This is a genomic window from Rhodococcus pseudokoreensis (genome assembly GCF_017068395.1).
Taxonomy (GTDB): domain Bacteria; phylum Actinomycetota; class Actinomycetes; order Mycobacteriales; family Mycobacteriaceae; genus Rhodococcus_F; species Rhodococcus_F pseudokoreensis.
The window spans coordinates 4,069,453-4,297,074 of sequence record NZ_CP070619.1 but is presented as its reverse complement, the minus strand read 5'-3'; the positions used below and the strand labels follow the sequence as shown (position 1 = coordinate 4,297,074).

The window sequence follows — 227,622 nt, the reverse complement described above, 5'->3', positions numbered from 1 at the left end:
CACACCGGTGTCGGGCAGGCGGAACTGCGCCTCCTGGCCGCGGCCGATGATGTTGTTGCCCTCGCGCAGCTGGAAGTGGCGTCCGCTGCCGTCCTCGAGCTGCAGAGTCGCCGTGAACGTGTGCCCGTCCGGTGCGTAGGCCTGCTGGCCGTAGCCGCCCTGGTCGTAGTCGGCGTAGCCCTGCTGGTCGTACTGCTGCTGGTCGTAGCCGCCCTGCTGGTAGCCGCCGCGGTCGTAACCCTGGTCGTAGCCCTGCGCCTGCTGGTAGCCGGCGTCGGCGTAGGAACCGTCCGGGTGGCGCGCGGGAGCCTGCTGGTCGTAGCCGCCCTGGTAGTCCTGCTGGTAGCCGCCCTGCTGGTAGTCGTAGCCGGCGTCCGCGGGCTGCTCGTAGCCGGGAGCCTGCGCGCCCTGGTCGTACGCCTGACCGTAGGCCTGATCCTGGGGGTACGCGCCGCGCTGGTCGTCGGGGTACTGCTGCTGGTCGTAGCCGCCCTGCTGGTAGCCGCCGCGGTCGTAACCGTTCTGGTAGCCCTGCGGGTACCGCTGGTCCTGACCTGCATGGGCATGACCGTTGCGCGCGTACTGCTGGTCGGGATTGCGGTTGCCCGCTGGTTCGCGGCTGGGGTCGTAGCCTGAGTTCTGCGTCATGGGGCCAGCTCCTGGATTCGACGTGACGGGTACAAACGGTGCCTGTGGTCGCGGTGCGGGACCGCGTGGCGGTTCGGGTCGCCCCGGCGTGGCCGCACCCTGGCGGCCTGCGTCCGGATCCACCGAACCCCGGGTGCGGAACTGCCCGGTGTGCAGTGAAGGCGACGGTTCGAACGCGACATGAATGGGACCATACGTCTGCCAGCCCTGGTCGCGAATGAAGTCTTCGAGGTGTCGGGCGAAGGCCTTGACCGTCAACTCGCGGTCGGCGGCAAGTTCTTCGTGGTCCGAGTTGTTGATGGCGATGACATAGCTGTTCGGCGCGAGCAGATGCCCACCGTCCAGTTGCTGGATCCGGTCGGAGGCCTCCTGCTGAAGCGCGGCCTCCACCTCCTGCGGCACCACGCCGCCGCCGAAGACCCGGGCGAACGCGTCGCCAACGGCTCCCTGGAGCTTCCGCTCGAAACGTTGAACTATCCCCATCGGAACCTCCTCACGGTGCCTGTCGGTCGGGCCTTCTGTCCTCGTGCGCGGTGGCTGTGACGAGACACGTCCGTGTCGCGCCGCTGCCGTACGCGTATCCCACGGTACTGTCATTGCCTCGAGCCAAGACACGGGTCCACGCCCTTGCATGATATCGGTCTTTGCCTGGACGGGTGTTTTTGTCGCCGTTTCGGGGCCTGACCTGTACGAATCGTGATTTTTGGCGACCTCGTGTTAATGTTTCCGGGTCGCTCGGGCGAGTGGCGGAATGGCAGACGCGCTGGCTTCAGGTGCCAGTGTCCTTCGGGACGTGGGGGTTCAAGTCCCCCTTCGCCCACCACAGGCGATTCTTCGGAATCGCGACAACGAGGCCACGAACTCTACGGAGTTCGTGGCCTCGTTTCGTCGGCGGTATCAGTGCCTACTGGGCGCGGATCGGATCGCAGCCGACGCTGACGTACGTGACGATCCCCTCCGGCAGTCCGCAGGTCATGTACGCACCCGTCGAGACGCCGACCTCTCACCACGTGCTTCTTCGGGTCTGGGTGGTGTCATCCCCACCCCAGGGTGCCTACCTCGGCAGCCCGCGCGGCCCGACGATGAAGTGGAAGCCTCGTCGCGAACCTCCGGCCCTTCCGGACCGGAACCCGTCCCCTCGGCGGTTCGTGACGAATGACTCGAGTGTGAACCTGCCGTCCGGCTTCTTCCGCTCGGTTACTGCGAACGTCGAGAGTGGGTTGTAGATGAGCATCAGCCAGGTCCGGGCCACCAGCTCGGCGAATGTCGGTGAGTACGTCGGTTCCGTCGCGACGATGGTGGACGCCCTGTCGGTCGACTGGTGGTTCACCCCGGCGTTCGACGTGGTCGTGACCCTTTCCAGCGAGATCCCCTATTACCGTGGCCGGAAGGCCGTCCTGGCCTGGAACCGCCACTTCGGGTGGTCGCTCGGAGTCCACGGACTCTCGCAGGGAAACGTTCTGGTGGTCGAGGCACTCGGGTTGGGACCGGCCCCGGATCCCGCACGGTGTTCGGATCGGGTCGCCGAGATGCTCACCGAACTCGCCGGCTGGGCCCCTCAGCGGGCGACCGGAAAGCCTGCCCCGCGAATCGTGCACGGCCCCGGCGCTCCTCGCGGGTGACCCAGTTCGCGAGAACCCGTGCGGCCCCGGCGTCGACCGGCTTGGATAGCGAATATGGACGGCAGGAGAGCCCCCGATCCGCTGCGCCTCGCGGCCGGCGCCGCCGCGACCGCAGCCGGTGCGTTGCAGCGCGTGATCGGATTCGGGATCGACACGGCGCGACGCCTGCCGGGAGTCGACCCGGTACTCGTCACCCTCGAGGAACGTGGCACCGAGACACTTCGCGGCGCCGACGAACTTGCGGATCGGGTGCTGCACGCGGTGCTGCGGAAGGTCGTGCAGGTCGCTCTTCAGGAGGTGGACCTCACCGCGATCGTGCGTGATCACGTCGACCTCGACGTCGTCGCCGAGGGCATCGACATCCAGCGGATCATCGACCGGGTGGACGTGGACGCGATCGCCGCCCGGGTCGACATTCCGCTGATCCTCGATCGCGTGGACATCGACGCCGTCGCCGCGCGGATCGACGTGGATGCGATCGTCGACCGCGTCGACGTGGATTCCGTCATCGGACGGGTCGACCTGGTGGTGCTCGCCGACACCGTGATCGAGGGCGTCGACCTCCCGCGCATCATCCGTGAATCGACCGACTCGATGTCGAACGAGGCGGTCCGCGGGGTGCGCACCCAGGGCATGCAGGCCGACGACGCCGTCGCCGGGTTCGTGGGCAAGTTGTTCGGGCGCGGGCACGAACCGGACGATGCATGAGCGCGCCCGCGCATCGTGCGGCCGGGATCGTCACCCGGGGTCTGGCCAGCAGCATCGATCTGGCGATCGTCATGGCCGTGATGGGCGGCATCTACGTGGGCGCACTGTTCGTGCGGCTGCTGTTCTCCCCGCAGGAGTTCACGTTTCCCGACGCCAGTGCGCTGCTCTCCGTCAGCATGTTCATCGGCGTGTCGGTGCTGTACCTGACGGCGTGCTGGGCCGTGAGCGGCCGCACCGTCGGCGCCGTGACCATGGGGCTGCGGGTGGTCAGCCGCAACGGTGAACTGATCGGCTGGCTCCGCGCCCTTCTCCGGGCGTTGCTGTGCGTGATGTTCGGGTTCGGGTTGCTGTGGGCGGCGGTCGACGGCAGGCGCCGGTCCCTGCAGGACATCCTGCTGCGCACCGCCGTCGTCTACGACTGGGAGCCCGATCTGCACGTCGGCGAGCCGAAAACCTGACCTCGCATCCCTGCAGAGTGTCGTAGTGGCTGCCTAGCATGGGGTCATGTACACGGAGCGGCGGTCGGTGTTCCCCGGCGCCGTCGTGTGGCAGAAGACCGCGGCCGGCGGTGAAGCCGCGATCCTGCCCGACGGCTGCATGGACCTCATCTGGATGAACGGCGACGTCGTCGTGGCCGGCCCCGATTCCCGCCCGTATCTCACTCGCAGCCGGGAGGGCGACCGCTACGTCGGATTGCGTTGTTCCCCGGGCACTCTGCCCGACCTCCTCGGAACCCCGGCCGAGGAGTTGATCAATCAGCGGGTGCCGCTCGCGGACGTGCTGAGCGACCGCGTCACCGCAGAATTCCTCGGCAGGATCGCCGACGCCGCCGACCCCGGCCGGGCGCTCGAGGAGTTCGCGCGGTCACGCAGGCTCCTCGGGCTGCCGCCGGACGGCAGAATCCCCGCGGTGGTGCGACTTCTGGAGCAGCAGGCGTCCGTCCGCGACGTCGCGGACGGGATCGGTGTCGGCGAGCGCCAACTGCACCGTTTGTGCCGACGGCAGTTCGGTTACGGGCCGAAGATGCTGGCCCGGATCCTGCGGTTGCAGTCGGCGGTCGGGCTGGCGGGGTCGGCCGTTCCCGCTGCGCAGGCAGCCGGCATGGCCGGGTTCGCCGACCAGGCCCACCTGATCCGGGAGGCCCAGGACTTGACGGGCCGCACCTTCGGTCAGCTGGTCACGGCGTGAGCGCGGCGAAGAGATCGACGGAGTTGCCGTCGGGGTCGTCGACGGTGGCGTAGCGCTGCCCCCACGGTGCGTCCCACGGCTTCTTCTTGCCGTTGTAGCCGTCGCCCGTGATCTCGTCGAAGAGGCTGTCGACGCCGGCAGCGGTCCCGCAGTCGAAGGCGAGCGCGATGCGATGCCCTCCGGCAGGTTCGGTCCAGTCGGGAGTGAACGAGCGGATGGTCTCGATCGTGTCCCACAGCAGGCGAACCCCACCTGGAAGTTCGAATTCGACGTGCGGCGCCTGATCGGCGTCGGCCGGAATGTCGAGTCCGAGCCGCCGGTAGAACGCGAGCGACGCGGGCAGGTCGCGGACGACCAGTTCGATGGCACTGAATGTTGCGGTCATGTCCAGAACGCTAACGATCTGGGACGGACCCGCATTGAAGGTTTCGGACATCTGGCGCCACGCGGGTCCGATTTCTTCAATCACCCGGGTCGTGCAGCGGCCATGCTGGGAGCCATGACCACCGAATCAACCCATGTCAGTGTGTTCATCGCCCGGACTGCCGCCGACGTGTACGCCTACGCGAGCGACCCCGCCAACCTCCCCGCCTGGGCTGCCGGCCTCAGCAGCACCATCACCCGCGACGGCGACCGCTGGCTCGCCGACTCCCCGATGGGCCAGGTCGCGGTGACCTTCGCACCCGCCAACGACTACGGCATCCTCGACCACGACGTCACCCTCCCCAGCGGCGACATCGTCTACAACCCCGTGCGCGTCATCCCCGACGGCGACCACAGCGAAGTCCTCTTCACCATCCGCCGACGCGACGGCGTGAGCGCCGAAGAATTCGCGCAGGACGCCGCAGCCGTCACCGCCGACCTCCAGAAGCTGAAGGGGTTGCTGGAGGCGTGAGGCGCGCGTTTTTTGCCGCCGTTTGTGCGTGCGCCGGGCACATCCGCGCACCGATTGGTCAGAAGCCCACGCAATTGCGTGCGCAGGTGGCAAATCCGTGCGCGGATGTCGTGCTGCGGTGTCCTCACCGAAGGAAGAGTGAGTCCCTGACGCTGATTGTGCTACCGATGTCGATGTGCAAGGTCCCGGCGATTCCGTGCGCCTCGAATTCAATTGCAACGACCAGCGAACCATCGGTTTCGGTGAATCGGAGTGTGGTTGCTCCTTCGCGAAAGACGTCGAGGACCAGCTGTGAGAGGACCGAAAGCCTCAGCCTGATGGAGCGGCCCAGCGGATCGACGGCCAGTTCGATATCTTCCCGACTCGCTGCCGCACGGAGGACGTAGCCGCCAGGCGCATCCGGCAATGGCTCGGACGTCAGCTGATGAAAATTTGTTAACTCATCCGACGTGGGTATTTCGAATTGGCTGTGCACGAAAGGTGATCTTGACACATCCGCACATCGAATAGTCATCCGCTCACGCAATTGCTGCTGCAAGTAGCCAATCAGTGCGCAGATGTGAGAATTGCACGCATCCGGGCCAGCGGCAGTTCGGTCGATTTTTCGGCATCGAGTTCGTCTTCAATAACGACTACTTTCTGATGTGTATCGATAAGGACATTGAACGCATTCAGTGTCACTGTGCGGGTGGAATTTAGTGGACTATCGTCGATAATTCCGAGGAGCAGATTGCGCGTCGCGCTGTCGCATTCGACCTTCAGGAATTCGTCGATGATCTCGTCGTTCATTTGTTATCCATTGAGTCCTTGGATTCCATCCTATTCGTAGTGAAGCGCCGCGGCGAGAATTGTGGCGATGAAGTTCCAGTTCTGATTTGTCGGCATGGGCAGACCCAAATTTCCGAAGTAGCCGTCCATATCCACAGTCCACGCCGCTGCTGCGAAGAGGTAGTCATGGGTCCTGAGATTCTCGAAGTTCTCCGGTTTATCCGCCACTTCCGCTGCGGTATTGCGAATGAACTCGATGAATTCCTCTCTAGTGTGGACCTCGCTGGGCATCAGGGCGACCATGTTTGTCTTCAACTCGGGATTCCCCGAAACCTTCCGGGCTTCAGTATGAGTAAGTCATCCCTCTTCCGGTCCCGACATTCGTCTGCAAATGCGACCGCAGACGCGGTGTCCGACAGAAACTGGTGGTAGCTCTCGACATCGATCTTGTAATGCTCTTCATAGTCCACCATGCCATTGCTCACGGGGAACGACAGGTAGTGCTGGCCGGAGTCTTCCTCGATTCCGATCGAATAACGGAATATCGTCGATACCAGTGTGTCGCTGAATTTCATCCCAGCAGGCCTTCGCTGTAGTATTCGACCTTCGCTTCATCGGCCAATTCATCGGCGATCATTTGCGCGAGATAGAGGCCCCGAGTATCCAATCTGTGGATGGTGGATCTCCATTCGTCGTCTGACCGTTCCGTCATGTCCAACGGAATAATCGGCTGGTAGGCGCAATTCCACTCAGCAATCACGCTCTGTAATTCCGCCGACAGATTCAGTTCTGAGGGGCTAATTGATCCACCTATTTGGTCGATCAACGATGGATTCATGTAGTCGGCTGACAGTCTGAGGTACCTCAACTAACAGCTCCTTGTTGTCGAATGTCCTCCCGGCCCGGAAGGGTACTGGACGTGCCGGGCTCAGACCCGTTCCGCACGACCTTCGGCGACGGCCGATGCGGCGGCGGCGAGGCGTTGGTACGCCGCCCGGGTTTCGGGTGCGAGCTTGGCGTGTTCGATGACGATTCCCATGCCGAGGTGTTCGTCGTAAGGGATGGTTTGGACGCCCCACACCTGTCCGCCCAGGTATTCGCGGAGGAGGTCGAGGTCCACCTGCCAGCCGGTGGCGTCCTGGTTCGAGACGGTGACGACGGTGCGGGCCAGTCCGGGTTCGCCGAGGGTGTCACCGATCGACTGCAGTGCGGAGCGGAGGCGGTTGAACGCGTCGGCGCGGCACGGGACGACGAGGACGATGGGGGTGGGTGTGGTCAGCAGCGGCGCGAGGTACGCGGCACGCAGCCGGTGGCCGAGGTCGTGGACGGCGCTGACCTGGCGGGCGCGCAGTGAGCTTGTGAGAGTGTGGAATTCACGGTCCGACGCGGTCTGGTTCCCGATGCGGTTCAGGATGCGGGTCCCGGCGCTGGTGCGGGAGCAATATCCGTCGAACACGTCGTCCGCGACGGGGCTTGCGACCGCGGACGCCACCAGCTGCTCGAGGCCGCTCACGGACAGCACGGCGTCGGCCCCGCGTTCGGCGACATCGCCGCCCGCGGGGGTCGCATCGACGGCGACGACGGCGCCGCCGCGTGCCGCCTCGGTGTTGGCGAGCCCCAGCGCCGTCGTGGTGGCACCTGCTCCTCCGCACGCCCCGAGAACCAGGGTCGACACCGGAAGTGCTTGCTGCAGTTGGTCGGTCACTTCGCGTCTCCAATGGATGTGATGTACGTGCGACCGTCGCGGTCCGCGGTGGTGACGACCTGCTCGTACCGTTTCGTCGACCCGTCCGGTCGCAGTTCCGACAGCGTCACCGCGTAGTGGCCGGGTTCGGTTTCGGTGATGGCGAGGCAGTGCTCGGTGCCTTCGGGCAGCAGCGAGTCGATGCCGCCCTGGATGGTCTCGGCGGACCCCAGGGGCGCGTCGGGGGCGACCACCTCGCGGGCCTTCGCGCCGCTTCGTTCGACGTAGTAGGCGTGGTCGAAGGCCAGGATCGCGGCGACGCCGTCGGTGGTCCCGCCGGGACCGTTGCCGACGACCGTCGCACCGTCGCGGGATGCGGCGCACCAACCTGCGGCGACCGGGTTTCCGCTCGCGTCACCGGAAGTCGAGGTGAACACGGCGACCACACCGACGACGACGGCGACCACCGCGGCGGCGGCTCCGGAGACCGCGAGTTTCCGCTTGCCGCGACCGTCCCGGACGGGCGGGGTGGGATCGGGTTCGTCGCCCGGCGTCAGCCATGTCGGTGCGGGGGGAGGGGGCAGCTGTTCGGGTTCGGGCTCCACGACGGGAACCGTCGGTGCCGCGGCCGACGGGAAGGGCGGGTACCAGTGTGAGAAGCGGTCGAGGGGTGCCCTGTTCGGCGGTTCTGTCACAGTTGAATCCTCCACACCTCATTCCCCCGCGCGGAGCCCACCCCTGACGGGCTCCGCGCGGGGGAATCGGATCACACGTGCAGCGTCGCCTGGCTGCGCACGTTCACGCCGCCGATGGTGGTGGTCGCCGGACCGCTGTCGGTCGACTGCAGCTGCGGGAGCTGCGGTGCGGGCAGGGACGCGATCGTCTGCACCAGCTGCCCGAACGCCGGGTACCGGACGGCGGCGTCCGCGATCGCGGCGGCGACGGGTGTGACGTCGACGGGTGCCGACCAGTTCGTCGGGTGCTCGGCGTTGGAGTCGGCCGAGAACGCGGAGACGGTGGCGGCGGTCGGCGAGGACGGGTCGACGGCGATGCCCGCGGTTCCGGTGGCGTCACCGACGCGCCAGCCGATGGTCCCGACGTACCCCTCGGGGTTGCCGTACTGGCGGCCGTTGACGGCCACCGGCACCGCACCGACCAGCGTGTCGGCGGCCGCATTCACCTCGACCACCGGCTTCGGCACGGGCAGGGCGGGGGCGACGGGTGCCTGGTGCGACTTCGGCATGTCGTCGGGGTCGATCCACACGGTCGCGGGCTGGGCGGCCTGCTCGGCGGGCACGGACTGCGCCGCGGGTGCCGGTTCCGCCGGAGCCTCGTCCTTCGCCAGATCGGGTGCGGCGGGTGCGGCCGTCTCGGCGCCCGGGACGGCCAGCGGCGCCTGCGGGGGAGCGGGTGTCGTCGTGGTCGGGGCCGCCGGGTCGGTGACACCCGGCTGGGACGTGCTCGGCGGCGTGGACGGGACCGTCACGCCGGGCTGCGACGTGGTGGGCGCCGCCGAGGGGTCGGTGACGCCCGGCTGCGACGTCGACGGCGGGGTGGTGGCCGGAGCGGCGTGTGCGGCCGCGGCCCCGAGCAGTGCGGCGGCGGACACCGAGATCGCGGCGGCCAGAGCGTGCATGCGGATTCTCAAGTCTTTGACTCCTGAAGTCGAACGGACATGGTTGATCGAACGGACTGGTGCTGACGAAGCAAACGCACGAGAGATGCAGATCAGAGGCACCGAAAGAGGGAAGCGAGCACAGCAGAATGCCTCCACCGACACGGTGGATGTGTTGTTTCCCCGATGAGATCCGTCCGTGCTGCCGGCGCACTGCCGCAGCCGTCGTTCATCGCCCCCATGACCGCCCCCGGTTCTTTCTCTTCCCCCTACCGCGGCAAAGTACCAGACGGGCAACCGTTCCCGCGCCCCCGGATTCCGGTCAGGCCAGGCCCGCGGCCAGCTTCACCGTCAGATCGCGCAGCGGGCGGAGACGGCCGGTCATCGCGACGGCGGACATGGCGCGCGATCCGCGCACCAGCCGCCGGGTGGCGGGCCGACGCGTGCGGTCGTAGCGGCGCAGCGCCGTCTGAATGTCGGTGTCGGCGGTCAGGAATCGGCCGAGTGTGACGGCGTCGACGAGGGCTTCGCACGCGCCGCGGCCGAGGTTCGGCGCCATCGCGTGGGCGGCGTCGCCGAGCAGCGCCGTGGTGCCCGACACGTACGACGCGAGGGCCGGTGACTCGTACAGGTCGTGGTGGAGCATCGCGTCGGGGGTGGCGGCCTCCAGGACGGCCCGGACGTCGGCGTGCCAGCCCCCGAACCGGGACCGGAGGAAGTCGAGGCCGCCGGGGTGCCCGGCGTCGGTGCGGATGCACGCGAACCAGTTGACGAGGTCGCCGTCGCGCGGGGTGATGCCGAAAAGTGCGTCTGCGTCCCAGGTTTCGCTGACGGTGTCGCGATGTCCGGGCACCCAGCCGCGCCAGGCGGTGGCTCCTACATACCGTGGCTCGAATTTGTCGCCGAACAGTTGCGTGCGGGTCGGGCTGCGCAGACCGTCCGCGCCGATCACGACGTCGCGGTCAGTCAGCGCGTCGAGGGCGGGAGCGGGGGTGCCGAACGAGATCATGCTGTCGGGCAGCGTCTCGGCGAGCGTCGCCAGCAGGGCGGGCCGCGACAGCAGGTAGGCGGTGCGGTCGCGGTTGTCGATGGTGCCGATCACGGATCCGTCGGGGCGCAGGAGCGAGCCGCGGTGCTGGGGTGACCCCAGGGTGCGGACCCGGTCGCCCGCGCCGATCGCGTCCAGCGCGTCGAGGGCCTGCGGCCACATGCCGAGCGCGGTGCCCGACGTGGGCAGGGCGTCGGCACGCTCGAAGACGTCGACGTGCCAGCCGGCGCGGTGCAGGTAGCGGGCGACGGCGAGTCCGCCGATGCCACCGCCGAGGACTGCTGCGGAGTGCGTCATGAATACCACGGTACTACGGGTGTAGTGAATTTACTACCGATGTAGTGTCGGTGTTATGGCAGACAAACGGGAGCAGGTGCTCGACGCCGCCATCGCGCTTCTCGGCACGAAGGGGGTCCGGGCCCTCACGCACCGCGGCGTCGACGAGCGGGCCGGAATGCCGCAAGGGTCCACGTCCAACTACTTCCGCAGCCGGGGCACGCTGCTCGAGGGGATCGTCACACGGCTCGTCGAACGTGACCGGGAGGACTGGGAGAAGTTCGCGCACCTCCGACCCGACAGCACGGACGCGCTGATCGCTGCGCTGGTCGCCTTTGTGAGATTTTCCACCGGTCCGGACCGGGTCCGCACGAGCGCGCGCTACTCGCTGTTCGTCGAGGCCTCCGTCACGCCGGGGCTCGACGCGAAGATCGGATCGGCCCGGCGCGCCCTCGTGGAATGGGGTGCGGACATGCTGGAACGTGTGGGTTCGAAGAATCCCGCCTCGGACGCCGTCGTGATCACCGACTACCTGGACGGTCTGATCCTTCATCAACTGACCGTCCCGGATCTCGATTTCGATCCGACTGCGGGAATTACAGCGGTCCTCCGCGCGCTCACTTAACATGTACTCAGTGCAGTCGGACGAGGTCCGCCCTCGACAATGCCCAGTTCAGAGGGTTAATAGGCCAACCTAAGTTGTGTTTCGTCAGGGGTTCTGAATTATCGTTTTCGTTACACGTTGGACCCACGAAAGTCCGACCCGACCGAAAAGCCACGTCGCCTGGTGCGAGGACCACACCCAGCGTGCTGCAAAAGGGCGATAGCCGATCGGTGGTGCCGAGCACGTCGTGACGGCACCTGCATTGCAAGTTGATGGCCATCAGCGCTGCTGGTCGTCGGTGCATCTTTTGGCATACGAAGGCTAGGTATGAAGCAACTTCCAGGCCCCCAGGGGCTGTATCACCCGTCGAACGAGCACGACTCCTGTGGTGTCGCGTTCGTCGTGGACATGAAGGGCCGCCGCAGCAGGGACATCGTCGAAAAGGCGATCACCGCGCTGGTGAACCTCGAGCACCGTGGTGCCGCGGGCTCCGAACCCAACACGGGTGACGGCGCCGGCATCCTCCTCCAGGTCCCGGACAAGTTCTTCCGCGCCGTGGTCGACTTTGCGCTGCCCGCGGAAGGCACGTATGCCACCGGCATCGCCTTCCTGCCGCAGAGCAAGGCCGACGCGCGGCGCGCCGCCGACGCCGTCGAGAAGATCGTCGAGAGCGAGGGCCTGAAGGTCCTCGGCTGGCGTGAGGTCGCGACCGACGACTCGTCGCTCGGCGCCCTGGCCCGCGACGCCATGCCGACGTTCCGGCAGATCTTCATCGGCAGCGAGAACGACGCCCTCACCGGACTCGACCTCGAGCGCCGCGCCTACGTCGTCCGCAAGCGCACCGAGCACGAACTGGGCAGCGAAGGCGCAGGCAAGGACGGTCCCGGTCGCGAGACCGTGTACTTCCCGAGCCTGTCGAGCCAGACGTTCGTCTACAAGGGCATGCTCACCACGCCGCAGCTGAAGGGTTTCTACCTGGACCTGCAGGACGAGCGCGTCGAGTCGGCCCTCGGCCTCGTGCACTCGCGCTTCTCCACCAACACGTTCCCGTCGTGGCCGCTGGCCCACCCGTTCCGGCGCGTGGCGCACAACGGTGAGATCAACACCGTCACCGGCAACGAGAACTGGATGCGTGCCCGTGAGGCGCTCATCGACAGTGACATCTTCGGCGGTCGCGAGCAGCTCGAGAAGATCTTCCCGGTCTGCACGAACGGCGCCAGCGACACCGCGCGCTTCGACGAGGTGCTGGAGATGCTGCACCTCGGTGGCCGCAGCCTGCCGCACGCCGTACTGATGATGATCCCGGAAGCCTGGGAACGCCACGAGAGCATGGACCCCGCACGCCGGGCGTTCTACCAGTACCACTCGTCGCTCATGGAGCCGTGGGACGGACCGGCGTCGGTGTGCTTCACCGACGGCACCGTCATCGGCGCCGTCCTGGACCGCAACGGCCTGCGCCCCTCCCGCCTCTGGGTGACCGACGACGGCCTCGTCGTCATGGCGTCCGAGGTCGGCGTCCTGCCGATCGACCCGGCCACCGTCGTGAAGAAGATCCGGCTGCAGCCCGGCCGCATGTTCCTCGTCGACACCGCCGAGGGTCGCATCATCAGCGACGACGAGATCAAGTCGGAACTGGCCGCCGAGCACCCCTACCAGGAGTGGCTCGACCAGGGACTGACCCACATGAACGACCTGCCGGACCGCCCGTACACCTACATGTCGCACGAGCGTGTGGTTCTGCGTCAGCAGATGTTCGGGTACACCAACGAAGAGGTCAACCTCCTCGTCAAGCCGATGGCGATCTCAGGTGCCGAGGCTCTCGGTTCCATGGGTACCGACACCCCGATCGCCGTGCTGTCGTCGCGGTCGCGGATGCTGTTCGACTACTTCTCGCAGCTGTTCGCGCAGGTCACGAACCCGCCGCTCGACGCGATCCGCGAGGAGGTCGTCACCAGTCTCGGCGGCACCATCGGCCCCGAGCACGACCTGCTGCACCCCACCGCGGAGTCCTGCCGGCAGATCTTCCTGCCGCAGCCGATCCTGCACAACGACGACCTGTCGAAGCTCATTCACGTCAACGACGACGGCGAATTCCCGAACTTCCGCAGCGTCATCGTCCGCGGTCTGTACCCGGTGGCCGAGGGCGGAGCGGGTCTGCGCAAGGCCCTCGACGACGTCCGCTACCAGGTGTCGGAGGCCATCGCCGGCGGTGCGCGCCTCGTCGTCCTGTCCGACCGTGAGTCGAACGAGACGTATGCGCCCATCCCGTCGCTGCTGCTGACGTCGGCCGTGCACCACCACCTGGTGCGCGAGAAGACGCGCACCAAGGTCGGTCTCATCGTCGAGGCCGGCGACGCCCGCGAGGTGCACCACATGGCGCTCCTCATCGGCTTCGGTGCGGCCGCGGTCAACCCGTACATGGCGTTCGAGACCGTCGACGAGGCGGTGCAGAACAACGAACTGCAGGGTGTCACGCTCGACAAGGCCATCCAGAACTACATCAAGGCCGCGGGCAAGGGTGTGCTCAAGGTGATGTCCAAGATGGGCATCTCCACCCTGGCGTCCTACACCGGCGCCCAGCTGTTCCAGGTCATCGGCCTGTCGCAGGACCTGGTCGACGAGTACTTCACCGGGCTCAACTCGAGCCTCGGCGGCATCGGCCTCGACCAGATCGCCGCCGACGTCGCGGTTCGCCACGCCAACGCGTACCTGGACCGTCCCGAGGAGCGCGCGCATCGCGAGCTCGAGGTGGGCGGCGAGTACCAGTGGCGTCGTGAGGGCGAGTACCACCTGTTCAACCCGGACACGGTGTTCAAGCTGCAGCACTCCACGCGCACCGGGCAGTACGAGGTGTTCAAGGAGTACACGAAGCTGGTCGACGACCAGTCCGAGCGCCTCGCAGCGTTGCGTGGCCTCTTCGAGTTCAAGAAGGGTGTGCGCGAGCCCGTCCCGCTGGACGAGGTCGAGCCCGCCACCGAGATCGTCAAGCGCTTCTCGACCGGTGCGATGAGCTACGGCTCCATCTCCGCCGAGGCGCACGAGACGCTCGCCATCGCCATGAACCGCCTCGGCGGCCGCTCCAACTCCGGTGAGGGCGGCGAGAACCCGGCCCGCTTCACGCCGGACGAGAACGGTGACTGGCGCCGGTCCGCGATCAAGCAGGTCGCGTCGGGGCGCTTCGGTGTCACGTCGCACTACCTGACCAACTGCACCGACATCCAGATCAAGATGGCGCAGGGAGCCAAGCCCGGTGAGGGCGGCCAGCTGCCGGCGCACAAGGTGTACCCGTGGGTGGCCGAGGTCCGGCACTCCACGCCCGGCGTCGGGCTGATCTCGCCGCCGCCGCACCACGACATCTACTCGATCGAGGATCTCGCGCAGCTGATCCACGACCTGAAGAACGCCAACCCGCAGGCCCGGATCCACGTGAAGCTGGTGTCCGAGGTCGGTGTCGGCACCGTCGCCGCGGGTGTGTCCAAGGCACACGCGGACGTCGTGCTGATCTCCGGTCACGACGGTGGCACCGGTGCCACCCCGCTGACGTCGATGAAGCACGCGGGCGCCCCGTGGGAGCTCGGCCTCGCCGAGACCCAGCAGACGCTGCTGCTCAACGGTCTGCGCGACCGCATCGTCGTGCAGGTCGACGGCCAGCTCAAGACGGGCCGCGACGTCATGGTCGCCGCGCTGCTCGGTGGCGAGGAGTTCGGTTTCGCGACCGCGCCGCTGGTGGTGTCGGGTTGCATCATGATGCGGGTCTGCCACCTCGACACCTGCCCCGTGGGTGTCGCGACGCAGAACCCGGTGCTGCGCAAGCGGTTCAACGGCAAGCCGGAGTTCGTGGAGAACTTCTTCCTCTTCATCGCCGAAGAGGTGCGCGAGCTTCTCGCGGAGCTCGGCTTCCGCACCCTCGACGAGGCCGTCGGCCAGGTCGACGCCCTCGACACCACGAAGGCGCTCGAGCACTGGAAGGGCAGCAAGGCCGGCAACCTCGACCTGTCGCCGATCCTGCACGAGACCGAGTCGGCGTTCATGGACCAGGACCTGTACTGCACGGGCACCCAGGACCACGGCCTCGACAAGGCGCTCGACCAGCAGCTGATCGTCCAGAGCCGCAACGCTCTCGACAAGGGCGAGAAGGTGTCGTTCGAGTCGCCGATCACCAACGTCAACCGGACGGTCGGCACCATGCTCGGCCACGAGGTGACGAAGGCGTACGGCGGCGACGGACTGCCGGACAACACGATCGACATCACGTTCACCGGTTCGGCCGGTAACAGCTTCGGTGCGTTCGTCCCCAAGGGCATGACCCTGCGCCTGCACGGCGATGCCAACGACTTCGTCGGCAAGGGCCTGTCCGGTGGACGCCTCGTGGTGCGCCCGCCGCTGGAGACCGCGCCCGGGTTCGTCGCCGAGGACAACATCATCGGCGGCAACGTGATCCTGTTCGGTGCCACGAGCGGTGAGGCTCTGCTCCGCGGTGTCGTGGGCGAGCGGTTCGCGGTCCGCAACTCCGGTGCCACCGCCGTCGTCGAAGGTGTCGGCGACCACGGTTGCGAGTACATGACCGGCGGAAAGGTCGTCATCCTCGGTGCGACGGGACGCAACTTCGGTGCCGGCATGTCCGGTGGCGTCGCGTACGTCTACAACCCGGACAAGGTGTTCGAGGACAACCTCAACACGGAACTGGTGGATCTCGAGGACCTGACGGGTGACGACTTCACCTGGCTCAAGTCCGCGATCGAGCGTCACCGCGACGAGACGGGCTCCGAGGTTGCCGCGCGCATCCTCTCCGACTGGTCGCAGCAGGTCAATCATTTCGCGAAGGTCATGCCCCGCGATTACAAGAAGGTGCTCTTGGCCATCGAGGCCGCGAAGAAGGATGGAAAGAACGTGGACGAGGCAGTGATGGAGGCAGCTCGTGGGTGATCCAAGCGGCTTCCTGAAGCACACGTCACGCGAACTTCCGGTTCGCAGGCCGGTGCCGTTGCGCCTGCTCGACTGGAACGAGGTCTACGAGGAATTCTCGTCGGACACCCTGAAGACTCAGGCCAGCCGGTGCATGGACTGCGGTATCCCGTTCTGCCACAACGGTTGTCCGCTGGGGAACCTGATTCCCGAGTGGAACGACCTGGTGTACAAGGACCGGTGGCACGACGGCATCGAGCGCCTGCACGCGACCAACAACTTCCCGGAGTTCACCGGGCGGCTGTGCCCCGCACCCTGTGAGGCGTCGTGCGTCCTGGGCATCAACCAGGACCCCGTCACCATCAAGCAGGTCGAGGTCGAGCTCATCGACCGCGCCTTCGACGAGGGCTGGGTCAAGCCGGTGCACCCGACGCGTTCGACGGGCAAGAAGGTCGCCGTCGTCGGTTCCGGACCCGCGGGTCTCGCTGCAGCGCAGCAGCTGACGCGCGCCGGGCACATGGTCACCGTGTTCGAGCGGGCCGACCGCATCGGCGGGCTCCTCCGGTACGGCATCCCCGAGTTCAAGATGGAGAAGCGGCACATCGACCGCCGTCTCGACCAGATGAACTCCGAGGGCACCGTCTTCAAGACGGGTGTCAACGTGGGTGTCGACATCACGGCGGACGCACTGCGCGAGCAGTTCGACGCCGTGGTCCTGGCCGGCGGTGCCACCGAGGCCCGCGACCTGCCGATCCCCGGCCGCGAGCTGGACGGCATCCACCAGGCGATGGAGTTCCTGCCGATCGCCAACCGCGTGCAGCTCGGCGATCTGGAGCAGCCGACCATCACCGCGGAGGGCAAGAAGGTCGTCATCATCGGTGGCGGCGACACCGGCGCGGACTGCCTGGGCACCTCGCACCGTCAGGGTGCCGAGAGCGTTTACCAGTTCGAGATCATGCCGAGACCGCCCGAGACCCGCGCCGAGCACACCCCATGGCCGACGTACCCGTTGATGTACCGCGTCGCGTCCGCTCACGAGGAAGGCGGCGAACGCCTCTTCTCCGTGAACACCGAACGGTTCGTCGGTGCCGACGGCAAGGTGACCGCGCTGAAGGCCCACGAGGTCGAGATGAAGTCGGGTCGCTTCGAGAAGGTCGAGGGCTCGGACTTCGAGCTCGAGGCCGACCTCGTCCTGCTGGCGATGGGCTTCACCGGACCCGAGAAGCCGGGCCTGCTCACCGATCTCGGCGTCGACCTCAACGAGCGCGGCAACGTCGCCCGCTCCGCGAAGTGGGCCACCAACGTCGACGGCGTCTTCGTGGCCGGCGACATGGGACGCGGACAGTCGCTGATCGTGTGGGCCATCGCCGAGGGTCGCTCCGCGGCCGCAGCGGTCGATGCGTACCTCGAGGGCAAGACGTCGCTGCCGTCTCCGATCGAGACCACCACCGCCCCGCAGCGGTAGCTGTAACCGCCAGTTCAATCCGCACCCCGGTAGGTTTTCCTACCGGGGTGTCGGTTTATCGTGCGGAGGTCACGTTCGGTCGGTAACGTTCATTTACCGATCGTGCATCTTTAGGTCACGTCGTCCTGGCAGCATCCCGTCTGCTGGACGGCGAAGGGGAGAACAGGTTGATGCCATGGCAATGAGACGGGTTATCGCATTCTTGACCGCAGTGGCCGCTGCCGCGGCCATCCCGGTGGCGTCGGGGGTGGTGGGTACGAGCGCAGTAGCGAATGCGGACCCCTGCCCGAGCCTGTACGTGGTCGCGATTCCGGGGACGTGGGAAACGTCCACCAAGGACAACGTCCGGCCCACGCCGGGTCTGCTGTCCGCGGTGACGAACGGTCTGCCGTCGTCGATCCGCACCGACTACGTCACGTACGCTGCAACGGCCTTCCCGTGGGAGTCCGAGGTGTACGGGCGCTCGAAGGCGCAGGCGGTCACCAACGCCAAGGGCATGCTGTCGTCGATGGCGCAGCAGTGCCCCGACACCAAGCTGTCGATCATCGGCTACAGCCAGGGCGCCGACGCCGCGGGTGATCTCGCCTCGGAGATCGGCACCGGCCTCGGTGTCGTCCCAGCCGACAAGATCGCGGCCGTCGGACTCGTCTCCGATCCGCGGCGGTCGCCGACCGACGCCCTCGTCGGCCCCGCCGTCGCAGGCAGCGGTGCCGGTGGTCCCCGCATCGGCGGCTTCGGCTGGGTCAGCCAGAACACGCGCACCTTCTGCGCGTACGGCGACCTGTACTGCTCCACGCCGAAGGAAGACTTCGTGACGCGGCTCGCCGGGTTCCTCGCGCAGACGTCGGATCCGACGCCGAACCTGTTCGGCCGCTACCAGCAGGAAGCGCTGGCGATCTGGAACGACATCCTCGCGGTCGGCGGTGTGCCCGCGCTGATGGCTCAGCTGGACGAGCAGCACAACGAGAAGCGGATCGACGAACTGGAGCAGTTCTACAAGTCGCAGGCCCACCAGGACTACACCAGCTACGCGGTCGACGGTTCGGGTACGCCGGCCACCACGTGGCTGAAGAACTGGTTGCGCGACATCGCGTGAGTTCCGCCGACGGCGGCAGGGGATGATGTCCATCGTGACCGACTCCCCTGCCGCCGTCGTCGGCTACGACGCCTTCGTGACCGTCCGGTGGTCCGACATGGACGCCTTTCAGCACATCAACCATGCACGGATGGTGACGTTGCTCGAAGAGGCCCGGATCGACTGGCTGCTCAGCGAGGGCAGCGAGAACTCGTCGCTCATCACGAGCGCGTTCATCGCCGACATCCACGTGCGGTACCGGGGACAGTTGCGGCATTCCGACAGCCCGCTCCGGGTCACGATGTGGATCGCGAAGCACCGGGCCGTCGACTTCACCATCGGCTACGAGGTCCGCGGCGCGCGTACCCCGATCACCGACCCGCCGGCCGTCACCGCGACCACGCAGATGGCCGTCGCGGATGTCGACGCCCAGCGGCTACGCCGCATCACCGCCACCGAGCGCGAGTACCTGGCCCGCTGGTCCCGTACGTGAGCGGCAAAGTGTGTTCCGGGACGCTTTCCCACTCACGTGCGGAGGTCGCCGGGGGCCGGTAGGGGAAGGTCCGGGTCGAGGACCACGCCGCGGCCGCGCATCGTGGTGTCGACCAGCGCCCACGCCCACGCGGCCAGTTGCTCGGTCAGCGCGCCGACGTCGGTGCCGCCCGGTCGTTCGATCCAGTCCAGCGCCACCGACTCGACCATCCCGATCAGTGCGTTGGCCAGAGGTGTCGCGGCGGCCGGAGTGCCGAGCGCATCCAGGTACGGGCGGAGCATGTCGGCGACGGCGGTGGTGATAGCCCGCCGCACCTCTTCGGCGGCGGGGGAGAACGACATCAGGTAGCGGTACAGGTTGGCGTGTTCGGTGACCCAGTCGAGGTGGGTGCGGGCGGCGCGGGTGAGGATCGCGCGCGGCGCGCCGTCGGTGGTGATCACGGGCGCGTATTCGAGGAGCATCATCGCGGCGACCCGCCGGGCGACGGCGTTCCGGAGGTCGGTGCTGTCCTCGAAGTGCCGGTAGATGCGGGTGCGCGCGACCTCGGCGTAGACGGCCATCGTCGCGACCGACACGTCGGGACCTTCTTCGGCGATGGCGACGAGTGCCCGTTCGACGAACTCCGAGCGCCGCTTCTCGCGTTGGCCGCGCCAACGGGCAGCGCGCCCGTCACCGGCGTCTTGCTGGGGGTTCGTCATCGAATCGAATCGTAGTCTTCCCTGCCGCGGTGTTTCCGTATAGCGTCACCAGTATGCGGTACATCGATGTACCACACACTCTGCAGCTCGGACGCCGACACGTTGGGAACACCGCCTTGTCCATTCAGCTCTGCCTGTCCGGCCCCCGCAGGCCCGGGCGTTCGATGATCGGGTTGCGCAGCACCACGGTGATCGTCGTCCCGCCGCCGATGGCGTTCGAGTACCTCGCCGACGCGGAGACCGTGCTCGGCCCGGTGACGCTGCCGTGCCGCGGCCGGATCACCGCGTCGGATCCGGGTCGCCGTCTCGTCGTCGAGGCCGATCACGGCGTGCACGGGTCGGTCTGGACCTTCGCCGCCCTCAACGCGGACGAAACGGAACTCACCGTCGACTTCCGCTACCACTCACCCGGCAGGCCGGCCGGACAACTGCTCGGCGGGGTCGCCGCACCGGTGGTGTGGCAGGCGCTGCGACGCGCGCAGGTCGCGTTGAAGGACCGGATCGAAACCCTCTACTACGAGCCCGCCGACCCGGCCGGACTCGACCGAAGGAGAGCATGACGTGGGATTCTCGGCATCGGGCAGGACGGTCCTGATCACCGGGGCGGCAATGGGAATGGGACGGCTTTTCGCCCGGCTCGCGGCCGCCGACCACGCCGCCGCGGTCGTGTTGTGGGACATCGACGCCGCCGCGCTCGAGCGCACCGCACAGGAATTGCGCGAATCCGGGTGCACCGTCCGCGCGCAGGTCGTCGACGTCGCCGACCTCGAATCCGTCCGCACGGCGGCCGCCGAGGTGCGGCGTGCGTTCGGCCGTCCCGACGTGCTCGTCAACAACGCCGGTGTGGTGCGCGGCAAGTACTTCTGGGATCACGACCACGAGTCCGACACGAAATTCGTGATGGACGTCAACACGCTCGCGCCGATGTACGTCGCCAACGAGTTCCTGCCCGCCATGATCGAGGACCCACTCCGGGAGTGCCGCATCGTGAACATCGCCTCGGCGGCTGGGACCGTGGCGACGCCGAGAATGGCCGTGTACGCGGCGTCGAAGTGGGCCGTCCTGGGGTGGAGTGATTCGCTGCGACTCGAACTGGTCCAGGCCGGCCACGGGCACGTCAAGGTCACCACGGTGTGCCCGAGCTACATCTCCACCGGCATGTTCGACGGCGTGAAGAACCCGCTGTTCGCCCCGATCCTCAGTCCGGAAGACGTCACCGCCCGGTCGTGGCGGGCGATGCAGCAGGGCAAACCGCTGCTGATGCTGCCGCGGTCGCTGTACCTGTCGAGGGTCGCGAAAGCCGTCCTGCCGGTGCGTGTCTGGGACCGTCTGGCCGACCGGCTCGGTGTCTACCGCAGCATGGACGCCTACACCGGCCGGGTGCAGGCGCCCACGGCCTGACCTCTCGGGTCAGCCGAGGTCGAGGCGGGCGCCGAGCCGCATGCTGCCCGGGGTGAGGCGGCTCATCGCGCGCCCGAACTTGGCTTCGGGCGTGACGGGTACGACGGCCTTGTTGGACTTGACGGCCTTCACGATCTGGGTCGCCACCCGGTCCGGGGTGAAACCGCGTTTGCGGTAGAGCTTGTCGGTCCGGTCCCGCATCTTCGCCTGCTCCTCGGGGGTGGCGCCGGCGAAGTCGGTGGCCTGGATGATGTTGGTGTGGACGAGTCCGGGGCAGATAGCGCTGACGCCGATGCCGTGATTCACCAATTCCGCTCGGAGACAGTCCGACAACATGAACACCGCGGCCTTGCTCGTCGCGTACGCGGTGAGTCGCTTCTGCGGCGTGAACGCCGCGGCGGACGACAGGTTCACGATGTGCCCGCCGGTGCCGCGTTCGATCATCTGCTCGGCGAACGCGCGGGAACCGTAGACGACTCCCCAGAAATTCACGTCCATCACCCGCTCGAAGTCCTTCTGCGGGGTCTGCGTGAACGTGCCCGAATATCCGATTCCGGCGTTGTTGATCACGACGTCGGGGGTTCCGTGCTCGGCCTGCACCTTGTCCGCGAAGCGCCGCACCTCGTCCTCCACCGCGACGTCCACCTGATAGGCGTGGGAGCCGCCACCGAAGATGGCGACGGCGCCGCCGCCCTTCATCTGGGCGGAGTTGATGAGATCGGAGGTCTGCTGCGCGGATTCGAGATCGCGATCGGCGACCACCACCACGGCACCCTCGGACGCGAACGCCAGCGCGGTCTCGCGCCCGATCCCGCTGCCGCCGCCGGTGACGACGACGAGAGTGCCGTCGAGATCCCGCAGCCGGTGATGCTTCCGTGCACCGCTGCGCCAGCCCCTGACTTCGCCGAGAAGACTCATGTGACCATCTTGTCCGAGTACGGTCGTTTGTGTGCTGATCTGGTACGTCAGCTATGGATCGAACATGGCTGCGACGCGTCTGACCTGCTACCTGAGTGGTGGTCGCCCGGCCGGGGGCAACCTCGTGCACGCGGGCGCCCGAGATGCGCGCGCTCCACGCGCGTCGATGCCGGTGGTGCTACCCGGCACGGTGTTCTTCGCGGGAGAGTCGCGGATCTGGGGCGGCGGCCGCGCGTTCTACGACCCCGACGCGCCCGGCACCGTCGCGGCCCGCGCATTTTTGGTGACGCGCGAACAGTTCGAGGACATTCACGCGCAGGAACCCGCGTGCTACGACCGCCTGGTCACACTCGGATCCCGCAACGGCGTCCCCATGTGCACGTTCACCACCCGGGCCCGCGGCGACGTCGTCGCCAGGAACGCGCCGGCGCCCGCCTATCTCGCGACCATTGCGGACGGCCTCCGCGAGGCGCACGGCTGGGACGAACCGAAGGTCGCCGATTATTTGACGCGACTTCGGGTTTCCTAGCCGACCCAACTGTGCTTACGTGAGACGGGCCACACGAGGTGGCGTTCACGAAAGGGAGTCGATGTCCGATCTGCATGTCGTAGCGACCATTCCTGCCAAGCCCGGCTCCGAGGACATTGTCGGTGGCGGACTGTCCGCGCTGGCCGCGGAGAGCCGCAAGGAAGAGGGCTGCATCTCGTACGAGGTCTTCGAATCAGCCGCGGTCGCGGGAACCTTCGTCACCGTGGAGGTGTGGACCGGCCAGGAGGCGCTCGACGCGCACATGCAGTCGCCGCACTTCCAGGCCGCGCTCGGGAAGTTCGGTGAGCACCTCGCCGGGGCACCGGGGATCCACCCGCTGAAGCCGGTTTCCTAGAGTCGTAGTTCGTGACCACACCACTCACCGTCATCGCCCCCGAAGGTCCGGCCCGCGGCGGCGTCGTCGTCATCCAGGAGGCGTTCGGCGTCACCGACCACATCGTCGACGTCTGCCGTCGTTTCGCCTCGGCCGGGTATCACGCCGTCGCCCCGCACCTGTTCCACCGGAACGGGGATCCGGTGCTGGCCTACGACGACATGAAGTCGGCGATGTCGCTGATCGGTGAGCTCACGGCGGAGCACATCGACGAGGACGTCGACGGGGCCGTTGCGGCTCTGTCGGCGGCCTCGATCGAACCCCGGAACACGGCGATCGTCGGATTCTGCATGGGCGGGACCGTCGCGTTCCACACGGCGACCCGCCTCGACCTGGGCGCGGCGGCGAGTTTCTACGGCGGCGGCATCGCGAAGGCGCGGTTCGGGTATCCGACGCAACTCGACGCCGCCGGCCGTCTCCGGACGCCGTGGCTGGGCCTGTTCGGTGACCGCGACACGGGGATCCCGGCCGAGGAGGTCGAGGAACTGCGCACCACGCTCGCACACGCTTCGGTGGACACCGAGATCGTCCGCTACCCCGAGGCCGAGCACGGCTTCCACTGCGACGACCGGCCCGCCGTGTACAACGAGGCGGCCGCCCGGGACGGATGGGCGCGAACGCTGCAGTGGTTCGGCACCCACGTCGACGGCACACGCGCCGCCGGAACCGACTGACGCGGCCGGATCCCCTCGGGTGTACGGAAACGCGGTATTCGTCCACGTGCCAGACAGGCCACGGCGTGTTGCGTTCGCCAAGTTTCTTGTGCCGCATTTCCGCAGGTTTCGACGTCGACGGCTCGCCGTTAATACGATGTGCGTCACAGGAGTACGTCGAAAACCCGTCTGACGTGGCGTCCGGTCTCCTTCATGCGCGAGACCCGTAATCGAACCGTTATAGTCGGCGGCATGACTTCAGTTCTCGGTGTATCCGTCGGCGCCAGCGCGGTGCGCTTCGCGTGCCACGACGCCGTGAGCCTCGAAACCCCGACCTTCCAATCACGGTCGGTGTCCGCAACACTCGAATTGCCGGCGGAACTGGCCGCCGAATCCATCGGGACGGTGCTCGCCGAACGGGACGAGACCGACGAGGTGGAGGCCATCGGCGTCGCGTACCAGGACGACGCGCAGGCCGGTGCCATGCAGGCCGCGATGGCGCGGCTGCAGATCGCCAACTTCCAACTGGTCCCCGAAGTCACCGCCGCGCTGCAGATGCTGGAGATGTCCGGGGAACTCGGCGACCACTCGACGCTCGTGTTCTACGACCTCGGCAGTTCGGGTCTCACGGTCACCGTCCTCGACCGCGACTCCGGCATGGTGCTGAGCCGTGCCCGCTCGGATCAGATCAGCGGCGACCTCGTCGACCGGCTGATCTGCGACAACCAACTCGAACTGAACCGCTTCGCGCACCCCGCCGACGCTGCGGCCGCCTTCGCGCTCGCCGCGCGGTGCCGCGACGCGAAAGAGCAGCTGTCCAGTAACGGAGCGGTGTGCATGCCGGGCGAGGGCGGTCTGCTGCTCCTGTCGCAGGACACCTTCGATTCGCTCATCGTGGGTCCCGTCGAGACGTCGGCGCGCCTCACCCGCGAGGTCATCCGCCGCTCGGGACGCGCCCCCGACGCCGCGGTGCTGATCGGCGGCGGCGCGCACATTCCCATGGTCGCGTCGGTGATCGAGTCCTGGCTCGACCTTCCCGTGATCGTCCCCGCGCAGCCCGAATTGGTGGCGGCGGAGGGTGCGGCCCTGCTGGCGCTACCGACATTCGACGAGTTCGTGGCACCCCTGCCCCAGCCGGAGCTCCAGCACGCACCGGGGCTGGAACCGGAACCTGAGCTGGCGCCCGAGACGCAGGCCTTGTGGCACTCGTCGGACTCGGACTCCTACTCGGACGAGGTGATCGCACCGGCCCGGAAGCGTCGGGGCCTCGTCCTCGCGGGCGGTGTCGTGGCCGTGGTCGCCGCGGTCGGTCTCGGACTCGGCTTCGGCACCGACCTTCTGCAGGGTTCGGAGGAGGAGGCGCAGCCGGCCGCCACGCAGGCGACGACGGAAGCGCCCGCCGCGCAAGAGGCAGCGCCGTCGCAGCCCACCACGACCGCGGAAGTGCCCCCGCCCGTGGAGGCGGCTCCGTCGGACGTCGACGAGCAGCCGGTGATCCCGCCGCAGACCGAGGTGCGCAGCACGTACCAGCCGCAGACACGGGCACAGAGTCCGACGCAGGTGCCGGTCGTCCCCGAAACGCAGAGCGTCGCGCCGACCGACACGTCGGTTCCGCCGACCACGCCGGAACCCGCTCCGCTGATCCCGGGTCTGCCGCAGTTCCAGATGCCGACGATTCCGCCGCCCGCACCACTTCCGATGCCGGAATTGCCGCGGATTCCCGGGCTCTGAGCCGATATAACGAAGGTCGGCGTCGCGAGGCCCCGACACGCTTGTCGTGACCAAACCGTTATAGTCTCCATATGGTTTCAGCTCTCGGTGTATCGGTCGGTGCCAGCGCGGTGCGCGTGGCGTACCCGGACGACGAGGGTGCCGTGTTCCGGTCATTTCCCGTGGATTCGGCCCATGCCCACCCGGAACAGCTGGTCGCGGACTCCATCGAAACGCTGATGGCCGAGTGCCCCGCAGCCGACGAGGTGCAGGCGATCGGTGTCGCGTATCGGGACCAGGCGCAGGCCGCTGCGGTGCAGGCCGCAATGGGCGACTGCCGGCTGGTCCCGGAGGTGACGGCGGTGCTCCGGCAGCTCGAGGCGTCGGGACAGCTCGGCGACCATTCGACGCTCGTGTTCTACGACCTGGGTAGTTCCGGCCTCACGATCACGGTCGTCGACCGGCTCACCGGGGAGGCGCTCGGGGCGGCACGGTCCGACGAGATCAGCGGCGACGGCATCGACCGCTTGATCCGCGACCACCAGCTCGAGCAGGAACGCATTGCCCGCCCGGTCGACGAGGCCGCGGAGTGGGCGCTCACCGAGCGCTGCCGGCGGGCCAAGGAGGAACTGTCCACCAACACCGCGGTGTGCGTGCCCGGCGACGGCGGTCTGCTGCTGCTCTCGCAGGACAATCTCGATTCGCTCATCGTCCGCCCGGTGGAGGCGTCGGCGCGCCTGGCGCGTGAGGTGATCGACTCGTCCGGGCGCCGACCGGACGCGGTGGTGCTGATCGGGGGCGGTGCGCACATCCCGCTGGTGGCGTCGCTGATGGAGTCGTGGCTCGCGCTTCCGGTGATCGTGCCCGCACAACCCGAACTGGTCGCGGCGGAGGGTGCCGCGGTGCTCGCGCAGGAACACTCGGGCCGGGCCGTGGCACCACCGGCCGCCGAGAAGTTCGCGAAGCCGGTGATCCGGGCCGGTGCGCTGGTCGGTGGTGCGCTGGCGGTCGTCGCGGTGATCGGTCTCGGTCTCGGCTTCGGCAACCAGGTGCGGGGCGCCGAGGGCGAGGCACGACCAGCCGCCACGCAGCCGAGCGCCGAGGAGGCGGCTCCGTCGCCGACGCCGTCACCGGTGGCGCCGCCGCCGGCCGCGGTGTCGATTCCGGAGCCGGCCCAGGAGGAGGCGAGCGTGCCGGATCCCGCGCCCGCACCGGCCCCCGCCCCGCAGCCCCTCATTCCCGGTCTACCGCAGATTCAGCTGCCGACCCTCCCGCCGCCCCCGCCGTTGCCTCCGCTGCCCCGGATTCCGGGCCTCTAGCGGTTCGGAGCGGGTTTTACCGGCGCAGCATGTCCCGGACGTGGCCGGTCTCGTTGACCGACGCCACCCGCCGCTCACCGCTGCGGGAGACGAGCACCCGCGTCACGGACACGTACTCGATCGGGAACACGAGGGGCCGGTCGAGGCCGAGAAGCTCCTGCAGGAACACGTTGATGACGCCGCCGTGGGCGAACACCGCGACGGTGTCCTCGTGGCCGGACTCGTCGACGATGCGGCCGAGGGAGTCGAACACCCTGGTGCGGAATGCGTCGGCGTCGACGGACTTCGGGAACTCGCCTGCCCGGATGCGGGCGTAGGCCTCCGGCGCCCGTGCCTCCGCCTCGTGGAACGGGATGTAGTGGTCGAGATCGTAGTCGTATTCCGCGAGACCGACGTATTCGGTGACGGGAAGGTTGAGCGCCTCGGCGACCGGCGCCGCGGTCTCGAGTGCGCGTCGTTGCGGGCTGCTCACGATCCGGGCGATGCGGTACGGGGCCAGCGCGGCGGGCAGCCGCTTGGCCTGGGCGTGACCTTCCTCGGTCAGTGCGGGGTCCGCGCGCACGCCGGACGTGGTGACGAGCTCGGGCAGCGCGTGGCGGATCAATAGCAGTTGCACGCACCTCAGCTTGCCAGCTGCCGCACCAGCGCCGCGATCTGGCCGGGCTGATCGATCATCGCGTGGTGGTGCGCGGGGCGCACGACGCGGAACCTGGCACCCAGGAAGTGTGCGAACTGCTTCTGCGTGCGGATCCACGCCGACCCCCAGGGCGTCGGGCGGCCGGTGTGGGCGGCGGCCACGACGATGGGCGCCGTGATCGTCGTGGTGTCGCGCAGCGCGGCCAGTTCCTGGGCCAGCGCCGGGTACGACGCGTTCTCGACGATCGACGATTCGAGGTAGGCGGGCTCGCGGTAGATCCGCTCGACCCACCGGCGGGTGTCCGGGGCGAGCCCGTCGGGCGGGGTCGAATGGTTCAGGATCCGGCGGACCGTGGGGCCGAGAAGTTTCTGCAGTCCGGCCGCGCTGGCCGCCCGGGCCACTCGCCGGCCCGCCGTGACGCGCCACCGGGTCGGGATCACGCGGTGCGGACGGGTGGTGACGGTGGCGTCCAGCAGAATCACGCCGCCGGTTCGCTCGGGGTACAGCCGCGCGAACGCTTCGACGTAGATGCCGCCGAGCGAGTGGCCCACGAGCACGGCCGGGGTGGTCACCCGTAGCGCGTCGAGGACGTCGGCGATTCGGTCGGCCTCGCCGCGAGCGGACGGTCGATCGCCGGACGGGGGACTGAGTCCGTACCCGGGACGATCGATCCGCACGACGAGGCAGGTCCCGGACAGCTGTTCCACCACGTCGTCCCAGTCGAACCAGTTCCCGCCGAGGCCGCCGTAGAGGACGACGGGTGGTCCGTCGCCGTCGACCACCACGTGCACACCGACGACCATTTCCCCAGGACGTTTCACGTGGAACCATCCTTTTCCGGGGTGACGTGAATCACGCTGAGTGCCACGAAGATCAGCCACCCGCAGAACGCGAGCAGTTGAACGCGCTGGCCGAGCCCGAGCCACGCGTCCTGTTCGCCGCGTAGTCCGGCGGCCGTCAGCGTCCACACCGTGCCCCCGATGAACACGATCGCCACGGCCACGCCGGTCACTTTCAGCCAGGCCGGCCAGCCGTACCGGAACGCGGCCAACAGGAACGCGAGGCTCGACACGACGGCGCCCGTCGACGCGGACGCGCTGGTCACGGCGTGCAAATCGTGGGTCAGGGGCAGGTGCCCGGCGGACTCACGCGCGGCGCACATGGCGTCGGTGGTGGCCGCACAACTCATCGGCAGGCGCGAATCGGCGATGGTCGCGACAGCGAACACGATCAGCCCGATCCACCCGACCGCCGTCACCCAGCCCTGCGAGTACCGCGACAGTCCGAGTACCCCGGCCACGGCGACGATGCATCCGGTCACCAGGTCGCTGGTGCGGAACACGAATCCGTACGGCTGGTCCGCGGCGGCGAGTTCGCTCGCGAACCCCCGCAGCGGGTCGATGCCGGTGTCGAGGACGAATTCGAGCAGCCACGACGCGTAGCCGACGGCGCCGAGGATCAGCAGAGCCGCGACGGCCACCCGGCCACGGGCGGTCATTGCCTCGGCTTGGCCAGGGGGAAGGCGAGGGTTTCGCGGATACTGCCGCCGGTGATGAGCATGACCACCCGGTCGACGCCCATGCCGAGCCCACCCGTCGGTGGCATGGCGTGCTCGAGGGCCTGCAGGAAATCCTCGTCGAGTTCCATCGCCTCCTCGTCGCCGCCTGCCGCGAGCATCGACTGCTCGGTGAGCCGGTTCCGCTGATCGACCGGGTCGGTGAGTTCGCTGTAGGCGGTGCCGAGTTCGACGCCCCACGCGACGAGGTCCCATTTGGCCGCGACCCCCGGAATAGTGGGGTGCGGACGCGTCAGCGGCGACATCGACGTGGGGAAGTTGGTGTAGAACGTGGGGAACTCGGTGTAGTCCTCCACCAGGTGCTCGTACATCTCCTGTGCCACGGCGCCCGCGTCCCACGCCGACTGGTACGGGATCTCGTGCTCGTCGCAGAGCCGTTGCAGTTCCGCGAGCGGCGTCTCGGGGGAGACGTCGACGCCGAGTTTCTCGGCGACCGCCTGGTGCATCGTCTTGACGGGCCATTCGCCGGAGATGTCGACCTCCACCAGCGTGCCGTCGGGGCCGGGCCGCATGATGATCTCGCGCCCGTACGCCGCGACCGCCGCGGTCTGGATGAGCTCCCGGCACAGGACCATCATCTTCTCGTAGTCGCTGTGCGCCTCGTACGCCTCGAGGATCGTGAATTCGGGGTTGTGCTTGAAATCGACGCCCTCGTTGCGGAAGACGCGGCCGATCTCGAACACCTTCTCCATGCCGGCGACGCACAGCCGCTTGAGATACAGCTCCGGCGCGATCCGCAGATACAGGTCCAGGTTGTACGCGTTGATATGGGTGAGGAACGGGGCCGCGTTCGCGCCGCCGTGCACCTGCTGCAGGATCGGGGTCTCCACCTCGAGGAAACCGCGTCCGCCGAGCGAATCTCGCAGCGACTTCACGACGGCGCTGCGGGCCTCGAGCAGGCGGCGGGCGTCGGAGTTGATGGCGAGGTCGACGTACCGCTGCCGCACCCGGGTCTCCGGGTCGGACAGGCCCTTCCACTTGTCGGGCAGGGGGTGCAGGCACTTGCCGGTCATGCGCCACTCGTTCGCGAGCAGCGACAGCGCACCGCGACGGCTGTATCCGATGACGCCGGCGACCTCGACGAGGTCACCGAGGTCGAATTCGGCGGCGAACGCCCGGATTCGGTCGGTACCCACCCGGGCCTCGTCGACGAGGATCTGGATGTCGCCGGACCAGTCCCGGACCACCGCGAACACCACGCCGCCGTAGTCGCGGATCCGGAGCAGGCGGCCGGCGATGCGGACCGTCGTTCCCTCCGGCGACTCCACGGCCTCGGTCACGGTGTGGGAGGGCGGATACGCGACCGGGTAGGGGTCGATGCCCTGTTCCGCGAGGCCGGCCAACTTGTCGAGCCGGACGCGAACCTGCTCGGGACGTTTCGGTCCGGTCGCCGCCGGTGCCAGGCCCTCGCCGGGTGCGCTGCCGTCGGAGTGCAGTCCCTCGGCGGCGACGAGCGCGGCGGGGACCGCGGCGTGGTGGCCGGTGTGCGCGATGGCGTCGTGGGTGCCGGAACGTCCGAACCGGGGCAGGGTCACGAATCCTTCCGCGACGGCCGACGCGAATCCGACGCGCAGCAGTTCCCGGTTGTCCTCGAAGCAGAGGAACCGCGGCACCCACTCCGGCTGGTACTTCACGTTGGACCGGTAGAGCGCCTCGAGCTGCCACCAGCGGGAGAAGAACACGAGGATCGAGCGCCAGATCCGCAGGATCGGTCCGGCCCCGATGCGGGAGCCCTCCTCGAAGACCGAACGGAACACCGCGAAGTTCAGCGACACCTTGGTGATGCCGAATTGGTCGGAGGTGGTGGCCAGTTCGGACACCATCAGCTCGACCACCCCGTTGGGGGAGGTCGGCCTGCGGCGCATCAGGTCGAGGGAGACGCCCGTGGGTCCCCACGGAACCAGCGACAGGATGCCGTCGATCTCGCCGTCCTCGGCGATGGCCTCCACCAGCAGGCAGTCGCCGTCGAGGCGGTCGCCGAGCCGGCCGAGAGCCATCGAGAAGCCGCGCTCGGTCTCGGTGTCCCGCCACGAGTCCGCGAGCCGGATGGCCTCGGCCATCTCTTCGGCGGGAACGTCGCGGTGCCTGCGGATCCGGACGGTGATGCCCTGGCGGCGGACGCGGGTGACGGCCTGGCGGACCTGCCGCATGTCGCGTCCGCTGAGGTTGAACTCGCGGGTGCGGAGGATCGCTTCGTCGCCGAGTTGGAGGACGGTGAGACCGGCCTTGTTGTAGGCGGTGGCCCCGGTTTCGCTGGCACCCATCACGGCGGTGGCCCAACCGTATTGGGACGCGAGCGCCTGCCACGCCTCGATCGCGTGCGGCCACGCCTCCGGGTCGCCGATCGGATCGCCGCTGGCCAGGCACACGCCCAGTTCGACGCGGTAGGTGATGGCCGCTTTCCCGCTGGGCGCGAACACGACGGCCTTGTCGCGGCGGGTGGCGAAGTAGCCGAGGGAGTCGTCGGCGCCGTACTGCAACAGCAGTCCGCGCAACGCCGATTCGTCGTTACCGGTGAGCGCGTTGTGGGAGCGCTGGGCGCGGAACAGCGTGATGACGGCGGCCAGCAGGGCGATCGCGCCGAACAGGCCGAGGAGGGTGTTGACGAATCCGTGTGGTCGACCGCTGAATTGTTCGTTGTCGGCGGCGGCGAGCGCGGTCACGCGGTTGAGCGCCCACAGGAAACGCTCGCCCTGCGGCAGGGTGCCGGGGAACAGTTCGACGAGCGCCCACCCGACGAGGGTGCCGATGGCGAGACCGACGATGAGCACGCCCAGCGCTTTCCAGCCGGCGCCGCGCCGGACCCGGGTGTAGAACTCGGGCCGGGCCGCGATCAGGATGCCGATCAGCACCACCTGGACCACGGCGGCGACCATGGCGTTCACGTTCCGGTCGGTGATGCTCACGATCACGTTGGTGATCAGGATGAGAGTCAGGTAGATCGTCAGCAGCCACCACGCGATGCGCTTGCGGCTCGCCAGCGCCGCCGCGAGCAGCGCGACCACCAACGCCCACGACAGGCTGGTGTCGGGCGCGTCGAAGTAGTAGGTGTCGATGTACTCCCGCGGCACGTGCACGTAGTAGCGCAGTACCGGCGAGATGCTCCACAGGAACACGAGCACCGAGAAGACGCCCAGGATCAGTCCCGCGATGTGGGGAACCTGGTGCAGGCGCCCGTTCTTCGAGCCGAGTGCGGGCCGGGGCCGTGGTGCGGTGAGGTCGGCCTCGGACGCGTGGTGGGTCTCGGTGCTAGCTGACATCGAGCGTTTCCTTCCCGGCAAGAGATACGTACCGATCACGGGAGACAGATGTTCCAGTGTTCAGTGTGAGCCGTCGGGCCGCGATTTGGGCGAAGAGGGAAGATAGAGGCATGTCCGACATTCACGACGCCGTGCCGATCCGCGACGAATCCATCCGTCTCGGCCAATTCCTGAAGCTCGCCAACCTCATCGAGTCGGGGGCCGAGGCGAAGGAAGTGATCGCCGACGGACTCGTGTCGGTGAACGGTGAGGTCGAGGTGCGGCGGGGCCGTCAGTTGCGGGACGGGGACGTCGTGGAGATCGGTGGGATGACGGCTCGGGTGAGTTCTCAGTCCTGACGGCCCGCGGTCGCGAACCGCTGCAGGAACAGTGCCTCGGCGACGGCGAGGTTCTCGATTTCGCTGGGATCCACACTCTCGTTGGGGGCGTGGATGAGGCAGCGCGGTTCCTCCACCCCGATCAGGGCGATCTCCGCCGCCGGGATCATGGCCGAGAAGACGTTGCACAGCGGGATGGAGCCGCCCTGCCCGGCGGTTCCGAGGTCTTTCCCGAACGCCTCCTCCATCGCTGCGCCGAGGGCGACGTACCCGGGACCGTCCGTGGTCGCGCGGAACGGGGAGCCCACCGCTTCGTGTTCCACCGTCACCCGCGCATTCCACGGTGCGGCGTTCTGGAGGTGCGCGGCGAGCGCGTCCTGCGCCCTCTGCGGGTCCATGCCGGGCGGTACCCGCAGGTTGAGGCGGGCCGAGGCGCGCGGCGCGATGGCGGCGGCGGAGCCGACCACGGGCGGGCAGTCGATGCCGAGGATCGTCAGGGCCGGCCGGGCCCACACGGCGTCGGCGACGGACCCGGAACCGGCGAGACCGACACCGTCGAGCACCCCGGCGTCCGTGCGGAACTGGGCCTCGGGGTAGTCGACGCCCGACCACGTCTGGTCCGATTCGAGGCCGTCGACGACGGTGTTGCCGTCCGTGTCACGCAGCGTGGCGAGCATCTGGACGAGCGCGGCGAGCGCGTCGGGGGCCGGACCGCCGTACATGCCCGAATGGACCTCCCCGGCCAAGGTCTCGACGTGCACGACCACGTTCGCGATGCCGCGCAGTGTGGTGGTGACGGTGGGTCTGCCGACGGCGGCGTTCCCGGTGTCGACGACGAGGATCATGGCGGCGTCGAACAGTTCGGGCCTGGCCTCGACGAGGTTCTCGAGCCCGCCGGTGCCCATTTCCTCGGACCCTTCGGCGACGATTCGGATGCCGACGGGGAACGGGGTGCCGAGTGCGCGCAGCGCCAGCAGGTGCATCACGATGTTGCCCTTGCAGTCGGCCGCGCCGCGCCCGTACCAGCGCCCGTCCCGCTCGGTGAGGGTGAACGGGTCGGTGTGCCAGAGTTTCTCGTCGCCGGGCGGTTGAACGTCGTAGTGGCAGTACAGCAGCACCGTCGGGGCGCCGTCCGGCGCGGGTTGATGTCCGACGACGGCGTGTGAACCGTCGGACGTCTCGATCAGTTCGACGTGTCCGATTCCGGCTCCGACGAACGCGTCCTTGACCCATTCGGCGGCGCGAACGCACTCCTCCGGTGGGAACTGCCGCGGATCGGCCACCGACCGCATGGCTACCAGTTCGGCGAGTTCGTCACGCGCCGTGGGCATCAGCGCGGCCACCTTGGAACGGATTTCGTCGGACATCAACGCCTCCTCGAAATTCAGACTCAGCGGACGACGACGCCGTCCTGATCGCTGTAGACGGTCTCGCCGGGGTTGAACGTCACGCCGCCGATCTCGATCGGGACGTTCTTCTCACCGGAGCCGGTCTGGGTGCTCTTGCGGGGGTTGGTGCCGAGTGCCTTGACGCCGATGTCCAGGGTCTTCAGGATCGCCGAGTCGCGGACCGCACCGTTGACGATCACGCCGGCCCAGCCGTTGTCGACGCCGCGACCGGCGATGATGTCGCCGACCAGTGCGGTGTGGATGCTGGCGTCGCCGTCGACCACGAGGACGCCGCCGTTGCCGGGCTCGCCGAGGGTCTGCTTGACCAGCAGGTTGTCCTGGAAGCACTTGATGGTGGTGATGGGGCCGGAGAACACTTCACGGCCGCCGAACTGGATGAACTGCGTGTCGCAGCTCCGGATGTCGGGTCCGATCTCGTCTGCCAGGTCAGCGGTTGCCACGGGTTCAGTCATACGCGCCAGGATAGAGGTCCGGCGCTGGGAGAATGCGAGCCATGACCATTGCAGTGACTGGAGCCACCGGGTCCGTCGGCGGCAAGGTGCTCGAGAGGCTCGGCGGCGGCGCGGGTGTGCGGCTGATCGGGCGGAACGCGCAGCGGCTCGAGCCGCTGGCCGAGCATTTCGACTCCGCGTTCGCCGTGGCCACGTACGCCGACGGTCCGGCGATGACGGCCGCGCTGGACGGCGTCCGGTTGCTGTTCCTCGTCTCGGGTCACGAGAGCGCGACCCGGCGCGAGGAGCACCGCACCGCTGTGGACGCGGCCCGTGCCGCCGGGGTGGAGCGGATCGTCTACCTGTCGTTTCTGGGTGCGGCGCCCGAGTGCACGTTCACGTTCGGCCGCGACCACTACTTCACGGAGCAGCACATCCGGGAGAGCGGCCTGAAGTTCACGTTCCTGCAGGACGGCTGGTATCAGTCGATGATTCCGCTGATGGCCGACGATCAGGGCGTCATCCGGGGACCCGCCGGGGACGGCCGGGTGAGCGCGGTGGCGCCCGACGACGTCGCGGATGCGGTGACGGCCGTGCTCACCACCGGTAACGGCGACCACGACAGCGTCACCTACCGGCTGACCGGACCCGACGCGTTCACCCTCACCGAGGCCGCGGAGACGATCACGAGGGTGACCGGACGTTCGGTGCGTTTCGAGAACGAGACCCTGGACGAGGCGTACGCGTCCCGGGCCCACTACGGGGCCCCGGACTTCGAGGTCGCAGGGTGGGTGACCTCGTACGCAGCGATCGCGGCCGGCGAGTTGGCGGTGGTGACGGGCGACGTCGAGGCGCTCACCGGGCGCCCGCCGCAGACCTTCGCCGACTACCTTTACAGCTACACTTGACCCGTCCTGGCATAGCGAGCGGTAGATAGGTCTTTGATGGTCAGCTCATCCAAGGGTGCGACGCCGCCCATCGAGGTCGGCAACGCGGCAGACTGGCGCCGCCTCGAACCCACGAAGTTGACGCCGATCCTCAGCGCCTCCCTCGACGCATTCTACGAACACGGCTTCCACGGCACGTCGGTGCGCGACATCGCCCGCCGAGTCGGTGTCACGGTACCTGCTCTGTACTACCACCACGAGAACAAGGAGGCCGTTCTCCTCGCGCTTCTCGAACTCTCCACCAGCGACGTCCTCGAGCGGGCCCACGCCGCGAGCGCCGACGGCGGCGACGATCCGGTGCAGCGGCTCGCCAACGTGATCGAGGCGATCGTGCTGCGGATGACCATGCGGTCCCGCCTGGCGGCGCTCGAGAGCGAGGTGCGTTACCTGAGCCCGGACAACCGGCAGCGGTACCGCACCGTCCGCAAGGGCGTGGAGGAACTGGTCCTCGAGATCGTCAAGGAAGGCAAGAAGCGGGAACTGTTCGACGTGGCGGACGCCGCGGAGACCACCCGGGCGCTTCTCGGCATGTGCCAGTCGATTCCGCGCTGGTACCACGCCGAAGGCAAGCTGACCCCGGACGCCGTGGCCCGCAAGTACGTCGAGATCGCCATGAAGACGGTCGGCTCCACCGAGCTTCCCGTCAAGCCGAAGAAGAGGCGCACCGCCGACGTCTGACCGGCGATGCGCCCCGGCAGGGTGCGGTTTTCAGCTCCCCAGACCCGATGACGCGACGACGTCGAACTGCGCTGTCGCCTCGGCGGGGGTGCCGTTCGGCGGGGCGAACGTGAACACGACGGAGTAGCGGCCGGCCTCGTGCGTCCGGATCGCGGCCGTCCCGGCACCGAGGGTGAGCGGGATGCTGCGGGTGTTCACGTCGCCGTCGGGTTCGGTGATCTCGAGTTCGACCGGGGTGGATCCGTCCGTGCCAGTTGGGGTGGGAGTGACCAGCGCGCCGAGCGTCACCAGATTGTTGGCGCGGACGGTGCCGATCGGCGGAATGACGGTGATCTGGTAGGTGGTGGCGGCGGTTGCCGTGGGCGCCAGAGCAAGTGTGGCCGCTCCGGCCAGTGCGGCAATGGTCAGGGTCCCTCGCGTGAAGTTCACACAATCCCTTCCTGTCGACGGTCGCTACGCGCAGCCACGTTACGGCAGAACGGGGAGTTGCCCACCCTCATTCGCCGTGTGTCCGAGAATAGTTCGAACACACGGCTTTACGTCGGTCAGGCGTCCAAAGCTGTTCGGGATGCGGTGTTTTCCGGCGCGACCGTACCGTTGGTGTGCTGCACGGGGCAGGTTCGGGGGAAGGTGCCCAGTTTCTCCACTTCGTACCCGGTCGGGTAGCTGCGAATGTTGGGGAGGTCGCGGGCGAACTTGGGCACGGTGCGCACGGGATAGAACCGGACGAGGCGGGCGCGGGCCTTCAACGCGCCCCGGGACAGTGTCCGCACGAGGCGGGACGGCCTGCAGTAGGCGAACGCGTCGAGAAGGGGATCGTCCATGAGCGCCCACGAGAACCGCTTGATCAGGGCGGCGGGAGCGAGATTGTTCGGTGGGAACGTGCAGAGGAGGTCGAGCGTGGAGTCGGCGACGGCGCGGCCGCCGAGGTCGAAGAGGAAGTGTTCCCGCTCGTAGTCGTCCAGGAACTTCTCGAACGCCTCGAAGGTCTCGGGAATCTCCTTGATGCCCATGTACTTGCCGAGCGCACGGTAGTAGTTGGTGGAACCGACGATCTCGTTGCGGGTGAGTTTCCGCCAGCCGAAGTCTTCGATCCAGCGCGCCGGGATCACCACGAACGTCGACAGCACGTACCGCATGTCGTCGTTGGAGATGTCGTAGGAGCCGTGCATCTGGTTCATCCGGCGGATGCCGGCGCGGCCGGGGTCGCTGGTGAGGCCGTGTTCGAGGACCGCGTCGAGGATCAGGCCGGTGTCGTCGTAGCGATTCTGGACGCGTTCGGTGAATTCGCCGGTCTCGAACAGCAGTCTGCCGATGGTGGGCACCGCGTACGTCCGGAACAGCGCGAAGCTGAGGGCCTGGTTGATGTCCCAGGGAAACTCCTGCGTTGCGAGAATCCGGGCGATCTCTTCGTACTGCGTCTCGGGGTCGAGGCGGTCGGTCCGGCGACGTAGGTCGAAGCGTTTCATGAGTTTCACTTCCTGCAGCGGCTGTGACAGATGGCCAGGCAATTTAGCGATCGTTCAGATGACTCGACTGTATCTCCCGTCACAGTGCGACGCCAGAGTGGCATTATGCAAACACATGGCACGAAATTCACCGCAGACCGACCGCATCGTGATGCTGACGGAACTCCTCGCCGACGAACCGGAGACGCCCCGGAGCCTCGCAGACATCGCCCGGCACCTCGGCGTCGCGAAGGCCACCTGCTATCCGATGGTCGTCGCACTGACCGAGGCCGGCTGGCTCATCCGGCACCCCACCCGCAAGACGTACCGTCTGGGTCCCGCACTGATCCCGGTCGGGCGGGCCGCGGAGACGGCCACGGACGTCGTGGACCTCGCGCGGTCGGTGATGCACGAACTGGCCGACGCGTCCGACATGGCGTCCATCGCGTTCGTGCAATCGGGAAGCGACGTGGTGGTCGCGGAGGTGGTGCAACCGGTCGGCGGGCGCCGGGGAACCCTCGGGTTGCGCCTCGGCGACAAGGTGCTGCTGGTGCCGCCGATCGGTTCGGGGATCGCGGCCTGGTATCCGCAGGAGCAGCGCGACGAGTGGTACGCCCTCGGCGGGCAGAGTCTGGGTGTCGACGTGGACGTGCTGCGCGCGACGTACGAGCCGGCCCTCGCGCTCGTCCGGGAGCGCGGATACGCGATGGAATGCATGCAGCAGCAACAGCATTCGCTGGCAGATGCAGTGTCGGAACTCCGTGGTCGCGGAGTGGGTGGGCACCGCTCGACCGTCGCGCTGCGAGAGGCGCGCAAACTGCTGTCGGCGGATGCGGTGGTCGGTGACATCGACCCGGAGGGCAGCTACCAGCCGCTGTCGATCAACGCGGCGGCGTTCGACCGCGACGGTGAACCGGCGGTCGTGCTGTGCGTCGCCGATGCGTCCCGGCCGATATCGGGGGTACGCACGGCGGAAATCGGTGAGTTGGTCCGCGACGCCGCGGCCCGGGTGACGGCCGCCATGCACGGCCGCCACCCGTGAGTACTTGTTAACCGCCCGCGGTTAACAAGTACTCACAGCTACTTGAGTTCTGCCAGGACGGTGCCCTGGGTGATGGCGGAGCCGGGTTCGACGGACAGGCCGGTGACGGTGCCGGCCTTGTGGGCGTTGACCGGGTTTTCCATCTTCATGGCCTCGAGGACGGCGATGAGGTCGCCCTCGGCGACTTCCTGGCCTTCTTCGACGGCGACCTTGACGACGGTGCCCTGCATGGGGGCGGTGACGGCGTCACCGGACGCAGCGCCGCCGGCGGCGCCGCCGCGGGTGCGGGCCTTGGGCTTCTTGCGGGCCGGGCCGGCGGGGGCGCCGCCGGTGCCGAGGGTGAACTGGCCGGGCAGCGACACCTCGACGCGGCGGCCGCCGACCTCGACGACGACGTTCTGCCGGGGCAGAGTGTCCTCGTCGTCGAGCGGGGCGCCACCGGTGAACGGTTCGACCTGGTTGTCCCATTCGGTTTCGATCCACTTGGTGTAGACGTCGAAGCCGGTGCCGTCGCCGATGAAGGCGGGGTCGGAGACGATGGCCCGGTGGAACGGGATGACGGTCGCCAACCCTTCGACCTGGAATTCGGCGAGGGCGCGGCGGGCCCGGGCGAGGGCCTCGTCGCGGGTGGCGCCGGTGACGATCAGCTTGGCGAGCATGGAGTCGAACTGGCCGCCGATCACCGACCCGGTTTCGACGCCGGAGTCCATCCGCACGCCGGGGCCGGTGGGGGGCACGAACTTGGTGACCGGTCCGGGGGCGGGCAGGAAGCCGCGGCCGGCGTCCTCCCCGTTGATGCGGAACTCGAAGGCGTGCCCGCGGGGGGTGGGGTCCTCGGTGAGGTCGAGGTGCTCGCCGTTGGCGATCTTGAACTGCTGCAGAACCAGGTCGATGCCGGCGGTTTCCTCGGTGACGGGGTGTTCGACCTGCAGGCGGGTGTTGACCTCGAGGAAGGACACGGTGTCGCCCTGGACGAGGTATTCGACGGTGCCGGCGCCGTAGTAGCCGGCCTCTTTGCAGATGGCCTTCGCGGAGGAGTGGATCCGGGCGCGCTGGTCGTCGGTGAGGAATGGGGCCGGGGCCTCCTCGACGAGTTTCTGGAAGCGGCGCTGCAGGGAGCAGTCGCGGGTGCCGGCGACGATGACGTTGCCGTGCTGGTCGGCGATGACCTGCGCTTCGACGTGCCGGGCCTTGTCCAGATACTGTTCGACGAAGCATTCGCCGCGGCCGAACGCGGCGACGGCCTCGCGGGTGGCGGAGTCGAACAGTTCGGGGATTTCCTCGATGGTGTGGGCGACCTTCATGCCGCGGCCACCGCCGCCGAAGGCGGCCTTGATGGCGACGGGGACGCCGTATTCCTTGGCGAAGGCGACGACCTCGTCGGCGTTGCGGACGGGGTCCTTGGTGCCGGCGGCCATCGGGGCCTTCGCCTTTTCGGCGATGTGGCGGGCGGTGACCTTGTCGCCGAGGTCGCGGATCGACTGCGGGGACGGGCCGATCCAGATCAGGCCGGCGTCGATCACGGCCTGCGCGAAGTCGGCGTTCTCGGAGAGGAAGCCGTAGCCGGGGTGGATGGCGTCGGCCCCGGACTTGGCGGCGGCGTCCAGGATTTTGTCGAACACCAGGTAGGACTCGGCGGAGGTCTGTCCGCCGAGGGCGAAGGCTTCGTCGGCCAGGCGCACGAACGGGGCGTCGGCGTCGGGTTCGGCGTAGACGGCGACGCTGGCCAGGCCGGCGTCGGCGGCGGCCCGGATCACCCGCACTGCGATCTCACCGCGGTTCGCGACGAGCACCTTGGAAATACGTGCACTACTCATCGAAATGTCTTCCCTTTTCTACAGTTTCAGTAGCCTGCGTTGACCAGGACGGCAGCGGCGGCTACTTGCCGACGCAGAATGAGGGCGGGGGTGCCCCACGAATCGTCATCGGCCGCGGGCGTTTCCGCCGCGGAACCGGACGAGGCGATCGCAGCGAACACTGCGAGCACCGCGGCGATGTCCGTGTCGCTCGGGTTACCCGAGAACGTCACGGCCGGCGCCGCCGGCGGGGCTTCGGCGATGCCGGAGCCCAGCGCGATCTCGTCGAGCACCTCGTCGACAACCAGCTCCGCGGTCACAGCGGAATGTTCCCGTGCTTCTTGGGCGGGAGGGTGACCATTTTGCGTTCGAGCAGGCGCAGGGCGGCCACGATCTGTCCGCGGGTGTGGGACGGGGGGATGACGGCGTCGACGTAGCCGCGTTCGGCGGCGACGTACGGGTTGACGAGGGTGTCCTCGTATTCCTGCTGCAGTTGCAGGCGCAGGGCGTCGACGTCGTCGCCGTTCTTGGCGGCCTCGAGCAGGCGTTTGCGGTAGACGAAGCCGACGGCGCCGGAGGCACCCATGACGGCGATCTGGGCGGTGGGCCAGGCCAGGTTGACGTCGGCGCCCATGTGCTTGGAGCCCATCACGTCGTAGGCGCCGCCGTAGGCCTTGCGGGTGATGACGGTGATCTTGCCGACGGTGGCCTCACCGTAGGCGTAGAGCAGTTTCGCGCCGCGGCGGATGATGCCGTTGTATTCCTGGTCGGTGCCGGGCAGGAAGCCGGGGACGTCGACGAGGGTGATGATCGGGACGTTGAACGCGTCGCAGGTGCGTACGAAGCGGGCGGCTTTTTCGGAGGCGTCGATGTCGAGGCAGCCGGCGAAGACGGTGGGCTGGTTCGCGACGATCCCCACGCTGCGGCCGTCGACGCGGCCGAAGCCGACGACGATGTTGCCGGCGCGTTCGGCCTGGACCTCGAGGAATTCGTCGTCGTCGAGGATGCGGCGGATGACCTCGTGCATGTCGTAGGGCTGGTTCGCCGAGTCCGGGATCAGGGTGTCGAGTTCGAGGTCCTCGGCGGTGAGGGAGTCCTCGAGTGCTCCGGTGATCGGGTCGGTGGGCAGCATCCGGGGGGCGGCGGCCTGATTGTTCGACGGCAGGTAGGAGAGCAGGTCCTTGACGTAGTCGAGGGCGTCCTGTTCGCCGGAGGCGACGTAGTGGGCGACGCCGGACTTGACCATGTGGGTGTGCGCGCCACCGAGGTCTTCCATGGTGACGTCTTCGCCGGTGACGGTCTTGATGACGTCGGGGCCGGTGACGAACATCTGGGAGGTCTGGTCGACCATGACGACGAAGTCGGTGAGGGCGGGGGAGTAGACGTGGCCGCCGGCGGCGGGGCCCATGATCAGCGAGATCTGGGGGATGACGCCGGAGGCCTGGACGTTGCGGTGGAAGATTTCGCCGTAGAGGCCGAGGGAGACGACGCCTTCCTGGATGCGGGCGCCGGCGCCTTCGTTGATGCCGATCAGGGGGCGCCCGGTTTTGAGGGCGAGGTCCATGACCTTGACGATTTTTTCGCCGTAGATTTCGCCGAGGGAGCCGCCGAAGACGGTGGCGTCCTGGGAGAAGACGCAGACGTCGCGGCCGTCGACGGTGCCGTAGCCGGTGACGACGCCATCGCCCACGGGGCGGTTGTCGGCGAGGCCGAAGTTCACGCTGCGGTGGCGGGCGAGGGCGTCGAGTTCGACGAACGACCCGTCGTCCAGCAGGGCGGTGATGCGTTCGCGGGCGGTGAGCTTGCCCTTGGCGTGGACCTTCTCGACCGCGGCTTCACCGCTCGGGTGCTGCGCCTCGGCCTGACGATTACGCAGGTCGGCGAGCTTTCCCGCCGTCGTGTGAATATCGGGCGTGACCGCCGAATCTGTGACTGTCATCTATGACTGCTCTTCCCGTCGAGGCTGTCGGAACCTGCGCTGCACCCTGTGGGGTACGCGGTTCGTGGGAGTACCCACTCGGACGTTCGCCACTTTAACGCATTACTTATCGATCGTTCACGTGCGCTGCATCACTCCCGGAGAGGCGGTGTGATGCGTCACCCTGCAGTTACCGGTCCTCGGTGCGGCCGTGGCGGCGTTCGTAGTCCTCGCGCGTGCGGTCCGCGCGGCGCTGCGCTTTCTCGCCGACGAGGTCCGGATCGAGGCCGTGGCTGAGCAGACGGTGGCGACGGTAGATGTTCATCAGAGCGACCGCAAAGTAGAGCAACGGGAGCAGCAGCAGGGCCATCATCGCCAGCGGAATCCAGATCGGACCGGGGATGAGGAGGAACAACGCCAGCACCGCGGCGACGGGAAGCATGAAACGGAGCACGTACCGCACCGAGGCGCCCGGCCCGACGAGGTCGTTGCGGACCCAGTCCTGCATCGAATCCGGCAGCGTCCGACCGAACAGATACCCGACGTACTGACTGGGACTGGGACGCTGCGAATCGGACATGCGTTTCAGGATAGTGCTATTGCTTCTCCGCATTCGCGACGATGACGTCCCGCACGTACTGCGCCAGGCCCGGAGCGACGTCGTCGTAGTGCCTGCGGAAGCGGTCGTCGGCGAGGTACATCTCGGCGAGGTTCACCTGCATCGCGTGATCGCAGTCGTAGAACCGTTCGATGCCGGCGCGGTGCTGCTCGGCGAGTGCGTTGGCCCGATCGGATCCGGGTTCGACGCCGTCGGTCATCGCCTGTGCGAGTGCGGCTTCGACCGCGTCGCCCTCGGCCTTGATGCGTTTCCAGTCGTCCTTGCTCATCTTCGCGGTGCGCTGCTGGGACTGCTTCCACGCGTCGGTGTCGCCCCACCGCTCCTCGGCCTCGGCCGCGTACTCCTCGCCGGGCCAGTTGTCGCCGAAGATTTCGTTCTGCTCTTCGGGGGTGAGTTGAATGCCCATGCTTTTCGCCTCCATCATCTTCTCCACGGCTGCAGCCATCTCGTGTAAGCGATCGATCCGTTCGCTCAGCAACGCGTGCTGTCGCCGAAGATGCGCGAGGGCATCGACGTCCGGGTCGTCGAGGAGGGCTGCGATCTCCTCGAGGGGGAATCCCAGTTCGCGGTAGGTCAGTACGCGGTGCAGACGTTCCACGTCGGCGTCCGAATAGCTGCGGTACCCACCGGGGGTGCGGTCGGACGGGGTCACCAGACCGATCTCGTCGTAGTGGTGCAGGGTGCGCACGCTCACTCCGACCAGTCTGGCGACCACGCCGACCGTGTGTTTCTCGCTCACGACTCCTACCGTGCAGCCTTACGTCGCGTGAGGGTCAACTCAGGTGTAGAGATTTTCCAGTTCGCCCGAGAAGTTGGTCATCACGACCTTGCGCTTGAGTTTCATGCTCGGGGTGATCTCGCCGTTCTCGACGGTGAGTTCCCGTTCGAGGATGCGGAACTTCTTGATCTGTTCCCACCGGTTCAGGCCGGCGTTGAGTTCCTCGACGTAACCTCCGATCAGGTTGCGGGTCTCCTGGGCGTTGGCGATCTCGGCGAGAGATTTGCCGCCCAGGTTGTTGTTCTTCGCCCATTCCTCGATCGATTCGGCGTCGAGGGAGATCAGGGCGACGCAGTACGACTTCCCTTCGCCGTCGACGATGAGTTCACCGACGTAGGGGCAGATGCCCTTGAACGTGGCCGCCAGCGCGGACGGTGCGACGTATTTGCCGTTGGACGTCTTGAACATGTCCTTCTTGCGATCGGTGATCCGCAGGTAGCCTTTGTCGTCGAGTTCGCCGATGTCGCCGGTGTGGAACCAGCCGTCGTCGGTCAGCGCTTCCGCTGTGGCTTCGGGGTTCTCGTGGTAGCCGCTCATGACGCCCGGACCCTTGATGAGGATTTCGCCGTCGTCGGCGATCCGGGTCTCGGTGCCCGGGATGGGCCAGCCGACGGTGCCGAACTGGTACGCCGACGGGCGGTTGACGAACGAGGCGGCACTGGTCTCGGACAGCCCGTACCCTTCGAGGACGACGATGCCGACGGCGTCGAACCATTGCGCGACATCACGATTGAGCGCCGCGGAACCGGAGATGAAGAACTTCAGGCGTCCGCCGAAGCGTTCGCGAATCGTGCTGTACACCAGCCGATCCGCGACGGCGTGCTGTAGCGAGTCGAGCAGCGACGGACCCTTGCCGGCCTGCTTGGCCTTCGACACCCGCAGCCCGACGCCGATGGCCCAGTCGAAGATCTTCTCCTTCGGCCCGCCCTCGTCGCGGACGGTGGAGACGATTCGCGCGTACGCCTTCTCGAAGATGCGGGGGGCGGCGCCCATGAACGTGGGCTGGACGACCGCGAGGTTCTCGACGATCTTGTCGACGCGACCGTCGACCGCCGTCGCGAAACCGATCTGCAGCGGCAGCGTGAGCAGGACCTTCCCGAACACGTGGGACAGCGGGAGCCAGAGGTATTGCAGGTCGTCGGCGTCGAGGATGCCGGTGGCGTCGATCGCGGCCGCCTCGTACGTCCACGCCGAGTGCGACAGTCGCACACCCTTCGGCTTGCCGGTGGTGCCGGACGTGTAGATCAGGGTGGCGAGGTCGTCGGGGTCGATGGCCTCGATCCGGTCGTGCACGGCGTCGGGTGTCTCGGCCAGCAGTTCTTCGCCGAGGTCGTGTAGCTGGTCGAACGTGATGACCCAATCGTCGTCGCCGGGGCTGCCGTCGATGAGGACGACCTTCTCGACGTCGCCGAGTTCGCTGCGGTTCTCGCGCAGCTTGGCGAGTTGTGCGTCGTCCTCGGCGAAGACGACGCGGCTGCCGGAGTTGGCGACGATGTAGGCGACGTCGGCGGCCGTGGTGGTGGGGTACACGGTGGTGGTGGCCGCGCCGGCGCACATCACGGCGAGGTCGGCGAGCACCCATTCGTAGCGGGTGGCGGACGCCAGCGCCACCCGTTGCTCGGCCTGCACGCCGAGCACGATGAGACCGGCCGCGAGGTTGCGCACCCGGTCGCCCGCCTCGGACCAGGTGACGCTGGCCCACATCGTCGGGTCGTCCGGGTCGACGTATCGGAACGCTTCGCGACCGGGCGAGTGCGCCACCCGGTCCACGAACAGTGCGGCTACCGACGGAGCCCGATTCTCGATCTTGGAGCGGTCAATGACTTCGTCCGATGCGCGCTGAGCTGCCATGTACCGATCTTAGGAACCGGCGGCGCTCCGGGGAGTGGTTTCGGCGCGGGTCACGCGACCCCGGATGCCACCGTGCGGGGTTTCGCGACGATGGCGAGAGACATCACGGCCGCGATCGCGCACAGCCCGCCCGCGACGTAGAACGCGGCGTCGTAGCCGCCGAACTGGTCGCGCACCAGTCCCGCGAGGAACGCCACGAGGCCGGCGCCGATCTGGTGGGACGCCAGCACCCAGCCGAACACGATGGGGGCGTCGCCGCCGAAGTGTTTGCGGCACAGCGCGACGGTCGGGGGGACGGTCGCCACCCAGTCGAGGCCGTAGAAGATGACGAACGCGATCATCGGGGGGTGCACGGTGTTCGCGAACAGGATCGGCAGCAGCATCAGCGAGATCCCGCGCAGCACGTAGTAGATGCCGAGGAGCTTGCGTGAGTCGAACCGGTCGGTGAACCAGCCCGACGCGATGGTGCCGATCACGTCGAAGATCCCGATCACCGCCAGCAGGGTCGCCGCTGCCGTCACCGGCATGCCGTGGTCGTGCGCGGCCGGGACGAAATGGGTGCCGACGAGTCCGTTGGTGCTCGCCCCGCAGATGGCGAACGTGCCGGCCAGCAACCAGAACACGCGGGTCCGAGCCGCCGACAGCAGTACCGTCACGGCCCGGCCCGCGGCGCCGCCGCGACCGGTCGGGGCGGGTGGTTCCGCGACGTAGTCGGGCCCGGCGCCGTACGGGACCGTCCCGACGTCCGACGGCCGGTTGCGCAGGAACACGAGCACCAGCGGGACGACGGCAAGGGCGGCGAACGACACCGTCAGCGCCACGGTCTGCCAGTTGTAGCGTTCGGCGACCATCGCGAGGATCGGCAGGAACACCAGTTGTCCGGCGGCGCTGCCCGCGGTGAGGATGCCGGTGACGAGGCCGCGGCGGGCGACGAACCAGCGGTCGACGACGGTGGCGACGAAGGCGAGCGCCATCGAACCGGTGCCGAGCCCGACGAGCACGCCCCACAGCAGTACGAGTTGCCAGGTGGCGGTCATGAAGACGGTCAGTCCGCTGCCTGCGGACACCAGGACCAGCGCGGCGGTGACGACCCGGCGCATGCCGAAGCGTTCCATGAGTGCCGCCGCGAACGGTGACGTCAGCCCGTAGAGCACCAGGTTGATCGACACGGCGGAGGAGATGCTCGCCCGCGACCAGCCGAAGTCCTGGTGCAGGGGGTCGATCAGGATCGAGGGCGCCGCCCGGAAGCTGGCGGCTCCCACGAGGGCGAGGAACGCGACGGCCGCGACGAGCCAGGCGTAGTGCAGGCGGGCTGGGGTCGTCTGGGCGGGAGGTGCCGGGGGCGCGATGTCGGACGTCACGACGGTAAGTCTGCGGGACGGCGCCGCGCCGGAACAGTTGCCGGAATGACAACATGTGAAAGAATCTGGCCATGGTTGTGCGTCATCGTGTGGTCGTGCTCGCCCTGAACGGTGTGATCCCGTTCGAACTCGGCATCCCGTCGCGGGTCTTCGGACGGGCGCACGACGCCGACGACAATCTGCTGTACGACGTGCAGACGTGCACGGCCGACGGACGGCCGGTGCGCTCGGACGCCGACTTCTCGGTGTCCGTGGACCACGGCCCGGAGTTGCTGGCCGAGGCCGACACGGTCGTGATTCCCGCGTCCCTAGAACTCGGCCCGGCGTACGACGAGGGCCGTCTGCCCGCCGACCTCGAGCGGGCGCTCGCGTTCGTCCGGCCCGGCACGCGGTACGTCTCGATCTGCACGGGTTCGTACGTCCTCGCCGCGGCGGGGTTGCTCGACGGCCTGCGCGCCACCACCCACTGGCGCAACACCGAGCACTTCCAGCGCACCTATCCGCAGGTCCGGGTCGACCCCGACGTGCTGTTCGTCGACGAGGGCCACATCCTCACCTCGGCGGGCGTCGCCGCCGGACTGGACCTCTGCCTGCACATCGTGCGCCGCGACCACGGGTCGGACGTCGCCAACCGGGTGGCGCGCCGATGCGTCGTCCCACCGTGGCGCGACGGCGGGCAGGCCCAGTACATCGAGCGGCCGATCCCGGAGACCACGTCGGAGTCGACGGCGGCGACCCGCGAGTGGGCGCTGCACCGCCTCGGCGAACCGCTGGCGCTGAACCGGTTGGCGGCGCACGCGAACATGAGCGTCCGCACGTTCACCCGGCGGTTCGGCGAGGAGGTCGGGACCACCCCGAACCGCTGGCTGACCACCCGCCGGGTCGACCGTGCGCGCCAACTCCTCGAGACCACCGACCTGTCCGTCGATGTCATCGCCCGGGAGGTCGGGTTCGGAACCGGTACGTCCCTGCGGCAGCACATGGGTGCGGTGCTGGGGGTGCCGCCGTCGGCGTATCGCAGAACGTTTCGGGGCCAGGCGGTCTGAGCGGGTCAGTCCTCGGCCGGATCCCCGGCGCTTCCGGCGCGGTCGCGGAACGCCTCCACCGCGGACTCGATGGTCGGGTAGAAGTGCGTGGCATCGAATCTGTCGCCCACCCCGAACAGGATGAGCCGATCCTTGATCGGGCCCTTCATCTCCGCGAACGCCAGGTGGATTCCCTTGCCCTCGAGGTAGGTGTCGAGGTCGACGAGTTCGTCGACGGCGGTGGTGTCGAGTCCGGTGATCGGCTCGGCGGCGACGACGACCCATTCGACCGGGGTCGGCGCCTCCGCCACCACCGAACGCACGTACTCGTCGAAGATCTCACCGTTCGCGAAGAACAGGGGGGCATCGAAGCGCACCAGCACCAGTCCGGGGATGCGGTCCCCGCCGGGGTGGCGTTCGACGTCGTGGAAGCCCGGCCGGTCCGCCGTCCGGACGAGTTCGGTGCGGTACGGCTGCCAGGCCTGCGCGACCACGGCGACGAACGACAGGCCGATCGCGACGAGGATGCCCTGCAGCACACCGACCAGGGCGACCCCGAGGAACGCGGCGACGGCGAGCCCGAATTCGACGCTGCTCATCCGCCACATGCGGACCATGCCGTCCACGTCGACCAGCGCCGTGGCCGCGACGATCACCACGGCGCCCAGTGTCGCGTCGGGGAGGTAGGCGGTGACACCGGGGGCGACGAGGACGAAGACCAGCACCGCGACGGCGCCGACGACGCACGCCAATTGGGTACGGGCGCCGCTCTGTTCGGCGACCGGGGTGCGGGACCCGCTGGCCGAGATCGGGAAGCCGCCGAACAGCCCGCCGGCGATGTTGGCGACGCCGACGGCCTTCATCTCGGTGCTGCCGTTCACGTCTTCGCCGCGCCGGGCGGCGAACGTGCGCGAGAGCACGCCCGTGTCGGCGAACGCGATCAGGGCGATTCCGGCGGCGGGACCGACGAGTTGTCCGACGTCGCCCCAGTCGACGCCGCCGAACGACGGCAGCGGCAGGCCCGAGGGGAGGGCGCCGACCATCCCGATGTCGTCGGTCAGCCCGAGCGCCGCCGACAGGATCATCGCCCCGACCACCGCCACCAGAACGCCGGGGATGCGGGGAATCCAGATGCGGAACGCCACGATGACGGCGAGGGAGCCGAGACCCACCGCGGCGGCGACGGGGTCGATGTCGCCCCCGAACACCGCCTTTCCGATTCCGCCGATCTCCCCGATGAGTCCGGACGCGTCGACGTCGAACCCGAGCAGTTTGGGTAGCTGGCCGACGACGACGATCAATGCGATCGCATTCAGGTACCCGAGCCGGATGGGCTTCGACAGCAATTCGGTCACGAAGCCGAGATGCAGGAACCCGCCGACCAGGAGGATGAGGCCCATGAGGACGCCCAGAATGCCTGCGAGGGCCAGGGCGCTCTCCGGATCGTCGGTGACCGCGAGGGGCAGGACGGCCGCGGCGATGAGCGGCGCGAGCGACGAATCCGGTCCGAGAACAAGGATTTTCGACGGCCCCACCACCGCGTACGCGAGGAGCGGGACGATCGTGGCGTACAGCCCGGCGTAGGCGGGCAACCCGGCGGCCTCCGCGTAACCCATCCCGGCGGGGATGAGCAGTGCGGTGAGGACGAGGCCGGCGGTGATGTCGGGTCGCAGCCACTCGCGGCGGTACGCCCGTGCCGTCACGATCCCGGGCAACTGCGCGAGACTTCCTGTCCAGGCCATGGTGCCGGCCTCAGCGCGCACGTTGCGGGTCGACCGCGACCGCCGCGGAGATCGGTGTGGTCGGCCGCGCGTGCCGCCTGCGGCGGAGAGCCTTCTCCGCTTCCACGACCACCGGGATGATCAGCGACCAGCCGAGGCAGGCGAGCCACTGCCCGCCGGTCAGCGACGTGGTCATGAGGAGGTCCTGGAGGAAGCCGATCTCGACCGCGAACACGGTGACGACGACCGGGATCGACAGGATCTTCAGTGCGCCGAGGATCGGTGGGGTGAGACCGGATTCCGGGTCGCGCCGCATGACGAGCCCGGCGAGGATCGATCCGAGCGACAGCACCACGAATGCCGTCGTCATCGGAACGCTCGCCTCGGTCGTGCTCATGTCACCCGGAGCGAGCAGCATCGCGGCGAGGGTGACGGCGAACTGCAGGACGCCGTACGCCAGCCACTGCACGAATGCCGTCCGGTTGGCGATCGGCGTGTGCGGGTCGCGGGGCGGCTTGTTCATCAGGTCCGGCGGCGCCGGGTCGAGCATGATGACCGCGACGGGGAACAGCGTGATGAAGAAGTGCTGGAACAGCACCATGAGCGGGGTGAGCGCGACCCCGTCGTTGATGTCGAAGATGCTCGCCACGAGGAACAGCAGCACCAGTGAGAACAGTTTCGACATCTGGTACCGGATGTACGACACGATCTTCTCGTAGATGTTGCGGCCCAGCCGGATCGCGGTGATCAGGGTTCCGAAGTTGTCGTCGGTGAGCACCATCTTGCCCGCCTGTTTCGTCACCTCGCTGCCCGAACCCATGGCGACGCCGATGTCGGCCTTCTTCAATGCGGCGGCGTCGTTGACGGCGTCGCCGGTCATCGCCACGACCGCGCCGCTCCGCTGCATGATGTCGGCGAGACGGAGCTTGTCCTGTGGTGTGACGCGGCCGAACACGTGCAGGCGCGGGAGGGCCGCAGTGAGGTCCTCGTCGGTCATGGCCTGCAGTTCGGGGCCGCCGATCGCGCCGGGGCCGAGGCCGAGTTCGGCGCCGATCGCGGACGCGGTGATCGCGTGGTCGCCGGTGATCATGCGGACCTCGATGCCTGCTGCGTGGGCGGTGCGCACGGCGTCGATCGCCTCCGGCCGCAGCGGGTCGATGATGCCGACCATCCCGACGAACGTGAGGTCTTCGACGAACGACATGGGGTCGGCCGCGGCGGAGTCCTCCTGCCCGTCGAGCCGACGGGCGGCGAACGCCAGCACGCGGAGACCCTTCTCGGACAACTCCCGGTTCGCCGCGGTCAGTTCCTCCCGGACGTCGTCGAGCGGCACCGCCCGCCTGCCCGGCAGGTATGCGGCGCTGCAGCGGGCGAGGACCACGTCGGGCCCACCCTTGACGAGTTCGACGAATTCGGTGCTGCCGTCGACCTGGAGGTGGTGGAACGTCGCCATGAACTTGTATGCGGAGTCGAACGGCACTTCCGCGACGCGGGGATACGTGCGCCGGGTGAGCGGAGCGTCGACGCCGATCTTGGCGGCGAGCACGACGAGCGCGGCCTCGGTCGGGTCGCCGACGATGTCGCCGGTGTCGGAGACGGTGGCGTCGCTGTCGAGGCACAGCCCGTAGGCGAGCAGGGTGAAGTCGGGGGTTTCCTCACCCGCGGTCTGGGTGATCCGGCCGGTCTTGTTGTATCCCTCGCCGTCGACGGTGTACCACCGGCCGTGGAAGTACAGCGACCGGACGGTCATCTGGTTCATCGTCAGCGTGCCGGTCTTGTCCGAGTTGATCGCGCTGGTGGCGCCGAGGGTCTCGACGTCGGTGAGGTTCTTCACGACGGCTTTGGCCTCGGCCAGCTGGCGGGCTCCGAAGGCCAGCATCGCCTGCACGAACGTGGGCAGGCCGGTCGGGATCGCGGAGACCCCCATGGAGATGCCCAGCAACAGCACCGTCGTCAGGCTCTGCCCGCGGATCACACCCAGGATCACGATGAGCGCGACTGCCGTCCACGCGATGATGCCGAGCACCTTGGTGAGCGAATTCAGTTCGCGCTGAAGCGGAGACTTGCTCGGAGCGACGGCCGACAGCATCGACGCGATCTGGCCCATCTGGGTGTGCATGCCGGTTTCGGTGACCACCATGGTGGCGGTGCCGCGGGTGACCGAGGTGTTCTGGAAGACCATGTTGCTGCGGTCGCCGAGCGGGACGTCGGCGGCGCCGAGAGTCCGGGTGTCCTTCGGGACGGGTGCGCTTTCACCCGTCAGCGCCGCCTCCTGGGTCTCGAGGGTCGCCGACGTGAGCAATCGGCCGTCGGCGGGGACGACGTCGCCGGCCTCGAGTTGCACGATGTCGCCCGGCACCAGGACGGTGGCGGCGAGTTGCAGGAGCGTCCCGTCCCGGGTCACCCGCACCTGCGGTGTCTGCATCTTCGCGAGAGCGTCGACGCTGGCGCGCGCCTTCAGTTCCTGCCGCGTGCCCAGCACGACGTTGAGCACGACGAGCGCCGCGACGATGATCGCGGTCGGGACCTCGTCGATGACGACGCTGACGATGGCCACCGCGACCAGCATCAGGTTCATCAGATCCTTCAGCTGCGCCAGCGCGATCGCCCACGCGGACGGGCCCGGCTCCGAGGCGATCTCGTTGGGACCGTGCCGTCGGCGCCGTTCGTCCGCCTCTCCGGCTGTCAGGCCCGACTGCCGATCGGATGCTGTCGCGGCGACGACGGCATCGGCGTCCTGGGCGTACCAGGCCGTGTGCGTCTGCGCGGATTCCGTTGAGACCATGACCGCTCGTCCTTTCGGCTCGGACCCTCAGTACGGGGTGGGAATCCAGTGCAGGGGTTGCCCCGGTTCCTGATAACCCTCCGCCTTCTGCCGCTTCGGCAGGGTGAAGTCGGGGCGGTCCAGCGGCTCGTACGGGACCTGGCTCAGCAAGTGGGTGATGACGTTGAGTCGTCCGCGCTTCTTGTCGTCGTTGTTCGCGACGTACCAGGGTGCCCAGCCTGTGTCGGTGAAGTGGAACATCTGGTCCCTCGCGCGGGAGTAGTCGTACCAGCGGCTGTACGACTTCAGGTCGAGGTCCGACAGCTTCCAGTACTTCCGGGGGTCGTCGATCCTGCTCTGCAGGCGCGAGGTCTGCTGTTCCTCGCTCACTTCCAGCCAGTACTTGAGCAGGATGACTCCCGAGTCGACGATCGCGCGTTCGACCGTCGGGATGAGTTCGAGAAAGTGCTGTGCCTCCTCCTCGGTGCAGAAGCCGAGCACCGGTTCGACTCCCGCGCGGTTGTACCAACTGCGGTCGAAGATGACGACTTCTCCGCCCGCGGGCAGGTGCGGCAGGTACCGCTGCACGTACATCTGCGACTTCTCGCGTTCAGTGGGGGCCGGCAGCGCGACCACCCGAAACACACGCGGGCTCACCCGTTCGGTGATCGCCTTGATGACACCTCCCTTGCCCGCGGTGTCACGGCCCTCGAACACGATGCACACCTTCGCGCCGGATGATTTCACCCACTCCTGCAGCGCGACGAGTTCGGCATGGAGGGGTTTCAGGAGGCGCCGGTACTCCTTGTTCTTCATCGGTGCGGTGGGCTCGGCGGCGTCGGGCCGGGACAGCTCCGACCCGGCCTTGTGCTTGCTCTTCTTTCCCACGGTTTCCCCCGCCCGCCGGGTAATCAGACCCGGTCCGGCTTCCAGGTCGACACGGCCCAGATGACGACGACGTCGAGGGCGATGATGAGCAGCGACCACCACGGGTAGTACGGCAGCCAGAGGAAGTTGGCGAGGATCGAGATCGCCGCAACCACGATCGCGGACACCCGCGCCCAGCCCGCTCCGGTGAACAGCGCGAGGCCGACTCCCAGGACCACGATGCCCAGCACGATGTGGATCCAGCCCCACGTGGTCAGGTCGAGCTTGTAGACGTATTCGATACCGACGACGAATACTTCGTTCTCGGCGACCGCGGCGACCCCCTGGAAGAACTGGATGATGCCGACGGTGACGAGGATGATGGCCGCCCCGATGGAGGTTCCTGCCGCGACGCCCTGCTTGACCGATGATGTCTCGGACATGACAGTCCCTTTCTCTACCGCGAGCCGGCGGCCCGGTACGCCCATTGTCCGCCGTTGCCCCCCCTGCGCAGTCGTGAAACAGCATTTTCGGACGCACTCGGATACTGGATTCACTCCAGATTCAGGAGGATTAACGGATATGGAACCGAGATTAACCGGCATGAAACCGAACCGTGTTGTTCGAGAATCCGTTTCGTGCCTTGACGGTGGCCCGCGGCCGGGATGACGATTGGTCGATGACCGGGGACGACGAACTGCTTCAAGTCGAAAAGGTCATCGCGCGCCTGATCACTCGGTACCCGTCGGTCTCGTCGGTCGACGTCGAACTCATCGTGCGCACTGTTCACAAGCGACTGGCGGAGAGCAGGGTTCGTGACTTCATTCCCCTCCTCGTCGAGAAGGCTGCCCGCCGCGATCTCGCGGCCCGCGAGACGGCCGAATCGGGTGACTTTGTTCTCTAGCGGTGCCGCACTCCCTCATGGATACTGAGCGGAAGCCCGTGTGGCTGCCGCTGCTGTCTTCAGAAAAGAGGTCCTGCGGTGAACGACAACGATCTCGACGTGCTCGGGCCCATCGACTATCTCGTCGTGGAGTTCCCTGCAGACCGGAAACCCGACGGATCGGCACTCCCACTTCTGATCGATCTCGTCGAACGGAACATCATCCGGGTACTCGACCTGATCTTCGCCCGCAAGGATGCCGACGGTGCGCTGTCCGGTATCGCCATCGAGGACCTCGGTTTCGAGGGCGGTGTGGACGTGACGCTCTTCGCCGAAGCGGCATCGGGGCTGATCGACCGCACAGACCTCGAGGAAGCCGCGGCCGTGCTCGAGCCCGGGTGTGCCGGGGCGGTTCTCGTGTACGAGAATTGTTGGGCCGCACCGTTCGCTTCCGCGCTGCGGCGCGAGGGGGCCCAGCTCGTGGCGTCCGGGCGCATCCCCGTCCAGGGCATTCTGGCGGCGCTCGACGCGCTCGACGCCTCCAGCTGAACAGGCCGCCGAATCGAGAGCTGAGGAGCACATCATGCCAGGACTTCTGCGCGGGATCGCCCGGACCGCCGTCGTGGCCGGCACCGCGACCGCCGTCTCCAACCGGGTCTCCCGGCGACAAGGTCAGCGGTGGTCGGCGAACCAGCCTGCCCCCCAACAGCAGCAGGCTCCGCCGCAGGCCCCGCCGCCGGCGCAGCCCGCACCACCGGCAGGCGGCATGGATCGTATTGCCGCCCTGAAACAACTCGGTGAACTCCGCGATCAGGGGGTTCTCACCGAGGAAGAGTTCAACACGGAGAAGGCCAAGATTCTGGCCTCCTGACCGCAACACCGAGTGGACGGAGCACTGAAAATGGAAGGCTTCTGGGAGTTTTTCTGGTTCATCTTCGTCTGTTTCGCCTTCGTGGCGTACCTGACGGTGCTGTTCTCGATCATCACCGATCTGTTCCGGGACCGCGACACTTCGGGGTGGGTGAAGGCGATCTGGATCTTCTTCCTGTTCTTCATTCCGTTCCTGTCGGCGCTGATCTACCTGATCGTCAACAGCGATGGCATGGCGAAGCGCTCCATGGCCGCCGCCCAGCAAGTGAAGCACGCACAGGACACCTACATTCGGGACGTTGCCGGGAAGTCTCCGGCTCAGGAGATCTCGGATGCCAAGGCGCTCCTCGATTCCGGGGCGATCACCGAGGCCGAGTTCCAGGCGATCAAGGCGAAGACACTGGTGTAGCGTGCGACGCCGCCGCGGCTGCCCAAGCCGCGGCGGCTGTGCTGCGCCTTTACCAGTTCCTGTTCGAAGCGAATGGAATCCCGCTGGTCGTGGACTGTCCGGGGCCAACACCGACGACAGCACCCCGTTACAACCAATGGTGGCCGCGATCCCGGCGGTGACGTCCCGGCGTGGTGTCGACAGAAACGATCTAAGGCGAAGACGTCGGCATAGCTTCCGTCGTCGTCGTCGTCGCGGCGGCGTTGCGGGCCGGGCGGACGAGCAACTCGATCGCCACGAGCGCCAGCAGTCCGATGAGAACGATCCACAGGACGACCAGCCCGGTGGGGTAGCGCCAGAACATCAGCAGCACCGCGGCGATACCGATCACCGCGCAGCGCAACGGAATGCGGAGCTGATAGGCCCACCGCTCCACTTCGTTCGGTGGCCGGCCGCTGCCGGACCGCCGGACGAAGTCGAGTGCCTGCCCGTAGCCGCGACGCACCGCGGTCGCCGAGGACGAGCCACCGATGAGATAGGCGCCGAGTGCGATCACCAGACCCAGCACTGCCACCGCGCGCAGACTCGTCCGCAGCGGAACCAGCACCGTGTCGATGACCGCCGTAGCCGCGTCGGGCGACAGGACGTCGGGTGGGACGCTGTCGAGGTAGATCGCCCGCCCGACGAGAATCCCGATGGCGAGAGCGAGCATTCCGAGGGCGATCGCGAGACCTGCGAGCGCGAGGGCGCGGAGCCTCCGGCCCGTGGGTGCGACGGCCACGGCGGCGGCGGCGCAGGCGATGCCCAGCCACGGCAGGATCGCCGAGGCCTTGTCGAGTGCGCGGACGGCGCGCTGCGCCTTCACGAGTTCGGGAGATTGGAAGAGCACGAATTGCTTGTCCACCGACGGGATCTTGTCGGCGAAGGCGAAACCGCGTCCGCTGAGTTCCGATTTCACCCGGTCGATGACGGTACCGAGGGAGATGCTGACGGTGCCGCTCTGGTCGACTTCCACCGAGCTGAGGCCGTAGTTTCCCGTCATCACCGCCACGAGTGCGTTGTGCGCCGCGCGGTTCGCCTGAATCCACAGGTCCTCGAACTGCTGGGATCGGACGAGCGAGCTGACCGTGTCATGGACGAAGTTCTTGGCCTGACTGGTGAGCACCGGTGCGAGGCCGATCACTGCCTGATCGAGGCGTGGTGCGTTCGCGGCGAGATTCGACACGTCGGTCAGCGCGGTCAGGGCTTCCTTGGTGAGACCCTCGACGTCGACTCGGGTGAAGATCTCGTCGGTGATCTGGTTCGTGATATCCGCCTGCAGTGCGGGATTCGAGCCCAGCGGCGCCACCGTGCTCACGTACCGATCGGTGTCGAGGATCTGGCTGCGGGTGAAGCGGGCGGTCACCGACGCGACCGCGAGGACGGCGACGAGCACGAGCAGAATCGTCACGGCCGTCCAGCGCAGCCCCTGCCGTGGTGGGCGGGAAACCGGCTCGGCGGGAACACCGGCAGCGGCACCCGCCGCCTGGCCTCGCAGGGTGGCGACTTCTTCGCGTAACCGGAGCAGTTCGGCGCGTTCATCCTTGCCGAGTGAGTCTGCGCCCGTGGCCTCGTCCATCGTCGATCAGACCGTTTCGGGATTCCAGGTGGCGACCGCCCAGATCACGACCGCGTTCAGCGCGATGATCGTGATCGCCCACAGGGGGTAATACGGCAGCCACAGGAAATTGACGAAGATCGAGACGGCGCAGAGGACCATGGCGCCGACCCGGGCCCAGGTGGCTCCGGTGAACAGCGCGATACCGACGCCGGCCACGATCACGCCGAGTACGAGATGGAACCATCCCCACGCGGTGACGTCGAATTTGTAGGTGTACTCGATCCCGACGACGATGACGTCGTCCTTGGCGATCGCGGAGATACCCTGGAAGAACTCGAGCAGGCCGACGGTGACGAGGAGTACCGCCCCACCCATCGAGGTTCCCTTTGCGACACCTTGTTTGACCAGCGATTCCTCGGACATGACCGTTCCTCTTTCGTCAACGTACGAAATGAACTGGCGAATGTAAGTATCCTCCGTCGGATTGCCTGCTGTCAGCGAGATTCCAGTACCGGGCACATGTTGACCTCGAGCGACTGGGCGGCGACAATGTCTCCATCCCACCGCATCTCCGGGAAGGGGATGGCCATGTCCGATCAATCGTTGGTCAAGCAGGGGGTTGCAGCGGCCACATCCATGGTGGCAGCGATAGTTCTGCTCACTATCGGAATACTGCACGTGCTCTCGGGTATCTCGGCGCTGATGAAGGACGACTTGGTCGTGGCGGGGCCGCAATACGTCTACGAATTCGACACGACGGCGTGGGGGTGGATCCACCTCGTGCTCGGCGTGATCGTCGCGATAGTCGGCGTCATGCTGTTCACCGGTGCGACGTGGGCCCGGGTCGGGGCGATGGTGATCTGCGCGTTGTCGATCCTTGCGAATTTCCTGTGGCTGCCCCACTACCCGTTGTGGTCGATCGTCATCATTCTGCTCGACGTGTTCGTGATCTGGGCCGTCGCGACGTGGCACCCGGGCTACGAGGAGAGCATCTAGGTCGTTGCTCGAACTGCGGCACGAGGAATCGTCGCGTCCGCCCCGTCCGGAGAGCATGAGATGACCGACAAACCCGAATCGACACGACCGCCCGAGCGGCACCGTCGCTGGCTCCCGCACCGCTATGCGTTCGGCGGCCTGGTCGTCGCAGTGCTGTTCGTGTGGCTTTCATTGACACCGACGCTGCTGCCGCGGGGCCCGTTCTTCCAGGGACTGGTGACCGGTGTCTCGGCGGCGGTCGGCTATGCTCTCGGCTTCCTGGGTTCCGCTCTGGTTCGCCATCTCGTGCGGCGGGAGCCCCCGGACCGTGTGAAGACCTGGGTTCGGTGGGGCGCGTTGGGGATCGGGCTCATCGGAACCGCGGTGATGCTGGTGTGGTTCGCGAATTGGCAGGACGAGCTCCGGGCACTCATGAGCGCCGCATCGTTCCCGTGGACGGGCTACCTCGTCACGGTGATCGTGGCGGTGCTGATCTTCGTCCTGTTGGTTGCGATCTCCCGGCTGCTGCTGCGGGCGGTGCGGTGGGTCGAACGCAAGATCAGCCGGGTCGTGCCGCGGCGGATCTCGGCGACCGTGATCGGCGTGCTGGCGGTAGCGCTGCTGTTCGCACTCCTCAACGGGGTGGCGGTGCGCGTGATCATGACCGGTCTGAACAATTCGTTCGCCGCGGTCAACCAGGAGACCAAGGCCGGTGACGAACCGCCGACGACGACGCTGCGTTCGGGCGGACCGGAATCGCTGGTCACGTGGGATTCGCTGGGGCGGCAGGGCCGGTCGTTCATCTCGCGTGGCCCGACCGTCGAGGAACTGTCCGCTTTCAACGGCGGACGGCCCGCGCTGGAACCGATCCGGGTCTACGCCGGGCTCGCGAGCGGTGGCGATTCGATCCGGGAAAGCGCCCAACTGGCAGCGGACGAACTCGAACGGGCCGGCGGGTTCGATCGCGCGGTGATCGGCGTGGCGACCACCACCGGCACCGGATGGATCAACGAAAGTCTCGCCTCCTCACTCGAGTACATGTACAACGGCGACACCGCGATCGTCGGGCTGCAGTACTCGTATCTCCCCAGCTGGCTGTCGTTCCTGGTGGACAAGGAGCGGGCCCGGCAGGCGGGGGAGGCACAATTCGACGCGGTGTACGACAAGTGGAAGAAATTGCCCCCGGAGACCCGTCCGAAACTGGTCGTGATGGGGGAGAGCCTGGGCTCCTTCGGCGGCGAGAGTGCGTTCGGCAGTGTCGACGACATCGAGGCGCGCACCGACGGCGTGCTGTTCACCGGGCCGCCGAATGCGAACAAGATCTGGACGGACGTCACGACCAACCGCGATCCCGGCTCACCCGAATGGCTTCCGATCTACGAGGACGGGGAGACCGTGCGATTCGGTGCGCGGGCGCCGGAGGATCTGCCGCGCCCCGAGACTCCCTGGGGGAAGCCACGGATGGTGTACCTGCAGCACGCGTCCGACCCGATCGTGTGGTGGGCACCGGAACTGCTCGTGAGCGAACCCGACTGGCTGAAGGAGGACCGCGGGTACGACGTCCTGGACAGCACGCAATGGTTCCCGTTCGTGACGTTCCTGCAGGTTGCGGCGGACATGGCGGTGTCGACGGGCGTCCCGGACGGGCACGGGCACTCCTACGTCGTCGACATCGCCGACGCATGGAGCGCGATCCTGCCCCCGGACGGCTGGACCCCGGCGGACAACGAGCGACTGCGGACCGTACTCGCCGAGATGGGAGCGGACGGCTGACTCTCTCCCCGTTCAGGTTCCGGAGTCGGCGAGGAACCCGGCGACCACCGGTGCGAGTCCGGATGCGTCGGTGACGATGTCGATGTGCCCGCCCGGGTGGATGTGCAACGTCGCGTGCGGCAGAAGTGCGTTCATGATGCGAGCGTTGAGGACGGGAATGATCGGGTCGTCGGTGCCCGCGACGACGAGTGTGGGCTGCCGGATGAGCGGCAGGACGGGAAGGCTCGTCCACAGGGCGCCCGCGAGGAGTTGGTGGAGATAGCCGACCCGGGACCCGGCCTGCCGCTGCTTCCCGAAGATCCGCGCCACGTCGCCCTCGCCGCCGGCGCGGCGGGCGGCGCCGCCGTACAGGTCGCCGGCGACGGCCGATGCGTATGCGGGGTCGGTGAACCGCTTCGGGGTCAGCATCTTCGAGAGCACGCGCGGATGACCCGGAATCATGAGGGCGCCGGTGCCGGTGGCGACGAGGACCAGACGCCGGCACCGCCGCGGGTGCTGCAGGGCGAACTGCTGGGCCAGCGCTCCGCCCCACGACAACCCGAGGACGTCGACGGTGCCGACCCCGATCTCGTCGAGCAACCGGCTCAGACCACAGGCGAGGGCCGGGAGTGCGTACGGAACCGGGGACGCGGGCGAACCTCCGGTGCCCGGGACGTCGAAACGGATGATCGTCGTGGCCGGATCCAGCGCGGCGACCAGCGGTTCGAGCACTTCCAGGCCGGCGCCGATGCCGTTGCACAGCACGAGGGGCACGCCGGTGCCGGTGCGGATCCGCACCCGGATCCGCAGCCCGCACACCGGAACGATCCTGTCCTCGAACCGGTCGCGGCTGCCGAACAGTTCGGTCACCGTCACGTGTAGAGCACCACGACGTCGGCGACGCACACCGGACGGGTTCCGCCGTCGATCTCGTAGGTCAGCCGGAAGACTGCTTCGACGCCGGCCGGTTTCTGTTCGGCTGCGGTGAGGTCCACGGTGGCGCGCAGAACGGAGCCGACGGGCAGCGGGGCCGGGAACCGGACCTTGTTCAGTCCGTAGTTGAGGGCGGCGTTCACGCCGTCGACGGTGAGTGCCTCCGCGAGGATGCTCGGCGCCAGCGACAGCGTCAGGTAGCCGTGTGCGACGGTGCCGCCGAAGGGCCCGGCGGCGGCGCGATCCGGATCGGTGTGGATCCACTGGAAGTCGCCGGTCGCCTCCGCGAACAGGTTCACCTGGTCTTGCAGGACCTTGTAGGGGCCGGTGGTTCCGATGGTCCGGCCGACCGACTCGATGAGTTCGGCGGGGTGGGTGAGATGCAGGGTCATGGTGTTCCTCTGTCGGTGACGAGCGGGTCAGGAGTGGTGGACGTAGGTGCCGGGGGCGGGGGCGAGCGGCGGGTACTGCCGGGCACCGAGACTGTGCGGTGCGTCGACGTCGGGTCCGCTGCGTTCGGCGAGCCAGTGCGCGTAATCGGTCCACCACGAGTCCGTCGCCGTCTCCGCGGTGGCCAGCCACGCGTCCGGGGTCTCGGAGACGGGTTCGCCGAACCGGTACGACGCCCTCGGGTTGCCCGGCGGGTTCACGAGTGAGGCGATGTGCCCGTTCGACGACAGCACGAACCGGGCGTCCTTGCTGCCGAGGAGGCGAGCACTGCGGTACGTGGACTGCCACGGGCAGAGGTGGTCGGCGGATCCGCCGACGACGTACGAATCCGCGGTCACCGTGCCGAGGTCGACGGGCGTGCCGAGCATGGTGGCGGCGCCCGGCGTCGTCAGCGCGTTCTGCAGTCCGAGGAGGACGAGGTCGCGGTGCAGTGCCGCGGCCATGCGGGTGGTGTCCGAGTTCCAGAACAGCACGTCGAACGCGGCGGGCGACCGGCCCTGCACGTAGTTGTTGACCCAGTACCGCCAGACCAGATCGGTGGGACGCAGCCACGCGAACATCTCCGCGAGCGTGCGGCCGTCGAGGTATCCCTTGGCGGCCGAGTCCCGGATCGCCGCGGCAGCGGCCCGCTCGCTCATCATCGCCGACGCCGTTCCGGCGCGGGTCTGATCGAGAACGGTCACGGCCAGTGTGAGGCCGGCGATGCGGTCGCCCTCGCCGATCTCGGTCAGGTGGGCGGCGACCATCGAGGCGAGGATGCCGCCCGAGCAGGTGCCGAGGACGTGGGCGCTCGTGGTTCCGGCGATGCACTGCACCGCGTCGAGAGCCTCCAGGATCGCGGCACCGTACGTGTCGGCACCCCAGTCCCGGTGCCGGGCGTGGGGGTTGCGCCAGGAGATCGCGAAGACCTGCTGCCCCTGCTGCACGAGGTGCTCGATCAGGCTGCGGCCCGGCGCGATGTCGAGGATGTAGTACTTGTTGATGACGGGCGGGACGATCAACAACGGCGTCGCGTGAACCGTCTCCGTCTGCGGCGCATAGTGGATCAGTTCGAACGTGCGGGTCTGGAACACCACGGCGCCCTTCGTCGCCGCCACGTGTTCCCCGACCTCGAACGCGTCGGGTTCGACCATGACAGGAACCCGTGGACTCGACTGCATGTCGCGGAGGAAGGCCCGGACACCGCGCGCAGCACTGAGTCCGCCGGTGTCCACCATCGCCTTCCAGCCGAGCGGGCTGAGGAGCGGATTGTTGGTCGGCGACAGACCTTCGACGAGGTTGTCGATCACGAACCGCATCCGTTCGTGATCGCGCCAGTCCAGGTCGGCGTCGTCGAGCAGGGCAGTGGCGGTGTGGGAGGTGGCGAGATACGCCTGCATGGCCCGCCGCAGGGCGGGATTCTGCTGCCACGCGGCGTCGCCGAAACGCTTGTCGGCCTTCGCGGGAGCCCGGTCGGACGTGCCGGCGACGATCGCACCGAGTTCACGGACGAGGGCGCCGCCGCGCAGCGCGACGGTGCGGGGCCTGCCGGCGAGGCTGATGCCGAACCGGCTCCACGAACTGTCGGGGAGCATGCGGGCAGCGACGCCGCGGGTTCCGCGGGTGAGGAGAAGGTCGAGGGGAGCGGTCAGCTCGTCGGGGGTCGTCTGGGTAACTGTCGTGTTCATGCGGCGGGGCTCCTGCCGAGTTCGCGTTTGAGGATCTTGCCGGTGGCGGTCATCGGCAGGGAGTCGACGAATTCGACGGTGCGCGGGTACTTGTAGCTCGCCATCTGCTGCTTGGACCACGCGATCAACTCGCCGGGGGTGATCTGTGCGCCCGGTTCGAGGATGATGTACGCCTTGACCTCCTCGCCGTGGCTGTCGTCGGGGACACCGACGACGGCGGCGAGGGAGACGGCGTCGTGTCCGATGAGGACGTCCTCGATCTCGCGGGGGTAGACGTTGAAACCGCCGCGCACGATGAGGTCCTTGGCGCGGTCGACGATGTAGTAGAAGCCGTCTTCGTCGACGCGTGCGAGGTCGCCGGTGCGGAACCAGCCGTCGCGCAGCACTTCCGCGGTGGCGTCGGGCCGGTTGTAATAGCCCTTCATGATGTTGTGACCGCGTAGCGCGATCTCGCCGATCTGATCGGTGCCGGTGACGGTGTTCCACTCCTTGTCGACGAGGCGCGCCTGGATGCCCCAGACGGGAACGCCGATCGATCCGGGCCGGGGTTCGAGAGCGGGATCGCTGAACGTCGCGAGCGGCGACGTCTCGGACAGCCCGTAGCCCTCGAGGATCTGCACGCCGAACCGGTCGGCGAACCGGGTGAGGATCTCCACCGGCAACGCGGCGCCGCCGGAGATGGCGCGGCGCATGTTCCGTGCGATGCGTTCGATGTCGACGGGATGTTCGTCGAGGGCACCGAGCAGACCCCAGTACATGGTGGGCACGCCGGCGAAGACGGTGATGTCCTCCCGCTCGATGAGGTCGAGTGCGGCGCGCGCCTCGAACCGGGGCAGCAGCACGAGGGTGGCTCCCACCGAGATGCCGGCGTTGAGGGTGACGGTCTGGCCGAAGGAGTGGAACAGCGGCAGCGTCACCAGATACCGGTCGTGGGTCGCCGGTGTGCTGTCGAACAGCCGGTTGGCGGTCAGCGCGTTCAGCGCCATGTTGGCGTGAGTGAGTTCGGCGCCCTTGGGTTTTCCGGTGGTGCCGCTCGTGTACAGGATGACGGCGGTGTCCCCGGGTTCGCGGACGACGGCGTCGAAGTGACTGTCGTGCCGCGCGACGGCGTCGGCGAGCGTCCCGACGCCGTCGATCATGGCGGGGGCGGCCGGGTCGGTGGTGATGCGGAACAGGGCGCGGCAGCGCGGACTCTGCGCGAAGCCGGACAGTCCGTACTCGCCCATCGGCAGTTCGGGGGTGCCCTCGTAGCAGAAGTAGGCCTTGGCATCGGAATCGTCGAGGTGATATGCGATCTCACGATCCTTGAGCAGAACGTTGAGCGGTACGACCACCGCTCCCGCCTTGAGGATGCCGTAGTAGACGACGGGGAACTGCGGAATGTTGGGGCACGACAGGGCGATCTTGTCGCCCGGTTCGATGCCCGCCGCTACGAGCAGGTTCGCGACCCGGTTCGACTGGGCGTCGAGGTCGGCGTAGGTCATCCGCTGGTCACCGAGCACCAGGGCGACACGGTCGGGGAATCGGCGGGCCGAGTCTTCGAGGAGTACGGAGAGGTTGAGCACGGTGAACTTTCTCGTCGTGAGGAACGGGGTTGTGGCGCTAGGCGAACGACGCGGCGGTGTCGTCTCGCTAGGCGAACGACGCGGCGGTGGCGGCAGTCGAGTTGATCAGTTCGCGGAGCAGCTCTTCGGCGTACGGCCAGTACCCGTAACCGGAGGCGGGGTTGAGGTGTCCGACGGCGCCGAGGTCGACGAGCTTGCTGCCCCACGATTCGGCCATCCCGGCGACCCGCCGGAACCGGGCCAGCGGGTCGTCGGTGCTCGCCGCCACGATGCTGGGGAATGGGAGCCGGCGCCGGGGGACGGGATTCCAGCCGTTCGCGTCGAGGTCCCCGCGTGTGGGGTAGCCCGCGGGCAGTGGCTCCTCGAAGTCCGGTGGGGTGGCCAGCAGGGCGCCCTGAACGGGTCGGGACGCTTGCTGGGCCCAGTGCACCGTGATCGCCACGCCCGCGCTGTGCGCGACGAGCACCACCGGACCGTCGATGTCGGTGAGGACGGTGTCGAGGGCGGCGATCCGCGCGGCGAGACTGAGCTTGTCCCGCTCGAGCGGCGGCACCGTCCGCACGTTGTCGAGTCGCTCGGCGAGCAGTGTCTGCCAGTGGTCGGCGACGTGATCGCGCAGTCCGGGCACGATCACCACGGTCGGTTCGGTGGGGGTGGTCACGGTCGGCTCCAATTTCCTATGAGTTTGCGGTGAGGGCGGCGAGCTTGCGGCGTCCGGCCGGGTAGGCGCGTTTGCCGAGAATCAGGGCGACGATCGCGACGACGTAGATCAGGGGCGCGATCTGCAGGGCGGTGACGAGGCCGAAGCGGTCGGCGAGCAGACCGACGACGAACGGGCCGAGCGCCAGTCCGAGAAGGTTGTTGGCGAGTGTGAGGGTGCCGAAGGCCGAGGCGCGCACCGAGGAGTGGGTGAGGTTCGCGACCATCGCGGCGATCGGACCGGACGAGCCGGCGGAGAAGAAGGCGCCGATGCCGATCAGGATCAGCTGGGCGGAACCGGACGGCAATTGGAAACCGGCGCCGAGGAAGACGAGCGAGAGCACGCCGTACACCACGGCCGTGGTCCACTTCTTGGTGGGATCGTCCCGGCTGACCCGGTCGGTGATGATGCCGCACACCACCATTCCGCTGCCGACGGCGAGGACGAAGATCGACGCCATCGCACCGGCCTTGTCGGGGGCGAGGTCGTACGACCGGTTGAAGAAGCTCGGCAGCCACGCCAGCAGGACACCCGCGGTGAACATCTGCAGGCCACCACCGACGTACGCGAACAGGACGGCGGGCGTGGTGAAGAGGCTCGAGAGCGGGGCCCGGAAACCGGTGGGGGTGTCGGCGGGGTCTTCGACGACGGCGGCGTCCGTCAGTTTCTTCTCGGATACCAGTGCGCGGAACAGGGCGACGAGGATGAGTCCGAAGACGGCCATCGCGGCGAACGACCAGCGCCAGCCGAGGTTGACGGCGATGACGCCGCCGAGGGCGACACCGATCACGGAACCGAACGATCCGCCGCCCATGAAGGCGCCACTGAGTGCGGAGTGCACCCGCGGGGCGAACACGCTGAGCACCACCGCGATGCCGACACTGCCGTAGGCGGCTTCGCCGACACCGACGAGGAATCGGGCGCCGAGCATCTGCTCGTAGTTGGTGGCGAGCGCACAGAGCAGGGTGGCTGCGCTCCACAGGACGGCCATGAGAAGCAGGCTCTTGACCCGGCCCCACCGGTCGGCCAGCAGCGACAGCGGGAGAGTCAGCAGGCCGACCATGAGCGCGACGACGCTGCTGAGCGACGCCAGCTGTGAATCGGACAGCGCCCATTCGCTTTTGAGGAGCGGGAAGACGGCGCTGAGGACCTGCCGGGACATGTAGTCCGAGAGCAGCAGTCCGAAGGTGAGCGCGAAGACGATCCAGGGATACATCCGGGATCGTCGGGCGGGCGCAGTGGTCTCGACGACCGCGTCCGCGGTGGTGGTGGGCAGTCCCATGAGGGCCTCCTATGGCCGACAGGAGTGATAAAAGGTGCGGGGAGGGAGCCGGGTGTGCTCACCTGGAGCATCCGGCTCCCTCCCCGGTCGTGACCGAAATCCCCCCGGGCGCGGGAATCAGGCGTGCTGGGTGAAGCCCACCTGGCCGGGACGGCGGTTCGGGGCGTACCCGAGCTTGGCGAGGGTCTCGTCGGCATCGGCGTAGGTCTGACCGATCCGGTAGATGTCGCGGGCCTCCTTACCGGTGGCCACCTCCCGGCCCAGTTCCCCGGCCACCCGGACCAGCTGCTCGACCTGCGCGACCGACGTCATCTTCTCGCCCTTGCGGCCCCAGATCGTGTCCTCGTTCCCGCAGCGCGGGTGCAGGCCCATCGCGATCGCCATCGCGTTGACCGGCAACACACTGCGCATGAGGGTCTCGAGGGTCAGGCACGCACCGTCCGGGACCCGCTGGATGAAGTTCATGATGTTGTACGGGTTCGGGCCGTCGAAGCCGCCGCCGATACCGACCCAGGTCAGGTTCAGCGGACCGGTGTAGATCCCACGGCGGATGAGCCGTTCGACGGTCTCGAGCTGCGGGATGCTCGACAGCTGGAAGTGCGGCTGGATCCCGGCCGCCTGCAGGCGGCGCAGGTGCTCCTCGACCCACGCCGGGCCGGCCGGGACCGTCATCTCCCGGTACGCCTCGGCCAGTTCGGGGCGCTGCATCGACGTGCCGGCGATGTCGTCGGCGGTCATCAGCTCCATGATGTTCATCTGCGAGGTGTTGATCGCGATCGTCACCTGATCCGGTGCCGGATCGAGGTCGGCGAGCATGTGCCGGGTGTCGTCGGAGAGCCACTTCGCGTCCGACCCCTCACCCTCGGGGGCGAAGGAGATGGAACCGCCGACCTGCAGGATCATGTCCGGCACCGCTTGGCGCAGTCCGGCGAGCAGTTCGTTGAACTTCGACAGCCGCTTGGAGCCCTTGCCGTCGAGTTCGCGGACGTGGATGTGCAGCACGGTGGCGCCGGCCTCGTAGCAGTCGACCGCCTTCTGGACGTGCTCGTCCATCGTCAGCGGCAGGTCCTCGCGGAAGTCGTCCGGCTCCCACTCCGGACCGTACGGGGCACACGTGATGACCAGCTTCTCCTGGGTTTCGGGGAAGAGGGCGTCGTCGTGGAAATGCATGGGTGTTCTCCGTTTCGAAATCGGAACTGATGACTAGGGAAGTGCGAAATTTCAGAAGGGCCGGTCGCCGACGATTCCGGCGCGTTCCATCTTGCGGACGGCGGGCCAGTAGTCCTGGACGGCGTAGTGCTGGGTGGACCGGTTGTCCCAGATCGCAACGCTGTTCGGGGTCCACCGCCACCGCACCTGGTATTCGGGGATCGACGCCTGGCTGATCAGGTAGTTGAGCAGGTTGCTGCTGCCGGGCGCGTAGTCGATGCCGTATCGGATGTTGTCCGGGGTGTGGTAATTGACGAAGTGGGTCGCGAAAGAATTGACGAACAGGATCTTTTCGCCGGTGTCCGGGTGCGTGCGCACCACGGGGTGCTCGGCGTCGGGGAAACGGTCGTGCAGGGCGTGCCGCTGCTCCAGCGTCTGGGCCGCGCCGAACGAGGCTTCGATGCTGTGCCGGGCGCGCAGTCCGTCGATCTGCTCCTTGACCCGGTCGGGGAGTTTCTCGTAGGCCAGGGCCATGTTCACCCAGATGGTGTCGCCACCGACCGGGGGCGTCTCGACGGCCCGGAGCACGCACCCCATGGGCGGGTTTTCACGCCAGGTCGCGTCGCAGTGGAAGGCGTTCTCGTAGTGCTCGGCCGGGCTGTCGAGGTCCTTGTAGATTCGCACCAGTCCGGGATTCTCGGGGTCGCTGCCGGCGACGGGATGATCCTCGAGCGGCCCGAAGCGCTCGGCGAGCGTCACGTGCTCGGCCCGGCTCATGTCCTGGTCGCGGAAGAACAGAACCTTGTACTCGAGCAGCAGTTCCCGGAGTTCGGCGAACAGGGCGTCGTCGCGAGAGACGTCACCGAGGTTCACGTCGAACAACTCGGCGCCGAGCGAGCAGGTCATCGGCGTCAGCCGGAACGAACCGGAGGGGGAGAGGATCGCGTCCCGCTCGGGCGAATAAGTCAGTTGTGCGGTGTCGTTCATGTTGGTGTCTCCGTCCTGGTGGGAGGTGGCGCGGCTCAGAGCCGGAACACCGAGGAGCCGATGCTGGTGCCGGATTCGAGGTCGCGGTGCGCCTGGACGGCGTCCTCGAGTCCGTAGCTCTGGTTGATCTCGATGCGGATCCGGCCCGCCTCGACGTGACCGAAGAGTTCGCCGGCGAGTTCGGCGCGTTCCGCCGGGTCGGCGATGTAGTCGGCGAGCGCGGGCCGGGTGACGAACAGCGAACCCTTGACGGCCAACTGCATCGCGTTGATCGGCGGAATCGGTCCCGACGCCGTGCCGAAGCACACGAGCAGTCCCCGACGGGAGAGGCAGTCGAGCGAAGTCTCGAAGGTGGACTGGCCGATGCTGTCGTAGACGACGGGAACGCCGGCGCCGCCGGTGATCTCGCGGACTCGTTCGGCGACGTTCTCGCGGGTGTAGACGATGACGTGCTCGCAGCCGTGGGCCCGGGCGATCGCGGCCTTCTCGTCGGTGGAGACGGTCCCGATCACGTTGACGCCCAGCAGCTTCGCCCACTGGGTGAAGATGAGTCCGACGCCACCGGCGGCGGCGTGGAGCAGCACGGCGTCGCCGGCCTTCAGCGGGGCGATGCGGCGCAGCAGGTAGGCCGATGTGAGTCCGCGCATCGTCATCGCGGCGGCCGTGTCGAAGCCGATCGCGGACGGCAGCGCAATGAGCGGTGCGGCGGGCATCACGCGTTCGGTGCTGTAGGCGCCGAGCGGGCTGCCCGTGTAGGTGACGCGGTCGCCGACCTGCACGTGGGTCACTCCGGTGCCGACGGCCTCGATCACACCGGCGCCCTCGACGCCCATGCCTGCGGGCAGTTCGGCCGGGTAGAGGCCGGTGCGGAAGTAGGTGTCGGCGAAGTTCAGGCCGACCGCCTCGTGGCGGATCCGGACTCCGTGCGGGCCGGGTTCTCCGACCTCGACCGACTCCCACTGCATGACCTCGGGTGCGCCGTGCTCGTAGAACCGAACAGCCTGTGCCACAGTAATTCTCCTCTTCGACGTGATGATCGGCGCGGTACCGCTGCAGAACTGCTCGCGGTCGGGCGTCCGGGGTGATCCGGTGCCGCGGCGTCGCCTCTTTGTGATGCACCTAACAGTAGGGCCGCATCCGGTCGTATGCTTATCCTGACGGGACAGGAGGCCTATCATTTCGGGACACGGCCAGGTGTCGGGACAGGGCAGGGACGCGACATGAAACCCCTCGCGCGGTACGCGTCGCTGAACGGGTACGTGGAACTGTGCCGGTCGCTCGGACTCGAGCCGGCGCCGCTGCTGCGCGCCGCAGGCCTCGACCCGTCCGGGCTCGGCCTGCAGGACCGCTGGATACCCGCCGCGGCGGTCGCGCGGCTGCTCGAGCAGTCGGCCGACGGATCCGGATACGCGGATTTCGGGGTTCGTCTCGCCGAACGCAGGCAGTTCTCCAACCTCGGACCGCTCAGCCTCGTCGTCCGCGAGGAACCTGACGTCCGCAGCGCCCTGCGCGTCCTCACCCGCTACGAGCACACCTACAACGAAGCGTTGCGGACCCGGATGTCGGAGCGCGGCGGGCTGGTGACTCTGCGGATCGAACTCGACGTCGGGGAGGCCACCGACGTCCGGCAGTCGGTGGAACTGGCGGTCGGGGTGCTGCACCGGCTGCTGCGCGGCTTCCTCGGCGGCGGTTGGAAACCGCTCGCCGTCTGCTTCCCGCACCCGGCTCCGGCCGACGCCGCGACGCACCGCCGGTTGTTCGGGCCTGCGATGAAGTTCGACCACGAGTTCGCGGGCATCGTGCTCGAGGCCGGCGACCTGAACGCGCCGAACAAGATGTCCGATCCGTTGCTCCGCCCCTACACCCAGCAACTGCTGGAGTCGTGGGAGCCGTCGGACGACGTGACGATCGTGAGCCGGGTCCGCGAGTTGATCGAACTTCTGCTTCCTACCGGTCGCTGCTCGGTCGAGCAGGTGGCCCGCAGCCTGGGGGTCGACCGCAGAACCGTGCACCGGCGTCTCGCCGAGAGCGGGGAGACGTTCTCCACCGTCCTCGACGGCACCCGCACCGAACTCGCCGAGCGGATGGTCGCGAACCCACGGCTGAACCTCACCGAGATCGCAGACATGCTGGCGTTCTCGGCGCCGAGCAACTTCTCACGGTGGTTCCGCGGCCGGTTCGGGGTCAGCCCGAGCAGGTGGCGGGCCGAGCGGGCGGAGCTCAGACCCTAGGTGTTATGCGTGCGCGCCGCCGTCGATGCGGATCTCGGTTCCGGTGACGAAGGCGCCGTCCTCGGATACGAGCATGGCGATGACGCCGGCGACCGCGGACGGATCACCCATCCCGGCCACGCCCGAGCCGGGGTCGGTGGGCAGCACGGGAGAGAGTTTGGCGAACAGCGTCCAATCGGCGTCCGATGGAACATACCCGGGTGTCGCATCGGTGATTCCGGACTTGATGCCGCCGGGGGCGACGCACACAGCGCGCAGGCCTTCGCGTCCGTATTCCAGTGCGAGGGAGTGGGTGAAGGACTGGATGCCACCCTTGCTGGCGGCGTAGGCCGCCACGTACGGAACCGCGAACGAGGCAGACGTCGAGCTGAAGTTCACGATCGTGCTGCGCGGGTTGTCCAGCAGTGCCGGGAGTGCCTCGCGAACCACCAGGAACGTTCCCGTGAGGTTGACCCCGATGATCTGGTTCCACAGGTCGACGCTGGTGTGGTGGGTGTGCGAGGCGCGGAGAATGCCGGCCGCGTTGACCAATGCATCCAATCCGCCAAGGGTGTCGACCGCGGATCGGACGCCGTCGACCACTGACGGCTCGTCGCCGATGTTCATTTCCAATGTGGTCAGCCGTTTGTCGAATCCCGACTCCTGCGCCAGCGCTCGGGTCTTCTCGAGCCCCTCGGGGCAGACATCGGCGGCGACTACCGAGGCGCCTTCGTCAAGCAGCCGCAAAGAGGTGGCCTGTCCGAGTCCCGATGCAGCGCCGGTCACCAGGATTCTGCTGTCTTCCAGTCGATTCATTTCGTTACTTCCTGTTGAAGTCACCGGATGGGTGGGGAGCCGTCGGCTCGGTGTGGGTCGAACCGAACCACAACCGAACCCGGGCAAGCTGGTCGGTTTCCCGCCCAGAGGGAGATGGCTGGGAGTCGGTGTCCGCGAACATCGGGTGTGCCGGTCAGCGGGAGGGGCGCTCATTCTGGTTCGTCCGTGCCCCTAGCGTCGCTGGTGAGGATTGATCTCCAGCGAAAGGCATGCACTGTGAACGCCGCGAAAACACCGACCGCAGCCAACCCGCCCACGACCGTAGATGTTGTCGTCGTGGGTGCAGGCTTCGCGGGATTGTATGCGTTGCACAAGCTTCGGGGCGAGGGCCTGACGGTGCGGGTGTTCGAGGCCGGTGACGGTGTGGGCGGGGTGTGGTACTGGAACCGCTATCCAGGTGCGCGCTGCGATGTCGAGAGCGTCGACTATTCCTATTCCTTCGACGAGGACCTGCAGCGCGAGTGGGACTGGAGCGAGAAGTACGCCACCCAGCCGGAGATCCTGCGGTACGTGAATCATGTCGCTGACCGGTTCGATTTGCGGCGCGACATCGAGTTCGGCACTCGGGTCACCGATGTCGTTCTCGACGAACCCGCGATGCGGTGGGAAATCCGCACCGAAGCAGGCGATGTACTGTCCGCACGGTTCTGTGTACTCGCGGTCGGACCGCTGTCGAATGCGAACGTCCCGGCGATCGAGGGCCTGGAAAGCTTTGAGGGCGGGCTCTACCACACCGCGCACTGGCCTCACGAGGGCATCGATTTCACCGGCATGCGCGTCGGCGTGATCGGGACGGGGTCCTCTGGAATTCAGACGATCCCCCGTATCGCCGAGCAGGCTGCGCAGCTGCACGTGTTCCAGCGCACCCCCAACTACAGCGTGCCGGCCGGTAACGTGCCACTCGGCGACGCCGATCGTGCCGAACAGAAGGCGAATTACACGGAGCGTCGACGACTGTCGATGGCCGGGGGCGGTGGCTCGCCTCACGAACCCCACCCGAAGTCGGCGCTCGAGGTGTCCGAGGAGGAACGTCGGGCCGCGTACGAGAAGCGATGGCAGCTCGGTGGCGTGCTGTTCAGCAAGACGTTCCCGGATCAGTTGCTCACAATCGAGGCCAACGACACAGCACGCTTGTTCTGGGAGGACAAGGTGCGGGTGGTGATCGACGATCCCGAAGTGGCGGACCTGCTGATTCCGAAGGATCATCCGATCGGAACAAAACGTATCTGCACCGACGACAAATACTTCCAAACCTTCAACCGCGAAAATGTGAAGTTGGTGGATCTCCGGGCGGCGCCGATCGAGCGGATCGACTCGGCGGGCGTGCACACCACGGACAAGCACTACGCGCTCGATGCGCTCGTGCTCGCCACCGGATTCGACGCGATGACCGGGTCCGTGGAGAAGATGAACATCGTCGGCCGCGGAGGCCGAACGTTGAACCAGGAGTGGGCCGAAGGTCCCAAGACCTACCTAGGCCTGGGCATCGCGGGCTTTCCGAACCTGTTCAACCTGACCGGACCTGGCAGCCCGTCGGTACTCGCGAACATGGTGCTGCACTCGGAGTTACACGTGAACTGGGTGGCCGGCGCCATCGGATACCTCGATGCACACGGCGCGGTGGCGCTCGAGGCCCGTCGAGATGCGGTCGCCGACTGGGTCGAGGAGTGCGCGGACCGGGCGGCGGCCACCCTGATGCTGCACGCGAATTCGTGGCACGTGGGCGCGAACATACCCGGAAAGCCGCGGGTCTTCATGCCCTTCGTCGGTGGCTTCGGCGTATACGGCGAGATCATCGCCGAGGTCGCGGCGGCGGGTTACAAGGGGTTCGACGTCATCGAAGGGTGAGTCGGAAGCAAGTCCCGCCTCGAGGCTCGACGGCGGTGGAGGTGATCCGTCAACCCAAGGCGAGAACATCCGATGGATCGCCTGACGGCGTGTCGATCGGATGTTCTCGCCGTTCCTCAGGCCGTGACTGGGGAGTGGGTGGGGAGAGCGCCAGGGTGGTACTTGCTGTACACCTCGAGCCAGCGCTCGATCATGGCACCCATGCGGACCGGGTTGTAGATGTCCTCCTCGAAGGACCATTGCCGGTTTCCGCCGTAGATCAGCCGCGAGTAGCACGGCTCCTCATGGATGGAACCGTCACCGGGATCGGTCATTCGGCAGCGCCATTCCAGCACGACCAGGGCGCGTTCCTCGTCGATCATGTACCACGGGCACGGGTAGTACTGCACCTGCCCGCCGGGGAATCCGTCACGAACCTTCTTGTAGTACTGGAAGATCGCCTCCCGGCCGCGGAGTTCCTCGTCTCCGTCGTAGCCGAACCCGAGATCGCGGAAGACGGCGTCGTCGGTGTACCAGTTGGCCCAGGCTTCGATATCGCCGGAAACCCATGTCGTCGTGGAATCCTCGACGAAATCGAGCACGGCCTGCTCGATTTCGTCCTTGCTCCACCTTGGCGTGTCGGTCTCTGATGGCGGCTGCGGTTGTGACTGCGCAGCGGCGGTCTCGACGGGGCGGGAAGTTGTCATTGTGCAAGCTCCGTTTCGCGGGTGCGGAGACGCGGCTGGGTATCATCGGCACCCAGCGCGTGTGGGAACCATTCAGTCCGATCAACTGAGTGGGAATACCGACACTAGGATTGGCGTCACACCAGGTCAACGGTACGTTCCCTGTCATTGGGAGGAAGCGGTCATCGCACCGAGCCGACTCCCGAACCGGCCACGAACAGCGATATCCTGAGGGCACATCATCGAGAGGTGTCCGGATGGTGGAGGAAGATCCGCTCGAGACGCAGCGTGGCGTGTCCCACACCGTCACGGCGGAGTTGGGTGCGGCCGGTTTCGAGGACGCCCACGAACTCGGACGGGGCGGGTTCGGCGTCGTCTATCGCTGTGCGCAGAGTGCACTGGATCGCACCGTCGCGGTCAAAGTCCTCACCGCGGACCTGGACGAGGAGAACCAGGCACGCTTCTTCCGCGAGCAGCGGGTGATGGGCCGTCTGACCGGGCACCCGAACATCGTGGGCGTCCTGCATGTCGGCACCACCGACAGCGGTCACCCCTACATCGTGATGCAGTACCACGCGCAGGATTCGTTGGACGCGCGAATCCGACGCATCGGACCGGTTGGTTTGGGCGAAGCCCTTCGACTCGGTGTCAAGATGGCCGGGACGCTGGAGACCGCGCACCGGCTCGGCATTCTCCATCGAGACGTGAAGCCGGCGAACATCCTGCTCACCGACTACGGCGAACCGGCGCTCGCCGACTTCGGCATCGCCCACGTCGCGGGGGGATTCAAGACGGCCACCGGCACTGTCACCGGGTCGCCGGCGTTCACCGCCCCCGAGGTACTGAGAGGCGAGCCTGCGAGCCCCGCCTCGGACGTCTACAGTCTCGCCGCGACGTTGTTCTGCGCCGTCACCGCTCACGTCGCGTTCGAACGCCACGGCGACGAGCAGGTGATGGCGCAATTCCTGCGGATCACCACCAGGCCGATCCCGGACCTCCGTGATTACGGCATCCCCGAGGACGTGTGCGCAGTGGTCGAACGGGCCATGTCCGTCGATCCGCACGAGCGCCCCGCCACCGCCGCGGAGTTCGGAAACGAACTGCGACAGGCTCAGCAGCGCAACGGATTCCCCGTCGACGAGATGACCCTGCACCCCGAAACGGGAGCCGCACGGCACAAAGAGGGTCCGGTGAGCGCGCCCTCGCCCATCTCCAGTCCGGCATCCGGCAGGCCGCTACCGAGGGCAGGCCACGGAGCGCCGGGCTCGAAGGGGACTCTGCCGTTGGAGTTGACCAGTTTCGTCGGTCGCCGCAGCGAACTGACCGCGACGAAGCGCCTGCTTACCGAGTCCCGTCTCGTGACGTTGACCGGGGTCGGGGGTGTCGGGAAGACCCGTCTGGGACTGCGGGTGGCCGCGGACGTGCGTCGCGGGTTCGCCGACGGCGTGTGGCTGGTCGAGTTGGGAAACCTGCGGGACGGCGCGTTGCTGGCGGATGTGGTGGCCGCGGTCTTGGGGGTACGGGATCAGTCGGCACGAACGGTGCAGGATCTACTGGTCGACTTCCTCGCCACCCGGCGGTTGCTGCTCGTCCTCGACAACTGCGAACAGGTGGTGGACGCGGCCGCCCTCCTCGCCGAGACGCTGCTACGTGCGTGCCCCGACCTGAGGCTCCTCGCCACGAGCCGCGAACCTCTCGGTATCGGCGGGGAAGCGGTGCTGAGGGTTACCCCACTGGCAGTGCCCGACCCGGACCGCCGGCCGTCACTCTCCGGGCTGCCCCGGTACGACGCGGTGACGTTGTTCGCGCAACGCGCCGCCGCCTCGGTGCCGGGATTCGAGCTGAGCGAGGGCAACCAGGCTGCGGTCACCGGGATCTGTCATCGGCTGGACGGTCTCCCACTGCCGATCGAGTTGGCGGCGGCACGGTTGCGCGCGATGTCCGTCGAGCAGATTCTGCAACGACTGACCGACCGGTACACATTGCTGACCCTCGGCAACCGTGCTGCGCCGACCCGGCAACAGACCCTGCGGTTGTGCGTCGACTGGAGCCACGATCTCTGTACACCCCTCGAACAGCAAGTGTGGGCAAGGTTGTCGGTGTTCGCGGGAAGTTTCGAACTGGATGCAGCAGAAGGCATCTGCAGCGAAGGTTTGGGTCCAGGCGAGCTGCTCGACGCGGTGGCCTCGCTGGTCGACAAGTCGATCCTGATCCGGGAGGAGCAGGGCACTGTGGTGCGGTTCCGGTTGCTCGAGACCCTGCGCGACTACGGTCGCGAGAGGAGCACACAGACCGGCGAGCACCACTCACTGCGGAGGTGGCACCGAGACTGGTATCAGCAACTGGTGTTGGATGCGGAGGCCGAGTGGATCAGTTCACGGCAATTGGAGTGGATCGCCCGCCTCGCGAGGGAGCAACCGAATCTGCGTGAGGCGATGGAGCACTGTCTGTCCGACTCGGACGATGCCGGGCAAGAGGCCGGTCTGCGCATCGCCGCAGCCTTGTTCCCGTTCTGGCTCTCCCGCGGCGTGCTCAGTGAAGGACGCCGCTGGCTCGACGGCCTTCTGGCCCGCCGGCCAGGGCAACCGACCGCGGTACGAGTCGAAGCGCTGTTCGCCGACAGCGTCCTCGCCGAGGTGCAAGGCGACCTCCCGGCCGGCACCGCCCTGGTCGAGCAGGCGCGCGCTCTGGCCGAGCAGATCGACGACCCGCTGACCGGCGCGCTGATCGCCCACGCAGCCGGTGCCCTGTCGGTCTTCAGCGGCGACCTAAGACATGCGTGCTCACATCTCGAGGGTGCCCTCGAGGAGTTCCGGATCCGTGGCGACCTCCTTCGGCAGGTCGGGGTCCTGGAAACGCTGGGGTTGGCTTACGGCTTGCATGAGGAAACGCCCCGCGCCATCGCTTGCTATGAAGAAGTGCTCGCGATAACGGAAGCCCACGGCGAGTCGGTGTACCAGTCGTACTCGCTGTGGTCCCTGGGAGTTGCAGTGTTTCGGCAGGGTGATCTCGGTCGGGCGACCGCGCTGCTCGAACAGAGTCTTCGGCTGACCCGAGTAGTGGACAACCCTGTCAATGCCGCCACATGCATCGAGGCGCTGGCGTGGATCGCTGGGAACGAGCACAACGCACACCGCGCCGCAGTCCTGATGGGATCTGCTGCCGACCTGGGGCGTGCAGTGGGCAGTGCCGCGGTCGGGTTCCCCAACCTGCTCGTCCACCACGAGAATTGCGAGAGGGTGGCACGCGGTGCACTCGGTGAGCGAGCATTCGAGGCCGCCTACATGAAGGGCACTGCCCTGGGGTTCGACAACGCGATTGCGTTTGCACTAGGAGAGCAACCCCCGAACGCGGCGGCGCCCGGTGCAGGTACCTCGACAATCCTGACCAAGCGCGAACGGCAGGTCTCGGACCTCGTCGCCGAGGGCCTGACCAACAGGGCTATCGCCGCCAAACTCTTGATCTCGCAGCGCACCGCTCAAGGTCACGTCGAGAATATTCTCACCAAACTCGGGTTCACGTCGCGGGCGCAGATCGCCGCCTGGGTCGTGGAGCAGACACACGGACGACACAGCTGACCGATTCACGAGCGCGACGGCCGTGCCGGGAGTCTCAGACGCGCTCTCGTTGGGGATGCCAGGCCGCCACCGCCCAGATCACGACCGCGTCGAGCGCGATGAGGGTGATCGCCCACATCGGGTAGTACGGCAGCCACAGGAAGTTGACGACGATCGACAGCCCGCAGATCACGAACGCGGCGCCCCGGGCCCACGTCACCCCGGCGAGCAGGGCGACACCCGCCGCGGCGACCAGCGCCCCGAGCACGATGTGGGTCCACCCCCACGAGGTGACGTCGAATTCGTACGTGTAGCCGGCCTCGACGACGAATACTTCGTCCTTGGACACGGCGGACAGGCCCTGCAGGATCTCGAGCACACCGACGGTGACGAGGAGAACCGCGGCGCCCAGTTGCGGTGAGGTGCGGGCGGGACCCGCTGCCGGCGGCGTCGGATCCGCGATCGATGTCATCTTGCCCTCCGGTGAACTGGGAGATATTCGATTGGCACTCGAATTTCGGGGCGACGGAACACCTCCCACTCGGTGCACGATGGCCCGCTACCTCGAATTGTGCGCCTGTCCGGACCGAAACCGCAGCAGTTTTCTGGTGAGGAACGATTTCCGATTCGGTAACGAGGGCGATATCGGCGCGGTTCTGTTGGAAAATGGACTGATAGGACCGATCTCGGCCCTTCTCAGATGTGGCGGTTGCACCATGAAAGACATGGACGACATGGCCAGTGAACCCGTCGACGGACGCGACGCCGGCGGGGGTGCCCCCGCGGGCGCCCAGGCCATGACGGTGCGCGGCGCCGCGTTTCTCGGCGTCGGCTCGATGGTCGGAGCCGGCATCTTCGCCCTCCTCGGGGAAGCCGGGGCGGTGGCCGGCTCCGCGGTGTGGCTCTCATTCCTGCTGGCCGGAGTGGTGGCCACCTTGCAGGGTTACGCCATCGCGAAGTTGGGGGCGCGCTACCCGTCCTCGGGCGGCATCGTGACATTCCTGCTGCAGGGGTACGGCCGCGGGCACATCACCGCGATCACCTCATGGCTGCTCTACTTCGCGGCGCTCATCGTCACCGCCATGGTCGCCGTCTCGTTCGGGAGTTACGGCGCCGCACTGTTCTTCGACGATTCCGGCGTGTGGAGCCGCATCCTCACGTCCGCCGTGGTCGTGCTCGTGGCGGCGATCAACATCGCAGGCACCAAGTTCATCGACCGCGTCCAGACCGCGATCGTGGTGATCCTCCTCGCGGTGTTCGCCGTCTTCGTCGTCGTCACTCTCGCTCAACTCGACCCGAGCCTGCTGGCACCGTCCACCTACCCGCCGACGGTGGATATCGTCGGCAGCGTGGCGCTGACCTTCTTCGCCTACCTGGGCTTCACCGTCATCAGTTTCACCGGCGGCGACCTTCCCGACCCGAGCCGCAACCTGCCTCGCGCGATGTATCTGGCCTTGGGTGTCACGATCCTCCTGTACGTGCTGATCTCCCTCGGAGTCTTCGGAACCCTGACCGTGCAGGAGGTCGTCGACAACGGCGATACGGCCCTCGCCGTGGCGGCCCAACCTGCTCTCGGTGACGCCGGTTTCGCGATCATGGCCCTCGCGGCGCTGCTGGCCACCTCCTCCTCGGTCAACGCCAACGTCTACGCAGCGGCCGGCTCCACCGCCAAACTCGCCGAATCCGGAACCTTTCCACCGGTGTTCGGTAGTCGAGCATGGGTCGGGGGGACTCGCGGGTTGACCATCTCGGTCGCGCTGATCCTGCTCCTGGCGAACCTGGTGGATCTCACCGCCATCGCCTCCCTCGGCAGCGCCGTGGCGCTCGCAATCTTTCTCGTGACGTCGATCGCGGCCTACCGGCTCCGTCACGAAACGGATTCCCGCGCAGGCATCCTCGTCGCCGGAATCGTGTTGACCGTCGTTGTTCTCGTCGTCTTCGCCGTGCAGACGCTGCTGACCGCCCCGGAGACGTTCGCGGCGATGATCGGGATCGTGGTGCTGGCGGTAGCGCTCGAGTTGTTCTGGAGCGCAGTGCGCGCTCGCCGGGCGTCCCGCACGCAGTGAGGAGTGTGGGACGCAGACTCAGCGGCCGGGTGGGACGGGCAGAAACGGCCGGATCTCGTCGTCGCCGGGGCGGATGACCGCGGCATGGGACTCGGGCACCTCCTGCCAGAGGCCCTCGAGGTCGCGCAGCGGTTCGGACGCCACGAACCGGGTTTCGTCGCCCAACCGGTGGAGCACCTCGACCTCCGGGTGCAGGGCGCGCACCTTGTCCATCGCGGTGGAGAAGAACAGCGACCGCGACTGCTGTTCGGTCGAGTACCGGAACACCCAGAGGGAGACGCCGTCGGTGGTGGCGATCGTCGCCTGCACCGGGTTCTCGATCCCGTGCCGGGCGCCGACGTCCTCCACGAACCCGACGGCGCGGGCGACGGCGCTGAACGGGTCGTCGGTGAGCCCGAACGTCAGTGCCAGGAAGAACAGCGTCTCGGAATCGGTCGATCCGTCGATCTGCGGGTAGAGGCTCGGGTCGACGGCCAGGGTCAGATCGCGCTTCATCTCGGCGAATCCGCGCAGTGCACCGTTGTGCATCCACAGCCAGTTGCCGTGCCGGAAGGGATGACAGTTGCTGCGCTGCACCGGGGTTCCCGTCGCGGCCCGCACATGCGCGAACAGCAGCGGCGTCCGGATCTGGCGGGAGATCTCCTGCAGGTTGCGTTCGTTCCACGCGGGTTCGACGCACTTGAACAGGGCCGGGGTGGGGCCGTCTCCGTACCAGCCGATGCCGAACCCGTCACCGTTCGTGGTGGTCGCACCCATGCGGGAGTGCAAGCTCTGGTCGATCAGGGAATGGACCGGCCTGAACAGGAGGTCCTCGACGAGGACCGGATCGCCGGAGTATGCCATCCACCTGCACATCTTCTCATTCAAGCAGGTCGAGTCGGCTGATGTAGTGGCTTCCGTCATCGATCGGATTGTCGGGTGGGAGGTAGCCCTCGGCGACGCATCGGAAGCCGGCATTCTCCAGCGCCCGCCACGACGCCCGGTTGGGGACGACGACGGGGACGACGATCGCGGTGGCGTCCGGTAGGTCGGCGCGGCACTTGTCGACGAACGCCCGGATCATCGCGGTTCCCAGACCCTGGCCGATCCGCCCGGGGTCGCCGACGAAGTAGTCGATGGAGATGCTGCCCGGTGGGATCTCGACGAGGGCGGTGAGGAGTGCGAGGTCCTCGGGATAGTCGGCGATCCGGTAGCGCTGGATGAAGCCGAACGGCACGCCGCCTCGCAGCACGAGGAAGTCCTCGCAGGGTTCGGTGCCGTCGATGCTGCCGCCGAAATCGCGCTCGATGTCCGCGTCCGCGGTGTCGTGGTTCCAGAACCGCGCGACGTGCGGTTCGCGGAGCCATCGTTGCAGTTGAGGGAAGGATTCGCGGCTAGTGTGGACGAACTCGAAGGAGACTGCGTCGGCGCTCACGGTAGGGAAATTAGCACCACCCGAGTCGATTCAACTTCGGTATCGAAAACGAGATTTTTTGACTTGGACATGTATCGACCGTCCCTCTAGCGTGATTCCTATGACTCAGGTCACGCTTCCGGATCGGGGCGTGATCGGAGTCCCCCAACTTCGTCACCCACCCGAATCCAGAGAGAGGAGTCACCGATGACCCTCCCCCTCGCCGTCTCGCCGGCAGTCGACAGCGCGGTCTCCAAGATCTTCCGCCGTGTCGTGCCGCTGTTCATCGTGATGTTGATCTGCAACCAGCTCAACCGCTCGAATATCGGCTACGCCCAGACCCACCTCGAAGCGGATGTGGGCATCGGCGCCGCGGCGTACGGATTCGGCGCGGGTGTCTTCTTCATCGCCTACGCGATTTTCGAACTGCCGTCGAACGTGCTCATGGAGAAGTTCGGCGCCAAGGTGTGGCTCACCCGCATCATGATCTCGTGGGGCCTGGTGTCCGCGGCCATGGCGTTCGTCAACGGCCCCGAGATGTTCTACGCCCTGCGATTCCTGCTCGGTGTCGCCGAGGCCGGCTTCTTCCCGGCCATCATCTTCTACTTCACCCGCTGGCTGCCGAACAACCACCGCAGCCGCGCCACCGCCCTGTTCATCGCCGGTTCCTCGATCGCGGCCGCCATCTCCGGCCCGATGTCCGGACCGCTGCTGTCCCTCGACGGACTCGGCGGGCACCACGGCTGGCAGTGGATGTTCGCCCTGGAGGGCCTGCTGTCCGTGGTCGTCGGGTGCGTCGCCTACCGCCTGCTCGATTCGAAGATCGACGACGCGAAGTGGCTCACCGCCCCGGAGAAGCACGACCTGCAGGCCGTCATCGCCGAGGAGGACGTGCTGCGCAGCGAGGCGTCCGCGAAGCGCGGCGAGTCGGGTTCGCGCTGGAAGCTGCTCCTGCAGCCGCGGATCCTGGTGTGCTGCGGCATCTTCTTCGCGATCACCATGGCGATCTACGCCAACACGTTCTGGCTGCCGTCGATCATCCGCCGCATCCCGGGCACCACCGACGTCACCGTCGGGCTGCTGTCCTCGCTCCCGTGGATCTGCGCGATCTTCGCGATGTACTTCTCCAACCGCTCCGCCGACCGCACCGGCCGGCACAAGCCGTACCTCGTGGCCGCTCTGCTCATCGGCGGTATCGGCACGATGGCCGCTGCGTTCGTCACGCCCTGGCTGGCCCTGCCGCTGCTGTGCGTCGCGACGATGGGGTTCAAGAGCGCGAGCCCGCTGTTCTGGTCCATTCCGCAGCGCACGCTGCACCCGATGGTGCTGGCACCGGCGATCGCGATCATCAACTCGCTCGGCAACCTGGGTGGCTTCGTGGCCCCGTTCGGCTTCGGTGTCATCAAGGAGCAGACCGGCACGGTGACGATGGGCCTGATCGTGCTGTCGCTCTTCGCCCTGGCCGCCGCCGCGGCGGTGACGTACTTCCGGCGCGACAAGGAAGACATCGACGAGGTCGCGAACGTCCCAGAGGCGGCGTCCGACGACACCCTGGCCACCAAATGACCCGTCACCGGACCATACGAAACGCAGACGAGAATTCGAGGATCGCATCATGACAGCAACGGTGAACCGGACCGACGTGACCGGACAGATGATCATCGCGGGCAACCCCGTGCAGGGTTCCGGCACGACCATCCACGGCATCGACCCCGCCACCGGCCACCAGCTCGAGCCCGGCTTCGCGCACGGTGACGACCGGGACGTCGACGCCGCCTGCGCCGCCGCCGCCGAGGCGTTCGCGCCGTACCGCGCCACGACGTCCGAGGAGCGCGCCCGGTTCCTCGAGACGATCGCCGACAACATCGAGGCGCTCGGCGAGACGCTGATCGCCCGGGTGTGCGCCGAATCCGGACTTCCCCAGGGCCGCGTCACCGGCGAGGTCGGACGCACCTCCGGACAGCTGCGGCTGTTCGCCGGCGTCCTGCGCGACGGCGGCTGGAACGGTGCCCGCATCGATCCCGCGCAGCCCGACCGCACCCCGCTGCCGCGTGCCGACATCCGGCAGCGGAAGGTCCCGCTCGGACCGGTCGCCGTGTTCGGTGCCAGCAACTTCCCCCTCGCGTTCTCCGTCGCCGGCGGCGACACCGCCTCCGCACTGGCGGCGGGCTGCCCCGTCGTCGTGAAGGCCCACGACGCGCACCCCGGCACGTCCGAACTCGTCGGCCGCGCCATCGCCGACGCCGTCGCGAGCACCGGCATGCCTGCGGGAACGTTCTCCCTGCTGTTCGGCTCGGGCCGCGGGCTCGGCACCGCGCTGGTCACGGATCCGCGCATCAAGGCCGTCGGCTTCACCGGATCCCGTTCCGGTGGAACCGCTCTGGTCGCAGCCGCCGCGGGACGCCCGGAACCGATCCCGGTGTACGCGGAGATGAGTTCGATCAACCCGGTGTTCCTCCTCGAGAACGCGCTCACCACCCGCGGCGCCGAACTCGGTCGCGCCTTCGTCGGGTCGCTGACCCTCGGTTCCGGACAGTTCTGCACCAACCCCGGTCTCGTCATCGCCGTCGACGGTCCCGGACTCACCTCGTTCGTCGAGTCCGCACGTGCCGCGGTCGCCGAGAGCACGCCCACCCCGATGCTCACCCCGAACATCGCCGGCTGCTACGCCGACGGCGTCACCGCGCTCAGCGGGGCCGCGACCGTGGAGGCTCGCGGCACCGAAACCGACGCACCCAACACCGGCCGGGCAGCGCTGTTCAGCGCCGACGCCGACACGTTCCTGGGCTCGGAGGTGTTGCAGCAGGAGGTGTTCGGCTCGTCCAGCCTGATCGTCCGCTGCCGCGACGCCGAGCAGGTGCGCGCCGTGGCGGCGAAGCTGGAAGGCCAGCTGACCGCGACCGTCCACGTCGACGACGCCGATCTCGACGAGGCGGGCCGCCTGCTGCCCGTCCTCGAGCTCAAGGCCGGGCGAATCCTGTTCAACGGCTGGCCCACCGGGGTCGAGGTCGGTCACGCGATGGTGCACGGTGGTCCGCACCCCGCGACGTCCGATTCGCGCACCACGTCCGTGGGTTCGCTGGCGATCGAACGCTTCCTGCGTCCCGTTGCCTACCAGGATGTTCCGAGCTCGCTGCTCCCCGCCGCCATCGCCGACGGCAACCCCGACCAGTTGTGGCGTCGCATCGACGGCCGACTCACCCAAGCCTGATTTTTCCCTCGTGAAGGAGTTTCCCATGCTCGACGGCGTCCTGTTCTTCCCCGTCACCCCGTTCACAGCATCCGGCGACGTCGACTACGACCGGCTCGCCGAGCACGTCGCCAAGGGCGTCGATGCCGGCCCCGGAGGCGTCTTCATCGCCTGCGGCACAGGCGAATTCCATGCCCTCGGGCTGGAGGAGTTCGGCAAGATCGTCGCCAAGGCCACCGAGGTCGTCGCCGGACGGGTCCCCGTCTTCGCCGGCGCAGGCGGTTCCGTGCAGCAGGCCAAGGAGTTCGCCGCCAGCGCGAAGGCCAACGGCGCCGACGGCATCCTGCTGCTCCCGCCGTACCTGGTGACAATGCCGCAGGCCGGGCTGGTGGAGTACACCCGCGCGGTCGCCGACACCACCGACCTGCCGCTCGTCGTGTACAACCGCGGCAACGCCCGCTTCGACGAGGCGGCCGCCGTGGAGGTCGCACAGTTCCCGACCGTCATCGGTTTCAAGGACGGCACCGGCGATCTCGACAAGGTGGGCCGCATCGTCCGTGCGGTGAAGGACGCGCTCGCCCCGTCCGGCAAGCAGTTCCTGTTCTTCAACGGCATGCCCACCGCCGAGGTCACGCAGCAGGCGTACCGCGCGATCGGTGTCACGCTGTACTCGTCCGCCACGTTCGCCTTCGCACCGGAACTCGCGCTCGGCTTCTACGACGCCCTCGAATCCGGCAACCAGGAACTCACCGACGCACTGCTCCGCGACTTCTTCCACCCCCTGGTGCGCCTGCGCGACCAGGTGCCCGGATACGCGGTGTCGCTGATCAAGTCGGGTGTCGCGATGGAGGGTATCGACGCCGGGCCCGTGCGGCCGCCGCTCGTCGCGACGAGCGAGGTGCACGTGCGTGAGCTCACTCGGATCACCGCAGCCGGCCGCGCCGTTCTCGCCGACGCTCTCGCGGTGCAGGCGGCGGTCTGATGACTGCCGCACCGATCCGGATCACCGGCGCGCGGATCACGCCCGTCGCGTTCGTCGATCCGCCGCTCCTCAACACCGTCGGCGTGCACCAGCCGTATGCGCTGCGCGCGATCATCCAACTCGACACGGACGGCGGCCTCGTCGGACTCGGTGAAACCTACGCCGACACGGCCCACCTGCTCCGGCTCGAGGCGGCCGCCGAGGCGATCGTCGGGCTGGACGTGTTCGCGCTCAACGCGATCCGCGCCGCGATCGACGAAAAGATCGCCACGCTGACCGTCACGGGTGGCGACGGCGTCGCGGGCATGATCACCACGGCCAGCACCACCGACCGCGTGTTCTCCCCGTTCGAGGTGGCGTGCCTCGACGTGCAGGGCAAGGCGCTCGGCAGGCCGGTGTCGGATCTTCTCGGCGGCAAGGTGCGCGACGCCGTCCCGTTCAGCGCCTACCTGTTCTACAAGTGGGCCGGGCACCCCGGCGCCGAGCACGACGAATGGGGCGAGGCCGTCGACCCGGACGGTCTGGTCCGCCAGGCGCAGAAGATGATCGGTGAGTACGGCTTCGAGGCCATCAAGGTCAAGGGCGGCGTGTTCTCCCCGGACGAGGAGATCGCCGGCATCAAGGCGCTCCGGGCCGCGTTCCCCGACCTGCCGCTGCGCCTCGACCCCAACGCCGCGTGGACCGTCGACACGTCGATCAGGGTGGCGTCGGAACTCGACGGCATCGTCGAATACCTCGAGGACCCCACACCCGGTCTCGACGGCATGGCCGAGGTCGCGCGTGAGGCGAAGATGCCGCTGGCCACGAACATGTGCGTCGTCGCGTTCGATCAGCTCAAGCCTGCGGTGCTGAAGGATTCGGTGCAGGTCGTGCTGTCGGATCACCACTACTGGGGTGGCCTGCAGCGGTCGCGGCTGCTCGCCGGGGTCTGCGACAACTTCGGCCTGGGCCTGTCGATGCACTCGAACTCGCATCTCGGGATCAGCCTGGCCGCGATGGTGCACCTCGCAGGCGCCACCCCGAACCTCACGTACGCGTGTGACACGCACTGGCCGTGGAAGACCGAGGACGTCGTCAAGCCCGGTGTGCTGAAGTTCGTCGACGGCGCGGTCGCGGTGCCGACGACGCCGGGCCTCGGTGTCGAGATCGACGAGGACGCCCTCGCCGCGCTGCACCAGCAGTACCTCGACTGCGGGGTGCGCGACCGCGACGACACGGGGTACATGAAGTCGGTGGATCCCACGTTCGAGAACACCTGCCCGCGCTGGTAGCCGGAGCACCGGAAGGCGCCGACCGCCCACGCGGTCGGCGCCTTCCGCGTGGGCTACATTGAGTTCCACCTCGAGGCAAAGGAGTGGATCGAATGTTCTCCCTCGCACGGCTGTCGTGTTTCATCGCCGTCGCGGAGGAACTGCATTTCGGTCGCGCCGCGGAGCGCCTGCACATGACGCAGCCGCCGCTGAGCCGTCAGATCCAGCAACTCGAAAGCGAACTCGGGGTGCAGTTGATCGACCGCACCAGCCGATCCGTCACGCTCACCGCCGCCGGGGCGGCGTTCCTGCCCGACGCCCGGCGCATTCTGAGTCTGTCGGAGAGTGCCGCCCTGACGGTGCGCCGGGTGCCTGCCGGTGATCTCGGCACCGTCGTCGTCGGATTCACCGGTGCGTCCGCGCACGCGGTGCTGCCGAGGTTGCTCGAGGCCGCACGCGACCGGCTGCCGGACGTGAAAATCGTTCTGCGGGAGATGGTCACGTCGGTGCAGATCGAATCGCTGATCAGCGGTGAACTGGACCTCGGGCTGATCCGCCCCATCCTCACCCGGCCCGGCATCGACACCCGCCCCATCCACCACGAACGCCTCGTCGCCGCGTTGCCCGCGGGGCACCCCCTCGCCGACGCCGACCAGTTGGCGGTGGAGGATTTCGACGACCAACCCGTCGTCATGTATTCGCCCGTCGATGCCCGGTATTTCCACGAACTGCTCATCAGCACGTTCACGATCGTCGGGGCCTCCCCGCGCTACGTCCAGTACGTCACGCAGGTGCACACCATGCTGGTGCTCGTCCGGTCCGGGCTCGGCATGGCCCTCGTCCCGGAGTCCGCGCAGACGATGCACCCGGAAGGGGTCGTGTTCCGGCCCGTCTCCGCGATCCGCGACCGGCCCGTCCAGATGAACGCCGCCTGGCGCTCGGACAGCCGGAACCCCGCGCTGCGCAGGCTCATGGAGGACGTCTTGCCGCAGCGGGAATGGGAATGAGGACGCGCGCTCAGAGCGTGAGCTTGCACGTCTGACCGATGTCGAGCACCCGCAGCACCCGGCCCGTTCCCAGCCACAACGCGCACGACAACGCCAGGTCGGTCAGGATCTCGTCGGTGAAGTGCTCGTGGCACCGCGCCCAGAAGTCCTCGTCCTCGCGCAGCGCCGTGTGATCGGTGGCGAACCGGTGCGCGAACTCCGCCGCCGTCCGCTCCTCCGCGCTGTACCCGGGCCACGACTCCCACTCGAGGACGTGATCGTAGAAGTGCTCGTCGATGCCCGCGTCGGCGCCACTGCGGTCGCGGGTGCCGAGGCATACCGCGCACTCGTTGGCCTCCGCGACCGCCATCCGCGCGATCTCCCGCACCCGTAACGGTAACCGGTTCCGGTTGTATACCGCGTCCGTGAAGGCGCCGAGCGCGCCACCCAGTTCGGGTGAGATCGACAGCCAACCTGCCACGTCATCGTCACTGTAGCTACCTACTCGACTCATCCCCGAATGCTACAGCGAGAGCCGTCGCGGGCGATAGATCTGACACGTGTTCTATGTGCTGGCAGGCGGTGCGGCGAGGTCGGCCAAGTGCTGCAGCGAGTTGGTGAGATGCTCGGGACCGAACGGCGGGAAATGGAGGTACTCCCGGATGCGCTGCGGCACCGGCGACCAGTCGTAGGTGAGCGTGATCGCGGTTTCGGACGGGCCGAGCGGCACGAGGTCGTAGCGCCAGCTCCAGCCGCCGAACTCGAGGTGGCCGTCGTCCTTCTCCTCTCCGGTGCGCCAGCCGATGGCGCGCGGTGGGTCGAGAACCTGGATTTGGTTGGCCACCCGGTAGCTCCCGTTCGGATGGTTGGGGTGGTACATGTCCATCCGGAAGATCTGCCCCACCTCGGTCAGCGGCGCCCGGTCGGCGGCTTCCTGCACCCAGCCGGTGCCGTCGATTGCCGAATGGGTTCTCGGGTCGGTCAGCACCGCGAACACCGTGGCGGCGGGCACGGCGACGGTCAGGGTGGCGCTCACATTCTCCTGGTCCACGATGGGCACGCTCCTCGACGCCTCGGGCCTCCCGCGGATACGGAAGGGCCGTTCACTCCATGTTGACTACCCGGCGGCGCGGAATTCATCGGTCCGTATCCATTTCGCAGTCAAAGTGCCTGTAGGCGTGAGTAACACCTGCATCCGAATTGCGCTGCTCGGGTCGCCCCGGCGGCCTTAGGTGCTTATGCTCCTGAGCAGGTTCGCCGAACGAAGAGGTGCACGATGGGCGACACAAGCGATGACAGGTCGGAGCCCGGTCCCGAGCTGACCGTCGGCACGCGGGTGCTGGTCCGCAGGAAGGCCGAGGCCGACGCGACCGGTGAGGTCGTCGAGGACTACGCGGCACTCACCGAGCCGGGTGGCGCCGGGCACGAGTGGGCGCCGGCGCATCGGTGGGCGATCGCACTCGACGACGGTCGCCTCGTCTTCGCCGACACGGACGAGGTGACCGTCGATCCCAGCCCTCGATCCGGTCGGCGCGGGACGCACCGTCGTGAGAGTTCCGACGAGTAGTCAGACCCAGGACACGGTGTCGGCCGGGTCGAGGCGGGGGAGCCGATCGAACCACGGGTTCTCGCCCGGGTGTCCGATGTTGACGACGAGAATGGAACGGAAGCGGCCGTCGGGGAAGAACTCGGCGTCGATTCCGGCGGCGTCGAAGCCGGCCATCGGGCCTGCGGCCAGGCCGAGGGATCGGACGGCGAGGATGAAGTAGCCGGCCTGCAGGGCGCCGTTGAAATCGCCCGTTCGCTCGCGCATCGTCGCGTCGCCTTCGAAGACGTCGCGCAACTCCGGCCGGAACGGCAGCAACGCCGGGATGTGGTCGTGGAACTGGGTGTCGACGGCCAGGATGGCGACCGCGGGCGCCGACTCGGTCTTCGCCTTGTTGCCCTCGCTCATGTGCGGCAGCAGTCGCGCGCGACCCTCGTCGGTCCGGGCGAACACGATCCGCAGGGGCTGGGTGTTCGCCGCGGTCGGAGCCCACTTCGCGAGGTCCCAGATCTGGGCGAGCTCCTCGTCGGTGACCGGGGTGGACGCGAAGCTGTTGGCCGTGCGTGCCTCGCTGAACAGCAGCGCGCGACCCGCTTCATCCAGCTCCGGTCGCGTCTGTACGTCTGAGCTCATGGTTTTCCCTCTCGGCGACTAGCAACAAAAGTGTTACTAGTAAAAAACTAGTTGACAGTGGGATGCTAGCACCTTGCTAAGGTCGAGGTATGAGCTCAGGCGTCGAACAGCACGATCCGCGCGCGTGCGACGGCGCGCTCGCGAAGGCGTTCACGTTCCTGGGCAAGCGCTGGAACGGCGTCATTCTGGCGACGCTGATGTCGGGCCCGGCGACATTCTCCGGGCTGCGACGAGCGGTCGGGAGCATCAGCGATTCGGTGCTCTCCGACCGTCTCGTCGAACTGGCCGGGGCCGGTCTGGTGACGCGGGAAGTCTGCGAGGGACCGCCCGTCTCGGTCACATATCAGCTGACCGAGGCCGGCCAGTCACTGATGCCGGTCCTCGACGAACTCGCGGACTGGGCGAGGACGCACCTCACGCTGCAGTGACCGGCAAGTCTCGTCAGGGTTCGCGCGTGGAGTCGCCGAGCGCGGGTCGGGTCCATGTCTGTTGCGAGCCGGTGTCTTTCGCCACGAGGCCGAGCTCGCGCAACTTGGCGATCGTCATCATGGTGTTGAACATGGGGTTCGGATTCGCACCCGCTACACCCAGCGCCTGGGATCGCGCGATGAATGCGTGAACGAACGCCGGTAGGTCGTCGATGCGATCGGCGAGCAGTGCCTGTGCAGCGCCGTCGAGCGCCGAAGCCTGATCGAGCAGCGTCGACAGGCGCTCGGCTGCGGCCGGGCGATCGAACACCTCGAACGCGTGGCCCTCGGTGACGACGTCGACAGCGCCGGTCTCGACCAGCGTCAGAGCCAGGGCGGCCGCGGCGAAGATATTCATCTGGTTGGCGTCGTGCATCGCGCCGCACGGTCCGTTCGGTTCGTCGGACAGGTGCAGCAACCGTGCCCCGGGGAGGTGGACGACGACCTGGCCGGCGCAGTGGCCGTGGGTGCGGATGACCTGAACGGCACCGTCGCCGAACGACCAGCCCGACACGTGTTGAGAGCCGATGACGAGGTGCTCGAGCGGGAGTTCCTCGTACGTCCGGGTGATATAGGTGACGGGAACGTAGGGCCGGTACATGGCGAGGAGCCGACGTGCTGCGTCAGCGGGATCCTCGAACCCCGGCACCAGGCCGGACACACGTTCGAGACTCGTGATCCAGTAGGGGAGCCCTCGATCGCGGTACTGGCTCGCGTCGTGCGCGCTGACGAAATGCTGCACGTTCGAGCGGTCGAGTCCGACGCCGAGGTCGTCGACGATGTCGTTGTTCCCGACATGGTCGGGGTGACCGTGGGTGGTGACCAGCAGGATCTTCGACCACGGAGCGAGGTCGTCGGCGGCGGATCGGATCGCGTCGCGGAAAGCGGTGGTCACCCCGGTGTCGACGAGCACCAGGAGATCGCCGGCTCGGTGAACGATCGCGTTGCCCACGTCCGGTTGGTGCGCGGCCATGTCGAGAGGCTGACCCACGATCATGCGCGTCCGAGCGTCGATCTCGATCTGTTCGCCGAGTGCCACTCGTTCGTTCTAGCACGCCACCCGCCGCGCTGTCTCCCTCCGAGAATCCGATCACTGACTAGCAACAAAAGTGGTACTAGTAAAAAACTAGTTGACAGTCGGATGCTAGCACCTTGCTGAGGTCGAGGTATGAGCTCAGGCGTCGAACAGCACGATCCGCGCGCGTGCGACGGCGCGCTCGCGAAGGCGTTCACGTTCCTGGGCAAGCGCTGGAACGGCGTCATTCTGGCGACGCTGATGTCGGGCCCGGCGACATTCTCCGGGCTGCGACGAGCGGTCGGGAGCATCAGCGATTCGGTGCTCTCCGACCGTCTCGTCGAACTGGCCGGGGCCGGTTTGGTGACGCGCGAAGTCTGCGAGGGACCGCCCGTCTCGGTCACGTATCAGCTGACCGAGGCAGACCAGTCCCTGATGCCGGTCCTCGACGAACTGGCGGACTGGGCGAGGACGCACCTCACGCTGCAGTGACGCGACCGCTCAGGCATGGTGGAGCGCGTGGGGCGTGATCCGCCGCAAGCGTGCCCGGGTGCCGGACGGCTGCTGTTGTTTCTCGTCCTCGTCTTTTCCGCTGTCCGGTTCGGCGTCGACGGTGGATTCCGCCGGGTGGTCGTGCCCGCGATGGCCGATTCTCTTCACCCCGGCGACCAGGTGCCCGCCGCCGGATACGACGTTCGCGCGGCGTGAGCGGAGGCGGTCGCGGAACGAAGCGATGTGCTCGCTGGTGGCCTCGGCTTCGGCCTTGGCCGCCGTGACGTCGAGCAGTTCGCCCCGAACCGAGTCGCCGAGTTCCGTGATGTCCGGAGACGAAGCGAGGAGTTCGGATCCCTGGGTGAGCAGCTCCTGTGGCCCACTGGGGGATCGCCCGCCCGCCCCGGCGAGTTTCACGGCCATCTTCAACTGGTGTGTGCGCCCGAGCAGGTATCCCGCGCCGACCGCGGCCCCCAACTCGACCTTGGTTTTAGTTTTCATGAATTTCATGATCGAACCTACTTGCTGTGTGTCGTCGCCACGCGCTGCGTCGACGGCAGCAATATGGCGCGTCGGTGCGCGCGAGGCGTATATACCGCGACTACCCCGGTTCCCCGGCACCCAACCGGAACGGGCCGCGGTTGCCCCTCAGATCTGCCGTAATCCGCCTCCCCGGCCGCCCATACTGGAAACAGCGTTCCGCGCAAGATTCGAGCAGGTCGAGGTTCGAGACAGCGATGGGAGAGCGGGGTGGCACGGACATTCTCGAGGCGGCGGCTGGTCGCCGTGCTGGCGGTCCTGACGACGGGACTGGTGGGATGCGGTGAATCGGACGACGCACCGGTTCTGCCCGATGCACAGCTCACCGACACGATTCCGACGGCGATGGAGCGCGCCGCGGTTCCCGGGGCGATCGTCGGTGTTTGGCAGGACGGCGCCGTACCCTACGTGCAGGCGTTCGGGGTACGCGACACCACCACCGGCGACCCCATGACGCCGGACCTGTTCATGCGCGTCGGCAGCCTCACCAAGACCTTCACCACCACTGCCGTGCTGCAGCTGGTCGACGAGGAAAAGGTCGGCCTCGACGATCCGATCGACAGGTATGTGCCCGACGTTCCCAACGGCGAGGCGATCACCCTCCGGCAGTTGGCGGCCATGCGCAGTGGGCTCTTCGACTACTCCGAGGTGGTGATTCCGGCGCTCCCGAGTGAGCCGGAGCGCCAATGGACACCCCAGGAACTGCTCGCGATCAGCTTCAGCCGTCCACCCCTCTTCGCGCCGGGAACCTCGTTCGACTACTCCAACACCAACACCCTCCTCCTTGGTCTCGTGGTCGAGAAGGCATCCGGCCTGCCGCTGAACTCTTACATCGCCGAGCGCATCACGGAACCCGAGAATCTCGACGACACCTCGGTCCCCACCACTGTGGCCATCCCGTCACCGCACGCCCAGGGCTACTCCAAAACCGCCGACGGCGCGACGGTGGACGCGACCGACTGGAACCCGTCGTGGGGATTCGGCGCGGGCAATATGATTTCCACGCTCGACGATCTGGGCGTGTGGGTGCGCGACTTGGCCGAAGGAACGTTGCTCTCACCGGCCACCCAGCACGAACGGGAGCAGTTCCAGCCGGCGCCGTCGGAAGGAACGGGTTCGCTGTACGGACTCGGGGTCGAATACCAGAACGGCTGGATCGGCCACAACGGGAACATCGCGGGCTACCAGACCTACGCCTATTACCTTCCCCCCGAGGCCAAGACCGTGGTGGTGCTGGTCAATTCGAACGCCGACCCGCTTGGCGTGTGGAACTTCTTCTCGGAGATCGTGAACATCGTCAGCCCCGACCACCCATGGCCGGCGCCGCCGTCGTAGGAGATCCGACGAGGCGGGGGACGGGTACCGCAGACACGGCTGCGCCGTCGGGCACCTCGACTGCCCGACGGCGCCGAACCCGGCCGCTAGGTGTTGTCCGCCGTCCGCGCGGTGTGATTGCGGGCTTCGACGGCCGCGACGGTCTTGTCGAACGCCTTGCCCAGGACGCGTGTGCCGAAGACTCCGAGCACGGCCCCCAGCGCTCGTCCTTTGAGATTCTTGCCGTCACGGACCACGACGGCGTCGATGTCGGTGGTCCCGTCGGGTCGCGGAGTGAAGGTGTAGACGTGGCCCGACGCGCCGCCCCACAGGTTGGAGTCGGTGGTTGTCATGACGACACGGTGGGGATCGGTCCAGTCGTACTGCAGGCGTTCCCAGGCTCCGCCCGAGCCTTCGGTGACGTCGGCATGATCGGTGCCGAGTTCGTGCACCTGAAGGTAGGCGTCGGCGCTGTTGCCGAAGAGCGCCTCGCGGCCGGGCCCGAAGTCGGTGAGTGCGTCGAGGAATTGTTCCGGGGTTGCGGTGGTGGTCTGGTGGAGATGGATCGTGGACATGACGTCCTCCTGGGTTGGGTGTGAGCGATGAGGGATTGACCGATGGACGGCGAAGCGGATGGCTAGACGGGCAGCTCCGTCCCGGCCTGCTCGGCGACCATGTAGGCGGCGTACCAAAGGGGCCAGTTCGGATCCTCTGCGCCGGTGCGCTTCTCGTGTTCGCCGTGAGCGATCGCTGCGCGAATCAGCGCATCGGTCAGGTCGGTGCTGCTGCTGAAAGTTGTTGCGGCGGAGTGGGTGATCTGGTGGAGCCGTGTGGTGCTCATGATATTTCCCGATCCGGAGTGCCGCGGACCCAGCGTCTGCGGCTGATCGAACGGTGTCCGAGAGGGTCGGGAACGTTACGCCAACCGGGCCCGGTGTGACGTGCATCACGTCGGAACGGATTCGGCGGAGTGGCGCGGCCGCACCCACCCTGGGTGGCGGGACGGTCACCCACGGGTGATTACGGCCAGCACTCGGGGTGCTTATCTCCCGAACCTGCGCGATGGACAGTAGAACCTGTCATTGCGAGGAGGAGGGAGGCGGCATGTCGATCGAGAGCAATGCCCAAGCCCTGGTCCAACGTAGAACCACAGTCTCGGCTGACGACGGTGTGTCGCTTGCGGTTCGCGAGTACGGCCCCACCGACGCCCCCGTGACGATCGTCCTTCTGCACGGTCATTGCCTGAGTTCCGAATCGTGGAGCTTGGTGCGGGAGGAGCTGACGCGACAGCACACCGACGCCAGGATCGTCAGCTACGACCACCGCGGCCACGGCGATTCCGACGTGGCGCCCGCTTCGACTTACACCGTCGAGCAGTTAAGCCGCGACCTCCACGCGGTGCTCGACGCCGTCGCCCCCACCGGTCCGGTCGTCCTGGTCGGACACTCCATGGGTGGGATGACTGCGCTGACCTACGCCCGCCAGCATCCGCACGAGATCGGCACCCGCATCGTCGGGATCGGCTTGATCGCAACCGCAGCGAGTGGTCTGGCCGACGCGGGATTCGGCCGACTGCTGCGCGCCCCGGTCCTGTCCTGGATCCAGCAGGCCGTACGCCTGGCACCGACATCCATGGAGCAGGTGAAGCGACTCGGGAGCAAGGTATTCGCACCGGTCATCCGCGGGGCCGAATTCGGCGACCGGAAGGTCAGCCCACGCGCCCTCGCGCTTGCCCTCGCGATGCACGACGAGACTCCGATCGTGACGATGACCAGCTTCCTGGACTCGTTCACGACCTACGACGAGTCCGGGATGTTGCCCGCTCTCTCGGCGATTCCCACGCTCGTGCTGTGCGGTTCCGCGGACCTGATGACGCCGCCCACCCATTCGGTGTCGATCGCCGCACAGGTCGAGGACGTCGATTTCGTCTGCGTCGACGGCGCCGGCCATTCGGTGATCCTCGAACAGCCGACCGCGGTTGCCGACGCGATCGCTCGCCTCGTGACCCGGATCGGCGGCTCCGAGACCGCAGAAGACGCGAACCTGGTACTTACCGCCTAGCCCTGCGTGAGCCGGGCTACCAGGTCGACGTAGCCCTGCTTGGCGTCGGCGCTACTCGTACCCGCCAGCTTGGCCCAGGCGTCGTACTTGGCGCGTTTGACCATGTCCAGCCGACCGGGCCGCTTGCCCTCGACGTCACCCTTCGACCCCTGCTTGAACAGCGCGTACAGCTGCAGCAGCTGATCGTTGTCCGGCCGCGAAGTGAGCTTGTTGACGTTCTCCTGTGCATCGGCAAACGCCTGATCTAACTCCGGCATGGCACCCCTGGCTCTCGGACGGACGATTCGACGCAATCGTAACCGCCGGAGCCGATGGCGGCTGGTTCACCGCGCATACCTTCCCAACGGTGCCTGCGGCCGGTCAGCAAAATGAGCTGCCGATTATTCGAATACCAGTAGCGGTTTGCCCCCATGCGCGGGAGCTTCGGCCAAATAGACGGCTTCGCCGAACTTTTCGACGGGAATCGTCTGACCCTCCGGCACGCGCAGCACGCCACTGTCGGCGAGCTGAAGTGTCCGGTCGATCGCTGCGGCCATCCGATCCTTCGGGGTCTCGGTCAACCAGCGGAACAGCCAGAACCCCCGAACGGTCTTGGTTTCATAGATCAGTGAGCGCGCGAAGAGCGGGATGGTGAGTTTGTCGGCATCGGTTTGGCGGTGCGTGGACAGCGCACCGTAGACGATCAGCTCACCGTGCGGTGCCAGCGCACGCGAGATGTCTGCGCCTAGCTGACCGCTGACGCAGTCGATCGCCTTGGACACGCCGTCGCGGCCCGCTATGTCGGCAATCCGTTCGCGTACGTCCTCGTCCTCCGTGCAGATCACGGCGGTGCCGCCCAACGCGAGGATGTCCTCGACTGCGGATCGACGGCGGACCACGTTGAGGGTCTTGAAGCCGACGTGCGCTCCGAGTTGGATGACCGACTGGCCCACGGTTGAACCGGCCGCCGTCTGCAGGAGCCATTCACCCGGTCGAACATCGAGTTCGTCACCGGTCAAGATCACGGCGGTGAGCGGGTTGGCGAGAAGCTGGGCGGCAGTGGAATTGCTCATGCCGGCGGGAACAGGCAAGACCCGCTCGGCTTCGGCAACGACATACTCCTGCCACGTGCCCGTGACTCCGATCGTGATGACGCGTTGCCCGACGGTCAGACCGTCTGCACCGCTACCGAGTTCGTCGATCACACCGACGGATTCGATTCCGGGCACGGTGGGGAACTCCGGGGTGAATCCGTATCGGCCGCGGATGGTGTGGAGATCGCTGGCATGGACAGGTACCGCTGCCACCCTGATCCGGACCTCTCCGGGACCCGGCTCCGGAATCGGGCGGGTCTGCAGGTGCAGAACCGCGGACGGTTCGCCCAGCATGTCGGCAACGACCGACCGCATGGTCCTCATCTCTCGGCGCTCCTTCGGTCGAATCCAGATCTCACCCGGCGCGCGTGTGCACGGCGGCGGCCGCGCCCTGTGACGGCCATGATTCGAATCGGCGCGGCCCAATCGGGCGCTACAAGCTCCAATGCTGCCACCGCGGCCGGACAAACGGTGCGAGGATCGGGCCCGGATTCGGTGGGGATCGTCAGTCGAGATGGCCGAGTTGCCCGACCATGTAGGTCACGGCGTTGTCGATCTTGCGGCGCCAGAGCCGCGTCACTTCTTCGGGATCCTGGGCCTCGAGAGCCCGCATTATCGCGGTGTCGTCGGCGACGATCTCGTCGACCGAGTACGCGTATTCGAGACCGAGAATCGAGACGAACATCCGCAACTGCAGCGACAGGCGGACGAACATCTTCTCGATCCTCGGCATGTCGGCCGCGGCGGCGAGGGCGTCCTGCCACCGTATGTCGGCGTCGCCGGTGCCGGCAACGTCGTGCATTTCCGCGTGCCGGACGAGGTCGTCGAGCGCGTCTTTCGCCGCGGTCAGACGGGATGATCCGTTCGTGGCGACGCGGCGGAGCAGCAGGGCTCCGAGGGGGCCTCGGGCGGTATAGGTGTCGTAGACGTCGCGCGGGGTGGGGAGTGGCACGTACGCCCCGCGGTGCGGCTCGAGTTCGATCAGTCCGTCCTCGGCGAGGATCTTCAGGGCGTCCCGGATCGGACCGCGGGAGACACCGAGCCGGGTGGCGAGAGGCTGTTCGGCGATGCGCTGCCCCGGCCGGAACGCGCCGGTGGCGAGCGACTCACGGAGCGCGTCGACCACTGCCGATGCCAATCTCGGTGAGGGGGAACGCGGCTGGTCGTCGTCGGTTGCGGATCGGCGAGAAGCGCGGGTGGGTGAGGCGCGGACCCAGAAGAATGGTGTGGTCGGTTGTTCCGCCCACCGCCGCACCTCGTGTGCGAGTTCGAGCAGTCCGGGCGTCTGCCGAGGGTCGAGGACAGCGGTGATCGAGTTCAGTTGCGCGAGCCACGAGTCGGGGCCGACTTCGTACACACCGAAGCGGGGATGCCGGTCGAGCCAACGGTGCACCCGGGGCGGTGACGGACGATCGGCGAGCACGGTGATCGGCCGATCCGGCGGCACCGCGGAATCGACCTCACCCAACGCGGTCAACAGCGTGGGGGAGATGTCGTTCCCGGAGGCCGGGGTGTCGCGAGGGAAGGCGAAACGAGCCGATAAGAGGACGCGGACGGATTCGGGGAGCGCACTCGACTGTCTGCTGCGCGGTCGTGCGGCGGGCGTCGCCGGCGGGTGGAAGACGAGAACCCGCACACGGGGATCGATGAGGACGGCCGCGAGCACCATCGAGTTCGACGAGTCCAGGACCGCACGTGAGACGAGGTCGGGCCGATCTGCGAACCACTGGTGCCGAACCCGGCTCACCGCCGCCTGATTGGTGCCGAGTGCGTCGGCGATCGTGCGTGTCGTCCACCCCCGGTCCGGTGGTCGCTGCAGCGGCATACGCAAAATCGCACGGTGCACGTCGTCCCCTGCGGCGATCGGACGACCCGGCCGCGGCAGGTCCGCGAGCCCCGGGAGGCCGTCCGTGTCGAATCGGGTCCGCCATTTCAGCGCCGTGTTGCGCGAGACCCCAAGGGAGCGAGCAACAGTGGAAATCGACTCCTCGGAACTCGCGAGAACGATGCGGGCGCGCAGGGCCAACGCCTGAGGCGTGGTCGGCGCCGACACCAGGCGCTCGAGGGCGCGTCGTTCCGCCTCGGACAGTGGCACGTGAGCACCCCCTTCCCCGCGATCGACTCACAAATAATAGAGCAGGTCTCGCCGCTGATGAGCTGGCATGTTGCACTGTCCGCCTGCTCAGGTATTTATGAATCACACACGAAGGAGGTGACCGTTTCGATCCGAGTCGAATGGCCAATAAACGGGCGGCGAATGCATACTCACCGCAATCAGCTCAGGAGAACCGATGGACCAGCCACCTCACGCCCGGACAGCGTCTTTCCTCGTCGACGACGCCCCGTTGCTGCCCTTCCACAAACGGCTCGCGCTCCACGCCGGCGGGGGACCCTTCCTCGACGGGTACGTGCTGAGCATCATCGGCATTGCCACGGTGCAGATCACGCCGCAGTGGGGTCTGAGTTCGGCGCAGCAGGGCCTCATTGCCGCCTCGGCGACGATCGGCATCTTCCTCGGATCGCTCCTCGGCGGTCGGCTCACCGACCGCTTCGGCCGCCGTCGTCTCTACGCGTTCGATCTGACCGCCGTCGCCGTCTTCTCGGTCGCGCAGTTCTGGGTCGAGGGCTTCTGGTGGTTGTTCCTGCTCCGGGTTCTGATCGGCGTGGCGATCGGGGCGGACTACCCCGTGGCCGCCTCACTACTGACCGAGTTCACCCCGAAAAAATATCGGGGCCCGTTCATCGGTTCCCTCACCGTGATGTGGTTCCTCGGTGCCGCGTCCGCGTATCTGGTCGGGGACCTCGTCAGCGGCCTCGGTGATCAGGGGTGGCGGTGGGTGCTGGCCAGCGCCGCGGTACCGGCAGCCCTGGCCGTGCTCGCCCGCGCCGGAACACCGGAGTCACCGCGCTGGCTCGCCGGCAAGGGACGCGTCGCCGAGGCCGAGGCGATCGTCACGAAAGTCTTCGGCCCCCACGCCGCACTCGAGATCGAGTCCGGGCGCTCCGCCGGGGCAATCGGCCCGCTCCGGAAGTCGGGCTACCTCGGACGGATCGCCTTCGTCACCACCTTCTGGACGGCGTCGGTGGTGCCGCTGTTCGCGGTGTACGCCTTCGGGCCGAGGATCCTCGCCGGTCTCGGCCTCGACGGGCGGGTCGCGAACATGGGGTCGGCTGCCATCACGATCCTGCTCCTGGTCAGCTGCGTCATCGCGCTCACCGCCATCAACAAGCTGGGTCGCCGCACCCTGCTGATCCACAGCTTCGCGTGGTCCGGCCTGACGCTGCTGCTGTTGGGATTGTTCCCGGGCAGTCCGGTACCCGTCATCCTGTGCCTGTTCGCGACGTACGCGATATTCACCGGAGGCGCCCAGGTTCTTCAGCTCGTGTACCCCAACGAACTCTTCCCCACCGAAATCAGGGGCAGTGCCGTGGGATTGGCCTCGTCACTGAGCCGGGTCGGTGGGGCGATCGGTACCTACATGGTCCCGATCGCCCTGGACCGCTGGGGCATCGGCCCGACCATGCTCGGCGCCGCCGCGATCGCCGTGATCGGCCTCGCGGTCAGTGCCGCCTGGGCGCCCGAGACCCGCGGTAAGTCCCTCGCCGACTCCACGCGACTCTGACGGCAGCGTCGGCCCGTTCACCAGGGGTGCCGGCGTTTCGGGGAGGTGATTTTCGAGAACTCTCGACTGTCCTCCCCGCTCGTGAAAGGTGCGCGGTCGCGACCGTGAATACCGACGTCGTCTACCTGTTCGCCGGTGTGGCGCTGCTGCTCGCGGCGACCGTTCCGCGCATCATGCGCAACCGTGCCGTGTCGGCACCACTAATGGTGCTCGCGGTCGGAGCCGTGGTCGGGGTGTTCCTCGGCAACGCCGATCTGGTGTCGCCGGTGGCGCATCCCGCGGTGGCCGAGCACGTGAGCGAGGCGTGTGTCATCGTCGCGCTGATGGGTGTCGGCCTGGCGATCGACCGGCCGCTCGGCGTGCGGACGTGGAATTCGACGTGGCGGCTGCTGGGCATCGCGATGCCGCTCGGAATCGCCGCGGTCGCCGTGCTCGGCTGGTGGGCGGCGGCGCTCACACCGGCGGCGGCGCTGCTGCTCGGTGCCGTGCTCGCCCCGACGGATCCGGTGCTGGCCTCCGACGTCCAGGTGGAGGGACCGTCGTCGGGGGAGGGTTCGGACCGTGAGGACGACGAGGTGCGGTTCGCCCTGACGTCGGAGGCGGGACTCAACGACGCTCTCGCGTTTCCGTTCGTCTATCTGGCATTGTTCCTGATCACGAAGGGTCCGGCCGGGGACTGGATCGCGCACTGGTTCCTGTGGGAGTTGGTCGGCAAGACCCTGCTGGGCGCGGCGATCGGCGCGGTCGCCGGGTACGTGCTCGGGCGGGCAGTGTTCCATTTCCCGATTCCGCATGCGCGGCTGGCCGAGAGTGGTGAACCGATCGTCGCGCTGGCCGCCACGTTCGCCGTGTACGGGCTCACCGAACTCGTCGGTGGGTACGGCTTTCTCGCCGTGTTCGCGTGTGCGGTCGCGCTCCGCCGGATCGAGCGGGCGCATTCGTATCACGCCGAGATGCATCGTGTGATGGAACAACTCGAGCACGTCCTGACCCTCGCGGTGCTGCTGTTGCTGGGCGTCGCCCTCACGTCGGGCCTGCTGGACGATCTGACCTGGGGTGGGGTCCTCGTCGCGGTGGCGCTCGTGGTCGTGATCCGTCCGGTCGTCGGGTGGCTGGCGTTGCTCGGTTGCCGAGAGATGACGGTCCAGGAACGGGGAGTGACCGCGTTCTTCGGTATCCGCGGCGTCGGCTCGGTCTTCTATCTCGCATTCGCCGCCGCGGTCGCGGGCATCGACCAGGAAAGCGTGTTGTGGTCGACCGCGGCATTCGCCGTGGTGCTGTCAGTGGTCGTCCACGGTGTCACCGCCACGACCGTCATGCGGGTGCTCGACCGCCGGCGGGGCGGCACCCGAAACGGTTGATGCCACACGGTCGACTTCATCGGCGAGGTTCGTGGATCCGGGGTGAGTCCCTGGTGAACAATCGCTGAATTCGCGGAGTTCGGCACGTGGGGGCGTTTCATCCGGCGGCAGGCCTGGGTAGTCGCGGGAGCGGCGCACCGTGCGCCGATTCGATGCCGTCACATGCCGAAGGGACGTAATACCGCATGAGCACATCTGACACGATGACCTTGCTGGCGCAGTTGCGTACAGTCCTCGACCTGACCCACACCGAGATCCAGCTCGCCGAAACCCGCACCGTCCAGGCCCGGACCGAGGCCGTGCGCCGGGAGCTGTCCGAGAACGCCGACAACGGCCGCGCCCGCGCCGAAGCCATCGAGGCCGCCATCCGCGAACTCGGCGGCGTTCCGGAACTGATCGGCCCATTTCTCGGGCGCGCCGGCGCTGCTGTGAAGGCGGTGGTCGAGCAGGCCCAACCGTTCGACGAGGCCCTGCTCGGCGATCTCGCGCTCGAGCACCAACTCCTCGACCGTGCCCGCTACATCAAGGCACTCGCTGTCGCGGCGCAGAAGAAGGACGTCGAGAACTTGGCGTTCCGGCTGATCGCCGCCCATTCGGCGACCGTGGATTGGCTGACCACCGTCCTCGCCGAGGAGGCCTTGGGCGGACCTGCGGCGCTCCGCCGCACCCCACTGCAGGCGGCCGCGGGAACGGCGGTGCGGCTGGTCAACGCACCGGTCGCCTGGTCGGCCCGCGGCTTGGACCGGGCCCTCGACACCGTCCGCGCAACCCCACCGGCGCTCAGCGAGTTACTGAGCAGGGGCGCGCACGCCGGCGACGTCGCTGTCACCACGCTGGCCGCATCCCGCGACGCCGCCCTCGAGACCGCGGAGCAGGTCACCCGCCGCGAGGGGGCCGACGGGGTCGCGGACGTTCTGCATTCTGCCCGCACCGCGGCGGGGGTCCTCGAACCCGGTGAACTGCCCGTCGACGGTTACGACACCCTGAACGTCTCGGAGACGGTCGCCGCGGTCAAGGAGCTGACCGAGCCGGCGGATGTGCGCGCCATCGTGGCGTACGAGGAAGCGCACAAGAACCGGCAGGGTGTCGTCTCGGCCGCACAGGCTCGCCTGGCCGCGATCGCTCAGGAAGTTGCCGGCCTCAGCTGACCGGGCCCGCCGGGTCCAGGATTCCGGCCGCCTGCCGACGGGTCAGGTGTGAGACTCGAGGGGTGACGAGCCGACCCGATCGTGGTCCGCGGCGCGCCGGGGATGCGGCGGGCGGCGACAGTGTGCGCACTGTGGTCATTGCGTTCGGCGCCAATTTCGGAGTGGCGATCGCGAAGTCGGTGGCGGCGATGGTGACCGGGTCCGCCTCGATGGTCGCTGAATCCGCCCACTCCTGGGCGGACACCGGTAATCAGGTGTTTCTCCTCATCGCCCATCGTCGGAGTACCCGGGCGGCCGACGCGGCCCGACCGCTCGGGTACGGGCGTGAGGCGTATGTGTGGTCACTGCTGGCCGCCGTGGGACTGTTCGTCGCGGGTGGCTCGGTATCGGTGTGGCACGGGGTGACCGAGCTGCTCGGCGCGTCGAGTGTCGGTGAGGACTATCTGGTCGCGTACGTCGTGCTGGCGATTGCCTTCGTTCTGGAGGGCGCGTCGCTGCTGCGGGCGATCAAACAGTTGCGTGCCGAAGCCGACAGCCACGATCGCGACCTGTTCGACTACGCCCTCGAGACGTCCGACCCGACGGTGCGTGCGGTCTTCGCCGAGGACAGCGCCGCGATCATCGGCATCGTCATCGCCGCCGCCGGTATCGGGCTCCACCAGCTCACCGGGGCCGCCGTCTGGGATGCGAGCGGGTCGGTCCTCGTCGGTGTGCTGCTCGGCGCGGTCGCGGTCGTCCTCATCGACCGCAACCGCCGATTCCTCACCGGTGAACCGGGTTCCGCGGAACTTCGGGAGGCGGCAATCGCTCGGATCGAAGCGCTCCCGGAGGTGGCGACGGTGCGGTTCGTACGCCTCGAATACCTCGGGCCGAGGCAGCTCTTTATCGTCGCGAGTGTCGATCTCGTCGGTGACAAGGCGGAATCGCACGTCGCACGGACCTTGCGGAAGCTCGAAGGTGAACTCGAACGCCACCCGCAGATCGTGGATGCGGTACTCACCGTTGCGGACCCGGACCCGTCGGACATCGATGGTGACTCCCGGACCGGTGAGGAGAGGTAGCGGGCCGGAGGACCGGGTCAGTCGTGACCGTTCTTGTTCCAGAACTGATGGGTGAGCCCGCTGGGGGAGGCGACGGTCTCGATGGTGAAGCGGTCTTCGATGCCGTCCAAGCCTTCCCAGAGGGATACGCCACGCCCGAGGGTGATGGGCACGATCACGAGGTGCATGAAGTCGATCAGGTCGGCTGCCAGAAACTGCCGCACGATCGAGGGGCCTCCGCCTATCCGGACGTCCTGACCGTCGGCAGCGTCCTGGGCCAGGCGCAGCACCTCGTGGGGTGACGCATCGACGAAGTGGAAGCTGGTTCCGTTCGGGAAGTCGATGCTGGGGTGCGGGTGGTGGCTCAGGACGAACACCGGTGTGCGAAATGGCGGTTCGTCGCCCCACCAGCCTCGCCACCCGTCGTCGGGCCATTCGCCGGTCTGGGGCCCGAACTTGCGACGGCCCATGATCTCCGCGCCGATGCCTTGACCCCACAGGCTGGTCACGGCGCGGTCCAGGGTGATCGGGTCGTCAACCCGGTCGACGCCGTGGATGACGCGTCCGTCGAACGAGCCGAACAGCCGTTCGGCACCGCCGATCGGAGCGTCGAACGTCACGTGCTCGCCTGCGGCGTAGCCGTCGAGAGAGATGTTCATGTTGTGGATCCGGGTGCGGGGCACGGGCGACTCCTTCGATGATCGGATGGACCGGGATACGAATGGACAGACCGGACGAGCCGGCCGAACTCATCGCGGAACGACGAAAATCGTGTTCCGTCGGCCGACGTGAGTACGTTCGATCCGTCAGCCAACGCGGACACCCTGGCTGGCGAGGAACTCGCGGGCACGACCCAGTTGGCGGTCGGTCGAGAAGGTGAACCACTGTTCGACGAGGCTCTCCTGGTGGACGATGTCGCGGAACCGGTGAAATGCGCCCTTGCCCTCGATCGCCCGCAACAGCCGATCCCGCAATGCCGCATCGTGATGCCGCTCGGCGAAGGCCGCCATGTCGCGCCAGCCGTCCCGGGAGCCGGTGTAGTCGAACCGGAGCCAACGGTCGGGCTCTTCCTCCACGTCGACGGCGGCGTCCTCCCCGACCATTGCCGGGTCGGTGAGGCAGTCGTCGTACACCTCCCCGGTGCGCAGGTCGACGTAGCCGCCGGTCGACATAGCCGGATCCCCCTCCAGTTCGGAACCGAGCATCTCGAGGTCGACCGGCACCACCCGCCCCGCGAGCGGCTCGCCGCGCAAACACGCGAGCAGGTCTTCGGCCAGCACCTCGTCACCGGCACCGGCGCGCCACGTCAGCCGGTTGACGACCGACAGCGCCACCGACTCGGCCTGCTCCCGTCGCTGTTCCAGTGCCATCGGTATGCCGGCCCCCACCTGTTGCAGCGCGTCGTCGACGTCGCGTCCCCGCACCGCGGCGAGGAAGCGGGCTGCATCTGCTGTCGCGATGGCTCCGCGCAACTCGGACAGGTCGAGCGGGGCGACCTGGTCGAGTCCGGGCCACGCGTGCAACATCATCGGATGCGGATGGGCGGGTCTGCTCGGCGCCCGGCTCTGCCCGTCGTCGTCGGCCCACCGGCGCCCGTACTGATCGGGGATGCTTCCCCAGCCCCAGTAAGGCAGGGGCTTTTTCGGCGCGATTCCCAGAACTTCGATGGGGTCGACCTTGTCGTCGCCGACCACACAACGGTGGGTCCAGTCATCGCCCAGGTCGAACGTGAACTGGAACTCCGCTCCGGGCACCAGGAGCCGAGCGACCTTGGCCGTCTCGATGTCCACCGGCTCCGTGATGGGCCCTCCGCGCGACCCGGCCATCTCGGCCCCCGTCTCCGCGTCGGTGACCACTCGTCCATCGGCGAGGGTGAACATCGACAGATGAGACCTGTCCCAGCGGGCGAAGGCGTCGTTGACGGCATTCGCGAGGTCCACGAAGGTGTGCGACGGCCCGACCGCGAAAACCCGGCCGGGCCACGGCCACAGTTCCTCGCCGCGCCCGCCGAGCAGTTCCACTGTCACCGACAACCACGTTCGTGCCATCTCCCGAGGATGGCACGCGAACCGCGGCGCGTCAGGTCATAGCCGCAGACGCGCCCGCTTCGATGGTGTCAGGCGCAGTCCCGGCAGATCAGCTCTGCACCCGGGGCGAGCCGGCTGCGGTGATGCACCAGGAAGCAACTGGTGCAGGTGAATTCGTCGGACTGCTTGGGGATGACGCGGACGGTGAATTCCTCGCCGGACAGGTCGGCGCCGGGCAGGTCGAAGGATTCGGCGGGGTCGGTGTCGTCGATGTCCACCGCGGGTGATTGGGAGTCTTTCCTGCTGGCGGTCAACTGTTCGAGCGACGTGTCCGTCGACTCGTCGGAATCGGTGACTCTGGGGGCGTCGTAATCGGTGGCCATAACTGTTCAACCTCGTGATCTGCGTGTTCTGACCGCGCCAGGGTAGAGCCCCGTGCGGCACGGGGTGCGCCCGGGGGGTGTGACGGCCCTCGCAAAGGGCCAGGTCAGGGTCGCCGGCCGCGAGGCGCCGGGATTGGATATTCCCGGTGGTGGGTCCTATTCCGTTGGGGGCGACGCGCGGTCGCAGGTTCGGTCACAATCACGGCCGGATCTGTCACGATTCTTTCGTAAATGATCTTGCTGTGATCGATGCCCGGTCGGATGGGACCGCATCGGAATCGTCTTTCGAGGGGGAAGGGTTCGTTATGCATCGCTATCGTCAGCTGTTCCTTGTTCTCGGGTTCGTGTTGTCGGTTCTGTTCGCCGAAGGGGCGGTCGCCGGTGCGGCGCCGGGGTCGTCGGCCGGTTCCAGTGATCTTCTCGGCGGGCAGGGCTGTTCGACGGAGTTGTTCGACGGTGACCGGAGGCTCGGGCCGCAGACGCTGTCGGATCTGTTCCCGGTTGCGGAGCAGCTGGCCGGATACCAGCGCACCGGCGAGCTCACGGCCGATCAGTTTCTGAGCAAGTACTGGGATCCGGCCGTGGTTCCGGCGGGTTCCTTCAAGTACCCGCCGAAGAGCGGTTACGTCCTCGACGGCAGTGGCAATCCTCAGCGGGTGCAGGGGCAGTTGGATGTCGGCACGCTGATCGACCGGTACGGCAGCGAAGGCGGCAACTTCCTGGCCCCGGCCGGCGCGAGTTACACCTCCCGCGCGCTTCCGCCGGTCAACCTGGTGTCCGATCCCGCGGACTTCTGCAACTACCACGTCTACGTCGTGACCAAGCCCCTTCCCCTGTACACCGGTCCTATCGCACCGTGGTTCGAGCAGCAGGGGTTGGGAACGCAGTTCGAGGTGGTGCCCGAGTTGCTGCCGCAGGTCGTCGAATGCGGGACGAAGGTCGATGTCAGCTGGTTGCGGTGCGCCGGGTATGTGCGCAGCGTGTACCCGCTGCAGTGATGTGCACGTGGTTGATCCGTTGAAAGACGATCTGCTCGATCACGATATGCGTCGGCGGATTCTGGAGGTGACGGAGCGGATGGGTGCGCGCCCGGAGGACCTGCCGGCGCTCGGGCAGGCGCACGAGGACGCCCGTCCGTTCTGCTGGACCGCTCCCGAGGGCGGGTGGCATCTGACCGTCCGGGAACGCGATCGGGTGCTGTCGGATCGGCACACCACCGACCCGGACGAGTTCGTGTCCTGGGTTGCGGAGTCGGTGTCCGAGCGCGTCGCCCTGCGTCTGCATCCACCGGAGCAGCCCGGTTTCCGGGCCGCGTCCTGGCGGGCGCAGTACCGGTTGCTGCGCGGCATCGAACCGGCGTGGGCCGATGCCTGGCTTGCCGCGACCCGGTCGGCGTTGACGGCCGCCGGCGTCGATCGGGCCGTCCTGGACATGTTGCCGACACCCCCGTAGGTCGTCAGTTACCGGCCGCCGCCGTGGTCACGCTCAGGTCGAGGGTCCAGTTCTGGCCGACGAGGTCGTGGCCGAAGCTGTGGTGTGGTTCCTGATCGGTGAGGACGAACCCGGCAGCCTCGTAGATTCTGCGGGCCGACGCCAGCACGTCGTTGGTCCACAGTGTCACCTGCCGGTAGCCGGCGTCGCGGGCGAAGGCGACGCATCGCTCGACCAACCGGGACCCGACGCCGAGACCGCGGGCGGTCGGGGCGACCAGCAGGATCCGTAGTTTGGCGACCGCGGGTTCGTCGCCGGCGACGCAGAGGACGCAACCCACGCGTTCGCCGTCGACCTCGGCGATCCAGGCGCTTTCCCGGGCCGGGTCGTGGCCGGTGGCGTAGTCGGCGACGATCTGCGCGACCAGTGCCTCGAAGTTTGCGTCCCATCCGAACTGCCGGTGGTAGATCTCGCCGTGGGCCATCACGGTCCAGCCCAGATCGCCGGGGCGGTCGGCCTGGCGCACCACGACTTCCGGTCGCTGGGGTGGTTGCGAAGTCATGGTTTCCTTCCCGGAGCGCGATAATCGGCGCTCACTGACACGACTGTTTCAGTGGAGGTAGGCTACCGCTGTGACCAGGGAAACGACAACCCCGTCCGCGCGGCAGACCGAGTTGCTCGACGCCGCCTACCGCTACGCACTCGAGCACGGGTTGGCCGATCTGTCGCTGCGTCCGCTGGCGTCGACGATCGGCTCGAGCCCACGGGTGCTGATGTTCTTGTTCGGCAACAAGGACGGCTTGGTGCGCGCACTGCTGGCGAAGGCCCGCAGCGACGAACTGGCGATGCTGGACCGACTCGGGCAGGCCGCGGGTGCTGAGCCGATCGGGCTGCCTGCGGCGGTCGAGCGGGTGTGGGAGTGGCTGGCCGCCGAGGAGCATCGACCGCTGCTGCGGTTGTGGACGGAGGCGTACGCCCGCTCCCTCGTCGAACCGGACGGTGCGTGGGCCGGGTTCGCCCGCTCGACGGTCGACGACTGGCTCGCCGTCCTCGCCGCATGCCAACCGCAGCTCGAAAAGGAAAGCGAGGCCGGTGCGGTCCGTCGCACCGCGGCGTTGGCTGTGCTGCGGGGCGCCCTGCTCGATCTCCTAGCCACCGACGACCGGCCGCGCGTCACCGCCGCGGTCCGGCACCAGCTCGCCTCGCTGTCCGCGGATGCGGAGCAGTGACACGCGACAGGCGCGGAACTCGTTGATCCGTCGAATAATTCAGGCGCAGTAGACGACTGGGACGTACAGCTAGTCGTCCTCTTGCAGCTCGACGAGGGCGAGCGCGGTGTCGACCGCGCTCGGGTTCTGAGCCAACGGACGCGGCAGCAGTTCGTCGACTCGTACGAGCCGTCGGTCGATGGTGTTCCGATGTGCAAACAGCTTCTCGGCCGCCCTGGAAATGCTGAACTGCTCCGCTATGAAGACCCGCACCGTGTGGCGCAGCATGCGGTCGGCGGTCGCCAGATCACCGAGAATGTCGGTGATGAACAGCTTTACTTCCGGGACGTCGGACGACAGCAGGGAGATCAGCTGGACGTCCTCGAATCGCACGGTTCGGCGGTGGGATCCGAGTCGTGACAGCAGATTTTGCGCTGCGGCTGCGTCGAGATGGCTGCGCCGAAAGCCGTTGACATCCGTGCCGCACCGGCCGAGGGCAATGCGAACTCCGGGGATGTCCGCGACGATTGCGGCGAGGTCGGCCTCGGACGGCACACCGGTCACCGGTAGCCACACCCACAGTGCAGTGAGGCTGGTAACCAGGGTCAACCGCCGCTCTGCACCGCACAGGCGCATGAGATGCTCGGCCGCCAGCTCGAGCCCGTCGACCTGATCCTCCGCGTCCACCCACACGATCGCGGCGAGGTGGTGTCCGGTCAGTGCGTAACCGAGCTGCGCTTCTGCCCGGCTTCGGGCGATCGGCGCCCCCTGGAGCAGCAGTTGCACCATCGCGAGACGCTGAATCAGCGGTCCGCGAGCGAGCTCGGACCGGACCTCGCTGACGTGAGCCGACACGGCGGCCCTCGAATCGTCGAAGTAGGCCATGAGTGAGCTCGCTGAGATCGCGACCAGCTCTCGCAGGTCCTCGAGATTGTCCGTGGTGTCGAAACACGCCCTCAGCCACCAGTTCCACGTGACGTTCTGCGATGCGCGCCAGGCGTCGACTTCATCGGTGTCGACGCCGCGCAGCACCAGATCACGCGAATACGTCAGCAGGTCCGGGATGAAAGTCGGCTCGACCGGATGCCCCGGGTGGTCGATGTTGGCCACGAGCCAGTGAGCCAAGGTCGAGTGGGTGAAGCGTCGATCCAGCTCGGCAAGCATTGGGTCTTCGGCGAACGTCGGTTCCTTCAGGTTGCGCTGCCCGGCCTCCCACGCTTCGGCGGCGACGTCGGCCACGGTCGCCTGCATCTGCATGGCCAGGTTCCGGAACAGCTCGCGGACCCTCGGCGAGGGCGTCGGTCCGGCCTGGTCTGAGTCGTTCACCCGTGCCTCCTCGTCGGCGGATCCGAGGGCGTCGGTGCGTAGCCGGATCCGGCAGCGCGTTCATCGTAGTCGCTCATCCGGAGGCCGGCTGCGCCCCTGGGTGCGGGAGACGATCGGGGCGGGTGCCGCTAGGAGATCCCCTCGAATTGCCTTTGGCGGCGCCGGCGGTGAAACCGATCGCGCTGCTCGTCGAGGAGTATCAGGCCGTGATGGTCACGCCGGCTGTTTGCGCGCGTAATCGCATCCCGCACAGCGGCCGTATGCCGGTGCAGTTCGGTCGCGCGCCTGTCCGCGTTCTGATCACCGAGCAGTTGGGCGGCGGCGCGATCCCATTCGATCAGTGCCTCTTCGTAGGCGAGCCGGATCGGCGCTTGTTCGTCGAATCGGGTCAGCACGGCTTCGATGAATCGCAACGGGATACGCGACAGCCGGTAGTTGATTCGCAGCAGGCTCATCGTCGTACCGCGCAGGGTGACCACGATCGGCTCTGCGGGGGCGGTTGGTGAATGCGTCGGAGCTCCATTCGTCAGAGGATTTCGGTCAACCGGCCCGAGTATGTACGCGGCGCGCTGTGAGGACGCTGAGAGGCGTTGTCCCTCCGGTGGTGCCGACTGACGCAGGTTGTGCTCTCAGCGCCTCCACAGCGGCCGGCGTCGATACTGCGAACGTGAAACAGGCACTACCAATTCTCTCGCTTCCGAAGGCATCGGCGTATGGACACCACGACAATCTGATCGGACGAGCCCACGACGCCGCCGCCGACGTGCACCAGAGCACCGGCGCCGCCCTTGCAGTCTCGCTGCTGGTGGCCGGCGCAGCTGTTTTCCTGGCCGCAACCACCTGGCGCGCCGTGGCGGGCACGAACCGGCGGTCGGCGACACCACCGCTGATCGGCCTGCAGATCCTCGGGCTGACCGTGGCGTTCATCGCGCTGGCCTACCAGGTGAGGGCCGGCGCCTGGGTCACCACCGCGGACCCCGTCGTGCTGGGCTGGTTCGCCGATCACCGGTCGGAGTGGGTGACCGGCCCGGCGATCGCGATCACCGACGCCGGTGGCCCCGTCGGGACCGTCCTCATCGCAGTGGTGCTGGGGGCGCTGTTGTCCCGGCGGGCACGATCACTCGTCCCGGGACTGATTCTCATCGGGACCGTCGGGGCTGCCGCGCTCGCGTCGACTGTCACGAAATCCATTGTCGGACGGTCGCGCCCGCCGATCGTGTCCCAGGTACTCCTCGAGACCGACCACTCGTTCCCGTCCGGGCACGCGACGGGAGCGATGGTGTTGTTCACCATGGTCGCGGTCATCCTCGGACACGGGTCGCCGGCCGCCCGGCGCGGGCTGCTCCTTACCGGGGCGTTCACGGTGACCGTGGTGGTCGCGGTCACCCGCCTCTACCTCGGCGAGCACTGGCTCACCGATGTGATCGGCGGAATTCTCCTCGGCGGCCTCGCAGCCCTGATCGGTTCCGCGCTCTACGGCATCTGGACGCGGCGAGCCTCTGATCGCGTGCACAGTGCCTCACTGGTTGATCCCCCACACGCGGTCGACCCCACCGGCGCGACGACGACGGGACGGGCAGCATGAGGTCCTGGCGCGCCGTTCCGGCTTCTCGCCCGCGGGTGGCCGGTGGCGGAGGATGGCCCCATGAACAACGCACCTGTGTGGCTCACCCCGTCGCGGTGGGGGCTCGCCCTGCGTTCGGCCCTGAGCGCCGGCGCGGTGGTTGCGGTCGCATTGGTGCTCGGCGCAGCAGCCCTGTTGTTCGTGCTGGACCGGACCCTGTTGTCGGCCCTCGACGACGCCGCGACCGGCCGCGCCGCCGACCTCACCGTCGGACTGCGCACCGATCCGCCGGCCGACCTGGACAGTGAACTCTTCGACACCGACCAACGCATCGCCCTGGTGCAGGTCGTCGACACCGTCGGCGCGGTGGTGCGGTCCTCACAGGATGATCTCGGGCTCCCGGTCACCGGGGTGCATCCACCGGTGGGCGGTGCACCTGTCCGCGGTCTGGTCTCGCACGAGACGGGCGGCGCAGATCTGCGGACCACCGTGCAAGGGGCGCACGGGGTCGGCGGCGATTACACCGTGATCGTGGCCGCGAGTGAGGAGTCGGTGGAAGCAACCCTGGCCACGGTCGGCGGGCTCGTCGCAGCCGGAGCACCGGTCATCGCCCTCGTCGCGGCGGGAGTGACCTACAAACTGGTGCGCCGATCGCTGGGGTCGGTCGAACGCATCCGCACCCAGGTCGCCGCGATCTCGACCACCGACCTCGGTGAACGGGTCCCGGTACCGCGGCCACGCGACGAGATCGCCGCGCTCGCCCGCACGATGAACGACATGCTCGGCCGCATCCAGGCCGGGCACGCCGCCCAGCGCCGGTTCATCGCCGACGCCTCCCACGAACTGCGCAGCCCGCTGGCCACGCTGACCACCGCCCTCGACGTGGCCGATGCGCGGCCCGAAGTCCTGAACCGCGACCTGGTCCGCGGAACCCTGCGTCCCGAGACCACCCGCATGCAGCTTCTCGTCGACGACCTGGTGCTGCTCGCACGGGCCGACGAACTCGGATTGCCGCTGCGGGTCGCCGACGTCGATCTCGACGACATCGTCGACACCGAAGTCCGCCGCTCCCGCGCCGACACCACCGTCACGGTGACCGCCGCGCTCACCCCGGTCCGCATCCGCGGTGACGCCGCTCAGCTGTCCCGCGCGGTGCGCAACCTCGTCGACAACGCCGTCCGATTCGCCGCCACCACCGTGTCCATCGAGGTGTCCCGATCCGGCCACCAGGCGCGCGTCACCGTCGACGACGACGGACCCGGCATTCCCGAGTCCGATCGGGCGCGGGTGTTCGAGCGGTTCGTGCGACTCGACAGCGCCCGCTCCCGCGCCCACGGGGGCTCCGGACTCGGACTGGCGATCGTCGCAGAAATCGTGTCGGCGCATCGGGGTTCGGTGCGGATCGACACGGCCGAGCATGGTGGGACGCGAGTGGTGGTCACGCTTCCGGTGGAGGAGGGCTGTCCGGAGAGCCGGTCGTGAGTCGGTACCCGACTCCGCGCACCGTGTCGATCGTGCGGGTACCGAACGGGGTGTCGATCTTGCGACGGAGATACCCCACATACACCTCGACGACGTTTTCGTCCCCCGTGTAATTCGCGTCCCACACGTTCTGCAGAATCTCGCTCTTGGTGAGCGCGGTGTCCGGGTTCCGCATCAGGTACTCGAGCAGTCCGAACTCGCGGCGGGTCAACTGCAACTCCTCGGTCCCGCGGGTGACCCGGCGGCGGCCGGGATCGAGGCTCAGGTCGCCGGCGGTGAGCACCACCGGCCGCGTGGGTGCGCCGCGCCGGACCAGCGCCCGCAGCCGCGCGACCAGCACGACATAGGAGAACGGCTTCGTGAGATAGTCGTCGGCGCCGAGATCGAATGCGTCGGCCTCGTCGTACTCGCCGTCCTTGGCGGTCAGTATCAGGATCGGCGTCCAATTCTGCCTGGCCCGGATCTCTCGGACGACCTGATACCCGCTGATCCCCGGCAGCATGATGTCGAGCACGATCACATCGAACGATTCCTCGGTGGCGTGCCAGAGCCCGTCGGGTCCGGTGGCGGCGGTGACGACCACGAATCCTTCCAGCTCGAGGCCGCGACGGACCATCTGCGCCAGCCGGGGTTCATCCTCGACGACCAGCACCCTCATTGCACAGACCTGTGATCGACCACGTGACCACCGTATCCTGACCAAGCCCCGAGGTGTCGGAGAGTCCTGACGTCCCGTGGGAAGGCAGCGCTGTCCCGCGAGCTGTGTTGCGCCGAAACTGTTCGGAGAGAGAGCATTAACTGCTCGCGGTGTGGTGGGACGGTTCCGATGTGCGTCTGTCGTACCCCCTTGGCCGGTTGGGTCCTTCTGTCAACTGGCGAGTATGCACCCGACATCCTGTGGGAACGCTGAGAGGCGCCGGGGCGCGGGCGTGTCTGTGACTCCGCTGAGAATCGGCGTCCGGAAGTTCGCGGACAGCCTTGCGGTGGAATAGCATTCGGTCACTGATGATGATCGATGCAACCGATACGTCAGTGCACCGGGCTCTCATTCCCAGGCGAGAGATGAGCTCCGGTTCGTCGGCTCCCGCCGGCCGCGACCCCAGAGGTCGGCGGGAGCCGTCGGCATGCGCGCAGGAAGAGTAATCGCGCTGGTGGGGAGGGAGTTTCGGTTTTCTCCGTATCCCGAGCAGCAGGCCGAACCGCCGGTTACCCTCAGCTCCTACGTATTTCGTAGAGAATTCCGAACGAATGGGGTCGGTATGACGAACATCAGCAAATCTCGCTCGAAGTACACCGGTCTTACCCGCGCCCTCGCAGTCGCAGGTGTTGCGGCGCTTGCGATGGTCCTGGGCAATGGGACCGCATCTGCGGGCGTGGATAATTCGAGCTCCGTCGTCGATGCGAGGGGCAATCGCATCGAGGTCCTACAGGGTGACACCCAGTTTCAGGTCGTTCCGCCGTTGGACGGTGTGCCCACGTCGGTCGAGTTCTTTCACAACGGTTACGCCGGGGTGAATATCACCGGCCCGAATGCCGCGGAGTTCACGGGCACCAAACTCACCATCGGTTACCAGATCGGCTATCCGATCACTCTGTCCGGCGCCACCGTGGTGCTCAACTCGCCGGGACTCGGATTTGTGATCGGCGCAAGTAACGGAATCGACCTCGGCCTCGTCCCGACACCCTCGCTGAGCCTGAACGCATCGAACCACGCCGACCTCGCAGGTGACATCATTCCGTCCCAGGAACTGGACATCGATCTGGCACCGGGCGGCATCACCACGGTTCCGCTCCTGGAGAACCAGTCGTTCGACGGTCCGGCGGCATCGGTGCGGTTGCAGGGCATACACGGTTCCATCTCGGGTGCGCTCGGGGCAGTCACCATCCGGCCGTACGCGACAGCTGTGACGGCCAAGGGCGATACCGTCACGACCTACGGTGTGCCGCAGAAGCTCAACTAGCTCACGCTTCGTTGCACACGTTTCGGCCAGCTGCCCGGCACCGATCGCGGATCGGTGTCGGGCAGCGGTGTCCGTGGTGACGCCGCCTACGGGTCGCCGTGAGCTCGGCGCAGTCGTCGGACCGTGTCGGCGGGCGACCAGGTGCCGGTGCGGGCACGCGTCAGCGGGTAGCAGCACAGGCCGATGAGGACGGCGGCGAAATGTCCGATCGCGGTGAAGGTCAGGTGCACGAACAGGGGTACCGCGAAGAAGGCGAGCACGCCGGCGAGATAGAGGTAGCGCCAGGGCGCCGCGATCCGGTAGGTGAGGATCGCGACCACCCCGGCCAGTCCGTAGCTGACGCCGATGTCGAGGGTGTCGACCGCCGAGGCGGGGGCGCGGCCGTGACGGATCGCCGCATACAGTGCACCTTCGCTGATGTAGGTGGCGCCGACGTGGGCGATCACGACCACGCACAACCACCGAAGCGTCCCCAGCCACCGCTCCGCCGGCACGTGGAAGATGTTGTAGACGATGAAATACGTGATCCACCCGCCGCCGGCGAGCCAGAAGGCGCTCGCGATCAGGACTCGAACGGGGTCCTCGGCGAGGTGGTGCAGGTTGGTCGAGCGGTTACCCAAGACCTCGTGGAGCACCTCCGGTGACAGGTGCCTCGCCACCACCGTTGTCACCAGCAGTATCGCCAGCCAGACGTAGGTGCCGGGTGCCCGCCGGATGTACGTCCAGGCTGCCCGCGGAAACGATCGAAGGTGCGACGAGATAGCGGCGTCCACCGGGGTAATTATGCGCCGGGAGGTGGTATCGGACCTCCCCTCACTTTCGTGTTCCACTTACCAGGTGTCAGCTGGACCCGAACAACCCGGCGAAGGGGTTGGTCGCGAGTAGCCCGGCGAAGGGGTTGGTGGTCGGGGCGGGGGTCTGATTGTCGGTCTGCGGCGGCCAGGGGTCGGTGTCCTGCCAGTTCTCGTGCTGGTTGTCATGGTGGTTCCCGTCGTGCCAGCCGCGGTCCACCTGAACTTGCGCTGATGTAGTAGTGGCGGCGAATGCCGGCGCGGTGACCGCGGCCAGGGGGATGGCCGCGAGTGCCGCTGTGACGGCGATTCTCGACAGGTATCGCCGTGTTCCCGTCGTCGTGGAGTGCGTGATCATCATCGATCCTTTCGCTGGCAAACCCACCGGAGCGGTGGGCTGGTGCAATCTCTGGTCGGGGAGTGCACAATCCCAGTTCAGGCCCGCATCCTGGCGGTCGGCTGGCACGAACCTGTGAATCTCCTGGCAGCAATTCAGCATGCCCGAAAAGTGCAGTGGTGCAGTTGATTTACGACGATGATGCGCGGACTGTTTCCCGGCCCTGAGACGCCTGCGCGTGGGTCAGTGATTCACTGCCATTTCTGAGTGTTCGCTGAGGATCTGAAATGAACGGTCTTGCGTCGGAGTATGTTCGATATGTGCCCCGCTTCGCCCAAGGCTGGGAGCACCCCTAGGCCACGCCTTGCGTGCATCCGTGGTGTGCGTTCTCGGCGCTCTCGTCACATCCGGTGCGGTAGGCGGAAGTCCCACGTGTGGATGGCGCGCCACGCCGAGGTGATGTGGGACAGCGGCAGCAACCTCGAGAGGTCGTCATGAACATCGTCAAGAATGTCATCGTGGTCGGATCCGTTGCGGCGGGCTTCGCCCTGGTCGGTCCGGGAATGTCGCTCGCGGCGGCGGCGATGCCCGCGCAGACGGTCGTCAATCAGCCGTCGGCGCCGTCCTCCACGCCGCCCAAGGAACCTACCTGTGGTCCGTTCCAGGACGCCCCGCACTGGGATTTCGACGCGCCGAGCAATCCCCTCGGGGACTGGTGCACGCAGTGGCAAGGGCAGCCGCGGGACACCACCAAGGATGGTGGCGGGGGCACCGTCTTCATGAAATGACCTTTCACCCGGCATGGGTGATGGCCGGGCGGGCGCCGCGGGGCACGGTGTTCGGATGGGTACTTCGTTCGACGATGTCGCCAGAGGGTTCACGCCCGCGCACGCCGGGCTGGCCCGGTCTGCGGGGGATCCTGCCGCACTGGCGGGCGAGGGCTATGTGAAGGCGCTCGCCCGCGTCGTCTATTACTGGGGTTACCCGGCGGTGGACACGTTCGGCCGCACGTCCATGTGGAACCTGATGGAGGGCAAGGCCGGCCTGCAGCTGGGCATCCTGCCGGGCGCCCCGAAGAATCGCACCGGAGCGCTGGCCGATTACATGAGTCCTGCGCAGCGGTGGGTGGTCTCACCGAACAACGACACGATCTACGGCGTCGGGTTCGCCGATCTGACGCGGGACGCCGTGGTCGTACAGACCCCCACCGACGTTCCCGCCGGCCACTACTGGACCGTCCAGATCGTCGACGTTCTCACCAACGTCGTGCACCAACTGGGCTCGGCCGCAGGCACACCCGGCGGCAAGTTCCTGCTCGTCGGACCCACCTGGGAGGGGAACGAGCCCGCCGGGTTCGTCGGCGTCCTGCGGATGCCGACCAATGTGGCCGGGGTGATTCCGCGCAGCTTCGCCGCGCATTCGGACGAATCCAAGCTGCAGGCCCGCGTCGTCCTCGACCAGATCGGGATGTACCCGCTCGGCGAGGACCGGCCCGGCCGGCGATCCTTCGGGTACGAGGCCGACGCCGCCACCGCCATCTTTCCGCCGGGCCTCACCGCGGAGATGCTCGCGACGAATCCGGACGCCAGCAGGCCGCAATGGGTCAAGCCGGAATCCTTCTGGACCGATCTCGGCGCGATGCTCGACTTCAACCCCCGGATGAGTGACTCCGACACCCCGATGGCCGATCAAGCCCGCACCCTCGTCGCGTTGCATCGATCCGACGAGTCCTACCGCGCGCTCCTCGACCGCGCCGCGCTCAGCGCCGACGTCGCCCTCCATGCATCGGCGACCTACGTCCAGGTCGGCACGGACGTCGGCAACGGGTGGCAGCGCCAACGCAACGGTGGTGTATGGGGTACCGACTGGTTCGGCCGGGCCCTCGCCTCGGTGATCTACATCTACGTCAACGACTTCCACGAGGCGGTCTACCTGATCCGGGGCACCGACAGCGCCGGTGTCCTCCTCCACGGCCGCGAGCAGTACACGATGACGTTCGCCGAGAACGCCCTGCCACCGGTCGATCGAAGCCGTGGCGGGTTCTGGTCGTTGACCATGTACGACAAGGACGCATTCATGCTCGCCGGCGCCCCCGGCGGTCGTGTCAACCTCGGTACGGTCAACCTCGACGCCGGTGACCTCGTGTTCCACGACGGGACACTCACCCTGCACCTGTCGCACGAGGAGTCCAGTGACCCGGCGGCACAGTCGAATTGGCTACCCGCGCCCGACGGCGAGTTCTGCCTGATCATCCGCGCGTACGTCCCCGACCGGACGATCCTCGACGACTCCTACCAATTCCCGGATGTCCTCCGCACACAGTAGGTGGGTTCGGGTTCACCCGTGTCGGGTGAGGTGTGCGGGCGCACGAGTGTCGAGGCTGGCACCAGGAGTGTAGGCGAGGAGAGGCGCATCATGGTCAAGCCATTTCACGGTGTGGTCAACGTCGATATTCGGGATTCGGTCCCGGATTGGACCCCGTTCGAGCCGCCTCGAGCCCCTGACGGAGCGCCGAATGTGCTCTACATTGTGCTCGACGACGTCGGATTCTCGGCCATGGGTTGTTACGGCGGGCCGATCGATACGCCGAACATCGATCGGATCGCCGCGAAGGGTGTTCGCTACACCCAGTGGCACACCACGGCGCTGTGCTCGCCCACGCGGTCCTGTTTGCTGACCGGGCGAAACCACACGCGCAACAGCATGGCCTGCATCACGGAGGCGTCGATCGGATTCCCCAATGCGAGTGGCACCATCCCGCCGGAGAACGGCATGCTTTCGGAGATCCTCGGTGAGCGGGGTTGGAACACGTACATGGTGGGCAAATGGCACCTGTGCCCGACGGACGAGATGAACCTGGCGGCGACCCGACGAAACTGGCCGACCGGGCGTGGTTTCGAGCGCTGGTACGGGTTCCTCGGTGCGGAGACCAACCAGTGGTATCCGGATCTGGTCTACGACAACCACCCCGTCGACCAGCCCAGTTCGCCGGAGGACGGTTACCACCTCACCGACGACATCACCGACAAGGCCCTCGAGTTCATCAAGGACGCCAAGGCGATCGCGCCGGAGAAGCCGTTCTTCCTCTACTACGCGCCCGGTGCGTGTCATGCTCCGCATCACGCCCCGGAGGAGTGGATCGCGAAATTCGAGGGCAAGTTCGACATGGGTTACGACGCGGTCCGTGAGCAGACCCTTGCCCGGCAGAAGGAGATGGGCATCGTCGCCGCGGACACCGAGCTCCCGCCGATCAATCCGATCGGCACCCCCGACACCCGGTCGGGCCCCGAGGGGCAGCCGTTCCCGGAACTCGACTACACCCGCCCATGGGACACGCTCAACGACGACGAGAAGCGGCTGTTTGCGCGGATGGCCGAGGTCTACGCGGGTTTCCTGGCCCACGCCGACCATCACATCGGTCGGGTGCTCGACTATCTCGAGCAGAACGACCAGTTGGAGAACACCGTGATCGTGGTCGTCTCCGACAACGGTGCGAGTGGTGAGGGCGGCCCGAACGGCTCGGTCAACGAGATGAAGTTCGCCAACGGCATCCCGGACGACCTCGCAGAGAACCTCTCGAAGCTCGACGACCTCGGCGGGCCCAAGACGTACAACCACTACCCGAACGGTTGGGCGATGGCGTTCAACACCCCGTTCAAGATGTGGAAGCGCTACGAGTTCAACGGCGGCACCGCGGACCCGTGCATCATCTCGTGGCCTGCCGGAACGAAGGCGCGTGACGAGATCCGTGAGCAGTACCATCACGCGATCGATATCGTGCCGACGCTCCTCGACCTGGTCGGGGTCGAACCACCCGAGACGATCAAGGGCCACACCCAGGCCCCGTTCGACGGCGTCAGCATGCGGGGCACGTTCGACGACAAGTCCGCGCCCTCGGCGCGCAGAACCCAGTTCTACTCGATGCTCGGCTCGCGATCGATCTGGCACGAAGGCTGGAAGGCTGTCACGACACATCCGACCATCGCCGGCTGGGGCCACTTCAACGAAGACGAATGGGAGCTCTACCACACCGACGTCGACCGCGCCGAGGTGCACAACCTGGCGTCGGAGCACCCGGACAAGTTGCGGGAATTGGTGAACATCTGGTTCGCCCAGGCCGGCGCGAACGGGGCGTTTCCACTCGACGACCGATCGGGCGTCGAAATCATGGGCACGCCACGCCCCCAATTGTCCGCGGCCCGTGACCGATACGTGTACTACCCGGACGTGGCCGCGGTGTCCGAATGGCAGGCGGTCAACACCCGCGGCCGATCGTTCGTGATCGGCGCACTCGTCGACATCCCCGAGCCGGGCGCTCAGGGCGTGCTCTTCGCGATCGGATCCCGCTTCGGAGGCCACGCACTGTACGTGAAGGACAACCGGCTGCACTACGTCAACAACTTCGTGGGCAGCGACGAACAGATGATCGTCGGCTCCGAGGACATCCCCACCGGCACCGACCTGATCCTGTCCGCGTCCTTCGACAAGGACGAGCAGGAACCCACCGCCACCCTGGGAATACTGTCGCTCTTCCATGGGGACCGGAAGGTCGGAGAGGGCCGGATCAGAACCCAGATGGGGGCGTTCGCGATCGCCGGTGCCGGACTGTACGTCGGTCGGCACCCGGGCGAACCGATCACCGAGGACTACCCCGGCGAATCACCCCATCGTTTCACCGGCGGCACGATCAACCGGGTCGCGATCGACGTCAGCGGCGAACCGTACCTCGACCTCGAGCGGGAAGCCGCCCTGATGCTCATGCGGGAGTAGGCCCGACGCGGTTCGAACAGTCGGTAACTCGAGGCCGGTGCATCATGCACCGGCCTCGAGTTGAATGCGGTGGACGTTGTTGTAGATCACGACGTCAAAGCAGCGCAGGGTAGAGCGAGCGACGGAGTCGTCAACTTCTCACGCCGGTGTTCGAACGTACTCGAGGAGAAACGCTGTGGGTTCATCTGCAACTGACCTGGCCACCATCGCTACCGTCGCCGGTTCCGTGTCACGACTCGTGTGAGTTCGAATTATTCTCTGGCGCCTGAGAACACAAGTCTCGGCCAACCCGCACGAGGGTGTCAACCGCGCCCAATCGCAGATCACTCACTCCAAGGGAGAACTGATGGTACAGCCACCGCGCGAGGTCGGCCGCGAGGATGTGCAGGCGGTTGTCGACGTAAAGGGCGACGATGCTGTCTTCCGGCCACGGTTGTCGTTGCCAAAACCATTCTGGCAGTTGGCACTCACTGAAATATGGGAGCGATTCAGCTTCTATGGGCTCCAGGGTGTTCTCGGGTTCTACCTTCTCTACTCGCTGGACCAAGGCGGACTCGACGTATCCCCTGCGATCGCGGTCAGCATCATCGGTGGATACAGCGGAATGATCTACCTCATGCAGGTGGTCGGCGGATGGATGGGTGACCGTGTCTTTCCGCCGAGAGCGATGGTGCTGTTCGGTGCCGTCGCTATCATGACTGGTCACGTGACCTTGTCACTGATTCCTGGAATTCACGGCCTCGTGGCAGGACTTGTCTTCATCGTGGCCGGCACTGGTGCGCTCAAGACGAATATCACCGCGATAATCGGTGCAACCCTCCCGGCAGACAGGTCGATGCGCGATGCCGGGTTCTCGTATTTTCTGATGGCCGTGAACACCGGCTGCGTCCTGGGGCCGATCATCACCGGATGGGTGCAAAGTATCTGGGGATTCCACCTCGCGTTTCTCATAGCCTCCATCGGAATGGCGGTGGGGCTCGTCCAATACGTTATCGGCTACAAGGACCTTCCGCCCGAGTCTCGAATCGTGAAGAATCGGATTCGGCCGGCGAATTTCGCAAAGTACGTTGCCGGTGGATTTTTCGCCGTCGCTCTTCTCGCGCTGCTGTGGTCGATCGGGACCGTCAACGCAGGAAATCTGACTCATGTTGTCGGAGTGTGCATTGCCCTCGCCGCCGGAGTGCTGTTCTCCGCAATTCTGCGTTCGCCCGCGGTGGCATCGGACGAGAAGCGGCGGGTCGCCGGGTATATACCGTTGTGGGTTGTCGGTGTTCTCTATTACGGAATCCTGTTACAGGTATTTACGACGGTGACGATCTTCGTCACCGAACGCGTAGATCTCGATCTGTTCGGTTGGCAACTGCCTGCCACATGGCTGATCGCCGTCACCCCATTGGTTGGTGTGATCTTCACGCCGTTCATTACCCGAATGTGGGCGCGGCAAGGTACGCGCGAGCCAAGTGTGACAAGTAAATTCGCCATCGGATTGGTTTTGGTGTCGGGCGCATACCTCCTACTGCTCTTCAGTGAGCTCACTCCGGGTAAAGACGTTTCCCCTGCACTGGTGTTGGTGTGCATGGCCCTGGCCGGTCCGTCCGAGGTGTTCGTCAATCCGGTGACACTGTCCCTCGTCACTCGAATTGCGCCGCAGAAGTTCGGTACTCAGATGACAGCGCTGGGTGTGCTCATCATCGGCGGGGGAGCGGCCATCTCGGGTGTGCTGGGAGTCCTCTATACCGTGATGCCGTTGGCTCCCTATCTGATCAGTGTCGGGGTGAGCGGGTTGGCTACGGCTGCGGCAATTCGATTGATGTCTCGCCGAATCGAATCGCTGATCGAATAAAAGTCGTCATGTCCCGTCGAAGGAGAAGCATTTGAGTCAGCGCGCCGCCGATCGTCCGTTCGTCCGCCACCTGTCGCCCGATCAGGTCGTCGGATACTGGTCCACCGACATCCATCCCTGGTCCTACGATTTCGACTATCTCGGTCACCTCACGGCGGCGATTTATCCGAAGGCGTTCGAGCAGGGCCGGATACGATATCTCGAGCAGCGGTGGGGAACTCGGCAACCGGCATACGTCGTGGCATCACACACGATGCAGTATGTGACGGAGATCCGCGAGGAAGTGGCTCCGCTTCGCGTGCTGATCCGGCCTACCGCACTCGGCAGGTCCAGCGTGCAGCTGGAAGAGCTGCTCGTAGACAGGAATTCCCGCGTGTGCAACTTCTCGAACGTCACGCTTGTCGCCTGGGACCCGCAAGCACGAGGTCCACGCGAGCTGTCTCCCGCCGAACGCGGGCCGCTCGAGCTGGACATGGAGATCCTGCACGGCCTGGACCTCCCGTCGGCGGGATCCCGCAAGCACCACACCGAGGCAGACCTCGAGGCTGTCATGAACACGCATGCTCGACCGAGGCAGGAACCGGAGTTGCCATGACGAACACCGACCAGCGGGCAGATGCATACGCCGACAGGATCAGGAGCGCGTGCGCGGCGGTGGTCGAGCACGACCTCGACCGTGCGCTGGCTCATTTCGACGACAACTGCGTCTTCGTGGACGGTACAACGGGAAGAGAAACCGGCAAGGATGGACTCCTCGCATTCCTGGACGAGATGTGGTCGATGTTCCCGGACTTCGCACCGCGGGTGGTCGCGGCGCACGTCGCTGAGAACACCATCGGGGTGCTGTTCGAGTCGACGGGAACTCTCGTCGGCACGGGCGATGCGTCGACGCCCGGCAAGCAGGTGCGCTGGATCGCGACCGGCTTCTCGACGTTCGACCCGGATTCGCTCAAAATCCTGCGGGACGTGTACTTCGTCGACACGGCCGCCTTGGAACAGAAGGTCGGCGAAGCCCAGGCCGGCTGAAGCACGGAGTCGACGCAGTACATTCATCGCCTCCGGTCATGCCATCGATGTGGCCTTGCCCGGTGGCGTTGATTCGATCGGGGCCGATGGGTTCCACCGTGGTGAATTGGATGTACGGGGGTGTGGGTAGCGCACCCCAGGCCTGCGCGATCCGCAGGGCCTGGTCGCTGGGACCGTCCAAGAATCGCGCGGTCCTCCTCGCGTATCGAGTAGTTGGTGGTGGCGTTGTACAGGGCGGTCAGTTGCTCGGCGGTGAATAAGAGATCGGCCGCGACACCGCAACCTGATCCACGACCTGCGCGAACGCGGCATCGGGTTCCGGAACCTCGCCGACCCGATCCGGTCGACTCCACCAATCCGGACGACCCGATGGGCCAACTGGCGGTGGTGCTGCTGGCGCTGTTCGGGCAGATGGAACGCACCTATGCGGTCGAGCGGGCCGCGCCCGCCCGCGTTCCGGCGGCGACATCACCCACCCCGCACCGTCGTCCTGCCCGACCTGCGGATATCAGCCCGCTTCGCGCCGGGACCTCGTTCCGCATCGCGCCGATCTCGCCATCATCTGGCTGCTGACTCGAAGACCACGGATGGGCCACAACTCCGACACTCGTCTGCGATGCTCACGATCGGTGACACGCAATCGCCACTCCGGGTCGCCGTCCTCCGACACCCTGGGTGATATCATTAGTGTGATATCGGAGGTGGTCACGGTGGAACAGATCCTGATCCGCAACCTTCCCGCGGGAACCAAAGCGGCCCTGCGGGCGCGCGCCGAGCAGCATCATCGGTCGGTCGAGGCCGAGGTACGCGAGATCCTCGGCGAGGCCCTCGAGCGGGAGCCGGTCACGCTCGTCGACTTGTTGAGCACCGATGAGGGTGCCGACATCGAGTTCGAGCCCGAGCGCCTCGGTTTGACCGCCCGAACTGCTGAGTTGTGAAGTACGTCCTGGACACCAACGTCGTGTCCGCGCTGCGGGTTCGGGGCCGTAACCGGTCGGTCGAGGTCTGGGCGGCGTCGGTGCTGGTGGCCGACCAGTTCGTGACGGCCATGACTATTGCCGAGATCGAGCGGGGCGTGGTCGCCAAGGAGCGATCCGACCCGGCGCAGGGAGGGGTCCTGCGCCGGTGGTTCGACGAGCGGCTCCTGCCGGCCTTCGCCGACCGTGTGTTGCCGTTCGATCTGCCGGCCGCACGGGTGCTGGCCACCTACCGGGTGCCCGAGCATGCGTCGTTCGATGACGCTCTCATCGCCGCCGTCGCCCAGGCCACCGAGATGACCGTGGCGACCCGCAACACCAAGCACTTCGAGCCGCTCGGTGTCCGATGTGTCAACCCGTGGGAACCGAATCCCTGAAAGTCCGACTTCGGTGTAAACGCTCGTCGACCGGGCGATAAGTCGACCGGGCGATAACTTGAGTGCGGTCCTTGAGGCTCGCTGAGCTGTCCGGTACGGCCGGCCTCGCTCGGTGTGCGAATCGGGATGCCGTAATCCTTCGCGATCCGGCTCATCCGCGGCACGCTGCGACCCGCCTCGTGCCCGAGTTCCCGCTGGGTGGCGTTCTGGTGGTGAAACCATGCCGGATCGATCGGCGGCCCTCCGGCGGTCGGCGTGATGCCGTGGTGTCGTGCCAGTCGCCCGGCCGTCTTCCTGCTGACTCCGATCATCGCGGCGATCTCGGCGAGAGTGCGGCGTTGTACGCAGTAGAGGTCGACGAACTGCGGCCGGCTCAATGCTTTTTCGGCTGCGGCTCGTGCCGCACGTCGTCCGAACCTCTTTGCAGCAGTGGGCGATGCGGGAACGGGGTGGTTTTCGAGGAGGTGGCGGATCACGTCAATGGTGGTACCCAATTGCCGCGCGATAGTCCAGGCGGCGGCGCCGGTCGTAATCGATCGGTGGCGACCGCCCCACCGGCCCCCGACAGCTCCGATCCGCGCAACGCTGGTGCTTGCGATGCGGGCGCCGACCGAATCCGAGCCAACGCGTCGGCGAGGTCGGCGGGAACCTGCTCGGCGATCTCCTCGACGCTGCCGTAGACGAGGACGCCGGGGTGGCCCTCAGTCTCTGGGCGAGGACTTGACCGCATTCATGCGAATTGCAGCACGATACGGCCGTCGACCGTGCCCTGGCAGCGTTGCACTTACTGTGTCGGTGGCGCCGGAAGTCGCGCGGAATGCACCGTTCAGGCGCCGGATCTCAGGACTTGGACGCCTCGTCGATCTCCTTACCGACCTGCTCTGTGTCCGCCTCGAGTTGCTTCTTTGTCACCTTGGATGCGCGTTCGAGCGCCTTCTCGACCCGCGCCTCGAGGTCTGTCGCCGCGACGACGATCAGTCCGCTGTCCCCGTCGTCGAGCAGCTCGCCCACCTCCTTGAGGTCGGAGCGGCTCATCCCGGCCGCGACGTGCCCGCCGAGTGCCCCGAGACCGGCGCCGCCTGCGCCGCCCAGCAACAACCCGGCGCCGAGCCCGACGGCCGGGAACAGGGCAACCAGCGCACCTCCGACCAGTCCGATGCCGAGCCCACCCCACGCACCCTGCCGGGTCGGCTGCTCGTGCTTCTTGACGATCTTGACCTTGCCGGCTTCAGTCCGGGTGATGACGGCCGCATCGTAGGTATCGATCAGGTGCGCCTCGACGTAGAGATCGTGTACGGCGTCGTAGTCGGCGATCGCGGCGTCTTGCGAGTCATAGACCGCCGCCAGCAGGGCGAATGTATCGAGGGCCATGATTTCCTCCAATGGGTTGGTTGACGGTGGTCCCGTGAACGCCAGTGGTGAGGGTTTGTCCGGTTCCAGCCTTCGGCACCTGCGGTCCCGATCGCATCGCCCAAAACGGGTGATCACCAGCGTGTGATCGCTTCACTTTCCCTACCGCTCCACACAGAATGGCTTCGATAGATGGCAGTAGCCGTATCCCGGAGCGGTAGATCCCCGAGGCAAGGAAGTGAACGATGAACACGTCTGATCCGTTCGAACCGAGGTGGCGATCGGTATTCGATTTTCGCTTCGGCGACTTCGACTATCTCGGACACATGACGGCGACTGCGTACATGATGTTCTTCGAGGAGGCCCGAGTCGCGTGGCTGTCCACAAGCCTCGGACAGCAGGAACCGGCGTACGTTGTCGCGCGACAAGAGATCGACTTCGAACGCGAACTTCTGCGGTCGGATGGTCCGATCACGATCGAGATCGCCGTGGCGTCGGCAGGGCACAGTCGCATCGATATTCACGAAAGGCTCACGTCTGCGCATGGACGCAGACACGCGAGTTCTGCTGCTTCGTTGGTGATGTGGGACCGAGCGCAACGACGGCCCCGCCCGTGCACCGAGGCCGAGAAGGCTCTGTTCGCCACTGACGCGTGAAGTACTGCGCACAGACGCGGACGTGTCGACCCCGATAGGCGTCAGCGCATTGTTCTCTGCGCGAGGTGTCGGCCACCTGCGGGTGATCGAAAGTGGCGCAGGACCAGGTGTTCGAGCGATTGGCGTTGTTCTGGGGAGAGTCCACGCGCAGCCAGGGTGCCGAGTATTTGCGTGAGCGTGGAGTAGAACCGATCGGGGCTCACCCCGAACGCGACCCATATCTCGCTACTGGGGACGCCACCGTAGGGTGCCCACCGGAGCGCGAGGTGCAGTATCGCGTTGTCGTCGGTGTGTGTTCGTTTCATAGTTCGGTCAGCTCGGTAGTGTTGGGGAGAACGGTTTCTGAAGGTGGGGGTAGATCGCAGACACTGCCAAGTCGCCGTCGCCGGAGGCCATCACCGGCTCGACCATGTCGCAGAACGCGGCGATGAGGTTGCCCGGTTGACCTATCTTTCGGACATCGTCGTGGATGATGTGCCCGGCCTCGTGGAAGACCCTGCTGGATGCTTGATCGGTGTCGTACGATCCCGCATCGATGTGCTGGGAGTACGCGGTGAATGCAGTCTCGTACAGACCGAATCCATGCTCCACGACGAGATCGCGCAATTGTGTCGCGCCGACTCCGTAGTGACCGGCATAAGCGGCGGCTTCCACGAAGCCGCCGACTGCCACTGCGTGAAAGAGCGCGCCGGCGCACGCAAGGATATTCGACAGCCCGGGGTCGGCGCCCTGATAGCGCGCACGGGCGAGGGCGGACAGTGCGTGCTCATGGCGACTGAAGGCAGTGCGATCACCGGAGTAAATCACCCTCCCTTGCCGGGTACCCATGGCGGACGGGTAGTCGAGAATCGCACCGTCCAGGTAGAACCCACCGCGTTCGGCGACCCACTTCTGCATCGATCGTGCTTCGTCGGCGGTGCCCCAGGTGAGATTCACGAGAGTCTTGCCGGCAATCGTGTCGGGTGGCACTTCATCGAGCAGTTCGGTCACTTGGCCGTAGTGCGCGATGCAGAACACCGAGAGGGCTGTGTCGCGCACAGCGGCGGTTACATCGGAGGCGGCGACGGCACCCCGCTCAATCAGCGGGGCGGCTTTTGCCGCCGTGCGATTCCACACCACGGTCTCGTATCCGGCTGTGAGGAACAACCGGGCGAGGGTGGTACCCATATTTCCCAGTCCGATTACCGAGATTGCAGTCGACAAGGACGATCAACTCCGCGATAGATAGTGAGAGGTAGGAAGATTCAACAGTCGACCGCGGGCTCCAGGCTTAGCGAATTCTGCGCCCCGAGCCCCCGGCGACGAACCGTCAGAGTTCGAGGTAGTCGGCCAGCTCGCCGGCGTCGACCATCCACAGGCCGGGTGAGCCCGTCGGATACTGCGAGCGGAAGCCGACCAGGCGCTGCACGCGCTCGGACAACGTGCGGACGAGTTCTCGGTCGACCAGGAACGGATAGGCTTCCTCGCCGACCAGATATCCGGGGTTCAACGCGAAGCTGACCGCCCGTCGATAGTCGCTGTCGGTCACGTTGGCGCCGCCGCCGTGCACGGTCTTTCCGCTGAAGAAGATGGCGTCTCCCCTGTTCATGACAGCGGGGACGGTGTCCTCGGGAGTTCCGCGGTTCTCGAAGTCCTCCCACAGGTTGCTCTTGGGGATCACCCGGGTCGCACCGTTCTCCTCGGTGAAATCCGTCAGGGCGATGAGGAAGTTGATCATGACCTCGGGACCGGCAGGCCCCATTCCGACGAAGGGGTTCCAGTTCTCCAGGTCGCGGTGCAGGGTTTGGGGCCGGTTTCCCGGTCCGATCTCGATCACCTGAGCGGTGGTCATCCAGTAGGACCCGGACTCTTCCAGGTACACCGCGTCGGCGAGAGCATGGACCAGTTCGTGGTCGATGATTTCCTCACGGAACGTCTTGCTTCGCTTGACCAGGTTGCCCATTCGCTTGGTGTTCCTGCCATAGAACTCGGCAATGAACTCGTTGTCACTCTTGCCGCCCGGCTCGATGGCCTCGAGGTCCGGCTCGATGTCGGCATTGAAGCGGTCGATCTGTTCGTCGGTGAGTAACCCGCCGATGATGACCCCGCCGTCTTCGTGGAAGACGGCGAGAATGTCCTCGATCGGAGCGGTGGCGGGAATCCGGCGCAGGGCGGTTCCGGAGACGGTGTCAGTCATTGGTGATCCTCTGCTGATAGAACTGGCTGCGAAGGGTGGGGCCGCGACCGGGGGCGTGCGACCGGGGTGGAAGCTCGCGGGTCGTCATCGTGTGGCCCTCGATGTGGCGCACGTCTCACCATCCTCCCTGTAGCCGCAGTGATCTACACCAAATCTCCACACGATCCGTGCATCGACGGTGCAATGTGCACCTCGGCTAGGCCTGCCGTGAAGAAGCGGGCCCAGATCGCGGATCGCTGTCGAACCAAAAGGGCGCGGGTGTGCAACATGCACCGCATGTCGCTGCATTGTGATGCATCACGGTGTGGTGTGGCGCACACCTGAACCTGCACGGTTGTCCGCAATCACTTTGTTCCATGGGAAGGCGGAACGACTATGAAAGTTTCCACTGCAACCGAGCACGCCCACATCGTCATCATTGGCGCCGGCATCTCGGGAGTCGGAGCGGCCTGCTACATCACGGAGGCATTCCCCGGGAAGAAGGTCATCATCCTGGAGGCTCGCGGGAGTGTCGGCGGAACCTGGGACCTGTTCAGGTATCCGGGTATTCGCTCCGACTCGGACTTGCATACGTTCGCGTACGAGTTCAAGCCCTGGCTCCACGAGACGGCGATCTCCGAGGGGCACATGATTCAGGACTACATGCGTGAGACTGTGGAGGAGCGCGGTATCGGAAGCCTCATCCGGTTCCGTCACGAGGCGACTTCTGCCGATTGGTCCAGCGCGGACGCGGAATGGACACTGAGCGTCCGAAAGACCCTCGAGGACGGCTCGACCGAAGACATCCGGATCAAGGCCGGCTGGGTGTTCAGCGCGACCGGATATTACCGTTACGATCAGGGTTACGCGCCCACGTTCGCCGGAAGCGACGATTTCGAGGGCGACATCATTCACCCGCAGCATTGGCCCGAGAACTACGACCATTCCGATAAGAAAGTGGTCGTAATCGGTAGCGGCGCTACGGCTATCACTCTGATTCCCGCCATGGCGACCGGGCCGCAGGCGGCGGCTCACGTGACGATGCTTCAGCGCACCCCGAGTTACATCCTGACACTTCCGCGCGTCGATACACTGAATTTGCGGCTCACCAGGATGTTCGGAGAGAAGCGTGGATATGCCCTGACGCGATTCAAGAACGTGTGGATCGACTGGGCGGTCGTGAATTTCCTGTCGCATTTCCCCAAGCAGGGACGCAAACTCGTCCGCTACCTCACCAGCAAAGAGCTCCCCGCCGGCTACGACGTGGACACACATTTCAATCCGCCGTACGAGCCCTGGGACCAGCGTCTGTGTCTGGCGCCCGACGGTGACTTTTTCAAAACCATCCGCGACGGCGACGCATCGGTCGTCACCGATCGGATCGAGCGTTTCACGAAGAACGGGATACTGCTCGAATCGGGGCGCGAACTCGACGCCGACGTCATCGTTACCGCCACGGGCCTCAACATGCGGTTCATCGGTGGCATCAAGCAAACCGTCGACGGGAAGCCCGTTGATCCATCGAAGACGGTCACCTACCGCAGCAGCCTGTTGTCCGGGGTTCCCAACTGGGCCTTCGCCATGGGTTACACCAAGTCGTCGTGGACGCTCAAGATCGGGCTGTTGATGAAGTACTACTGCTCGCTGCTGGAGTACATGGACGAGCGCGGATACGACTCGGTGGTACCCGTCGCCGATGGTTCGATGACCACCCAATCGATGTTCGACCTCTCGGCCGGCTACATGCAGCGCGGCGAAGATCAATTTCCCCGGCAGGGGACCGAGGCGCCGTGGCAGTTGAAGACCATCTACCGCAACGACCAGAAGCTCTACAAGGGACCCCTGATCGACGGCAACCTACGGTTCGGGACTTCCGGAGGGCATGAGGTCACTCCGCAGCCGGAACAATCCGCCGGACCTCGGCAGAACCCGGTGGAACTGTTGGCCGCGGTGACCGGAAAGGTGATCAGTAGATGACGACGTCGGCAATCGGTTCCGGCGCTCCGGTATCCGCGCCTGCGCTGTCGTTCGCCGAGCGCGTACAACGCCTGGTCTTCACGGCTCTCGGCCGGATGCCGGAAGGCATACTCGGCCGACTGGTGAAAGTGCCGGTCGACAACGAGGGCGACCGGATGGCTCCCGAGATCGCGGCTCTGATGCGAATCGCGGAGATGGCCGACGACTACAGCGACGGCACCGCGGCGAACGCGCGCATTCTCGAGGAAGCGCAAGCCCGCATCTTCGCCGAGGACTTCCCTCCGTTCGCGATTGCGGAGGAACTCAGTTTGCCGAGTGGACTCCGGGCAACCCGGTATCGCGCCCGTGCGACATCGCGGGGACTGCTCGTCTTCTTCCACGGCGGCGGATTTGTGCTCGGCAGCAGGGCCAGCTACGACTCGCCCGCGAGACTGCTCGCTTCGGGTGCCGACGTCGACGTGCTGTCGATCGAGTACCGGCGGGCGCCCGAGCATCCGTTCCCCGCTGCCACCGACGACGCGTTGACCGCCTGGAAGTTCGCGGTCGAGCACGCAGCGCAGTGGGGTCACAACCCGAGGGCGATCATCATTGCCGGTGACAGCGCGGGGGCGAATCTGACTGCGGTGCTCGCTCAGCAGATTCTGGGACAGGACATTCAGCCGCAGCTGCAGGTACTGATCTATCCGGTCACCGATCTGGTCGACGAACGCGCTTCGCGAACGGAATTCGCCACGAACCCCGCTCTGACGGCGAAGCAGATCGCGTGGTTCACCGATCAGTATCTGCCGGCCGGAGTGGACACGGCTGATCCACGGATCTCCCCGATCCGGGCCGAACATCTGTCCGGGCTGCCGCCCGCGGTGGTCTGCGTCGCAGGTTTCGACCCCCTGCGCGATGAAGGCATTGCGTATGCGGAACGACTGCGGGAGAACGGAGTTCCGACGCAGCTGTTGCGGGAAGGCGGACTGGTGCACGGGTTCATTTCATTGACCCGTATCAGTCCCGCGAGCCGCGCCGCAGTCGAGCGCATCACCGCTGCGATCTCGGAGTCCGTATCGCGTTAGCCGAATAGCGCGTCTGTTCGCGCTGCACCTCACCGTCACCAACAGAATTGTTCGAGGGAAACATGATCACTTCCGACGTATTGGCCGACGCACAACGCCGTCTCGCGGGTCTTCCCAGAGCCCACTTCGTCAACGGGGCCTTTGTCTCCTCCGAAAGCGCGGCCGAAATCACCGTTCTGAACCCTGCGACCGGGGCGTCGCTGGGCACCATTCCCAATGGAACGACAGCCGATGTCGACGCCGCGGTCAAGTCCGCCCGCGCCGCGTTCGGGGATTGGAGCCGGCGCACGCCCGGTGATCGCGCGGAGGTGTTGTTCGCACTCGCCGACGTGGTCGACGCGAACCGTGACCTACTCGCGGCGATGGAATCCATCAATGTCGGTAAGCCGATCGATGCCGCCGTCGAAGAGATCCCCGTCGTCTCCGATTGCTTGCGCTTCATGGCCGGAGCCGCGCGTACCGCCCAAACACCGGCCACTGCCCAGTACGCGCCCGGAACGATGTCGTATGTGCGCCGTGAGCCGGTGGGCGTGGTGGGCGCGATCGTTCCGTGGAACTTTCCACTGATGATGGCGGCCTGGAAGATCGCGCCCATTCTCGCCGCCGGAAACACACTCGTCCTGAAGCCGTCACAGTTGACACCGTTTTCCATTCTGGCACTCGTGGACTTGGCGTCGGAGATTCTTCCGCCGGGTGTGCTGAACGTCGTCCTGGGCCGAGGGAGCGACATCGGGGACGCCCTCAGTCGCCATCCGGACATCGACATGGTGGCACTCACCGGGAGCACGCGATCCGGTCAACTCGTCGCGCAGAGTGCGGCCGCCACCATCAAACGGGTGCACCTGGAACTGGGCGGCAAGGCACCGATCGTCGTCTTCCCCGATGCGGATCTCGACGCGGCCGCGGAGACCATCGTTGCCGCGGGCTACACGAACGCCGGCCAGGACTGCGGAGCGGCGACTCGCGTCATCTGTCACAGCAGTGTCAGCGACGCCCTGGCGCAGCGATTGGTGAGCGGCGCAGACGCATTGACGACGGGCGACCCGGCCGGCCCCGATGCCGTGCAACTCGGCCCGCTGATCAGCGCCTCCAGCCGTGACCGCGTTGCCTCAATGGTCGAACAGGCACGCCTGGACGGCGCCGTCGTCGCCACCGGCGGCGAGATTCCGGACGGGCCCGGATTCTTCTACCCCGCAACAGTCGTCACGAATGTCGCTTCGGGAACAGAGATGGCTCGTGAGGAGGTCTTCGGACCGGTCATCTCGGTGGAAACCTTCACCAGTGAGTCCGAGGCGATCAGCAAGGCCAACGACGTCGACTACGGTCTGGCCTCCTCGGTGTGGACCAAAGACCAGGGCCGTGCGCTGCGCGTCACCGAGGCACTCGACTTCGGCACCGTGTGGGTGAACGCGCACCTGGTCGGCGCAACCGAGATGCCCTGGGTGGGCTTCGGCAGGTCGGGCTACGGTCGCGACAACTCCATTTACGCGCTGGACGACTACTGCCGTACCAAACACGTCATGCATGCGATGGGGGAACCCGAAGGCGTTAACCAGTTTACGAGTGGCCCGACAAAGAAGGATTCCGATGACTGACGCCTCGACAACTCGGCGCGAAGCCGAGACGACAGATTCGTCGCCTCACCTCGAATCCGGACATCTGAGTCTGAAGGCCCTGGTTGCCCTGTCTCTCGCGTCGTTCTTCCCGGCTGTCGCGATCGCTCTGGCTCCCTATGTGACGTACAGTTCGGCGGGAATCACCGGTTGGCAATCGTCGCTCTTGGCGACGATTGCGGTCATCTTCATCGGCCGCGCAATCATCGTGTTCGCCCGCAGATACGTTGCCAAAGGACTGATCTACTCCTACGTCGGCGAGGTCTTCGGGACCTGGGCCAAATGGCTCGCCGGCGCAGCGATGCTGGCCGGATTCATCGTCGGTCTGGCCGCGTTCGCCTCGATCTGCGGCATCTTCATTGGGAGTTTTCTGAGCGCCCGAGGCATCTCCTGGGCATTGGATCTCGGTCCGCAGATCGTGGTGTTCGGCCTGGTCCTCAGCCTGGCCGGAGCTATCGCGTTCCGCGGTCTCGATACGTCGGTGACCATCGCGGTGGTACTGGCCGTTCTGGCGCTGCCGCTGGTCCTCGTGATCACCGCCGCCAGCGCCCGGCACACCGGCCTGCATTGGTCGGAGCAGTTCAGCTACTCCGGCTTCAGCTTCGGTCACACCCTGCAAGGTATCGCGGTGGGTGCGGCGTTCCTCATCGCCTTCGAGAGTTGCGCCGCGTTGGCGACGGAAACTCGCAATCCGCGCAAGAATATTCCCGTCGCCATCATGTCGGTTCCCGTGATTTTGGGCGGCATCCTTCCCATCGCGACGATCCTGCAGGCGCCGGGGTTGGCATCCGCCAGTGAGCAATTGGCTGCTGGAGTCTCTGCGCCTGCCGCGCTCGCCGCACAGGCCGGGCTCAGCCCGTGGATCGGTTCGGCCACGGATCTCGTTCTCGCGCTTGCATCGTTCGCTGCACTCATCGGGTTTGTCAACTACGGCTCCCGGTACCTCATGACGCTCGCGGAGGATGGGATCCTGCCTCCCCTGCTCACACGCATCCACTCGCGTCACCACACGCCGCACATCGCAATCGTCATAGTCGTCGGCATCAGCTTCCTCTGCGACGTCGGCCTGTCGTTCCTGGCGGGCAGTGTCAGCGCGGCTTACCTGCTCAATGCCAATCTCCTCGTGTTTCTGTGGGTCATTCCGTACGTGCTGATCTGCGTAGCGGCAATTGTCATCACGGTTCGGGAGAAAGAGATTCGCCCAGGTCTGTGGTTGACCACCATCCTCGGTGGCGCGGCCATGGTGTGGTCGTTTGTCAACGGAATCATCAACCCGCCGCCGGCGCCGGGTGATGTCGCCGTGTGGGTTGCGATCGCCGCCGTCGTCGTCATTGTCGGAATCTTCGCCATCTGCCGGGGCCGGCATCGGCAGATCCACTGAAATCTCGTTGAACCCCGTGGAAAACGAACTGTGGCCTGCGCCATCCGATCGGGTCCGCGAGCTGATCAGAAATATCGCCGAGAAGCTGTTGCCGCTGAGCGACGGCGTGCTGGACGAGCTCGCCGCCGCATCCTTGCAGGACCCGCAGTATCGGGAGTTCGCGGCGGACCCGGTTCTCGCAGAGACGGACCGCCGGCTCGTCGCTGCCAATCTCAAGCGGTGGCTACGGTCGAACATCCAGAGCCCGGGCCGGCGAGTCCCCAACAACGCAAGTCCCGAGACCTTGATCTACGCGCGGGACGTAGTATTGCGCGGCCTTGTTCTGGACGAGTTGCCGTCATGGCGGGCGACACAACGCACGACCTGGCGTTGGTGGTTGGACGCGTGCTTCTCTGAAACGTCGGATCTGAAGGAGTTGCGCGCATTGATCGAGGTCTCGGCCAATTCGTTGACGACGTTCGCGGACGACTGGATCGAGGCCGTCGCCGCGCACGTCGACGAAGTGCGTAACGAACTCGCCGGCGGTGCACATCTGCAGCGTTATGCAACCGTCGAGTTACTGCTGCAGGGATCTCGAATAGTGCGGCCACGCGCCGAAGCCCAACTCGGCTATGCGCTGACGGGTCGCCATGTGGCGGCGATCGTGTGGACCGATTCGGATGTGGCCGCGGACCTGGAGCAAGCCGCCGAGCAGACCATGCGAGCCTGCGGAGTGACGACCAGGCTGACCGTCGTCGCCAGTACCGCAGCGTTGTGGCTGTGGATGCCGACGCGAGAAGTTCCGGCGCCGTCGGTCGTGATGTGCGAGCTGAGTCGGCTCGCCGGCACGGTGCGCGTCGCATTCGGCCGACCAGGAGACGACGTCGCAGGGTTCCGTCGTAGTCATATGGAAGCTGCTGCAGCACAACGGCTATTGACTCGATTGCGGTCGAGGCTGTCCGTGGTCCGGTACGAGGATGTCCAACTCGTCGACCTGCTCACAGCAGATGTCGCTCAAGCAGACCAGTTCGTCAAGGACATATTGGGAGACCTCGTCGATACCGACCCTCTCTTGATGGACACGGTCTCGACCTACATTGGCGAGCGGTTCAACCGGTCGAGTACCGCCCAGAAGCTGTTTACCCACCGCAATACGATCGACCGGCGGCTCGCGCGGGTCGATGAACTGTTGCCGCAGCCGCTCAATCAGAACTCGGTGAGTGTGGCGGCGGCGTTGCAGTTGCTGAAATTGCGCGCGTCGACCTGATCGCTCAGGGCGACAAAATGATGCGGCCGGGTCGGGCGTGTGGGGCAGAGTGCACCAATCTTTATACGGATCGACATATTTGGATCCGGAGGTCTTGAAATCAAGGGCACTGCGGCGCTAGTTTCCTGAATATCGATTATTCAGGGACCAGAGGCATGAACTTGCGAGCTGGCTGTCCGCATGGCGATGGGTTGCGGCACACAGATTTCGACACCACCAACACACAGTCAAGGAGTGAGAATGAACGTTGTAGTCATCGGAGGCGCGGGCCGAGTGGGCGCCCGGGTCGTCAGCGAACTCGCCAAGGTGAGCGACGCGAATATCATCATCGCGGACCGGAACAAGCCTCGGGACAGCTCGTTCGAGTTCGTCGAACTGGACCTCGCCGACGGCGAATCCCTGCGCCGAGCAGTGCGTGGCGCACAGGTGGTAGTGAACACTTCCGGCCCGTTCGATCGCTGGGGAACCGTCGTGCTCGATGCCGCGATCGAGTGCGGCGTCGACTACATCGACGTCTGTGACGACCCGGCGCCGACGATCGAACTTCTGAAGCGGGACGAAGCAGCGCGCAACGCCGGTGTGCGGGCGGTGGTCGGGTTGGGTATCAGCCCCGGTATGAGCAATCTGCTCGCCGTCGTGGCGGCGCGCCATTTGGACTCGATCGACCTGCTCACCACCTTCTGGGGCCGTCCCGGCGACGGGAAGGACCTCGAGGAGGCCACTGAGTTCGCCAATTCCATGGCTTCTGCGTTCGAGGGGGGCCGCGCGGCTTTCACCCATTTGATCGCCCAGGCGGCGGCGGACATCCCGGTGTGGCGCAATGGGGCTGCCGCGTACGAACCGGCATGGCGGGCGGCATACCGAGTCACCACCTCGGACGGCGAAACCGGGCTGTACCGGGTCATCGGTCACCCCGAGCCGGTGACGCTCCCGCACACCGTCGCTTCGCGGGATTGCATCAACATCGGAACCATCGAAGAAGGTGCCGACCGCTTGTTGCTTCCGTACCTCGATCAGGTCGGTGCCGGTGAGCTGAGTGAGGCCGAGGCGCTCGGGGCGATCGCGGCAGATCTGCGCGCGCATCCGGAGAAGCTGGTGACCGAACGCGTCGGGAATCCGATCAAGGCCTTCGTCGGCGTCGCAGCGACCGGTGACAAGGGTGGCGCTCAGTCCGGCATCGTGGTTCTGCCCGGTGGCCCGGTCGACGGTTCGATGAGCCTGGAGACTGCACGTCCGGCCGTTGTGGGTGTGCTCGTGCTGTCCGATGTACCCGTTGGAGTCCATTCTCCGGAAACGGCTTTCGATCCGGACAAGTACCTGACCGCCTACTCCGATACGTACTGGGACGGCGCAGCACCCTACGTCGTCGACGTGGCCGGCCCGAAGGCGGTCGAACGAGCCGAGTAGCCCGTCGGCAGATCCGAAGCGAAGGACCCGGCACATCCACCCCCGATCCACCGTCTACCCCAATCCACCGTCTACACCGGAGAAGACATTGATATGAGTAACTCTGCCTCGGCTCGTCATCAGGCACCCGACGATCTGGACGCGCTGGTCATCGGTGCCGGTCCCTCGGGAGTAGTCGCCGCGCGCGTTATGGCAGAAAGTGGCTATCGCGTCCGAGTATTGGAACAGGGCGACTGGCCCAATGTGGCCGACTATCCCAGCACCAAGCTCGAGCGCGAGCTCATCCAGGCCGGCCCCTGGAACCCGAATCCGAACGTCCGGCGCGGGCCCAGCGACTATCCGGTCAACGACAGCGATTCCGACATTCATACCTTCATGTTCAACGGAGTCGGTGGTAGTACGGTCATGTTCGGTGCCGAATGGCCCCGAATGATCCCCTCGGACTTCCGCGTGAAATCCCTGGATGGTGTGGCCGGGGACTGGCCTCTCACCTACGAGGATTTGCAGCCGTACTACGAGATGATCGATGAGATGCTCGGCGTATCGGGTCTCGGGGGCAATACGGCGTATCCACCGGGCGCGGCGCCGCCACAACCCGCACTGCCGATCGGCCGAATCGGCCGGATCGCGGCCCGGGGCATGAACAAGCTCGGATATCAGTGGTGGCCCGGTACACATGCGATCTTGTCGCAGGCCGACGGTAGCCGACCTGCGTGTTCGCGGTGGGCGACGTGTGTGGCCGGGTGCCCCGAGGGCGCCAAGTCGTCGTTCGACGTCTCGATGTGGCCTGCCGCACTTGCGGCCGGGGTGCAATTGACCACCGGGGCGCGGGTCCGTGAGATCACGGTGTCACAGCAGGGCCTGGCCACGGGGGCGACGTGGATCGATCGAGACGGTGCAGAGCACCACACGTCGGCGCCACTGGTCGTCGTCTGCGCGAACGGTGTCGGGACACCCCGACTGCTGCAGCTCTCCACGTCGTCGCGCTTCCCCGATGGGCTGGCGAATTCGTCGGGCTACGTCGGGCACAACCTGATGATGCATCCGACCGCGACGGTGCTCGGCTGCTACGAGGACGACCTGCAGAGCTGGCTGGGGCCGATCGGCCAGCCGATCTGGTCGATGCAGTTCGCCGAGACCGACACCACCCGCGGGTTCCGGCGTGGCTCCAAGTGGACGATCGCGGGTATTCCTGGGCCGGCCGAGCTGATCCAGCGCATCTACAGCCTGCCGTTGTCGGAACGCAGCGGTATGACGGGTCAGGAGTTCGCCGAACGGTTCACCGGCCGGGCGTTCGAGTGGGTGGCACAGATCGAGGACCTTCCCGAATTCGACAACACCGTGACACTCGACCCGGACCTCGTCGACAGCGACGGCATACCTGCGCCGAAGCTTCGCTACAAGATGTCCGAGGAGAGCGCTCGTGCGCTGGATTGGCATATCGACCGGCTGACCGAGGTCCACCTCGAATCGGGTGCGGTCTTCACCCACCGCGTCGATTACATGCCGGAGGTGGGCTGGCATCTGCTCGGCACCGCGCGGTGCGGCGACGACCCGGCGACGTCAGTGGTGAACGGGTACGGACAGTCCCATGACGTTCCCAATCTGTACATCTTCGACGGCAGCGTGTTCGCGACGTCATCGGCCGTGAACCCGACTTCGACGATCGCCGCCTTCGCGCTGCGCGGAGCCGAGCATCTGGTCGAGAACGCAGCCGAGCAAAGGATTCCGCTATGACGACACCATTGACGACATCACCATTCACCGATCAGGAACGCTCAGGTGCCGACCGGCTCGCCGACTTGTGGTTTCCCGGCACGGCCCGATCGCCGCGGATGACCGAGCTCCCCGACTACGTTCCGCTGCTCGGTCGCGGTCTGGCCGCGAACGATGAACTGGCGTCGGCATTCCGAGAGATCGCAGTGCTGGCGTCTCAGGCGCCGGAGGTGACGGTCGAGACCGTGGCAACATGGCCGCAGGACGTCGTCGAGGGCGCATTCATGCTGCTCCTGTGTACGTACTACATGTCGAGAGACGTCAGAACCGCAATCGGATACCCGGGACAGGATCGAGTTCCGGTGGCGAATGCGGACCCGGATCAACTTGTCACCGACGAGTTGCTGGCCCCGGTCATCGCGCGCGGCGCAACGTACGTCCCGACTCCTGGAAGGGACCGTTGATGGGCACCGGTCATCACCCGGCTCATGCGGCCGGCCACCCGGGCCCGGCGGTCGACTACCTCCGTCGCAGCCCGGTCGAAGTACTCACGCGGTCCGAGACAGTCTCGCCATCCGCCGCACTGCTGATCACGGCGGACGGCACGGTCACCGTGGCGGAGTTCGCAGCGCGGGCTCGGCAGTGTGCATCGGACCTGCTCACCCGGTTCGGAGTGCGCGCAGGTGATCGAGTCGCGATTGTCGGCCGCAACTCTGTGCACCGCTTGACCTGGCAATACGGGTTGTACTGGATCGGGGCGGTCGAAGTATCGGTGAACTTCGAGCTGAAGGGCTCGATGCTCCACCACGTCCTGACCGACAGTGATCCGATGCTCATCCTCACCGACGAGGAGTTTCGGGACGAGGTCGCCGCGCACTCGACCGGTGTACCGATTCATGAAGCCACCGATCCGCTTACACCGGCTGACAGTGTCGATCGCGCGGAACTCGATCGTGTCGAGGCGAGTCTGCCCGGCGACCTGCTGGCCACCATTCTGTACACGTCGGGCACGACGGGTCCGTCGAAGGGAGTGATGCTGCCGCTGGGCTACTTCGCCAACCACGCGCAGAGCATCCGCCGGATGACCGGATTGAACGCCGGCGACATCGGGTACTTCGCGTTGCCCTTCTTCCACGTCGACGCGCATATCGTGTTCCCCGCCGTCGTGGAATCCGAAGCAGCGCTGTTCATCCCACCCAGGTTCAGCGTGCGTAAGTTCTGGCCCGACGTCCGGTCGTACGGGTGCAATTGGACGATCGCGGTCGGCGCGATGCTGGCCGCGGTGGCGACGGTCGAGCCCCCGCCGCTCGAGGAGATCCCGTTGACGCGGGTCTTCGGAGCGCCGATACCGCCGGAGGTCTACGAGTTCTACGAAGATCGCCTGGGGATTCCCGTGCTCAGCATGTACGGCCAGACCGAGGCCGACGGCGTCACGCACGAGACCCTCGACGTTCACCGGCGCGGCAGCGCGGGCGTCGCGTGCGATGCGTTCGAGGTGACGATTCTCGCACCGGACGGCCGTCGATTGCCTCCCGGTGAGACAGGGGAGATCTGCCATCGTCCGCTGTTTCCCAACATGACGTTGTCGGGCTATTGGCGACGGCCGGACGCGACGGTGAAGGCATGGCGAAACCTGTGGCACCACACCGGCGACCTGGGATTCCTCGACGAGGACGGCTACCTGTTCTTCAAGGGCAGGATGACCGACTCGCTCCGCCGACGCGGCGAGAACATCTCGGCCTACGAACTGGAAGCCGTCCTTCGGCAGGCACCCGGTGTTGCCGATGTCGCCGCGATCGGTGTCGTGGACCAGTTGGGTGGAGAAGACGAGATCAAGGCGCTCGTCGCATGTGAGGACGGCGCGGCATTCGACGTGTCGGGCTTCTTCGACCACTGCGAACAGCGGCTGCCGCGATACGCGGTACCGCGATTCGTCGAACAGGTCGACGCAACCGTGTTCGTGCGCAGCCCGGGGACCGGCGTGATCCAAAAGCATCGCCTCTCCACGGCTGTCAGCGGGGTCGGAATATTCGACAGGCTGGGCCAGAGTCCAGCCACAACAGGCGGGAAGTGACCGACATGAGCGGATTCAACTGGGAGGGAGCGCTGGCCGAGCTGAAGCGTCGCCGCGAATTGTCGCGCGAGCTGGGCGGCAAGCGTCGAATCGATCGGCAACACGAGCAGGGCCGCCTCACGATCCGGGAGCGGATCGAGCATGCTGCCACCGAGTTCTACGAAGTCGGCGAGTACACGGCATTCGAGGAGCACTCGGCGACCGGAGAAGTGGTGGGAAAGATCCCGTCCAGCTATGTCTGTGGGCTGGCGCAATTCGGCGGCCGTACGGTGTCGCTGGGTGGTGAGGACTTCACGGTTCGAGCCGGCGCTCCCCAGACGTACCTCGACCGCATGAAAGGCGGAATGGGCGGCTTCGTCGAGGACCTCGCACACGAACTCCGGATTCCGCTGGTGTTGTTCATGGAGGGCATCGGCGGTGACATCGCCGCGCAGGCCGACAAGGGGCACTCGTACCTGGTGTCCTCCCTGAGCTGGCGGAGATCCTTCGAACTGCTGGCCGAGGTGCCGGTGATGACCATGGTCAGCGGCACGTCGGCGGGAGGCACCGCAGGACGTACCGTGCTGAGTCACTTCAGCGTCATGACCCGCGACTCGGCGATGTTCGCAGGCGGTCCCCCGCTGGTGAAACGCGCACTCGGCAAGGACCTCAGCAAGTCCGAGCTGGGCGGGTCGGCCGTGCACACCGGCATCTCCGGTGGTATCGACAACCTCGCCGAGGACGAAGCCGACGCCATTGCGCAGATGCAGAAATTCCTGAGCTACATGCCGCAGAACGTCTGGGAACTGCCTCCCCGCGGAGACCGCTCCGATCCGGTCACCCGACGCGCCGACGAACTGCTGACGATCATCCCGGAGAACCGGCGGCGGCCGTACAAGGCGCAGAAAATGATCGAGGCCATCGTCGACCGGGAATCATTCTTCGAGGTCGGCGGAGGCTGGGGCAAGGGCATCGTCACCGGGTACGCGCGGATGGACGGTACCCCCGTCGGCATCATCTCGAGCAATCCGATGCACCTGGGCGGTGCCCTGGATGCTGCGGCAGCGGAGAAGCAGATCCGTTTCGTGGACATCTGCTCGACCTTCCACCTCCCCGTCATCTACTTCGTCGACGTGCCGGGGTTCATGGTCGGACCCGACGCTGAACGCGGCAGTGTGGTCCGCTGGGGCATGCGAGCGATCCAGTCGCTGGTCGAAGCCGAGGTCCCGGTCGTCACGATTCAGGTGCGCAAGGCGTACGGAATGGCGGTGTCGGCGACCGCGCAGACCGACGGGCTCTGTCTCCGATTGGCTTGGCCGAGCGCCGAGTGGGGTGACCTTCCGGTGGAAGGCGGTGTCGAAGCCGCGTACTCCCGTGAGATCGCCGCGGCGGAGAATCCCGAAGAGTACCGCAGGATCGTCGAAGACAAGATGTACGCACTGTCGGACCCGTGGGCCACAGTCGAAGCATTCGGCGTCGAGAACATGATCGATCCGCGGGAAACGCGCGAAATCGTGTGTGCGTTCGTCGAGGCGTCCCGCGGCCTCCTCGAATCCAAGCGCGGGCCGCAACGCCGCCAGTGGACGATTCGTCCGTAGACGTCAGAGAACAGGAAAATGCCGTGAACCAGATCAACGCCGAAATGTCCGCTTCCGTGTGGAAGATCGAGATGGCCGTGGGTGACAGCGTCGCCGCCGGCGATTGCATCATGATCCTCGAATCCATGAAGATGGAGATTCCGGTCGAGGCAGAGGGCCCCGGAATCATCGAAAGTCTCTCTGTCGCAGAGGGAGACGCGATCGAAGCGGGACAGCTTCTCGTCGAGATCGCCGAGAGTCAGGTGGGCTGATGTTCGACAAAGTGCTGGTCGCGAACCGCGGCGAGATTGCCGTGCGGGTCTTCCGCACACTTTCCCGCATGGGCATCAAGACCGTTGCCGTCTACTCCGACGCGGATGCCGGCGCCCTGCACGTGTCGGTGGCCGACGAGGCGGTCAACATCGGGCCCGCCCCCGCGAACCAGAGTTACCTGTGCGGAGATGTGATCATCGAAGCGGCGAAGGCTACCGGTGCCGGAGCGATTCACCCGGGATACGGGTTCCTCTCGGAATCAGCCGATTTCGCCCGGGCGGTGGAGAAGGCCGGTCTCGTTTTCATCGGCCCCTCCGCCGACGCCATCGACAAGATGGGATCGAAGATCGCCGCACGCCAGGTGATGTCGGACGCCGGTGTGCCGATCGTGCCGGGCACGACCGAGGAAGTCCGCACGCTCGAGCGCGCCCGGGAAGTGGCCGTCGAGATCGGCTATCCGGTTGCGGTCAAGGCCGCAGGCGGCGGTGGTGGAAAGGGCTTCCGAGTCGCACTCCGGCCCGAAGATCTGGCGCAGGCATTCGACGGGGCGAAAGGGGAAGGCGAACGGTTCTTCGGAAACGCGACCGTGTACCTCGAGCGGTACCTGGAGAATCCCCGTCACATCGAGATTCAGGTTCTGGCCGACCTTCACGGGAATGTCGTTCACCTTTTCGAACGTGACTGCTCGGTGCAACGTAGGCATCAGAAGCTCGTGGAGGAATCACCCGCGCCCGCAGTGAGTCCCGAGATGCGACAGCGGATCGGCGACATCGCGGTGCAAGCCGCGAAGGCGGTCGGCTACTCGTCCGCAGGAACCGTGGAAGGCCTGCTGGCAGGTGACGAGTACTTCTTCCTCGAGATGAATACCCGAATTCAGGTCGAGCACGGTGTCACCGAGATGGTCACGGGCACAGATCTGATCGAGGAACAGGTTCGCATCGCGGCAGGGGAGCCGTTGCGTCTCAGCCAGGACGGCGTGAGGCTGACCGGTCACGCCATCGAGTGCCGCATCAACGCCGAAGATGCCTCCCGGGGGTTCATTCCGAATCCGGGTTCGCTCACGACGTACCATGAGCCGGCCGGTCGGCACATCCGGGTCGACAGCGGTGTGACCGAGGGCAGTGCCGTTGAGCGGTACTACGATCCGATGATCGCGAAGGTGATCGTGTGGGGCGAAGATCGCGCCGAGGCGACCGAGCGAATGCTTGCCGCGCTGGACGACTTCGCCATCCAGGGCGTGAAGACGCTGATTCCATTCCATCGTGCCCTGCTCGAAACGGCGCAGTGGCGGGACGGCGAGACCTGCAGCGATCTCGTAGCCGACAGGGAATGGCTCAAAACCTTGCAATCGACGCAAAAGAGCGGAGACGCCCCACATGTTCAACACTCCATTCACTGAGACATTCGGCATCGAACATCCCATCGTCTGTGGCGGAATGACGGGCGTCGGTACGGCCGAACTCATCGCCGCCGTCGCCAACGCGGGTGCACTCGGGTTCCTCACCGCGCTCACCCAACCGTCACCGGACGCGCTCGCCGCCGAGATCGCACGCACACGTGAACTCACCGACAAACCGTTCGGCGTCAACCTGACCATCCTCCCGACGATCAACCCCGTTCCGTACGAGGACTACCGTCAGGCGATCATCGACGGGGGAGTGAAGATCGTCGAGACCGCCGGCAGCAACCCGGCACCGCACCTCCCGTCCTTCAAGGCCGCGGGCATCAAGGTCATCCACAAAGCGGTCGCGGTCCGGCATGCCGTGAAGGCGGAAAGCCTCGGCGTCGACGCGGTCAGCATCGACGGGTTCGAGTGCGCAGGTCATCCGGGTGAGGAAGACGTCCCCGGATTGGTGCTCATTCCCGCGGCCGCTCGTAGGCTGCGCATTCCGATCATCGCCTCGGGAGGCATCGCGACCGGTGCCGGACTCGTGGCCGCGCTGGCGCTGGGGGCCTCGGCTGTCAACATGGGGACACGTTTCATGGCGTCCTCCGAGGCGCCGATCCACGACAACATCAAACAACAGATCGTCGCCAACGACGAGCGTTCGACGCAGATCATCTTTCGTGAGTTCCGAAACTCGGCCAGGGTTGCCCGTAACGCGGTCTCCGAGGAAATCGTCGAGATCTCCCGCCGCCCCGATGCCACGTTCGCGGACATCGCACACCTGGCGTCGGGGCAGCGCGGTCGCACCGAGGCCCTGGCGAAGGGTGACGTCGACGGTGGGTTGTGGTGGGCGAGCCTCGCCCAGGGCCTGATCGACGACGTCGCAAGTTGCGAGGAGATCGTGGGCACCATCATCTCGGATGCGGAACGTCTGATCACCAAGCAATTGCCGGCGCACGTGACGTAGCGCTCCCGACCCGTACGAATTGAACCAACTGGTCTGGATTCTTACGCCTCGACGAACGCCCCCGCCGGTACCGCTCGTCGGCGATATCCTGAGGAGACGTTCTCGGGAGGTAAGTGGTGCTGAACCAGCGAAACGGCTCGGATGAATCGGCTTAGCCGTGGCCGATGACGATCCGTTCGAGACCCGACGCGATGTGAACCCGACGGCCACCGCGCAGTTGAGTGCGGACGGATTCGACGACGCCCAGGAGATCGGGCGCGGAGGGTTCGGTGTCGTCTACCGGTGCACGCAGGCGACGCTCGACCGGACCGTCGCCGTCAAGGTTCTGACCACGGATCTCGCGGAGGAGAACCGGGAACGGTTCTTCCGCGAACAGCGCGCGATGGGTCGTCTGACCGGCCATCCGAACATCGTGACTGTGCTCGAAGTCGGCGTCACCGGAAGCGGCGATCCGTTTCTCGTGATGCCGTACCACCCCCAAGGCTCCCTGGACACTCGTATCCGACGGCACGGCCCACTCTCGGTGGACGAGGTGCTGCACCTCGGGGTCAAACTCGCCGGTGCACTCGAGACCGCACACCGGCACGGCATCGTCCACCGTGACGTGAAACCCGCAAACGTCCTCCTCACCGAATACGGCGAGCCGGCACTCACGGACTTCGGGATCGCCCACATGTCCGGGGGCTTCGAAACCGCCACGGGCGTCGTCACGGGTTCGCCCGCGTTCACCGCGCCCGAGGTCCTCGGCGGCGCGTCCGCGAGCCCGGCCTCGGATATCTACGGGTTGGGTGCCACCCTGTTCTGTGCGGTCACCGGGCACGCAGCGTTCGAGCGGCGCAGCGGCGAACAGTTGGTGGCCCAGTTCGTCCGCATCACCACCGAACCGGCACCGGATCTTCGGGAGCAGGGAATCGCGGACGACATCACCACCGTGATCGAGCAGGCGATGGCCGGCCGACCGGAGGACCGTCCGTCCTCTGCCGCCGCATTCGGTGAGAGTCTGCGCGACGTCCAACTCCGCCGTGGCCTGCCCGCCGACGTGATGGCTCTGCACACGTCACCGGACACCCCCGCCCCGGACCCGCCGGACACTCGACGGCGAACATCCCTCGGTCCCTCCGCCCACCGGACGGGAAATCTGCCTCTCGAATTGACCAGCTTCGTGGGACGCAGGCACGAACTCACCGAGGCGAGAAGTCTACTGGCATCGTCGCGGCTGCTGACGTTGACCGGAATAGGCGGAGTCGGGAAGACCCGTCTGGCGATACGGGTCGCGACAGCAATGCAGCGCGAATTCGCCGACGGGGCTTGGCTTGTCGAACTCGGCGAGGTACGCGACCCGTCTCTGGTGATCGACGTCGTGGCCACCGCCCTCGGATTGCGGGACCAGACGGCTCGGTCTCTTCGTGAAGTCCTGCTGGACTTCCTCTCGTCGCGGGAACTTCTGCTGATACTGGACAATTGCGAACAAGTCGTCGATGCCGTGGCAGACCTCGCGACGACACTGTTGCAGCAGAGCCCGGGCCTGCGCGTCCTCGCGACCAGCCGGGAACCCTTGACAATCGGCGGGGAAGTGGCGTTGCGCGTTCCACCGCTGACGGTCCCCGACCCGGATCGCGAGCCGTCACTCCAGGGTCTTCCCCGCTACGACGCCGTGTCGCTGTTCACCGAACGCGCCACCGCCGCGGTCCCGGCCTTTGCCCTGACCGAGACCAACAAGACCGCGGTGACCCGAATCTGCCGCCGGCTGGACGGGTTGCCGCTACCGATCGAGCTGGCGGCGGCACGGTTACGGGCGATGTCACCCGAGCAGATTCTGCAACGCCTGAGCGACCGCTACGCGCTTCTGACGCGCGGAAGCCGCGGTGCACCCTCGCGCCAGCAGACGCTGAGGTTGTGTCTCGATTGGAGCTACGAACTCTGCACCACGCGGGAGCAGCGGGCATGGGAACAGCTGTCGGTATTCGCGGGTAGTTTCGAACTGGATGCGGCAGAACAGGTATGCGGAGAAGGCGCCGACGCACCGGACCTCCTGGACGCGGTGGCATCGCTCGTCGACAAGTCGATCCTGACCCGGGAGGACCAGGGCGTGACGGTGCGATACCGGCTGCTCGAGACTCTCCGCGACTACGGTCGCGAGAAGGCTCAGCAGACCGGCAACTATTCGGACCTGCGTAGGCGGCACCGGGATTGGTATCGCCAGTTGGCCCGCACCGCTGAAGCCGAGTTCATCGGCCCCCGACAAATCGAATGGCTCGCCCGCTTCAACCGCGAACAGTCGAACTTGCGGGATGCCATGGAGTTCTGCCTCGCCGAGGGCGACGTCGAGGAAGGCTTGCAGATCGCAACTGCGGCGTGCCTGCACTGGGGTACCCGCGGTCTGCTCAGCGAGACACGGCGATGGCTCGACCGATTCCTCTCGTCACCGAATTTGCCGCCGACGATCGTGACGGCCAAAGCGCTCTACGCTGACTGCCTGATCGCCGAACAGCAACGGGACCATCAGCAAGGCGCTGCCCTCGTCGAGCAGGCGCATGCCCTGGCCGACCACGTCCCCGATCCCGTCGCGCACGCCGTCGTCGACCACGCGGACGGCATCTTCGGACTTTTCAACGGTGATCTCGTGCGCGCGTGCTCCGGTTTCGAGCGTGCACTGACCGTGCTTCGAGAAGCGAGGCGCGAGCTCGTCATACACGTCGAGGCGCTCACGTTGCTCGGTCTGACCTACGAGCTACTCGACGACGATCCCCGCCGGGCGGTCGAATGCTACGAGGAAGCCCTCTCGATCACCGATCGTCAGGGCGAATCCGTGTATCGGGCCTACGTCCTGTGGGTCATGGCGGTTGCGCAGTGGCGGCAGGGCGAACGGCGTCGTGCAACCGAATTGCTCGAGGAGGGGCTGCGGCTCAGCCGCCTCGTCGACGATCCGGTCAATTGCGCGAACGGCCTCGAAGCTCTCGCGTGGATCGCCGGCGGCACCGATCCCAAGCGCGCCGCCATTTTGATGGGAGCCGCCGAAGCCATCGGTCACGCAGTGGGAAGCACTTCGGTCTTCGTCCCCGACCTGCTCGTACATCACGACGAGTGCGAACGGTCAGTCCGCCGAATGCTCACCGAAAAGGACTACCAGGACGCACAGCATCAAGGCCGGAAGATGGATCTCGACTCCGCCGTCTCGTACGCACTCGGTGAACGACCCCAGAAAGAGTCCACACCCTCTGGATCGGTGAAACTGACGAAACGTGAACGACAGGTCGCCGAGCTGATCGCCGAGGGGCTGACCAACAAGGCCATCGCCGCCCGGCTCGTGATCTCACAGCGCACCGCGCAGGGACATGTCGAACACATACTCACCAAACTCGGATTCAACTCGCGAGCCCAGGTCGCGGCCTGGGTCGTGGAGGAGCGGCAATCCACCTGACCTCTACCTTGTTGTGCGCGAGCTGATTCGAAGGTTTCAGTTGACGCTTCGGAAGTCGGGCTTCCGCTTGGCGACGAAGGCGTCGACGCCTTCCCTGCCCGTCCTGCTGTTCGCGGCGGCGGCGATCCCGTCGCGTTCGGCGTCGAGTTGCTCGTGCAGGGGCGCGTCGGGCGACTGGGCCAGTAGCCGTCTCATCGACGCGTAGGTGGCGCGGGGACCGTCGATGAAACTGCGGGCGACGCGTAAGGCCTCGCTGCGGATTTCGTCGTCGGGGACGGTGCGGCTGAGCAGCCCGAGGCGGACCGCCTCCTCGGCGCCGATCACGGTGTCGGTGAGCAGGATCTCCCGGGCGCGGCCGGCCCCGACGATGCGGGGCAGCAACCAGGTGATGCCGCCGTCGGGGCTGAGCCCGACGCGGGGATAGGCGGACCGCATGGTCGTCGACGGGCCGCCGATCGCGATGTCGGCCGAGCACACCAGGCTCATGCCTGCGCCGGCCGCCCAGCCCTGCACGGCCGCGACCACGGGGACGGGGCTCGCGGCGAGGGCGCGCACGAAATCGTGTAACCCGTCGGCCATCTCGTGGAGGTAGGCGCCGCGATCGTCGGACTCGGAGAAGTTCTGGAGGTTGCCACCCGCGCAGAAGTTGGGGCCCGACCCGGTCAGGAGAACGGCACCGACATCGGTGCCAAGCGCGCGCAGGGCCTCGGTGCAAGCGCTGACCAGAACTGCGTCCATCGCGGTGCCGGCGGCGGCGCTGGCGACGGTCAGTTGCAGGACCCCGTCGACGAGTTCGACGGCGTCGATCAATTCGAAACTACGCATGGACTGAATTCCTGTCGTTTCACGGATGCGGCGAGCGTCCCAATGCTGCGCCGTCTGCCCGGGAGCGATCTACGCAAACACTCACCACATCGGCCCGAAGGTCAGTGCACAGTGCACCATCGGGTGCTCCGCGAGCGGGGTGACTCAGGCGCCGGCGAGGACGGACACGACCGTCGCGACTGTCACCGTGTTGAAGACGAACGCGATCACTGCGTTCACCGCGACCGTCCGGCGCATGGCATCGGACGTCACGTCGACGTCGGTCGTCCCGAAGGTGGTCATCACCGAGACGGCGAAGTAGACGTAACTTGCCCACCTGGGCGACCCGCCGGGGAAACCCAGACCCTGGCCCTGCTCGACGACGTTGTCCGCGTAGAACGTGATCGCGAACGACACCAGCACACAGGTCCAGGACACGACGACCAGGACGACGGCGATGCCGATCCGGAGCGGGTCCGGCAGTGCGCCGCCGCCACGGCCCGGCAGCCACACCACCGCGACCGCGAGTGCGATCGCCGCCATGAAGAGGGACACCCCCGGGCCGGGAGCAGTGCCCAGGACATAGCGCTGCAGTATGGTCCCGCGGCTCTCCCGTTCCGCCCATTGCTGCACGATCGCGTCCGGTGCCAGGGAGAACGCCGCGACCGTGACCACGAGATATGTCACGAGATAGACCAGGGGCACGATCACGCTCGCATCGGCGAAACCGAGCGAAGACAGTCCCACTGGGCCGAGGAGTATCGCCGCAACGGCAGCCACGAGCACGCTGAAGCCGGAGCGGCGGCGCTCGGAGAGCCACCTCTCGACGGATGCGGGCAAGACGCGGGCCCTCCGTTCGTCATATCTGACGGTGAATCCCCAGTCTTGTGGATTGCCCGGTGGTTCACCAGCCGAATGGGTTCCGATCTGCGCCGGGCATCCAGGAATTACCCGGCTCGGACCAGCCACGCTTCTTGATCATCTTGCGGGCGGCGCGATGGTTGCGGCCGATCAAGCGATCGAGGTACAGATGCCCGGCCAGGTGATCCGTTTCGTGCTGCAGGCAGCGGGCGAGGTAGCCGAGGCCTTCGAACGAGACGGGCTCACCCGCGCTGTCGACGCCGGTCACCCGCGCCCACTCGGCCCGGCCGGTGGGATAGCGCTCGCCGGGAACCGATAGGCATCCCTCGAGGTCGTCGGGATCAGGCATCGTCTCCGGCAGTGGAGCTGTCTCGAGCGTCGGGTTGACGACATGACCGCGGTGCCGACGCCCGTCGTCGATCAGGTCGAACACGAAGATCGCTCTCGGATCGCCGACCTGGTTGGCTGCGAGACCTGCTCCGTGAGCTGCCGTGTTGGTCTCGTAGAGGTCGTCGACGAAGGCGCGGAGTTCGTCGTCGAACACGGTTACCGGGACTGCCGGCGTGGTGAGTCTGGAATCGCCGGCGATGAGGATCGGTCGAATGGCCACTCCAAGTAGAGTACTGGAGTCTCAGGCCGAGACGGGATCACCAGCTGCGTTCACCGCGGCGATCGGCGGTGTGCAGCGGTATCGCGCCGAAACGCTTCTGCGACTTCGCGCGCGGCTCGCTCGCCTGATTCGATGGCTCCCTCGATGTATCCGGCGTGCTCGCTCGCCGTCTCGGTTCCGGCCCAGTGAATGTTGTCGATCGGATCTGAAGGCAATGGGAAGATACCCTCCGTACTGCCTGCGGACGGGAGCGCCGAATATCCCCCGCAGGCGTGTTCGTCGAGGTGCCACGACTTTTCGTGCCAGCTCGCCGGCTGCAGGATCTCGGCTGATCCGACCGCAGCGGCGAGGGGGCCCAGGACGGCCTGCCTGCGGCCGGCTTCGTCGAGTCGATCGAGTTCGCGCGCATCTCGACCGCCCACCAGCACACACATGTGGCCCGGACCGCCGGGTGGGGAGGTATCGAAGACCGCGAAGCCGGGGCCATCGAGAAACATGAATTCGGCATCCGTGGTAGCGCGCCAGAACGGATGCGCGTAGACCGCGACCGCTTTGTACACCGATCCCATGTACATGTCCTGCTCGAGGCGGCGCCGACCGGCCGGAAGGGGAGGGTCGAAGACGATCTTGGCCGACACTGGTGGTGGCGCCGACACGATCGCCTTGGACGCTCGGATGAGAGTCGATGGGGTACGGAGGACGACGCCCTTGTCGTCGCGACTGATGGAGGTCACTCGACTGCTCGTGAGGACCCGCGGTCCGAGTTCGGCGGCAATTTTGTCGGTCAGGGTTCCTGCACCCTCGATGATCAGACTTTCCTGTGCGCCGCCGTTCGTCGACAACATCGTGGAGAGTCCGCCCTGGTAGTGAATCATTTTGGCCAGCGCATCCATCGAGAGGCGGTCGAGGTCTGCGGTCGTCGACACCTCGACGAGCACTTCGAGGAGGCGGCGGGCTTCGACCGTCGGGACCTTGCGAAGCCACTCCTGCACGGTCGTCGAGTTCCATCGCGTCGGCGCTCCCCGCTTCGCCCGGATTTCCCAGGCCAGCAGAATGGCAGCGGCCGTCAGCATCGACGGACTCACGGCCGAGATGGTGCGGGCGTCGCCGACGACGATCGGCCGCTTCGGTGTGCGCATGGGAAACACGGTGGCCCCGAGTTCGGCGGCCAGCGCCGAGAACCGGTGGTGTCCGTGGCCGACCCACTGCCCACCCAGATCGAGCCGCGAGCCCAACGCCGAGGTTTCAGCCATCATCCGGCCACCCGTTCTGTCCGCAGACTCGAGAACGAGCACATCGATCCCCTGTCGATGCAGCGCTCTGGCCGCAATCAGACCCGACATTCCGGCGCCGACCACGGCGACGCTGGTGTCGAGGGTGGTTGCCGGCTTGTCGTTCGGGCTGTGCACCATTGGTCTCACTCCGGGTTGTCGATGATCCAGTGTCGTGGCCGCGACCCGCTATTTTCTAAGTCGGACAGCCGTACGAATCAACATAGAGTGAGGTCCACCCGAACGCAATGGCGTCCCGGATCCGAACCTCAGGCGGTATCCGCCTTCAGCGGCTTCGTGCGCGCGACCGGCTGGGGGTCGGCGTAGAGAACGAGCATGTTCAGCGCGTGGTCGAGATCGCGCCGAGCGCGGTCGGGATCCGGCTTCGCGATGTATTGCAGGATCAGCCCGTCGACCTGGGCCAGCGCCATGCGGCCGAGGGTGTCGAAGCCGATGGCGCAGCGTTCTCCCGCTGCCTGCGCGGCCCGCTCGCAGAACTCGGTGACGAGCGAGCCGTAGCGCTCGTACTGCAGCTGGGCCAGCTCCCTGGCGGAATCGCTCCGAAGTGAGTACGTCATGAGTTCGTACTGCATTATCTGCAGCCCGACCCTGCTCGTGACCAGTTTGTTCCAGAAGTTGCCCACCCCGTGGCGCAGCGCGTGTTCCACGCCCTTGTCTGCCTCGAGTTCGGCGCGGAGCGTCTCGGAGATCTCGCCGATGACGGTCGTGATGACTGCACGAAGCAGCTGGTCCTTGCTGGCGAAGACGTAGTGCAGCGTGCCGAGGGGGATGCCGGCCCGCCCGGCGACGGCGCGAAGGGTTGTTCCGGGGACGCCCCTCTCGCTGAACTCCCTGATCGCCGCCGCGATGATCTGTGTCTCGCGCTCTGCCGCCTTGACGTAGGCCACCGCTTTCCTCCTCGATGTCGCCTCACCCGCCGATTCGACACCACTCTTGCACACCGAGATGCTGTGATCTAGATTACGGTCGGACAACCGACCGACTTTTGGAGGAATTGTGATGACGGATTGCGATGTTGTCGTAGTCGGCGCCGGGCTCGCCGGACTCACGGCGGCGAGGGCTGTGGCTGCCGCCGGACGCAGCGTGACGGTGCTGGAAGCACGCGATCGGGTGGCCGGGCGCAACCTCGGCGGACACCTGGCCAACGGCGTCCCGGTGGAGATGGGTGGTCAGTGGATCGGCCGGACCCAGACCGAGGTGTTGAAGTTGATCGGCGAACTCGGGCTCGACACTTTCCCGACCTACGACGACGGCGACGCGGTCACCCTCTACAAGGGGAAGGTCACCAGGTACGCCGACGAGACGTTCGGTCTTTCCGATGGCGCAGCGGTGGAGGTCGGCCGGCTCCAGCAGGAACTCGAGGCACTCGCCGACTCGGTGTCGCTGTCGTCACCGTGGGCATCGCCCGCCGCCGCCGATCTGGACCGCAAGACCCTGGACGAATGGCTGCGCGCCAACACGGACCACCCCGAGGCGCTGGCATTCTGGGAGGCGGTCGTGCCCGCCCTGTTCTCTGCTCAACCGGCCGAGATGTCCCTGCTTCACTTTCTCTTCTACATCAAGTCCGGCGGCATGATCGACAGTCTCGTCGGCACCACAGGTGGTGCCCAGGAGTTACGTGTTGTCGGTGGCACACATCAGATTTCGGAGCGGCTCGCCGCGGAGCTCGGAGATGAGGTGATCCGGCTGAACAGTCCGGTTCGCACGATCACCCACGACGACAGCGGCGTCGGCGTCGAGTTCGACGGCGGAACCGTCACCGCTGCACAGGCAATCGTGGCGATCCCCCCGACGTTGGCTGGTCGTCTCCGATACCGGCCCGCGCTCCCCGGTTCCCGCGACGGGCTGACCCAGCAGATCCCGATGGGTCGGTGATCAAGGTTCAGATTGCCTACCCGACGCCGTTCTGGCGGGAGGCGGGACTCAACGGGTTCGCCTTCAACTTGGACGACGAGCTGAGCATCACCCTGGACAACTCGCCCGCCGACGGCTCGTGCGGTGTCCTCGTCGGCTTCTTCGAAGGCGCCCACGCCCGCACCGCTGCGCTCCGGACCCCCGCCGAGCGCCGGGCCTCGGCCGTGGCGACGCTGACGAAGCTCTTCGGCCCTGCCGCCGGCGAACCCACGGACTACCTCGAACAGGACTGGATGGCCGAGGAATACACCCGCGGCTGCTACGGCGGACGACTCGGTGCCGGCGTGTGGACGCAGTACGGCGCCGCCCTCTCCGATCCCGTCGGGCGTCTGCACTGGGCGGGCGCGGAGACCTCCGACACCTGGAACGGCTACATGGACGGGGCAGTCCGGTCCGGCCACCGAGCCGCGGCAGAAGTGCTGGCACAACTAACTTCGTGAGACGAGTTCGGCTGCTGCTGTTCAGTTCTCAGCGCGTGAGGGTGTGAGACGGGGGTACGCCGTACTTGCGCCGGTACTCCGCCGCGAAGCGCCCCGGATGGGTGAATCCCCACCGAAGTATGACGTCGAGAACTGTTGTCGGCGGCCCGGATACGGCGAGGTCGGCGTGTGCTCGTTCGATTCGGACATCGTGCAGATACGCGAAGGGCGTCACGCCGACGTATTCCCGGAATGCCTGTTGGAGTCGCCTCACGCTGACCCCCGCAATGTCGGCCATGTCCCCGGGCGTCCATGCCCGCGCAGGATCGTCGTGGATGGCTGCGATCACCCGCTTCACGACGCGGGGCCGGTACGCGCTCCTGCCGGGGTCCTCGTCCGGCACGGCGGCCAGAACGAACCCGGTGGTGACGGCCGCGGACAGTTGGATGCGCATCAAGTCGTTGTGCAGCAGGCCGTCGTCGGACGCGACCAGATCGTAGGTAGACCGCAGGAACTTCAGCCAACTCTGGCCGGCGTCCCCGCGAAGGTCGAGTTGCAGGGGGAGGCTGCGCCCCGGTCGGTCGAGGATCCGGTCCATCTCGCGCTGCAGATAGTGTTCGTCGATCTTGAATCCGATCAATCGACACGACGGATTCCAGTGCGGGATGAGAGTGCGGACACCCGGGGGGCACGCGGTCGCCTGCCCGACTTCGGACGCCACCTCGGTGCGCTCGATCACCGACTCCAGTCGACCGCTGACCGGGATGTTGATGCCGTACGCACCCGGATGCTCCGACTTCAGGGCGACCTCCGCGCCGAGTGCCATGTGAGTGATGCGGCACGCGCCCAGGTCGATGCTGCCGATCGACGCCTCCGCGGCGGCTCCGGCCGTCAAGGGCTCGAGCGTGTGGGGGAAGTATGCGTCGGCCACCGCTTCGTGGAGGTGATGCCAATCCTCGAAGCGGGGGCTGCTGTCCGGGGTATCCACGAAAGTCGTCCCAACCTCTCCAGGCGTCCGACGGGGACGCCAAGATCTTGCGCTCTTGGTGATTTATATCACTGATCCGCCCGCGGCTCGATGCCCCGAAATTCACGTTGCGTCGTGTGGACAGCCCCTTCGCTGAGTGGATCGACGGCTTGTGACCGTGGTCATACCTTGGTTTCACAACCCCGACGTCAGGTCGACTCGGGAGGACGAGAAGCGAAGGGGCCACGCGATGGACGCTCGCAAGCTACGTGACATTTTCGGGCAGTTCGCCAGTGGAGTCACCGTCATTACATGCAGGAATGCGGACGGTGAACCCCACGGTGCGACGGTAACGGCTTTTACGTCGGTCTCGCTCGAACCGGCACTGTGCCAGGTGACGCTGACCCGCAAATCGAAGGCGTGCCAGTACCTCGGCGACGAACCCTTCGCCGTGAACATTCTCGGTGAAGCTCAAGTCGATACCGCGATGCATTTCGCCGGACGCCCGCAGGTGCCGGGCCCGGTGTGGGCCGACGGTCCGACCGCGCCGCTGCTCGGCGGATCGGCGGCCACGATTTCCTGCACCCCGTGGGCGCAGTACGACGGCGGTGATCACGTCATCTTCATCGGCGAGATCGTCGACATCACGACTACCGATCAACAGCCGTTGCTGTTTTATCGCAGCAAGTTTCACCGTCTCGGCATGCTCGATGCGGCAAGTGCGTGGGCGGGATGCCTGGACGATCCGCACAACGGATGGTTCGACGCGTCGACCTCCTTCACGCCTCTTCATCGCCTGCCCGGGCAATCCGCCCGAGCGACCGTCAGCCTCTGAAAATCCGCAGTACCGAAGGGAACACCATGACCACCACAGTCCCCACCGTCCCCACCGACCCCACGCAGGTCAACCCGGCGGCGAACGCCGCGGCCAACCAACCCCAGATCTACGCCACCAAGCCCATGACCGGCGACGAGTACATCGAGTCGATCAGCGACGACCGCGAGATCTGGTTGCACGGGAAACGGGTGAAGGACCATACGAATCACCCGGCGTTCCGCAACTCGGTGCGCATGATCGCCCGACTTTACGACGGGATGCATACGGGTGAGCACGTGGACGCCCTGACGACACCCACCGACACCGGCAGCGGTGGCGTGACGATGCCCTTCTTCCGCACCGCCAAGTCCACCGAGGACGTGCTCGCCGATCGAGATGCGATCGCGACGTGGGCGCGGATGACGTACGGCTGGATGGGCCGCAGCCCCGACTACAAGGCGTCCTTCCTCGGCACGCTGAACGCGAACAAGGAGCTGTATTCACCGTTCCAGGACAACGCGGAGCGCTGGTACAAGGAATCGCAGGAGAAGGTCCTGTACTGGAACCACGCGATCATCAACCCGCCCGTCGACCGCCAGCTGCCGCCGGACGAGGTCGGCGACGTGTTCATGAAGGTGGAGAAGGAAACCGACGCAGGCCTCGTCGTCTCCGGCGCCAAGGTCGTCGCGACCGGATCGGCGATCACCAACTACAACTTCATCGCCCACTACGGGCTGCCGATCAAGAAGAAGGAATTCGCCCTGATCTGCACCGTGCCGATGGGCGCGCCCGGCGTGAAGCTGATCTCGCGAACGTCCTACGCGCAGAACGCTGCGATCGTCGGCAGCCCGTTCGACTACCCGCTCTCGTCCCGGATGGACGAGAACGACGCCATCCTCGTCTTCGACAAGGTCCTGGTGCCGTGGGAGAACGTCTTCATGTACGGCGCCGTCGACAAGATCAACACCTTCTTCCCGCAGTCCGGGTTCCTGCCCCGCGCCATGCTGCAGGGCTGCACCCGCCTCGCCGTGAAGCTCGACTTCATCGCCGGTTTGCTGCTCAAGGCCCTCGACTGCACCGGCGCCGGCGGTTTCCGCGGTGTGCAGACCCGCGTCGGTGAGGTCATCGGATGGCGCAACCTGTTCTGGTCGCTCACCGAATCCATGGCACGTGACCCCGAACAGTGGATCGGCGACACCGTCATCCCCAAGCTCGAATACGGCCTGACGTTCCGGATGTTCATGATCCAGGGTTACCCGCGGATCAAGGAGATCATCGAGCAGGACGTCGCATCCGGCCTGATCTACCTGCCCTCGTCCGCCGAGGACTTCAAGTCCCCCGAAGTGCGCCCGTTCCTCGACAAGTACGTGCGCGGATCCGACGGGATCACCGCGGTCGAGCGCGTGAAGGTGATGAAGGCCCTGTGGGATTCGATCGGCTCCGAGTTCGGTGGCCGCCACGAACTGTACGAGCGCAACTACTCCGGAAACCACGAGAATGTCAAGGCCGAACTGCTTTTCGGCGCGCAGGCGACCGGTGTGGTGTCGGGGATGAAGGGCCTGGCCGAGCAGTTCATGAGTGAGTACGACCTCGACGGTTGGACCGTTCCCGACCTGATCGGCAACGACGACGTGTCCGTCTTCGGCCGCAAGTAGCCGTCGGACGGGGGCCGACTAGCTTCTTGGACCGGCGGCAGCTCAGGAGGACCAATGGGTGACACCCCCGATGCCCGCGCCATCGAGGCGCCGCGGCCGAACGGCGAGTTTCAGGTCACCGTGTTTCCGGACCGGATACGCATCGGCGTGCGGGCCGACGAAACGATCGTCGATGCGTTGCGCCGTCAGGGCTACCGGTCCCGGTACAAGTGCCGGCGCGGCGGCTGCGGAGCCTGCAGAGCCGTGCTCGTCGACGGGACCGTCGCCTACCGCACACCGGTGAGCGAGACCGTCGTCGACGGACCCGATCGCGAACCGGGGCAGCAGAAGTGCCTTCCCTGCAGGGCATTTCCGCAATCGGACGTGATCATCGAACTCGGCGAACGGGACCGCCTCGTCGACGTCCTGGCGGGGCTCGGGCGGTCCCGGGAGCGCACCACCTGATCGGTGGCCGCGAACCAATTCAACCCACATCGAAGGAAGGTACAGCCATGTCCGTGTTGCGACTGGGCTATGTCCACATCAACGTCACCGACCTCGCCGAGGCCAAGAACCACTACATCAACACCCTCGGAATGGACGCCGTCCACGAAGAGGACGGCACCGTCTACCTCAAGTCCTGGGACGAGGCCGACCATCACTCGGTCGTCCTCAGCGAAGGCGGCGTCGGGCTGACCAAACTCGGCTACAAGGTCTCCGACGCAGACTCGCTTGCCGAGATCGAGACCCGGGTACGCGCGTTCGGCGCGACGTGCGAGCGGATGAGTAAGGGCGACAACCAGTCCGTCGGCGACGGCCTGCGGGTGACCCTGCCGTCCGAGCACACCCTCGAGCTCTACAGCGACATCGAGTACGTGGGCACCGCAACAGGATTGTGGAACCCGGACCCGTGGCCTCGCGGCGGGACCCGCGGCATCGGCGTCCCGCGCCTCGACCACACCCTCATCACCACCGAAGACCCCGCACTGCTGGAACGGTTCCTCTCCGAAGCCCTCGACTTCCAGGCCGCCGAACGCCTCGTCGGAGGCGAAGACAACACCGAACTCGTCGGATCCTGGATGTTCTGCGGCGAACAACCCCACGACATCGCCTTCGTCCAAGGCGAAAACGGCAAACTGCACCACTTCGCGTACCACATCGCCGACTGGTCGGCCCTGCTGCACGCCGGCGACGTCTTCTCCATGGACGACGTGCCCATCGACTTCGGACCTGCCCGTCACGGAATCACCCGCGGCGAGACGATCTACTTCTTCGATCCCTCCGGCAACCGCAACGAAGTGTTCTCCGGCGGATACCGCACCGGCAAGGACTTCCGGACCATCACCTGGACCATGGATCAGGCCGCCCGGGGCATCAACTTCACCCACCGGGAACTGGACCAGAACTTCCTCACCGTCGTCACGTAGACCGCGGGCCGGTTGCCGCCGGCGCACGTCCTCACCACCAGAACATCACCATCTTTGGAGCAGAACCGATGACCACCACAACCGAGCAGACACCCGAGATCGCGAAGACTATCGACGTCAACGGGATCGCCACCAACTACCACGACGTCGGCGAGGGCGCCCCGGTCGTCCTGATCCACGGCTCCGGCCCCGGCGTCACCGCCTGGGCCAACTGGCGAACGACCATCCCGGCCCTCTCGAGCCAATACCGGGTCATCGCACCGGACATCCTCGGATTCGGATACACCGAGCGCCCCGACGGTGTCGAGTACAACTCGGCCACCTGGACCGACCACCTCGTAGGCCTGCTCGATGCCCTCGGACTCGACAAGGTCTCCATCGTGGGCAACAGCTTCGGTGGATCACTCGCCCTGAACATCGCGACCAAGTACCCCGAGCGAGTGGACCGCCTCGTCCTGATGGGCAGCGTCGGAGTCCCATTCGACATCACTCCGGGGCTCGACGCGGTCTGGGGTTTCGAGCCGTCCCTCCCGGCCATGCGCAAACTCCTGGATGTGTTCGCCTACGACCGCACGCTCGTGAACGACGAACTCGCCGAACTGCGACTCGCGGCCGCCACCCGGCCCGGCGTGCAAGAAGCGTTCAGCGCCATGTTCCCGGCACCCCGGCAGCGAGGTGTCGACGAGATGGCCGTCGACGAGAGCCTGATCTCGTCGCTGACGCACGAGACGCTCATCGTCCACGGGCGCGACGACCAGGTCATTCCGCTGTCCAACTCGCTTCGACTGCTCGAACTGATCGACCGCTCGCAGCTGCACGTGTTCGGCCGCTGCGGTCACTGGGTCCAGATCGAGCACTCGACCCGCTTCAACAGTCTGATCGCCGACTTCCTGTCCGAGTAGCGAGTGAGGACACGTTCATGTGTATTTCCTGCTGTACCGAATCGGCCGACGGCCGCGGGCCGGCATCCGCGATCAGCCGTAGATCGATACTTGCCGGAATCGGCGCACTAGCGGCCGCCGCCGGAGTGACCGCGTGCGCATCTCCATCGTCGACCCGACCGGTCGAATCGGCCGCAGCCGCACCGGCGGCGGTACCGAATCCGGACGCCCACTTCGAGATCGTGTTGCTGGGCACCCAGGCCGGTCCGCCGATCGCGGCCGACCGCACCGGAATCTCGACAGCACTCGTAGTCGACGGCACCACCTATGTCGTCGACTGCGGTCGTGCATCCGCAACCCAATATCGTCGGGCGGGACTCCAATTCGCCGCCTTGAGAAACATCTTCATCACCCACCTGCACGCCGATCACATCGCCGACTACTACAACTTCTTCATGCTGGGCGGCGGGACCATCCCCCAGATCGGCGACGGTGTGTCCGGACCTGTGGACGTGTACGGCCCCGGACCCGCAGGCGGACTGCCCCAGGCATTCGGCGGGCGCACCGTTCCGGTGACGCACCCGGCCGACCCCACGCCGGGACTTGCCGAGCTCACTCGCAAATGCACGGAGGCCTACGCGTACAGCAACAACGTTCTGATGCGTGACACCGGACTGCCGGACACCAGCACGATGCCGGTCGTGCACGAGATCGCCCTGCCCGAGTTGGGGGCCGACTTCACCAACACCTGCCCACCGTGCGCGCCGTTCACGGTGATGAGCGATGACCGAGTCCGCGTGACGGCGACACTGGTGCCGCACGGCCCCGCATTTCCCTCCTTCGCGTACCGCTTCGACACGGAGTACGGCTCGGTGACGTTCTCGGGAGACACCACCGTCTCCGACAACCTCGTCGAACTGGCGCGTGGCTCCGAAGTGCTGATCCACGAGGCCGTGAACCTCGAAGGCAGCGCCCTGACACCGGCGGCACGCGACCACATGCTGCAATCGCACGTCGAAGTGCAGCAGGTGGGGGCGATCGCCGAGCGCGCCGGAGTGCCGAAGCTCGTGCTGTCCCACATCATCGACTTCGCACACGGGGTCGTCGACCCGCACCAGTGGACCGAGTGGGCCGGTCGCGGCTATGCCGGAGAGGTCGTCATCGGCAACGACCTCCAGAGAATCACCGTCCGCTGAGCCGGGCAGCAGCGGAGCCTCACCCTGGATCGAGTGACGCAGATCGAAGCGATCCTGGCGGCGGCCGAACGTGAGACCCTCGAATCAGGTCGGTGAAGAAGAGCGCGAAGAAGGAGTCGACGCGATGACGAAGTACCTGATCTCGTTCCCGAGTGGCGCCATGGTCGTTCCCGACGGGGATCTGCAGGCGGTGTCCGATGCGTCGCACGCGGTGGTCCAGGAGGCGAAGGACGCCGGCGTATGGGTGTTCGGCGGCGGCATCGACGGAAGCGTTCCGCCCGTCATGGTCGATGGGGACGGGACCGTGACCGAGGGCACCTACCCGGAGACGACGCAGCTCGAAGGCGGCTACGCGGTACTGGAACTGCCGTCCCGTGAGGCGGCACTGGGATGGGCCGCGAAACTCGCGGTTGCCTGCCGGTGCGCGCAGGAGGTGCGCGAGTTCGGGTACGACCCCGCCAGCTGACGGACCTCGACCTAGAATTCGATCTTCAGCGTGGGACTGGTCGGCTTCGCCTGGCAGCCGAGGATGTAGCCGTCGGCGACGTCGTCGGGATCGAGGGCGTCGGTGACCCCGGGATCGACGGTCCCCTCCAGGAGCGTGCAGGCGCAGGATCCGCATTCGCCTTCGCGGCAGGAGTAGGGGGCGTCGATCCCGGCGCCCACCATGACGTCGATCAGGGTGGCGTCGGCCGGCCACGACAGCGTGTGGGTGTCGCCGTCCAGGGTGACGTCCACGGTCGACGTTTCGGCGTCGTCGTCGGCGGTGACCTGCCTGATCGGCGCGAAGGGGTCGCCGTCGAGGGAGCGGAATTCCTCGACGTGAATCCGGTGCCGGTCGTATCCGATGCCGGTCAGCGTCTCCTTGACCATGGCCATGAAGGGCGCGGGTCCGCAGACGAAGACGGTGCCGGCCTGGCCGCCGTCGGCGAATTGGGTGAGATTGTCCGGGGTCGGTAACCCGGCCTCGCTCTCGAGTCGGTGCTCGACGGTGAGCCGGTCCGCGTGTTTCTTGGCGAGGTCGGCGAGTTCGGCGTCGAAGATGATCGATTCGCGATCCCGGTTGGCGTAGTACATGGACACGGTTCCGGTCGCGGACGCCAGCACGGTCTTGAGGATCGACATCACCGGGGTGACGCCGCTGCCGGCGGCGAAGAGCTGGAAGTCGCCGTCGAGACTGTGCGGGGTGAACGTGCCCGACGGCGGCAGCACATGCACGGCGTCGCCTGCTGTGATGTTGTCGCACAGCCAGTTCGAGCCGTACCCGTCGGCGGTGCGCTTGACCGTCACCTTGATGCGGTCGTCCGTGCTGGGGGAGCTGGCGATGGAGTAGCAGCGCGCCACCGAACCGGTGCGTTCGCTGGGGATCCGGACGGTGAGGAATTGCCCGGGCCGATACGCGAATTGGTGGGCGATCTCCTGCGGGACGTCGATGACGAGGGAGGAGGCGTCGGGTGTCTCGGCGATGACATCGGCGACACGGACGGTGTAGCCGAGAGAATCGGGTGCGACGGAGGTCATGGGTGCATCTTTCGTTGCAGCTCAAAGGGAAGGCGACACGGATCGGCCAGCCGCGGCCGAAGGAAACCGAATGCGGTCAGTGCTGGGAGGGCGACGCGGCCGGGGGCAGTGCCCGGAACCAGACCTCACCGAGGGCGCGGCCGAGTTCGTCGATGCGTTCGCGTTTGGGCGTCGAGGCGGGGAGACCGACGTGCACGTAGGCCATCTGCTCGGTCATGCAACCGAGCGACTCGGCAAGCAGGTCGAGGTTGGTGTCCCCGATCTCCCCGCGGTCGTGCAGCTTCTCCAGCCAGCGGCGGGTGCGTGCGATGAAGTCGTCACGCAGTTGCAGCCACAACTGCTGAAAACCCTCGTTGGCGCTGGCGGCAGCGGCTTCACGCAGCAGTCGCAGGATGTGCCGGTGCCGGGAGTAGGCGTGCAGGTAGGTGATGTTGACCTCGATCAGCGCTTCGAGTTCGCCGCTGGTCGTGGTCTTGCGGCTGGTGGCCTCGGACAACTCCTGGAGCCCGGTGTGCATGGCGGCGAGGAACACGTCGTCCAGGTCGGTGAAGTGCCGGTAGAAGTTGCCCTGCGCGGTCTTCGCGCGGTGGGTGATGTCCGAGACCCGGGTGCGGGTGTACCCGTATTCGCTGAAGCATTCGATCGCGGCCTGCACGATGCGTTCCCGGGTGAGCTCCCCACGGCGGTTGGGCCGTTTGGGGGTGGCCGCACCGGGTTCGACGAGGCCGACATGGGTGTAGACGTCGTCGAGCGTGCGCGGTGGGACCTGGCGCTGTGTGGTCATCTCCGCCCCCTCTCCGTCGCCCGAGTTTGCGAACAAGATATCACTGATAGCAGGTGTCGCATCGTTCTGACCTTGCGTTATGCCCGTTCCAGGTGCGCAGAGCGCAACTGGGCGAGCGGATGATCCACCGGGACGGTGTCGGGCAGGTAGCCGAGGAGTTCGGTGAGGTACTCGTCGACGTCGCCCTCGTCCGGGGTGTGCAGGGCGTCGCCCTCGTAGACCGTGCCGGTGGCGCCGTCGACGGTCACCGTCAGCCCGGTCAGTTTCGCGACGGTGCCGACTCCGGCGCCGACGACGCACGGCAGCCCGATCTCCCGGCACACCAGCGCCGCGTGGGAGGTGCTGCCGCCGAGTTCGGTGACGACGGCGACCGATTCGAACATCGCGGGCACGTCGTCCGGGGCGGTGGAGGGACGTACCAGGACGACCGGTGTGCCGGCCGCGGCGAGGTCGAGGGCCTGGTCGAGGTCGCTGACGGCCTGCCCGACGGCGACACCGGGGCCGGCGCCGAGGCCACCGGCCAGGACCGTCCGGTCGGCGTGCACCGCGTGCGTTTTCGCCAGGCTCGCGGCCTGCTCGGCGGAGACGCGGGAGACCGCGTCGTCGGCCGTGATGAGACCTTCGCGGACGAGATCGACGGCGATCCGGACCGCGGCGCGCGGCGCACGCTTCCCGGCCCGGCATTGCAGGACGTACAGCCGGCCGCTTTCGACGGTGAACTCGATGTCGACCAGATCGCGGTGCTCACGTTCGAGGACCTCGGCGATGCGCTCGAGTTCCGGGTACACGTCGGGCAGGATGTCGCCGACGGTGGCGAGGGGATTCGGGGTCTTCTCCCCGGACACGACGTCCTCACCCTGCGCCTTCGCCAGCCATTCGCCGTAGAGGGTGTTCTCGCCGGTCGCGGGATCCCGGCTGAACATCACCCCGGTCCCGGACCGCTCGTCGCGGTTGCCGAACACCATGGCCTGCACGGTGACTGCGGTTCCGGCGCCGGCGCCGAGGTTGTGCCGGGCTCGGTACGCCTTGACACGCTCGTTGGTCCAGGAGTCGAAGACGGCGCCGATCGCCGATCGCAACTGCGCGAACGGATCGCTCGGCGGCGCGGCATTCGGGTCCCCGGCGACGATGTCGGCGTAACTGTGACAGAACCGCTCCCAGGTGTCGGTCGCCCACCGCTGATCACCGGTCTCGGCGGCCAGCGCCTCACACAGTTCGGGGGTCAGGCCGAGGTTGAGGACGGTGTCCATCATGCCCGGCATGGACTGCGCGGCGCCGGACCGAACGGAGACCAGCAGCGGGGACGGACCGGCGCCGAACCGGCGGCCGGTCTCCGCCTCGAGCCGTCGCAGGTGTTCGAGGACCTGCTGCCAGATCTCGTCCGGCAGCGATCGGCCGTTGTCGTGGTAGACCGCGCAGACACCGGTGGGCAGCGCGAACGCCGGGGGGACCGGCAGTCCCATCGCCCGCATCTTGTTGACGCTGTACGCCTTGCCGCCGAGTACCTCGCGGGTGCTGGGATGGGTGCCGTCGAGCGTGATGACGTGCTCGGCCGGGCTACTGGAGGAGGTCATAGCGAGAGTCCTTCGAAAACAGGGGATTTGGCGGCCGCACGGGTGGCGAACAGGCCACCTTCGACCGGGATGTCGATGCCGTTGAGCCAGGACGCGGCGGGAGAGAGGGCGAACGCGACGACCGCGCCGATCTCGTGAGGGTAGCCGTGCCTGCCGACCGCGTCGTGGGATCGTGCCATCGCGTCGGCGCCCATGCTGGCTTCGAAGTCGGCGAGGATCGGTGTCTCGACCGGTCCGGGACTGACCGACAGCGCCCGGATGCCGCGTGCCGTCAGCTTCGCCGACAGCAGTTGCGTCCAGTCGACGAGGGCGCGTTTGGAGGTGTCGTAGGCGGCGGGCCCCTTCACAGGGTGGTCACGCAGCCAGGCCTGCAGGTCCGCGCGGTTGCGGACCCGCAGCAGTGCGTCGATCGACTCCGGGGATTCGGTGTTGCGGTACGCGGCGACGGAGGCGACGTTGACGATCGCCGCTCCCTCGGTCATGCGGGGGAGCACGAGTTCGGTGAGCAGGCGCGGCCCGAGGAGGTTGACCGCCAGCACCGTCTGCGCGGCAGCGGTGCCCGGAACACCGGCGACATTGGCCAGCCCGGTGACCTCGCCGGGGAGGGCCGCGACGGCGTCGCTGATCGATCCGGGATCGGAGAAGTCGCACAGCAGGGTCCGCACCGACCCGATCGGGCAGTCGCGCCGGTCGAGGGCGTAGACCGTGGCGCCGGCCGCACTCAACTGGTCGGCGAGCGCGAGACCGATCCCCGAGGCCGCCCCGGTGACGACGATGTTTCCACTGAAAGTGTTGCCGGTCATGACATTACCGCCGTCACGTCGGTGAACTCCTCGATGCCGAGGTGACCGAGTTCGCGGCCGTAGCCGGAATTCTTGACGCCACCGAAGGGAACTGTGGGCCGATTGCGAGTGCGGACGCCGTTGATCTTGACCTGACCGACGTCGAGCCGTCCGGCCACGGCGCGGGCGCGTTCGACGTCGCCGGACCACACCTCCGCCGACAACCCGTACGCGCAGTCGTTGGCGATCCGGACCGCGTCGTCGACGTCGGTGTAGGTCTGCACCGCGACGACGGGGCCGAAGATTTCCTCGCGGATCGCCCGGGCGTCCTCGGGCAGTCCGGTGACGATGGTGGGGTCGACGAAGAATCCGGTCGGGGACACCTCGGACGGTTTGCCGGTGCCGGTGAGCAGATGCCCGCCCGCGGCGACGGCGTCGGCGATGTAGTCGAGGACCCGGTCACGTTGGCGGGCCGAGACGAGCGGGCCCTGCCGGGTCTGCGGGTCGGCGGGGTCACCGAGGGTGTGCCGGGCGACCGCCGCGGTGAGCACGTCGGCGGCATCGGCGGCGAGCGCCTCGGGGAGCAGCAGCCGGGTGGTGGCGTTGCACGCCTGACCGGAGTTGACCAGACCGGAGGCGACGACCCCGGTGAGTGCGGTCTCGAGGTCCGCGTCCGGCAGCACCACGGCAGGTGACTTGCCGCCGAGTTCGAGGGTGCAGCGGGTCAACGTCTGCGCCGCCAGGGAGGCAACCGCGCGGCCGGCCACGACGCTGCCGGTGAACGAGACGTGCGCGAGGCCCGGGTGCGCGGCCAGCGCCGCCCCGGTGACCGCACCGGTCCCGGTCACGACGTTGAACACCCCGGCCGGAAGTCCCGCCTCGAGGAACAGCGCGGCGAGCGCGTTCGCGTCGTACGGGGTCATCTCCGACGCCTTCAGCACCACGGTCGAACCGGCCGCCAGTGCGGCCGAGACCTTGGCGACGATCTGGTGGACCGGCATGTTCCACGGCGTGATCGCGCCGACGACCCCGCTGCCGCGCCGGACCAGCGTGGCCCCGTCGATGTCCTGCGACCACGGGAAGTCGCGGGCGGTGCGGGCGGTGGCCCGCAAGACGTCGGCAGGGAGCTGGGCCTGGGTGACCTCGGCGAGCGAGATCGGCATTCCCATTTCGCGGCTGACCAGTGCCGCGATCGCCGCGCCGTCACGGGTGAGCAGATCCGCGGTCCGATCGAGCAGTGCGGCGCGCTCGGAGACGTCGGTGTCCCGCCACGCCGCATGAGCGGCCGCCGCCGAGCGGACGGCGTCGTCGACGATCCGTTCCCCGGCATCGACGACTTCGCCGATCACGGTCTCGGTGTAGGGGTCGATCACGTCGATCGCCGGCCCGTCCGGGAGGAACCATGCGCCGTCGATCAGGCAGCCGGCCCGGTCGAAGGTGTCAGCCATTGCGCGGCTCCAATCGCACGGGGAGGGTCTTGATGCCGCGGAAGAAGTTGCTCTGCAAACGCTTCGGGGAATCGACCACGTCGATGCCGATGCCGCGTTCGACGAGCTTGGTGAAGAACAGTTTCGCCTCGAGGCGGGCGAGGTTGGCGCCGAGGCAGGCGTGATCGCCCCACCCGAAACCCAGGTGTTCGTTCGGGAATCGGTCGGCCCGGAACGTGTTCGGGTCCTCGAACACCCGCTCGTCCCGGTTCGCCGAGCAGAACCACATGACGACCTTGTCGCCGGCCTTCACGGTCTTGCCGTGCATCTCGACGTCCCGGGTGGCGGTGCGCCGCATCGACAGCACCGGCGACACCCAGCGCACCATCTCCTCGACCGCGGAGCGGATCTTGCCCGGATTCTCGCGCAGAAGGTCCCACCATTGCGGGTTCTCGTGCAGGGCGAGCACACCGCCGGACAGCAGGTTCCGGGTGGTTTCGTTCCCGGCGACCATCAGGATCAGGTAGTAGGCGTCGAGGTAGCCGCGGCTGAGCGGGACGCCGTCGAGTTCGGCGGCGGTCAGCACGCTGACCAGGTCGTCGGCCGGGCAGGCGCGACGCTCGGTCTCGAGGGCCCGGAAGTAGGCGAACACCTCGTCGCGGGCATGCACGGCGGTCTCGGGGCCCGCGGAGTAGTCGGGGTCCTCCGACGCCATCTGGTTCGTCCACCGCAGCAGGTTCGGGCAGTCCTCGAGCGGGGCGCCGAGCAGTCGGCCGATCATCACCAGGGGCAGTTGGGCGGAGATGTTCGCGACCAGGTCGATCGGCCCCGCGCCGACGGCCTTGTCCAGCAGGTCGTCGATCACCGCCTCGATGTCCGGGACGAGGGCCTTCACCTTGGCCGGGCGCACGTGCGGGGTGACGATCTTGCGTAGCGGACCGTGCTCCGGTGGGTCGACGTGATGAATGCTGCGGGCGCCTTCGCCTTCGGCGCGCCTGCTCGCGATCTGCGTCCCCTCGGTGACGGTGAACGTGTCGTGGTCCGCGGCAACGGCTTTGACGTCGGCGTATCGAGTCACCGACCAGAATCCCGGGCCGTTCGGTTCGTCGTTCCAGTGCAGAGGGTCCTCGTTGCGCAGTTGCGCGAAGATCTCGTCCGCGTATCCGGAGGCGAATGCCCGCAGGTCCATCAGGTCGATACCACTGCTGGTGGTCATTTGGATGTCTCCCGTCACGGTCACGTTCGTTTGTGACTTTGGTGTCACTAAATCACAAATCGCCCGATTTGCAAATACCCCTTGTATGAAGACTCGAGTCGCTTGTAGCCTGACCTAGATAGTGACGAACAATTCACAAAAAGAGGTCTCGTGTACCCACCCTCAATCGCCGCCGAGCATCCCGATTCTCTCGCGTTCGTGATGGCCGCCTCCGGTACTTCGCTCACCTACCGGCAGCTGGACGAGCAGTCCAACCAGCTCGCCCATCTCCTGCGCAGCAGGGCCGTGGCAGCAGGCGATTCCATCGTCCTGGTGATGGAGAACCGGATCGAATGGCCGGTGGTGGTCGCGGCCGGAATGCGTGCGGGCCTGTATGTCACACCAGTGAACTGGCACCTCGGCGCCGACGAACTCGCCGCGCTCCTCGCCGAAGCGGCGCCGGCCGCGGTGGTCACCAGCGGCTCGCTCGCCGGAGCGGTCGCTGCCGCCCTTCCGGGCAGGCACACCGCGCTGACCCTGTGCACCGATCCAGCTCCCGAATTCGAGCACCTCGCCACGGCGATCGCGGACCACCCGAGGACGCCCATCGCGGACGAACGCTTCGGCGCCCGCGTCCTCTACAGCGGCGGCACCACCGGCCGCCCGAAGGCGTTCCGGCAGAAATTGCTGGACATCCATCCCGCGGACGCCCCGACGCGCCACGCGGGTCTCGCCGAGAAACTCGGCATCGACTCGGACACGGTGTTGCTCTCGCCCGCGCCGAACTACCACGCGGCGCCGTTCACCTTCCAGCTGATGACGATGGCCGCCGGCGGCACGGTCGTATGTATGGAACGCTTCGACGCGTCCGCGGCCATGACGGCGATCGCCACGCACGGGGTCACTCACTCGCAGTGGGTGCCGACGATGCTGCTGCGCATCCTCGCCCTGCCCGACAGGGACACCATCGCGCTGTCGCCGACGCACACTACCGCCGTCACGTCCGGCGCGCCCTGCCCGGTGGAGGTCAAGGAGCAGATCAACGCGTGGTGGGGGCCGGTCCTGCACGAGTACTACGGCGCCTCCGAGGGCTACGGGCACACCTACATCTCCGCCGTCGAATCCGCCGACCACCCCGGGTCGGTCGGCCGACCTCTCGGCGGCACCCGCGTGCACGTCACCGACGATGCGGGGACCCCGGTGCCGCCGGGGGAGATCGGCAAGGTCTGGTTTCAACCGCCGGCCGCCACCGCCTACGTCAATGCCGGGGACACCGCCGCGACTGCCGGCTGGAAGAGCATGGGCGACCGCGGCTACCTCGACGAGGACGGATTTCTCTACCTCGCCGGGCGGGAAAGCTTCATGATCATCTCCGGCGGGGTCAACATCTACCCCGAGGAGATCGAGGCCGCCCTGGTGCGTCATCCCGATGTCGTCGACGCCGCGGTCTTCGGCATCCCCGACCCCGAATTCGGGGAACAGGTCAAGGCGATGGTGGAATTGCGCGAGGGTGTATCGGGTGACGCCACCACCGCCGCCGGCCTCATCGACTACTGCCGCGGCTGCCTGGCGACCTTCAAAGCGCCCCGCTCGATCGACTTCGTCGACCGCCTGCCGCGGCTGCCCACCGGGAAACTCAACAAGAAGGCCCTGCGCTCGCACTATTTCGCGACTTCCTGACCATGACACACCCCGACCGCGACACACCTTGACCACCGAACATCCGAACAGGAGCCAGACATGGTTCACGCCCAGCAAGATCAACACACCTTCGACGTCCTGCATTCGCTCCGCGTGAAGGGACTGGCCAACGACAACGTGCTCAGCGCGCTGTCGGGCGTGCCGGTCGAGGACCTGCCGGCAGCCCTGGATCCGCTCGTCGAGCAGGGCCTGGTGGTGCGCCGGGAGGGCCGGATGCCGGGAGCGATGCTGACCCCTGCGGGCAAGGCCGAGCATCTGCGGCTACTCGCACAGGATCCGGCCACCACCGGCGCGGCCACCGCGCTGACAGCGTTCTACGACCGTTTCCTGCCGATCAATTCCGACTTCAAGATGGTGTGTCAGCGCTGGCAGATGCGCAGCGACGACACCCCCAACGATCACGGCGACCCGACCTACGACGGCGAGGTCGTCGGCGCGCTGGCGCAGACCGATGAGCGACTGCGGGCGTCGCTCCCGGAACTGGTCGATGCGTTGCCGCGGTTCGGTCGCTATCTGCCGCGCCTCTCCGCGGCGCTGGGTCGCATCCGTGGCGGTGACAACGCCTCGTTCGCGCGGCCGATGTACGACAGCTACCACGACATCTGGATGGAACTGCACGAAGACCTCATCCTCAGCGCCGGGCGGACCCGGGGCGCCGCCGACGAAGGCTGAACGAGCACATAACACGGAACGGGCGGGCCGGTCGACGACCGGCCCGCCCCTTCCCGTGCCCGACCCACGTTGCAGCGCAGGAGAATCCCGCGCCTAGGACTCGGAGGCCACCGGGAACGGCAGGCACGCCTCGACGTGCGCCGCGACGCCCGAGCCCTCGGAGTTGGCCGCCACGGCCGAGATGGCGCTGATCGACACATAGCCGTCACGCACGAGAGCGGAGTCGGTTCCGGTGCCGAGACGTTCGGTATTGGCGAATCGCAACAGCCGCACCGTGTCCGGGGTCTTGTCGAAGGTCAAGCCGAGCAGTCCGCGCGGTGCCAGCGGTGCCATCCGCACACCCTTGACCTCACTGATGTCGAGATCGGGCACATTGACGTTCAGCACGGCACGGTGGGCGCTGTGGGCGAGCATCCACTGTGCCGCCGACACTGCGATCCGGCCGGCGGTATCGAAACGGTGCTCCGGCGGAAACCCGCAGCTGACGGCGAGACCGCGGACGCCGAGGGTCGACGCGGTCAGTGCGGCCGCCACCGTGCTCGAATTCAGAATCATCCGGCCGGTGTTCGGGCCCGGATTGATGCCGCTGACGACCAGGTCCGGTGGAGCACCGAACACCCCCGCACACGCCGCGAACACCGCAAATGCAGGCGGGGCGTCGAAGCTGAGCGCCTGCACTCCAGGCAGATGCTCGAAGCGGCGCTCCGTGTACGCGATCTCCGCTCCGTGCTCGAGGGTGCCCAGTGACGAGCCGCTGCCGCTGCACTCGCCGCGCGGCGCGGCGATGGTGATCTCGTACCCCTCGGTTGCCAGAGCTGTCGCCACCGCATGCAGTCCGGGTGCGTCGATGCCGTCGTCGTTGGTGACCAAAATGCGCATGTGAGCGCTCTCCTTCTCCGCCGACCTCCACAAACCAGACGCCAGCTCAGACCTCGTATCCAAGGATTGTGACGCAGTATTCACACTTTTGTCTACCGGTGAGCGCGGAAAGTTGTGACATGCGTGGTCGGTCAAGGCCCGGGAGCCTTGACAGAGTGACGGCACTCACATAAGAATGTGAATTCACAGTCGCTAACACGACAGGCGACGTGCATCGTTCCGGAATGAAACCGGCACTCCAAAACATTTGTCTGAAAGAAGGCATCGCATGGCTGAGTGGCCCATCAACGACACTGTGTCGAAGGTGTTTCCCCTGTACTCCCGCGCGAACGTCGGGGAGATCTTTCCCGACCCGATCAGTCCGTTGAACGCCTCCGCCGGCTTCCAGCACAATCTCGAACCGGGCTGGCGGGACGCCTTCGTCGCATGCAAGGTCTGGGATCACGACCTCTACGACGCCACGGTCGACTACAACATCCTCCCGGCCTTCGGCAGCTACCTGTACATCAACATGTCGCTGATGCGGCTGTTCGGCGTCCGCGTGCCGGGGATGTCGCCGGAAGCCGTCGACCTGCAGTACTTCGGCGACATGCCCGGCATTCCCAGCTACGAGAGCGAGAAGCGGGACTTCGACGAGAACCCGGAGTTCGCGGAGCGCGCCGGCGGCTGGCTGGTCGAGGAGGTCATCGGTGCCACCGGACTGCCCGAGTACGACGCCGACCGTCAGGACGTGGTGCGCATCCGCGCCGACCGGCCCGACATGACCGCGTTGACCGATCAGCAGTTGCGCGAGCGCATCACCTCCTTCGACTACATCCTGCGGCCGCTGTTCAAGCACCACATCGAGGCCAGCCTCAAATCGGGCGTGGGGCTGGGGGCCGTCGCGCAGATCGCCGCCGCGGTCGGCAGGCCCGAGCTTGCCCTCACCCTGGTCGGCGGCATCGGCGACGTCGACTCCACCGGACCCTCCAAGCGGATGTGGACCCTCAGCCGCGCCGCCCAGGATCCGGCTGTGGCCGCCGTGTTCGACGAGGGCGTCCCCGGCCTCTACGACCGGCTGGCGGCGAGCACCGACCCGGCGGTCACCGCGTTCCGCGCCGATCTCGACGCCTTCCTGTCGGACTGGGACTTCCGCGGCCCGGCGGAATGGGAGATCCGCGCCCAGACGTGGGGTGTCAAACCGGAACTGGCGCTGGCCACCGTCGACCGCATGCGGCAGGTCGGCGACGACGAGGCACCGGAAGGCAAGGGCGCCATCCGAAGTGAGGAACGCGAGGCCGCCGCTTCCATGGTCCGCCAGCTTCTCGCGGAAGATCCCGAGACCTCCGCCCAGTTCGAGGCCACCCTCGCCGCCGCCGCTCTCTGGCTCCGCGGCCGCGAACGCGCCCGTACCACGGCAGCCATGGTGATTCACGAAATCCGGCTTCCGGCACGCGAGCTCGGCCGCCGCGGCGTCGAGGCAGGAGCGCTGGACAGCGTCGAGCAGATCTTCATGCTCTTCGCCGACGAACTCGACGCCTACCTGGCCGATCCCTCGGCGTTCACCGACATCGTGCGCGAGCGGGAAAAGAGCTACCGCGCACTCTTCGACGTCAAACCGCCGTTCGTCGTCTCCGGCGAAGTGCCGCCGCTCGAGGACTGGCCGCTGCGCGCGGGCGCCGCCGGCGCTGCGCTGGCCGCGGGCGAGACTCTGGTCGGCGTGTCCGGCTGCACCGGCACCGCCCGGGGCATCGCCCGGGTCCTGACCACCCCCGACGACCCCTCCGCCCTCGAGCCCGGGGAGATCCTCATCGCCCCGATCACCGACCCGTCCTGGACGCCGCTGTTCGTCGCCGCCTCCGCGGTGGTCGTCGACGTCGGAGCCCCGTTCTCACACGCCGCGATCGTCAGCCGGGAAATCGGTATCCCGTGCATCGTCTCGGCCACCGACGCGACCAAGCGCATCCCGAACGGCGCACTCGTCGAGGTCGACGGCACGACCGGCGCCGTGACGGTGCTCGAGATCTGAGCCGGCCCCCGACAAGGAGAAGACATTGCACGCAGCTGATATTTGCGCGGGCTGGCTGGATCGACTGTTGCACGACAGGGGGATACTCGCCCCCGGCAACCGGGTGACCGGCACCGCAATCGAACCGATCGGCACCGGCCTGGTCGCCGACAGTTATCAGATCACGATCTCGTACTCCGACGGTGGCGGCGGCCCCGAGTCGCTCGTCGCGAAACTGACTTCCGACAGCGAGCAGAGTCGCGCGGCCGGACGCAGCGAGCTCAACTACGCCCGTGAGGTCGGCTTCTACACCGAGATCGCGCCGCACCTCCAGGTCCGCGTCCCGGCCTGCTTCCACGCCGAAATTGATACGAACAATACCGAATTCGTCCTCCTCCTGGAGGATCTCACTCCCGCACGTCCCGGAAACCAGCTGACCGGCTGCACGGTGGCCGAAACGCGACTCGCCGTCGAGCAGGCAGCACGGATCCACGCACCCTACTGGGGTTCGGAAGAACTCAGAGGCAACCCGTGGATGGACATCTCGTCGAGCTACTGGCAGCGATTCGCCGAGATGATGCCCGAATGGTACGACGGATTTCGTCAGCGCTACGCCGGCCGGCTCAGCGAGGCCGACACTGCACTGGGGCAGGAATTCGTCGACAACATCGCCGGCTACTACCAGGCACTGGAGGGGATGCCCTACACCGTCCAGCACGGCGACTACCGGCCCGACAACGTGCTGTTCGACGCGCGCGGCGGGGAAGTGCCGCTCGTCGTATTGGACTGGCAGACAGTGGTGTACGCACCGGGCGTGGTCGATGTCGCCTACTTCATCGGTGGTGCACTGGACGCCACGACGCGTCGAGCGAACGAGGACGAACTACTCCGCCACTACCACTCGGAACTCGTCGACCTCGGGGTCGACGGCTATCCGTTCGAACGTCTCGTCCAGGACTATGCGTGCGCGACCTTCCACAACTTCATCATCGGGGTTGCGGCTGCGATGCTGGTGGAACGGACCGAGCGTGGTGACGAGCTGTTTCTGTCCATGGTCACCAACTCCCTGACACATGCACGGGACCGTGACGGCGCCCGCCACATCGGGATCCACCCACTCGCAGCGGTGAACCGTGGGTAGGTCCGCGCCCGGCTGCAATTCTGACGAAAGGCGCATTCGGTGAACGATTCGATGCCTGAACTGGGCTTCTACGCACTCGGCGGACACGTCGAGTCGCCCCGAGAGATGTACGGCGAACTGGCACTGGCCGAGCGACTCGGCCTGGGCACCGCGTTCTTCTCCGAACGATTCAACGTCAAGGAACTCGGGTCGCTGACGGGCGCGGCCGGCGCGGTGACCGAACGCCTGAACATCGCCACTGCTGCGACCAACCACAACACCCGCCACCCGATGGTGACAGCAGCGTGGGCGACGACGATGCACCGGCTGACGAACGGCCGCTTCGTCCTCGGGCTCGGTCGTGGTCTGGCACCGCAACTGAAGGCGTTCGGCCTCCCGCCCGTCACCACCGCGCAACTGGAGGATTTCATCGGTCTGATGCGCCGATTGTGGAAGGGCGAGACCGTCGAGGGTCACAGCGGCCCGGCCGGAAACTATCCGACACTGCGCCTCGACTCGACATTCGACGAGAACATTCCGATCGGGCTGACCGCGTTCGGGCCCGCGACCCTAGCCCTGGCGGGTCGAGCCGCGGACGTTGTCGTTCTGCACACGTACTTCTCGGACGACACCGTCGTGCGGTGTGTGAACGCGGTCCGCAGCGCCGCGGAGAAGGCCGGCCGTGACCCCGCCGCGGTCAAGGTGTGGTCTTGCTACGCAACGGTTCCCGATCACCTTCCCATCGAACTGCAGCTGAAGAAGACCGTGGCCAGACTCGCCACCTACCTGCAGGTGTACGGGGATCTGATGGTGAAGACGAACAACTGGGACCCCGACGCGCTCCAGCGGTTTCGAGAAGATCCGGTGGTCGCCGGATTGAACGGCTGGTGCGACGCGGTGGCAACCCCGTCCGAGATCGAACACATCGGCACAGTGCTGCCCGCCGAGTGGCTCGAAGCAGCCGCCACAGGATCAGCCGAGGCCTGCGCGAAAAAGGTCTCTGCCCAACTCGATCTGGGAGTCGACGGCGTGATCATGCACTGCTCGACGCCGGCGGAACTCGAACCGGTCGTCGAGGCGTACAGGAGTCTGCGATGAGAACCCCCGTCGAACTCGTCGAACAATATGTGTTCGAGATCTACAACAAGCAACGAGTCGAACTCGTCCACGAAATATGCGGCGACCCGGTCATTCGACACGAAGCGGGTAACACCGTCGCGCTCAGCCGAAATCAGCAAGTCGAGCGCATTCGCGCCGACCTGGCGTCGAATCAACCGACCTTCGAGGTGGCCAACCTCTCCGGCAACGAGGAGTTCGCGACGCTGACGTGGAACGCGATCCGCCTGTCCACCGGAGAGCGGCTCTGCGGAATCGAGGTCTTCAAGGCGACCGCGGGACTCATCACGGATGTGTGGAACTCCAACTACTTCGAAGGGTCCTGGTCATGAATCACCCGACTCCCAGAGTGCTCGACGTCGCCACCGAGATCGACACCGCATGGGTGCAGTCCGTGCTGCGGCACGCAGGCCACACCGGGGTGGAGGTCGCATCGATTTCGGCGCAGCCCATCGGCGCCGGCAACGTGAGCGACACGGTACGAATCGGCATCGAGTATGCCCGCGCCGAATCCGATTCCCCGGCCGCGGTCGTGGTGAAATTCCGCCCGAGCGCGCCGGGTGCGCACGAGCACGGACTGCGGAGCGGCGCATACCACCGCGAGATCGGTGCCTACCGGGAAGTCGGCGGCCGACAGGCTTGCCGAATTCCGCAGTGCTACTGGGTGGCCGGCGACGAGACGAACATCAACCTCGTCCTGGAAGACTTGACGGCAACGACGACGCCCGGCAATCAGGCCGCCGGTTGTGGCGTGGCCGAGGCGGAATCCCTTGTCGCGGAACTCGCTCGCCTGCACTCCAGCTTCTTTCCGCTGACCGATGAGGCAGCGCCCGCGTGGTTGGTGCGCATGTCCGAGGTCTCCGACTACTGGTGCGATGCGGCGGAGCGCGGGGCCGCGGCCGCGCTCACGCGGTTCACCGACGACCTTCCGCCGGACTTCCTGGCCGCGATTCGCGATGCCGTCGCCCTGGTTCGCACCTGGTATGGCCTGCCGCAGCAGCATCTGACACTCACCCACGGCGACCCCCGCGTCGACAATGTTCTCTTCGAGAAGTCGGGCGCGGGAGTGTCGGCCGTGCTCCTGGATTGGCAGTTCACCGGCTTGCGCAATCCGATGTACGACTTCGCGTACTTCATGTCGGGCAGTGTCGACATCGCCGAACGCCGACTACACGAAACGCGATTGCTGAAGACGTACATCGACGTGTTCGCGGAGAAATCCTCCGGGTACGACGAGGATCAGGCGACGGCCGACTACCGGATCCAGCTGCTCAGCGGTCTCTACGTCACCCTCGCCGCGGTCGCGGTTCTCCCCGACAACGATGTGGTGAACCAGCTGATTCTTGCGCTGCTGCGGCGCAACTGCGCCGCCGCTGTCGATTGGAAATCCGTCGAAGCGCTCGGCGATCTGGCCTGATGGCGCAGATGACGAACAGGTCCGGAACCCACAGCTTGCGCCGTAGGTTCCGGACCTGGATGACGTGCAGATCTACTCGAGTCCGTCAGAGGACGTAGAGCATCTCCTGGTACGTGGGCAGCGGCCAGAGGTCGTCGGCCACGATGTCCTCGAGGCTGTCTGCTGCTGAGCGAACGGCAGCCATCGCGGGCAGGAGGGCGTCCTTCGCGTGCGTGGCCTCCGCCAATGCCTCCGATTCACCCTGAGCGGCGAGGGCGGACTTCAAGTCGGCGAGCGCAATCCTGAGGTTCGTCAGGGGTGCGGACACGGCCTCGAGTGCGGACAGGTCCGCGTCCACGCCGGCCGCCTTCAGTGCCGCGACGTTCTGCGCCAACTCGGTCTGGTAGCGAATCGCGGCGGGGAGGATCGACGTCTGTCCCAATTCCAGGGTCAGCCGTGCTTCCACACCGATCGTCAGCGCGTACTGTTCGAGGCCGATCTCGTAGCGGGAGTGCATCTCCCGGTCGTTGAACACCCGGTACTTGCCGAACAGCTCGACCGCCGATTCGGTGATCAGTTCGGGCAGCGCGTCGAGGGTGGTGCGCAGGTTCGGCAGTCCGCGCGCGGCCGCCTCGTTCTGCCAGTTCTCCGAGTACCCGTCGCCGTTGAACACGACGTCACCGTGGTTGGTGATGATCTCGGTGAGCAGGTTCTGCACTGCCGTGTCGAAGTCGGTGCCGTTCGCGACCGCGGTCTCGAGTTCGGTGGCGATGTAGTCGAGCGACTCGGCCATGATCGTGTTGATCGTGACGATGGGTCCGCTGACGGTCTGCATCGAACCCGGCGCCCGGAACTCGAACCGGTTGCCGGTGAAGGCGAACGGGCTCGTGCGGTTGCGGTCGCCCGGATCGGTCGGGAGCACGGGCAGGGTGTCGACACCGATCTTCATGGTGCCCTTCCCCTTCGACGAGGTGGCCGCACCCTTCGCGATCTGCTCGAACACACCGGCGAGCTGATCTCCGAGGAAGACGGAGATGATGGCCGGGGGAGCCTCGTTCGCGCCGAGTCGGTGATCGTTGGTCGCCGACGCGACGGAGGCGCGGAGCAGGCCGCCGTACTTGTGCACCCCGCGGATGACGGCCGCACAGAACACGAGGAACTGGGCGTTGTCGTGCGGGTTGTCGCCGGGCACGAGGAGGCTGCCGAGTTCGGAATTGCCGAGCGAGAAGTTGACGTGCTTGCCGGACCCGTTGACACCGTCGAACGGCTTCTCGTGGAACAGGCACGCCATGCCGTGCTTCTTGGCGATCGTCTTGAGCGTCGTCATCAGCAGTTGCTGATGGTCGGCGGCGATGTTGCCGCGTTCGAACATCGGTGCGATCTCGAACTGCCCGGGGGCGACCTCGTTGTGCCGGGTCTTCGCCGGAATGCCGAGCTTGAACAGCTCACGTTCGGTGTCCATCATGAAGCCGAGAACGCGCTCCGGGATGGCACCGAAGTAGTGGTCGTCGAACTCCTGGCCCTTGGGCGGCTTGGCGCCAAACAGGGTGCGGCCGGAGTTGAGCAGGTCGGGCCGGGCGAGGAAGAAGTGCCGGTCGACGAGGAAGTATTCCTGTTCCGGTCCGCAGAACGAGACGATGTTCTCGACGTCGTCGTGGCCGAAGAGCGTCAGGATGCGTTCCGCGTGGACACCCATCGCCTGCTGCGACCGCAGCAGCGGTGTCTTGTGGTCGAGCGCGTCCCCGGTCATCGACACGAACACCGTCGGGATGCACAGGGTGTTGCCGTTCGGGTTCTCCAGCACATAGGCCGGGCTGGTGACGTCCCACCCGGTGTACCCGCGTGCCTCGAACGTGTTGCGGAGGCCGCCGTTGGGGAAGCTCGACGCGTCGGGCTCGCCCTGGACGAGCGTCTTACCTGCGAATTCGGCGAGCGCCGAGCCGTCGCCGACCGGGTCGAAGAAGCTGTCGTGCTTCTCCGCGGTCAGGCCGGTCAGGGGGTAGAAGACGTGCGCGTAGTGCGTGGCGCCCTTCTCCAGTGCCCAGTCCTTCATCGCGGACGCGACCGCGTCGGCGACCATCGGGTCGAGCGGCTTGCCCTTCTCGATCGTGGCGATGACGGACTTGTAGACCGACTTCGGCAGACGCTTCTGCATCACGGCCTTGCTGAACACGTTCTGACCGAAGATCTCGCCCGGCTTCTCGTCGTCCACGAAACTGACGGCCGGGGGCACGTAGGCCTCGACGTCCTTGATCGCCTGCAGACGGACGGCATTCCCACTCATGTGTTTCTCCTCGCGTGTACCCCGCGGATGAGGTGGGGGTGCGTCGGGGCAACACTGTACGAACGGAACGTAACGTGAATGTTTCGTGCAGATTTCTCGGCCGTGTCAGACCGCCGTGACGGTCCTCACGCAGAGTCCCCTGAGGATAAGGCCTCCGGCAAAACTACACCGTTCGCATTCGGTACGTCAGTTGAGGCTGCCGGCGCGTGCCGGCGACTGGGTGTGATCGACCGGGCTGCGTGACGGTGCCCGGGTCAGGGCACTCTCGAAGTATGGGATCGAACGCGGACAGCCCCACCAGTTCGTCGGCCGCGGCCGTCGGCGGCCGGCTGATGCAACTGGTCGGTGACCGTGACGCCGCGCGGTTCTCGGGCGAGATATCCCGGGTGTGCGCCGAACCGCATGCGGTCGGAGAGCGGCCGGAATACCGTGCCGTGCTCGCCTGGGTCGTCGATGCCATCGTCGGGGTGGTCACCGCACGTCTGGGCGCCGCGGGACCGGGGGAGAGGTTCATCCTCGACCTGCGCTTCACCGACGGCGGGCCCGTCGACGTCGACGCCCTGTCGGCGTCGGAGCGCTGGGTACTGCGGACCGTGTCGGCGTTCCTCGCCGAGGACCGCGAAGAGGCCCGGCAGTCGCTGGCCGCTGCCGAACAATTCGACGTCACCATGCGCGCGGCGACCCTCGCCGACGCCCTCATCTGGCTCGACTTCGTCCTCGACGTCGACCTTCCCGATCCACCCGACGTGACCACCGCATAGCGAGGAAGATCAGTTCCTTGTTCCCGGCCCACGGTCGGGATGCTCGTGCGCGGTCAGGAGCAGGTGGTCGAACCGGGCGCGGAACGAGACGGGGAGGGTCGCCTCCGCGGCGAGGGCGTCGACGAAGCGTTCGGCGAGGGTGCGGAGTTTGGTGTTGGTCTCCTGTGAGCGCCAGGTGAGGATGCCGAAGGCCCGTTCGGAGGAGATGCCGTAGACGAGCATCAGCGCACCCTTGGCTTGCTCGATCACTGCCCGCGATGTGGCGAGTTCGGCGACGGCCTCGGTGAGCGCCTGGTTGTATTCGCGTGGGTCGGTCTCCAACGTCTCGGTGACGTCGATGTAGTACCCGGACGTACCGATGACCTTGTCGTTCTCGTCCAGCATGCGGTCGCCGACCACGATGACGTGATGGATGCGACCGTCGGTGTCGATGATGCGGTGCTTGCTGCTGAACGGCTCACCGGCGTGGATCATCTTGTCGAACAGTGCCGCGACCTGCGGTTGATCGTCCGGATGCTTGTGGGACAGAAGAAGTTCGGTGGTAGGGATGACCTCACCCGGCTGGTAGCCGTGCATCCGGGCGACGGGGTCGGACCACTGCCAGCGTTCGCCGTCGAGGTAGAACCGGAAACTTCCGCCCTGTGGGGGTGCAGTCGAGCCGAGGAGCTCACCACCGTCCACAGCTTCACCCGCTGCTCTCTGTGCTCGACCGGTCTCGCTTTCTTGTCGTTCCAGTATGCCGAGCACGCAGATCGAAGTATGCACGAATCGGTCACACCGACGTCGCCATACTCCACCGCACGACGTATCAGGATGTCAGTTTCCGCTGCCGATTCGCGGCGCGGCGGATCTGCAGAATCCTGATACTGCCGACGAGTGCCATGATCACCGCGCCGTCGAGGTTCTGGAGAATGAAGATCAACAGTAGGACGAGGACAAGAGTTCCGATCACCAGACCGGTCCAGGTCGCCCCGGTACGGGTGTGCCGTATCCCTTTGCCTCTCGCCACCTCGGGCGGTACCCCGGGACGTGCATCGTGCGCGCCGGGGCTGGACGGCGGGTCGTCGCTACCCACCGGGTCTCCCACCGGGACCTGCGGTCCGGTGCCCACGGGTTCTTCGAAGGGGCGTGCCATGAGACTCGAGTACCCCGGCCAACATTCACCCAATCCCGCTCGCTCGCCGACCGGAACGGCCCTGCCGGCTGGACGCACCCATGTAGATCACGGCCGCTTTCCCTGCGCCTTCGAGCCAGGGCCGGGAAAACGCAACGTAGTCATCGGTTGAACTCTTCCTCGATTCCGATTCACGTCTGCCCCGGTTCGCGGCGACCGTTCCCGGTCGGGACGCCGCGCTCGATCCACTGAGCCATCACGCTGCGGGCGAGTTCGTGCAGTTTGGTGTTGGTGCGCTGGGAGACGTCGGTGAGGCGGGCGAAAGCCTCGTCGGCGGTGATGCGGTGCACGGCCATCAGCACTCCCTTGGCCTGGTCGATCTCGGCCCGCGTGGTGAGCGCCTCGGTGAGCTGCTCGACCTGGGTGCGCGCACGGTGCCAGCGGCGGGCGTTGCTGATCGCGGCCGAAGCGGCGGTGCTGAACAGTTCCATGAGTGTCTCGTCGAACGGGTCGAACGCGGCCGCGCTCCGGGCGTAGATGTTGAACGAGCCTGCCAACTCACCGGGACCTTCCCCCGGGGTGGCGACCAGCAGCGGGACCGAGAGATACGCCCGGACTCCCGCCTCCTCCGCAGCGGCGGTGAATTCCGGCCACAGCTCGGCATACTCGCCGACCACCGCGCGGACCGGTTGCCCGGAGGTGGCGGCCTGCAGACACGGGCCGCGGCCTGCCTCGTACTGGTGGTCGTCGATGGCGGCGACGGACTCGTCGGTCAGCGCGACCGTGCGCGGGCCGGACACTTCGAGATGGGTGACGGTGACGGCGTCGGCCTCGGGCACCGCGGCCACCACCGTGTGGGCGAGCCGGTCGAGCACACCGGTGAGTGGTTCATGGGCGGCGGCCTCGTCGCGCAGCGTGGCCAGCGCCGTGGTGACGGTTTCGAGCGCTCGTGTGGCCTCGGATAGGGCCAGGTGGACTGTGGTGTTCTCGCTCATGACACACACCCCTTCCCGGTGAATGGACTTACTGCTCGAATCGGTCGGCTTCGGGAACTACGTCGGCGACGTCCGTCGCTTCCTCTCGGCCACGCAGACGGGCGTTGGCAGCTTCGAGGCGCCGGTTGTGGCGTTCGAGTTCGCCGGTGCGGTGCTCGAGGTCGAGCACCCGGCCGATCCCGACGAGGTTGACCCCGGCGTCAATGAGTTCCGCGATGCGTTTGAGGCGGCCCAGGTCGTAGTCGCTGTAGCGGCGGGTGCCACCGCTGGTTCGCGTCGGGGTCACCAAGCCGTACTCCTCGTACAGGCGCAGCGCCGCGATGCCGAAACCGGACAGCTCGGAGGCCACCGAGATGCCGTAGACCCCGCGCCGGGATCTCGACTGGAACTTCTCGGACATCTTGCCTCCGATCGGGATTTTCTCCGGTTTCCTCTTGCCATCGCTTGTGGCCAATGCTATACCGAATCTACAGCATCTGCTGCAGTTTACCTAGCGAAATGAGAGGGTTTCTGGAGGTGGACACGATGTTGATGCGTACGGATCCGTTCCGCGATCTCGACCGTCTGACACAGCAGATCCTCGGCACCGCAGCCCGTCCGGCGGTGATGCCGATGGACGCCTGGCGTGAAGACAACCGTTTCGTGGTCGAATTCGACCTCCCCGGAGTCGACGCCGACTCGCTGGACCTGGACGTCGAACGCGACACGGTGACGGTCCGCGCCGAACGACCGGCACTCGACGAGACACAGGAGATGGTGGCGGCAGAGCGGCCACGCGGCCTGTTCAGTCGGCAGCTATTCCTGGGCGAGAACCTCGACGCGGACAAGATCGAGGCGCACTACGACGCCGGTGTACTGCGGTTGACGATCCCGTTCGCGGAGAAGGCCAAGCCACGCAAGATCGAGATCAGCAGTGGACATTCCGAAAGAAAGGCCGTCAGCGCCTGACCGAGAGCTGTGCGACGAAACGGCTGTGGCACGAGCTCGAATACACTCTGCGCGCGACCGATTCGGGCGGCATCCTCGCCGACGTGCGCCCGTAGGAGGCCCGTGCCACACAGCGCTCTCCACCGTGACCGCAGGCCCCGGCGCCTACGGTCACGGTGACGAGACGGAGACAAGACCGCCCGCAGGGGACGGTGCCACTCGCGGAAGGTTTCGGTGATGACCACCGAGAGGAACCCGTACCGAGTCCTGGGACTTACGGTTGATGCGTCCCAGACGCAGATTGTTCGCGCCTACCGGCGCTTGTTGCACGCGCACCATCCGGACACCCGCACGCCCTCGCCGACCACCGATCCCGTGGCGGACGAAGAACTTCAACGCATTCTCGCCGCCTACGCGCTGCTCCGTGACCCGGCACGCCGTGCCGCCTACGACCGTGCCGCCGCGGAAGACCCCGGCCCGGCTCCGAATCGGTCGCCTGCGCAGGCACCTCGTCACCCCGCGTCAGGCACACGCCGAGTCCGGGTCGTCGTCCGGCGTGGCACACCCCGGCGGGCGATCACGTTCTCGCTCCGGATCGGGCCGCTTCGCCGGCACAGGTGATCGAGAGACGGTGTTAGCCACCGCCGCGAGTGGGTAATGCGTAGTGACGACATCGCACTCGCCCCGCTCTCCCCGACCACCACTGTGAGGTATCAATGTCGACCGACGCGATCGTGCTCCTGAAAAGCGACCACAAAGAAATTCGAAAGCTGTTCCGGGACTTCCGCGGCGCCGGGCCGGACGCCCGCGTCGAAAAGGGCCGCATCGTCGACAAGATCATCGAGGCACTGACGGTGCACACGTACATCGAAAACGAGGTCATGTACCCGGACGTACGTGAACTCGCCCCAGACCTCGAGGACGACATCCTCGAATCCTACGAGGAACACCACGTTGCCGACGTGCTGGTGACGGAGCTTGCGGGGATGAAACCGGACGACGAAAGGTTCGACGCGAAGGCCACCGTGCTGATCGAAACCGTCGAGCACCACATCGAAGAAGAAGAACAAGAGTGGTTCCCCAAAGTGCGGGAGGAGCTGGGGCGCAAACGACTCCAGGAAATGGGTGTTCGGTTGCTCGAGCTGAAGGAGAAGGCCCCCAGGTCTCCTGCGCAACCATCGGCTCTGAAGAAGACGGTCGACGCCGTACTCGATTAGCTGTCGGATGCGGACGCCCTGCCACTGACCGGTTTGTTTTTGCTCGAGCTCGGTGCCGCCACCATCTGACTGACGGGTCGATACGACCCGCATCGGCGGCACCCACCCTGGGTGGGGGTGATCTGACATTCGATCACCCTCACCCGACCCCTTTCACCTACGTTCGATGACCTGCTGCGCGACGGCGTTGAGTCGTATGTTCGTTTCCTGAGACAGCTTGGTGAGAAGTTCGAAAGCTTCGATTGCGTTGATGCCGAACCGTTCCATCAACATCCCCTTGGCCTGCCCGATGATGTCTCGGGAGGAGATCGCGGATCGGAGCTGCTCTTCCGTCCGCGCCGCTGTCAACGCCAGCGCGGCATGAGCTGCCAGCACCTCGGCCGTGGCTTCTTCCTCGGGGCCGAATGCGTTCGGCTCGAACGCGAAAAGGTTCAGCGCTCCCATCTTTTCCCGGGCCGTGTACAGCTGGAACGATATGGAACTGAGGATTCCTGCGTCGACAGCGGCGGCGGCAAACTGTGGCCACCGCGTCTCGGCACGAAGATCGTCGCTGCGGACGACGAGATTCTTGATCGCAGCTGCCACGCAGGGACCCTGCCCGAGCTCTTCCTGCACCGAGTCGAGTTTTCGGAGCAGCGGTGACGTCGGTGCCACCGTCTGGAACGAGGATCCTTTGGATATGAGGAGGATGCCGGCGCACGTCTTGGAAGGCATCAAGTCGACCACGGATGCGGTGATGGCACGAAGCCGCTCGTCGACCGTCCGAGGCGCGGACAGGGTGCGTGCGAGCGCGGCCATCCTCCGACTCGGATCCGCGGTGTCCGATGTGTTCATGCCAACCCCTTCGCCGGGCGTGGTCAACTCGTCTGCCCACGACGTGAGTACCCCGAAGGTCTCCCCACATCACCGGCATGACGAAATTCAAGCCGCTCGGTCAGGGGTGCGCTGGGGTCCGCGTGACGGTCAGCGCACCCCAGCGCATCCCGGCGCTGTCATGTGAGCCGTTCCCACACCCGGTGGGACTTCATCAGCGCAGTGATGCCGACGAACAGGGCAGACGCGTCGTCGGCGATCACGATGCCGGGGGCGTCGGCCGGAATTCCGGCCTCATCGAGGGCGTCGCGACCCACGGCCCATCCCCCGATCGCCTTGCAGTGCCGGAACGCTTCGGTCAGCAGCACCTGGACTCGTGGGTCCGACGTCGAAGCCGCGACGACGACGGCGTCGAACTCCACCGACCGCATCGTGAGAAACGTTCGGGACACCGGCACGGCGGCTTTGCCCGAGCCCAGTTCACCTCCGTGGGGGCCGATGACGAGCGGAACCATGCTGTTCTTGCCGATCTTCTCGACGAGGTCGCCCACCTCGGACAGATTGGACGTCTCGTCGGCGACGATGCCGATGATCCTGCCGTCCAGGGGCCACTCGGCGCCGACCTGCGACAGCGCCGGGCTGGGCGTCGGCGCGAAGTCGTACGCGACGGTCGGCTCCGGTGCCGGTAGGCCGAGTCCCTCGGCGACCGTCGCGCACAGGCCGGGGTCGATATTTGCGATGACCCCAAGGGCGCGCTCCTTGATCGCTTGCTCGTAGCACTTGCCCAGCTCGAACGTGTAGGCCTGGGCAACGTGGGCCTGTTCAACGGCGCTGAGACTGGCGTAGAACAGTCGGGCCTGCGAGAAGTGATCGTCGTAACTGGCGGGCGCGCCCCGCAGCTTCGTCGATTCCGGCATCGGCACCGGCACCTCGACGAACGCCGTGTCGGCCCCGGCCAGGAACGGGCAACCGGCGTCGAGGGAGTTCGGCCGGTACGGCGCCACCCCGGGATGGACCCCGTTCTGGTGCATGCCGTCGCGCAGCATGTCGTTGACCTCCGCGTGTGGCCGGTTGATGGGGATCTGTCCGAAGTTGGGCCCGCCGAGCCGGCTGATCTGGGTGTCGAGGTAGGAGAACAGCCGCGCCTGCAGCAGTGGGTCGTCGGTGACATCGATCCCCGGGACGAGGTGCCCGGGGTGGAACGCCACCTGCTCCGTCTCGGCGAAGAAGTTCGTCGGATTCGCGTCCAGCGTCATCAGCCCGATCGGCTGCACCGGCGCCAGTTCTTCGGGCACGATCTTCGTCGGATCGAGCAGGTCGATGCCCTCGAACATCTGCTCCGGGGTGTCGGGGAACGCCTGGATACCCAACTCCCACTGAGGGTAGGCACCGGACTCGATCGCGTCGGCGAGATCGCGGCGGTGGTAGTCGGGGTCCATGCCGTTGACGATCTGCGCTTCCTCCCACACCAGGGAGTGCACACCCAGTTTCGGCTTCCAGTGGAACTTCACGAGCGAACTGTCGCCCGCCGCATTCACCATCCGGAAGGTGTTGACGCCGAAGCCTTCCATCATCCGATACGAGCGCGGGATGCCTCGATCGGACATGTTCCACAACGTGTGCGCCGTGGCCTCGGTGTGCAGGGACACGAAGTCCCAGAACGTGTCGTGCGCACTCTGTGCCTGCGGGATCTCGCGGTCCGGGTGCGGTTTGCCGGCATGAATGATGTCGGGGAACTTGATGCCGTCCTGGATGAAGAACACCGGAATGTTGTTTCCCACCAAGTCGAAGGTGCCTTCGCCGGTGTAGAACTTGGTCGCGAACCCGCGGGTGTCGCGGACGGCGTCGGCCGACCCCCGGGAGCCGAGCACGGTGGAGAACCGGACGAAGACCGGCGTCTCGACGTCCTTTCCGAGGAACGCTGCCTTGCTGATCGGTTCGGCGGAACCATATGCACGAAAGACACCGTGAGCGGCCGCGCCCCGTGCGTGCACCACCCGCTCCGGAATACGCTCGTGATCGAAGTGCGTGATTTTTTCGCGTAGGTGGTGGTCCTGGAGCAGGGTCGGTCCCCGCTCACCGGCCTTGAGCGAGTGGTCGGTGTCGTAGAGTCGTACACCCTGCGCCGTGGTGAGGCGCTCACCCTTCTGACCGCGTGCCGTGTCCGGCCCCTCGATGGGTTGCCCAGTCGCGGTGTGCAGTTCGGGCGCCCGCTGATCGGACTTCGGCGGCAACGGCTCGGTGGGCTCCGTGGGCTCGGCGAGCGTCGGAGTGCCGGACCCGGGAGTTCCGGGGATGGGCGGGTTCTTCTTGGACACGGCGTAGCTCCTCGCTGGAAAATCTGTGGGATCGGCGCCGCAACGTTGCTGTACGGTCTGTACTTCACGGAGTGCCCAGATGTTCGCAAACCGAATCACGCTCCACGAGGAGCGCGACAGCCGAACTGTCCCGGCCGCGAGACGCTGTTTCGCATTCGCGTCCCTGGGCCTAGCTAATGCAAAGATCACGGCTCGTTGTCTCCCGGCGACGCGAGGCCGCCAATCCCGCCGTCTGAAGGCCGGACGACGAGCACCCAGGAGGGCGCCCGGAGCGCAACGAGCATGTCGACACCGGCGGAACGCAGTCACCGAAACCCGAGGAGACCCCACTTGGCGCGGTCGCGTCACCGGCGGAGGAGAAGCCTGCCGCTCAAGGTGGCGAGACCGAGGGCAGCGATTCCGGGGTGGGGCCCGCACATCAGGGAGGCGTCGGCAGGGCCGAAGGCAAGAAGTAGTAAGATTTCGAATAGCCGTGCAGTGCAAACTGGTTCGGTGGTCTCGCTTGAGGAATCCTACTACCGGGTATTCGCTTCCCGTGGAGATCATTGGAATCCTGATTCTGGTCGGCGTTATCGCGTACATCTCGCTGAAGAGGCGGGTCGGGAGGAAGTCGTCGGGTAACGGCTGAACCGCCCCTCGCCTCTGCTGGCGCCGATGCTGCCAACCCATGCGCGGCTTCGAAATACTCTCAGTAATAGTAAGTCCCGTTGCCGGTAGTGTCCGGCCGCGCGGCTCCGTGCAAATCTCCGGATAGAAGAACGGCTCTGGTCGATGCTCAGTGCCCGAAAGAATGCGCGCGTGATCCGGGTCGCCTCGGTGCCGAGGTCGCGTGTATATGGATATCAGCGCTGAGCTCGCTGACGACCGGACCGTCGGGGACACGCAGCAGTCGGTGTTTCACGGAACTGACATAGGCCACGATGCTGCCTCGATACCACTCGGATGCGGACGGCGGCACCGAGAACGGGGGAAATCTCCTGCCAGTCAGAGATTCGATGGTGAGGTGACGATCACGGGCCGCCACAGCGATCCGTTCAGCACGCTCGTCGAACACGGGACTGTTACCGACTCATCCGGACTGTCAGCACTTTCGGTCGGCCCCGCCGGCTCCGGTCTGAACCGGAGGGCCTGGTCGTCGTCGCGTCCGGACACGACGACGGCGTACGTGTCGAAGTACCCCGCGGGGAGAAGGTGCAATCCCGGGCCCGCAATCCTCGGGTGACCGAAGCGTTCTCTTTACACCGTCAAGGTGGTGCGGGAGAAGATAATCAGCCTTCGCGCGGTGTCGGATGTTTCGCGAGGGTGGTCCGGCCGAGCAGGTCGTGCGCTGTGCCGGTGCGGAAGGTGCGCCGCTGCCGGATGACGCTGTTGCCGCAGGCGAGTACCGCTTGTAATGCCTGCTGCGTCTGTTGATAGTGCCCGGTGCGTTTCAGGGCGGGGCGGACGTGGTCGCCGAGGCGCTCGATCGGATCGGTCGCGGGGACCGGGTCGCCGGAGATCGGGTCGATGCCGTTTCCGCCGATTCCGTCGCCGGACGAGCTGCAGCTCGAATCGGTCATGTCTCCGGGTGGGGCGTTCTTCGGATCGGCCGAGATGGTCGACGCCGACAAGGCGGCCGGGCGCATCGCCGCCGAACAACTCACCCCCTTCCCTCCGGGGATTCCGGCAGTCGTGCCGGGCGAACGCCTCGACGCGGTCGTCGTCGAATATGAACGCAGCTCCCGTCACGCTGGAATGGCGATACCGGAGCTACCGATGCAAGTCTGAACAAATTCCGGTCGTCGCAATACCCGGACAAACCGACCTCTTTCGCCGACTTCTCCAACTCGTCGACAGTCCAGTCCTGGTACGACGACGACTTGCGGCCATTGCGGCCGATGCCGGACCGACCACGATTTGCGGCCGAGTTCGCAATTCGTGCGGCCTTCTCCTTCGACGCGCCATCCTTGCGAACTTCCTTGTGCACCGGCTCTCGGCTGAACCGGCGCGGCCTCGGCGCCGCTGGTGCTCCGGAACGCCACGGCACCTATCCCTCCGATTACCCTCACTATTTCCGGCGTAACCCGATCAAAGGATCGCCTGAGGGCCGCGTAGTGGAGCCCGGTCTACCCCGCCGGGTGAGCGGCGACGCCAGGCAGGGCCAAGGCCTGCGAGCTGTCCCCTACGTAGACGACGTACGGGCGGGTGCGGGTGCGGTCCAGGAAGTTCTTCTCGTCGGCTTCGATAGCCCAGGCCTGGAAGATGGTGCTGGCCAGGGTCTCGAGGCTCCTGCCCTACCGGTCGGTTATGCGAGTCGCGGTGACGGCAACTCCACCTACCGCAGGGGACCGTCAGATGGTGTCGAACTCGAGCAGGTGTTCGATGCCGCGAAGATCGTCCGCGTTGCGGGTGAGGAGTCGGGCGTTGTTCGCGTGCGCGGTGGCGGCGATCATCAGATCAAGGGCTCGGGGCTGAAGTTTGCGGCCATATGCTCGCACGGCGGCGGCAAGCTGCCCGTAACTTCGAGCGACACCTGCGTCGACGGGGAGGGGTTCGAACTTGCGTTCCACGGCAATCAGCCGCTGCAACCGCTGAGCTCGCTGGTCCGCCGTGGTGGCGGCCAGGAGCCCGAAGTGCAGTTCCGCCAGGCTCACGGCACTGATCGCGACCTCCCCGTCAATGGGCGGGACATCGCTCGTGATCAGAATGCTCGTATCGAGCACTGTCCTCACCGCGAAGCCCAGGGGTCTGCGATCGGGTCGTCGATCAGGCCGCGGTCGGCCTCCCACGTCGGGTCGGTATCCGTCCGAAAGATATCGGCGACCTCATCGAAGGCACACCACGTCTTCCGCCCGGCTGGGCCGAGGATCGTGCTCGGCCGGCCGGCGACCGTGATCAGCATCGTCTCCCCGGCTTCGGCACGTTTGACGTAGTCGGCGGCATGCCGGCGCAGGTCTTTCAGCCCTAACCTCTCCATGCCTAATGGTGCCACTAGTGCCACTTTGCGCGCCTGGCGACCGCCTGCGTCTCAGCTGTCCCGAACGTCGACGACGTACATGCGGGTGCGGGTGCGGTCCAGGAAGTTTTCCTCGTCGGCTTCGATCGCCGCACGGACGTCGGGCCGGGAATGGGTGGCGAGCATGGCGTCGTACGCGGCGCGGTCGTCGAACACGAACTCGCTGATCACGTCGAAGTCGGGGTCGGCGACACCGTCGGCACCGATGCCGGAATCGAGATCGAGGTAGTTGCGCCGATACTCGATGATCTGCGGCAACAGGCTACGGATCAACTTCGAGTGATTGTTCTCGTAGTACTCGACGAACTCGGCACGGGTGAGGTCCGTCCTGCGGGCGAGGAGTGCGATGGCTTTGATCATGCGCCGACGGTAAAGGGCATGGCAACGCCGTGAATCCGCGATCTCGCTCAGCGGAACCGGATCTCACGGTCGGTGTCGCGGCCCCAAGTAAAGGTCGTGGTCGCACTTCATCAGATAAGTTCGGTTACCGACGACAAAAGCTTGTCGATGTCCGATGAGTGGTGGGCGAAAGACGTCACGAATCGTACGACTCCCGGTCCCCATCGGTCGTCGTAGAAGGCGTACCCCTGAGCTTTGAGATCGACCGAAAGGTGCTCGGGAAAATGGCAGAACAGAATGTTGGCGCCGCTCTTGCTCAGGATCTCCACTCCGGGGAGCCCTGCGAGGCCGTCGCGCAGTCGTGACGCCATGTCGTTCGCGTGACGCGCATTGTTCAGCCAGAGGCCGTCGTCGAGGTAGGCGCCGAGCTGCGCTGTCTGGAAGCGCATTTTGGAAGTGAGCTGACCTGCACGCTTGTGGCGGTATTGCAGTTCGGTAGCGAGCCGACTGTCGAACGAGATTACGGCGTCCGCGGTCATCGCACCGTTCTTCGTGGCACCGAACGACAGAATGTCCACTCCTGCCTTCCAGCTCATTTCGGCCGGGGAAGCTCCGATCGCGATCAGGGCGTTGGCGAAACGGGCACCGTCCATATGGACACGAAGACCCGCCTCGTGCGCGATCGACGACAGTTCCGCGAGTTCGCCCAGACTGTAGACGCTACCGGCCTCGGTTGCCTGTGTGAGGCTGACTACGGACGGCTGCACGCTATGGACATCTCCTCTCCTCCGGCCTACTGCTGCGCGGAACAAGTCCGTGTCGATCTTGGAATCCGGGCCGTCCACGAGGATTGATCTCGCACCATTCGTGAAGAACTCCGGTGCGCCTGCCTCGTCGTTGTTGATGTGAGCATCCGGGTGCGACAGGACTGCGCCCCACGGAGGCGTCAGAGCGGCCAACGCGAGTCCGTTCGCCGCCGAACCGGTGCCGACCGGGAAAACGTCGACGTGATGGTCGAAGACGTCGGCGAACTTCGTCCGCACCGACTGTGAAAGCTCGTCATTGCCGTACGGCGCGGCCAGGCCCTCGGCTGCTGCCGTCATCGCGGCGAGGATCTGGGGGGACGCGCCTGCAGCGTTGTCGCTGAGGTATCCCTGCAGCGGGGTGGCAGTCGTGGTCATGGATGACCTTTCAATTTGATACTGGGACAATGAATGTCACGGTCAAGTCGACTGGCTCGTTCGACGTGATGTAAACGTGCGGCGCGTCGCCGGCAAAGGCGAGCAAGTCGCCCGGTCCCAGCGCGGTGGGGTTGTCCACGGGTCCTGCACGAAGGTGCCCAGACGAGACATAGAGCTGCTCGACTGTGCCGTCTGCGTGAGGAAGGCCTGTGCTGGAGTGGTTCGCGGGTAGTCGCATCCGCCATATTTCGACCGAATGCCCGCCGCTGATCCTGCGGAGAAGTTCACGCTTCACCTCGCCGGGCTCGACGCCGGTTCCTCGCAGATGGAGCGGTCCGGCATCTCGATCGCCGGTAATGAGGTCGGTGAGCGGAATTCTGAGTGCCACCGCAAGCGAATCAAGGGTCGTGATCGTCGGGTTCCCGGTACCTGATTCGAGTCCTGACAAGGTCGCTTTGCTGATACCTGCGCGGCGTGCGAGCTCAGCTGCGGTCATTCCCCGTTGGGTTCGGCGCATCACGATCTGTTCACCGATAGCGGCGCACCTGTCGTTCGCCGATTGCCCCTCGGAATTGGGCATACACACACCTCGATCTGGAAACGGTCACTTGAACTCAGTCAGCCAGTTCGTTCAGTAAAATGAACTATTCGTTCAGTGTAATGACCATTATGCTGGTCGGCAACCCGTCGCTGAGCTGACACCGAGGGAGTGGCACGGCGTGACTCCTGTGCAGGCGTCGGAATACCACCGGGCAGTCCGCTGTTGAAGAGGCTGACGGTGGCGCTCATACCCCGGGTACCACACCAGAACAGTCGCTACGAGCGACCACTTGCCGAGAGGCGATATGGCGTCACTGTCATCCCTGCCCGGGCAAGACCTGCATTGCGCAGCGTTCCCGGAGGGGAAGAAGAGCCGCCGACACCGGGGAAGGTGCCGGCGGCCCTCCTCTGTTTGCCCCCCTGCTCTGTTTGCCCCAGTGGATGGTTGCGCTATTGCTCGCCGCCGTCGTCCACTCGAGGACGGACGTCGCCCGGCTTCTCCCCGGACGCTTCGATGTGAAGGGTCTCCGGCCGAGGATGCCCCCGGAACCAAGCCGCGTAACGATCGGCGAGCGGCGCGGCGGTGAGTCCATGGGCGAGGACCGAGGCGCCGATGGTGACCAGCGTGGTCGTCAGCAGCAGGTTTTCGTGCGGGAGTTCGCCTGACTCCTCGACGATCAGGACCACGAAGACGATGGTGGCGAGCCCGCGCGGGCCGAACCAGCCGAGAAAGGCGATGGTCGGCCCCCGTGCGTGCAGGCCGACGAGGGAGAGCGCCACCGGCACCATCCGCACGACGGTCAGGCTGAGCGCTGCGTAGACGAGCACCTGCCACGACAGGTGACCGAGCGCGGGACCGAGCAGCACCGCACCGAAGACGATGAAGGTCACCGCGTTGAAGAGATCCCCGGACTCCTCGATCATGTGCGAGAGTTCACCTCCCACCCGCCGTCGGATGGCACCGAAGGCGAGACCACCGACGAACGCCGCGATGAAACCGGACCCGCCGAGCGGAACGGCGATCGTGTAGGAGAGCACGGCGGCGGCGACCGGGACGATTTGGATCCACAGCGGGTCGATCGCACCGCGCCGGCCGGCGACGACCACGATGGCTGCCGCGACCGCCCCGGCGCCCAGTCCGGCGAGGATGCCGTAGCCGATCTGCTCGGCGACCAGGAGCGCGGCGGAGCCACCACCGATCGCCCCCGATTCGGCGCGGGCGACCGCGAGGACGATCAGGAACAGTGGCACACAGATGCCGTCGTTGAGTCCGCTCTCGACGTTGAGGCCTTGCCGCACCCGCGTCGGTAGAGCGGGCAGCGTCACGACCGCTTGTCCGAGCGCCGCGTCGGTCGGCGCCAGGATCACCGCCAGCAGCAACGCCTCCGGCCAGCCGAAGTCGTCGAACACGAGCACCGCGGCGCCGAAGCCCGCGGCGATGGTCAGCGGCAGGCCGAATCCGAGAAGTCGTGCCGGGACTGCGATCTCGGGACGCAGCGCGGTCAGATCGACGTTCGACGCGTCGGTGAAGAGTACGAGTGCGAGCGTTACCTCGGCGAGCAGTTTGATGGTCTCGTCCGTGACGTCCACCTCGATCAGGCCCAGCCCTTCCGCTCCCAGCGCGAGCCCACCCGCCGTGAAGGCGATCGACGCCGTGAGCGGGGTACCCGCAACTTTCCGGGAGATCGCGGCGAAGGCGAGCAGCATCGCGGCGATCGCCGGTATCGCCCAGGTCATCGCGTGAACGGCTCGGTCATGACCATGACTCCTCATCCGGTCTCGTGCATCCAGCCAAGCACGACGAACCCCGCGGTCACCATGGTTTGACCGGATCGCTGCACTGGTCCGGCCGTGTCGGCCGATCTCCTACCGGGCCGGGGCGGCGGAGCGTCCGATCGCCTGTAATTCACCGTGGTCGACGACCTTGACCCTCGGACATCCGGAGCGGCGCCCCGCGCGAGCGGTCGGGTCTGGTACTTGATGGATATCGAGCACCGCACGCTGTGGCTGAAGTACGCTGGCGTAGGCCATCCTAAGCCCACCGAATGATCGTGCCCTGATTCGCACCGAACACCGCGTCCGGCACGGGATTCGCGTAGTCGACTACTCGGTTCAACCGGCGCAGGTCGCCGTACGGTCGGTTCTGTATCGCATTCGCGAATCGACGGAAGGACACCGAAATGGCTTGGTCGACAACGCCGCAGGGGCTTTTTCTCGCCGCTGGTCAGGCGAATCAATTCACTTTCTCGTTCGGGGACATCTGGAAGGGGCCGCAGCTGGCGACGCCGAAACTCGATGCCAGTCAGGGTGGTGGCGGCCCAAAGGTCCTGGTGACGCAGTGGCAGGGCACGGCCAATGAACCGGTGTTCGGCGGTCCCAGCAGGCAGTGGTACGCGCTCGGCATTCACAACAGCTCGAATTCGGGCATCTGGTTCCATCTCGAAGGAGGCGTACTCGCATGACCACGCAGGAATCACCGAAGATTTCCCACGTGCAGGTCCTGACGGACGAAACCGGCAGCATTCTCGCCGCCGTCCTGCGGACCGCGGACGCGGACTCGATCCCGCACTCGGGTGCGGACGTTGCTCCGCAGGTGTCGCTTCTGGCATCGGGAGGGCAAGTGTTGCACGACGTCTCCGTTCCCGGATCGTCAGGGGACGAGATGTTCGAGTCGCTCGATCAGTGTGTGGTTCGGGTCGACGCCGGCGTACCGACGTTGGTGCGACGCGCGGACGCATAGCCGTCGAGGAAGGCAAGGGGAACGCTGGCCCGGGGCCGGCGGTCCCCTGCCTGCGCCCGGCGGAAACCCATCAAATTCCCCTCGAGAGCCACTTTGTCCGCACAAACGATTGACTTCGCTCCCGGCGCACAGCAGTGTCGTAGAGACACCCGCCGCACCGAGTAGTTCCGGAGTCGACCTTGACCAACGTCCACCCCACCGAGATCGCAGTAGCAGTGGCCGGATTCGGCTGGATGGGCCGAGTGCACACCAACGCGTATCTGCGGCAGCGCCACCACTTCCCGGAAGCGCCGACGCTCCGGCTGGCCGCCGTCGCCGACGAGGTACCCGGTCGCGCCGAGGAAGCCGCCGCCCAGTTCGGGTTCGGCGCAGCGCTGACGGACTGGCGCGACATCGCCGCCGACGAGAACATCGACGCGGTCAGCATCACCGCACCGAATTTTCTGCACCGCGAGATCGGCGTCGCGATGGCCGAGGCGGGCAAACACATCTGGATCGAGAAGCCGGTCGGGCTGTCGTCCGAGGACGCGAAGGCTGTTGCTGCCGCCGTCGAGAAGGCCGGCGTCCAGTCGACCGTCGGGTTCAACTACCGGCACGCACCTGCCGTCGCGATGGCACACGACCTCATCGCCTCGGGCGAACTGGGCACCATCACCCATGCACGGTTCCGCTTCCTCAGCGACTACGCGGCACATCCGGACGGCGCGCTGAGCTGGCGTTACGAGAACGCGCGCGGTGGGTCGGGCGTGCTGGGCGATCTCGCCTCGCACGGCGTCGACCTGGTCCGGTACCTGCTCGGGGACATCGACGCCGTCGTGGCCGACACCGCCGTCTTCATCCCGCAGCGCGCCGTCCCGACGGGGGCCACCAGCGGGCATGCGCGCGCCACCGGCGGCAAGTTGGGGCCGGTGGAGAACGACGACTTCGTCAGCGCGCTGCTCCGCCTCGCATCGGGCGGGCGGGTGACGCTGGACGCCAGCCGCGTCGCCGTCGGCGAACAGAACAACTACGGGTTCGAGATCCACGGCACGAAAGGTGCGGTGTACTGGGACTTCCGCCGGATGAACGAACTCGGCACGAGCCTCGGCAGCAGGTATCAGGACCAGCCGGTCACGACGGTCTGGGTGGGGCCCGACGCCGGAGCCTACGCGCGCTTCCAGCCGGGGTCCGCGTCCTCGATGAGCTACGACGACCTCAAGGTCATCGAGGGAAACAACTTCATCACCTCGATCGTCGACGGAAAGCCCCAGGGCGCAACGATCGCCGACGCCGTCGCCGCGGCCGAAACCCTCGACGCCATCACCGCATCGGTCGCTTCGGGTGCGTGGGTCGGGGTGCGCTGATCCGATCCGCGCCGCCCGGTCGCGGGGTTACGCTTGATCGGTTGGCGGGTCGATCCCGTACGCGCCTTTCTCCGCGGAGGTTGGTATGAACACCAAACCGTTCGGCACCGGCATAGCGGTTCTCGCGTTGGCAATTTCGGTGGTCTCGTGTTCTTCGGACAGTACGTCCGCAAGCGAGGACAGTTGCGTCCGCGCGAGTGACAGTGAGTTGGATGCGCTTTTCACGAGTTGGAACGATGCACTGGTCTCCGGCGACGCGAGCAGGGTGGCCGCGCTGTACCGGCCGGACGCGATACTGCTGCCGACTCTTTCGGTACCCATCGCCGACACTCCGGAGGAGATAACCGAGTATTTCGTCAACCTGATCAAGGCCGACCCCACGGCCCGGATGGAAGAAAGCTACAAGTATTCGGACTGCAACCTCGCCTACAACGTGGGCCGCTGGGTCATCAACGCCAACGGCCAGGACGTGGCGGCGCGGGTCACGTGGGTGTACCGGTACGAAGACGGAAAGTGGTTGATCGCCAACCATCATTCGTCGGTGAACCCCAGCTGAGCACCGCGGTGGTGGCCGGCCCGCGAGGTCGGCCACCACCGTCGGTCTAGGACGACTTGGCGCGTTTGCCCGCGACGTACACCTCGGTGATGGACGTCTCGCGGATCCCCATCAGCAGCGCGAACAGGGTCTGATCGCGGGCGAGCTCGGGATCGGACGACCGGAAGCCGTTGCGCAGTAACCCGTCGAGCGTCGGTGTGCCCGACGGGTCGACGACGACGAAGTCGGCTTCCTTCCCGGCGTCGAAGTTGCCGAACCGGTTCTCCATGTCCAGGGCCCGGGCGCCGCCGAGGGTGCCGACGAACAGCATCTCGGCGGGGTGCATCGACACCCCGTCGTCACCGGCCTCGGTGATGTGCACCTTGAACGCGTCGCCGAGCACCCGCGGAATCAGCCATTCGTCGCCGCCGCCGAAATCGCTTCCCACGGAGATGGTGACACCCGACGCGACCGTGCGCTTCCACGGCATCGTTCCGGATCCGAGGAACAGTTGTGAGATCGGACAGTGCGAGACCGACGTACCGGTCTCGGCCATCCGCTCCAGTTCGACGTCCTGGCAGTGCACGCAGTGCGCGAGGATCGTGCGTCGGCCCAGCAGGCTCTTTCCGCCGACCGCCGAGCCGGGCAGGAACTTCCCGTCGTAGGTGTCCAGGTACGAGTTCACCTGGTACGTCTCCTTGGTCGAGTCGACCTCGCCGGTGCCGGGACGGTTGTTCTCGTTGAGATGCGAGTGCACATACACTCCGCGGTCGCGTACCTCGTCGTAGAGTTCCCCGAGATTCTTCAAGGTTTCCGGCGTCACCGACAGCGAGAACCGCGGGATGATCGCCACGTGCAGCAGTGCGGTGTCGACGTCGCCGGTGTCGGCGCCGTGCCACTTGTCGATCTCCTCGCGGGTGAGCCGGATGGCGTCCTCTTCGGACGTCATCAGCGGCTGAGCGGTTTCGTCACCGACGGTTTGAATTCCGCGGCCACTGACGATGCGCAGGCCGGCCTTCTGCGTCTCGGTGAACAACGCGTCCTGTGCATGCGGAAACGCCGAACCGAACACCATGGCGGCGGTGGTGCCCGCCGAGATGCGCCGGTTGGTGAACTCGACGGCCGCCTGCTGCGCGAACTCCGGGTCGGCGAACTTCGCCTCCGACGGGAACATGCACAGGGTCAGCCACTCCAGAAGTTGCCCGCCGCCGTAGGAGTCGCCGGCGTACGTCTGGGGGAAATGGACGTGGGTGTCGACGAACCCGGGTAGCAGAAACCCGGGCCGGTGATCGTGCACGGTGCCGGACTCGTACTCGGACGGGATCTCCGCGCGGTCGCCGCAGAACGCGATTCGCCCACCGTCGTCCAGCACCAGGGCGCCGTCGGGTATCGAAACGAGAGCGGCCGCGGCTTCGGTCACTTTCGGTGCGCCTGCGATGTGGAAGATGTGTCCGAGGTGGATGTGCGTGGCCATGCGTGAACTCCCGTCGAGTGGTAACGGATCATGCGATGAGATAACAGCCCACACTTACAATGCCACTGATCAGACCCGGGTCGCGGCCGAACAGACCAAGCCGTCTGCGTTGGATTCCGCGCGTCCGGCGGTCGGCGCAACGATCAGCGAGCCTCGACGAATCGGCGGATGACCTTGTCCCATCCCAGCGACTCGAGGAGTTCCGCGGCGGCCGCCCGCGAGGTGAGTGGCCGAAGAGCGTCGATGTCGAGGTCGCCGCTGGTGCCCAGGACGTCGTCGAGGCGCAGGCAGTCGACGTATCCGTAGTCGGACCAGGGTTCCACGCGCCCGTCCCAGTCCGCGACGTCGGCATACGGACCGCCGAGTCGCAGCTTCCCGCTGCGGTGGATCATCACGTACCGGGGCACCACCTGCATCGTCTCCTCGGCGGTGGCCAGGGTCGCCTCGGGGTCGGCAGCGGGATCCGCGCCCGCGAGCCGACGGTCGTAGGAGGCGGTCTTGACCGTTGCGACCTCGACCAGCGCCCGCACGTAGATCCACCGTGCCCGTTCGATCGAGCCCGCCCACGCCGATTCTTCGTCGGCGCAGGAGAACACGTTCTCGGCGGGGGTCCTGATCAGTAGCCGCGTCCCCACCCGCTCGTGGTCGACGACCAGGTCGCCGTCGACGAGGAACTCGCCGTCGTACTCGCGCACACCGGTGATCGTCGCGACCGCCAGCACCTCGTCGTCGGGAGCGGTGACGAACAGTTCCCGTTCGGAGAAGACAGTCTCGGCATCACCGGGAAAGGGGCCGCGACCTCGGGTGAAGGCCTCCTGCTGCGTCAAATCGGCCCGGAATCCCGCTTCGATCGTCCCCAACGGATGATCGCGCAACTCTCGCAGGTCGCCGAGTCGAACCCTCAACGTCACAGGTCGTCCTCCCCGTTCATCTCCGGCGCACCGCAGGCCGACTCTATGATCATAGCCGTTGACCTGCGGTGATGCCTCACCTGCGCAACCGCTGCGCGCCCAGTAGGGTCGCAGTGTCTGTTCGACCGACCGAGGGGGACCGGTGACGGGTTCTGCGTCCGAAACAATCATCTCGCCTGCCGCACGCGTGTTCTGGGACCGCAGCTTCGCGGATCGTCGCGCGCTGTTCGCGGGGCTTCGTCAGCGTTCGCCGATCGAGTTCCACACCGAAACAGACGGTCCGGGCTTCTGGTCGGTCGTCGGATACGACGACGTGGTGGCGGTGAGCCGGAACCCGGAGGTCTTCTCCTCGGCCAAGGGCTTCACCATCGACGACGTCCCCGTCGAGATCCTCGAATTCGCCATGTCGATGATCGCGATGGACAACCCCCGGCACCAGCATCTGCGGGGCATCGTGCAATCGGCGTTCACCGCGGCGTCGGTGCGGGGCATCGGCGAGCGGGTCCGCGGTTACGCCCGGCAGATCGCCGCCGACCTGCCCCGGGACACGGTGTTCGACTTCGTCCCCGAGGCCGCGACCCGGTTGCCGGTGCAGGTGATCTGCGAGTTGCTCGGGATCCCGGAGAGCGACCGGCCGATGATCCTGGCGGCGGCAGCCGACGTCGTCTCCGGAGGTGGGGATCAGGAATTCGTCACCGCCCCCGGTGGCGCGGCCGGTCTCGGCCAGATCTACGGGTACGCCCTCGAACTCGGCGAGAAACGCAAGGCCGACCCCGGCGACGATCTGACGTCCCGCCTGGTGTCGACGATGGTCGACGGGGAGACCCTGACGCCGACGGAATTCGGGTCGTTCGTCATCCTGCTGATCACGGCGGGTTTCGAGACCACCCGGCAGGCGCTGGCCTGGGCGCTGCACCTGCTCAGTGAACATCCCAGCCAGAAGGAATTGCTGCTCGCCGATTTCCCCGCCCACATCGACAACACGATCGACGAGGTGATCCGCTTCGCGTCCCCGGTGCCCTACATGCGCCGCACCGCAACCGTCGACACCGAGATCGGCGGCGCCCACATCGCGGCCGGGGACAAGGTCGTCATGTGGTACCTGTCCGCCAACCACGACGAGCGCGTCTTCGACGATCCGGATCGGTTCGACATCACTCGCCCGAACGCGGGCAAGCAACTCGGCTTCGGCGCGAAGGACATCCACCACTGCCTGGGCGTGAACCTCGCGAAGCTCGAGCTGCGGGTCATGCTCGAGGAACTGTTCACCGCCCACCCCGGACTCCACGCGGTGGGCGAGCCGGAGTTGCTGCTCTCCGCATTCGTCAGCGGCATCGCGTCACTGCCGGCCCGTGCAGGCGACCGACCGTGACGTTCAGGCAGGCCGGCGACCGGAAATCATGACGAGCGGCATGTCGGTGATGCGGGCTACGGTCGCGTCGTCGAGCTCGATCCGGCCCGCGAGGTCACGCGCCTCGTCGAGACTGATCGAGCGCCCGGCGATCCACGTGTGGAAGATCGCGAGGTTGACGGCACCGAGGATGCGCGGCGCCTTGTAGTCCTCGACGAACTTCTCGGCGTCCTCGAAACTCGTGCTGCGGTCTGCATCCGTGATCAGCAACGGTCCGCCCGGCTTCAGGACACGCACGCACTCGGCGAGTCCGGCCTCGCGCGACGACCAGTGCTTGATGGAGCCGTAGCTGATCACGCCGTCGAAGCTCTGATCGGCGAAGTCCAGCTTCGTGGCGTCGCCCACGTCGAACCGCACCCGGTCGCCGTAGCTGCGCATGCGTTTGGTGGCGCGCTTGATCTGCGCCTGAGACAGATCGAGACCCAGAATGTGCACGTCGGGGCGCTGGTCGGCGAGGTACTTGGTGAACAGCGCCCCACCCGAACCGACGTCCAGGATGCGGGCGTTCGGGGGGAGATGCGGCAGGAAGTACTCGTCGATGACGCGGCGTGAGCGGAAGACGGCCGGTGCCACGATGGTCTCGTACATCCAGGCGTGAGCCGGTGTGTAGATCGCGGTGATGGGGTCGAACGGTGTCAGCGGCATGGTCGCGCTCCTAGGTATCCCGGGTTCCCACGGCGCCCGAACCTGTGCGGGTTCACTTTCCGCGCCGTTGTCGCTCATAGATTAAGGGTTACCTGGCGTACACGCTGGTCCATCTATACGGTTGTCCACTTACACGCGGGCCGGTGTCCAGTCGGGGGTTTCGGTGAGCACCACCTGGTTCAGCAGTGCGGCCGCCCGGCCGACGCCCTCGATCGAACTGACGAGCGCGTCCTCGTGCTCGATGTTGAGCGCGCCGTCGTAGCCGACGGACCGGAGGTTGTAGACGAAGTCGGCCCAGAACTGCTGCCCGTCCGGATGTCCCAGGCCGAGGGTGACGTAGTTCCATGCGCGGTCGTGCGGGGTGGTGATCGGAACGGTGTCGATCAGACCGTCGTTCTCGGCGTTCCACCGGTTGATCCGGATGTCCTTGGCGTGGACGTGGAAGATGGACTCGCCGAGGGACCGGATGACGGCGGGGATGTCCGCGCCCATCCACATGAGGTGCGAGGGGTCGAGATTGGCGCCGACGACGTCCGCCCCGGCGCTGTCGATCAGCCGGTGCAGAGTCGACACGTTGTGGACGAGTTGGGCGCCACAGGCTTCGACGGCAAGACGCACGTTGGCGTCGCGCGCGAAGGCGGCGAGTTCCTTCCAATAGGGAATCGCCACCTCCTGCCATTGGTAGGCGAGGATGTCCAGGTTCTCCGGCGGCCAGGACGTGGTGATCCAATTGGGCGACGAGTCACCCTCGGCGCCCGGTAATCCCGACATGAGGACGACTGTCGGGACTCCGAGTGCGCTGGCCGCCGTGATGGTGTCGCGGACGACCGTTGCCTGCCGGTCCCCGGTGACCGGGTGGAGTTGGTTGCCGTTGGCGGTGAGAGCGCTGAGGGTCAGCCCGCGGGACGTGATCTTGCCGAGGAACTCCTCCCGCGCCCCGTCGGACGACACGAGGGCGGGCAGATCCGCATGCGGACTCTCCGACCAGTTTCCCGTGGCGACCTCGACGGACGACAGTCCGTGGGTGCGCGCGAGGTCCAGTGCAGCTTCGAAGGGCAGATGGCTGACCGAGTCGGTGAGTAGTCCGATTTTCATCGCTGTGCACTTCCTGTCGGGAGACGTCGTAACACAACTAGTACGTTCTAGTACCGCTATTTGTCAAGACATATGCCCGGCGGCGACGGCGAGCCGGGCACGCTCGCCGACGCGTCCGCCGCTGCCGTTCACGCCGCTCAGGACGAGAAGCTGACGCCCCGGGTCAGGGTGCCGATCTCCTTCAGCACGCGCTCGCCCTCGCTGCGTTCGCGCTGCCAGATGTTGCGGCCGACGATGATGCCGCGGGCGCCGGCGCGCAGGGTCTGCCCGATCGCGTCGACGGTCTCGGTGACGTCGCCGGCCAGCGGTCCGCCGGCGATGACGAGGGGGACGCCCAGTTCTTCGACGAGGCGGGCGGTGCGCTCCTCGCCGGGGAAGGCGATCTTGATGATGTGGGCGCCGAGGTCGTAGGCGATGCGGGCGACCTTCTCCTCTTCGACGGCGACCTCGTCGGTGCGGGGTGCGCCCATGATGACCGGTTCGAGGACGAGGGGGATGTCCCAGGCGTCGCAGGCGGTGACGACCTTGCCGACGCGGGCGCACATGGCGGCGCGTTCGCTGCGGGAGATGTTCCACGGGAACAGCATCTTCACGGCGTCGACGCCCATCCGCACGGCTTCGTCGACGGTGGTGATCAGCTCGTGGGAGCCGCCGCCGTCGAGGTTGGTGACGTCGTAGTAGGTGTCGATGGTGAGCACGCGGCTCAGGTGCGGGTGCTCGGCGAAGAATTTTTCGGTCTGCTTGACCTGCCCCGGGGTCATCATGAAGCCGGTGACGTCGGACTCGGCCCAATCGGCGAACGGTGCCGAGGGGGTCTCGAGGCCCTTGATGCGATTGAAGATCAGTCCGTGGTCGACGGGCATGATGATCGCCGCCCGGTCGTTCGGCAGTGTGCGGCGCATCCGGTATTCCATGCTCATCTTCGGACTCACTTTCGGTTGATCCTGTCGAATGATTATTGTACGTATCGTACGTACAATCCGTACTATATTGGGTGGGTCACAAATGGGCAAGGGGACAGGCCGTAGACATCCCGTGGCCGCTCAACACCTACGATCGAGACATCAGAGAGCCGAAAGGAGCCGCTCCGTGACTACGAGTACCGAGGGTTCGATCGATCGGCAGTCGGTTGTGCCGTACTACCAGCAGCTGGCGTCCGTGCTGGAGGGTCGGATCTCGTCGGGGGCCATCGCCCGCGGAGCCAAGCTCCCCAGCGAGAACGAGCTTTCCGTCCAGTTCGAACTGTCGCGGGCGACCGTCCGTCAGGCCCTGCAGTTCCTGGAATCTCGCGGAGTTGCTCAGCGAATCCCGAACCGCGGAGTGTTCGCCAGCGCCCCCAAGGACGGCACCGGTTGGGTCATCCAGGGCAAGGAGGGCTTCCTCGAGAATGCGATGGGCCACCAGAACCGGTCGGTGAGCACCCGGGTGCTGCGCTCGGGGACTGCCACGTTTCCCGACCACGTCTGCCAGGCGCTGAATCTGCCCAGCGAGACAGTGGGTTTCGAGCTGGTGCGGGTTCGCTCCCTCGACGGCACGCCCGCGCTGTTCAGCACCAACTACAGCCCCCCGATCCTGACTCCGGTCCTGGCGTCCGCGAGCGACGTACTCGCCGGCGAGGCGTCGCTGACAACGCTGCTGACGAACGCGGGATTCAGCCTGGGCGGCGCCAACCGCATCATCCGCGCCGCCAGGCCGACTCCGGAGATCGCCGAGGCGCTGGCGATCGACGAGAGCGAACCCATGTTGTGCATCCGCTCGACGTCCTGGACGCCCGAAGGTCTCCGGTACGACGTCTACGAAACGTGGGTGCGCAGCGACATCATCCCGCTAGAGGTCGACGTGAGCACGGTCGACCTCGGCAACGTGGTCCGCTGATCCGGGATCGCTGGGTGTTCTCAGCACGTAGGTGACGGCGGCCGCGGCGACGTACAGGCCGGCGAACGTCCAGATGAGGACGGGCATGTGCGCCGCGCCGCCGAGAAGCCCGGCCAGGGCGGGGCCCACGAACGCCGACAGTCCGGCGGCGAGCGTGTACACGGCGAGGGCGCTGCCCCGGTCCTCGGGAGACACCATCGACGGCACCAGCGCGGTGAGCGGGACGAACCCGGCCAGGCCGATACCGAACACCGCCCAGCAGGCCACCACCACAATCACATTGGGGCCGACCCACAGCGGCACGTAGTAGAGCAGCAGGACTCCGGCCGCGCACGTCGCGCAGCCGAACCACGTGACGGTGCGCCGCCAGCCGAAGCGGTCACCCACGATGCCGAACATCAGATTGGCGAAGATGTTCGCGGTGTACACCACGGTGACGATCGCGAGATAGGTGCTCTGCGAGAACCCGATCTGGTCGATGAAGAACAACGGGGCGACGACGAACAACGCAAAGTTGGGGGCGGTGTTGACCAACCGCAAGAATGCACCTGCGGCGACCCTGCGGTCCCGCCACATGATCCGTGAGTCTTTCGGCGCAAACCCGGTCCTTCAGGGCCGGGATAGCCGATCTGGTTTTGTCGGACCGTGGGGCTAGTGTCTGGGTCATGGCGGGGAGGGTGGTGAAGCGGGCGTTCAAGTACCGTTTCTATCCGACTGTGGTGCAGGCGGATCAGCTTGCTCGAACGTTCGGGTGCACCCGGTATGTCTACAACCGGGCGTTGGCCGAGCGGACGCGGGCCTGGTCGCAGGAGCAGCGAAGGGTGACCTACAGCGACACCTCGACGATGCTCACCGGATGGAAACGCGATGCCGAGACCGCGTGGTTGGCGGAGCCGTCGAAGGGGCCGTTGCAGGAATCGCTGCGGCAGTTGCAGGGTGCGTTCGAGAAGTTCTGGCGCAAACAGACCCGCTACCCGCAATTCAAGAGGAAGGGCCGGTCGAAGGATTCGGCGACCTACTATTCGAACTGCTTCACCTACCGGAGCGGGCAGCTCCGGTTGGCCAAGCAGTCCGAACCCCTGGATATTCGGTGGTCGAGGCCGCTTCCGGAGGGGGCTGTGCCGTCGCAGGTGACGGTCTCGCGCAATGCTCGCGGTCAGTACCACATTTCGATCCTCGTCGAGGACACGATTCCCGAACTCGAGCCGGTCGATCGGGTGGTCGGGCTCGACGCCGGGATCACCAGCCTCTACACGCTCTCGACGGGGGAGAAGATCACCAACCCGCGCCACGAGCGCACGGACCGTGAGCGGCTGGCGAAGGCGCAGCGGGCGCTGGCCAAGAAGCAGAAAGGATCCCGGAACCGGGCCAAGGCCCGACTGAAGGTCGCGAAGATGCATGGCCGGATCGCCGATCGGCGCCGCGATTATCTGCACAAAGTCTCCACTCGGCTGGTGCGCGAAAACCAAGTGATCGCCATCGAGGATCTGAGTGTGCGGAACATGGTCAAGAATCGGTCGTTGTCGCGGGCGATCTCCGATGCGGGTTGGTCCGAGTTCCGGTCGATGCTCGAGTACAAGGCCGTCTGGTACGGGCGGCGGGTGGTGGCGATCGATCGGTTTCATCCGTCGTCGAAGACCTGCTCGGTGTGCGGGGAGGTCGCGTCGGCGATGCCGCTGAACGTGCGGGAGTGGACGTGCCGATGCGGCGTCGTCCACGACCGGGATGTGAACGCGGCAAGAAACATTTTGGCCGTCGGACTGACGGTGGCAGCCTGCGGAGACGGTGTGAGACCACCTCGCACCTAAGGTGCGGGGAGGCGACTGTCGGTGAAACAGGAACCGCGGGACGTGAGTCCCGCGGGGAATCTCGGTCGTTCACGGCCGAGAGGACGTCAACCACACCAGGAACGCGTAGGCGAAGAACGGGTAGCCGATGCCGCGCAATGCGTACGCGGAGATGGCGATCCAGCCGTTGCCCATCGTGACGCCGGGGATCAGGAAGACGACCTCGAGACCGACCCACACCGCGGCGCCGATCCACATCACCCGGCGCGGGCCGATGACCGAGGACAGCGTCCCGGCGAGCCAGGAACCGACGGCGACGAAGATTCCGTACATGCTGATCGTGAAGGCGGTCGTCGACTCGGTATATCCCTCGGTGTGGATCAGGAACGAGGAGAGATAGTTCGATTCGACGCCGTCGCCGATCATGAACAGCAACAGCCCGACGAATCCCAGCGCCAGGGACGGCGGCATGCCGAGTCGGTCGGCCGAGCGAGCGGCCGAGTTGACCCGCCCGGTGGTTGCCGCCGTCATAGTCCTCGCCCGTCGAATACGACCACCCGCATGCCTCTACCTCGTCTTCCGCGCCCTGCGTACCTTTGCCCGACGGTCGGACGTGTAGCGCTGTGACGGACATTACAACAAGATAGACCGCATCGTCTAGATCATCCGTACTGTCTAGACAATTTGGTTAGCGTGCGGTGAGCCGGATGACCGGGTACACCCGATCGGATTTGCTCTGATACTTCGCGATGCGGGGCTGTGCGGCGGCGATGCGCTGCCAGGCCCGCTCACGGTCGGCGCCCTCGAGCTGCTGCGGGACCACGGGTGCGGCGTCGCTGCCGGGCAGTTCGATCGACACCTTGCATGGGTGGGCCATCAGGTTGGCGTGCCAGTCGGGATTCTGGCTTCCCCCGCCCGACGCGACGACCAGCCGGGCGTCGTCACCGTCGGGGAACCACGCGAGGGGTGACTGCCGCGGCTGACCGCTGCGGCGGCCCACCGTGTTGAGGATCAGCATGTCCATGCCCATGAACTGGCCGTGACCGCGTCGGATCTTGCGGTTCGTGCGGGCGTTCATCGTCCGCTGCATCCACCGCGAAAACGCACCCGGCGTACCCGGCTTGCGCTTGCCTGCTTGATTGTTCGTCGTCATGAGCTCTCTCCCATCGGTTCAGCGTCGTGTTCTGGCAATGACGCTACGGGCGGTCCGGTGAGCGGCGCTTCTCGATTCCTGACCGATCCGAGGCGGGCACTCGGACGAGTGCCCGCCTCGCCATCTACCGCAGCGGCGGTGCGATCACGCCGTCGGCGAGCGGCGAATCGTAGGGGTGTTTCGTGGTCCGTTCGAGGAACTCCTCCTTCGCGAGCTTCAGCAGGGACGCGTCGGTGAGGAGGTTCATCGCCGATCCGGCCATGACCTTGGCGGCGTGGACCATGCCCTTGTGCGCGGCGGGGAGCTTCCCCTGCGCGACCAGTTGCCACGAGTGCGCGGGCGTGCCGCGGCTGACGCAGGCGGTGGTGCACTGCACGGTGGGCGTGACCCAGCTGACGTCGCCGACGTCGGTCGACCCCGTGAGCACTCGCCGGGGCGCGCCGGCGTCGAACGTGATCACACCGTCGTGAAGAGGGCTGTCACCCTCCTCGATTCGGGTGCCGAACATGTCGAGCGGCTTGTCGGTCAGAAACTGTCGCGCCGTGGCGAGATCCTGATCGTCGAACGGCACCGGCCCGAGTTCGAGGAGCGTGTCCTGCATCGACGTTTCCAGTACTACGTTGCCGAGGAGGTTCGAGGAGCCGCCGTCGACCTCGATTTCCACCGTGGTTTCGGTCATCAGGGCGGCGCCCTCGGCGATCTTGCGAACCCGCTCGAACAACGCGCGCATCTCCCGGACATTCGGTGCCCGGACGACGTAGTACGCCTCGGCGTACGGTTGGACGACATTCGCCGAGCGGCCGCCGCCGTCGAGAATCGCGTAGTGGATGCGGCAGTCGGAGAGCATGTGCTCGCGCAGGAAGTTGACGCCCACGCTCATCAGTTCGAGTGCGTCCAACGCGCTGCGGCCGAGTTCCGGTGACGCCCCGGCATGCGAGGCGAGGCCCGTGAAACGCACGTACGACTGCATGTACGCGAGAGTGTGGTCCCGCTGTACGAGGGTGCTGTCGCCCGGGTGCCAGCAGATCGACGCGTCGACGTCGTCGAAGGCGCCTGCCGCGACCATGAAGGTCTTTCCGGCTGCGGCTTCCTCGGCCGGGCATCCGTAGTAGCGGACGGTTCCGGGCAGCCCGTTCTCCTCCAGGTAGCGCTTGACGGCGGTGGCGGCGAGGAGAGACCCGGCGCCGAGGAGGTGGTGACCGCAGCCCTGGCCGTTGCCCGAGGTGTTGGCCGGGTCCGGGGTGCGTTCCGGGTTGCCGGACTCCTGGCTGAGGCCGGCGAGCGCGTCGTATTCGCCGAGGACGGCGATGACGGGCTCACCGGAACCGGCTTCCGCGCTGAACGCTGTCGGCACACCGCCGATCGCCGGGGTGATGCGAAATCCTTCCGCGCGTGCCAGCTCGATGTGCCTCTCTGCTGATGCTGTTTCTTCCCAACGCAATTCGGGATCATCCCAGATGGCATCGCTGAGTGCGGTGTATCGGGGTGCGAGCTCGTCGATCAGTCGGGCGAGGTCGTGGGTGGTGCTCATGTCCGTCCTATCGGTCGAAGGAGAGGTCGATGGGTGATCAGTCGAGGGAATTCCACTGCGGTGTCGCCTCGGGACCGCGGTGTGCCTCGTACCACGCGGCGACCCGGAGAACGGTCAGGTCCTGTCGTCGATCGGCGGCGATCTGCAGGCCGATCGGCCTTCCGTTCTCCGAGAAGCCGCAGTTGACCGACGCGGCGGGGGTGCCCGCGGCGTTGAACGCGGATGTGAAGTTCGCCGGGCCTGCGAACTCGGTCATCATCCGGCTCTCCGCGGGTCCGGCGAGGATGCCTGCGGTGGGGGACAGGATGGCGTCGTACCGTCCGAGCATGTTTACGGTCTCCTGTACGAACGGCCCGATCGAGTCGTACGCCTGGATGAGCTCGAGGGAGGACAACGAGTCGATGCGCGAGACCGCGGCGACCATCTCCTGATCGGCCCGGCCGAGATCGTCGACGATGTTCTTGTCGTTCATCTGGGCCCATAGATGCGCGGTGAAGAACGGGATGAATCCGGTGCTCAGGTAGTCCCTGGACAGATACGGCTCGACGGTCTCCACCCGTGCGCCCGCGGCCTCGAACACGGCGACGGCCCGGCGGATCGCGGCGACGATCTCGGGGTCGGCGGTCTTGCCCTCCACCGGGCCGAAGTTGACGCCGAGGCGGAGCCCGCGGATGTCGACGTCGAGGTCGGTCCAGTCGATCGATTCGTCGGGGAGCGAGGTGTGGTCGCGGGAATCGGGGCGGGCGATGAGGGCCATCGTGTGGGCGGCGTCGCGAACGGTGCGGGTGATCGGGCCCGCGCAGCGGCCGAGGTAGGTGTCGTTGATCGGGACGCGCCCGTAGGACGGTTTGAAACCGAACGCGGCGTTCATCGCCGCGGGGATGCGGATCGACCCGCCGATGTCGGTTCCGATGTTGACCGGCGCGTAGCCGAGTGCGGCGGCGACGGCCGCACCGGAGGACGAACCGCCCGTGTTCCAGACAGGATCCCAGGCGTTCCGGGCGATGCCGTGCCGGGACGACACCCCGGAGCCGAGCCCACTGAAGTCGGGCATGCTGGTGCTGGCGACGACCACCGCACCCGCCTCCTGCAGGCGGTCGACGACGGGCGAGTTCTCCGTCGCGATCACCGGTTCTCGCGCGGCGGTTCCGTACGACTGCGGCAGACCGACTTTCGCGGTGTTCTCCTTGATGGTCACCGGGATTCCGTCCAGCGGGCCCAGCGCTGTGCCGTTGCGCCACCGCTCACCGCTGCGCCGGGCGGACTCACGGGCCTCGTCGGCGTCGATCACATAGACGGCGCGGTGCGTGTCGTCCTTGGCGGCGATCCGCGCGATCGTCGACTCCACTGCGTCGAGCGGTGTCAGCGATCCACCGGCGAATGCGTCGTTCAGTTCGGCGACGCTGCGTCCGGCGATTGTCTGGTCGGGCATGGGTAATTCCTCTCGGTCGTGTGACATGACGTGATCAGGCGGGTGCCGGCGCGTTCTCGCCGGCAGGCGGTGCGGGGGTCTCGGACGCGGTCCGCGCGCGGCGCGAATCGAGGAACGGGGACAGGACGGCGATGACGATGCAGAGGGCGGCGCAGATTGCCCACACGGTGGCGTACGAGGTGAACGACGAGATCGAACTCGTCTTCTCACCGACGGTTATCGACGTGACCAGCGACGACATCAGCAGGGCGAACATCGCGCCTGCGATCGATCCGGCACCTGTCCGGGAGCTGTTGTAGATGCCGGAGGCGATTCCGACCGAGTCCTCGGGAGCGCGGCCGACGATGATCGCAGGTACGACGCCGGCGAGCGTTCCGACGCCGAAGCCCAACAGGAACAACCAGATCGAGAAGGCGAGCACACCGTCGTGGGAGACGATCATCGCTGTATACGCGGCGGCGCTGACGAGGGCGCCGAACGCGACCGCGAAGCGGGGTGTCAGTGCGCGGGCGATCCGGTCGCTGATCGTCGAGGCGATGAAGGCGCCGGTGGCGGTGATCGACAGGAGGAGGCCCGCGATCGTGGCCGACACGCCCAGGCCGTATCCGTACGCATTCGGGTCGGCCCTCGAGAACAGCGAGATGGGCGCCTGGGAACCGAAAGACTGGGCTCCGAGCAGTGCGGCGATGAGTATCGGGAGAACCAGGCGACCCTGTGTCAGCACGCGAAAATCGATGAGGGGATTGACCGTTCGATTCTCGACGACCACGAACGCGGCCAGGGTGGCCGCACCGCCCGCGACAAGGACGACGATCAGAGGGCTCCCCCACCCGATGGCGTTGCCGTTGGACACCCCGCCCAAAACCATGAGCAGACCGGCGGACAGCAGTGCCGCCCCGGTCCAGTCGATGCGCCCCGCACTACGAACGGTCGTCTCCCGCACCAGGAAATGGGCGACGGGAACGCAGAGCGCCAGCATGATTCCGGGAACCAGCAGCACCACTGTCAGGTTGTCGATTCGGGTCATGAACCAGCCGGCGACGAAACCGCCGACGATCACGCCGCCGGTGAGTGCCCCGATCAGGTGGCCGATGTTGCGCCCCGCCCGATCGGGAGCACGGTGCCGGACGATGGCGAATTCCAAGGGCAGGAAAGCGATCAGCGGGGCCTGCAGGGCGCGACCCACGAGAAGCACGGCGAACGACGGAGCGAACGCGACGACGAAGGATCCCACGGCCACCGCCGCCGCGGACGCCACGAGCATCCTGCGGTGGCCGTACATGTCACCGAGTTTGGCGATGATCGGGACGCAGGCCACCGATGCGAGTAGGAAGATCGCATTCACCCAGTTCAGCGCTGCCGCCGAGGTCCCGTGTTCCTGTCCGATGCTCGTGAGGAGTGGGGGATACCACCCCTGCAACAGCCCGCTGCCGAACTCCATGACGATCAGAAATCCGACGGCCGCGGACGTTCCGGTGGTTCGCGTCGTGCCGGTGTGTGGCGCAGTGCTCATATGTTCCTCCAGCAGAAACCGTGTGGTGGCCGTATCCTCAGCTGGATTGAAATCCGATAGGTAAAATGTCAGGAATTGATGCAGAATGACTTCACCGAATCAGGATTCTCTGCGCAGAGACGCCGATCTACGGCTGATTCACGCACTGCAACTCGAGCCGCGGGCGTCGTGGACCGAGCTGGGTAGGGTTCTGTCGACCGATCCGGTGGCGCTCGCGCGGCGCTGGGCCAGGATCACCGAAGAGGGGCTCGCGTGGATCAGCGGGCAGCGTCGTCACTTTCCCGCCGTGGCCGTCGTCGAGATCGAATGCACACAGGGAAAGGCCGCCGAGACCGCATTTCTGCTCGCCGACGAAGAAATCGTGCGCACCATCGATCACACGTCCGGTGGCCGTGATCTCGTTGCGGTGATCGCGGCACCGGACCTGGAGTCTTTGTCGGCATTCGTCATCGACCGGCTGGGGGATCAGAGGCTGATCGTCCGAGCCCGGATGCACCTGGTCACCGAGATTCTCGTGGAGGGCAGTGTCTGGAGGTTGAACGCACTCTCCGACGAGGAGGCGCGGCGGGTCCCCGCGGCCAAAGCGCCGCGGCCCCGTGCGGCCCGGCAGGTTCCTTCTGATCTTCAGGACGTCATCGTCCGCGCGTTGTACCGCGACGGCCGGACCCCCGCCGGCGACATCGCCGCGAAGGCGGGCGTCAGCACCCAGCGAGTTGCCGACGCGATCGCCACAATGCGTCACTCGGGCGACCTCGTGATCCGCGCAGATGTCGCGCGCAGTTACACCGGGTGGCCGATCAACGCCTGGTACTTCGTGCAGGTGCCGGCGTCGTCCATCGACCGGCTCCGGTCGACGCTGTCCCGGCTCGCGGAAGTCCGGCTCGCGGTGACCACCGCGAGCCGGTACAACCTCCTCATGACCCTGTGGGTGCGAGACCTGGCCGACGTCAACCGTTTCGAAGCCCTACTCGAGAAGGTCCTCGCCGGCGCCCGCATCGCCGACCGCGCCGTCGTCATACGGCCGGCAGTGCACTCGGGGCGCCTGTTGGATGCCCGGGGCTTCGTCACGGGGCTGTCGAAACTGCACGACGACCCGGTCTAGCAATTCACCCGACTGCCGCGAAAGCGGTTGTGCGGCAATGGTTGAGCAGTGTCAGGTGAGCGGGATGGTCCAGATGATCGCGGGCATGTCCTCGGCCCTGCGCTCCTGCCGCTGGTCGCGCTGACGGTCGTGGGTGCGGTCGTCGTTGCTCCCGGGGATGTCGCGGCCGGTGTCGGGGGCGGCCACTGCGACCACCGAGTGGTCGGCGACCGGGGTAACCGCACCCGCGGCGCCGAGGGGAAGGACGCCGAGCGCAGCCGCGGCCACCACCACGGTGACGATCCGCTTCCGCAGCGAGCTGCGGTGGGTGCGTCGTGCGTCCTGGTGCGAATGTGTGGCGTTCATGGCTTGAATTCCTGTCCGAGTGCCGCGAACCCAGCGTTCACGGCTACTCGAACGGTGTCCGCGAGAGCTCGAAACGTTACGCCCCGCCGGACATTATTTTTGCCGGAACTCCGCCGCTGCTAGCGCCACTCCCGGAACGCGTCGAGCAGGCGGTCGCGCAGCGCCGGATCGAGCTCCTCCGGGGGCAGCGTGCCGAGCGTGTGCACCGTCTGCTCGATCTGCTCCAGATAGGTGGCGCAACCCGGACAATCGCCGAGATGCGTCTCGAATCGGGCCCGGGCGTCGGGATCCATGTCGTCCTCGAGGTACGCCGTGACCAGTTCGACGAGGTCCTGGCAGTCCATGTCTCACGCTCCCGTTCCGAGATAGTCCTCGAGGGCTTGGCGCACGTGTGCGCGACCCCGATGCAGCAGCACCCGCTGATTCGCTGCGGTGATCGACAGCATCGCGGACACTTCCGCGGCGTCGTAGCCGAGGACGTCCCGCAGGACGACCACGATCCGCTGACGGTCGGGGAGGTGCTCGAGTTCGCGGCTCGCGACGTCGAGGACCTCGGCACCGAGGACCGAACCCTCCGGAGACTCCGGCCAGCTGGTCGGGGGAGTCGCCCAGTGGTGTGGCGCGTCCGGGGCCGTCCTCGGCAGGAACCGGTCCGGGTCCACGGTGGGGCTGCCCGTGAAGGCGGCCAGTTCGGCGTCGGAATCGTGCCGGTCCCGCACACCCCGCTTCTTGGCGATGTTGACGAGGATCCGGAACAGCCAGGTCCGGAGCGTCGAGCGGCCCTCGAATCGGTCGATGCCCTGCAGCACGGCGATCCAGGTCTCCTGGACGACGTCCTCCGCGACCTCCGCGCTGGCCACATAACCCCGCGCCACCCGCAGCATCATCGGCGTGTGCCGGTCGACCAGTTCGGCGAAAGCCGACTCGTCGCGCGCCCGCAACGAGAGTCGACGAGGCGCTGCTCGTACGAGGTGTCGATCTCGGTCATCCGCTCCTCCTCGGTGATCGAGGTGCTCCGGAAGCGTGGCCGCGTGAGACGGCCGGATGACATACAACCTTACTGACCTCGGCCGCAGCCGTCGATCGGTCCGCGTCCGATCGTGTGGTGGGTAGGGCCGAACGGCCCTGTCTTGACCGCACGGTGCGGGGAAGACTCGATTCGGAGGGGTGGTGGCGGTCCGCGGCGATCGGCAACGGTCGCTGCGGCCCGGGTCCCCACGGACCACCCGACCCGGCAATCCCGAAAGGGCGGCGCATGAACGTTCGGCGAACTCCGCAGGCGCGCTCGGAAAGCTATTGGGAGGAACTCGGTTCAACGGAAGCTCGGCACGTCGGCGGCGCCGAACGCGACCGGCTCCCGGCGGCGCACGAACACGTCTCGCTCGTCGACCATTGCCGAGCCGACCCGCGAGGGTAGGCAACTGTCGCTCGGCGTGGCACGATTTCGTACGTGTCCAGCAGCCCTGCCCCGGCGCACTACCTGCGCGACCTCGCCCGACTGCGCCGCGTCCGCGACCGGATCGACCGGGAATACGCACAGCCGCTGGACGTGGACGCGCTCGCTCGCGGCGTGAACATGTCGTCCGGGCACCTCAGCCGCCAGTTCCGGCTCGCGTACGGGGAGTCGCCGTATTCGTACCTGATGACGCGGCGCATCGAGCGTGCGATGGCGCTGCTGCGTCGCGGCGACCTCAGCGTCACCGAGGTCTGTTTCGAGGTCGGCTGCGCGTCGCTGGGCACGTTCAGCACGCGGTTCACCGAGTTGGTCGGCGTCCCGCCCAGCACCTACAAGCGCGACGCGGAGCAGGCGACGGCGGGCATCCCGTCGTGCGTCGCGAAACAAGTCACCAGACCGATCAGGAATAGAGAAGCGCCGGTCGCCGAGCCGCACTTATCGTGATGGTCATGGACATCACCATTCACCAGACCTACCTCCCGCAGGACGATCCGGACGCCGCACTGGGCTTCTATCGCGACATCCTCGGCTTCGAGGTGCGCAACGACGTCGGATACAACGGGCTGCGGTGGATCACCGTCGGTCCCGTCGGCCAGCCCGGTACGTCCATCGTCCTGCACCCGCCCGCCGCCGACCCCGGGGTCACCGACGAGGAGCGCCGGACCATCGTCGAGATGATGGCGAAGGGCACCTACGCCGCCATCAACCTGGCGACCAAAGACCTCGACAGCACCTTCGAGAAACTGCAGGCCGGCGACGTCGAAGTGGTGCAGGAGCCGACCGATCAGCCGTACGGGGTCCGCGACTGCGCATTCCGCGACCCCGCGGGCAACATGGTTCGCATCCAAGAGTTGCGCTGAGTTCGAGCAACGCCGAGTTCGAGCAAGTCGACCGATGGAGACCGTGAACGCGGCTCCGCCCGAACAGATGGAGACACGATGAGCATGGCCACGAAGTCGGAGTCGGGGCGAGCGAAGGGACGGGAAGCTGCGGAGGGGCGAGCGAAGCGAGGGGAAATGTCGCAGTCGCCTGAACTGCATCTTGCCGACAGTCACGACCTGATCCGCGTGACTGGCGCGCGCGAGAACAACCTCAAGGACATCAGCGTCGAACTCCCGAAGCGGCGGCTCACGGTGTTCACCGGTGTGTCCGGCTCGGGCAAGAGTTCGCTGGTGTTCGCCACGATCGCCGCGGAGTCGCAGCGGATGATCAACGAGACGTACAGCGCGTTCGTGCAGGGGTTCATGCCGACGTTGGCCCGGCCCGACGTCGACGTGCTCGACGGGCTGACCACGGCGATCATCGTCGACCAGGAGCGGATGGGCTCGAACCCCCGCTCGACCGTCGGCACCGCCACCGACGCCAACGCGATGCTGCGGATCCTGTTCAGCCGCCTCGGGAAGCCACACATCGGTTCGCCTCAGGCGTTCTCGTTCAACGTCGCATCGATCTCCGGCGCGGGCGCGGTCACCATCGAGCGCGGTGGCCAGCAGACGAAGGAGCGGCGGAGTTTCAGCATCACCGGCGGCATGTGTCCGCGGTGCGAGGGCCGGGGATCGGTCACCGATTTCGACCTGACCGCGCTGTACGACGACAGCAAGTCGCTGAACGAGGGTGCGCTGACGATTCCCGGCTACAGCATGGAGGGCTGGTACGGCCGCATCTACCGCGGCTGCGGCTTCTTCGACCCGGACAAGCCGATCGCGAAGTTCACGAAGAAGCAGTTGCAGGACCTGTTGTACAAGGAGCCGACCAAGATCAAGGTCGAGGGCGTCAACATCACGTTCGAGGGTCTGATCCCGAAGATCCAGAAGTCGTTCCTGGCCAAGGACGTCGACGCGATGCAGCCGCACATCCGCGCGTTCGTGGAGCGGGCGATCACGTTCGCCACCTGCCCCGACTGCGACGGCACCCGGCTCAGCGAGGGTGCGCGATCGTCGAAGATCAAGGGGAAGAACATCGCCGACGTCTGCTCGATGCAGATCAGCGACCTCGCCGACTGGGTGCGGGGCCTGAAGGAACCGTCGGTGGCGCCGCTGCTCACCGGGCTCCAGCATCTCCTCGACTCGTTCACGGAGATCGGCCTGGGCTACCTGTCGCTCGACCGGCCGTCCGGCACCCTGTCCGGCGGAGAGGCGCAGCGCACGAAGATGATCCGTCATCTCGGCTCTTCGCTCACCGACGTCACGTACGTCTTCGACGAGCCGACCATCGGACTGCACCCACACGACATCCAGCGGATGAACGGCCTGCTGTTGCAGTTGCGCGACAAGGGCAACACGGTGCTGGTCGTCGAGCACAAGCCGGAGGCGATCGTGATCGCCGACCACGTTGTCGATCTCGGGCCGCGCGCAGGCACCGAGGGTGGCGAGGTGGTGTTCGAGGGCACCGTCGAGGGTCTGCGGGCCAGCGACACGATCACCGGGCGGCACCTGGACGACCGCGCCACGCTGAAGTCGACCGTCCGCGAATCGTCGGGGGCGCTGGAGGTGCGCGGCGCAGACACCCACAACCTGTGCGGCGTCGACGTCGACATCCCGCTCGGCATGCTGGTGGTCGTGACCGGGGTCGCGGGCTCGGGCAAGAGTTCGCTGATCCACGGTTCCGTGTCGGACCGGGACGGCGTGGTCGCGATCGACCAGGGCGCCATCAAGGGGTCCCGGCGCAGCAACCCGGCCACCTACACCGGACTGCTCGAACCGATCCGCAAGGCGTTCGCTAAAGCCAACGGTGTGAAGCCGGCGCTCTTCAGCTCCAACTCCGAGGGCGCCTGCCCCACCTGTAACGGCGCCGGCGTCATCTACACCGACCTCGGCGTGATGGCCACCGTCGAATCCCCCTGCGAGGAGTGCGAAGGGAAGCGGTTCCAGGCCGAGGTGCTGGAGTACAAACTCGGCGGCCGGAACATCGCCGAGGTGCTCGCGATGCCGGTGGCCGAGGCCGAGGAATTCTTCGGCGCCGGCGAGGCACGGATCCCGGCGGCGCACAAAATCCTGCATCGGCTCGCCGACGTCGGACTCGGCTACCTCAGCCTCGGGCAGCCGCTCACCACGCTGTCCGGCGGCGAACGGCAGCGGCTCAAGCTGGCCACCGCCATGGCCGACAAGGGCGAGATCTACGTCCTCGACGAGCCGACCACCGGCCTCCACCTCGCCGACGTCGAACAGTTGCTCGGGCTGCTCGACCGGCTCGTCGACTCCGGCAAGTCGGTCATCGTCATCGAGCATCACCAGGCCGTCATGGCGCACGCCGACTGGATCATCGACCTCGGCCCCGGCGCAGGCCACGACGGCGGCCGGATCGTCTTCGAGGGCAGGCCGGAAGATCTGGTGGCCGCCGGTTCCACCCTCACCGGCGAGCACCTCGCGGCGTACGTCGGCTCCTGACCACGGCGTCGGCCCCCGGTTGCCCACGGCGGCCGGGGGCCTTTCCGTGTGTCGCTCGCCGCGACGGTGACGCCGGCCACCGGATTGTGCCGAACCGAGACGTGCCCTGCCGCACTGGGACGCCCCCACCCTCCCGCCGCTCCTAGCGTCACTTTCCGCCAGTGACCACAGACACGACAGGAGAGTGGAATGTCCGATCTCGATGCCGCGCTCGGCAAGGTTCTCGACGACGTCACTACCCGGATGCTGTTGCTGCACACCGCCGGGTTCGGATACGACTTCTTCGACGAGACCTACAACCGGCTGAGGGTCGAACACGACCAGCCCAGCGTGATCACGGCTAGCAGGGCGTCGCTGAAGACGCCGTTGCTGTTCGATCCGGGCACGAAGTGGCAGTACGGGACGAACATCGACTGGGCCGGTCAGGTGGTCGAGGCGATCCGCGGCAAGCGACTCGGCGAGGTGATGGCCGAGCGGGTGTTCGCGCCGCTCGGCATGCGCGACACGTCGTTCACCCTGACCGGGTCGATGGCGGCCCGGCGCGCGACGATCCACCAACGCGAGGAGGACGGCCGGCTGACCCCACTGGATCTGGTGCTCCCGCAGGACCCGGAAATCCACATGGGCGGGCACGGCCTGTACTCGACGGCCGGCGACTACCTGAACTTCGAGACGACGGCCTACCGTCGCGCCCCGCTCGCGTCACCCGTCCAGGTCGGATAACTTCCGCTCGAGCACGGTCCGCTCGCGCTCGTTGCCGCACAGTGTCACAGCGAGCTCGAGTTCGGTCCGCGCCTCGTCGGTGCGCCCCAGGCGGGTGAGCAGTTCGCCGCGAACGCCGGGCAGCAGGTGCGAGTTCGACAGCGCCTGCGCGGCCACCAGTTCGTCCACGATCGGCAGCGCCGCGGCGGGTCCCCGGGCCATGGACACCGCCACCGCCCGGTTGAGGTCGACCACCGGCGACGGCGCGAGTCGGCCGAGCGCCTCGTAGACGAGGACGATCCGCTCCCAGTTCGTCGCGTCGACCGACGGCGCGACGGCGTGGCATTCGGCGATCACCGCCTGCAGGCCGTAGGCGCCCAGGCCCCGGCCGACCTGTTCGGCGCGGGCGAGGGCGGCGCGTCCGCGCCGGATCGCGGAACGGTCCCAGCGGCGGCGGTCCTGCTGCTCGAGCAGCACCGGCTCACCGTCCGGCCCCGTGCGGGCCGGGAACCGCGCCGCGGTCAGCTCGAGCAGCGCGAGCAGGCCGTGTACCTCGGGTTCGTTGGGGACGAGCCGGGTCAGCACCCGGGCGAGGCGCTGCGCCTCGCCCGCCAGGTCGAGGCGGATCAGGTCGCCGCCGGAGCTGGCCGACGACCCCTCTGTGAAGATCAGGTAGATGACGCTGAGTACCGAGCCGAGTCGCTCGGTCCGCTCCCCGGCGGGCGGCACCTCGAACGGCACCCGGGCCGCGCCGAGCGTCTTCTTCGCCCGGGTGATCCGGGCCTGCACGGTCGCGGTCGGGACGAGGAACACCTTCGCGATCTCGTCGCTCGTCAGACCGCCGACCACCCGCAGCGTGAGCGCCACCCTCGCCTCCCGCGACAACACCGGGTGGCAGGAGATGAACATCAACGCGAGGATGTCGTCGTCGATCTGGTCCGGATCCCACAGTACGTCGCCGGTCCCGGTGGCCGGATCGGCGGGCGCGGGACCCGAGACGGCGCCGCCCTCGCCCAGTTCGTGGGCGAGGACGGCGTACCGCTCGTCGAGTGCGGCGCGCCGGCGGAACGCGTCGATCGCGCGGCGGCGGCCGACGGTGAGCAACCATCCCGCGGGGTTGTTGGGGATGCCGTCGCGCGGCCAGCTCACGAGTGCCTCCGCCAGCGCCTCTTGGCCGAGGTCCTCGGCCAGCGCGAAATCGCCGGTGTACCGGGCGAGCGCACCGACGATCCGCGCCGACTCGATCCGCCAGACGGCGGCGACGGCCTCACGCCCGGTGTGGCCGCCGCCCGCCGACCCGTTCAGAGCTGGCCGGTCTCTTCGCGCCACGCCCGCTCCTTCTGGATCCATTCGTTGTCCTGCGGGAACTCGTCGATGGTGGTGACCCGGCGGATTTCCGCCTTCGAACCGGGACCGGCCATCGGGGCACGCTTCGCCCACTCGACGGCTTCCTCCTTCGACGCCACGTTGAGCATCCAGAAGCCGCCGAACAACTCCTTCGTCTCACCGTAGGGGCCGTCGGTCACCACCGGCGTCTCGGAGGAGTAGTCGACCACGACACCCGATTCGGGGTCGGGGTCCAGGCCCTCGGCGGCAAGCAGCACGCCCGCCCGGATCATCTCGTCGTTGAACTTGCCCATCGCGTCCATGATCTCGCCGAAGTCGGCGTCCTGGAATGCGGCAAAGGTCTCGTCCGTGGCGCGCATGATCAGCATGTACTTCATGGTTCGTCTCCTTGGATGTCGGGGCCCTCTTGGACCTTCTCATCCTCAGGTCGAACGGGGAGTGGCATGGATCGACACACCTGGAAAAAAATCTTCACGTGAGTGGCAAAGAGTGTTCCGGCACGCTTTGCCACTCACGTGCCCGGGTCACGTGAAGGGCGTAGCGGCGGCGTCGAGGGTGGTCCACGACCGCCGGCGGGCGTCGATCGGCGTCCCGCCGAGGATGCGTGCACGCCGGTGCTCGGGTTCGAGCAGCACCGTCGAGAGGGTGGCCCAGCGCTGACCGAAGGGCGCGTCCGGGGCGGGGACGCAGCACAGCTGGGGTTGCCCGGGGTCGGAGTACAGGTACTCGACGAGATGATCGGCGACCGCAGGTGCCGGGTACCGCTCCTGTCGGGAGGTGATCAGCCCGTAGCGGTCCTGGGAGTCGGGCTCGTACAGGCCGGCTTTCTCGCGGGCGGCGTTGACCGGGTCGAGAAAGTGGTTGGTGTGCGTCAGGTACCCGTCGGTCGGGTGCAGGGTGGCAACGCCGACGGGGCTGACCTCGGCGCACGCGACGGTGTCGGGGTCGATCAGCGTCAGCGCGCCCGAGGTCGCGATCGGTGCCGAGTGCAGCAGGTCGAGGGCCTCGCCGACGGTTCCGGCTTCGCTGAGGACCGCCGCCGACAGGATGTGCATGGGCACCCCTGCCGGTGCGTCGTCGCGGTGGCCGAGAATGTTGAAGAACACGCCGAGGCCGGCGCTGTTCATCCCGATCTTGCCGAGGATGCCGTGTTCGGTCAGCCCGACGTAGGCGTGGCGGGTTCCGTGCACCTGATGGGTGTGCCAGTACGGGTCGAGTTCCTGATGCCAGTCCCAGGTTTGGATCCCGAACGGCGCCGACGCGCGATCCGCGGGTGCGTAGGCGATGGTGGAACACTCGCCGGGGCGGGTTGCGGTCGCCTGGGACAGGATCTCCGTGCGGCCGTTCAGCGCCATCACGTGCCAGGGTTCGAGCCCGGCGCCGGCAGCGATGCCCTCGATCTCCTCGAGGTACCGGGGACCCCACGCCCCCAGGACATCCGCGAGACGGTGCGCGCTGTCGCGGGTCCGGTTCTCACTCACGCCGACCGCATCGAACAGGCGCAGATACAGTTCCACGGATGCGGGGAGGTCGGTGCGCAGCTGGGTGCCGCGGGCGAAACCGCGTTCGCGCGACCGGGTGTCGTCGACGCAGACGTGAGGGCGGGCAGCGGTGAATTCGGTCATGGTCGTCCTAGTTATCCAGATGGTGTGAATAAAGCTGTGGAGCAATTGATCACGGGCGGGTTCGGTACGTGCGCATCAGCACGACGTACAGCGCCGCGGAGACGAGCAACCCGACCGGCAGTGAGAGGTCCATGCCGCCGAGCACGTTCGCGACGGGTCCGGTGTAGACCGGGGCGGCGACGCAGAGCGCGGCCGTGGCGATGCCGGTGAAGACGGCGACCGTTCCTGCCCAATTGATCCCGCCGCTGTACCAGTAGGGGCTGCTGCTGGTTTCGTCGCCGAGTCCGAGGCCGTCGTAGCGGTTGCGGCGCCACAGGACGTCGGCGGCGTAGACGGCCATCACGGGACCCATCACGGTCACGACGAGCTGCATCATGTTGCTGACGGTGTCGAGGAAGTTGGAGACGAGCAGGGCGTACAGCGTCATGGCGACGCCCATCGAGCCGTCGAGGAGAACGCTGCGCGAGCGGCGCAGGCGCAGGCCGACCGACTGCAGCGCGAGCCCGGAACTGTAGGCGGTCATCGCGTTGTTGGCGATGGTGCCGACGATGACGGCGAGTAGGAAGATCGGCGTGAACCAGGACGGGAGGACGGCCTCGAGCGCGCTCTGCGGGTCGGCCATGTCGAGCCCGGTGCCGGCGAGTGCGCCGAGCGCGGTGAACAACACGCTGGGGACGAACGCGCCGAGCGCCGTCCACATGGCGACGGACACCGGCGACGTGGTCGCAGGCAGGTACCGGGCGAAGTCCGCGCTGTTGGTGTACGACAGCGGAGCCGACGCCACGATGGACACACCCGCGGCCACCGTCGCCCACAGTCCGATCCCGTGGAGCGCTTCCGCCGGCTGGTAACCCCAGTCGGCATTTCCGACGACATAGCCGGCCATCACCACGAAGATCAGGATCAGCACGACCGCCAGCGGCTGATAGAGCCGCACGATCGTCGCGTGCCCGTACACACCGATGGCCAGCGTGGCGGCGGCGATCGCCAGGATGACGACGACCTTCACGGGGGTGGTCGCTTGGATGCCGAACCGTTCGAGGAGCCGGAACGCCGTGTACGACGCGGCCGCCCAGTTCAGCGCCAGGTAGCAAACGCTGATGAACCAGCTGGTCACGAGGATGTTCACCCGGTTGCCGCGGATGCCGAAGATCGCCCGGGTGATCACCTCGCTGGGTGTGCCCGACGCCGGTCCGCTGGCGGCGACGATCCCGGTGAGGATCGAGAACAGGTTGCCGACGATGATCACCGCGAGCGCCTGCCAGAACGAGAGTCCCATCAGGATCAGGGCGCCGCCGACGACCAGGGCCAGGTAGCTCACGTTGGGCGCCGCCCACACCGCGAACAGGTCCCGGGCGCGGCCGTGTCGCTCGCTGTCCGGGATGAAGTCGATGCCGTGCGTCTCCACCTGCCCGGCACGGTCGGCCGGCGGCGTCGTGCCGGGTTTCAAGACGCGGGAGTCTGCTCGAGTCGATGCCATGGGGTCCTCCGGGTAGACGAGCACGGATGTGCGGCTGGTGGCGCAATCGCCGATCTGGCGTGACCCGGGTCACCGTACGGAACCAAATCGATTTGGACAAGAGCGTGAGAAGGCGATTTGCAAATCGATTTGGTGCAGGTCGGACTGTTGGTAGCCTGATCCGGTGACGGAGAAGCGATCGCGACCCACCATCGCCGACGTGGCACGGCATGCGGGGGTGTCGACCACCACGGTGTCGCACACGTTCAGCGGCAAAGGGGTCGTCGCCGCCGCGACGCGGGAGCGGGTCCGCGCGACCGCGAAGTCCCTGGGCTACCGACCCGACGTCGTGGCGAGGGGCCTGCGCAGCAACCGCCTCGGCATCCTCGCCCTCGTGCTCCGGCCCCTCGAGACGCTGGATTCGTCGCTCCCCGAGGGCGTCGACTACTTCCTGCGGTTCGCGGGTTCGGCGGCGCTGGCCGCGATGGACTTCGGATACGGGCTCATGCTGGTGTCGGACCCGACGCGCGAAGAGTCACCGGCCGCCGCCCTCGCCTGCGACGGGTTCCTGATCACGGAACCCGTCACCGACGATCCCCTCATCGAGATGCTCCTCGGCGAAGGCGTGCCGTTCCTGTCCGTCGGCAAGGATCCGGCGCGGGCCGCGTACGACAACTGGATCGACACCGACACCGAACTCATGACCGACCTGGTGCTGAAGCACCTCGACGACGCGGGGGCGACGCGAGTGGCCCTCGTCGCCGGAACCGACCCTAACTCGTGGAACCTCGGCGCCGAGACCGCCTACCGCGCCTGGGCGGCGGCGCGCGGCCAAGACCCGCTGGTCGCCCATCGGCCCGAGACCACCGGGGAGTCCGGCGGCCGCGACGCCGCCGACGAACTGTTCGACCGCAGCGACCCGCCCGACGCGGTGTACTGCCTCACCGGCAGGCACGCGTCCGGCATGCTCACGCGAGTCCGGGAACGCGGATTCGACGTTCCCGGCGACGTCCAGATCGTCGGCGGCTCCGACTCGGAGCACACCCGATCCGCGACGCCCCCGATCACCTCGGTCGACCTGCAGCCCGAACTCCTTGCCCGCGTTGCCGTCACACAACTCGTCAACCGCCTCGACGACCTCGACCGGCCCGTGCCGCCGGGGAAACTCCACGGACGCCTCATCGTGCGGAACTCCACCCGGACGCCCTGATTCGACGGATGGCAGCGATATCCTTGTGGGCACGCCATCGAGAGGCGAGTCCACGGTTGTATCTGCGCTCTGGTCGTGCCGTCGGAACCAGCGCGCGGCAGCACGAGCCGACGGGGTGAGTGGTCCGTCCGATGGGTGAAGGTGATCCGCTCGACACGCAGCGGTACGTCGTCCCCGTCGTGGCGTCGGAGCTGGGTGCGGCTGGTTTCGACGACGCCGAGGAGATCGGGCGCGGCGGCTTCGGAGTGGTGTACCGCTGCACTCAGGCGGACCTGGATCGCACGGTGGCGGTGAAGGTGCTCACTGTCGATCTCGACGAGGAGAACAAGTCCCGGTTCTTCCGGGAGCAGCGGGCGATGGGCCGGTTGACCGGTCATCCGAACATCGTCGGCGTCCTGCAGGTCGGGGCCACCGACAGCGGCGTTCCGTACATCGCGATGCCGTATCACCCGCACGGGTCGCTGGAAGCCCGGGTCCGCAAGGACGGTCCCCTCGAACTGGACGAGGTGCTGCGGCTGGGGGTGAAGATCGCCGGCGCGGTGGAGACGGCGCACCGGCTCGGCATTCTGCACCGTGACGTCAAACCCGCGAACATCCTGCTCACCGACTACGGCGAACCGGAGTTGACGGACTTCGGCATCGCCCACATCAGCGGCGGTTTCGAGACCGCCACCGGCACGGTCACCGGGTCGCCGGCCTACACCGCACCGGAGGTCCTCCAGGGTGACCCGCCGAGCCCGGCCGCGGACGTCTACGGTCTCGGGGCCACGCTGTTCAGTGCCCTCACCGGCCACGCTGCGTTCGAACGCCGCAGCGGCGAGCAGGTGGTCGCGCAGTTCCTGCGGATCACCACCCAACCCGTGCCCGACCTGCGGGAGCACGGGATCCCCGACGACGTGTCCGACGTGATCGCTTGGGCGATGTCCCGTACTCCCGGCGAACGTCCGGCGACGGCCGCCGACTTCGGGGAGGAACTGCGGCGGATCCAGCTCGATCACGGTCTTTCTGTCGACGACATGGCCCTCCGCACGGAACCCGACGCGCAGGTCCACGACCGAGGGCACGGACCGCGCGGCACCACACCAGCGAGTGGCGTGACGGGAAACCTCCTCCTGGAACTGACGAGCTTCGTCGGCCGCCGGCACGAACTCACCGAGGCGAAGAACCTACTCGCCGGGTCGCGGTTGGTCACGCTGACCGGAATCGGCGGTGTCGGCAAGACGCGGCTGGCGATGCGGGTCGCCGCGGCCGTGCAACGCGAGTACGACGACGGCGCGCGGCTGGTCGAGCTGGGCGAACTACGCGACGGGTCGTCGCTGGTCGACGCGGTGGCCGCGGCCGTGGGTGTCCGGGACCACTCGGCGCGGCCGCTGCGCGAGGTGCTGATCGAGTTCCTCGCCTCCAGAGAACTGCTGCTGGTCCTCGACAACTGCGAGCACCTGGTGGACGCCGCGGCCGAGCTGGCCGAGACACTGTTGCAGGTGTGCCCGGCGCTGCGGATTCTGGCGACCAGCCGCGAATCCCTCGGCATCGGCGGGGAGGCGGTGCTGCAAGTGCCGCCGCTGGCCGTGCCGGATCCCGACCGGAAGCCGTCGTTGCGAGGATTGCCCAAATATGACGCCGTGACCCTGTTCGCCGACCGCGCCGCCGCCGCGGTTCCCGGGTTCGCGCTGACGGAGGACAACGCGGCGGCGGTGGCGGGGATCTGTCACCGCCTCGACGGGTTGCCGCTGCCGATCGAACTGGCCGCTGCGCGGTTGCGGGCAATGTCGCCCGAGCA

223 protein-coding genes, 1 tRNA gene and 4 pseudogenes (2 of these 228 cut by a window edge) are annotated in these 227,622 nt (G+C 66.8%); 112 read left to right on the top strand and 116 right to left on the bottom strand.

The genetic code is table 11. The annotated features are described in order from the left end of the window. Window positions 1–1,131, bottom strand: the 5' portion of a protein-coding gene (locus JWS13_RS24910) for a DUF3662 and FHA domain-containing protein (RefSeq protein WP_206008061.1). The gene continues 168 nt to the left of window position 1, outside the view; only the first 1,131 of its 1,299 coding nucleotides appear in the window; it begins with the start codon at window positions 1,129–1,131; its stop codon lies off the left edge, out of view. A 254-nt stretch (window positions 1,132–1,385) separates the two neighbouring features. Between JWS13_RS24910 and JWS13_RS24905 the strand changes: the two genes are divergently transcribed. From JWS13_RS24905 to JWS13_RS24885, 5 genes are all read left to right on the top strand, one after another. Next, window positions 1,386–1,471: transfer RNA gene (locus tag JWS13_RS24905), tRNA-Leu, on the top strand. Between the two features lie 403 nt (window positions 1,472–1,874). Further along, on the top strand, window positions 1,875–2,270 hold the full coding sequence (locus JWS13_RS24900; RefSeq protein ID WP_124392331.1) for a DUF6292 family protein: 396 nt from the start codon (window positions 1,875–1,877) through the stop codon (window positions 2,268–2,270). Window positions 2,271–2,324: 54 nt separating this feature from the next. Further along, on the top strand, window positions 2,325–2,978 hold the full coding sequence (locus tag JWS13_RS24895; protein WP_206008060.1) for a hypothetical protein: 654 nt from the start codon (window positions 2,325–2,327) through the stop codon (window positions 2,976–2,978). Further along, complete coding sequence (locus JWS13_RS24890; RefSeq protein WP_206008059.1) at window positions 2,975–3,436, top strand: RDD family protein; 462 nt, start codon at window positions 2,975–2,977, stop codon at window positions 3,434–3,436. Before JWS13_RS24895 ends, JWS13_RS24890 begins: the two co-directional genes overlap by 4 nt. A 46-nt stretch (window positions 3,437–3,482) precedes the next feature. After that, a complete protein-coding gene (locus JWS13_RS24885; RefSeq protein WP_206008058.1) occupies window positions 3,483–4,166 on the top strand; it encodes a helix-turn-helix domain-containing protein in 684 nt (227 codons plus the stop codon). Here the strand turns inward: JWS13_RS24885 and JWS13_RS24880 are convergent. Next, on the bottom strand, window positions 4,156–4,551 hold the full coding sequence (locus JWS13_RS24880; protein WP_206008057.1) for a VOC family protein: 396 nt from the start codon (window positions 4,549–4,551) through the stop codon (window positions 4,156–4,158). The two genes, JWS13_RS24885 and JWS13_RS24880, sit on opposite strands and share 11 nt — an antisense overlap. 114 nt (window positions 4,552–4,665) lie before the next feature. Here JWS13_RS24880 and JWS13_RS24875 point away from each other — a divergent pair, with 114 nt between their 5' ends. Beyond that, on the top strand, window positions 4,666–5,061 hold the full coding sequence (locus JWS13_RS24875; protein ID WP_206008056.1) for an SRPBCC family protein: 396 nt from the start codon (window positions 4,666–4,668) through the stop codon (window positions 5,059–5,061). A 124-nt stretch (window positions 5,062–5,185) separates the two neighbouring features. Here the strand turns inward: JWS13_RS24875 and JWS13_RS24870 are convergent, their stop codons facing one another. The 9 genes from JWS13_RS24870 to JWS13_RS24830 all read right to left on the bottom strand — a co-directional run bounded on the left by JWS13_RS24870 (window position 5,186) and on the right by JWS13_RS24830 (window position 10,473). Continuing rightward, complete coding sequence (locus JWS13_RS24870; protein WP_206008055.1) at window positions 5,186–5,536, bottom strand: hypothetical protein; 351 nt, start codon at window positions 5,534–5,536, stop codon at window positions 5,186–5,188. A gap of 71 nt (window positions 5,537–5,607) precedes the next feature. Further along, a complete protein-coding gene (locus JWS13_RS24865; RefSeq protein WP_206008054.1) occupies window positions 5,608–5,850 on the bottom strand; it encodes a hypothetical protein in 243 nt (80 codons plus the stop codon). Between the two features lie 30 nt (window positions 5,851–5,880). After that, a complete protein-coding gene (locus JWS13_RS24860; RefSeq protein WP_206008053.1) occupies window positions 5,881–6,120 on the bottom strand; it encodes a DUF7660 family protein in 240 nt (79 codons plus the stop codon). A gap of 20 nt (window positions 6,121–6,140) precedes the next feature. Next, on the bottom strand, window positions 6,141–6,404 hold the full coding sequence (locus tag JWS13_RS24855) for a hypothetical protein (protein WP_206008052.1): 264 nt from the start codon (window positions 6,402–6,404) through the stop codon (window positions 6,141–6,143). Continuing rightward, a complete protein-coding gene (locus JWS13_RS24850; protein WP_206008051.1) occupies window positions 6,401–6,697 on the bottom strand; it encodes a hypothetical protein in 297 nt (98 codons plus the stop codon). The genes JWS13_RS24855 and JWS13_RS24850 overlap by 4 nt, the downstream gene beginning before the upstream one ends. Before the next feature lie 60 nt (window positions 6,698–6,757). Then, complete coding sequence (locus JWS13_RS24845) at window positions 6,758–7,534, bottom strand: hypothetical protein (RefSeq protein WP_206008050.1); 777 nt, start codon at window positions 7,532–7,534, stop codon at window positions 6,758–6,760. After that, window positions 7,531–8,208 (bottom strand): DUF8176 domain-containing protein, encoded by a 678-nt coding sequence (locus tag JWS13_RS24840; protein WP_241032290.1) that lies wholly within the window; start codon window positions 8,206–8,208, stop codon window positions 7,531–7,533. The genes JWS13_RS24845 and JWS13_RS24840 overlap by 4 nt, the downstream gene beginning before the upstream one ends. A gap of 71 nt (window positions 8,209–8,279) precedes the next feature. After that, window positions 8,280–9,161: a glycoprotein gene (locus JWS13_RS24835; protein ID WP_241032289.1), complete on the bottom strand. Its 882-nt coding sequence runs from the start codon at window positions 9,159–9,161 to the stop codon at window positions 8,280–8,282. 289 nt (window positions 9,162–9,450) lie between these two features. Beyond that, entirely contained in the window at window positions 9,451–10,473 is a 1,023-nt protein-coding gene (locus tag JWS13_RS24830; protein ID WP_206008048.1) for an FAD-dependent oxidoreductase, read from the bottom strand. 55 nt (window positions 10,474–10,528) lie between these two features. On the opposite strand from JWS13_RS24830, the gene JWS13_RS24825 reads away from it, so the two are divergent. The 5 genes from JWS13_RS24825 to JWS13_RS24805 all read left to right on the top strand — a co-directional run bounded on the left by JWS13_RS24825 (window position 10,529) and on the right by JWS13_RS24805 (window position 18,994). Continuing rightward, window positions 10,529–11,077 (top strand): TetR/AcrR family transcriptional regulator, encoded by a 549-nt coding sequence (locus JWS13_RS24825; protein WP_206008047.1) that lies wholly within the window; start codon window positions 10,529–10,531, stop codon window positions 11,075–11,077. Between the two features lie 306 nt (window positions 11,078–11,383). Continuing rightward, window positions 11,384–15,982, top strand: a complete 4,599-nt coding sequence (gltB, locus tag JWS13_RS24820; RefSeq protein WP_206008046.1) for a glutamate synthase large subunit — start codon at window positions 11,384–11,386, stop codon at window positions 15,980–15,982. Next, window positions 15,975–17,426: a glutamate synthase subunit beta gene (locus tag JWS13_RS24815; RefSeq protein ID WP_124392316.1), complete on the top strand. Its 1,452-nt coding sequence runs from the start codon at window positions 15,975–15,977 to the stop codon at window positions 17,424–17,426. The genes gltB and JWS13_RS24815 overlap by 8 nt, the downstream gene beginning before the upstream one ends. Before the next feature lie 181 nt (window positions 17,427–17,607). Next, window positions 17,608–18,522, top strand: coding sequence for a cutinase family protein (locus JWS13_RS24810; protein ID WP_087554980.1), 915 nt, complete (start codon window positions 17,608–17,610; stop codon window positions 18,520–18,522). 22 nt (window positions 18,523–18,544) lie between these two features. Next, window positions 18,545–18,994 (top strand): acyl-CoA thioesterase, encoded by a 450-nt coding sequence (locus JWS13_RS24805; RefSeq protein WP_206008045.1) that lies wholly within the window; start codon window positions 18,545–18,547, stop codon window positions 18,992–18,994. A gap of 32 nt (window positions 18,995–19,026) precedes the next feature. Here JWS13_RS24805 and JWS13_RS24800 read toward each other — a convergent pair whose 3' ends face one another. Then, window positions 19,027–19,692, bottom strand: a complete 666-nt coding sequence (locus JWS13_RS24800) for a TetR/AcrR family transcriptional regulator (protein WP_206008044.1) — start codon at window positions 19,690–19,692, stop codon at window positions 19,027–19,029. Window positions 19,693–19,808: 116 nt separating this feature from the next. On the opposite strand from JWS13_RS24800, the gene JWS13_RS24795 reads away from it, so the two are divergent. Both JWS13_RS24795 and JWS13_RS24790 read left to right on the top strand, forming a co-directional pair. Then, window positions 19,809–20,252, top strand: coding sequence for an SRPBCC family protein (locus JWS13_RS24795; RefSeq protein ID WP_206008043.1), 444 nt, complete (start codon window positions 19,809–19,811; stop codon window positions 20,250–20,252). A gap of 1 nt (window position 20,253) precedes the next feature. Then, window positions 20,254–21,093 carry an SDR family oxidoreductase gene (locus tag JWS13_RS24790; RefSeq protein WP_206008042.1) on the top strand — a complete coding sequence of 280 codons (840 nt, stop codon included), beginning with the start codon at window positions 20,254–20,256 and terminating at the stop codon, window positions 21,091–21,093. 9 nt (window positions 21,094–21,102) lie between these two features. Here the strand turns inward: JWS13_RS24790 and JWS13_RS24785 are convergent, their stop codons facing one another. Further along, a complete protein-coding gene (locus JWS13_RS24785; RefSeq protein ID WP_206008041.1) occupies window positions 21,103–22,011 on the bottom strand; it encodes an SDR family NAD(P)-dependent oxidoreductase in 909 nt (302 codons plus the stop codon). 31 nt (window positions 22,012–22,042) lie between these two features. Between JWS13_RS24785 and JWS13_RS24780 the strand changes: the two genes are divergently transcribed. From JWS13_RS24780 to JWS13_RS24760, 5 genes are all read left to right on the top strand, one after another. After that, window positions 22,043–22,540, top strand: coding sequence for a hypothetical protein (locus tag JWS13_RS24780; protein WP_206008040.1), 498 nt, complete (start codon window positions 22,043–22,045; stop codon window positions 22,538–22,540). A 61-nt stretch (window positions 22,541–22,601) separates the two neighbouring features. Then, window positions 22,602–22,895, top strand: a complete 294-nt coding sequence (locus JWS13_RS24775) for a putative quinol monooxygenase (RefSeq protein ID WP_072942817.1) — start codon at window positions 22,602–22,604, stop codon at window positions 22,893–22,895. Between the two features lie 11 nt (window positions 22,896–22,906). After that, a complete protein-coding gene (locus JWS13_RS24770) occupies window positions 22,907–23,608 on the top strand; it encodes a dienelactone hydrolase family protein (RefSeq protein ID WP_206008039.1) in 702 nt (233 codons plus the stop codon). 231 nt (window positions 23,609–23,839) lie between these two features. Next, window positions 23,840–25,318 (top strand): DUF7159 family protein, encoded by a 1,479-nt coding sequence (locus JWS13_RS24765; protein ID WP_206008038.1) that lies wholly within the window; start codon window positions 23,840–23,842, stop codon window positions 25,316–25,318. 71 nt (window positions 25,319–25,389) lie between these two features. Next, a complete protein-coding gene (locus JWS13_RS24760; protein WP_206008037.1) occupies window positions 25,390–26,616 on the top strand; it encodes a DUF7159 family protein in 1,227 nt (408 codons plus the stop codon). Window positions 26,617–26,632: 16 nt separating this feature from the next. Here the strand turns inward: JWS13_RS24760 and JWS13_RS24755 are convergent, their stop codons facing one another. From JWS13_RS24755 to lysX, 4 genes are read right to left on the bottom strand one after another with little or no spacing between them, the layout of a single operon-like run. Beyond that, window positions 26,633–27,232 carry a histidine phosphatase family protein gene (locus JWS13_RS24755; protein ID WP_124392310.1) on the bottom strand — a complete coding sequence of 200 codons (600 nt, stop codon included), beginning with the start codon at window positions 27,230–27,232 and terminating at the stop codon, window positions 26,633–26,635. 5 nt (window positions 27,233–27,237) lie between these two features. Further along, on the bottom strand, window positions 27,238–28,056 hold the full coding sequence (locus JWS13_RS24750; protein WP_206011714.1) for an alpha/beta fold hydrolase: 819 nt from the start codon (window positions 28,054–28,056) through the stop codon (window positions 27,238–27,240). Between the two features lie 14 nt (window positions 28,057–28,070). After that, complete coding sequence (locus JWS13_RS24745; protein ID WP_206008036.1) at window positions 28,071–28,751, bottom strand: DUF998 domain-containing protein; 681 nt, start codon at window positions 28,749–28,751, stop codon at window positions 28,071–28,073. Beyond that, window positions 28,748–32,089, bottom strand: a complete 3,342-nt coding sequence (lysX, locus tag JWS13_RS24740) for a bifunctional lysylphosphatidylglycerol synthetase/lysine--tRNA ligase LysX (RefSeq protein WP_206008035.1) — start codon at window positions 32,087–32,089, stop codon at window positions 28,748–28,750. The genes JWS13_RS24745 and lysX overlap by 4 nt, the downstream gene beginning before the upstream one ends. A 110-nt stretch (window positions 32,090–32,199) precedes the next feature. Between lysX and JWS13_RS24735 the strand changes: the two genes are divergently transcribed. Then, entirely contained in the window at window positions 32,200–32,427 is a 228-nt protein-coding gene (locus JWS13_RS24735; RefSeq protein ID WP_005263380.1) for an RNA-binding S4 domain-containing protein, read from the top strand. Here the strand turns inward: JWS13_RS24735 and JWS13_RS24730 are convergent. Further along, window positions 32,418–33,773: a dipeptidase gene (locus JWS13_RS24730; protein WP_206008034.1), complete on the bottom strand. Its 1,356-nt coding sequence runs from the start codon at window positions 33,771–33,773 to the stop codon at window positions 32,418–32,420. The genes JWS13_RS24735 and JWS13_RS24730 overlap by 10 nt on opposite strands. A gap of 23 nt (window positions 33,774–33,796) precedes the next feature. Next, the gene (gene rraA, locus JWS13_RS24725; protein WP_005563989.1) at window positions 33,797–34,267 is read right to left on the bottom strand and encodes a ribonuclease E activity regulator RraA; all 471 of its coding nucleotides are present in this window, start codon (window positions 34,265–34,267) and stop codon (window positions 33,797–33,799) included. 41 nt (window positions 34,268–34,308) lie between these two features. Here rraA and JWS13_RS24720 point away from each other — a divergent pair, with 41 nt between their 5' ends. Together JWS13_RS24720 and JWS13_RS24715 are read left to right on the top strand one after the other, a co-directional pair. Then, complete coding sequence (locus tag JWS13_RS24720; protein ID WP_206008033.1) at window positions 34,309–35,154, top strand: SDR family oxidoreductase; 846 nt, start codon at window positions 34,309–34,311, stop codon at window positions 35,152–35,154. Window positions 35,155–35,190: 36 nt separating this feature from the next. Further along, window positions 35,191–35,871, top strand: a complete 681-nt coding sequence (locus JWS13_RS24715) for a TetR/AcrR family transcriptional regulator (RefSeq protein ID WP_087554993.1) — start codon at window positions 35,191–35,193, stop codon at window positions 35,869–35,871. A gap of 30 nt (window positions 35,872–35,901) precedes the next feature. Here the strand turns inward: JWS13_RS24715 and JWS13_RS24710 are convergent, their stop codons facing one another. Continuing rightward, window positions 35,902–36,300, bottom strand: a complete 399-nt coding sequence (locus JWS13_RS24710) for a hypothetical protein (RefSeq protein WP_206008032.1) — start codon at window positions 36,298–36,300, stop codon at window positions 35,902–35,904. Window positions 36,301–36,416: 116 nt separating this feature from the next. Then, a complete protein-coding gene (locus tag JWS13_RS24705; RefSeq protein ID WP_206008031.1) occupies window positions 36,417–37,340 on the bottom strand; it encodes an oxygenase MpaB family protein in 924 nt (307 codons plus the stop codon). A gap of 115 nt (window positions 37,341–37,455) precedes the next feature. Here JWS13_RS24705 and JWS13_RS24700 point away from each other — a divergent pair, with 115 nt between their 5' ends. Then, window positions 37,456–38,361, top strand: a complete 906-nt coding sequence (locus JWS13_RS24700) for an IclR family transcriptional regulator (protein WP_206008030.1) — start codon at window positions 37,456–37,458, stop codon at window positions 38,359–38,361. Window positions 38,362–38,399: 38 nt separating this feature from the next. Here JWS13_RS24700 and JWS13_RS24695 read toward each other — a convergent pair whose 3' ends face one another. The 7 genes from JWS13_RS24695 to JWS13_RS24665 all read right to left on the bottom strand — a co-directional run bounded on the left by JWS13_RS24695 (window position 38,400) and on the right by JWS13_RS24665 (window position 46,684). Then, a complete protein-coding gene (locus JWS13_RS24695) occupies window positions 38,400–40,178 on the bottom strand; it encodes an acetyl/propionyl/methylcrotonyl-CoA carboxylase subunit alpha (protein WP_206008029.1) in 1,779 nt (592 codons plus the stop codon). A gap of 26 nt (window positions 40,179–40,204) precedes the next feature. Continuing rightward, the gene (locus JWS13_RS24690; RefSeq protein WP_206008028.1) at window positions 40,205–40,477 is read right to left on the bottom strand and encodes an acyl-CoA carboxylase subunit epsilon; all 273 of its coding nucleotides are present in this window, start codon (window positions 40,475–40,477) and stop codon (window positions 40,205–40,207) included. Next, window positions 40,474–42,096, bottom strand: coding sequence for an acyl-CoA carboxylase subunit beta (locus tag JWS13_RS24685; protein WP_206008027.1), 1,623 nt, complete (start codon window positions 42,094–42,096; stop codon window positions 40,474–40,476). Before JWS13_RS24685 ends, JWS13_RS24690 begins: the two co-directional genes overlap by 4 nt. 169 nt (window positions 42,097–42,265) lie before the next feature. After that, window positions 42,266–42,655, bottom strand: coding sequence for a DUF5313 family protein (locus JWS13_RS24680; RefSeq protein ID WP_072943834.1), 390 nt, complete (start codon window positions 42,653–42,655; stop codon window positions 42,266–42,268). 16 nt (window positions 42,656–42,671) lie between these two features. Further along, window positions 42,672–43,433 carry a MerR family transcriptional regulator gene (locus tag JWS13_RS24675; RefSeq protein WP_206008026.1) on the bottom strand — a complete coding sequence of 254 codons (762 nt, stop codon included), beginning with the start codon at window positions 43,431–43,433 and terminating at the stop codon, window positions 42,672–42,674. Window positions 43,434–43,472: 39 nt separating this feature from the next. Further along, window positions 43,473–45,323 carry an AMP-dependent synthetase/ligase gene (locus JWS13_RS24670; protein WP_206008025.1) on the bottom strand — a complete coding sequence of 617 codons (1,851 nt, stop codon included), beginning with the start codon at window positions 45,321–45,323 and terminating at the stop codon, window positions 43,473–43,475. 50 nt (window positions 45,324–45,373) lie between these two features. After that, complete coding sequence (locus JWS13_RS24665; protein WP_206008024.1) at window positions 45,374–46,684, bottom strand: MFS transporter; 1,311 nt, start codon at window positions 46,682–46,684, stop codon at window positions 45,374–45,376. A 71-nt stretch (window positions 46,685–46,755) separates the two neighbouring features. On the opposite strand from JWS13_RS24665, the gene JWS13_RS24660 reads away from it, so the two are divergent. Beyond that, window positions 46,756–47,730 (top strand): GlxA family transcriptional regulator, encoded by a 975-nt coding sequence (locus tag JWS13_RS24660; RefSeq protein ID WP_206008023.1) that lies wholly within the window; start codon window positions 46,756–46,758, stop codon window positions 47,728–47,730. 5 nt (window positions 47,731–47,735) lie between these two features. Here JWS13_RS24660 and JWS13_RS24655 read toward each other — a convergent pair whose 3' ends face one another. The 4 genes from JWS13_RS24655 to JWS13_RS24640 are packed head-to-tail and all read right to left on the bottom strand — an operon-like array spanning window position 47,736 to window position 53,504. Next, window positions 47,736–49,451: a SulP family inorganic anion transporter gene (locus tag JWS13_RS24655; protein WP_206008022.1), complete on the bottom strand. Its 1,716-nt coding sequence runs from the start codon at window positions 49,449–49,451 to the stop codon at window positions 47,736–47,738. Between the two features lie 10 nt (window positions 49,452–49,461). Then, window positions 49,462–52,215, bottom strand: a complete 2,754-nt coding sequence (locus tag JWS13_RS24650) for a cation-translocating P-type ATPase (protein WP_206008021.1) — start codon at window positions 52,213–52,215, stop codon at window positions 49,462–49,464. 27 nt (window positions 52,216–52,242) lie between these two features. Further along, window positions 52,243–53,082, bottom strand: coding sequence for a polyphosphate kinase 2 (gene ppk2, locus JWS13_RS24645; protein WP_206008020.1), 840 nt, complete (start codon window positions 53,080–53,082; stop codon window positions 52,243–52,245). A gap of 23 nt (window positions 53,083–53,105) precedes the next feature. Beyond that, the gene (locus JWS13_RS24640) at window positions 53,106–53,504 is read right to left on the bottom strand and encodes a DUF7144 family membrane protein (RefSeq protein ID WP_206008019.1); all 399 of its coding nucleotides are present in this window, start codon (window positions 53,502–53,504) and stop codon (window positions 53,106–53,108) included. A 236-nt stretch (window positions 53,505–53,740) separates the two neighbouring features. Here JWS13_RS24640 and JWS13_RS24635 point away from each other — a divergent pair, with 236 nt between their 5' ends. The 4 genes from JWS13_RS24635 to JWS13_RS24620 all read left to right on the top strand — a co-directional run bounded on the left by JWS13_RS24635 (window position 53,741) and on the right by JWS13_RS24620 (window position 55,223). After that, complete coding sequence (locus tag JWS13_RS24635) at window positions 53,741–53,965, top strand: three-helix bundle dimerization domain-containing protein (RefSeq protein WP_206008018.1); 225 nt, start codon at window positions 53,741–53,743, stop codon at window positions 53,963–53,965. Between the two features lie 78 nt (window positions 53,966–54,043). After that, window positions 54,044–54,493 carry a DUF6325 family protein gene (locus JWS13_RS24630; RefSeq protein WP_206008017.1) on the top strand — a complete coding sequence of 150 codons (450 nt, stop codon included), beginning with the start codon at window positions 54,044–54,046 and terminating at the stop codon, window positions 54,491–54,493. 34 nt (window positions 54,494–54,527) lie between these two features. Beyond that, window positions 54,528–54,815 carry an SHOCT domain-containing protein gene (locus JWS13_RS24625; RefSeq protein WP_206008016.1) on the top strand — a complete coding sequence of 96 codons (288 nt, stop codon included), beginning with the start codon at window positions 54,528–54,530 and terminating at the stop codon, window positions 54,813–54,815. Between the two features lie 30 nt (window positions 54,816–54,845). Beyond that, a complete protein-coding gene (locus JWS13_RS24620) occupies window positions 54,846–55,223 on the top strand; it encodes an SHOCT domain-containing protein (protein ID WP_206008015.1) in 378 nt (125 codons plus the stop codon). Window positions 55,224–55,413: 190 nt separating this feature from the next. Here JWS13_RS24620 and JWS13_RS24610 read toward each other — a convergent pair whose 3' ends face one another. Further along, on the bottom strand, window positions 55,414–56,820 hold the full coding sequence (locus tag JWS13_RS24610) for a hypothetical protein (protein ID WP_206008014.1): 1,407 nt from the start codon (window positions 56,818–56,820) through the stop codon (window positions 55,414–55,416). A 6-nt stretch (window positions 56,821–56,826) separates the two neighbouring features. Continuing rightward, a complete protein-coding gene (locus JWS13_RS24605) occupies window positions 56,827–57,225 on the bottom strand; it encodes a DUF7144 family membrane protein (protein WP_206008013.1) in 399 nt (132 codons plus the stop codon). 165 nt (window positions 57,226–57,390) lie between these two features. Between JWS13_RS24605 and JWS13_RS24600 the strand changes: the two genes are divergently transcribed. Together JWS13_RS24600 and JWS13_RS24595 are read left to right on the top strand one after the other, a co-directional pair. Further along, a complete protein-coding gene (locus tag JWS13_RS24600) occupies window positions 57,391–57,798 on the top strand; it encodes a DUF7144 family membrane protein (protein WP_206008012.1) in 408 nt (135 codons plus the stop codon). Between the two features lie 60 nt (window positions 57,799–57,858). Then, on the top strand, window positions 57,859–59,550 hold the full coding sequence (locus tag JWS13_RS24595) for an alpha/beta hydrolase (RefSeq protein WP_206008011.1): 1,692 nt from the start codon (window positions 57,859–57,861) through the stop codon (window positions 59,548–59,550). 12 nt (window positions 59,551–59,562) lie between these two features. Here the strand turns inward: JWS13_RS24595 and phaZ are convergent, their stop codons facing one another. The 9 genes from phaZ to JWS13_RS24550 all read right to left on the bottom strand — a co-directional run bounded on the left by phaZ (window position 59,563) and on the right by JWS13_RS24550 (window position 69,272). Beyond that, window positions 59,563–60,405 (bottom strand): poly(3-hydroxyalkanoate) depolymerase, encoded by an 843-nt coding sequence (phaZ, locus tag JWS13_RS24590; protein ID WP_206008010.1) that lies wholly within the window; start codon window positions 60,403–60,405, stop codon window positions 59,563–59,565. Beyond that, on the bottom strand, window positions 60,402–60,854 hold the full coding sequence (locus tag JWS13_RS24585) for a MaoC family dehydratase (protein ID WP_206008009.1): 453 nt from the start codon (window positions 60,852–60,854) through the stop codon (window positions 60,402–60,404). Before JWS13_RS24585 ends, phaZ begins: the two co-directional genes overlap by 4 nt. A 27-nt stretch (window positions 60,855–60,881) precedes the next feature. Then, window positions 60,882–62,579, bottom strand: coding sequence for a PHA/PHB synthase family protein (locus JWS13_RS24580; protein WP_206008008.1), 1,698 nt, complete (start codon window positions 62,577–62,579; stop codon window positions 60,882–60,884). Continuing rightward, complete coding sequence (locus JWS13_RS24575; RefSeq protein WP_206008007.1) at window positions 62,576–64,144, bottom strand: long-chain-fatty-acid--CoA ligase; 1,569 nt, start codon at window positions 64,142–64,144, stop codon at window positions 62,576–62,578. Before JWS13_RS24575 ends, JWS13_RS24580 begins: the two co-directional genes overlap by 4 nt. A 67-nt stretch (window positions 64,145–64,211) precedes the next feature. After that, entirely contained in the window at window positions 64,212–64,805 is a 594-nt protein-coding gene (locus tag JWS13_RS24570) for an RBBP9/YdeN family alpha/beta hydrolase (RefSeq protein WP_206008006.1), read from the bottom strand. Between the two features lie 16 nt (window positions 64,806–64,821). After that, complete coding sequence (locus JWS13_RS24565; protein ID WP_206008005.1) at window positions 64,822–66,126, bottom strand: MFS transporter; 1,305 nt, start codon at window positions 66,124–66,126, stop codon at window positions 64,822–64,824. Window positions 66,127–66,243: 117 nt separating this feature from the next. Beyond that, window positions 66,244–67,296, bottom strand: coding sequence for a beta-keto acid cleavage family enzyme (locus JWS13_RS24560; RefSeq protein WP_206008004.1), 1,053 nt, complete (start codon window positions 67,294–67,296; stop codon window positions 66,244–66,246). Between the two features lie 51 nt (window positions 67,297–67,347). Then, complete coding sequence (locus JWS13_RS24555) at window positions 67,348–68,262, bottom strand: TauD/TfdA dioxygenase family protein (protein WP_206008003.1); 915 nt, start codon at window positions 68,260–68,262, stop codon at window positions 67,348–67,350. A gap of 35 nt (window positions 68,263–68,297) precedes the next feature. Then, a complete protein-coding gene (locus JWS13_RS24550) occupies window positions 68,298–69,272 on the bottom strand; it encodes a quinone oxidoreductase family protein (RefSeq protein ID WP_206008002.1) in 975 nt (324 codons plus the stop codon). A gap of 210 nt (window positions 69,273–69,482) precedes the next feature. Between JWS13_RS24550 and JWS13_RS24545 the strand changes: the two genes are divergently transcribed. Then, the gene (locus JWS13_RS24545) at window positions 69,483–70,493 is read left to right on the top strand and encodes an AraC family transcriptional regulator (protein ID WP_206008001.1); all 1,011 of its coding nucleotides are present in this window, start codon (window positions 69,483–69,485) and stop codon (window positions 70,491–70,493) included. Window positions 70,494–70,496: 3 nt separating this feature from the next. Here JWS13_RS24545 and JWS13_RS24540 read toward each other — a convergent pair whose 3' ends face one another. Beyond that, window positions 70,497–71,288, bottom strand: a complete 792-nt coding sequence (locus JWS13_RS24540; protein WP_206008000.1) for an SDR family NAD(P)-dependent oxidoreductase — start codon at window positions 71,286–71,288, stop codon at window positions 70,497–70,499. 237 nt (window positions 71,289–71,525) lie between these two features. Here JWS13_RS24540 and JWS13_RS24535 point away from each other — a divergent pair, with 237 nt between their 5' ends. Then, window positions 71,526–73,157: a flavin-containing monooxygenase gene (locus tag JWS13_RS24535; RefSeq protein ID WP_241032286.1), complete on the top strand. Its 1,632-nt coding sequence runs from the start codon at window positions 71,526–71,528 to the stop codon at window positions 73,155–73,157. 116 nt (window positions 73,158–73,273) lie between these two features. On the opposite strand, the gene JWS13_RS24530 is transcribed toward JWS13_RS24535, so the two are convergent. Further along, a complete protein-coding gene (locus tag JWS13_RS24530) occupies window positions 73,274–73,843 on the bottom strand; it encodes a nuclear transport factor 2 family protein (RefSeq protein WP_206007998.1) in 570 nt (189 codons plus the stop codon). Window positions 73,844–74,079: 236 nt separating this feature from the next. Here JWS13_RS24530 and JWS13_RS24525 point away from each other — a divergent pair, with 236 nt between their 5' ends. Further along, window positions 74,080–77,400, top strand: coding sequence for a protein kinase domain-containing protein (locus tag JWS13_RS24525; protein WP_206007997.1), 3,321 nt, complete (start codon window positions 74,080–74,082; stop codon window positions 77,398–77,400). Between the two features lie 34 nt (window positions 77,401–77,434). Here the strand turns inward: JWS13_RS24525 and JWS13_RS24520 are convergent, their stop codons facing one another. Beyond that, complete coding sequence (locus tag JWS13_RS24520) at window positions 77,435–77,851, bottom strand: DUF7144 family membrane protein (protein WP_206007996.1); 417 nt, start codon at window positions 77,849–77,851, stop codon at window positions 77,435–77,437. A gap of 253 nt (window positions 77,852–78,104) precedes the next feature. Here JWS13_RS24520 and JWS13_RS24515 point away from each other — a divergent pair, with 253 nt between their 5' ends. After that, window positions 78,105–79,445: an APC family permease gene (locus JWS13_RS24515; protein ID WP_241032285.1), complete on the top strand. Its 1,341-nt coding sequence runs from the start codon at window positions 78,105–78,107 to the stop codon at window positions 79,443–79,445. An 18-nt stretch (window positions 79,446–79,463) separates the two neighbouring features. Here JWS13_RS24515 and JWS13_RS24510 read toward each other — a convergent pair whose 3' ends face one another. Next, window positions 79,464–80,288 (bottom strand): class II glutamine amidotransferase, encoded by an 825-nt coding sequence (locus JWS13_RS24510; RefSeq protein WP_206007994.1) that lies wholly within the window; start codon window positions 80,286–80,288, stop codon window positions 79,464–79,466. 16 nt (window positions 80,289–80,304) lie between these two features. Continuing rightward, on the bottom strand, window positions 80,305–80,859 hold the full coding sequence (locus JWS13_RS24505) for a GNAT family N-acetyltransferase (protein WP_206007993.1): 555 nt from the start codon (window positions 80,857–80,859) through the stop codon (window positions 80,305–80,307). 186 nt (window positions 80,860–81,045) lie between these two features. Here JWS13_RS24505 and JWS13_RS24500 point away from each other — a divergent pair, with 186 nt between their 5' ends. The 5 genes from JWS13_RS24500 (at window position 81,046) to JWS13_RS24480 (ending at window position 87,267) form a co-directional block, all read left to right on the top strand. Continuing rightward, a complete protein-coding gene (locus JWS13_RS24500; RefSeq protein ID WP_206007992.1) occupies window positions 81,046–82,404 on the top strand; it encodes an MFS transporter in 1,359 nt (452 codons plus the stop codon). Between the two features lie 49 nt (window positions 82,405–82,453). Next, complete coding sequence (locus JWS13_RS24495) at window positions 82,454–84,049, top strand: aldehyde dehydrogenase (NADP(+)) (protein ID WP_206007991.1); 1,596 nt, start codon at window positions 82,454–82,456, stop codon at window positions 84,047–84,049. A 25-nt stretch (window positions 84,050–84,074) separates the two neighbouring features. Beyond that, window positions 84,075–85,010, top strand: coding sequence for a 5-dehydro-4-deoxyglucarate dehydratase (locus JWS13_RS24490; protein WP_206007990.1), 936 nt, complete (start codon window positions 84,075–84,077; stop codon window positions 85,008–85,010). Continuing rightward, window positions 85,010–86,281, top strand: a complete 1,272-nt coding sequence (locus tag JWS13_RS24485) for a glucarate dehydratase family protein (RefSeq protein WP_206007989.1) — start codon at window positions 85,010–85,012, stop codon at window positions 86,279–86,281. Before JWS13_RS24490 ends, JWS13_RS24485 begins: the two co-directional genes overlap by 1 nt. Before the next feature lie 92 nt (window positions 86,282–86,373). Then, entirely contained in the window at window positions 86,374–87,267 is an 894-nt protein-coding gene (locus tag JWS13_RS24480; protein ID WP_124391830.1) for a LysR family transcriptional regulator, read from the top strand. A gap of 10 nt (window positions 87,268–87,277) precedes the next feature. On the opposite strand, the gene JWS13_RS24475 is transcribed toward JWS13_RS24480, so the two are convergent. Beyond that, entirely contained in the window at window positions 87,278–87,760 is a 483-nt protein-coding gene (locus JWS13_RS24475; RefSeq protein WP_012690837.1) for a carboxymuconolactone decarboxylase family protein, read from the bottom strand. Window positions 87,761–87,811: 51 nt separating this feature from the next. Continuing rightward, complete coding sequence (locus tag JWS13_RS24470; protein ID WP_206007988.1) at window positions 87,812–88,297, bottom strand: SRPBCC family protein; 486 nt, start codon at window positions 88,295–88,297, stop codon at window positions 87,812–87,814. Window positions 88,298–88,522: 225 nt separating this feature from the next. On the opposite strand from JWS13_RS24470, the gene JWS13_RS24465 reads away from it, so the two are divergent. Continuing rightward, window positions 88,523–88,813, top strand: a complete 291-nt coding sequence (locus JWS13_RS24465; protein ID WP_087556743.1) for a hypothetical protein — start codon at window positions 88,523–88,525, stop codon at window positions 88,811–88,813. Here JWS13_RS24465 and JWS13_RS24460 read toward each other — a convergent pair whose 3' ends face one another. Further along, on the bottom strand, window positions 88,814–89,425 hold the full coding sequence (locus JWS13_RS24460; protein WP_206007987.1) for a malonic semialdehyde reductase: 612 nt from the start codon (window positions 89,423–89,425) through the stop codon (window positions 88,814–88,816). 89 nt (window positions 89,426–89,514) lie between these two features. Between JWS13_RS24460 and JWS13_RS24455 the strand changes: the two genes are divergently transcribed. Continuing rightward, window positions 89,515–89,853, top strand: a complete 339-nt coding sequence (locus JWS13_RS24455; RefSeq protein WP_206007986.1) for a winged helix-turn-helix transcriptional regulator — start codon at window positions 89,515–89,517, stop codon at window positions 89,851–89,853. 13 nt (window positions 89,854–89,866) lie between these two features. Here JWS13_RS24455 and JWS13_RS24450 read toward each other — a convergent pair whose 3' ends face one another. Further along, window positions 89,867–90,931: an MBL fold metallo-hydrolase gene (locus JWS13_RS24450; RefSeq protein ID WP_206007985.1), complete on the bottom strand. Its 1,065-nt coding sequence runs from the start codon at window positions 90,929–90,931 to the stop codon at window positions 89,867–89,869. A gap of 129 nt (window positions 90,932–91,060) precedes the next feature. Between JWS13_RS24450 and JWS13_RS24445 the strand changes: the two genes are divergently transcribed. Continuing rightward, entirely contained in the window at window positions 91,061–91,399 is a 339-nt protein-coding gene (locus JWS13_RS24445; RefSeq protein ID WP_206007984.1) for a winged helix-turn-helix transcriptional regulator, read from the top strand. A gap of 9 nt (window positions 91,400–91,408) precedes the next feature. Here JWS13_RS24445 and JWS13_RS24440 read toward each other — a convergent pair whose 3' ends face one another. Then, complete coding sequence (locus tag JWS13_RS24440) at window positions 91,409–91,900, bottom strand: hypothetical protein (protein WP_241032284.1); 492 nt, start codon at window positions 91,898–91,900, stop codon at window positions 91,409–91,411. 249 nt (window positions 91,901–92,149) lie between these two features. On the opposite strand from JWS13_RS24440, the gene JWS13_RS24435 reads away from it, so the two are divergent. Continuing rightward, entirely contained in the window at window positions 92,150–93,274 is a 1,125-nt protein-coding gene (locus tag JWS13_RS24435) for a serine hydrolase domain-containing protein (protein WP_206007982.1), read from the top strand. Between the two features lie 86 nt (window positions 93,275–93,360). Here JWS13_RS24435 and JWS13_RS24430 read toward each other — a convergent pair whose 3' ends face one another. Further along, complete coding sequence (locus JWS13_RS24430) at window positions 93,361–93,828, bottom strand: hypothetical protein (protein WP_206007981.1); 468 nt, start codon at window positions 93,826–93,828, stop codon at window positions 93,361–93,363. Window positions 93,829–93,890: 62 nt separating this feature from the next. After that, complete coding sequence (locus JWS13_RS24425; RefSeq protein ID WP_206007980.1) at window positions 93,891–94,094, bottom strand: glyoxalase; 204 nt, start codon at window positions 94,092–94,094, stop codon at window positions 93,891–93,893. A gap of 263 nt (window positions 94,095–94,357) precedes the next feature. Here JWS13_RS24425 and JWS13_RS24420 point away from each other — a divergent pair, with 263 nt between their 5' ends. Further along, window positions 94,358–95,314 (top strand): alpha/beta fold hydrolase, encoded by a 957-nt coding sequence (locus JWS13_RS24420; RefSeq protein ID WP_206007979.1) that lies wholly within the window; start codon window positions 94,358–94,360, stop codon window positions 95,312–95,314. Here JWS13_RS24420 and JWS13_RS24415 read toward each other — a convergent pair. The 3 genes from JWS13_RS24415 to JWS13_RS24405 all read right to left on the bottom strand — a co-directional run bounded on the left by JWS13_RS24415 (window position 95,311) and on the right by JWS13_RS24405 (window position 98,482). Then, window positions 95,311–95,571, bottom strand: coding sequence for an acyl-CoA-binding protein (locus JWS13_RS24415; protein WP_206007978.1), 261 nt, complete (start codon window positions 95,569–95,571; stop codon window positions 95,311–95,313). The genes JWS13_RS24420 and JWS13_RS24415 overlap by 4 nt on opposite strands. A 123-nt stretch (window positions 95,572–95,694) precedes the next feature. Continuing rightward, window positions 95,695–96,711, bottom strand: a complete 1,017-nt coding sequence (locus JWS13_RS24410; protein ID WP_206007977.1) for a zinc-dependent alcohol dehydrogenase family protein — start codon at window positions 96,709–96,711, stop codon at window positions 95,695–95,697. Window positions 96,712–96,892: 181 nt separating this feature from the next. After that, on the bottom strand, window positions 96,893–98,482 hold the full coding sequence (locus JWS13_RS24405) for a GntR family transcriptional regulator (RefSeq protein WP_206007976.1): 1,590 nt from the start codon (window positions 98,480–98,482) through the stop codon (window positions 96,893–96,895). A 196-nt stretch (window positions 98,483–98,678) separates the two neighbouring features. Here JWS13_RS24405 and JWS13_RS24400 point away from each other — a divergent pair, with 196 nt between their 5' ends. The 4 genes from JWS13_RS24400 (at window position 98,679) to JWS13_RS24385 (ending at window position 103,580) form a co-directional block, all read left to right on the top strand. Continuing rightward, window positions 98,679–100,010 (top strand): MFS transporter, encoded by a 1,332-nt coding sequence (locus JWS13_RS24400; RefSeq protein WP_206007975.1) that lies wholly within the window; start codon window positions 98,679–98,681, stop codon window positions 100,008–100,010. 104 nt (window positions 100,011–100,114) lie between these two features. Beyond that, window positions 100,115–101,371, top strand: a complete 1,257-nt coding sequence (locus JWS13_RS24395; RefSeq protein WP_259375272.1) for a cation:proton antiporter domain-containing protein — start codon at window positions 100,115–100,117, stop codon at window positions 101,369–101,371. A gap of 185 nt (window positions 101,372–101,556) precedes the next feature. Beyond that, a complete protein-coding gene (locus JWS13_RS24390; protein ID WP_206007974.1) occupies window positions 101,557–102,519 on the top strand; it encodes a DUF8129 domain-containing protein in 963 nt (320 codons plus the stop codon). A 62-nt stretch (window positions 102,520–102,581) separates the two neighbouring features. Further along, entirely contained in the window at window positions 102,582–103,580 is a 999-nt protein-coding gene (locus tag JWS13_RS24385) for a cation diffusion facilitator family transporter (RefSeq protein WP_206007973.1), read from the top strand. A 17-nt stretch (window positions 103,581–103,597) separates the two neighbouring features. On the opposite strand, the gene JWS13_RS24380 is transcribed toward JWS13_RS24385, so the two are convergent. From JWS13_RS24380 to JWS13_RS24370, 3 genes are all read right to left on the bottom strand, one after another. Then, window positions 103,598–104,242: a dihydrofolate reductase family protein gene (locus JWS13_RS24380; protein WP_206007972.1), complete on the bottom strand. Its 645-nt coding sequence runs from the start codon at window positions 104,240–104,242 to the stop codon at window positions 103,598–103,600. Between the two features lie 123 nt (window positions 104,243–104,365). Next, window positions 104,366–105,607 (bottom strand): UPF0158 family protein, encoded by a 1,242-nt coding sequence (locus tag JWS13_RS24375; RefSeq protein WP_206007971.1) that lies wholly within the window; start codon window positions 105,605–105,607, stop codon window positions 104,366–104,368. Window positions 105,608–105,675: 68 nt separating this feature from the next. Continuing rightward, window positions 105,676–105,969: a DUF4193 domain-containing protein gene (locus JWS13_RS24370; protein WP_206007970.1), complete on the bottom strand. Its 294-nt coding sequence runs from the start codon at window positions 105,967–105,969 to the stop codon at window positions 105,676–105,678. A gap of 305 nt (window positions 105,970–106,274) precedes the next feature. On the opposite strand from JWS13_RS24370, the gene JWS13_RS24365 reads away from it, so the two are divergent. Together JWS13_RS24365 and JWS13_RS24360 are read left to right on the top strand one after the other, a co-directional pair. After that, window positions 106,275–106,967, top strand: coding sequence for a TNT domain-containing protein (locus JWS13_RS24365; protein ID WP_206007969.1), 693 nt, complete (start codon window positions 106,275–106,277; stop codon window positions 106,965–106,967). Between the two features lie 7 nt (window positions 106,968–106,974). Further along, window positions 106,975–107,421 carry an Imm63 family immunity protein gene (locus JWS13_RS24360; protein ID WP_206007968.1) on the top strand — a complete coding sequence of 149 codons (447 nt, stop codon included), beginning with the start codon at window positions 106,975–106,977 and terminating at the stop codon, window positions 107,419–107,421. 4 nt (window positions 107,422–107,425) lie between these two features. Here JWS13_RS24360 and JWS13_RS24355 read toward each other — a convergent pair whose 3' ends face one another. Further along, on the bottom strand, window positions 107,426–107,962 hold the full coding sequence (locus tag JWS13_RS24355; protein ID WP_206007967.1) for a GNAT family N-acetyltransferase: 537 nt from the start codon (window positions 107,960–107,962) through the stop codon (window positions 107,426–107,428). A gap of 70 nt (window positions 107,963–108,032) precedes the next feature. On the opposite strand from JWS13_RS24355, the gene JWS13_RS24350 reads away from it, so the two are divergent. Further along, complete coding sequence (locus JWS13_RS24350; RefSeq protein WP_206007966.1) at window positions 108,033–108,629, top strand: TetR family transcriptional regulator; 597 nt, start codon at window positions 108,033–108,035, stop codon at window positions 108,627–108,629. Window positions 108,630–108,698: 69 nt separating this feature from the next. Here JWS13_RS24350 and JWS13_RS24345 read toward each other — a convergent pair whose 3' ends face one another. Both JWS13_RS24345 and JWS13_RS24340 read right to left on the bottom strand, forming a co-directional pair. Then, entirely contained in the window at window positions 108,699–109,934 is a 1,236-nt protein-coding gene (locus tag JWS13_RS24345) for a PucR family transcriptional regulator (RefSeq protein ID WP_241032283.1), read from the bottom strand. Window positions 109,935–110,062: 128 nt separating this feature from the next. Next, window positions 110,063–110,413 (bottom strand): hypothetical protein, encoded by a 351-nt coding sequence (locus JWS13_RS24340; protein ID WP_420855020.1) that lies wholly within the window; start codon window positions 110,411–110,413, stop codon window positions 110,063–110,065. A gap of 188 nt (window positions 110,414–110,601) precedes the next feature. Here JWS13_RS24340 and JWS13_RS24335 point away from each other — a divergent pair, with 188 nt between their 5' ends. Together JWS13_RS24335 and JWS13_RS24330 are read left to right on the top strand one after the other, a co-directional pair. Beyond that, the gene (locus JWS13_RS24335) at window positions 110,602–111,519 is read left to right on the top strand and encodes a phosphatase PAP2 family protein (RefSeq protein WP_241032282.1); all 918 of its coding nucleotides are present in this window, start codon (window positions 110,602–110,604) and stop codon (window positions 111,517–111,519) included. Between the two features lie 60 nt (window positions 111,520–111,579). Further along, window positions 111,580–112,980: a sensor histidine kinase gene (locus JWS13_RS24330; protein WP_206007965.1), complete on the top strand. Its 1,401-nt coding sequence runs from the start codon at window positions 111,580–111,582 to the stop codon at window positions 112,978–112,980. On the opposite strand, the gene JWS13_RS24325 is transcribed toward JWS13_RS24330, so the two are convergent. After that, complete coding sequence (locus JWS13_RS24325; protein ID WP_206007964.1) at window positions 112,937–113,638, bottom strand: response regulator transcription factor; 702 nt, start codon at window positions 113,636–113,638, stop codon at window positions 112,937–112,939. The two genes, JWS13_RS24330 and JWS13_RS24325, sit on opposite strands and share 44 nt — an antisense overlap. A 601-nt stretch (window positions 113,639–114,239) precedes the next feature. On the opposite strand from JWS13_RS24325, the gene JWS13_RS24320 reads away from it, so the two are divergent. Beyond that, window positions 114,240–114,941: an MspA family porin gene (locus tag JWS13_RS24320; protein WP_206007963.1), complete on the top strand. Its 702-nt coding sequence runs from the start codon at window positions 114,240–114,242 to the stop codon at window positions 114,939–114,941. A gap of 86 nt (window positions 114,942–115,027) precedes the next feature. Here JWS13_RS24320 and JWS13_RS24315 read toward each other — a convergent pair whose 3' ends face one another. Continuing rightward, the gene (locus JWS13_RS24315; protein ID WP_206007962.1) at window positions 115,028–115,714 is read right to left on the bottom strand and encodes a rhomboid-like protein; all 687 of its coding nucleotides are present in this window, start codon (window positions 115,712–115,714) and stop codon (window positions 115,028–115,030) included. A gap of 67 nt (window positions 115,715–115,781) precedes the next feature. Next, window positions 115,782–116,093, bottom strand: a complete 312-nt coding sequence (locus JWS13_RS24310) for a hypothetical protein (RefSeq protein ID WP_206007961.1) — start codon at window positions 116,091–116,093, stop codon at window positions 115,782–115,784. 470 nt (window positions 116,094–116,563) lie between these two features. Between JWS13_RS24310 and JWS13_RS24305 the strand changes: the two genes are divergently transcribed. The 9 genes from JWS13_RS24305 (at window position 116,564) to JWS13_RS24265 (ending at window position 125,062) form a co-directional block, all read left to right on the top strand. After that, window positions 116,564–116,857, top strand: coding sequence for a hypothetical protein (locus JWS13_RS24305; protein ID WP_124391860.1), 294 nt, complete (start codon window positions 116,564–116,566; stop codon window positions 116,855–116,857). A gap of 55 nt (window positions 116,858–116,912) precedes the next feature. Further along, window positions 116,913–118,394 carry a DUF1254 domain-containing protein gene (locus JWS13_RS24300; protein ID WP_241032281.1) on the top strand — a complete coding sequence of 494 codons (1,482 nt, stop codon included), beginning with the start codon at window positions 116,913–116,915 and terminating at the stop codon, window positions 118,392–118,394. Window positions 118,395–118,484: 90 nt separating this feature from the next. Further along, window positions 118,485–120,839, top strand: a complete 2,355-nt coding sequence (locus JWS13_RS24295) for an arylsulfatase (protein ID WP_206007959.1) — start codon at window positions 118,485–118,487, stop codon at window positions 120,837–120,839. Between the two features lie 346 nt (window positions 120,840–121,185). Then, entirely contained in the window at window positions 121,186–122,682 is a 1,497-nt protein-coding gene (locus tag JWS13_RS24290; protein ID WP_206007958.1) for a peptide MFS transporter, read from the top strand. Window positions 122,683–122,713: 31 nt separating this feature from the next. Then, window positions 122,714–123,277: an acyl-CoA thioesterase gene (locus tag JWS13_RS24285; RefSeq protein WP_206007957.1), complete on the top strand. Its 564-nt coding sequence runs from the start codon at window positions 122,714–122,716 to the stop codon at window positions 123,275–123,277. Then, the gene (locus JWS13_RS24280) at window positions 123,274–123,708 is read left to right on the top strand and encodes a nuclear transport factor 2 family protein (RefSeq protein ID WP_206007956.1); all 435 of its coding nucleotides are present in this window, start codon (window positions 123,274–123,276) and stop codon (window positions 123,706–123,708) included. The genes JWS13_RS24285 and JWS13_RS24280 overlap by 4 nt, the downstream gene beginning before the upstream one ends. Window positions 123,709–124,077: 369 nt before the next feature. Further along, window positions 124,078–124,281 carry a hypothetical protein gene (locus JWS13_RS24275; protein ID WP_420855019.1) on the top strand — a complete coding sequence of 68 codons (204 nt, stop codon included), beginning with the start codon at window positions 124,078–124,080 and terminating at the stop codon, window positions 124,279–124,281. A gap of 137 nt (window positions 124,282–124,418) precedes the next feature. Further along, complete coding sequence (locus JWS13_RS24270) at window positions 124,419–124,646, top strand: FitA-like ribbon-helix-helix domain-containing protein (protein WP_164065999.1); 228 nt, start codon at window positions 124,419–124,421, stop codon at window positions 124,644–124,646. Further along, the gene (locus tag JWS13_RS24265) at window positions 124,643–125,062 is read left to right on the top strand and encodes a type II toxin-antitoxin system VapC family toxin (RefSeq protein ID WP_206007955.1); all 420 of its coding nucleotides are present in this window, start codon (window positions 124,643–124,645) and stop codon (window positions 125,060–125,062) included. The genes JWS13_RS24270 and JWS13_RS24265 overlap by 4 nt, the downstream gene beginning before the upstream one ends. Before the next feature lie 840 nt (window positions 125,063–125,902). Here JWS13_RS24265 and JWS13_RS24260 read toward each other — a convergent pair. Continuing rightward, on the bottom strand, window positions 125,903–126,433 hold the full coding sequence (locus JWS13_RS24260; protein ID WP_206007954.1) for a DUF1269 domain-containing protein: 531 nt from the start codon (window positions 126,431–126,433) through the stop codon (window positions 125,903–125,905). A 224-nt stretch (window positions 126,434–126,657) separates the two neighbouring features. Here JWS13_RS24260 and JWS13_RS24255 point away from each other — a divergent pair, with 224 nt between their 5' ends. Continuing rightward, window positions 126,658–127,068, top strand: a complete 411-nt coding sequence (locus JWS13_RS24255) for an acyl-CoA thioesterase (protein WP_206007953.1) — start codon at window positions 126,658–126,660, stop codon at window positions 127,066–127,068. 312 nt (window positions 127,069–127,380) lie between these two features. Here JWS13_RS24255 and JWS13_RS24245 read toward each other — a convergent pair whose 3' ends face one another. Then, a complete protein-coding gene (locus JWS13_RS24245; protein WP_259375271.1) occupies window positions 127,381–128,271 on the bottom strand; it encodes an NAD(P)-dependent oxidoreductase in 891 nt (296 codons plus the stop codon). Window positions 128,272–128,377: 106 nt separating this feature from the next. Next, window positions 128,378–129,244 carry a phytanoyl-CoA dioxygenase family protein gene (locus tag JWS13_RS24240; RefSeq protein ID WP_206007950.1) on the bottom strand — a complete coding sequence of 289 codons (867 nt, stop codon included), beginning with the start codon at window positions 129,242–129,244 and terminating at the stop codon, window positions 128,378–128,380. A gap of 375 nt (window positions 129,245–129,619) precedes the next feature. Here JWS13_RS24240 and JWS13_RS24235 point away from each other — a divergent pair, with 375 nt between their 5' ends. The 14 genes from JWS13_RS24235 (at window position 129,620) to JWS13_RS24170 (ending at window position 149,305) form a co-directional block, all read left to right on the top strand. Beyond that, window positions 129,620–131,200 (top strand): flavin-containing monooxygenase, encoded by a 1,581-nt coding sequence (locus tag JWS13_RS24235; protein ID WP_206007949.1) that lies wholly within the window; start codon window positions 129,620–129,622, stop codon window positions 131,198–131,200. Beyond that, the gene (locus JWS13_RS24230; protein ID WP_206007948.1) at window positions 131,197–132,264 is read left to right on the top strand and encodes an alpha/beta hydrolase; all 1,068 of its coding nucleotides are present in this window, start codon (window positions 131,197–131,199) and stop codon (window positions 132,262–132,264) included. Before JWS13_RS24235 ends, JWS13_RS24230 begins: the two co-directional genes overlap by 4 nt. Before the next feature lie 62 nt (window positions 132,265–132,326). Then, the gene (locus JWS13_RS24225) at window positions 132,327–133,859 is read left to right on the top strand and encodes an aminobutyraldehyde dehydrogenase (protein WP_206007947.1); all 1,533 of its coding nucleotides are present in this window, start codon (window positions 132,327–132,329) and stop codon (window positions 133,857–133,859) included. Then, window positions 133,789–135,258, top strand: coding sequence for an APC family permease (locus JWS13_RS24220; protein WP_241032279.1), 1,470 nt, complete (start codon window positions 133,789–133,791; stop codon window positions 135,256–135,258). Before JWS13_RS24225 ends, JWS13_RS24220 begins: the two co-directional genes overlap by 71 nt. A gap of 16 nt (window positions 135,259–135,274) precedes the next feature. Further along, the gene (locus tag JWS13_RS24215; RefSeq protein ID WP_241032278.1) at window positions 135,275–136,504 is read left to right on the top strand and encodes a PucR family transcriptional regulator; all 1,230 of its coding nucleotides are present in this window, start codon (window positions 135,275–135,277) and stop codon (window positions 136,502–136,504) included. Between the two features lie 240 nt (window positions 136,505–136,744). Then, a complete protein-coding gene (locus JWS13_RS24210) occupies window positions 136,745–137,911 on the top strand; it encodes a saccharopine dehydrogenase family protein (RefSeq protein WP_206007946.1) in 1,167 nt (388 codons plus the stop codon). Between the two features lie 93 nt (window positions 137,912–138,004). Beyond that, window positions 138,005–139,648: a GMC oxidoreductase gene (locus tag JWS13_RS24205; protein WP_206007945.1), complete on the top strand. Its 1,644-nt coding sequence runs from the start codon at window positions 138,005–138,007 to the stop codon at window positions 139,646–139,648. Beyond that, window positions 139,645–140,091: a hypothetical protein gene (locus JWS13_RS24200; protein WP_206007944.1), complete on the top strand. Its 447-nt coding sequence runs from the start codon at window positions 139,645–139,647 to the stop codon at window positions 140,089–140,091. Before JWS13_RS24205 ends, JWS13_RS24200 begins: the two co-directional genes overlap by 4 nt. Continuing rightward, entirely contained in the window at window positions 140,091–141,701 is a 1,611-nt protein-coding gene (locus JWS13_RS24195; protein WP_206007943.1) for an AMP-binding protein, read from the top strand. The genes JWS13_RS24200 and JWS13_RS24195 overlap by 1 nt, the downstream gene beginning before the upstream one ends. 5 nt (window positions 141,702–141,706) lie before the next feature. Next, complete coding sequence (locus tag JWS13_RS24190) at window positions 141,707–143,278, top strand: acyl-CoA carboxylase subunit beta (protein WP_206007942.1); 1,572 nt, start codon at window positions 141,707–141,709, stop codon at window positions 143,276–143,278. 23 nt (window positions 143,279–143,301) lie between these two features. Continuing rightward, a complete protein-coding gene (locus tag JWS13_RS24185; protein WP_241032277.1) occupies window positions 143,302–143,529 on the top strand; it encodes a biotin/lipoyl-binding carrier protein in 228 nt (75 codons plus the stop codon). After that, window positions 143,529–144,929: an acetyl-CoA carboxylase biotin carboxylase subunit gene (locus JWS13_RS24180; RefSeq protein WP_206007941.1), complete on the top strand. Its 1,401-nt coding sequence runs from the start codon at window positions 143,529–143,531 to the stop codon at window positions 144,927–144,929. The genes JWS13_RS24185 and JWS13_RS24180 overlap by 1 nt, the downstream gene beginning before the upstream one ends. Continuing rightward, complete coding sequence (locus JWS13_RS24175) at window positions 144,907–145,884, top strand: NAD(P)H-dependent flavin oxidoreductase (RefSeq protein WP_206007940.1); 978 nt, start codon at window positions 144,907–144,909, stop codon at window positions 145,882–145,884. Before JWS13_RS24180 ends, JWS13_RS24175 begins: the two co-directional genes overlap by 23 nt. A 157-nt stretch (window positions 145,885–146,041) precedes the next feature. Continuing rightward, window positions 146,042–149,305, top strand: coding sequence for a protein kinase domain-containing protein (locus tag JWS13_RS24170; protein WP_206007939.1), 3,264 nt, complete (start codon window positions 146,042–146,044; stop codon window positions 149,303–149,305). 36 nt (window positions 149,306–149,341) lie between these two features. Here JWS13_RS24170 and JWS13_RS24165 read toward each other — a convergent pair whose 3' ends face one another. From JWS13_RS24165 to JWS13_RS24145, 5 genes are all read right to left on the bottom strand, one after another. Continuing rightward, a complete protein-coding gene (locus JWS13_RS24165) occupies window positions 149,342–150,130 on the bottom strand; it encodes an enoyl-CoA hydratase/isomerase family protein (RefSeq protein WP_206007938.1) in 789 nt (262 codons plus the stop codon). Window positions 150,131–150,274: 144 nt separating this feature from the next. Beyond that, a complete protein-coding gene (locus JWS13_RS24160; RefSeq protein ID WP_241032276.1) occupies window positions 150,275–150,949 on the bottom strand; it encodes a DUF1345 domain-containing protein in 675 nt (224 codons plus the stop codon). A gap of 64 nt (window positions 150,950–151,013) precedes the next feature. Then, complete coding sequence (locus JWS13_RS24155; RefSeq protein ID WP_206007937.1) at window positions 151,014–151,580, bottom strand: peptide deformylase; 567 nt, start codon at window positions 151,578–151,580, stop codon at window positions 151,014–151,016. A gap of 50 nt (window positions 151,581–151,630) precedes the next feature. Beyond that, the gene (locus JWS13_RS24150; protein WP_206007936.1) at window positions 151,631–152,992 is read right to left on the bottom strand and encodes a flavin monoamine oxidase family protein; all 1,362 of its coding nucleotides are present in this window, start codon (window positions 152,990–152,992) and stop codon (window positions 151,631–151,633) included. A 128-nt stretch (window positions 152,993–153,120) separates the two neighbouring features. Continuing rightward, window positions 153,121–153,759, bottom strand: coding sequence for a TetR/AcrR family transcriptional regulator (locus tag JWS13_RS24145; RefSeq protein ID WP_206007935.1), 639 nt, complete (start codon window positions 153,757–153,759; stop codon window positions 153,121–153,123). A 112-nt stretch (window positions 153,760–153,871) separates the two neighbouring features. On the opposite strand from JWS13_RS24145, the gene JWS13_RS46205 reads away from it, so the two are divergent. Next, window positions 153,872–154,747 (top strand): flavin monoamine oxidase family protein, encoded by an 876-nt coding sequence (locus JWS13_RS46205; protein ID WP_338050671.1) that lies wholly within the window; start codon window positions 153,872–153,874, stop codon window positions 154,745–154,747. Then, window positions 154,744–155,226, top strand: a complete 483-nt coding sequence (locus tag JWS13_RS46200; RefSeq protein ID WP_259375270.1) for a flavin monoamine oxidase family protein — start codon at window positions 154,744–154,746, stop codon at window positions 155,224–155,226. Before JWS13_RS46205 ends, JWS13_RS46200 begins: the two co-directional genes overlap by 4 nt. Window positions 155,227–155,254: 28 nt before the next feature. On the opposite strand, the gene JWS13_RS24135 is transcribed toward JWS13_RS46200, so the two are convergent. Next, window positions 155,255–156,193 carry an AraC family transcriptional regulator gene (locus JWS13_RS24135; protein WP_206007934.1) on the bottom strand — a complete coding sequence of 313 codons (939 nt, stop codon included), beginning with the start codon at window positions 156,191–156,193 and terminating at the stop codon, window positions 155,255–155,257. Window positions 156,194–156,422: 229 nt separating this feature from the next. On the opposite strand from JWS13_RS24135, the gene JWS13_RS24130 reads away from it, so the two are divergent. The 7 genes from JWS13_RS24130 to JWS13_RS24100 all read left to right on the top strand — a co-directional run bounded on the left by JWS13_RS24130 (window position 156,423) and on the right by JWS13_RS24100 (window position 162,593). Continuing rightward, the gene (locus tag JWS13_RS24130) at window positions 156,423–157,007 is read left to right on the top strand and encodes a flavin reductase family protein (protein WP_206011705.1); all 585 of its coding nucleotides are present in this window, start codon (window positions 156,423–156,425) and stop codon (window positions 157,005–157,007) included. Window positions 157,008–157,033: 26 nt separating this feature from the next. Beyond that, window positions 157,034–158,644, top strand: a complete 1,611-nt coding sequence (locus JWS13_RS24125; protein ID WP_206007933.1) for a 4-hydroxyphenylacetate 3-hydroxylase family protein — start codon at window positions 157,034–157,036, stop codon at window positions 158,642–158,644. 54 nt (window positions 158,645–158,698) lie between these two features. Beyond that, window positions 158,699–159,088: a 2Fe-2S iron-sulfur cluster-binding protein gene (locus JWS13_RS24120; RefSeq protein ID WP_206007932.1), complete on the top strand. Its 390-nt coding sequence runs from the start codon at window positions 158,699–158,701 to the stop codon at window positions 159,086–159,088. A gap of 47 nt (window positions 159,089–159,135) precedes the next feature. Next, window positions 159,136–160,050 carry a catechol 2,3-dioxygenase gene (locus JWS13_RS24115; RefSeq protein ID WP_206007931.1) on the top strand — a complete coding sequence of 305 codons (915 nt, stop codon included), beginning with the start codon at window positions 159,136–159,138 and terminating at the stop codon, window positions 160,048–160,050. Between the two features lie 68 nt (window positions 160,051–160,118). After that, a complete protein-coding gene (locus JWS13_RS24110; RefSeq protein ID WP_206007930.1) occupies window positions 160,119–160,952 on the top strand; it encodes an alpha/beta fold hydrolase in 834 nt (277 codons plus the stop codon). A 17-nt stretch (window positions 160,953–160,969) separates the two neighbouring features. Beyond that, window positions 160,970–162,127 (top strand): MBL fold metallo-hydrolase, encoded by a 1,158-nt coding sequence (locus tag JWS13_RS24105; RefSeq protein ID WP_206007929.1) that lies wholly within the window; start codon window positions 160,970–160,972, stop codon window positions 162,125–162,127. Window positions 162,128–162,251: 124 nt separating this feature from the next. Continuing rightward, a complete protein-coding gene (locus JWS13_RS24100; protein WP_206007928.1) occupies window positions 162,252–162,593 on the top strand; it encodes a YciI family protein in 342 nt (113 codons plus the stop codon). A gap of 11 nt (window positions 162,594–162,604) precedes the next feature. Here the strand turns inward: JWS13_RS24100 and JWS13_RS24095 are convergent, their stop codons facing one another. The 6 genes from JWS13_RS24095 to JWS13_RS24070 all read right to left on the bottom strand — a co-directional run bounded on the left by JWS13_RS24095 (window position 162,605) and on the right by JWS13_RS24070 (window position 169,431). Then, complete coding sequence (locus JWS13_RS24095) at window positions 162,605–163,648, bottom strand: ferredoxin--NADP reductase (protein ID WP_206007927.1); 1,044 nt, start codon at window positions 163,646–163,648, stop codon at window positions 162,605–162,607. Window positions 163,649–163,724: 76 nt separating this feature from the next. Further along, entirely contained in the window at window positions 163,725–164,432 is a 708-nt protein-coding gene (locus JWS13_RS24090) for a TetR/AcrR family transcriptional regulator (protein ID WP_206007926.1), read from the bottom strand. A 77-nt stretch (window positions 164,433–164,509) separates the two neighbouring features. Then, complete coding sequence (locus JWS13_RS24085) at window positions 164,510–166,006, bottom strand: pyruvate, phosphate dikinase (protein WP_206007925.1); 1,497 nt, start codon at window positions 166,004–166,006, stop codon at window positions 164,510–164,512. Further along, window positions 166,003–166,809, bottom strand: coding sequence for a coniferyl-alcohol dehydrogenase (locus tag JWS13_RS24080; protein ID WP_206007924.1), 807 nt, complete (start codon window positions 166,807–166,809; stop codon window positions 166,003–166,005). The genes JWS13_RS24085 and JWS13_RS24080 overlap by 4 nt, the downstream gene beginning before the upstream one ends. Next, window positions 166,806–168,236 (bottom strand): aldehyde dehydrogenase family protein, encoded by a 1,431-nt coding sequence (locus JWS13_RS24075; RefSeq protein ID WP_206007923.1) that lies wholly within the window; start codon window positions 168,234–168,236, stop codon window positions 166,806–166,808. The genes JWS13_RS24080 and JWS13_RS24075 overlap by 4 nt, the downstream gene beginning before the upstream one ends. Continuing rightward, on the bottom strand, window positions 168,229–169,431 hold the full coding sequence (locus JWS13_RS24070; protein WP_206007922.1) for a cytochrome P450: 1,203 nt from the start codon (window positions 169,429–169,431) through the stop codon (window positions 168,229–168,231). Before JWS13_RS24070 ends, JWS13_RS24075 begins: the two co-directional genes overlap by 8 nt. A gap of 150 nt (window positions 169,432–169,581) precedes the next feature. Here JWS13_RS24070 and JWS13_RS24065 point away from each other — a divergent pair, with 150 nt between their 5' ends. Continuing rightward, a complete protein-coding gene (locus tag JWS13_RS24065) occupies window positions 169,582–171,090 on the top strand; it encodes an AMP-binding protein (protein ID WP_206007921.1) in 1,509 nt (502 codons plus the stop codon). Window positions 171,091–171,150: 60 nt separating this feature from the next. Continuing rightward, entirely contained in the window at window positions 171,151–171,783 is a 633-nt protein-coding gene (locus tag JWS13_RS24060; RefSeq protein WP_206007920.1) for a MarR family transcriptional regulator, read from the top strand. A gap of 93 nt (window positions 171,784–171,876) precedes the next feature. Here the strand turns inward: JWS13_RS24060 and surE are convergent, their stop codons facing one another. After that, window positions 171,877–172,662: a 5'/3'-nucleotidase SurE gene (surE, locus tag JWS13_RS24055; RefSeq protein WP_206007919.1), complete on the bottom strand. Its 786-nt coding sequence runs from the start codon at window positions 172,660–172,662 to the stop codon at window positions 171,877–171,879. 268 nt (window positions 172,663–172,930) lie between these two features. Here surE and JWS13_RS24050 point away from each other — a divergent pair, with 268 nt between their 5' ends. Genes JWS13_RS24050 through JWS13_RS24030 form a run of 5 tightly spaced genes read left to right on the top strand, consistent with a single transcriptional unit; the run spans window position 172,931 to window position 178,302 of the window. Beyond that, window positions 172,931–174,670, top strand: a complete 1,740-nt coding sequence (locus tag JWS13_RS24050; protein WP_206007918.1) for a PEP-utilizing enzyme — start codon at window positions 172,931–172,933, stop codon at window positions 174,668–174,670. Between the two features lie 25 nt (window positions 174,671–174,695). Continuing rightward, on the top strand, window positions 174,696–175,790 hold the full coding sequence (locus tag JWS13_RS24045; RefSeq protein WP_206007917.1) for a phosphotransferase: 1,095 nt from the start codon (window positions 174,696–174,698) through the stop codon (window positions 175,788–175,790). 51 nt (window positions 175,791–175,841) lie between these two features. Then, entirely contained in the window at window positions 175,842–176,867 is a 1,026-nt protein-coding gene (locus JWS13_RS24040; RefSeq protein WP_420855054.1) for a TIGR03857 family LLM class F420-dependent oxidoreductase, read from the top strand. Beyond that, window positions 176,864–177,217: a hypothetical protein gene (locus JWS13_RS24035; RefSeq protein ID WP_124391878.1), complete on the top strand. Its 354-nt coding sequence runs from the start codon at window positions 176,864–176,866 to the stop codon at window positions 177,215–177,217. Before JWS13_RS24040 ends, JWS13_RS24035 begins: the two co-directional genes overlap by 4 nt. Further along, the gene (locus tag JWS13_RS24030; RefSeq protein ID WP_206007894.1) at window positions 177,214–178,302 is read left to right on the top strand and encodes a phosphotransferase; all 1,089 of its coding nucleotides are present in this window, start codon (window positions 177,214–177,216) and stop codon (window positions 178,300–178,302) included. Before JWS13_RS24035 ends, JWS13_RS24030 begins: the two co-directional genes overlap by 4 nt. 85 nt (window positions 178,303–178,387) lie before the next feature. Here the strand turns inward: JWS13_RS24030 and JWS13_RS24025 are convergent, their stop codons facing one another. After that, the gene (locus tag JWS13_RS24025) at window positions 178,388–180,565 is read right to left on the bottom strand and encodes a glutamine synthetase III family protein (protein ID WP_206007886.1); all 2,178 of its coding nucleotides are present in this window, start codon (window positions 180,563–180,565) and stop codon (window positions 178,388–178,390) included. Window positions 180,566–180,837: 272 nt separating this feature from the next. On the opposite strand from JWS13_RS24025, the gene JWS13_RS24020 reads away from it, so the two are divergent. Beyond that, the gene (locus tag JWS13_RS24020; RefSeq protein WP_206007880.1) at window positions 180,838–181,326 is read left to right on the top strand and encodes a hypothetical protein; all 489 of its coding nucleotides are present in this window, start codon (window positions 180,838–180,840) and stop codon (window positions 181,324–181,326) included. A 9-nt stretch (window positions 181,327–181,335) separates the two neighbouring features. On the opposite strand, the gene JWS13_RS24015 is transcribed toward JWS13_RS24020, so the two are convergent. The 4 genes and pseudogenes from JWS13_RS24015 to JWS13_RS24000 all read right to left on the bottom strand — a co-directional run. Further along, window positions 181,336–182,007, bottom strand: a complete 672-nt coding sequence (locus JWS13_RS24015) for a PAS and ANTAR domain-containing protein (RefSeq protein WP_206007878.1) — start codon at window positions 182,005–182,007, stop codon at window positions 181,336–181,338. A 127-nt stretch (window positions 182,008–182,134) separates the two neighbouring features. Further along, the gene (locus JWS13_RS24010) at window positions 182,135–182,461 is read right to left on the bottom strand and encodes a DUF1049 domain-containing protein (protein ID WP_206007876.1); all 327 of its coding nucleotides are present in this window, start codon (window positions 182,459–182,461) and stop codon (window positions 182,135–182,137) included. Between the two features lie 170 nt (window positions 182,462–182,631). After that, on the bottom strand, window positions 182,632–183,435 hold the full coding sequence (locus tag JWS13_RS24005) for an ANTAR domain-containing response regulator (protein WP_206007874.1): 804 nt from the start codon (window positions 183,433–183,435) through the stop codon (window positions 182,632–182,634). A gap of 61 nt (window positions 183,436–183,496) precedes the next feature. After that, window positions 183,497–183,835, bottom strand: a pseudogene (locus tag JWS13_RS24000) (MerR family transcriptional regulator); the annotation flags it as partial. Window positions 183,836–183,960: 125 nt separating this feature from the next. Here JWS13_RS24000 and JWS13_RS23995 point away from each other — a divergent pair. The 3 genes from JWS13_RS23995 to JWS13_RS23985 all read left to right on the top strand — a co-directional run bounded on the left by JWS13_RS23995 (window position 183,961) and on the right by JWS13_RS23985 (window position 185,579). Further along, window positions 183,961–184,383: an Hsp20/alpha crystallin family protein gene (locus JWS13_RS23995; RefSeq protein ID WP_206007870.1), complete on the top strand. Its 423-nt coding sequence runs from the start codon at window positions 183,961–183,963 to the stop codon at window positions 184,381–184,383. A gap of 216 nt (window positions 184,384–184,599) precedes the next feature. Next, window positions 184,600–184,983 (top strand): J domain-containing protein, encoded by a 384-nt coding sequence (locus JWS13_RS23990; protein WP_206007863.1) that lies wholly within the window; start codon window positions 184,600–184,602, stop codon window positions 184,981–184,983. 95 nt (window positions 184,984–185,078) lie between these two features. Further along, window positions 185,079–185,579 (top strand): hemerythrin domain-containing protein, encoded by a 501-nt coding sequence (locus JWS13_RS23985; RefSeq protein ID WP_206007861.1) that lies wholly within the window; start codon window positions 185,079–185,081, stop codon window positions 185,577–185,579. Between the two features lie 153 nt (window positions 185,580–185,732). Here the strand turns inward: JWS13_RS23985 and JWS13_RS23980 are convergent, their stop codons facing one another. The 3 genes from JWS13_RS23980 to JWS13_RS23965 all read right to left on the bottom strand — a co-directional run bounded on the left by JWS13_RS23980 (window position 185,733) and on the right by JWS13_RS23965 (window position 190,269). Further along, on the bottom strand, window positions 185,733–186,413 hold the full coding sequence (locus JWS13_RS23980) for a GAF and ANTAR domain-containing protein (protein ID WP_206007859.1): 681 nt from the start codon (window positions 186,411–186,413) through the stop codon (window positions 185,733–185,735). A gap of 158 nt (window positions 186,414–186,571) precedes the next feature. Then, the gene (locus JWS13_RS23975; RefSeq protein ID WP_206007857.1) at window positions 186,572–188,710 is read right to left on the bottom strand and encodes a catalase; all 2,139 of its coding nucleotides are present in this window, start codon (window positions 188,708–188,710) and stop codon (window positions 186,572–186,574) included. Between the two features lie 1,268 nt (window positions 188,711–189,978). Further along, window positions 189,979–190,269, bottom strand: coding sequence for a hypothetical protein (locus JWS13_RS23965; protein WP_206007849.1), 291 nt, complete (start codon window positions 190,267–190,269; stop codon window positions 189,979–189,981). A 34-nt stretch (window positions 190,270–190,303) separates the two neighbouring features. On the opposite strand from JWS13_RS23965, the gene JWS13_RS23960 reads away from it, so the two are divergent. Then, complete coding sequence (locus tag JWS13_RS23960) at window positions 190,304–190,477, top strand: Orn/Lys/Arg family decarboxylase (protein WP_420855053.1); 174 nt, start codon at window positions 190,304–190,306, stop codon at window positions 190,475–190,477. Window positions 190,478–190,577: 100 nt separating this feature from the next. On the opposite strand, the pseudogene JWS13_RS46480 reads toward JWS13_RS23960, so the two are convergent. The 7 genes and pseudogenes from JWS13_RS46480 to JWS13_RS23930 all read right to left on the bottom strand — a co-directional run. After that, window positions 190,578–190,676: pseudogene (locus JWS13_RS46480) on the bottom strand (DUF7218 family protein); the annotation flags it as partial. 364 nt (window positions 190,677–191,040) lie between these two features. After that, window positions 191,041–191,412: a type II toxin-antitoxin system VapC family toxin gene (locus JWS13_RS23955; RefSeq protein WP_241032275.1), complete on the bottom strand. Its 372-nt coding sequence runs from the start codon at window positions 191,410–191,412 to the stop codon at window positions 191,041–191,043. A 5-nt stretch (window positions 191,413–191,417) separates the two neighbouring features. Next, window positions 191,418–191,681 (bottom strand): type II toxin-antitoxin system Phd/YefM family antitoxin, encoded by a 264-nt coding sequence (locus JWS13_RS23950; RefSeq protein ID WP_241032274.1) that lies wholly within the window; start codon window positions 191,679–191,681, stop codon window positions 191,418–191,420. 36 nt (window positions 191,682–191,717) lie between these two features. After that, complete coding sequence (locus JWS13_RS23945) at window positions 191,718–192,065, bottom strand: EthD domain-containing protein (RefSeq protein ID WP_206007846.1); 348 nt, start codon at window positions 192,063–192,065, stop codon at window positions 191,718–191,720. 110 nt (window positions 192,066–192,175) lie between these two features. Next, window positions 192,176–193,225 (bottom strand): threonine aldolase family protein, encoded by a 1,050-nt coding sequence (locus JWS13_RS23940; RefSeq protein WP_206007845.1) that lies wholly within the window; start codon window positions 193,223–193,225, stop codon window positions 192,176–192,178. Window positions 193,226–193,235: 10 nt separating this feature from the next. Next, window positions 193,236–193,805, bottom strand: coding sequence for an XRE family transcriptional regulator (locus tag JWS13_RS23935; RefSeq protein ID WP_206007844.1), 570 nt, complete (start codon window positions 193,803–193,805; stop codon window positions 193,236–193,238). A gap of 410 nt (window positions 193,806–194,215) precedes the next feature. After that, window positions 194,216–195,502, bottom strand: coding sequence for a cation:proton antiporter (locus tag JWS13_RS23930; protein WP_206007839.1), 1,287 nt, complete (start codon window positions 195,500–195,502; stop codon window positions 194,216–194,218). A gap of 443 nt (window positions 195,503–195,945) precedes the next feature. On the opposite strand from JWS13_RS23930, the gene JWS13_RS23925 reads away from it, so the two are divergent. From JWS13_RS23925 to JWS13_RS23910, 4 genes are all read left to right on the top strand, one after another. Beyond that, window positions 195,946–196,227 carry a hypothetical protein gene (locus JWS13_RS23925; RefSeq protein WP_206007836.1) on the top strand — a complete coding sequence of 94 codons (282 nt, stop codon included), beginning with the start codon at window positions 195,946–195,948 and terminating at the stop codon, window positions 196,225–196,227. Continuing rightward, the gene (locus JWS13_RS23920) at window positions 196,224–196,505 is read left to right on the top strand and encodes a hypothetical protein (RefSeq protein ID WP_206007835.1); all 282 of its coding nucleotides are present in this window, start codon (window positions 196,224–196,226) and stop codon (window positions 196,503–196,505) included. The genes JWS13_RS23925 and JWS13_RS23920 overlap by 4 nt, the downstream gene beginning before the upstream one ends. Window positions 196,506–196,684: 179 nt before the next feature. Then, on the top strand, window positions 196,685–197,848 hold the full coding sequence (locus JWS13_RS23915) for a Gfo/Idh/MocA family protein (protein ID WP_206007834.1): 1,164 nt from the start codon (window positions 196,685–196,687) through the stop codon (window positions 197,846–197,848). A gap of 85 nt (window positions 197,849–197,933) precedes the next feature. Further along, on the top strand, window positions 197,934–198,404 hold the full coding sequence (locus JWS13_RS23910; RefSeq protein ID WP_206007833.1) for a DUF4440 domain-containing protein: 471 nt from the start codon (window positions 197,934–197,936) through the stop codon (window positions 198,402–198,404). Window positions 198,405–198,450: 46 nt separating this feature from the next. Here the strand turns inward: JWS13_RS23910 and JWS13_RS23905 are convergent, their stop codons facing one another. Together JWS13_RS23905 and JWS13_RS23900 are read right to left on the bottom strand one after the other, a co-directional pair. After that, the gene (locus JWS13_RS23905) at window positions 198,451–199,857 is read right to left on the bottom strand and encodes a guanine deaminase (protein ID WP_206007832.1); all 1,407 of its coding nucleotides are present in this window, start codon (window positions 199,855–199,857) and stop codon (window positions 198,451–198,453) included. 143 nt (window positions 199,858–200,000) lie between these two features. Then, window positions 200,001–200,768, bottom strand: coding sequence for a hypothetical protein (locus JWS13_RS23900; RefSeq protein WP_206007830.1), 768 nt, complete (start codon window positions 200,766–200,768; stop codon window positions 200,001–200,003). 142 nt (window positions 200,769–200,910) lie between these two features. On the opposite strand from JWS13_RS23900, the gene JWS13_RS23895 reads away from it, so the two are divergent. Continuing rightward, the gene (locus JWS13_RS23895; RefSeq protein ID WP_206007829.1) at window positions 200,911–202,140 is read left to right on the top strand and encodes a cytochrome P450; all 1,230 of its coding nucleotides are present in this window, start codon (window positions 200,911–200,913) and stop codon (window positions 202,138–202,140) included. Window positions 202,141–202,143: 3 nt separating this feature from the next. Here JWS13_RS23895 and JWS13_RS23890 read toward each other — a convergent pair whose 3' ends face one another. From JWS13_RS23890 to JWS13_RS23880, 3 genes are all read right to left on the bottom strand, one after another. Then, entirely contained in the window at window positions 202,144–202,824 is a 681-nt protein-coding gene (locus tag JWS13_RS23890) for a class I SAM-dependent methyltransferase (protein ID WP_206007828.1), read from the bottom strand. A gap of 129 nt (window positions 202,825–202,953) precedes the next feature. After that, window positions 202,954–203,919, bottom strand: a complete 966-nt coding sequence (locus JWS13_RS23885; RefSeq protein WP_206007827.1) for a sugar phosphate isomerase/epimerase family protein — start codon at window positions 203,917–203,919, stop codon at window positions 202,954–202,956. A 137-nt stretch (window positions 203,920–204,056) separates the two neighbouring features. Then, entirely contained in the window at window positions 204,057–204,839 is a 783-nt protein-coding gene (locus JWS13_RS23880; RefSeq protein ID WP_206007826.1) for a class I fructose-bisphosphate aldolase, read from the bottom strand. Window positions 204,840–205,008: 169 nt separating this feature from the next. On the opposite strand from JWS13_RS23880, the gene JWS13_RS23875 reads away from it, so the two are divergent. Then, a complete protein-coding gene (locus JWS13_RS23875; protein WP_206007825.1) occupies window positions 205,009–205,794 on the top strand; it encodes a GntR family transcriptional regulator in 786 nt (261 codons plus the stop codon). Here the strand turns inward: JWS13_RS23875 and JWS13_RS23870 are convergent. Then, window positions 205,747–206,334: an MFS transporter gene (locus JWS13_RS23870; RefSeq protein ID WP_206007824.1), complete on the bottom strand. Its 588-nt coding sequence runs from the start codon at window positions 206,332–206,334 to the stop codon at window positions 205,747–205,749. The genes JWS13_RS23875 and JWS13_RS23870 overlap by 48 nt on opposite strands. A gap of 125 nt (window positions 206,335–206,459) precedes the next feature. Between JWS13_RS23870 and JWS13_RS23865 the strand changes: the two genes are divergently transcribed. After that, a complete protein-coding gene (locus JWS13_RS23865; RefSeq protein WP_206007823.1) occupies window positions 206,460–207,602 on the top strand; it encodes an RNA-guided endonuclease InsQ/TnpB family protein in 1,143 nt (380 codons plus the stop codon). A gap of 69 nt (window positions 207,603–207,671) precedes the next feature. On the opposite strand, the gene JWS13_RS23860 is transcribed toward JWS13_RS23865, so the two are convergent. The 5 genes from JWS13_RS23860 to JWS13_RS23840 all read right to left on the bottom strand — a co-directional run bounded on the left by JWS13_RS23860 (window position 207,672) and on the right by JWS13_RS23840 (window position 213,210). Further along, window positions 207,672–208,112 (bottom strand): MFS transporter, encoded by a 441-nt coding sequence (locus tag JWS13_RS23860; RefSeq protein ID WP_206007815.1) that lies wholly within the window; start codon window positions 208,110–208,112, stop codon window positions 207,672–207,674. 157 nt (window positions 208,113–208,269) lie between these two features. Further along, complete coding sequence (locus JWS13_RS23855; RefSeq protein WP_206007802.1) at window positions 208,270–208,734, bottom strand: nitroreductase family deazaflavin-dependent oxidoreductase; 465 nt, start codon at window positions 208,732–208,734, stop codon at window positions 208,270–208,272. A gap of 124 nt (window positions 208,735–208,858) precedes the next feature. Continuing rightward, entirely contained in the window at window positions 208,859–210,265 is a 1,407-nt protein-coding gene (locus JWS13_RS23850) for a M20 family metallopeptidase (RefSeq protein ID WP_206007793.1), read from the bottom strand. A gap of 37 nt (window positions 210,266–210,302) precedes the next feature. Then, the gene (locus tag JWS13_RS23845; protein WP_206007791.1) at window positions 210,303–211,697 is read right to left on the bottom strand and encodes an amidase; all 1,395 of its coding nucleotides are present in this window, start codon (window positions 211,695–211,697) and stop codon (window positions 210,303–210,305) included. A gap of 34 nt (window positions 211,698–211,731) precedes the next feature. Continuing rightward, complete coding sequence (locus tag JWS13_RS23840) at window positions 211,732–213,210, bottom strand: MFS transporter (protein ID WP_206007784.1); 1,479 nt, start codon at window positions 213,208–213,210, stop codon at window positions 211,732–211,734. A gap of 85 nt (window positions 213,211–213,295) precedes the next feature. On the opposite strand from JWS13_RS23840, the gene JWS13_RS23835 reads away from it, so the two are divergent. Next, window positions 213,296–214,312, top strand: coding sequence for an Lrp/AsnC family transcriptional regulator (locus tag JWS13_RS23835; protein WP_206007782.1), 1,017 nt, complete (start codon window positions 213,296–213,298; stop codon window positions 214,310–214,312). 51 nt (window positions 214,313–214,363) lie between these two features. Here the strand turns inward: JWS13_RS23835 and JWS13_RS23830 are convergent, their stop codons facing one another. The 3 genes and pseudogenes from JWS13_RS23830 to JWS13_RS23820 form a co-directional block, all read right to left on the bottom strand. Beyond that, window positions 214,364–214,657, bottom strand: a complete 294-nt coding sequence (locus JWS13_RS23830; protein WP_206007780.1) for a hypothetical protein — start codon at window positions 214,655–214,657, stop codon at window positions 214,364–214,366. 119 nt (window positions 214,658–214,776) lie between these two features. After that, the gene (locus JWS13_RS23825) at window positions 214,777–215,001 is read right to left on the bottom strand and encodes an anti-sigma factor family protein (RefSeq protein WP_206007778.1); all 225 of its coding nucleotides are present in this window, start codon (window positions 214,999–215,001) and stop codon (window positions 214,777–214,779) included. A 3-nt stretch (window positions 215,002–215,004) separates the two neighbouring features. Next, window positions 215,005–215,708, bottom strand: a pseudogene (locus JWS13_RS23820) (RNA polymerase sigma factor). A gap of 399 nt (window positions 215,709–216,107) precedes the next feature. Between JWS13_RS23820 and JWS13_RS23815 the strand changes: the two are divergent. The 4 genes and pseudogenes from JWS13_RS23815 to JWS13_RS23800 all read left to right on the top strand — a co-directional run. Beyond that, window positions 216,108–216,557, top strand: coding sequence for a helix-turn-helix transcriptional regulator (locus JWS13_RS23815; protein WP_160096884.1), 450 nt, complete (start codon window positions 216,108–216,110; stop codon window positions 216,555–216,557). Between the two features lie 5 nt (window positions 216,558–216,562). Next, the gene (locus JWS13_RS23810) at window positions 216,563–216,973 is read left to right on the top strand and encodes a VOC family protein (RefSeq protein ID WP_087562220.1); all 411 of its coding nucleotides are present in this window, start codon (window positions 216,563–216,565) and stop codon (window positions 216,971–216,973) included. A 78-nt stretch (window positions 216,974–217,051) separates the two neighbouring features. Beyond that, window positions 217,052–219,499: an ATP-binding cassette domain-containing protein gene (locus tag JWS13_RS23805; protein WP_420855018.1), complete on the top strand. Its 2,448-nt coding sequence runs from the start codon at window positions 217,052–217,054 to the stop codon at window positions 219,497–219,499. A gap of 192 nt (window positions 219,500–219,691) precedes the next feature. Next, window positions 219,692–220,168 (top strand): annotated as a pseudogene (locus JWS13_RS23800) (serine hydrolase domain-containing protein); the annotation flags it as partial. Window positions 220,169–220,201: 33 nt separating this feature from the next. Here the strand turns inward: JWS13_RS23800 and JWS13_RS23795 are convergent. The 4 genes from JWS13_RS23795 to JWS13_RS23780 all read right to left on the bottom strand — a co-directional run bounded on the left by JWS13_RS23795 (window position 220,202) and on the right by JWS13_RS23780 (window position 224,653). Continuing rightward, the gene (locus JWS13_RS23795) at window positions 220,202–221,530 is read right to left on the bottom strand and encodes an RNA polymerase sigma factor (protein ID WP_206007777.1); all 1,329 of its coding nucleotides are present in this window, start codon (window positions 221,528–221,530) and stop codon (window positions 220,202–220,204) included. Next, window positions 221,503–221,925 (bottom strand): YciI family protein, encoded by a 423-nt coding sequence (locus tag JWS13_RS23790; protein WP_072943599.1) that lies wholly within the window; start codon window positions 221,923–221,925, stop codon window positions 221,503–221,505. The genes JWS13_RS23795 and JWS13_RS23790 overlap by 28 nt, the downstream gene beginning before the upstream one ends. Window positions 221,926–222,072: 147 nt before the next feature. Further along, on the bottom strand, window positions 222,073–223,173 hold the full coding sequence (locus tag JWS13_RS23785) for a C45 family autoproteolytic acyltransferase/hydrolase (protein WP_206007775.1): 1,101 nt from the start codon (window positions 223,171–223,173) through the stop codon (window positions 222,073–222,075). 49 nt (window positions 223,174–223,222) lie between these two features. Then, complete coding sequence (locus tag JWS13_RS23780; protein ID WP_206007773.1) at window positions 223,223–224,653, bottom strand: purine-cytosine permease family protein; 1,431 nt, start codon at window positions 224,651–224,653, stop codon at window positions 223,223–223,225. 163 nt (window positions 224,654–224,816) lie between these two features. On the opposite strand from JWS13_RS23780, the gene JWS13_RS23775 reads away from it, so the two are divergent. Together JWS13_RS23775 and JWS13_RS23770 are read left to right on the top strand one after the other, a co-directional pair. After that, window positions 224,817–225,842 (top strand): LacI family DNA-binding transcriptional regulator, encoded by a 1,026-nt coding sequence (locus JWS13_RS23775; RefSeq protein ID WP_206007771.1) that lies wholly within the window; start codon window positions 224,817–224,819, stop codon window positions 225,840–225,842. Between the two features lie 131 nt (window positions 225,843–225,973). Beyond that, window positions 225,974–227,622 carry the 5' portion of a protein kinase domain-containing protein gene (locus JWS13_RS23770; protein WP_206007769.1) on the top strand. It continues 1,606 nt past the right edge of the window, so the window shows 1,649 of its 3,255 coding nt (coding positions 1–1,649); the start codon lies at window positions 225,974–225,976; its stop codon lies off the right edge, out of view.

Coding starts and splice junctions, on each gene's coding strand:
- JWS13_RS23790 (WP_072943599.1), bottom strand. CDS start 221,925: ATGAAGTACATGCTGATCATGCGCGCCACGGACGAGACCTTTGCCGCA.
- JWS13_RS24465 (WP_087556743.1), top strand. CDS start 88,523: ATGGGCGACACAAGCGATGACAGGTCGGAGCCCGGTCCCGAGCTGACC.
- JWS13_RS24195 (WP_206007943.1), top strand. CDS start 140,091: ATGGGCACCGGTCATCACCCGGCTCATGCGGCCGGCCACCCGGGCCCG.
- JWS13_RS24890 (WP_206008059.1), top strand. CDS start 2,975: ATGAGCGCGCCCGCGCATCGTGCGGCCGGGATCGTCACCCGGGGTCTG.
- JWS13_RS24110 (WP_206007930.1), top strand. CDS start 160,119: ATGACCACCACAACCGAGCAGACACCCGAGATCGCGAAGACTATCGAC.
- JWS13_RS24425 (WP_206007980.1), bottom strand. CDS start 94,094: ATGAGCACCACACGGCTCCACCAGATCACCCACTCCGCCGCAACAACT.
- JWS13_RS24580 (WP_206008008.1), bottom strand. CDS start 62,579: ATGAACACGACAGTTACCCAGACGACCCCCGACGAGCTGACCGCTCCC.
- JWS13_RS24530 (WP_206007998.1), bottom strand. CDS start 73,843: ATGACAACTTCCCGCCCCGTCGAGACCGCCGCTGCGCAGTCACAACCG.
- JWS13_RS24330 (WP_206007965.1), top strand. CDS start 111,580: ATGAACAACGCACCTGTGTGGCTCACCCCGTCGCGGTGGGGGCTCGCC.
- JWS13_RS23860 (WP_206007815.1), bottom strand. CDS start 208,112: ATGACGGCGGCAACCACCGGGCGGGTCAACTCGGCCGCTCGCTCGGCC.
- JWS13_RS24900 (WP_124392331.1), top strand. CDS start 1,875: ATGAGCATCAGCCAGGTCCGGGCCACCAGCTCGGCGAATGTCGGTGAG.
- JWS13_RS24895 (WP_206008060.1), top strand. CDS start 2,325: ATGGACGGCAGGAGAGCCCCCGATCCGCTGCGCCTCGCGGCCGGCGCC.
- JWS13_RS24600 (WP_206008012.1), top strand. CDS start 57,391: ATGTCCGATCAATCGTTGGTCAAGCAGGGGGTTGCAGCGGCCACATCC.
- JWS13_RS23850 (WP_206007793.1), bottom strand. CDS start 210,265: ATGAGCACCACCCACGACCTCGCCCGACTGATCGACGAGCTCGCACCC.
- JWS13_RS24625 (WP_206008016.1), top strand. CDS start 54,528: ATGCCAGGACTTCTGCGCGGGATCGCCCGGACCGCCGTCGTGGCCGGC.
- JWS13_RS24420 (WP_206007979.1), top strand. CDS start 94,358: ATGTCGATCGAGAGCAATGCCCAAGCCCTGGTCCAACGTAGAACCACA.
- JWS13_RS24200 (WP_206007944.1), top strand. CDS start 139,645: ATGACGACACCATTGACGACATCACCATTCACCGATCAGGAACGCTCA.
- JWS13_RS23780 (WP_206007773.1), bottom strand. CDS start 224,653: ATGGCATCGACTCGAGCAGACTCCCGCGTCTTGAAACCCGGCACGACG.
- JWS13_RS23785 (WP_206007775.1), bottom strand. CDS start 223,173: ATGACCGAATTCACCGCTGCCCGCCCTCACGTCTGCGTCGACGACACC.
- JWS13_RS24445 (WP_206007984.1), top strand. CDS start 91,061: ATGAGCTCAGGCGTCGAACAGCACGATCCGCGCGCGTGCGACGGCGCG.
- JWS13_RS24305 (WP_124391860.1), top strand. CDS start 116,564: ATGAACATCGTCAAGAATGTCATCGTGGTCGGATCCGTTGCGGCGGGC.
- JWS13_RS24375 (WP_206007971.1), bottom strand. CDS start 105,607: ATGGCACGAACGTGGTTGTCGGTGACAGTGGAACTGCTCGGCGGGCGC.
- JWS13_RS24620 (WP_206008015.1), top strand. CDS start 54,846: ATGGAAGGCTTCTGGGAGTTTTTCTGGTTCATCTTCGTCTGTTTCGCC.
- JWS13_RS23910 (WP_206007833.1), top strand. CDS start 197,934: ATGAACACCAAACCGTTCGGCACCGGCATAGCGGTTCTCGCGTTGGCA.
- JWS13_RS23835 (WP_206007782.1), top strand. CDS start 213,296: ATGACTTCACCGAATCAGGATTCTCTGCGCAGAGACGCCGATCTACGG.
- JWS13_RS24070 (WP_206007922.1), bottom strand. CDS start 169,431: ATGACCACCAGCAGTGGTATCGACCTGATGGACCTGCGGGCATTCGCC.
- JWS13_RS24715 (WP_087554993.1), top strand. CDS start 35,191: ATGGTCAGCTCATCCAAGGGTGCGACGCCGCCCATCGAGGTCGGCAAC.
- JWS13_RS24520 (WP_206007996.1), bottom strand. CDS start 77,851: ATGACATCGATCGCGGATCCGACGCCGCCGGCAGCGGGTCCCGCCCGC.
- JWS13_RS24080 (WP_206007924.1), bottom strand. CDS start 166,809: ATGACCGGCAACACTTTCAGTGGAAACATCGTCGTCACCGGGGCGGCC.
- JWS13_RS23930 (WP_206007839.1), bottom strand. CDS start 195,502: ATGACCTGGGCGATACCGGCGATCGCCGCGATGCTGCTCGCCTTCGCC.
- JWS13_RS23810 (WP_087562220.1), top strand. CDS start 216,563: ATGGACATCACCATTCACCAGACCTACCTCCCGCAGGACGATCCGGAC.
- JWS13_RS24825 (WP_206008047.1), top strand. CDS start 10,529: ATGGCAGACAAACGGGAGCAGGTGCTCGACGCCGCCATCGCGCTTCTC.
- JWS13_RS24475 (WP_012690837.1), bottom strand. CDS start 87,760: ATGAGTCGAGTAGGTAGCTACAGTGACGATGACGTGGCAGGTTGGCTG.
- JWS13_RS24010 (WP_206007876.1), bottom strand. CDS start 182,461: ATGGCACGCCCCTTCGAAGAACCCGTGGGCACCGGACCGCAGGTCCCG.
- JWS13_RS24880 (WP_206008057.1), bottom strand. CDS start 4,551: ATGACCGCAACATTCAGTGCCATCGAACTGGTCGTCCGCGACCTGCCC.
- JWS13_RS24240 (WP_206007950.1), bottom strand. CDS start 129,244: ATGACTGACACCGTCTCCGGAACCGCCCTGCGCCGGATTCCCGCCACC.
- JWS13_RS24525 (WP_206007997.1), top strand. CDS start 74,080: ATGGTGGAGGAAGATCCGCTCGAGACGCAGCGTGGCGTGTCCCACACC.
- JWS13_RS24605 (WP_206008013.1), bottom strand. CDS start 57,225: ATGTCCGAGGAATCGCTGGTCAAACAAGGTGTCGCAAAGGGAACCTCG.
- JWS13_RS24830 (WP_206008048.1), bottom strand. CDS start 10,473: ATGACGCACTCCGCAGCAGTCCTCGGCGGTGGCATCGGCGGACTCGCC.
- JWS13_RS24025 (WP_206007886.1), bottom strand. CDS start 180,565: ATGAGTGGGAATGCCGTCCGTCTGCAGGCGATCAAGGACGTCGAGGCC.
- JWS13_RS23845 (WP_206007791.1), bottom strand. CDS start 211,697: ATGCCCGACCAGACAATCGCCGGACGCAGCGTCGCCGAACTGAACGAC.
- JWS13_RS24190 (WP_206007942.1), top strand. CDS start 141,707: ATGAGCGGATTCAACTGGGAGGGAGCGCTGGCCGAGCTGAAGCGTCGC.
- JWS13_RS24365 (WP_206007969.1), top strand. CDS start 106,275: ATGCATCGCTATCGTCAGCTGTTCCTTGTTCTCGGGTTCGTGTTGTCG.
- JWS13_RS24020 (WP_206007880.1), top strand. CDS start 180,838: ATGGGATCGAACGCGGACAGCCCCACCAGTTCGTCGGCCGCGGCCGTC.
- JWS13_RS24650 (WP_206008021.1), bottom strand. CDS start 52,215: ATGGTCTCAACGGAATCCGCGCAGACGCACACGGCCTGGTACGCCCAG.
- JWS13_RS23805 (WP_420855018.1), top strand. CDS start 217,052: ATGAGCATGGCCACGAAGTCGGAGTCGGGGCGAGCGAAGGGACGGGAA.
- JWS13_RS24460 (WP_206007987.1), bottom strand. CDS start 89,425: ATGAGCTCAGACGTACAGACGCGACCGGAGCTGGATGAAGCGGGTCGC.
- JWS13_RS23995 (WP_206007870.1), top strand. CDS start 183,961: ATGTTGATGCGTACGGATCCGTTCCGCGATCTCGACCGTCTGACACAG.
- JWS13_RS24355 (WP_206007967.1), bottom strand. CDS start 107,962: ATGACTTCGCAACCACCCCAGCGACCGGAAGTCGTGGTGCGCCAGGCC.
- JWS13_RS24585 (WP_206008009.1), bottom strand. CDS start 60,854: ATGACCCTGCATCTCACCCACCCCGCCGAACTCATCGAGTCGGTCGGC.
- JWS13_RS24175 (WP_206007940.1), top strand. CDS start 144,907: ATGTTCAACACTCCATTCACTGAGACATTCGGCATCGAACATCCCATC.
- JWS13_RS24210 (WP_206007946.1), top strand. CDS start 136,745: ATGAACGTTGTAGTCATCGGAGGCGCGGGCCGAGTGGGCGCCCGGGTC.
- JWS13_RS24565 (WP_206008005.1), bottom strand. CDS start 66,126: ATGGGACTGCCCACCACCACCGCGGACGCGGTCGTCGAGACCACTGCG.
- JWS13_RS24050 (WP_206007918.1), top strand. CDS start 172,931: ATGGCTGAGTGGCCCATCAACGACACTGTGTCGAAGGTGTTTCCCCTG.
- JWS13_RS24495 (WP_206007991.1), top strand. CDS start 82,454: ATGACAGCAACGGTGAACCGGACCGACGTGACCGGACAGATGATCATC.
- JWS13_RS24205 (WP_206007945.1), top strand. CDS start 138,005: ATGAGTAACTCTGCCTCGGCTCGTCATCAGGCACCCGACGATCTGGAC.
- JWS13_RS24680 (WP_072943834.1), bottom strand. CDS start 42,655: ATGTCCGATTCGCAGCGTCCCAGTCCCAGTCAGTACGTCGGGTATCTG.
- JWS13_RS24310 (WP_206007961.1), bottom strand. CDS start 116,093: ATGATGATCACGCACTCCACGACGACGGGAACACGGCGATACCTGTCG.
- JWS13_RS23855 (WP_206007802.1), bottom strand. CDS start 208,734: ATGACGACGAACAATCAAGCAGGCAAGCGCAAGCCGGGTACGCCGGGT.
- JWS13_RS24655 (WP_206008022.1), bottom strand. CDS start 49,451: ATGGCCTGGACAGGAAGTCTCGCGCAGTTGCCCGGGATCGTGACGGCA.
- JWS13_RS23890 (WP_206007828.1), bottom strand. CDS start 202,824: ATGCCGCTGACACCGTTCGACCCCATCACCGCGATCTACACACCGGCT.
- JWS13_RS24440 (WP_241032284.1), bottom strand. CDS start 91,900: ATGAAAACTAAAACCAAGGTCGAGTTGGGGGCCGCGGTCGGCGCGGGA.
- JWS13_RS23825 (WP_206007778.1), bottom strand. CDS start 215,001: ATGGACTGCCAGGACCTCGTCGAACTGGTCACGGCGTACCTCGAGGAC.
- JWS13_RS24860 (WP_206008053.1), bottom strand. CDS start 6,120: ATGCCCAGCGAGGTCCACACTAGAGAGGAATTCATCGAGTTCATTCGC.
- JWS13_RS24670 (WP_206008025.1), bottom strand. CDS start 45,323: ATGGCAGCTCAGCGCGCATCGGACGAAGTCATTGACCGCTCCAAGATC.
- JWS13_RS24400 (WP_206007975.1), top strand. CDS start 98,679: ATGGACCAGCCACCTCACGCCCGGACAGCGTCTTTCCTCGTCGACGAC.
- JWS13_RS24730 (WP_206008034.1), bottom strand. CDS start 33,773: ATGTCCGACGAAATCCGTTCCAAGGTGGCCGCGCTGATGCCCACGGCG.
- JWS13_RS24390 (WP_206007974.1), top strand. CDS start 101,557: ATGAGCACATCTGACACGATGACCTTGCTGGCGCAGTTGCGTACAGTC.
- JWS13_RS24455 (WP_206007986.1), top strand. CDS start 89,515: ATGAGCTCAGGCGTCGAACAGCACGATCCGCGCGCGTGCGACGGCGCG.
- JWS13_RS24085 (WP_206007925.1), bottom strand. CDS start 166,006: ATGACCTCCTCCAGTAGCCCGGCCGAGCACGTCATCACGCTCGACGGC.
- JWS13_RS23920 (WP_206007835.1), top strand. CDS start 196,224: ATGACCACGCAGGAATCACCGAAGATTTCCCACGTGCAGGTCCTGACG.
- JWS13_RS23965 (WP_206007849.1), bottom strand. CDS start 190,269: ATGACCGATTCGAGCTGCAGCTCGTCCGGCGACGGAATCGGCGGAAAC.
- JWS13_RS24810 (WP_087554980.1), top strand. CDS start 17,608: ATGAGACGGGTTATCGCATTCTTGACCGCAGTGGCCGCTGCCGCGGCC.
- JWS13_RS24500 (WP_206007992.1), top strand. CDS start 81,046: ATGACCCTCCCCCTCGCCGTCTCGCCGGCAGTCGACAGCGCGGTCTCC.
- JWS13_RS24490 (WP_206007990.1), top strand. CDS start 84,075: ATGCTCGACGGCGTCCTGTTCTTCCCCGTCACCCCGTTCACAGCATCC.
- JWS13_RS24220 (WP_241032279.1), top strand. CDS start 133,789: ATGCGATGGGGGAACCCGAAGGCGTTAACCAGTTTACGAGTGGCCCGA.
- JWS13_RS23885 (WP_206007827.1), bottom strand. CDS start 203,919: ATGAAAATCGGACTACTCACCGACTCGGTCAGCCATCTGCCCTTCGAA.
- JWS13_RS24595 (WP_206008011.1), top strand. CDS start 57,859: ATGACCGACAAACCCGAATCGACACGACCGCCCGAGCGGCACCGTCGC.
- JWS13_RS23940 (WP_206007845.1), bottom strand. CDS start 193,225: ATGACCACGACTGCCACCCCGCTGCAGGGATACCTCAGCGACAACGCT.
- JWS13_RS24635 (WP_206008018.1), top strand. CDS start 53,741: ATGACCGGGGACGACGAACTGCTTCAAGTCGAAAAGGTCATCGCGCGC.
- JWS13_RS24005 (WP_206007874.1), bottom strand. CDS start 183,435: ATGAGCGAGAACACCACAGTCCACCTGGCCCTATCCGAGGCCACACGA.
- JWS13_RS23865 (WP_206007823.1), top strand. CDS start 206,460: ATGGCGGGGAGGGTGGTGAAGCGGGCGTTCAAGTACCGTTTCTATCCG.
- JWS13_RS24280 (WP_206007956.1), top strand. CDS start 123,274: ATGACGAACACCGACCAGCGGGCAGATGCATACGCCGACAGGATCAGG.
- JWS13_RS24035 (WP_124391878.1), top strand. CDS start 176,864: ATGAGAACCCCCGTCGAACTCGTCGAACAATATGTGTTCGAGATCTAC.
- JWS13_RS24235 (WP_206007949.1), top strand. CDS start 129,620: ATGAAAGTTTCCACTGCAACCGAGCACGCCCACATCGTCATCATTGGC.
- JWS13_RS24515 (WP_241032285.1), top strand. CDS start 78,105: ATGGACGACATGGCCAGTGAACCCGTCGACGGACGCGACGCCGGCGGG.
- JWS13_RS24430 (WP_206007981.1), bottom strand. CDS start 93,828: ATGTCCACGATCCATCTCCACCAGACCACCACCGCAACCCCGGAACAA.
- JWS13_RS23960 (WP_420855053.1), top strand. CDS start 190,304: ATGGTCGACGCCGACAAGGCGGCCGGGCGCATCGCCGCCGAACAACTC.
- JWS13_RS24275 (WP_420855019.1), top strand. CDS start 124,078: ATGGGCCAACTGGCGGTGGTGCTGCTGGCGCTGTTCGGGCAGATGGAA.
- JWS13_RS24685 (WP_206008027.1), bottom strand. CDS start 42,096: ATGACAGTCACAGATTCGGCGGTCACGCCCGATATTCACACGACGGCG.
- JWS13_RS24855 (WP_206008052.1), bottom strand. CDS start 6,404: ATGAAATTCAGCGACACACTGGTATCGACGATATTCCGTTATTCGATC.
- JWS13_RS24060 (WP_206007920.1), top strand. CDS start 171,151: ATGGTTCACGCCCAGCAAGATCAACACACCTTCGACGTCCTGCATTCG.
- gltB (WP_206008046.1), top strand. CDS start 11,384: ATGAAGCAACTTCCAGGCCCCCAGGGGCTGTATCACCCGTCGAACGAG.
- JWS13_RS24735 (WP_005263380.1), top strand. CDS start 32,200: ATGTCCGACATTCACGACGCCGTGCCGATCCGCGACGAATCCATCCGT.
- JWS13_RS24230 (WP_206007948.1), top strand. CDS start 131,197: ATGACGACGTCGGCAATCGGTTCCGGCGCTCCGGTATCCGCGCCTGCG.
- JWS13_RS23830 (WP_206007780.1), bottom strand. CDS start 214,657: ATGAACGCCACACATTCGCACCAGGACGCACGACGCACCCACCGCAGC.
- JWS13_RS46205 (WP_338050671.1), top strand. CDS start 153,872: ATGACGGATTGCGATGTTGTCGTAGTCGGCGCCGGGCTCGCCGGACTC.
- JWS13_RS24540 (WP_206008000.1), bottom strand. CDS start 71,288: ATGAATCGACTGGAAGACAGCAGAATCCTGGTGACCGGCGCTGCATCG.
- JWS13_RS24885 (WP_206008058.1), top strand. CDS start 3,483: ATGTACACGGAGCGGCGGTCGGTGTTCCCCGGCGCCGTCGTGTGGCAG.
- JWS13_RS24805 (WP_206008045.1), top strand. CDS start 18,545: ATGATGTCCATCGTGACCGACTCCCCTGCCGCCGTCGTCGGCTACGAC.
- JWS13_RS23990 (WP_206007863.1), top strand. CDS start 184,600: ATGACCACCGAGAGGAACCCGTACCGAGTCCTGGGACTTACGGTTGAT.
- JWS13_RS24255 (WP_206007953.1), top strand. CDS start 126,658: ATGAACACGTCTGATCCGTTCGAACCGAGGTGGCGATCGGTATTCGAT.
- JWS13_RS24120 (WP_206007932.1), top strand. CDS start 158,699: ATGGGTGACACCCCCGATGCCCGCGCCATCGAGGCGCCGCGGCCGAAC.
- JWS13_RS24410 (WP_206007977.1), bottom strand. CDS start 96,711: ATGAGGACCATGCGGTCGGTCGTTGCCGACATGCTGGGCGAACCGTCC.
- JWS13_RS24095 (WP_206007927.1), bottom strand. CDS start 163,648: ATGACCTCCGTCGCACCCGATTCTCTCGGCTACACCGTCCGTGTCGCC.
- JWS13_RS24640 (WP_206008019.1), bottom strand. CDS start 53,504: ATGTCCGAGACATCATCGGTCAAGCAGGGCGTCGCGGCAGGAACCTCC.
- JWS13_RS24165 (WP_206007938.1), bottom strand. CDS start 150,130: ATGCGTAGTTTCGAATTGATCGACGCCGTCGAACTCGTCGACGGGGTC.
- JWS13_RS24785 (WP_206008041.1), bottom strand. CDS start 22,011: ATGAGTCTTCTCGGCGAAGTCAGGGGCTGGCGCAGCGGTGCACGGAAG.
- JWS13_RS24290 (WP_206007958.1), top strand. CDS start 121,186: ATGGTACAGCCACCGCGCGAGGTCGGCCGCGAGGATGTGCAGGCGGTT.
- JWS13_RS23925 (WP_206007836.1), top strand. CDS start 195,946: ATGGCTTGGTCGACAACGCCGCAGGGGCTTTTTCTCGCCGCTGGTCAG.
- JWS13_RS24295 (WP_206007959.1), top strand. CDS start 118,485: ATGGTCAAGCCATTTCACGGTGTGGTCAACGTCGATATTCGGGATTCG.
- JWS13_RS24415 (WP_206007978.1), bottom strand. CDS start 95,571: ATGCCGGAGTTAGATCAGGCGTTTGCCGATGCACAGGAGAACGTCAAC.
- JWS13_RS24325 (WP_206007964.1), bottom strand. CDS start 113,638: ATGAGGGTGCTGGTCGTCGAGGATGAACCCCGGCTGGCGCAGATGGTC.
- JWS13_RS24115 (WP_206007931.1), top strand. CDS start 159,136: ATGTCCGTGTTGCGACTGGGCTATGTCCACATCAACGTCACCGACCTC.
- JWS13_RS24800 (WP_206008044.1), bottom strand. CDS start 19,692: ATGACGAACCCCCAGCAAGACGCCGGTGACGGGCGCGCTGCCCGTTGG.
- JWS13_RS24370 (WP_206007970.1), bottom strand. CDS start 105,969: ATGGCCACCGATTACGACGCCCCCAGAGTCACCGATTCCGACGAGTCG.
- JWS13_RS24125 (WP_206007933.1), top strand. CDS start 157,034: ATGACCACCACAGTCCCCACCGTCCCCACCGACCCCACGCAGGTCAAC.
- JWS13_RS23840 (WP_206007784.1), bottom strand. CDS start 213,210: ATGAGCACTGCGCCACACACCGGCACGACGCGAACCACCGGAACGTCC.
- JWS13_RS23985 (WP_206007861.1), top strand. CDS start 185,079: ATGTCGACCGACGCGATCGTGCTCCTGAAAAGCGACCACAAAGAAATT.
- JWS13_RS24100 (WP_206007928.1), top strand. CDS start 162,252: ATGACGAAGTACCTGATCTCGTTCCCGAGTGGCGCCATGGTCGTTCCC.
- JWS13_RS24130 (WP_206011705.1), top strand. CDS start 156,423: ATGGACGCTCGCAAGCTACGTGACATTTTCGGGCAGTTCGCCAGTGGA.
- JWS13_RS24150 (WP_206007936.1), bottom strand. CDS start 152,992: ATGGTGCACAGCCCGAACGACAAGCCGGCAACCACCCTCGACACCAGC.
- JWS13_RS24705 (WP_206008031.1), bottom strand. CDS start 37,340: ATGAAACGCTTCGACCTACGTCGCCGGACCGACCGCCTCGACCCCGAG.
- JWS13_RS24545 (WP_206008001.1), top strand. CDS start 69,483: ATGAAACCCCTCGCGCGGTACGCGTCGCTGAACGGGTACGTGGAACTG.
- JWS13_RS24075 (WP_206007923.1), bottom strand. CDS start 168,236: ATGGCTGACACCTTCGACCGGGCCGGCTGCCTGATCGACGGCGCATGG.
- JWS13_RS24610 (WP_206008014.1), bottom strand. CDS start 56,820: ATGGACGAGGCCACGGGCGCAGACTCACTCGGCAAGGATGAACGCGCC.
- JWS13_RS24480 (WP_124391830.1), top strand. CDS start 86,374: ATGTTCTCCCTCGCACGGCTGTCGTGTTTCATCGCCGTCGCGGAGGAA.
- JWS13_RS23980 (WP_206007859.1), bottom strand. CDS start 186,413: ATGAACACATCGGACACCGCGGATCCGAGTCGGAGGATGGCCGCGCTC.
- JWS13_RS24745 (WP_206008036.1), bottom strand. CDS start 28,751: ATGACCGCCCGTGGCCGGGTGGCCGTCGCGGCTCTGCTGATCCTCGGC.
- JWS13_RS23880 (WP_206007826.1), bottom strand. CDS start 204,839: ATGAGCATGGAATACCGGATGCGCCGCACACTGCCGAACGACCGGGCG.
- JWS13_RS24030 (WP_206007894.1), top strand. CDS start 177,214: ATGAATCACCCGACTCCCAGAGTGCTCGACGTCGCCACCGAGATCGAC.
- JWS13_RS24090 (WP_206007926.1), bottom strand. CDS start 164,432: ATGACCACACAGCGCCAGGTCCCACCGCGCACGCTCGACGACGTCTAC.
- JWS13_RS24760 (WP_206008037.1), top strand. CDS start 25,390: ATGGTTTCAGCTCTCGGTGTATCGGTCGGTGCCAGCGCGGTGCGCGTG.
- JWS13_RS24300 (WP_241032281.1), top strand. CDS start 116,913: ATGGGTACTTCGTTCGACGATGTCGCCAGAGGGTTCACGCCCGCGCAC.
- JWS13_RS23905 (WP_206007832.1), bottom strand. CDS start 199,857: ATGGCCACGCACATCCACCTCGGACACATCTTCCACATCGCAGGCGCA.
- JWS13_RS23945 (WP_206007846.1), bottom strand. CDS start 192,065: ATGATCAAAGCCATCGCACTCCTCGCCCGCAGGACGGACCTCACCCGT.
- JWS13_RS24720 (WP_206008033.1), top strand. CDS start 34,309: ATGACCATTGCAGTGACTGGAGCCACCGGGTCCGTCGGCGGCAAGGTG.
- JWS13_RS24750 (WP_206011714.1), bottom strand. CDS start 28,056: ATGGTCGTCGGTGTGCACGTGGTGGTCGACGGCGACGGACCACCCGTC.
- JWS13_RS24510 (WP_206007994.1), bottom strand. CDS start 80,288: ATGGCATACTCCGGCGATCCGGTCCTCGTCGAGGACCTCCTGTTCAGG.
- JWS13_RS24485 (WP_206007989.1), top strand. CDS start 85,010: ATGACTGCCGCACCGATCCGGATCACCGGCGCGCGGATCACGCCCGTC.
- JWS13_RS24260 (WP_206007954.1), bottom strand. CDS start 126,433: ATGGCCCTCGATACATTCGCCCTGCTGGCGGCGGTCTATGACTCGCAA.
- JWS13_RS24105 (WP_206007929.1), top strand. CDS start 160,970: ATGTGTATTTCCTGCTGTACCGAATCGGCCGACGGCCGCGGGCCGGCA.
- JWS13_RS24865 (WP_206008054.1), bottom strand. CDS start 5,850: ATGAACGACGAGATCATCGACGAATTCCTGAAGGTCGAATGCGACAGC.
- JWS13_RS24040 (WP_420855054.1), top strand. CDS start 175,842: ATGCCTGAACTGGGCTTCTACGCACTCGGCGGACACGTCGAGTCGCCC.
- surE (WP_206007919.1), bottom strand. CDS start 172,662: ATGCGCATTTTGGTCACCAACGACGACGGCATCGACGCACCCGGACTG.
- JWS13_RS24700 (WP_206008030.1), top strand. CDS start 37,456: ATGGCACGAAATTCACCGCAGACCGACCGCATCGTGATGCTGACGGAA.
- JWS13_RS24695 (WP_206008029.1), bottom strand. CDS start 40,178: ATGAGTAGTGCACGTATTTCCAAGGTGCTCGTCGCGAACCGCGGTGAG.
- JWS13_RS24775 (WP_072942817.1), top strand. CDS start 22,602: ATGTCCGATCTGCATGTCGTAGCGACCATTCCTGCCAAGCCCGGCTCC.
- JWS13_RS24225 (WP_206007947.1), top strand. CDS start 132,327: ATGATCACTTCCGACGTATTGGCCGACGCACAACGCCGTCTCGCGGGT.
- JWS13_RS24875 (WP_206008056.1), top strand. CDS start 4,666: ATGACCACCGAATCAACCCATGTCAGTGTGTTCATCGCCCGGACTGCC.
- JWS13_RS23935 (WP_206007844.1), bottom strand. CDS start 193,805: ATGCCCAATTCCGAGGGGCAATCGGCGAACGACAGGTGCGCCGCTATC.
- lysX (WP_206008035.1), bottom strand. CDS start 32,089: ATGTCAGCTAGCACCGAGACCCACCACGCGTCCGAGGCCGACCTCACC.
- JWS13_RS24765 (WP_206008038.1), top strand. CDS start 23,840: ATGACTTCAGTTCTCGGTGTATCCGTCGGCGCCAGCGCGGTGCGCTTC.
- JWS13_RS24660 (WP_206008023.1), top strand. CDS start 46,756: ATGGTTGTGCGTCATCGTGTGGTCGTGCTCGCCCTGAACGGTGTGATC.
- rraA (WP_005563989.1), bottom strand. CDS start 34,267: ATGACTGAACCCGTGGCAACCGCTGACCTGGCAGACGAGATCGGACCC.
- JWS13_RS24320 (WP_206007963.1), top strand. CDS start 114,240: ATGACGAACATCAGCAAATCTCGCTCGAAGTACACCGGTCTTACCCGC.
- JWS13_RS24555 (WP_206008003.1), bottom strand. CDS start 68,262: ATGAACGACACCGCACAACTGACTTATTCGCCCGAGCGGGACGCGATC.
- JWS13_RS24180 (WP_206007941.1), top strand. CDS start 143,529: ATGTTCGACAAAGTGCTGGTCGCGAACCGCGGCGAGATTGCCGTGCGG.
- JWS13_RS24560 (WP_206008004.1), bottom strand. CDS start 67,296: ATGCATTTCCACGACGACGCCCTCTTCCCCGAAACCCAGGAGAAGCTG.